Origin of the sequence: Paenibacillus sp. FSL R7-0198 (genome assembly GCF_038000415.1) — a bacterium.
Classification (GTDB): domain Bacteria; phylum Bacillota; class Bacilli; order Paenibacillales; family Paenibacillaceae; genus Paenibacillus.
The window spans coordinates 3,517,957-3,748,642 of sequence record NZ_JBBOCB010000001.1 but is presented as its reverse complement, the minus strand read 5'-3'; the positions used below and the strand labels follow the sequence as shown (position 1 = coordinate 3,748,642).

The following is a 230,686-nucleotide window of genomic DNA, read 5'->3' as shown; positions in this document are numbered from 1 at the left end:
CTTTTGGCAACATGATTACATATCCACCCGCACGTCCACGTGGGATAATGGTCACTTTATGTACCATATCAGCATGTTCCAGGAAGTATCCTACAATGGTATGGCCTGCTTCGTGATAAGCAACGATTCGTTTCTCACGATCACTGATGACACGGCTTTTCTTCTCCGTACCAACGATGACACGGTCAATCGCTTCGTCAACTTCTTTCATGGAAATATCTTTACGATTACGACGTGCTGCTAGCAATGCCGCTTCGTTCAAGAGATTCTCCAAATCTGCCCCAGAGAAACCTGTTGTACGCTTCGCGATAATATCCATCTTCACATCTTTAGTCAGTGGTTTATTACGGGAATGTACTTTCAGGACAGCTTCACGACCTCTTACATCAGGGCGGTCAACCGTAATTTGACGGTCAAAACGTCCTGGACGCAGCAAGGCAGGGTCCAAAATATCTGCACGGTTCGTTGCAGCTACGATGATAATACCTTCGTTAGCTCCGAAACCGTCCATTTCAACGAGCAACTGGTTGAGTGTTTGCTCACGCTCATCGTGACCACCACCAAGACCAGCACCACGCTGACGTCCTACAGCATCAATCTCATCGATAAAGATGATACATGGCGCATTTTTCTTCGCATTTTCAAACAAATCACGTACACGTGATGCACCGACACCGACAAACATTTCAACGAAGTCGGAACCTGAAATACTGAAGAATGGTACACCCGCTTCACCGGCTACGGCACGAGCGAGCAACGTTTTACCTGTACCTGGAGGGCCTACGAGCAATACACCCTTAGGAATCCGTGCACCTACTGCTGCGAATTTACGAGGGTCCTTGAGGAAGTCTACAACCTCAACAAGTTCCTGTTTCTCTTCGTCAGCACCCGCAACATCTTCAAATGTAACCCGCTTCTTCTCTTCGTTATAGAGACGAGCACGGCTTTTACCAAAGTTCATTACTTTACCGCCGCCGCCTTGAGCCTGATTAAACAGGAAGAAGAACAGCAGGAACATAATGATCAAAGGAATAAAGGAAGTCAGCAACGTCAACCAGATGCTGTCACCTTTCATTGGCTCCTGATGATATTGGAAATTGTTAGTTTCACTTGCAGCTACAAGCTCACTAATTGCCTCATCCGTAGGAGGAATATACGTTGAGAAATTTTCTGATTTGGCGCCATCAGGTGCCTTCTTGTATTGACCGGTCACGAGATACGTTTGACCGTTGAATTGAACCGTCAATTCAGAGACATTGTTGGCTTTGATCGCTGCACGCAACTGATCATATCTAGGATTATCGGTGGCTTCGCCGCCATTGCTGACGAACTGGACTATCCCCACCACAACTAAAAAAAGAATCAAATAAAAACCAGAATTCCGGATGAACCGATTCATCCCCTACCTCCTCTCGAGACACTTTAATTATTTTAACATAGCCCGACATGGCTTCTCAACAGAAGCCAAGAACAGCTCAAGGCTTGGGTCGGGCAGGATATTAGCTACTATAGACTTCCGGCTTCAAAATCCCGATATAGGGCAGGTTCCGGTACTTCTCCGCAAAATCCAAACCGTAACCAACGATGAACGCGTCAGGAATGTCAAAGCCTGTGTAATGAGCTTCCAACTCAACTTTACGGCCTGAAGGCTTGTCGAACAGCGTAACCACACGCACCGATTCGGCACCGCGGTTTTCTAACAGTTCAATCAGATAGCTGAGTGTAAGTCCGCTGTCGATAATATCTTCGACAATCAAAACTTCCCGTCCTTCAACGGATACATCCAGATCCTTAATGATTTTGACAACACCGGATGACTTGGTGGAAGCGCCGTAACTGGATACCGCCATAAAATCCATTTCAACAGGTACCGTTATGTTTTTAACCAAATCAGCCATAAATATAAACGCACCCTTGAGCACACAAATGACCAAAGGATTGCGGTCTGCATATTCGGCACTTAGTGTTGCGCCTAATTCCTTGACTTTACTCTGAATTTCTTCTTCACTGATCAATACTTCCTGAATGTCGTTCTGCAACTGTGCGAACCTCCTAAGTTATACTATGAAAGCCTTACCTGAACCATAACCACTACCCCTGAATCGCTGAATCGCCTACAGTCATGTACAGGATTGCGGAAGTGCCCTCCCTGACAGGAGCCACATTGGACCGTCGAACACCCGGTAACCAGATGATATGACCTGCTCCATCACATACCACAGGAATACGTGGACGGACAGATGGGGGGATTTTCTCATCGATGAAAATATTTTTCACCTTTTTGCTTCCGTTTAATCCCATTACTTTCATGGTATCTCCAGGTAACCGTGAACGCACAACCAGCGGCATAAGCAGTTGATCCGCATCAAACGCGGCTTGATCCGCCGATTCCGGTACATGATAGTCCTCGGGACTCACCGTCATCAACCGAATATATCGATTAATTGGGGTGAGTGAAAGCTCATAAGTTCCACTCCATTGCGCAAGACGATACTCGTAAGATTGATCCTGTACGTCCGTCCGTATGCCAAAAGAAATCAGATTATACTCCCGAGTGCAGGCGAGTGTCTGTCCTATATCCAGGCTCCAGGTCGTCACATGGGTCTCCATGACCTTGCGTCGAATGGTTTCTATACGGGTAAAGTCGACAAAATCACTGTCCAAAGGCAGATAATTCAATATTAGTTTAATCAACCTTCGTTGTAAAGCGACATGTAACTTCAAGAAGGAAGGCACCTCAAAGGTTTGCCTTCCGCCGTTCACCTGCACTAGACACCTGTATGTGTCATATGCACTCTGCTCCATGAAATCGTCTTCATCACCCACAATTTCGGCAAGCCGATTCAATGACGGCGTGAGTTGTCCATTATACTGCCCCAAAAAAGGAAGCACATCCAAGCGAATGGCATTACGCCGATATTTACGCAAGGCGTTGCTTTCATCATTGAAATACATAAAACCCTGGGTATTACAAGCTTCTACAAGGTCTGTCTTGTTTATACGAAGGCATGGACGAATAAGTTCCACATTTTTTTCTCGCCTTTTAAACTTCATTCCTGAGAGTCCCGACAAGCCGGTTCCACGAAGCAAATGAAGCATGACTGTCTCCGCCTGATCATCCGCATGATGTGCCAAAGCGATGCTTGCCGCATTATATTTGGTAGCTACTTCATGTAGAAAAGCGTATCGCTTGTTGCGGGCTGCCTCCTGTGGTCCTTGACCTGTTAGCTCCATATATGAAGGAACATCGGCCTTGGTCCATTCAAATGCAATGCCAAGCTGCTGTGCCAGTTCCATCATTTTCTCCGCTTCATCATCAGATTCGGGACGGAAACCATGATGCACATGCGCACAGATCAATTCAAGCGGGACATGCCGCTTGCTGATCTCGTGCATGATATGCAAAAAAGCCACCGAGTCCGGCCCGCCCGATACTGCGACGATAATCCGATCCCCGGGAACCCATAACTGATGCTCTTCCGCTGCATCCAGCACGTTCTTCACCAGCATGTTCCAGCGTAAAGCCTCCATACCTGTTCCTCATTCCTTGCGTTATGTATATGCACTCTCACAGATCAGAAACGTAGTGCATAGATGAGCACTCCAATAAGTAATATCACAGATACAGCGAATGCGTTCTTAAGCCAGCGCGGTGTTGTACTTTTGGAACGACGGCGAAGTGGCGTGGGACGAGCCATCATTTCCTTCCACGCTTGTGCCGCATGACCTGCATCACGAAACTGACCTCGTAGTGCCTGAATCGTCCAATTGCGAAAAGGACCCAGTCGTTCACTGCGCTCCACCAGCGCTACGAGCTGATTCACACTTCGCAGTTGCGGTAATCCTTCTGCTGCCAGTGCCTTGAGCGCGTCTGCTTCAAGTACATGAATCAACAATAATGCAAATGCAAACACATCATAGGTACCATCTGCTGTACGGCTGCCTGCATTCCAGAAGCCCCGATCATACCATTCGGTGAACTGCTTAACGCTTCGACCAATAGACGTAACTCCGCCGTAGTCGATCAATTCCACCTGCCCATAATCGGATACCAGCACATTCTGGGGTTTAAGATCACCAAACACCCATCCCGCCTGATGCAATTGTGCCAGCTTCTGCAAGAGCCTAAGTCCAACCAGAAGTGTCCAGTCTGTTCCCTGACGCCGAATGAAGTGATGAAGAGCCTCACCTCTAACGTAACGCATCACATAAAAGGGAATATCCCGGCCACGAACGGCATAATCATCCACATCTTTAAGATAGGAAGGAATGCCGCTCTGCCGAAGGGCTTCATGATTACGCTGTAGTTGAAAAGATTTGAGCACATTGACTTCCGATTGCAGATCTACCGGATCAAATCCCATTTTTAGCGCGTAGTGTTTGCCATTTTCACCCCGTTGGACAAGAAAAACGATGCCATTGGCTCCTTTGCCCAGTAGCTTCCGAATCGTGTAACGACTGCGATTCCATTTCCCTGTAACCACTGTTCCTGGCGGGAAAGAGGCGTCAGACAACGTTGTCACCGAGCATCCCTTCTCTTTCAATGCGATAGTTCCCTTCTATTTCCTGCTGTTTCTCCAGTGTACCATAACGGTAAAAATCAATCACCTTCTGAATTGCAGGACCTGTCGGCGTTGCACCCTTCATCTGCAACCTTCCAAACAGGGACCGAACATGGCCTGGATCCGTTGTCCAGTCAATATCCATTACCGCATCTTCTCCACTGTGTCGTCCCGGGAAATGAAATACGGAAAGCTTGCTCTGACCTACACGCGCCTGCAAACTCAACATTAAATCGCGAATGCCTTCTTCTACCGCAGCCAGTTTGGGCTTCATGCTGGCACTGACGTCTATTAGCAATATCACCTGTAAAGCTGTAGTTTCAGCCATATCATCCATCACTTCCACGACCCGTGCGCGTTGTGCAGGCTCCAGATCGGTTACCGTTTTGGGCTCCTTCTCTCCCAAAATTTGTGTTAACTCTCTATTAACCGCCTGCTGAATAGTCTGAACCACCGTTTTCCTTGTCATCATCTGCATGGTATGGGCAAGCTGCCGTGTACCTACAATTTGGCTGATTCCACCTCCGGCTCTGGCAATATCCTCAATCTCACGGCTGCCCAACTCACCAATGGTTCCATAATCAATCACGCCAACTACATTAACCGTAATGCCCTCTTCCTGTGCTTCGGCCGCTGCCAGCACCGGACTTGGTCCAACATTGGAACAACCGTCGGTGATCAATAAGATTTGCTTCATCCGATATCCCTCCGTTATTCGTTACTCTCCAACTCTATGACTAGCATTGCCAGAATGAAGAGACTTCAAACAGAAGAATATGCAATTAGCTGACGGTCCGTGGTCGTTCCATCCGGTTGATGCCAGGCACACGCAGTGTGGCCCATTCAGGACGGAAATGCTCTACTTTTCCAACAACGACGGTCATATCATCCAAAATTTCATGCTGCTGATATCTTATGACACTTTCAAGCAGGCAATCGGCCAAATCTTGTGGATCATCTGTATCAATCTCTTGAATGAGCCGTTTCATCCATAACTCTTTGTTCACAGCATACCCCGGTGCATCATAGATGCCATCCGTCATCATAATGAGGATATCACCTGGTTGTAGCTGTACCGTCACCAAATCCACTTCAATATCTTTAATAATACCGATTGGCAAATTGCTGGCTGAAACTTGAATAACCTCCTGTCCACGTTTGATAAAGCTTGGCGTCGATCCGATTTTCATAAACGTTGTCTCTGCCGTATATTCATCAATCAGCGCCATATCGACTGTGGCATACATCTCTTCAGGGGAGCGCAGCATCAGAACGGAGTTCACGGATTTGATCGCCAGTTTCTCGTCCATGCCGGACTGTAACAACTGCTCCAGTATGTTCAACGCCGCGCTGCTCTCCATGCGTGCCCGTTCCCCATTGCCCATTCCATCACTGAGCGCCACCGCGAAAGTACCGTTGCCTAACTCCACTGTACTGAAGCTGTCGCCTGACATGACATCTCCCCCTTTGGCAGCAGCAGCAACACCGGTGGTTACCTCGAACGTTTTGGCTGAACCAAACGTAACAGTCGCCAGTCCCTGGCGAGGGTCGGTCATCGTCTCATGCAAGACGGCAATATGTTCGTCCAGTACATCCGAGATCAGCGGAGCGATCATTTTCCGGCACTCATCGAATCCCCGTGTATATGCATGTACGATCTCAATTTCCACATTGCCCGCTTCCAGATTGATTATCTCAATAGAGTGAATAGATAGGCCCAGTGACTCCAGTGCATCCCGAATCTGTTCCTCCTGTTGTACCATCTCCTCACTTTCCCGCTGAATTTCTTTGGCCAGGTCCTCCATGACCTGAGATACACCGGACAATTGCTCTGCAACCAGCTGCCGGCTATCAATAATCTGGCGTTTCCACTGCATGTTATGTTGATGCAACCCGTACTGGGCACGCATGACTTCAAGTACCTCTTCAGGCTTCGCACACACCCTGTTCCATTCCACTGGAATCTGCTTGCCTGAAATCTCCGGGTTCCCTTCAATGGTACTCATCACATCGGTCATGTATTTGTAGGTCTGAATAAACTTGGCATCCCAACATTGCGTACGCTTGAAGCAGCTTGCACATGTGCCCTCGGCAACCGCATTCATGAAATGATCCATTCCACCTTCTTTCTGTACTGGCTCGCCCGCACCGGACATCTGATCAAAGCTGCGTGACAATTGACGGAATACCTGCGAGAAGCGAGTTACCCGTTCTGCCGTGATATCCCTTATCCGTTTGGCATACTCATGCTGGGATTTTGTATGGTCCTGCGTACCTGGTACATATTTGGATATCGCTGTCATCAGACTCTTAGGTGTCAACATAAACAGAACGATAGCCGCACATGTCTCCCATAATGAATTCATCACATCACCTGGACCACCCAAGTATATGGATAGAATGGACGAACCCAGCAGCATGCCCAGTGCCACCGCCGCACGTTTGCCCTCTCGAAGCATGCCTGCCAGCATCCCGGCAAAAGCAAGCAGGCTCATCTGATACACCGCTGACATGTCAGCCAGACTCAGAATCAAGCCGGTAATGACCCCAACTGAGGCTCCGAGGGGGGCTCCGCCCACCAGCGCAAAGATTAATATGAGATAACGAGAGAGCATATGCTCGACGGATAAGGACTGAATGGTCCACCCTACGGCTCCCGTCATAACGGAAGCAAGCAATATAATCAGGCAGAGGATCTCCTCGTTCTTTAGGCTGAACTTTTTTTTGCGGTAGGTGAAGATCGGTATGGCTTGTATGAAAACAAGGGTGAGCACAAAGCTTAATATGGAATCCATCGTGAGCATCAGCATAGCGTACCAGCTGAAGGATGGCCCGATCACGACCGCGAATAATTTGACCATAAATGTAGTGGTAAACACCATCGTCGGCGCATAAGATAATTCAGCACGATCATATGACTCCAGCCCACGAAAGAGCAGATAAAAGATAGCGATCTCCGATGCAACAATGAGTGGTACTGGAAACGGTGCAAAGAGACTACCTGCGAGTAGAGCGGCGCCTACCGGAATGATGTAATCCCTGCGCATGAAAGCAATCACGGCGAAGTAAGCAATAGCAAAGGGAGATAACTCATTCAGGATCATCGCCTTTCCGAGCAGGAATCCCATAAACGTTAGCAGCAGTACCCATTTGCGGGAAGCAACCATCTGGACAGCCTTGCGGGAGCCAAGCCATTGTTTCAGACGTACAGACAGCTCCTCCCGAGCTTCCGTACCTCCTTTACCTGCTTTCATTCCCGGAAATTGAATGACATTCCACTTTTCCATCATCCTCAAGGCACCCCATTCGATTAATTTGAATTTTCGTGTTTCGTTCTCGATGGTTCTGATTATAGATAGATTAGAAGACGTAGTTTGTCAGAATAGGTGGGCAGGGTCCAAAAAGTTTACGACAAAAGAAACAAGCCTGGCGCGGTGGAGCGAAACCCCCGGCCTTATTGTGGTTTCATTCATTCTCCTACTTGATTCCGACAATCGGAATGTCTGATTTTGAACCGGCGATGATTGGGTCTCGCCATCATTTGAGCAGGATAACTGTGGAATGCCACGGAAACCTGTCGGTAAAAAATGGTAGACGACAAATGTTCTTATGGTTCCATTTTGCCGTGCAGAAAAACTGGGGATATGGAGCTTCACCTTACAAAAAAAGCTATTCAACTACTTATCTGTGAAAGAAACGCAAAAAAACCGTTAGCCCATGGGCTAACGGTTTTACTTATATGTTTAGATCAGGTTGTGACAGATTACACACGCTTGGCTCCACGGCCTCCGCGTTTGCCTTCTGTGTTCTTCTTAAGCGAAGAGATCCGCTCTTCACTATCTTTCAGGAAGCGTGACATTTTATCCTCAAATGAAGGTTTGCCTGCTGCGGGCTTGAAAGAACGGCCTCCGCGGTCACCACGGTTAAATCCACCGCCGCCACCACCACGACCTTGGCCACCACTTGGGCCTCCGCCGCTGAATCGTTCGCGATCTCCTCCACTGCGTTCCGGTCTAGGAGCTCTCGGGGGTCTAGATTGGGTTTGTTGCTCAACCGGTTTGTCAACAGCTTGCTTAATGGAAAGTCCGATCTTGCCATCCTTGTCAACGTTGATAACCTTCACTGTAACGAGGTCATTCAGCTTCAGGTGGTCGTTGACATCTTTGACGTAATTGTCGGCGATTTCCGAGATGTGAACGAGACCCGTGACACCTCCTGACAGATCCACAAATGCTCCAAAATGCGTGATTCCTGTCACCTTGCCCTCTAACTTGGTGCCCACTTCAATTGCCATAGAATAAAATGATCCTCCCTTAAAAATATACAACCCGATTTTTTGAATGCCAAAATCAATGCTGCGCTAATGTAATTATACCTTATGCCGTAAACCAAGGTCAACTGAACACTACCCCATCAGAGAGCCTATTTTTTCCGGTTTAACGGCTTCAGACACACGGATAACAAACCTAGCTCGGTAATAGACCGAAATTCATCAGTTCCCTGACTCTTCAACCTGGATCGGCGTTTCCTCAGGAAGATAATATCCTTTTTTCCGTGCCAGCTGTCCTATGTATTCAGGGTCATTCAACCGGCTGACTTCGTACTTCAACTGTTCCAGCTTCTTCAAGGTATCTTCCTTTGAAGCTTGCTGAGTGGCCAGATGAGAACTCTTGTCCGAAATTTGTGCAGTCTGCACAAGGAATGTATATCCTGCCCATATTACAAATACAATCATAAACGTCATCCAAAGCATGAGGCGCCTTTTTGCACCGGCAGATTTTCCTTGGTTAGTTGGAGCCTTTGCTCTGCCCACAGGTGTTTTACCCATTACGGACCTCCTTAAAACCAGCGTTTCCACATCGCTGCAATTCTTGTACCCACACGGATCATGAAGCGTGGCGTTACCCAATGTTTCAGGAGCGGCCTAAACATCCAGCGGAACAACTTGCCGAAAGGTACCAAACACTGCAGCACCAGCCTGCCCAGGAATAATAGTATCGCAATTACAAAACCGAATAATACGCGAATTAACTTATAAATTCCTTTAACCGGCATAACGATCAGGATGTTAAGGATATGTCCACACCAATGAATCAGCGTTCTTGCGAGTTTAATTAACATTACCACAAAACGCTGGGTTGTAACACTTAAAAGCCAAAAATAGAAGCAAACCCCTATAATCAGCCCCAAAAAGACATAAAACCGCAACTGTCCGTGGTTTCCGGCGTATAGCATCCGAAAAACGAACAGCGCGGAAGCAACCCAGTACAACAGATCGAGCGTGTGAATACTCCATCTCGGAAACCGCAGCTGTCCGGACAGTACCCGGTAACTGTCGTAGGCCATTCCCATCACGACCCCCGAAGTAAGCATCCACATCAATGTGATCCATTGAGTGTCCGGACTCATCGGAACATCTTGCCAAACAGGCCTTTACCATTTTTGGACTGGGAACCGGGGTCCAGATATTGGAGCGAACTGACTGTGCCTTCAATGGATAACAGACCTTCCTCCAGGCTCAGGTTTTTGATATGTAAATTGTGCCCCCGGATGGTCAGATGCCCAAGTTCAGTCTGCAGCAAAAATTCCTCACTGTCGAAGCTCTCCACGTTGGAGACACCCGTCAGATCCAGCAGTTTCCGATTCTGCATGCTCAGATGATGCTGTTTGGCCTTACCGTGCTCAACCATGGCATGTACCCCTCCTTCTTACACCTAGCTTATGGGTGTGGAGGTTCGAATAGAACCAGCGTTGTTGAACAAATAACTGGGCATCCAGTAAAAACAAAAACGCCCTTCCCTTTTACAGGAGGACGTTTCGATTTAACTTGCATTGAATGAATATTTAATACCAGATGTACTGTTACCAGTTCATTCCGTTATCCTTGGCGATCGGCTCTTCCTTCACCAAGGTGTAGAGGCTGCTCGCCTCATCCTTCTTGGTACTCTCGGCAATTCGTTCCACCCTCACGGTGACCAGTTTCTGACCGAACTGAACCGTCAGCTCATCGCCCACTTTGACAGCGGCGCTGGGCTTTGCTTCACGTCCGTTCACCAGAACACGTCCCTGTTCAGAGACGTCCTTGGCCACTGTGCGGCGTTTGATTAGCCGGGAGACCTTCAGGAATTTATCAAGACGCATTATTTTACGGCTTCTTTAAGTTTGTTGCCTGCTTTGAATGCAGGAACAGTAGACTCAGGAATCACGATTTCATTCCCTGTTTGTGGGTTACGTCCGGTACGACCGGAACGTTTGCGGGTCTCAAAAGTGCCAAAGCCGATCAATTGTACTTTGTCTCCGCTGGCAAGTGCATCTGTAATTTCTCCCAAAAAGCCGTTCAATACGGACTCAACGTCTTTTTTAGTCAAACCACTTTTGGTTGAAATGTTGTTAATCAGATCTGTTTTGTTCATTTTTAAAAGCCTCCCAAATTGAAAAAAAAGTATCTGCGATTCCTGACAATACATGGATTGCCGCTGATTCGCGTTAGGTCACTACACATGTATTCTGGCTTGGCATCTGAAATCCTGCCTTGGTCCGCGACTTTTTTTAGCTTTTTGTCGATGGTCCGCAGGGAACAGTCTAAGACCAGTACCCGAAACTATCCGGCGCTAAACACCAACTCCAGTTTACACAGATGAACACATGTTCGTATATCATAACACACTGCATAACATGATGGAATAAGGTTTATCGGTATTTTCCAGAAAATTGAACCCGTTATAACCCTGCCTTCTTCGCATCCTGCCAGAATTGCTCCATCTCTTCTACATTGCTATTTGCTGGTGTTCTTCCCTGTTCACGCAAACGCTCCTCGATATACTGGAACCGCCCAACGAACTTGCGGTTGGTCGCAGCAAGTGCCTCTTCCGGGTCCGTATCGATAAATCTTGCAACGTTCGCGGCTGCGAATAATAAATCCCCCAGTTCAAGCTTCCGTTCTTCCGCAGACTGGCCTTGTTGCACCGCTTCTTTCAACTCCGCCAGTTCTTCCTCGATCTTGGCAAACACACCTTCAACATCATCCCAGTCAAAGCCAACTTTGGCTGCTTTCTTCTGTAGCTTGTATCCCTTCATCAATGCAGGCAAGTCACGCGGTATACCATCCAGCACGGAAACTTTCTGCTGATCCTGGCCTTTGCGCTTCTTCTCCTCTGCTTTCATCTGTTCCCAGTTCAGAAGAGCTTCATTCGCATCTTCTGCCTGATTATCGCCAAACACATGTGGATGGCGGAAGATCAGCTTATCATTCAAACCTTCGATGACATCATACACATTAAATGTGCCCACTTCTTCTTCCATCTGGGAGTGCAATAAAATCTGCAGCAGCAGATCACCCAGCTCTTCTTTCATATGGTCGGGGTCATCCTCATCGATCGTCTCAATGACCTCATAGGTTTCTTCAATCAGGTTTTTGCGAATGGATTGATGTGTCTGCTCCTGATCCCATGGACAGCCGCCAGGACTACGAAGAATGTTCACGATCTCATGCAAACGCGCAAAGGATCTGCGACGCAAGGCATCATCGGTGTTCTTCGGTACATAGATCAGTGACAGATTGCCGTACCCTTCAATCCGGTCCAGTTCGTGCAATGGAATCTTGTGAATGACCTCCTGGCCCTGTACACCCAACGCGTGACCCACAAATACCGGATAATCATCCGGGTAAACCTCCATCAGGCATAGCTTCACATCCGAAGCAGTGAACACATCGTAGACTTGTCCAATCAACGTATGTAGCTGTGGTTGTACCAATTCCGTGTTCAGGCTGCTGGCATCCAGGAGTTGAAACCCTTCGATTGGATCAAATCCAAGCCGTATAAAAGCTTCATCCAGAAAGCTCTCCCCGCCCATGACACGCAGTGAAATGCCCATCTGCGGACAACGCTCTTTGAGCAGGCGTACACTTGCTTCTGCCACCATCGGATGACCAGGTACGGCATACACAATCTCGGTTCCGGCCTCACCCTTGCGAGCGGCCTCTATCAGTTGATTTGCAATCTCATCATACACTTCAGGAAAGGAGGACTTCGCCTCATAGATAACATCAAATGATGTCATCTCCAGCCCCTCTTGCTTCAGATCATTCAATACGGGATGATCCAGGGTACGTACATACAGCGTAGCTGCATGTTTCATTTTTTTGATAATACCTACGGTCAGTTGGTCTGCATCTCCAGATCCAAGACCCACTACGGTTAAAGCTGCACTCATTACGTAAACCTCCATCCGGACTATCCTGTTCAGGCTCACTGATTCATCGTGCCTGAACAGGACTAATTACACGTATTATACCAGAATCATTCGATATCCTATAATTGCATATTAGCTGTGCTGGGTGTAGAAGCACCGTGAGCATGAAGCTAGCGCAGCACACGGAGTCTGCGCAGCAGCTTGGCAAGGTGAGGCCCCAACTTGGGCACAGCCGCCAGCTCCGCGGCGGTCAGTAGCCCTGTCCGGGCCGCAGCCAGCAAGAACACGGCCGAGCCTGCGGCAATGCCCAGCAGGCTCACGCCCACCGCGGCCAGCCGGCGGTCGGCCGCGATACCCATGCCGCCGAGCACCGCTTCGGCGGCCCAGGCCGTGCCTACCGCCGCCAGACTCATGGCGGCGATCACCAGCGCCGGCTTCGCCAGGACGGCGCCAGGGGCAGGGCGCAGGGCGACAAGTCGCGCCAGCAGCGCCACATTCAGGCCAGCCGCCAGCATGTAGGCGACTGCCCCTGCCAGGGCCGCGCCGCTGATGCCCAGCGCAGGCACAAGCATGACGTTCAGCAGCGCCTTGACGCCTGCGGCGGCCAGCATGCTGAACGCGGGTGCGCGCACGGCGCCGAGGCCTTGCAGCAGCGCCGCCGCAATAATGCTGACGGTGCTGCCCGCAGCCGTCAGCGCCATGTACCGCAGTGCTTCGGTGCCTGCGGCATCTCCGTACAGCATGCGGTTAATCGGCTCCGCCAGCACCGCGAGACCCGCGGATGCCGCCAGGCCGATTAACCAGAACCAGCGCAGCGCGAGGCCTGCTTGCTGCCGGACGGCTTCTGGCCCGCCCTTTAACCGGGCTTCCGCCATCGCCGGAATAAACAACACAGATAGTGACGTGGCAAGCATCGTCACCAGTTGAACCAGCGGCAATCCACGGTTGTAGATGCCGAAGGAAACCATCGACTGGAGCTCATCCAGTCCTTCTCCCCTTAGAAGCCGTGGTACGGTGAAGGTATCCACCAGATTCATCAACGGCACGGCGAGCGACCCCAGGCAGACAGGAATAGCATACATGAGCAGCGTCCTGATCCATTCCCCGTTGGATCGTGGCCGTTCTCCCAGAGCGGGATTAATAGCACTCACCGTTTTCTTTTGCAGCGTAACCAGCCTATGCTCCTGACGCTCATGCCTGTCCGCTCTAACCTCTCCGCCGTTACTGCTCCATTCCGAAACCAGTTGCCCGGTTCGCACTTCCTTGCCTTTCCGCCGATGACGGGCCATATACCCTAACATGGTAAGCAGCCCAACCATTCCGCCGGCAACGGAGCCCATCATGGCACCAGCGGCAATAGTCTCAAGCGAAGCGTCCCGTCTCATCAACCACAGAAGCAGAATAATCATGACGGTGACACGTATCGTCTGCTCCACCACTTGTGATACCGCTGTTGGGACCATCTGCTGTAATCCCTGAAAATATCCACGCAGCCCTGTCATCACCGGGACGAACAATAACGCCCATGAAGCTGCACGAATCGATGGAACCACATGGCGGTTGCCAATCATGTCAGCGATCAGTGGCGCACCTGCATACATCAAGAGCGCCATTATAATTCCAATTCCCCCGAGCAGTAAGGAAGATAGTCGAATAATTCTTCTGCTCTCGTCTGGTCTTCCAAGTGCATTCTGCTCTGCTACGAATTTGGATACGGCCAGAGGCAGTCCTGCAGCAGCAAGTGTAATAATGAGCATATATAACGGATATACCGTATTGTAGATGCCAAATACACCGTCTCCCCCCAGATTCTGCAGCGGAATCTTCTGAAAAGCACCAATAATTTTAGAGATAATGGCAGCAAGCCCAAGTATAAATGCACCCTGTAGCAGCCTTGAGCCTGTAGACGGCTGTTTCATAAGTCCCTCCCGCGTAATCCTTTTAAGCATACCTTGTTATTATAACTGCCTGAAGGCACACAGACTAACCCTCCCCCATCACAATCATCCGGATTAACTTCGTTGTCCCTTAAAATGCAAAAACTCCCGTATGCCCAAGACAGGGCACCAGGAGTTGATCTGCGGTCTATTGTTCCATTTGCTTGCCAAGGAAACCAGCAGCTGTCTCGGACATCTTCACTTCCATCTGAGACATCTTCACCGATTCATCCTTATTGAACAGGATAACCGTTCCGATGGGGTCACCACCTGAAATAATCGGCGCAATAACAAAAGAGGATAACGTCTCGTCATGATCTTTGCTAAGTTCATAAGAACCGTTGTTTGTTTCCAGAATGGTCTTCCTGTTTTCCATACATCCCTCTAACAGTTGACCTACCTGCTTGTCCAAATACTCTTTTTTCGAACCACCTGCCACCGTGATAATGGTATCCCGGTCAGAAATCATCGTTACATGTCCTGTACTCTCATACAGGGATTCTGCATATTCTTTGGCAAAATCACCAAGTTCGCCAATTGGCGAATATTTTTTAAGGATAACTTCTCCATCACGATCCACGAAAATTTCCAGTGGATCACCTTCACGAATACGTAACGTACGACGGATTTCTTTTGGAATGACCACACGACCAAGGTCATCTATACGGCGGACAATACCAGTAGCTTTCATTTCACATGTTGCCCCACTTTCTCGAGAAGATTTTTCAACTACTGTTCCTTAATGGGTAGAGGAAAGTCCCAGAACGTTTAGTGTGATATCTTGACCATAGTATTCATCTGTTCCCATTTCCTTATACATGCTTCGGAGAATATAGTTGTGTAACTTTCGAAGAAGGCGACCATGTACCCATACGGCTTGAATATATACAAGAAGAAGCAAGAAGGAGGTCCTAAGTCCTCCCCTTGCTTCTCTGTATGGTTGTCCATATTTACCGTAGTACAAGGCATTCATTCGGGCGAATTTAACCCTAACGTATGCTAACACAGCAATTTTACCAGCTTACTTGCTGCTTGTACCTTCATCTGTAGTTGCATCTTTGTCTGTTCCAGTCGTACCTTGGTCAGTCTTGGTATCCGTACCTGTGGAGTCATCCGTTTTTGGTTCGGTTGTTTTCTCTCCTTCAGTTCCTGTACCCGTTGTTCCTTCAGTCGTACCTTCAGTTGTGCCTTCTTCAGCTTTTTCTGTTTTTGGCAACTTCACTTCTTTTACGATTTTGTCCAACTCATTTTGCATGAACGTATCGATCTCAGCAGCTGCCAATTGACTCTTCAGGCTTTCTTTTTGCTCAGCCGTCAATTTGGTGAAGTCCGCTTCAGTACGAGCTTCCACTTTCATGATGTGGTAACCGTACTCCGTCTCAACCGGATCACTGATTTTGTTCAGTGGCAATGTTTTTGCAGCTTCCTTAAATGCATCTACCCAAGTGGATACCGGTGTATTTTCATACAGTCCACCCTTTTCAGCAGAACCTGGATCTTCTGAATATTTTTTTGCAATTTCAGCAAAATCAGCTCCGCCGTCCAACTTGGTTTTTACTTCTTTTGCAATTTTAAGTGCATCTTCTTTTTTACGCTCTTTTTGCGTTTTTGGATCTGTGAAGTTAATCAGCACGTGGCGAACGGATGCTGTTGTGAACTGATCTTTGTTTTTCTCAAACTCAGCCTTGATGGCATCGTCCGTAACGCCTGTTTCTTTGTCTTTGATAACTGTCATGATCCGAGTCATGTAGTCTTTGATGTTATCGTCTGTCAGGTTTTGAGCTTTGAGCATTTCTGTCCATTGATCTGCCTGAACAGAAGCTTTCATTTTATCGAATTGCTCAGTTGCCGCTTTGGCACCTGCTGTTTTAGCTTCTTCAGTTGCTTTGCCACTCAGATACTCATAAGCAACTTCCTGTTTTACCAGATACTCTTTGAAATCATCCATATCCATCATTTGTGCATACTCCGGATAGAGGAATTTCATAACACGTTGCTCCATGTCGAATTCATTGGCTGTAATGGTACCACCATCATACGTAGCGACTACAGCACTTGTATCCGTCGATTCCGGTGTTTTTGCTTCTTCCTTCTTGCCACATGCAGCAAGCAGTGATAAGGATAGTACTGCGACCATGCTCACAGACAGTACTTTTCCTACTTTTTTATACTTTGGTAACATCCTTTAGTTCCCCCTTTAATTTAAAAGCAGTTTTCATGGACTCCAGAATTTTCTCTACCAGCTCCATCAGTTGCTTATCCCCAAGCCCCTTGCCTTTAGCGTGAATCAGCATATGGGGTCCTTGTTCAAATTGTACACGTCTTTCGAACTGATTTCCAATGTGCGCGATTTTCGAGAGTTCAAAGGCATGTTCACGCCCTTCATAAAACTTCACGGTAATGTCCTCACCACGTTGGGAAATGGACTCAATACCGTAGATTTTGCCGTATACTTTCATCCGCGCAACAGCCAGCAAGTTAATGACGGCTTCCGGAAGATCACCGAATCGGTCAACCAATTCGTCTTCCAACTCCATCGCATCGTCGAAGGATGCAATAACCGCCACTTTTTTGTAGATCTCAATCTTCTGAATACTGTCATAGATATAATCGGACGGCAAGTAGGCATCGATACTGAGATCCAGGGTTGTGTTCCACTGGTCTGAAGGTACCGGCTCTTCGCCAAGCATCGTAACTTTTCGTTTGTTGATCTCCTCTGCGAGCATCTGGGAATACAGATCAAACCCGACGGAAGCAATGAAACCATGTTGCTCCGCTCCTAGCAGGTTTCCCGCACCACGAATCGACAAGTCACGCATGGCAATTTTGAATCCTGAACCCAGTTCAGTGAATTCTTTAATTGATTGCAGACGTTTCTCAGCAACTTCAGTAAGCACTTTATCCCGTTGGTACGTAAAATAGGCATACGCAATACGGTTGGAACGACCCACACGTCCGCGCAGCTGATACAGCTGGGAGAGTCCCATTTTATCCGCATCATGTACGATCAGTGTATTTACGTTCGGAATATCTACCCCGGTCTCGATGATACTTGTGCTCACAAGCACGTCATATTCACCATCCAGGAAGTCCAGAATCGTTTTCTCCAGCTCTGTTTCCGACATCTGACCATGTCCCACACCAACTTTGGCTTCAGGCACAAGTTCAGAAATTTCGGCAGCCATCTCCTGAATTCCCTGAACACGGTTGTAGAGGTAATACACTTGCCCACCACGGGCAAGCTCACGCTCAATGGCTTCACGAACAAGCGCCTGGCTGTGTTCAACCACATAGGTCTGTACCGGGAAACGATTCTCTGGTGGAGTCTCGATAACGGACAGATCACGCACACCCAGCATGGACATATGAAGCGTACGCGGAATCGGCGTTGCCGTCAGCGTCAGCACATCCACATTGGTTTTCAGCTTTTTCAGTTTCTCCTTATGGGTTACTCCGAAGCGCTGTTCTTCGTCGACAATGAGCAGTCCCAGGTCCTTGAACACCAGATCCTGCGACAACAATCGATGCGTCCCGATGACAATATCCACTGTGCCTGCCTTGATGCCTTTGGCCGTTTCATTCTGCTCTTTACGGGAGCGGAACCGGCTAAGCACATGAATGTTGAACGGATAACCGGAGAAGCGCTCACGGAACGTCTCAAAATGCTGCTGTGCCAAAATCGTTGTTGGCACGAGTACCGCCACCTGTTTGCCTTCAATCGCTGCTTTAAATGCAGCCCGAATAGCCACCTCGGTTTTGCCGTAACCAACATCCCCACACAATAAACGGTCCATTGGACGGTTTTGTTCCATGTCCTTCTTGATTTCTTCGATCGCACGCACCTGATCACGTGTCTCATCGTAAGGGAACATGTCCTCAAACTCCTGCTGCTCCGCAGAATCCTTGTCGAATCCAAACCCTTTGGAGGTCTGACGCTCGGCATACAGCTTGATCAGATCATCAGCAATATCCTGTACGGATGTGCGGACTTTATTTTTAACCCGTGTCCACTCATTGCCGCCCAGCTTGTATATTTTCGGTTCTTTCTCTTCGGAACCAACATATTTCTGAATCAGATCGATCTGCTCAATCGGTACAGACAGTTTGTCTCCACCCGCATAGAGAATATGCATGTAGTCCTTATGAATACCGCCAACCTCGAGGGTGCCGATACCAAGGTACTTACCAATCCCGTGGTTCTGGTGAACGACATAATCGCCCACTTTTAGCTCACTATAGGATTTGATCCGTTCAGCATTGTCTACATTCCGAATTGGTTTGCGTACTTTACGCTGTTTTTGCGAGAACATCTCGCCCTCGGTCACGACAGCCAAATGAATGGACGGCATTTCAAATCCCGTTTGCAAGTTACCAATCATCATCTCTGGCTCTGGAATATCATAGTCCATCAGTACCCGGCGCATCCGCTCGAGTCTCTCCTCACCGTTCGCCAGCATGAGCACTTGAACTCCAGCCTTCTGCCAGCGCTCCATCTCTGCCTTCAATACGTTCATCTGTCCATGGAAATCCTGCATGCCACGACTGATAAAGTTCAGAATGTTCTGTGGTTGGGTATGTGGAACCTGACGCAAAAAGATCGACATAAACAGCGTCTGGAATGGACGCTCATACAACAGTTCATCACCGTCTGCGGATAATGGAAGATCCGGAAGCGTTTTTCCGTTTTGCATCAGATGCAGATTCCACTCCGATTCATCACGGTCCAGCTGTTTGGATGTCTCCGATAGTCTCGCAGGTTCATCAAGAACCAGCAGGGTATCTTCTGGCATATAGTCGTAAATCGTTTTGTTCTCCGGATAGAGCGGAGAAATATATTTATACATTTCAGAGAAATACACGTGCTCCCGCAAAAGCTCGATCTCCCGGTGAATTTCTTCACGAAGACGCAGCTTCGCCTGTCGATCCGTCATTTTCTCCAGCTGTTGCTCCAGCAAAATAGCAGCCGCATCGGCAGCCTTTTCCATACGTTCACGATCTGCAATTAATTCCTTGCATGGCAAAACCGTAATCTCTTCAATCCGTTCAATTGAACGCTGATCGGCCGGGTCAAATGTCCGAATGGAATCGATTTCGTCATCAAATAGCTCCACTCGATATGCGATCGATGAAGTAACCGGATAGAAATCGATGATACCTCCGCGTACACTCATCTCACCACGAGATTCTACGCGCTCCACACGCTCATATCCGAGTTTTACCATCTCCAGCAGGAAGGAGTCCAGTTGAAGTGTGTTGCCCTGTTTAATCAAAATTCGAGCATTGGCCATCACTTCCGGAAGTGGAACATAACGTCTTACCCCGGAAAATGGAATAACAACAACGCCCCTGAATCCCTGGGCGCAGCGGACCAACACATCAATACGCTGACCCAATGTTTCCGGGCTGGAAACAGCAGCTTCAGCAGCGACAAGTTCGTTGGCAGGATAGATCAACACCTGATCAGGTGAAAGCGCTTCCTGTAAATCTTCTGCAATTTTTTGGGCTGAAAACATATTGTGCGTTACTACGAGCAATGGTCGGTTCATTTCCTGATGCAGAGCAGCCAGCATAATCTGACGCGCCGAGCCGGATAGACCCGAAACCAATTGTTCCTTCATGCCGGACTTGATTCCGGCTGTAATGGACCCGAAGTCCGGATCTTTGGAAAAAGCCTGTATAAGTGCTTGTAACAAAAGGGGCACCTCTCTTATAACTTACTTGATTATCTCACGCATACGCGTAGCATCACTATTAAAATGGATACAAATTCCTTTTTGTCCTGTTTCATCATATCGGATTACTCGCAACATTGCCACATCTGTTGATGCGGCTGAGCCTAATTTCGAGCTAGCGATGGCTTTCATGCCAACTGAAAAGAAGCCTCAGCAGGCTGCCAAGGCTATAAAAGGTGGAGCGTTATTACGCAACCGCCCTCAACTGTCATTCGATCCTGTACGGGCGATGTCTACTGAAGCGGACTCGCGAGCAGGCTAAGCTCCGGATTGTGCTCCAGGGCTTCCTTACAGTAATCACATGTAATCCGAACGGTAATGTCACCACCGGAATTATACGCTATTATATCCCTCCGCTCGTCGGGGGTCAAGAAATGAAAGCCAAGCTCCACTTCCGTTATCCGGGCAGAATCGATTCGTCCAATAAAGGTACGGCAATGCCTACATACGTAATTCACTGACATGTTTATGCCTCCTGAACATGGTTTATACATCCAGTATGTCCAGTATGGCTGAATCGAACCCGTCTTGTATGATCATTTTACCAGTATGTCTTACAAAATTAACCGTTAAACTTCGCCATTGTTTGTTCAAACGTATGAGTCAAGCTATGCTCCAGGGCATCACACGTTTGCTCAATGGTCTGATCAAGGGCTTCCTTTTCTTTCTTCATGAATGTCGACAGTACATAATCAACAATGGCATGTCCTGGTTCAGGCCGGGATATTCCCATGCGCACCCGGTTAAACTGCTGTGTACCGGTATGCTGAATAATGGACTTGATTCCATTATGTCCGCCTGCACTACCTTGGTAACGCAATCTGACTTTGCCAATCTCTGTATCCATGTCGTCGTACACAACAATCAGATCTTCAAGACTAACTTTATAAAAATCCATATATGCTCGAACCGATTCACCAGACAAGTTCATATAGGTCATTGGTTTGATCAGTACGGTTTTCACACCGCCAATATTGCCTTCTCCAATCAGCGCTTTACATTTATTCTGTGTAATGGAGATATTATGACGATCAGCCAACCGATCCAGTGCCATAAAACCGATATTATGACGGGTTTTGGCATAGTTCGAGCCTGGATTTCCAAGTCCGACAATCCACTTCATCTTGTTCCCTCCTTCGGATTAGACTGAGGTGAGGCATAGACTTCGAATGTTATATTTCATATAATATCAGGAAAGTAAAGATCGATTTACTGTAGTATTTACAGTTCATATTTTATCGACCCAGGAAGGTGAGCGGGTTTTGCGCGAAGACAATGGACAACTGACTCAACATAGCGATTTTATCTATCATCTCGAATATCACGTACCTGTACAGGTATACGACCGCGACACCCATATTGAGATTGGTCTAATCACACGTTTCGATAATCAATTCGTCGAAATTGCCGACACGCTTTTTCATCGGCGTCGTTTCCGATTTATCTCCCGCCCCGGGTATTAACCATATAAGATGAACGAACCATTTTACACTGGATCACTGCGCGTGCAGAAACATCTTCCGATCGCTGTTAAGTCGAAGCATATGCTTCTGAAGCAGCTTTCTTTCAGAAAGCTTTTAACTTCACTTCTTCAGATCTTTTCTGCCCTCTCCGTTATTGTGTAAAGTAGTAGTTCAAATTATATGGACTGACCAGCGTCTGTTTCACTATTAATAAAAACGGCACGCCGACAGGGGTTACATTTTCCATTGAACCGGAAAACGTAACCCCTCTACTACTTTATGCAGACATCCTTATTCAATTTCAAACAGCTTGCTGATTGACAATTCCTCATGAACCCGGATAATCGCTTCTCCGAGCAAAGGCGCTACAGACAACACTTTGAGTTTGCTTGTCGGATTAGCATGCGTAATTGGAATGGTATCCGTTACGATAACTTCCTTCAATGGTGCATTCTCCAAACGTTCCATCGCAGGTCCGGACAATACCGGGTGAGTACAGCACGCGTATACTTCTTTTACGCCGCCTTCCATCAGAGCATTCGCTCCCAGTACAATCGTTCCCGCCGTGTCAATAATGTCATCGATCAGGATGGCTGTTTTACCCTCGATGTTACCGATAATGTTCATCACTTCGCTCACATTTGGCTCAGGACGACGTTTATCGATAATCGCCAGGGGTGCATTCAGGAAATCAGCCAGTTTACGTGCGCGCACTACGCCACCGTGGTCAGGCGACACAACAACCGGATTTTCGATCTGTTTCGACCGGAAATATTGAGCCAGAATTGGTACGCCAAGCAAATGGTCGACCGGAATGTCGAAGAATCCCTGGATCTGCATTGCATGCAAGTCCATCGCGATGACACGGGTTGCACCCGCTTTTTCAATCAGGTTAGCAACCAGTTTCGCTGTAATCGGGTCACGCGAACGTGCCTTGCGATCCTGTCTTGCATAGCCATAGTAAGGAATAACGACGTTAATCGTCTTGGCAGATGCCCGTTTGAGTGCATCAATCATAACGAGCATTTCCATCAGGTTATCATTAACCGGCAAGCAAGTGGACTGCACGATGTAAACGTGACAACCCCGAACACTCTCGGAGAGTTTCACTTGAATCTCGCCATCACTAAAGCTGGTTGTGTGAGATTCACCCATAGGGATCCCGATATAATCAGCAATTTGATGGGCAAGCTTGGGGTTAGAATTGCAAGTAAATATTTTTAATTTCGAATCAAAATAAGTCATAAAATAAAAACCCTCCGTGCTGGTTCATTGGAATCAATAAGCGTCTGCGACATGTCGGCACCTCCCCGATCTTCGGGAGGCAATCTTGTTATCAAAACCCCTTATTGGGGTTTGGCATTTTGTTTCTTGGCTTTGGCACGTCCGCGAATCTTCTCCGCGTAACCAGGTTTATTCTCCTGACGTGGACGAGCAATGGCCAGATCATTCTCGGGAACGGAATGGGTAACGGTCGAGCCAGCAACCACATAAGCGCCTTTTCCTACCGTAATCGGTGCAATCAGATTGACGTTGCTGCCTACAAAAGCATCATCTTCAATCGTTGTCACAGCTTTATTATAACCATCATAATTGACAGTTATTGCCCCGCATCCAACATTTACGTTTTTCCCTACTTTGGCATCTCCAATATAGCTGAGATGAGATACTTTGGAACCTTCATCAATTGTAGCATTTTTCACTTCAACAAAGTCACCAATTTTTACGTTGCGGCCCAGTTTAGTGCCTGGACGCAAATTAGCATATGGACCAACCGTTGCATCAGAACCAACCTCGGCATTGGATACTACCGAATGTTTAATTGTAACTCCGTCCTGAATAACGCTGTCTTCCACATCTGCCTGAGGACCAATATGACACGCTTCACCGATGGAAGTTGTGCCTTTGAGGATCGTCCCCGGATACAGAACTGTATCTGATCCAATCGTAACATCCGCTCCGATATATGTCGATGACGGATCAATGATTGTAACACCGTTCAACATATGGCGTACGGCAAGACGTTCACGCATGAAGGCTTCTGCTTGCGAAAGTGCGAGTCGATCATTAACCCCGATGGATTCTGCGATGTCATCTGACATGTAAGCCTCAACCACTTCTCCATCATTGCGGAAAATGCCAACTACGTCTGTGAGATAATACTCTCCCTGAGCGTTCTGGTTCGTCACTTTTTCCAGGGCTGCGAACAATTTTGCATTATCGAAACAGTATGTGCCCGTGTTAATCTCATTCACAGCATCTTCCTGCTCCGTGCAATCCTTCTGTTCCACAATCCGTTGTACAGATCCATCTTCTCCGCGAATAACGCGGCCATAACCTTTGGGATTGTCCAACTGAGCCGTAAGAACTGTCGCTGCTGCTCCGCTACTCTCATGGAGCTTCATCAGACCTTCCAACGTCTCACTGGTCACAAGCGGTGTATCTCCACAGACCACAATTGTAGAACCTGTCTCTCCGCCAAGCAAGGATTTAACCTGCTTCACTGCATGACCTGTACCCAATTGTTCCGCCTGAAGTGCATACTCCGCTCTGGAACCCAAAAATGACTGCACCGCTTCGGCACCATGACCGACTACAACCACACTGCGTTCAACGCCTGCGCTGAGTGCTGCATCCAGCACATGTCCAACCATAGGTTTACCACATACGGGATGCAGTACTTTGTACAATTTTGATTTCATTCGTTTTCCTTGCCCTGCGGCAAGAACGATTGCCATTCGTTTCAAAATTAACGACCTCCTGTTCTGAAAATCCCATTGAAATGCACTGCTGATCTATATCCAATGAGTATCGTTCAGCCGGCTTCAAGCCGGTCCTGTTCATCGCCTGCTGTCTCTGTAATCACACGTAACAACGCGGACACCTACGAATCGTGACCTATATGTATACGCCGTGTACCTGCGAGCTTAACCGAATCCCAATGATTCCTAAGATGCCGCCCTGCCACCAAGCGCACGATGCGCTTTTTGTTCTCTGCTAATAAACTCAATACTGAATATATCTTATTCCGGTCAAAAAGAAAAGAGAGCCATAAGACATGGCTCTCTTTTCCTTCGAACCCCAATAATGTTCTCAGGCACCTTCTTCAATGACTTCTTCCTCAGTTGCCGCACGATCGTATTCAGTCAAAACTGCTGCCTGAATCTTCTCACGCGTACCGGAAGAGATCGGGTGGGCGATATCACGGAACTCTCCATCAGGAGTACGCTTGCTCGGCATAGCAACAAACATTCCGTTGTTACCATCAATGACACGAATGTCATGAACGACGAATTCGTTATCGATGGTAATGGATGCGATAGCCTTCATTCTCCCCTCCGAGTTAACACGGCGGAGTCTGACATCCGTAATTTGCATGTGTGTGTTCACCACCTTTTTCCATCAGAACTTGGTGTATAATTCCACACAGCATATACGAACTCCTTCTTTTTATAACCACAAAAATTTCCTAATTTCAGGAATTTTTTTATTTAATACACAATTCGACAACGTTCATGCCAGGTCGATGGAAAAGACCTTTTAACGACATAACATTCGTCATCTTTCTACAGGTCAAAATAGTTGCCAGGCTTGACGGAAATCTGTCTGCTCTTGGCATCGACCGCTGTCAATTTCGCCAAAGATACATAATCTGTTAGCAGGCGTTCTTCTGAATCTACAGAACCAGATTCCACCAGTACCCCTACCCCGGCAACTGTAGCATTAAACTCGGCCAAAAGATCGATCATTCCTTGCACCGTACCCCCGGCCTTCATGAAGTCATCCACAATAAGTACTCTGGAATGCTCACGCATCGCCCTACGAGAGAGAGACATGGTATGCAGACTTTTATGGGACCCGGATACATAATTGATACTTACGGCCGATCCTTCTGTAGCCTGATGGTCCCTGCGTACGAGCACGACAGGCAGGTTGAGCTGGGCTCCGGTCGCATAAGCCAGTGGAATTCCTTTGGTTTCTACCGTCATTACCACATCAATATTCATATTGCCAAAGGCCGTTGCAAAAATCTTGCCGGCTTCATTCATCAATGCGGGCTGACCAAGCAAGTCGGACATGTACAGGTATTCTCCAGGCAAGATCCGATCAGGTTGCGCGAGCTGGGTCGAGAGCCGCTCCGCAAATGCCAGTGCCAGTTCTCGGGATACCTTCGGAATCCATCTTACTCCCCCGGCTGCTCCAGCCAGTGTATGCAGTTCTCCTGACCCACCTTCTTCGAACACTTCCTTGATAATCGCCAAATCTTCACTAATTGAAGACTTTGCGGCTCCATAACGTTCGGCAAATGTGGTCAACGGAATAACCGTATGCGGTCTGGACAATAAGTATTGCGTCATTTCAACCAGCCTTGCGCTTCGTTTTAACTTCTTCACAGAGATCCATCCTCACGATCACGGAAACATCCAAATCCGAATAATTATTTAAAAATATACCACCTTTATACGTGTTTGTACATTATAAAAGCGAACTTTTACGTCAACATACGTACAGCGTACACTTCTTTACAGAAACCACGCAGACCATTGTATATCCGGGCAACCTTCGATTCTTTGGAAACCAGCCCAAATACCGTTGGGCCACTACCGGACATTAACACGCCGTCTGCACCCAATCGAATCATGGCATCCTTTAGATGCTGAACTTCCGGATACAGCTTCAACGTTACATCTTCAAGCACATTGCCCATCTGGTTACAGACTTCCGTAAATGATTGGTTACGAATAGCCTGCTCCATTTTAGCCGCACTCGGATGACGAACAATCTTGTCACTACGGAAACGTCCGTACACATCGGCTGTAGACACATTAATCGGAGGCTTGGCCAGAATCACCCAGCATTGCGGCGGATTAGGAATGGGAGTTAACTTCTCACCACGGCCTGTAGCAAGTGCAGTCCCTCCTGTGATACAAAATGGAACATCAGAACCAAGTTCAGCTCCAAGCTCCTGCAGTTCGTGATCCGGTATATTCAACCGCCACAGACGGTTCAATCCACGCAGCGCTGCTGCTGCATCACTGCTGCCCCCGGCAAGTCCGGCTGCAACTGGAATCTTTTTATCCAGATGAATATGGACGCCCGTACGCACGTTATAGCGCTCCTTAATGAGTCTGGCTGCCTGGAAAGCCAGATTCTTCTCGTCCAGCGGAATATAACCCGCCTGACTGGAGATGAAAATAGTATCTCGCGGCAGCTCCGACATTTCCAGTCGATCAGCCAGATCGACCATGGTCATGATCATTTCAACTTCATGGAATCCATCGCTTCTTTTATGTAAAACGTCCAGCATCAAATTAATTTTAGCAGGCGCTTTTTCGTAAATTTTCAAGGCGTTCACCCGTCCTCACCTTTTCCCTAAGACAACTTAACATATTATATCAAAATGGGGCTGTCAAGTCATTTCTATTCCGCATCTAAGGGGAAAAAGCGGGGTTGTTCCTGACGGATTTCCCCGCTTTTCAGTCTGCTTGAACCGGATTAAGATTTGCGGGCAGCCTGCTCAGCAAGTTGAATGGCTCTTTTCACCATGTTTCCTGCATCCTTGGCTTTGATTCCACCCCAACCTTCCTGTTGGACCGTATCATAGAAGCCCAGGTCTTTCGCAAGCTCATTCTTCAGATCCTCTGACATGACACTTCTTCTTCTGCGACTCATGAACCATCCTCCTCCAATGTATCCTTCATAATGTGATGAGTTCGTTCACGTTTTGGACATCTTGCCATCAGGCCAAATTCAGTTTCCTGCATTGCTTAAGAAACTTTCCCTTCACCTGTCCATATAGTATGCCGCGACCGTTCCTCGCTCATTCCTGAGTATGTATGGGTTAGTTTAGAAGATGGACGGGTGATTTTATAGAAAAAGAAAATATAAAAAAGCGATCCGCCTTGTGGGGCGAATCGCCTGTAAATCGATACTTACGTCTCCATATAGGAGCTATGCGTCTGGCTGCCCGGGTCAAAAACCATGACTTCCACCGATTCCGTAAGTATATCCGCATAACTATAAGATACTCGCTTGAAGGTTTCTTGTTCCTCATCAAGCTTAACAATAAAAACAGAAGGGTACGTTTCTTCCAATACACCCGTACGCTCAATGGTCTTACGGCGGCCACCATTAGCCCGCAGCATAATTTTCTGACCAATATGTGCATCGAGATTGCGTTTGATATCCAACAGCGTGTTTTTAGCCATTGTCGACGACCACCTCTTTTCTTGTCCATTATACCGGATTTTACAGTCATTGTCAAATCAAAACTAATTATTATATCAGCATCAAAAAGTTGTTGTCAATGAATTTTTTTGCAAACAAAAAAAGCCCCAAATTGGGACTTTAAATGGCCTACATCAGACTGCCGACGGGTTCACTTTTAGCGTGGATAAATCATTCAGCCCCGGCAGACCTACCCGGTAACTGCCCCGTGTCTCGACACCACCCACACCCTGGCTACCACTGATGGTATTGTGCAGAACATCACTCATGTTAACCGTATCCCGCACAGAGGTGAAGGAGGCCTTGGCTGCCACATAGACCGGATCAAGTGCATGAATGAGAATTCTGCCTGGAGAACTGGCAAAGTTCGCTCCAGCGCGCAGTAGTGCCTCAAAATGGGACTGACAGGCCCCTGCCACAATAGTGAGTGCGTCCAGATGGCGTTCATATTGTCTGGCCACCTGAATGGCCGACACAAAATTTTGCGAGTTTTTGTAGCTACCAAGACTATATAAGTCATAGGGCTGACGTGTCTTTAACACCCCATCATGACCCGTAATAACTACGATATCCGGACGTACTTTGGGTAATAAACGGTATAAGGTATCTGCCATTGCCGATTCATGGACATATTGTCCCTCTGCGGGCACACGAAGTTGCTCATAGAGATCCATACTTTTTTTCAAATAGTTCGGATCTCCATCCAGATGAAGCACCTTTCCAGGCATTTCAAAATAAGCTGGTTCCTGCTGAGCAGACCAATCCTGTACCAGACCTTCACGATTCCGCTCAGCCTGTTCCATACGATTCTGCTGCAGACGGGACAGGGTCTGATGTGCTTTAATATGCGCCTGTCTGGTCTTGGCGCTTTGTGGTTCGTAGGGAACCTGTATCAAATCGTCCACCGGGGAATCGGCAATCAGCCGGAACTCAGTCCCTTTAATGACCGCAGCATCCAACTGGAGGCCTTCCACCCGAAAAGTCACATCGCCGCCGTATGACTTCCGAACGACCAAGTCTCCGATATTCATCAACGTAATCACCTCTACCCCATCGTATGGGCAAAGACCCGGTTTGGTTCATTCAAATTTTACAGCGCTGCACGTACCCCTGCTTCCCACATTACGGTGCTGAGTGTAGCATACTCCTGCAGACTCAACGTCTCTCCACGTCGGGACGGTTGAATACCTGCCTGCTCCAGCAGAATGTCTGCCTGTTCCCGGTTCTCCTTCGTGAAGAAGCGTGCCTTCAAGTTGTTTGAGATTGTTTTTCTCCGCTGGGCAAAAGAAGCCTGTACCACTTCGAAGTAGTGTGCTTCATCCGGAATCTCCACTGGCGGTTGCTCACGCACTTTCAGCTTAATGACAGCTGATTCCACATTAGGTTGCGGAATGAAGACTGTAGGAGGCACAATGCACACAAGCTCCGGCATACTGTAGTACTGAACTGCGATGCTCAGACTGCCGTAGTCTTTTGATCCTGGTGCAGCCGCCATGCGTTCAGCCACTTCTTTTTGGATCATGACAACAATACTGTCTACCGGCAGCTTCTCTTCCAACAGTTTCATCATGATTGGAGTCGTTACATAATAAGGCAGGTTAGCCACAACACTGACTTTGTCCACGGATGCAAAATCCGTATTAAACAATTCAGCCAGATCAAGCTTCAGCACATCCCCATGATGAACACGTACATTTGAATAAGGCTGCATCACTTCTCCCAGGATTGGGATTAAGCGCTGATCAATCTCTACGGCTGTGACAGGACCGGCTACCCGAGCCAGTCGCTCCGTAAGGGCCCCAATACCCGGCCCGATCTCTAACGCGCCCTTGGACTCGTCCAAATCGGCTGCATTCACAATTTTGTTCAGTATATTTTGATCGATCAGAAAGTTCTGACCCAGACTTTTCTTGAATGAGAATCCGTGTCTTTGAATAATCTCTTTCGTTCGCTTGGGCGTTGCAATTTCTATCGTCTCTTCCATGTCCTTCATATGCTCACAATCCTTCACGTTCAATTTGCGCTAATGCTGTAGAGAACTCTTCCCGTGTAATCTGAAATACACTGAGACGTTTGTGGAACTGCTTCCCGTTACAATAACCGATGCCCAGCAGATTGCCCATCTCCATGCGACGTGCAGCAGCCTGCGGATGCACGATAAGTCCTGCCGCGATCAGGTCCTCCCAATCAATCAGGCTCGGAGCACCTTCGTATGAAGTATGTACGCGCGCCAGAGCATGACGGATCGCCTCCGGTGAGGCATTCTCCACCCCAATGTCCCCTTTGCGCGTTGCATCGGCTTCCGGAATGAAGGCATGTTTGCAGCCAGGCACCTTGTTCGCAATAATTTTACGAATGCGTTCGCCAGCATGATCCGGATCTGTCAGTACAATGACTCCCCGTCTCTCCTGAGCAAGCGCAATCCGCTTCAGAATGCGTTGGTTGATTGCTGAGCCACCTGTTTCTATTGTATCGGCTTCAACGGCCCGACGGATGGCTACCGTATCGTCACGGCCTTCCACCACAATGACTTCTTTTATCATGTTCCATTTCTTCCTTTCTAACGCAAAAAGAAGAGGAATATCCTCTTCTCTGCCAAACGGCGGGGGAGACTGAATTCAGACTCCTCCGCCGCATATTCCGCATGAATCATTCATGCAACTATTTTATAGCATTCCCATTTCAAAGTAAAACGATTTTAGTTCGCTTCCGGCTTCACCGGACCGATCACGTAGACCGTCTTGCCTTTCTTACGTCCAAAATTCAGGGCATGCTTCACACTGTCATAATATACATCAATTTTGTTGCCTTTAATGGCACCGCCTGTATCTTCCGCACGACGGAATCCCAGACCTTCGATATATACCCACCAGCCAATTGGAATGACTTTGGGATCAACCGCAATGGTGCGCCCTTCCGTTACACGAGTACCGGAAGCTGTTTTAGTTCCAATGCCAGGCTCTTCGGAAGAGTAGGCAGTCATGGATACATTTTTAAGTACTTTTGAGTATTTAAAAGAAGTCCCGGATACGGTAATGACTTTGCTGCCCGAGGCAGATGTTTTCTTCGAGTTCGTTGTTGTAGCCTTTTTGGTTGTTGAAGTTTGAGCCGATACGGTCTGAATCACAGGTTCTTTCACGACCGGTTTTGCTTTGGTGCCGACAGCGATCACTTTATCTACACGATTATTCGCGACAGATTTGCCGACCATTTTTTTGGAGACCAATTCTCCATCCTGAAATACCTTTTCGATATGCTGTACAAGTGTGCCTTCTTTGCCGTTTACAACGACACGGTTATCCCCTTTGTACAAGCTAGGGTCAGCCGTTTTAATGACTTTGTAAGCGATTGGCTGCTCTACCTCCACTGTACGCTTTGTTACGCGCACTACACGGATCTTCATATCCGCTTTGATGGCAGTTCCAAGCGCCGGATACACTTTATCATTACTCTCAACTTGAATACCTGATTTTTGAATTGCATCTTCTACCGATGAATCCGTTGTATACAGAGTCTTGGTGTCTCCGTCTGCCGTAATGTTGACTGGAACGGCCCGCTCAATAACGATTCGGTCTCCATCTGTAATCGCCCCATTCATGGACATGGATACCTTATCGTGAGGGCTGACTGTGATCGACTGCTCCTCCAGCATTTCCTGAAGCATTCCTGTACGAGTCTCTACCACCTGAGCTTTGCCATCAATAACCAGTGAAATTTGTTTCCCGGCCTGACCGTAAACGACTAACAAGATCATGATTGTAAGCGCAATTGAGAAAATCGCGATCAATGCCATTTGACGCATGTTCTCATGCTTCCACCGCAACGCGAAAGACTTACTGGATGATCGTGACTCATGGGTCTCTTCTGGTTGGAATGTGCCCACTTCTCCGTCCTCCTTCATAGCCTCGCCGTCTAAAGTAATGCATGATGTCTTTGACGTGACTATACCAAATTTTCTACAGAACACAGATTGGACCAACATAATCCGGTTCTGCACCATGAATCAATCTTCGCAACATGATGTCATCCTCCTGAATACCTACCGTATGATGACAATATTTCTTTTATTCAAAAACAAAAAAGCCAAAGAAAGAGTGTAAGAGGAACTCTTTCGTGGCTTCCGAATGATTCTGAATATCGGAAATTCATGCACGAGGTTGCCTCTCTTTTTCCGCTTGCGAGGTTAGCTGTCGGGTTCGGGCGAAAGAGAGCCGCCCTATCTTAGGTCACCCGCTCATGGCGGACGCCCTTGAATTCACCCCGAGACCCAAAGAAGAAATCAAATACGGCTTCGCAGTTCCCTTCGCTGCTTTTGGGTCAGCGAACGTTGCGCATCGGCCAAATACACCGATGTTTAAGCCCTATTGGTTCCCCCGCTCTCCGTTAACGGAGACTCAGCGAGACTGATTCATGAAAGTAATGTTGTTTCATTGTTTCATCGGAAAGTGTCCCTTTGTTCATCCCCCGAACATCTGTCCAATTTTCCGCACAACAATTCACTGAAAAGATGATATCCTGTTTTGATGCATGTTGTAAAGCGTTGATCAAGTACGTTTTTCTGAATATTTGGTTAAAATATTGTAATATTCTTGATTTATTTGGAGCAAAGGGCAAATTACCTCCGCTTACCTGCCTTTTTCACCTCATTTGCTCGTTTTTTTAACGAATTCCAAATCGTTCCATGGCATTTTTGGTTGTTATTGCAGCAATTTCCTCCACCGAAATGCCTTTAATTTCCGCTGCTGCCTCTGCAACCAGACGTACATGCGCTGTCTCATTTCGCTTCCCACGATAAGGGTGAGGTGTCAAATATGGAGCATCTGTTTCAATGAAAAACCGGTCCATAGGAACCTTCGCCAGCACCTCTTTGGGCTGCTTTGCATTTTTGAATGTGATCGGTCCTCCGAAAGAGAGATGGAAGCCCATATCGAGACAACTTTTCGCTGTTTCCCAGCTGCCCGAGAACGAGTGCATTACACCACCAACCTCACCCGCCTTCTCTTCACGCAAAATTCTTATGATATCCTCATGTGCATCCCGATTATGGATGACAATCGGCATGTTCACTTCACGCGCCAAAGCAATTTGTTGTCGTAATACGCGATGCTGTATTTCCTTCGGTGAAGTATCCCAGTGATAATCCAATCCAATCTCACCGATCGCAACCACTTTTTCATGCTTGCATAAAGATGCAATCCACTCCAAATCACCCTCCTGCATAGTGATCGCATCTACTGGATGCCACCCTACAGCTGCATAGATAAAGTCATATGTTTCAGCGAGTTTCATTGTGGTTGGAATCGTCTCCCGGTTAAAGCCAATGTTGATCATGCGACCAACTCCTGCATCCACAGCACGCTGAATCATGTCCTCGCGGTCCTCGTCGAATTGTGGTGCATCCAGATGTGTATGTGTGTCGAACAGCATCATGTTTGTATCTCCCTTCATGTCGAAATAACGACTATCTTCTTTATCAAAATTCAATTTGTAAAATTCAATAATTCAATGACTCATACATAAAACATTTTGGGTATCTGTGTATTACATCATTACGTTTGTTTCTTCACAACTACAATATATAGAAGATAAACGGATATTCTGATCTATATATTGCTGATTGTGCCCATTCTACCTGCTTGCATTTACAAAATTATGTCGATCTACATATACTCCCCATTAAAGCAGATTACTGTATCATGAAAAATAGCTCTTTTAGAAAGTGTTTTGATATCAAAATTCTTCATCGGATTATACCCACATGATTACAAGAAATAGGGGCGTATATGTGACGGTAATTCGTGAATAATCGCATCCACCTTGTTTTGAGGGTAATACAAATGATGTTTCCCTCGGTGAAGCCCACTGATGGAACGGACAATGTCAGATACTTCTGACAACTCACGTAAATTGTCCTGTCGATCCAGAAGAAGAATCTGCTTATCTGTGGATTCATCCGGACGAAACACATCATACGGATTATCCGAAGGAAAATCAATTTCAAGATCATATTCGGGATCGAGGCCTGCCTGTACAAAAGCTTCCCGAATCTCTTCCATCATTGTCAAGTCGACCTGTTCAAGCTCTACATACTTATATAACTTGCGATCCATAAAACGTTCGCATAACTCACTCAGAACAGTATCGTCCTCCTTGCGCCACTGCGTAAATGCCGTCTGAATTAATGCTTCATCCAACTGCAAATATTCATCTACGGATAATTCTCCATCAAATAATTGAGGGAGTGGATCAATCATGAAGCGGAATTGAAAACCTTGCTGTATGAGTGTTTTCGCTCGCTTGAATATTTGCCGCAATATAATTTCAGAACTACGAGTTACCGGATGGAAGTAAATCTGCCAATACATCTGATACCGAGACATTAGATAATCCTCCACAGCATGCATGCCTGACTCCTTGACTACAATCCGCCCATGATAAGGACGCAGCATCCGAAGGATACGATCAAGGTCAATCGTGCCGTAATTTACACCTGTAAAATAGGCATCCCTGAGCAAATAATCCATTCGGTCTGCATCAAGCGGACTGGTCACCAAGTTCACCACAATCGGCTTTTCATACGTTTTTTGAATGACAGACGCTACTTTCTCAGGAAAATCAGGAGCATACCGTCTTAAGATCGCCCCTACTTCGGTATCACCTGTAATAATGCGGCAAGTCCAATCTTCGTGATTCATGTCAAAAGCTTCCTCGATGGAGTGAGAGAATGGCCCATGTCCGAGATCATGAAGTAGAGCTGCACACAGAGCTACAATCTTTTCTTCCTTTGGCCAATCCGAATAATGACTTCTTTCAAATTGAGAGATGATCTTGCGGGTGATCTCATAAACACCTAGTGAATGTGAGAACCGACTATGCTCTGCTCCGTGAAAGGTAAGGTAAGAAGTACCCAGCTGACGAATCCGGCGTAAACGCTGAAATTCCGGGGTGTTAATTAACTGCCATATAACCGGATCTTGCACGTGGATATAATTATGTACCGGATCTTTGAATACTTTCTCTTCCGTTAAACGTTGTTCCATGTCGACTCACTCCTTTAATTTCTTTTATATTAACGCTTTGAGCTCTGCGATTCACCTAAGATTCGACACCGTATGACGAACTTTGTCGAATGAAGTAGTTTTGTCGTTTTCCAAATCGACAAAGCTGACATTGAGGTTTAAATGCGAAAAACGGCTTCCAATCCCTTACCACCAGTAACCTTGTGAAAAACAGCCTTAATTTTAAGCTAATTTTAAGGTTGACTGATTTGGGAATCGTTGGTATGATGAGTATCATAAAACATAAAATAATGTCGAATAATGACAAAGATAGTTAGCTGAGAGGAGCACTGATTATAATGATGAAATCAACAGGTATTGTAAGAAAAGTGGACGAACTGGGACGGGTAGTTATTCCAATTGAATTGCGCCGTACGCTCGGTATTGGTGAAAAAGATGCTCTGGAAATCTACGTTGACGGCGAGCGCATCATGTTGAAAAAATACGAGCCTGCTTGTATCTTCTGTGGTAATGCAGAGAACGTTACTTACTTCAAAGGTAAAATTGTTTGTAATGAATGTATTTCCGAAATCCCTGCACCTGTGACAAAATAAGAAAAACCAGGTATACTGGACTTATCTAAATTGTTATTTCTAACCTTTTTAATATTCCTTAATGACCTTCCCGGTGTGAACCCCACCGCGGAAGGTATTTTTTTGCCCTGTTATGGGTTCCATTACCCAAAAAGATTCTGTCACACGCGAACCGGAAGAGAACGATAAATTTTGTTTGGAATTTTTTGAGCTACTCTGCTCTTTTTAATATTCCACTAAGGTTGGATATAAGCTTCTTTTCAGGTTATGTTCTCCACAACAGAAGATATTTGGTTAGATTACTGCTCGATTAATGCATTATATACATCACGCTTCGTCAGGCCGCGATCGGTAGCCGTTTTTTTCATTGCATCTTTGCGATTATGTCCTTCACCCTCATAATGGCTGACATGATCCGCGAGTGACATGAGCTGCCACCAGGCTTCGCGCTCAGCCTTACGCTCCTCTTCCTTAATGCCTTCTACCAGCAAACAGTACTCGCCAAGAGGCGGATGTTCTTCAAGCCAGTCTATACATTCCTTCACAGTGCCCCTTGCGAATTCCTCATGACGCTTGGTTAGTTCACGAGCCAGGACAATCGAGCGATCACCCAGGATTTCTTCGAGGTGGACTAATGTTTTCCGAATACGGTGAGGCGATTCATAAAATATCAAAGTCCCGTTCGATTCGTCAAAAGCCTCCAGCACTTTTCGCATGTCCTTTTTCTCCCTCGGCAAAAAACCGCCGAATGTAAAACGCTCCGTCGGTAATCCGGACACGATCAGAGCAGACAACGCAGCGTTGGGTCCAGGGATGGGAATGACCGTTATTCCGGCTTCCAATGCAAGCTGTACAAGGTCGGAACCAGGATCCGAAATGGCTGGCAAACCGGCATCGCTGACGAGTGCCAAATTTTTTCCTTCTATTATATAGCGTATCAGTTCAGGTCCACTTGCCCCCTTATTATGCTCATGATAACTAAACAGCATCGAAGGTGTAATTTCAAAATGGGTAAGCAGCTTTCGGGTCTGGCGTGTATCTTCTGCTGCAATGATGTCACAACTCTGCAATGTCTTGATGGCCCGGAAGGTCATATCCTCCAGATTACCAATAGGTGTTCCAACCAGATAAAGCTTGCCTGATCCTTCAGGCTGCTCCGCATAGCTTTTCTGAATATGCAAAGTCATCTAATTCCCTCCTTTCGTAGTACGCTCAGCATGTTGCTGACCATAGTAAATATCCATAATTTCTTCGCAGTATTTTCCCTCTTCATTGTAGACAATGAGTGGAGGAAGCATCCTTACTTCGGGTTTACCATCTTTCATGCCTTCAATTAATACCATGTTGGCTTCCAGATGAGCACGGGGATGTACCATTCGAATCCGTTTTGGCTCCAGCTTATATTCGCGCATGAGCGAGATAATCTCTGCAAGGCGCTGTGGACGATGAACCATCGATACTTTGCCACCATTACGTACAAGTCGACTGCAAGCCTGAATCACTTCTTCCAGGGTACATCCGATTTCATGACGTGCCATTGCCTGATGTGTGTTCATCTTAAGGTCACTGCCATTCAAAGGCATATATGGAGGATTAACCGTAATTGCATCGTATACAGCGTGTCCTGTTTCTTTCACCAATTCTCGCAAATCACCTTCACGAATCATAATCGACTCGTCCAGTGTATTTAATTGCACACTGCGACGTGCCATATCAGCCAAACGTGGCTGGATCTCGATCCCTTCCAGACTAGCCTGCGTACGCGTTGTAAGCAGAATGGGAACCACCCCGTTACCCGTACACAAATCAAGTACACGACCCCGTTTAGGTACGGAAGCAAACCGGGCTAATAATACGGCATCCATCGAAAAACTAAACACTTCATCACTTTGAATGATTCTCAGATCATGAGAGAGCAGATCATCAATCCGCTCTGACTCATGTAACACAACTTCATTTGCTTTCATATGTTACGCTCATCCTCCGGTACTCTATATCTCATGTTTGTTGAGTTTAGGTTTATAACCTTGAAAAAAAACCGTAGGGGATCCCTACGGTCACTTCATTTATTCAAAAAAGACAGGCAGAACAGACAATCGCCTTCCGTCCGCAAATGTCCATAATAGACGTTGCAGATATGGAAGCCTTCGTGATACAACCGGGCCAGATTATCATACCCTTCACCGACAACGTCCTCGCCTGTAGCCGGACCTGCTGGTCTTGCTACAGGAGCGAGTGCTGAGGAGATCGGCAGATCTGTCGGAGCCTCACGTTTGAGCAGTTTGCGTAACTGCTCATTCTCGATGGTAAGCCGCTGATTATCCTCAAGCAGCTCCTTCACAATCATTTTTAACTCTCCTAAATCACCGTGCAACTGACCCAGTTGGGTTTCCATTTCATGAATGTGCGTAAACAGATTTTTCTTTTCCAAGTTTCCACCCCGAAGCAACCTTTATGGTTTACTTGATAACGACGTCATCCAGCGGAAGTTCTTTGACTTTACTGATGTCGAACAGTTGAACATGGACTGTGCGGCTACCGGCATTAATTCCGACAACTTTTCCTTCACCCAATGAGGTGACGACCAATTTGCCTACAGCTGGCAGTTCTTCTCTCACACTTTCATAGTTATCATGCTCAAATTTCAGACAGCACATGAGTCTTCCGCACAACCCTGAAATTTTCGTCGGATTCAGTGACAGGCTCTGATCTTTAGCCATCTTGATTGATACCGGCTCAAAGTCTCCCAGCCAGGAAGAACAACACAACACACGGCCGCAAGGTCCGATTCCGCCAAGCATCTTCGCTTCATCACGTACACCAATCTGTCTCAGCTCGATTCGTGTCCGGAATATGCTTGCCAGATCCTTGACCAGCTCCCGGAAATCAACTCTTCCTTCAGCTGTAAAATAAAATATAATTTTATTGCGATCAAACGTAAATTCCACATCGACCAGCTTCATTTTGAGGCCATGGTCTTTGATTTTATTTAAACAAGTACCGAATGCTTCTTTCGCTGCACGCTTGTTCTCATCAACCACACGGGCATCTGTCTCGCCCGCAACGCGGATGACTTTCTTCAGCGGCAACACCACATCGGACTCGCCCACTTCCTTCTTACCTACGACAACCTTACCGTACTCAACCCCCCGCGCTGTCTCCACGATAACGCAGTTTTCTTTCTCAATGGGAAGGTCCAGGGGATCGAAGTAATAAATTTTGCCCGCTTTTTTGAAACGGACACCCACTACACTATACAAAAAATTAACCCCCTTGTAAGCCAACCCCACTTCGTCTGAAGCCCCGTCTTCTTAGGGAACCGGATGAAGTTATAACCGTTTGCATATGATTGGAGCTAACTCTGCCCTCTCCCAGTCTTATGCCAAACCGATCAAAAATTGCTCCAGACAAAGCTGGCCATTGACGTTGAAACGCAATTTTTTTCTGCATGCTGCGGCCATATCCATATAGGAGACCCACTGCTCTGTGCTGCGGGTATGTGCCAACTGAGATAACATGTCTAACTGATCTATAAAAACGATATGTTCATGCCTATCGTACTGAACATACAGCATGTCCCTAAACCATAGATGGAACAAACTAAGTAACATGTCCAGGTGTTCAGAGAGTCCGGTTTTAAAAAGCTTCTGCTGTGCAGAGATCAATGATGTACTTCCTCTACCCAGGGACTCCTTCCCTAATTGTAACATTACGTTTCTAATTTCTGCAAACCAATTCTGCTGGAGAATTTCTCTACATGCTTCCAATCCTGACGCTAAATGGACGGCAGAGCGAGCCAGATTGGCAGGGTGCCCTTCCTCAATTAGTGATTGAAGCATCTCTTCCGGATTCAGTGCGCTGAACGGCACCAATTGAGAGCGTGAGCGGATCGTTGGCAACATGGCCTGTCCATTATCTGTAATCAGGATGCCGACTGCTGGTACCTGCGGTTCCTCCAGAAATTTGAGCAAACTGTTTGCTGCCTGCACCGTCATTTTCTCGGCTTGTTCTATAATATATACTTTGGGATGGCCTGCCTCTGATCGGTATGAAAAGATACGCTGCAGATCCCGGATTTGATCTATTTTAATGTTGTTTCCATCTGGTGCAAGCATGGTTAGATCCGGATGGTTACCATGATCCACCTTACGACATTCAAGACACTGCCCACAAGCGTCATCTTCAAGCTCTGTACAGAATATTGCCTTGGCAAAGGTAATTGCCGTCTTCCGTTGCCCGCTACCAGCTGGACCACTAAACAAATACGCATGGCTTATTGCATGACGTCTCAAACTGCTCTGTAACATTTGCTTGGCCGCTTGTTGACCCATAATCTGTTGAAAGGACATACTTCCTCCTCAGAAGCTTAAATTAATAAGCATCCCCCGAATTTCGCCTACTTGTTGTAATAGAGAGATTTTTCCTTCTTCTGTATCCAGCAGTTCATCAGCCATGGATAACAGAGCGGAGTCAATTTCATCAATCAGCTTATACCGCTTGCCTCTGCCACGACGATCCCAACCCCTTGTCTCTTTCATGGAAACACCGCGACGAACGGTCTCTTCCAGGAACCTTTTAACAAGTTGCTTATACGCCTTCAGTTCACGAATCGTCATGGAACGTGCCAAGCGATCGCCCTGAAGCTGGATTTCACTAAACCGGCGATTCAGTTCAGCTTGTGAGGCCCGTTCCCCCTGGTGATTCATCATATCAGAGAAATTTTTGGATTGAACCGGTTTGGAACCTGAATCAGTAGAACTGATCCCGCTCTGAATCGGTCTGAATCCAGGATTGATTTTCATGGATACGCCCGCTTTCTATCATAGATAGCCAATCGCCCATCAGCACAGTGCGCGTTGCGCCTGTGCGTGAGAATGAGGCTTTTATATATGCTGATCACACTCTATATATAATGGTAGATACACATCACCATCAAGGACTTGTTCTTTGTAGTCAACCTCTTTCCGAGATGAACCATTCCCCAGCTGGGAAACGCTCATCCGGAAAGAGTATGCTGATTCTTCTCGTCAAGAAAGGCGTTCCGTAAGTGGCACGCACGAACTCTGTTAACTCTTCTTGCATCCATCGTTTCCAACATGCTATCGATCATGAAGGATCCTCATGAGATCCATGCAATAGGTTTAATTAGAAATGTTCGAAGCGATCTACCGGGAGAACAAATACAGTAGCTCCGCCTACTTGAACTTCAACAGGTAGCGGCAGGTAAGAGTCGGTTGTTCCACTCATCGGTGTGACCGGAGTCACGAGCTGTTCACGAACCTTACAGCTGCTGCGAATGACGTTCATTACGGATTCGACTTGACCATCATCGACACCGATCATAAACGTCGTGTTGCCTGCCTTCAAAAATCCGCCCGTACTGGCAAGCTTTGTTGCCCGAAAGTTTGCTTTGACCAATGCGCTGGATAATCGGTTGCTGTCTTTATCCTGTATAATCGCAACAATCAGTTTCATCCTGCATAACCTCCTTTAGAATAAGCACCTTTATCAAATGCCCTGTCTATATATTAGACAATTACTCGTCAAAATCCTTCAAAATCCCTGTCTCCAGCGACAAAATCATCGCTGCCAAAACATCCTCCTGCTTCATGGAAGCATCGATAACTCTGATTCGTTCCGGGAACTGCTCTTTTAATAGGAAGTAACCCTCTCGTACTTTACGGTGAAACTCCAGATTTTCCAGATCCAGACGGTTCACTTCGCGGCCATCATGAGCATCGATCCGGGCAAGCCCCACTTCAGGCTCAATGTCCAGATATAAGGTTACATCCGGCATGAGATCACCAATCGCAAAGCGATTAATGGCCCATACATTCTCTATCCCGAGTCCACGAGCGTATCCTTGATAGACCAGACTGCTATCGACAAATCGGTCACAAATGACTGCTTTTCCAGCTCTCAGAGCAGGCTCTACTTTCTCCGCCAGATGCTGGCTGCGTGCAGCTGCATACAATAGTGCTTCGGTTCGAGCATCCATTGCCGTATGAAGAGGGTCCAGAATAATGGAACGTATTTTCTCCGCAATCTCAATTCCGCCAGGCTCTCGCGTAACTACGTAAGGTATACCCCGTTCTTCAAAATAAGAACCTACTCTACCGATCATCGTTGTTTTACCGGAACCCTCTCCCCCTTCCAGCGTAATGAATTTACCTCTGCCCTGCATATGCTTCCCTGCTTTCTATGTCGATAATTGCATCTATTGCTGCTGTAATTGAATATGCTTAGACCCTCTTGCTACAAGATATGATATCCCCCGCCCAGAGGTGTATAGCTACAGCTATATCGGTACGTATTAATAACACCAAGATCATACAAGCTTGTTTCTTTCTATCATACTATAGGTCAGCGGTTACTCCAACATGAACAACAAAGTAAAGCGTTCAACCGTAGATAATCCATACCCATAATGGAAGCATAATTGATCCGGCAATAGCACTGACAATCATGGAAACTGAACTGAGGGCTACCGCATTCTCTCCATATTCAAAAGACCTTGCCATGCCGAGAGCATGAGATGCTGAGCCCAGTCCAATTCCATAGGCATGTTTACTACGGACTTTGGCCCATTTCAACAGCATCGGCCCTAGTAATATCCCTGAGAAACCTGCAATCATCACAAACAGCGATGTGAATGAGGCATTCCCTCCAACCTGATTAGCGAGTTGAATAGCCACAGGAGTTGTCACTGATTTTGGCAATAAAGCGATGACCATCTCTTGAGGATAGCCAAGCAGAATGGCGATTAAAGCACCTGTGGAGACACCTGTAATACTGCCTCCGATCGTTCCACCCACAATTGGAATGATATTTTGCTTCAGCACATGCAGATGTCTGGACAAGGGAAAAGCGAGAGATACAACTGCTGGGCCCAAGAGCTCCTGTATCCATTTGCCACCCAGCATATACGTTTCCAGCTGTATACCGGAGATCACCAAGATCAGGATCAGTATGGCAGTTGTTGTGAGTACAGGCATAAGTATTGGCCATTTCAGCCTTTTATATAGACGAGTGGCTGGAATATATACAGCGATGGTTAGCGCGATCATTCCAATTCCGAGGATGAATGCTGACAAGTGATCGCCTCCTTTTTGCCTGAATGAGACGATCTCCATGTCATGAGCCACTCACTTAATTTGGCAGATATCAGACATGTGATTAAGGTGCTCACGATTAAACCAAGAACTAATAACAATGTGTTGGCTCTAAAAAAATCAAAATGATTAATGATGCCCACAGTTGGCGGAATAAACAACAATTGCAGATGAGATTGAAGCCACGTTGACCCTTCTTCTCCCCAGCTCATTTTGATCCATCCCAGTTGAATGGTGACAAACAATACCAACATGCCCACAATACTACCTGTTAACGGCAGATGTAATACAGCTTGAATCAAGTTTCCAATCCAATAAAAACCGTACATCAACAAAACTTGCAGGACTATTCCTGTATATTTTTTTAGCGGAATACCCAAAGTGTTCCCTTCTTTCTTCTGTCTATCTCTATAAGTTGAACTAGAGCGTGTCTTCATACCTGCCGAAAGCAGGAACGTAACTGAACGCGTCTGGAGCAGAGCATGGAGCGGGAGCCCTAACGACCCTGTGACATCTTATTTAGCAATTTGAAACGCCCGCAGCAATCTAAGAAATCTGAAACACGTTATATTGGAATAACCAGCCGTTTACAGCGTGTTTGTTGGGTGATTTTGGTTAATAACGCGTCTCAGATTCCTTACAAAATAAAAGGAGGACTCGAAGGCTAAATAAGACGTCCTCGGTTCCTTAGAAAATCGTCTGGACAATTCGCCAGATCAGCAACCACTTGACTTCCAGATGTTGGACCTGACATCCTTTAACGTATTGCATGCCTGAGTTTGAAGACAACCCTAGCAACTAGATTAATGACCAAGAGACCCTCACATGTGTAGGGTCCAGTATCGCTATCCGTATTGGTCATATAGACTACCTATTGGTGAGTGCTTTCAAAGATTTCATGTGTATCGTCAATTCTTCATGACCTTCAATACCTGTAGAGATGCATCGGATACCCCGTGAAACTTTGCTCCTTCATCCCGCAGGAGTTGTATACGTGTCACCATCGATGGACTTAGGCGTTCACCCGGATACACAAGCGGAATCCCTGGAGGATACGGGACTACCATCTCAGCTGATCGACAACCCACGCTTTCTTCTATCGGAACATTGACCGTATCCGTATCCACAATCGGTTGCAGCGTGAAGGAGATCGGTTCCGAGTAGCGAGTGTTTTCTTGTAAATTGTTCCACGTGGAAATATAATGCGCCGAACCTTTCGCAAGCTGATGAGATGACTCTGTATTAGATTGGACCTGCTCATGCCCATTGGCAGAGCTGATATGGTGTAAAGCCTGCAACAGGTGCTGGGCATCTTGCACCGTTGAGCCCAGGCTGAAGAGCAAGACGACGTACCGTTCGTCGCTCATCTCGGGCACACAGCCGCATGCTTCCAGCTGCTGCTGTAGCCCATAACCGCTCAGCACCCCTGCGCCGTCATAGATGACGGCCTTGAATGGGTCCTGAGCGGTATACCCCGCGGCAGATGGCTTCGCCGCCGCGGTCAGGCCCTCCCGTGTCTGCTGCGCAGCGGACACGGACATGCCAGCCGGCATCGCTGTTCCGGCTGGCGGTTCTTGCTGCAGCAACTGAAAGCGCGGCAGCTCCGCGAGGCCGCGCTTAAAAGCATTCACGGCGGCGAGCCCCGCCGTGAAGGTGTTCGCGCCCTGCACGTGCAGCAGCCGGCGCGCCAGATCAAGCGAAGCCATCACCGGGTATGATGGGCTTGAGCTTTGCACCATGGCCAGGCGCTGCCTTAACAGGGACCGGTTTAACCGTGGTCCCTGAATGTGCAGCATGGCACCCATGGTGAAGGCCGTCAGCATCTTATGCGTCGACTGCACAACACCGTCTGCTCCGCATGACAGTGCAGAGACAGGCAGCTCCGGATGCTGCCCATAATGCGCGCCATGCGCTTCATCCACGAGCAATGGCATGCCAGCAGCGTGGCATACCTCGGCTATAGGCGTCAGATCAGCGCCCATGCCGTAATAATTGGGCAAAGTGACAAGTACGCCCTTTGCCTCAGGATAGGACTGGACAGCAGCCTGCACCGTCTCCACCGACGGCATGACCGCAAGTCCAGACGCATGATCGACCCATGGCTCCAGAAATACAGCTCTTGCGCCCGCCAGCATCAAACCGTGAATAACGGATTTGTGCACATTCCGTTGCACCAGTACAATACTGTTTGGCTCATCACACACAGTTAGCAATAGAGACAAATTACCTGCCGTACTGCCTCCCACAAGGAAGAAACTCTCCTCAGCACCAAAACAATCAGCCGCCAGCTCCTGTGCTTCCTGGATCACACCTTCCGGATGATGCAAATCGTCGGTGCCCGTAATCTCCGTAACATCCATCTCCATCATCTCCAGGAATGAACGATCCGGTACCAATCCTATTTCCGAACGAGTTCCTTCAGCGCTAAGACGTTCCCCACTCCTCATGTCTGCCCCATGTTTCTCCACTGAACTGGATCGCTCTATCCCTCCGTTAACATTCCCTCCTGCATCGGTCTGAATCTCTCCGTTGTGCTGGTGTTCCTCATTAACGATATCCTTAACTGGAGGTTGCCCTGCTTCTGCTTGTTCTACCAAATGTCGATAAGCTTGTCCATTCTTATGCCCAGGCACATGAAAAGAACGCTGCTTCGAATCACGATACGCAAGCAACGCTTCATATAAAGGGGCTCTAGTTGATTTATTTTTATGATCCATGAAATAACCATCCTGTACATATATAATATGCGCCCGATACGCTCCAGTACGCTTCCTAATCTAAGGGACACCCTTCTTCCCCATCTCCACACGCGCTACTGCAAAAATCTCTATATCATTATATCAGCATACGCCTTCCCAAGATGGCATACAAGACAATCTCTCCTCTTAAAAACAGAAAAAGGCCCATTGGGCCTCTATACACATCAGCATCGTTACAATGTGATGTTTCGCTTCTACTTCTATTAGCAACATTCATTATGCGTTTTTTTGTACCCAAATTTGCTTCATTTGATGAATAAAATAATTGTACTTGGCATCCTGCGCGTCGGTATGAACCATTTCCGCTTCACAAGTGTCACATATGAATTCAGATACAATAAAAATGCCTTCTTTTTTTCTTTGCTCGCAGATAATACATGTGTGTTCGGCATGTTCTTCCATGAACCATCCCACCTTGTTTTACGTTTACTATCAGTATTGCACAGTTTCTATTATTTTAAACATTTTCATAGTGCTTTCTTTCTATAAAATATATATATTCGCCCACCCCCTCTTGGGTGTCTGTACCGAAAAATACATTCATTCTCCCTACAAGAACATTCACCTGCTTATGTATATACAGTTATCCTGCATTCCATCGCATTTACCTCTACATCACGTATCCCTTGGCCTGACTCAAACTTATATTCAATTTCCTTAAAAAAACATGGAATCCCAGCCGATATATAATACATGATAACGATATCAAAGCCTGACAGTCCGTGTATTCGGGAGTATACTGAGATAAGCTCCGTCGAATCTCAATATCTTGTACAATCGTCATGTCGTGAGATACAAGGTTCATATATACATACATGCATGATTCAATCCCTTTTACTCGTGTAAGAAAAAAGAACACCTACTCCCACACAAACGTGAATCCGAAGGAGGATATATAATCGTATGATCGCCGAACCGGAGAATAAAGCAACATTTTATCAATACCGGCTTCTGAAAAAAAAGGCTATCGCCCGCAGTGTCATTTACAGCTATCTGTGTCTGCCGGTCATCATGCTCTTATTCAATCTACTCGCATTCTCCTGGACTGGCCTCTTCTTTTTTGTACTGGCAGGTCCAATCACCATCTGGATTCATTATGTCATCGCCAGAACGATATTACTGCTGGTCCGTACCTCTTACGCCAAACGCTGGCGCTGGAATATGCGTATGCCCTGGTTAGGTTATATCCCTGATCAGCATTTCAGCTTCCGTATGTTTGTCCGGGTACACCTTAACATGAGCTGGATTGGATTATGTATCATTACAGTATGTTTGATATGGTCCCCATTGTCCTTCACCCTCTCGCTGATCTTCTGGCATTTGTGGTTGCTGGGTCCTCGCTTGTATGTTGTAATGGTACTCTCCCGTGAGCGCAAAGATGGACTCATCAAATTGAATGAACAAGATGTCTCATACTATCTGCAATAACACTCCCTCGTTTATGCAATACTGAATGTACCTCAATTACCTGTAATACATAATCGCTGAGCCCTTCGAATAATCTGGTGCAAAAACATGATCGTGCATCGTTTAGTTGACTCAGCCTCACATGCTCAAATAAAGGTTATCCACTGTGGATAACCTTTATTTATCGTCCCCTTCTTATCCCTTATCCACAGTATGGGTATAGTAAAATGAGTTATCCCCACTTGAGGCTCCATTCTTCTCCTCTTTTCCTCCGGCGTTCCAAATCCTCATAACCCCAGATATCTCGTAGATCTTGCACCTTTGAGCAATCTCTTGCTCGGTCTCAGCTCTATATGCCTTCTAATTGCTTCCCATCAGCCACTTATTACCTCAATAGCTTTATACAACTTAATACAACTTATATCCTCCGCCTCTATTTTTAGCGCTCCACACTCCCCTACACTTCAAGCACACATACCACCACGTGTACAAAAGAAACTACTCCTTTCCTTCTGTACCTGTATGACTCTGATCCACCATACGTGATAAGTTCTCCCACCATTACTAAAACCTACTTCGCTAAATAACAAAAAGCCCCCGATCATGTACACGGGAGCTTACTATATTATAAGGAACATCACAGCGTTAATTAATCATACCGAACCTTAGCTGAACCAGCTCAATCATCTTCAGCCAATGATTTAACTGTCGTTTGAGTAGCATCATTTCTAGGAACCATTAGTGTAAAGGAACCATCATGTACCGCTAAATGCACAGTATGTCCTTCCTTTGCAAATACGCGCAAGGTACTGGATTCATTGGATGTACCCTTGGCTTGCCTCTCTGTCCAACCCCAGCTTTTAATCTCGTCTAGATATACCTCAGGCAAGCTAGTACTCTCACTAATACCAGACAGCGTATATCGAACATAATCCATATCCGAATTATTTTCAGACTGGTCAGATTTATTCGCTACTTTAGGCACCGGAAAACTCTTCTCGTTCACCGCACCTTCATATGAAGTCCATACAGATCCTGATGCTTCACCGCATCCTGCCAGAACAACGGTCAAACAAAGCAACAGAAATGATTGTAGTCCAAGTCTCCGCCAACTTAACACACACACCCTCCTTTTCACAGCTGCACATTCCAGCTCTGTGGTCAGGTACTTTTAGCATATTTAACATAGTCCTATTATACTGGTTTTGCCGCTGTTATCCGTAACAAAAATGTTACCTTCCAATATCGATCATGTCAGAGCTTCCGCTCATCGTATCTAATCCTTATAAACAAATAAAAACCACCACCGAATAACATCGGCAGTGGTTCTTTGCTTGGCGGCGTCCTACTCTCCCAGGACCCTGCGGTCCAAGTACCATCGGCGCTAGAGGGCTTAACGGTCGTGTTCGGGATGGGTACGTGTGGAACCCCTCCGCCATCGCCACCAAACGCGTAGCTTAGCTTACATTTCAGAGTGTTGTTCTCTGAAAACTAGATTCGAAACGAAACATGCGAATTACAACTTGCTATTTGGATAAGCCCTCGACCGATTAGTACTGGTCAGCTCCATGCATTGCTGCACTTCCACCCCCAGCCTATCTACCTCGTCGTCTTCAAGGGGTCTTACATACTGGGAAATCTCATCTTGAGGGGGGCTTCACGCTTAGATGCTTTCAGCGTTTATCCCGTCCGTACATAGCTACCCAGCGGTGCTCCTGGCGGAACAACTGGTACACCAGCGGTACGTCCATCCCGGTCCTCTCGTACTAAGGACAGCTCCTCTCAAATTTCCTACGCCCACGACAGATAGGGACCGAACTGTCTCACGACGTTCTGAACCCAGCTCGCGTACCGCTTTAATGGGCGAACAGCCCAACCCTTGGGACCTACTTCAGCCCCAGGATGCGATGAGCCGACATCGAGGTGCCAAACCTCCCCGTCGATGTGGACTCTTGGGGGAGATAAGCCTGTTATCCCCAGGGTAGCTTTTATCCGTTGAGCGATGGCCCTTCCATGCGGTACCACCGGATCACTAAGCCCGACTTTCGTCCCTGCTCGACTTGTAGGTCTCGCAGTCAAGCTCCCTTATGCCTTTGCACTCTTCGAATGATTTCCAACCATTCTGAGGGAACCTTTGGGCGCCTCCGTTACTCTTTAGGAGGCGACCGCCCCAGTCAAACTGCCCACCTGACACTGTCCCCGCACCGGATTACGGTACCAGGTTAGAACCTAGATACGATCAGGGTGGTATCCCAACGTTGCCTCCACACAAGCTGGCGCTCATGTCTCTTAGGCTCCCACCTATCCTGTACAGATCGTACCCAAATTCAATATCAAGCTGCAGTAAAGCTCCATGGGGTCTTTCCGTCTTGTCGCGGGTAACCTGCATCTTCACAGGTATTAAAATTTCACCGGATCTCTCGTTGAGACAGCGCCCAAGTCGTTACGCCATTCGTGCGGGTCAGAATTTACCTGACAAGGAATTTCGCTACCTTAGGACCGTTATAGTTACGGCCGCCGTTTACTGGGGCTTCGGTTCACAGCTTCGGATTGCTCCTAACCACTCCCCTTAACCTTCCAGCACCGGGCAGGCGTCAGCCCGTATACTTCGCCTTACGGCTTCGCACAGACCTGTGTTTTTGCTAAACAGTCGCTTGGGCCTTTTCACTGCGGCCCCCTCGTGCTATTCACACTACCGGGGCACCCCTTCTCCCGAAGTTACGGGGTCATTTTGCCGAGTTCCTTAACGAGAGTTCTTCCGCGCGCCTTAGAATACTCTTCTCGCCTACCTGTGTCGGTTTGCGGTACGGGCACCTTCACCTGGCTAGAGGCTTTTCTTGGCAGTGTGAGATCATGACCTTCGCTACTATAATTTTCGCTCCCCATCACAGCTCAGCCTTACAATGTGCGGATTTGCCTACACATCAGCCTTACTGCTTAGACGGACATCCATCAGTCCGCGTCACTACCCTACTGCGTCCCCCCATTGCTCATAACGGCTTACGGTGGTACAGGAATTTCGACCTGTTGTCCTTCGACTACGCCTTTCGGCCTCGCCTTAGGTCCCGACTTACCCTGAGCGGACGAGCCTTCCTCAGGAACCCTTAGGCTTTCGGCGGATCAGATTCTCACTGATCTTTTCGTTACTCATACCGGCATTCTCACTTGTATAATGTCCAGCGCTCCTTACGGTACACCTTCAACCCTTATACAACGCTCCCCTACCCCTGATGCAAAGCATCAAGCCATAGCTTCGGTGGTGTGTTTAGCCCCGTTACATTTTCGGCGCAGAGTCACTCGACCAGTGAGCTATTACGCACTCTTTCAATGGTGGCTGCTTCTAAGCCAACATCCTGGTTGTCTGTGCAACTCCACATCCTTTCCCACTTAACACACACTTGGGGACCTTAGCTGATGGTCTGGGCTGTTTCCCTTTTGACAATGGATCTTAGCACTCACTGTCTGACTCCCGGAAGTAAGTCTATGGCATTCGGAGTTTGACTGAGCTTGGTAACCCTTGCGGGCCCCGCACCCAATCAGTGCTCTACCTCCACGACTCTGTTTTCCGAGGCTAGCCCTAAAGCTATTTCGGGGAGAACCAGCTATCTCCGAGTTCGATTGGAATTTCTCCGCTACCCCCACCTCATCCCCGCATTTTTCAACATGCGTGGGTTCGGGCCTCCAGTGCGTGTTACCGCACCTTCACCCTGGACAGGGGTAGATCACCCGGTTTCGGGTCTACGTCCACGTACTAAGTCGCCCTATTCAGACTCGCTTTCGCTGCGGCTCCGGCTCTTCACCTTAACCTTGCACGGGAACGTAACTCGCCGGTTCATTCTACAAAAGGCACGCCATCACCCCTAAAACGGGCTCTGACTTTTTGTAAGCACACGGTTTCAGGTTCTATTTCACTCCCCTTCCGGGGTGCTTTTCACCTTTCCCTCACGGTACTGCTTCACTATCGGTCGCTAGGAAGTATTTAGCCTTGGCAGATGGTCCTGCCGGATTCATACGGGGTTTCACGTGCCCCGCACTACTCGGGATCCGTCTCGGAGGGAACAGACTTTCAACTACAGGGCTTTTACCTTCTTTGGCGGGCCTTTCCAGACCTCTTCGCTTAACCGGTTCCTTTGTAACTCCATGTGAGACGTCCCACAACCCCAAAGAGCAAGCTCTCTGGTTTGGGCTTCTCCGCGTTCGCTCGCCGCTACTGACGGAATCACTATTGTTTTCTCTTCCTCAGGGTACTTAGATGTTTCAGTTCCCCTGGTATGCCTCACACTAACCTATGTATTCAGTTAGGTGTAACTGGAAATTACCCCAGCTGGGTTTCCCCATTCGGACACCCCCGGATCAAAGCTTGCTTACAGCTCCCCGAGGCAGTTTCGTTGTTCGCCACGTCCTTCATCGGCTCCTAGCGCCTAGGCATCCTCCGTGTGCTCTTAGTAGCTTAACCTCGTGCTCCGGTTTCGACTGCTCGCTTCCCTTGTTTTGCTTGCGCAAAGCCAAAAGTCGCTCCCATTCGATACCATCGTACGTGCAATCTACCTTATAAAAACACTTCACTTGTTTACACAAGATCAGCTTAAAGGAATGTTCTAATTCGCGTTTGTTTCGTTTCGATATCTAGTTTTCAAAGAACAAGCTCCATGCAAAAGCAAGCTGTTTGAGAGTTTGAGCTCTCAAAACTGAGCAACGAGTGAGTGTTTTGCAGCTGAGCTGCATATTTGAATGTTTCCGTTGCAGGAAACGATTCTCCATAGAAAGGAGGTGATCCAGCCGCACCTTCCGATACGGCTACCTTGTTACGACTTCACCCCAATCATCTATCCCACCTTCGGCGGCTGGCTCCTTGCGGTTACCCCACCGACTTCGGGTGTTATAAACTCTCGTGGTGTGACGGGCGGTGTGTACAAGACCCGGGAACGTATTCACCGCGGCATGCTGATCCGCGATTACTAGCAATTCCGACTTCATGCAGGCGAGTTGCAGCCTGCAATCCGAACTGAGACCGGCTTTGTTGGGATTGGCTCCATCTCGCGATTTCGCAGCCCGTTGTACCGGCCATTGTAGTACGTGTGTAGCCCAGGTCATAAGGGGCATGATGATTTGACGTCATCCCCACCTTCCTCCGGTTTGTCACCGGCAGTCTATCTAGAGTGCCCATCCGAAATGCTGGCAACTAAATATAAGGGTTGCGCTCGTTGCGGGACTTAACCCAACATCTCACGACACGAGCTGACGACAACCATGCACCACCTGTCTCCTCTGTCCCGAAGGAAAGATACATCTCTGTACCGATCAGAGGGATGTCAAGACCTGGTAAGGTTCTTCGCGTTGCTTCGAATTAAACCACATACTCCACTGCTTGTGCGGGTCCCCGTCAATTCCTTTGAGTTTCAGTCTTGCGACCGTACTCCCCAGGCGGAGTGCTTAATGTGTTAACTTCGGCACCAAGGGTATCGAAACCCCTAACACCTAGCACTCATCGTTTACGGCGTGGACTACCAGGGTATCTAATCCTGTTTGCTCCCCACGCTTTCGCGCCTCAGCGTCAGTTACAGCCCAGAGAGTCGCCTTCGCCACTGGTGTTCCTCCACATATCTACGCATTTCACCGCTACACGTGGAATTCCACTCTCCTCTTCTGCACTCAAGTCACCCAGTTTCCAGTGCGATCCGGGGTTGAGCCCCGGGATTAAACACCAGACTTAAATGACCGCCTGCGCGCGCTTTACGCCCAATAATTCCGGACAACGCTTGCCCCCTACGTATTACCGCGGCTGCTGGCACGTAGTTAGCCGGGGCTTTCTTCTCAGGTACCGTCACCTTGAGAGCAGTTACTCTCCCAAGCGTTCTTCCCTGGCAACAGAGCTTTACGATCCGAAAACCTTCATCACTCACGCGGCATTGCTCCGTCAGGCTTTCGCCCATTGCGGAAGATTCCCTACTGCTGCCTCCCGTAGGAGTCTGGGCCGTGTCTCAGTCCCAGTGTGGCCGATCACCCTCTCAGGTCGGCTACGCATCGTCGCCTTGGTGAGCCGTTACCCCACCAACTAGCTAATGCGCCGCAGGCCCATCCCCAAGTGACAGATTGCTCCGTCTTTCCAGTTTCCTTCAGGCGAAGAAAACAATTATTCGGTATTAGCTACCGTTTCCGGTAGTTGTCCCAAACTTGAGGGCAGGTTGCCTACGTGTTACTCACCCGTCCGCCGCTAACCATCAGAGAAGCAAGCTTCTCATCAAGTCCGCTCGACTTGCATGTATTAGGCATGCCGCCAGCGTTCGTCCTGAGCCAGGATCAAACTCTCCAATAAAGTATTGAAAAGAGCGATAAGCTCATTTTGAATCTGACGAGATTAAAAATCTCATTTGTGCTCCAGCCGATTCAAGCCAAGGCTTGTCTCAACTTTCGCGTTCATTCTGCAAGCAGAATGTTTACTCACTCGTTGTTCAGTTTTCAAAGATCAAACTTGTTTCGTTACCGAATGTTGTTCTCTTCAGCAACTTTTATATCTTACCACATCCGAACCAACTTTGCAAGCTCTTTTTTTAAGTTTCTTTCGAAGCTTAATTCATTTGCTTACCGCACCGTGTAAACCGTGTTTTCTTGGCCGGAATTAGAATATACCATGTACAGATATTGATTGCAAGTCTTTTTTTGAGTAATTATATATCTTTCTATAATAATTCTGGTTTTTCTACATTCCCACATTTATCTCACGTAAAAAGCCTCTCTATAAAAGAAAGGCCCTCTCTTCAAGTTACTTTAATATCTATTGTTATCCGATAACCTCTTGGATGTGAAGCTGCCGCTGCTGCATCAGGTTAATGATGGTTCCTTCTACTGACACCATAGGCCGTGTAGGATGATCTCGATCAGAGAATACGATCTCTCCAATTTGGTTATTGCTGAGTTTTACTCGGATACCATTATGGATCTGGGTCGAACGTTGAACAAATACTCTTACAATTGCAGGATCCAATTTCCCAAATGCCTCACTTTGGATCTGTTCTAGGACTAGGTATGGTGATTGTGCCTTGCGGTAGATCTTCTCCAGCGTCATGGCGTGGAAAATATCAGCAATAGCTACAATCTTGGCATAAATATGAATCTGCGTCCCACTAAGCTGCAACGGGTAGCCTGATCCGTCAACTTTTTCATGATGCTGCAAAGCTGCAAGTCTGGCTCCCTCGTTAATGGCCTTTGCCTGTTTAAGGATCTGATAACCATATTTCGTATGCTGGCGAATCTCTTCCTGCTCTGTAGCCGTCAACGTGGATGGTTTATGGAGAATCTGCGGATCTACCTTGTTGTTACCAATATCATGGAACAAGCCTGCAAAAGCAACTTGCATCCAATCCTTGGAGGGCAGATCGATCCATTGAGCCAGTTGATAAGATGTGATCGCACTCAGTACGGCATGGTGATATACATAATCATGTTCTTGCATTACTCGTGGACTGAAGGTAAGCACATTATATTGTTTGAGATGTGCAAACACAGCCTCCAACTGTGTACGTAACTCATAGACCGGCAATTCAGCCGCCAGAGAGGACAGGAAAGCATTTTTCGTTAGTCCGACCATCTTCTCATACTCATCCTGCAAAGACGTTACTACAGGAGCTGTGGTGACGTTCCCTGTCTTCCCTGCCCGTTCACCATTCTTGTCATTGGCAGAACTTCCTGCGGACACAGAGGCACCTTTGGTTGCTGTACTACTCGACGCCATTCTTTCTTGTTCAATATCTACCTGTTGAATCATAAAGGCTCTGAGCACTTCCATATCCTTGGGTAAAATAACTTTTCCCTTCTGAAGCAGAACGTTGCCGCGAAGTGTTTGCACATCACTCCCAAGTTTGAGTCCTGGTTTGACTTCTGACAGGGTGATTAATCCCATGTGTATTCCCCTCACTCATCGTTCTTCTATGTTAATAACAAACAAGACCATAGTCCCGGTTTTTCATGATATTTCCCATTATATTACTCAGAAATCAGGCTGTACATCCCAGATTCGGAAGAATACACGAAGAGATTCCTTTATACAACAAAAGGGCTCCCCGTGGGAGCCCTCGCAATCTTCTTCCAATCTCCAAGAGATCGGTTTTTATAACATTCTATTTTTATGCTTCCGAACCGGAATCGTCGTCGCCCTCAACTTCATTAACCTCAGCTTCAGAAACGGTGCCTTCTTCCAAGCTTACTACCGGAGCTTGGGACTCCTCGCCTTCCAAGCCTTCAAGCGACTCATCGTCTGGTTCTTCTTCATTCTTATCAATTCGGCTGACTGTAGCTACTGAGTCCTCGTCACGAATATGAATCAGTTTCACACCCTGCGTGTATCGACCCATAGTGGATATGCCTTCCATGCTCATCCGGATCAACGTACCACTAGACGTAATAATCATCAGATCCTCTTCGGTTTTAACCATTTTGAGGCTGACTACTGAGCCGTTCTTCTCTGTGACATTAATAGTCTTGATCCCTTTACCGCCACGAGTCTGCATCCGATAGTCACTCACAGGTGTACGTTTACCGTAACCTTTGGCTGTAACGATTAGAACATCAAGGTCTTTATCAACTACATCCATGCCGATAACGGCATCCTGTTCATCCAATGTGATCCCTTTAACCCCGGTGGCACTACGTCCCATGGAACGTACATTACCTTCGGAGAATCGAATAGACATTCCGTGAGCTGTACCCATGATGATCTCTTGCTGTCCATCGGTCAGCTTAACATCGATCAGAATGTCATCATCACGCAAGGAAATACCGATCAAGCCGCCTTTGCGGATATTGGTGTAATCCTCAAGTGGTGTTTTCTTCACAACCCCTTGGCGGGTAGCAAAGAACAGGTATCTGTCACTTTCGAATTCCTGAACCGGAATTACGGCATTAACTGATTCACCCTGCTCAATCTGGATCAGGTTGATAATCGGCGTTCCCCGTGCGGTACGTCCAAGCTCTGGAATCTCGTACGCTTTGAGACGGTACACTTTACCTTTGTCAGTGAAGAACATGAGGTAATTGTGAGAGTTGGTCACGAACAGATGCTCGACAAAGTCGGTATCTTTCGTATCCATACCCACGACCCCACGTCCACCACGTTTCTGGCTGCGGTATGTGGATACCGGCAGACGTTTCACGTAGCCTGTATGGGTAATCGTAATGATAACCTCTTCACGTGGAATCAGGTCCTCATCCAGAATACTCTCTTCACCTACAGTGATCTCCGTACGACGATCATCGCTGAAGCGGTCGCGGATCTCTTGCAGCTCCGTACTGATAATCTCAAGTACCAGATGCTCATTGGCCAAAATTTCGCGATACTCTCTGATTTTGACCATCAGTTCGTTATATTCATTTTCAATACGTTCGCGTTCCAGACCTGTGAGTCGTTGCAAACGCATATCGAGAATAGCTTGAGCCTGATCATGACTGAGTGAGAAGCGCTCAATCAAACCTTCTCTTGCTGCATCCGCATTACTGGATGAACGAATCAACGTAATAATCTCGTCGATATGATCCAGCGCAATACGTAAACCTTCTAGAATGTGTGCACGAGCTTCAGCCTTTTTCAGTTCAAACTGCGTACGTCTGCGAATAACCTCAATCTGATGCTGCAGGTAGTGATACAACACTTCACGCAAGTTCAGAATTTTAGGTTCTTTATTAACAATCGCAAGCATGTTAATCCCGAAAGTGGATTGCATCGATGTATGTTTGTACAGGTTGTTCAGGACAACCCCCGGATTCACGTCTCTGCGAAGCTCAATTACAACCCGCATACCATTACGGTCAGACTCATCACGAAGGTCAGTAATACCATCAATCCTTTTATCACGTACCAACTCGGCGATTTTTTCAACGAGTCTCGCCTTGTTTACCTGATAAGGCAGCTCCGTAACGATAATTCGCGCCTTGTTGTTGTTCTCTTCGATGTTGGTTTTGGCCCGCATCGTTACTGAACCACGTCCGGTCTGATACGCCTGGCGAATGCCTGAGCGGCCCAAAATGTAGCCGGACGTAGGGAAGTCTGGTCCTTGAATGTAATCCATGAGTTCCATGGATGTAATGTCCGGATTTTGAATCATGGCTTGTACACCATCAATGACCTCGCCCAGGTTATGAGGAGGAATATTGGTAGCCATACCTACCGCGATCCCGCCGACCCCATTGACAAGCAAGTTAGGAAAACGAGCAGGCAGAACGATTGGCTCATGTTCTTCACCGTCATAGTTCGGCTGGAAATCAATCGTATCCTTGTTAATATCTCTGAGCATTTCCATAGCAATCTTGGACAAACGGGCTTCGGTATAACGCATGGCTGCTGCCATATCGCCATCGACCGATCCAAAGTTACCATGTCCATCTACATGCATATAACGCAGGGAGAAATCCTGTGCCATCCGTACCATCGTCTCGTAAACAGCAGAGTCACCGTGTGGGTGATACTTACCGATAACTTCGCCGACGATTCTGGCTGATTTTTTATGTGGTTTATCGGGTGTCATGCCGAGCTCTGACATCGCGTACAGAATACGCCGGTGAACCGGCTTCAATCCATCACGCACGTCAGGTAAGGCACGGCTAACGATGATGCTCATCGCATAATCCATAAACGATTCACGCATCTCGACGCCTATATCCCGATCTGTAATCTGAGAGTTCATTTCTTCCGCCATGCTGGACCTCCTTCTTGTCCTTCAACAAACGTTCCATTCCGTCATGCAAAAAAAGTTGATTATATGTGAAAAGCCTAACAAGGCTAAAACCGCGCAAGAACGCTACTCTTTATTATATTACTTTCACAAAAGTTACACAATTAAACGTCCGCTGGGCAATAGCCTTTCTTCCGGGAACTTCTGCGTGTCTAGGGATACGCCCTGCCTTCCTCCCCAATTGCACATACAATGCTAGAAAAACGGCATATGTACTGTGCCTACCGAGGCTAAAGCCATTCCCGTCCTACGATCAAACTGCAAATTGTGCAGCTCATCGCACAAAACGCCATATTTCTCTATTATACCACTGAAATCGTCTCTTGTCCTTTGATTTCTCCGTGTCTGTCCCTCTTTAGAACTGAGCAAAACATGAAAGGACTGATGAATCTTGGGTATCCAACGCGTCTCCAGCAAATGGGCCAAAACAGCTGTATTACAACGCAGTCGCATTGTGAATGAATATATCCCAGTGACCCGAAAATATAGCCGTCAAACTCTGGAACGAATGACTGAATTATTTGAGTCCAACTATATCAAACCGGACCGTGGTACTTACGGTAATGGCGTTATGCGGGTGAAAACAACCCGTTTATACGAACCTGTCGTTAGTTCCGAAGATTCCACCACAGATACAGAGGTTTCGGAAGAAACCAATGATCGGAACCTGCCTGATGAACCCGAAGCAAGTGCTGTTACCTCCAGAGCTACCTATCTCACAACAACATATCAACTCCAATACGGTACAGAGGAGAGATCATTTCATTCCTTGGACGAACTCGAACGAGCACTGAATGATCGCATTCAGGAACGTGAATATATCATTCAACAGGGAATATCGCTGATGAAGCATGAAGATTTGCCTTTTGACTTGCGTGTGTTAACTCAGAAAAATCTGCAACACAACTGGGAAACAACAGGTATTCTGGGACGTGTTGCTGCGCCGGGCAAAATCATCACCAACATTCATGGTGGTGGGCGATTGGCCACGTTTGAAGAACTCGTACTCCCCCATCTTCAACAGGATGGCTTCAAGAAACTCCGTACTGAGCTGTACCGCTTAGGTATTCATACCGCTGTACAATTGCAAACATCATTTCCAAGACTCAAAGAGATTGGTATTGATATTGCGCTAGACGAAGCAGGGCGTCCCTGGATTCTTGAAGTCAACACACTGCCAGGCATTTATGCCTTTGGCTTATTACCGGACAAGGAGGCTTACCGGAAGATCAAACGTTATGCGATTGCGTACGGTCGTTTGCCCTCCAAAAAGAGTAAGAGCTCCCGTCCATCCCCCAAAGCACAGGCCTCGTCTGCCAAAAAACGTGTACGTAGATAACAAAGGGTACGGAAGTCTAAGTTACGCCTTCCCTGTTCCATACCTTCTCTAATATAAAAAAAGGCGCCCTCTCAGGCGCCTCTTCGAATGTGTTAAATGTCGAGGTTTTTCACGTATTTCGCATTTTCCTGGATAAAGTCACGACGCGGTTCAACATTATCCCCCATCAGGGTGTCAAACATGGTATCAGCAAGGATGGCATCATTAATCGATACTTGCATCATGGTCCGGCTCTCCGGATCCATCGTCGTTTCCCACAATTGTCCGGCATTCATCTCGCCAAGACCTTTGTAACGCTGAACGTTGAATTTCGCATTTTCCCCGAGCGTTGCAATAATTTCATCGCGCTCTTTCTCGGAACCGGCATAACGAATTACTTTGTTACGCTCAATCTTGAACAATGGCGGTTGTGCAATATACACATAACCTGCCTCAATGATTTTACGCATGTACCGATACAGGAATGTCAGCAATAGTGTCCGAATATGAGCACCATCGACGTCGGCATCGGTCATCAAAATAATTTTGTGATAGCGGGCTTTGGCAATATCGAAGTCATCACCAATACCTGTACCCATTGCCGTAATAATTGCTCTAATCTCCGCATTACCCAAGATGCGGTCGAGACGAGCTTTTTCCACGTTTAGAATCTTACCACGCAGCGGCAAAATCGCTTGGAAATGACGATCCCGACCTTGCTTCGCTGATCCGCCTGCAGAGTCACCTTCGACGATGTACAATTCGCTGATTGAAGCATCCTTGGATGAACAGTCTGCCAGTTTACCTGGAAGTGAGCTTACTTCGAGTGCACCTTTACGACGTGTCAGTTCACGGGCTTTACGGGCAGCTTCACGCGCACGTGCTGCTTGCAGTCCTTTTTCCAAAATGCGACGGGATACGGAAGGGTTCTCTTCCAGGAACTCCTGCAGCTTCTCGGCAAACAAGGATTCTACAATCCCACGCACTTCGCTGTTGCCCAGCTTGGTCTTGGTCTGTCCTTCAAATTGCGGCTCCGGAATCTTGACCGAAATAATAGCTGTCAAGCCTTCACGCACGTCATCCCCGGAAAGGTTCCCCGTGCTGTCCTTGATTACCCCCGCCTTACGGGCGTAGTCATTGATAATCCGCGTAAGGGCACTCTTGAAACCTGATTCATGCGTTCCGCCCTCATGCGTGTTGATATTGTTCGCGAAGGAATAGATATTCTCGGTGTAGTTGTCATTGTATTGCAGGGCAACTTCCACCTGGATGTTATCTCTGGAACCTTCAACGTAAATTGGATTCTCATGCAGTACTTCGCGCTTCTGGTTGAGGAAGGAGACGTATTCGATAATGCCGCCTTCATACAGGAATGAGTTGGTTGCACCTGTACGCTCATCCGTCAGTGTAAGACCAATACCCTTGTTCAGGAACGCCAGCTCACGAATACGGGCCAGCAAGATGTCATATTCATAAACTCTTGTTTCCGTGAAAATTTCAGGGTCCGGATGGAATCTAACCGTTGTTCCTGTTTCGTCGGTTGTACCGATCACTTTCAGGTCGTACTGTGGAGCTCCACGGCGATATTCCTGTTGATAGATATGTCCCTCACGTTTAACCGTTACAACCACTTTTTCAGAGAGTGCATTCACAACGGACACACCAACACCATGCAAACCACCGGATACTTTATATCCGCCGCCGCCAAATTTCCCCCCTGCATGGAGGACAGTCATAACTACCTCAAGTGCAGGACGTTTCATTTTGGTATGTTCGCCGACAGGAATACCCCGTCCGTTATCGACTACAGTCACGCTATTGTCTTCATGGATACTGACCTCAATGTGGTCACAGTAACCTGCAAGCGCTTCGTCAATACTGTTGTCCACTACTTCCCAGACCAGATGATGCAGGCCCTTGGAACTGGTGGAACCGATATACATCCCCGGACGCTTCCGTACGGCTTCCAATCCTTCAAGGACCTGAATTTCATTCGCATCATATGACGGTTGATTCATAGACATGCCTTTCACCTACTTCTATAGATTCAATATCGTAAATATGCGTTAACTAATAATGTTTGCTGAAATAGGCAACGTCCTTCATTTCAGCCAGATGTCCACATAAAAACAAGCAGAAAAAGACATACCTTATGCGACACAAACGCTAGAGATCAGGAAAAATGTGAGCCCGCTTCTTCAGCGTGGCTGAGGAAATAGGCGAGTAGTACACAATGTTTTTGGTCACCACAATGGACTTCGCTTCCTCTTCACCGATGTGTTCCACTGTCTTTTCCTGCTCGGCATGCGTGACATACTGCTTGGAGATCTTTGAGGATTTTTCAATCGATATATCAAAAATAGCGACCAATTCGGAAGAACGGATGATCTTCTCACCGCCCAGATGAATGTACATAAGCCCCTCACTCCTTAGCGTTCAACCTGTCCGGCATGAACGTGATAAATACTGGCATCTTTGAGCTTGTCAACGTTCAGGCTCTCGATCCCCGTAGCCGTAATAAAGGTTTGCACCTTGCTCTGGAACGTTTCGATCAGCTGCGTCTGGCGAAAAGGATCCAGCTCGGACAGAACATCATCCAGCAACAGAACTGGATATTCTCCGATTTCTTCATGAATCAGTTCAATTTCCGCAAGTTTAAGGGACAACGCTGTTGTGCGCTGCTGCCCCTGCGAGCCATATGTTTGTACTTCCCGATCGTTAATGAAAAAGGACAGGTCATCCCGATGCGGCCCACTAAGGGTTGTGCCTCGGCGAATCTCCTGCTCTTTCATTTGTGATAATTTTATCATAAATTGGTCCATTAAGACAGCTTCATCTTCCTCAGCGGCTTCGCTGAAGGAAGGAAGGTAGGCCAGCCGCAAGACTTCTCCGCCTCCGGTGATCCCCTGATGAATCGTTTCTGCCCACTTTTGCAGTTTCTTTATGAATTGTTTCCTTTTTTTGACGATTTTAACACCATGCTCAACCAGTTGTTCGTTCCACACCTCAAGCATGGTCTGGGCTGATGCCCCTTGTCCCCATAACTGCTTAAGCAAATTGTTTCGTTGGACGAGCACTTTTTGGTATTGCTGTAGGTGATACAGGTAGCCAGGTGCTACCTGCCCGATCTCCATGTCAAGAAACCGGCGGCGGACCCCCGGTGTGCCTTTTACAATCTCCAGATCCTCCGGTGCAAACATCACAACATTGAGCGCTCCGACAAAATCACTTAACTTGCGCTGCTCCAAGCCGTTAATTTTTGCTTTTTTGCCTTGTTGCGACAAAGATAGTTCAAGCTTGACCGATCCGTACTTTTTGTCGACCTCTGCTGCAAGTCTGGCACGTTCCTCACCGAAACGGATTAACTCCTTGTCACGGGATGTACGATGGCTCTTGGTGAGTGCGAGTACAAAAATCGCCTCTGCAAGATTGGTCTTGCCTTGGGCATTTTGCCCGATCAACAAGTTTACGGGACCAAAAGAGTCCAGTCTGAGATGTTCATAATTGCGGAAATTCTGCAGATCAATGCTGTTCACAAACACGCGGTAACCTCCCTTTTATCCCGTCCGTCAGGAGGCAGCAGGATCGAACTGGTCTTCTTATTCTGCAGCAACTTCGAATGTGCCTTCTCCGTCCACTTCAACGATATCCCCAGGGTATAACTTACGTCCCCGGCGTTCCTCAGGCTCTTTATTCACACGTACAAGACCTTCCTGAAGCAAAGCTTTGGCCATACCTCCAGTTGGGATGCAATCAGCCAGTTTCAAAAATTGATCAAGCTTGATATATTCCGTTCGAATCGTAACTTGGTTCACTGTGATCTTCCTTTCGTTAGTTGGTCGTCCGATATGGCAATATCACGTAAAGGCTGTGACTGTCATCCAGCGGTTTCAAGATAATTGGACTCATGACTCCTGTAAAAGCGATCATCAGCTGCTCACTTTCAACAACTTTCAGCACATCCAGCATGTATTTGGAGTTGAACGAGATTTTTAACGGATCTCCTGTAAACTCGGCAGGTTCGATTTCTTCTCTTACTTTACCTAGCTCGGAAGAGCTTGAAGAAATTTCAACGGATCCCGAATCCATCGTTTGCATACGCACGATGTTTGTTTTCTCTTCACGCGACAGCAAATAAGCCCGGTCAATGGATTCACTTAATTTTTTTGTATCTAAAACAAGTTCTGTTTTGTATGACGTTGGAATAATTCTAGAAGTATCGGGATATGTTCCGTCCAGAATACGGGAGTAGAACAATACACGGTCGATTTTGAACAGGACCTGGTTATCTGCAACAACGATATCCACAAGCGTATTTTGATCCGGAACAATTTTACTGAGCTCGTTCAGCGTTTTACCGGAAATGACTACGTTGTTGAAGCGGATACCTTCTGCATTATCCAGCATTGCTGATCGAGTAGCAAGACGGTGACGGTCTGTTGCCACAAATTTCAATTCGTTGTCACCCAAACTCCAGAGTACACCTGTCAGGATTGGAGTAGTCTCATGTGTGGAAATGGAGAAGACCGTTTGTTTAATCATATTTTTCAGCAAATCTCCTGGAATGGAGACCGTTTGGTTTTCTTCGATGCTTGGCAGTACCGGGAATTCTTCCGGATCAAGACCTACCAGTTGAATCTCGGTAGCACCTGCGGAGATAAAGGTGTTGAAGTTCTCTTTGACTTCCATGTGTACTTCCTGTGATGGCAGCTTCTTGATGATCTCCACGAAAAATTTGGCTGGTAAAACTACACTGCCGGGTTGATCTACCTGAACTACGCTTTTATCTCCATCTTCAAGCGGGATGAAGGATTGAATGGATATATCGGTGTCACTTGCTGTCAACGTTACACCTTGATGATTCACGTCGAATTTGATACCGCTCAGAATCGGAATCGTCGTACGGCTCGAGATCGCTTTGGATACTTGCTGTATGGAATCGTTTAAGTAGTTTTTCATTATGCTGATTTTCATGGTTTCACTCCTAGCTGATTTTTTGGGTGTTGGGGTGTTGAAAGGTGTTTTTCAAAGGCCGAAGGCTAAGCTCCGAAATGGCTATTTTGGAGATGATATCTTTAAGATCTTTTTAGTAATAATAGTAATAGGGGCACTGAATATGTGGATAAGTGGGTATAAACCCGTACACCCAAGCCTATCCACATGTGTATACGTTGTGCATAGGCTTGGGACTTGTTCAGGTTGGATTCTTAATTTTTTCGGTTAAGTTGTTGATAACTTTATAGAGATCCTGATCGTTTTTAATCGCTTGGGAGATTTTTTCGTGAGCATGTATGACAGTGGTATGATCTCGTCCTCCGAATGCTTCCCCAATTTTGGGCAGAGAAAAGTCTGTCAGTTCACGAGAGAGATACATGGCAATCTGTCTTGGGAAAGCAACTGCCTTGGTCCGTTTCCGTGCTTTGAAATCTTCAAGCTTAAGGCTATAATACTCGCCGACCTTTTGTTGGATGTCATGAATAGTGATCATTTTGGGACGACTGGAAGGAATAATATCCTTCAGTGCTTCAGCTGCCAGATGAGTGGTTACATCTTGATTAGTCAGTGAAGAATAAGCAACGACCCGAATCAGGGCGCCTTCCAGTTCACGGATGTTGGTGTCAATCTGGTTGGCAATGTACATCATCGCTTCATTCGGAATATCCAAGTTTTCCGCACGTGCCTTTTTACGCAAAATTGCGATCCTTGTCTCCAAATCTGGAGGCTGGATATCCGTGATTAACCCCCATTCAAAGCGAGAACGAAGTCGTTCTTCCAGTGTCGGAATTTCCTTCGGTGGTCTGTCGCTGGAGATGATGATCTGCTTCCGTTCCTCATGCAGCGCATTAAACGTATGGAAAAATTCCTCTTGTGTTGATTCTTTTCCCGCCAAGAACTGAATATCATCAATGAGCAAAATGTCGACGCTCCGGTATTTGTTACGGAAGCTCTCCCCGCGGTTGTCACGGATCGAGTTAATGAATTCGTTCGTGAATTTCTCAGACGACAAATAAACGACTTTGCTGCCCGGATCATGCTCCAGAACATAATGTCCGATCGCATGCATCAAGTGTGTTTTACCGAGTCCTACTCCTCCATACAGGAAGAGAGGATTGTAAGCTTTGGCGGGCGCTTCAGCGACCGCCAGCGATGCGGCATGGGCAAAACGGTTGCCCGGCCCGATGACAAATGTATCGAACGTATATTTCGGATTCAGCATGCTGAGTACCGCTTCTTCCTGTACAACTGTAGGCGTTGGCGCCGGCAATTGCGGGTCCGGTTCAGCAGGCTTGTTCTCTTCAATGACAAATTTCACATCGACTTGCTTGCCAAGCAGCTCGTATACCGTCGAGCCAACCAATTTGGTGTAACGGCTCTCCAGCCATTCGACGGCAAACGTGGTTGGTGCGGAAATGACGATTGAACGGTCATTTAGCTTGGTGGCTTTGGTTGCTTTGAACCAGGTGTCAAAGCTGGGTTTGCTGAGTTTGTTTTGTATGATTGATAAAATTTGCTGCCATAAATCAGAAGTATGGCTGTCCACAGACTGTCACTCCTTTTACATGTTCCAAGTGTGGCTTAAGCCATGATGCAGTGTCGAAATACGAGATATATTGTTGAATTTATCCCCAAACCCCCGCAGGTCGAAAACAAAAAAAGTATGAACAACGGAAAATTGTTCACAACTTTATCCACAGGCTGTTGATAATATTATGGGTCAGATCACATATTCACATCCAAAAGTAATACAATCATAGCAAAAGAAACCCCGCATTTCAACGTATCGCGTGATTTTATCCACAAATTCAATAACTTGTGTATAATTTTTAGTCACAACACAATATATTGTTTATAAACTGTTTAATTTTCGACAGAAAGACCCAAAAACCAAAAATGTTTTATACACAGGTTATCCGTCAAATGATGCCAAATTGTGTGTAAAAGTATTCTTCGTTTGTGAATAACCTGTCTGTGGATAACCGTGAAGTGAAAATGGAGCGTAATCGAGATCGGAAATGAGTTACCTCTCACCCTCGTGTTTTTTGGCCAAAGGGTAGAGGATAAAATCCATGCATTTAGCGTAAGGCTGGAAGGCGGAAAAGACCCAAATTGGCGTATCGTTAAACAAGAAATGTTATTTGATTTCTGAGGAGATGGCGATCTGTGATCATCGATATAGATGGATAATGAACAAAGAGGAATTCATTTTAAGACAAGTAGTATATGAATTATCCTGAATGAAGAGCTAAGCCGAAACTCAAATATTGAGGTAGAAGTGTATGAATGTATGATATGAATCCAAACGATATTTTATGAATTTATAGCAAAAGAGGGTGTGCCCTAAAACCGATTTTTGGTTTTAGGGCACACCCTCTTTTTTTGGTGCAGAAACGAGGTATGGATTGATGATTTAGAGACGGGGAAGGGACATCTTACGCTGGAATTCAGCGATATCTGCGTATTCCTCCTCCAGTTTGCGAGAGATCCGAATAAAGATGGGCAGCAGCTCCTGGTAAAGTACAGCATTCTCTTTGACAGGGGTATGTCGATGCGTTGTACCCACCATGGAAGAAACGGCATGAAGCGACTTGATCCGCCCAGTAGCGTACAAACCAAGCACGACGGCACCCAGACAGGAACTTTCAAAGCTCTCGGGTACAACGACCTCCTGATTGAAGATATCGGACATCATTTGGCGCCAGAGAGGGGAACGAGCAAACCCACCGGTGGCTTGAATGGAGGTAGGATGCCCAATCTGTTCTTCCATGGCAAGCAGTACTGTGTATAGGTTGAAAATAACGCCTTCCAGGACAGCACGGATCATATGCTCTTTCTGATGATGGAGTGTTAAGCCAAAAAAGGAACCACGGGCATCCGGATTCCACAATGGTGCACGTTCGCCCGATAGGTACGGATGGAACAGAAGCCCTTCCGATCCTGGCCGGACACGTTCGGCAATTTTGGTTAGAACATCATAGGAATTGATGCCAAGTCGCTTCGCTGTCTCCACTTCAGACGCTGCAAATTCATCCCGCACCCAGCGAAATAACATGCCACCGTTATTCACAGGTCCGCCAATGACCCAAAGATTCTCTGTGAGGGCGTAACAGAAGGTCCGACCTTTGGGGTCGGTAACCGGACGGTCCACGACAGTGCGAATAGCACCACTGGTTCCGATGGTTGCTGCGACAACACCAGGTTCAATAGCGTTCACGCCGAGATTGGACAAAACCCCGTCACTTGCGCCAATAACAAAGGGCGTAGAGGGGGAGAGAGCCATTTTTTCAGCCGATTCGTGATTCATTCCTTCTAATATATGTGTTGTAGGTACGAGCTTCGAGAGATGGTCGGGTGTAATGCCTGCAATCTCAAGGGCTTCTGCGTCCCAGTCCAGTTGTTCCAGATTGAGCAAGCCCGTGCAGGAAGCGATGGAATGGTCGACGACATATTGTCCGAATAGACGGAAGAATAGATATTCTTTAATCGAAATGAATTTGGCTGTGCGCTCAAAAAGTTCAGGTTCATCGTGGCGCAGCCACATTAATTTGGTCAGCGGTGACATGGGATGGATCGGTGTACCCGTGCGCAGATAGATGCGATGGCCCAGACCATTCTCTTGCAGCTGGGCAGACCAAGCTGCACTTCGATTATCCGCCCAGGTGATGCAACGGGTTAAGGGGTTGTTATCCTGTCCCATGGCAATGACACTATGCATAGCCGAGCTGCAGGATACAAACAGGATCTGCTCGGCAGCAACGCCGCTCTGCTCCATAACTCCTCGGACAGAGCGGAGGGCCGCCTGTACAATCTCTTCGGGGTCCTGCTCGGCAACATCGGGTGCAGGGGTATACAAAGGGTATTCCTGTGTTGAAGTACTGATGACGGACCCTTGCTCGGTAAATAACACGGATTTGGTACTGGTTGTACCAATATCGATCCCAATCATGTAGTTGTTCATATATTTAATCCTTCTTTCTTCAGAAAGCGATGAGATTTAATTTTTTTCTACTATAGAGACTCCATTTATACCACTGTACTTAGCAGCAATATAAAGATCAGTCCGACCACGGATAATAGTGTTTCCATAACGGTCCACGTTTTCAATGTCTGGGAAACGCTCATATTAAAGAATTCTTTGATCATCCAGAATCCTGCATCGTTCACATGGGACAAGATGAGTGACCCTGCACCTGTGGCGAGTACAACCAGCTCAATATTGGTACCTGGTGTGAGTGCAAGCACTGGAGCGACAATGCCGGCAGCAGTTGTCATAGCTACGGTTGCTGAACCGGTAGCTACACGAATGAGCGCAGCGACAAGCCAGGCAAACAGGATCACGTTGATATTGGCATGGGTAGCGACATCCGCAATGGCGTTGCCCACACCACTATTGATCAATACCTGTTTGAAGGCACCGCCTCCGCCAATAATGAGAATGATGGTTGCCGTAGGCGCCAGACATTCACTGGTGAAGCGAGAAATATCGTGTTTGGTGAATCCACGTGCAAAGCCGAGTGAAAAGAGGGCAAATACAACTGAAATCAGCAGAGCAATGATCTCATGACCGATAAATTCACTGAAAACGGTGAAGCCGCTTGTGGCATTTGGGTCAATGATGCTGGCTATGGAACCAATCAGCATCAGAATAACCGGCAGCAATATGGTAAACAGGGTGATACCAAACCCAGGCATGTTGCTGTTTGTTTTGGTTGCGAATTGTTCAGCCAGTTCAGCTGGCGGTTCGGTGTGTATTCTTTTGCCAATAAATTTACCAAACAAAGGACCTGCAATAATCGCTGTAGGAATACCAACAATAAGGGAGTACAAAATGGTTTTACCCAGATCCGCGCTGTAAGCTTCAATCGCTATCATTGGCGCTGGGTGGGGTGGGACCAAACCGTGTACAGTGGATAAACCGGCCAAAATGGGAATACCAATCTGCAGCAGAGACATATTGGTTTTACGTGCAACGGTGAAAATGATGGGAATCATCAAAATCACGCCGACTTCGAAGAAAACAGGAATACCAACGATAAATCCAACAATCATCATGGCCCAGTGCACACGTTTCACACCGAACCGATTAACCAATGTAGTTGCAATGCGCTCGGCACCGCCAGATTCGGCCATCATCTTACCAAGCATCGTACCGAGAGCAATAACAATTGCAATGGTTCCAAGTGTGCCGCCAAGTCCCCCGGTAATGGAAGAGATCACATCGGCAGGTTTCATGCCTGTAAGCAAACCGAGCATTAATGCGGACAACAGCAGGGTGATAAAAGGATTCCATTTATACTTGGAGATCAAGACGATCAGAAAAACGATCGCAATTAACGTCCAAACCAATAATGTTGCGTTGTGGGATAGTCCAAAAAGAGTGCTCATGATGTTATGTGCTCCTTTATTTCTGATATAGAACGCTTACAAGTGAGATTATCGTCAACAATTTTTTCGTGCCGGTACTAATTAGAAGAGGTGTTGGCGAGAAATATAGTTTTATCATGCCCAAAATGAAAACAAAATCGCGTTTTGTATACTTGTCGACAAGTTGAACCGCAATCACTCACAGCGGATATGATTGCAAACGCCTTGCTCCTTTTAGGAATCAAAGCTTTCGTGCAGGGTTTTACCGGAATCTTGGAAATACGTGCGGACTCCAGCCTGAATGAGCACTTTGTCACCAGACTCCAGTGCTTCAACGAGCAAACGGTGTTTCTCAATTACAGCGCTTACTTTCTGTTCGCCTTGAACGAATACTCTGCGCGTCGTGAGCAGCATAACGGTCATCACAACATATCGAATACTCTTCCATAGATGTGAGATACGGGAATGCTGGGCGGCTTCAATAATCGTTTCATGGAAAACGAGATCCTGGTAGGCGAATTCGACAGCGTCCTGATGCCGTCCAGCAAGTTGCATTTTGTCGATCACGTTACGCAACTGGGTGATTAATGAGTCTGGAACATCACCTGCGAGTCGCTGCTGCACAAAACTTTCAATCAGGAAACGTACATCATACAATTCTTCGACATCCTTGATTCGTAGTCCAATGACAACGACACCCATACGTTCAAGTCGAATAAGTCCTTCATTGGACAATGTACGTAAGGCTTCACGGACAGGTGAGCGACTGCTGTCAAAATCAGCCGCAATACGATTTTCCGACAAAATCTCTCCAGGTCGAAGGGTACCACTGATGATCCGCAGCCTTAATTCGCAGGCAATGGCTTCACCACGGGATGCCCCTTGAAGCCAGGAAGAAGGAAATAACATATGGCTAACGCTCCTATTAATAAGTAATCAGTTCATTACTGATCATAGCATAACTATTTTGCGGACTGGACAGTTCAGTTCAATCCATAGTCTGTAGCTACAAGCTAACGGCTAATGTTTTTTTCAAAGGACTACTAAAGGCGGATAAGTAAATCAGCTTCATCCATATACTTGTATACAAGATGTGATTTTTATCCTACACCTTTCTCAAAAGCTTGTAAACCTTAATTGAAGCGGATACAACCTGATTAGAATTCGACGAAACTTATAGCCTATAATCATTATCCACATGTGAATAACTTTAAACAGGATGTAATGAAGGAGATAACAGGCATTGGAGGGTGTGGATAACTATAAATGCTGAAATAGGGTGATCTGATCGGGGTCTGGGGATAACTTTCAGGACTCTCTTCGGGGCTTGGTCATGGTATGGAAGTGAACGGACTGTGGCCATTACTTTGGGTGGGATGAAGAGTGTATATAAAAGAGGGAGAAGCCTTACGCCTTGCAGTTGACTTTTCCAGGTGGTCATGGTTAAATATATAAAGGTGTTTTCTGTGAAGATGAAAGTGATTCATCACATAAGTATTTCCTTGTGAGGAGGTGCAATACATTGAGACCTACATTCAAACCGAACGTTAGCAAACGTAAAAAAGTTCATGGTTTCCGGAAAAGAATGAGCACGAGCAACGGCCGTAAAATTTTGGCCGCACGTCGCCTTAAAGGCCGTAAAAACCTGAGTGCTTAATGCATTGAAGACCACCGAGGTGGTCTTTTTTTTCTTAATTAGCTCAAATCAGACTGGATGCTGCTACAGATCAGGTCTGAATGGTCTGCTAAAAAGTGCTGAACACATATGAAGTATGTTGAGTGAGTTTTCCATTTTTCGAAAACTTACCTTATATAATGATGAATGTTTGCTTGGTTAAATGGCCAATCAACAATCATCCCGGATGAATGCTGATCAGTTCAAGTAGCTGATAAACAGTCATCCCAAATGAAGTTGTCGCCAAGACGGTTTACCGTCATTCAAGAAAGCCTATACTAAATCAGTAATGAGGCCTCCGTCAATAACAATGGTGGAGAACAGCAAGGAGAAGCGCCGTGTATAAAAGACTGCGTCTACGAAACCGGGCGGACTTTAGCCGCGTATACCGGTATGGGAAATCGTTTGCCAATCATCAATTCGTGGTGTATGGCTGTCGCCGTAAAGATACGGAACAATTTCGGGTCGGCGTATCATGCAGCAAGAAAATCGGAAACGCTGTCGTACGCAACCGGATGAGACGCATGATCAAGGAAATTGTTCGTCATCATGAGCATGAGATCGTCACGCAGATGGATCTGATTTTTATCGTCAGAAAAGGTGCACTGGACATGCCCTATAAGGAAATGGAAAAAAGCCTGCTACATGCGATGCGAAAGGGCTCTCTTTTGAAGTCGAGCAAGCGGTAAGCTTCGGTTTATTTGTCCTCCTAATTATGGTATGATTTACGGTGGAATGGAATGGTTAAGAGAGGGGTTATGAAGTGTCGCGATTGAAGACATCAAAGGGGAAGTGGATTCTCCTCATTGCAGTCATTGCAATGGTCACTGTACTCGCCGGATGTACTCCACAAGGAGCCGGGGTTACTACGGAAGATCTGAAGAATAGTGGCTCATTCTGGCAAAGCAATGTTGTGTACTGGTTCTCACTGGCGCTGGATACATTCGCCAACTGGTTTAACGGTGAATATGGACTGGCCGTCCTCGTGATGGTGCTTATTGTGCGGACATTGATTTTACCATTAACAATGAAACAAGTCCGTAGCTCCAAAGCTATGCAGGCGATTCAGCCGCAGCTGAAGGAGATTCAAGCCAAGTTTAAAGATACACCTGAGAAAGTTCAGCAAGAAACAATGAAGTTGTTTCAGGAGAATAAAGTTAATCCGATGGCGGGTTGTCTGCCGCTTATCATTCAGATGCCGATTTACATCGCACTTTATAACTCAATTTACGGAAACTCCAGTCTGAGAACACATGATTTCTTGTGGCTTCAGCTCGGGGAACCGGATCACCTGTTTATTTTGCCAGTGCTGGCTGCCATTACAACATTCATTCAAACATGGATGATGATGCGTATGAACCCTGCACAGCAAGTTGGTCCGATGCAGTTTATGCTTTGGGTATATCCAATTTTGATCTTCGTGATGTCCTACCAGTTCCCGTCAGCACTTCCGCTGTACTGGTTCTACAGTAACATCTACACGATCGTGCAAAACTATTTCCTTTACCGGAATAATGATAAAATCGTGGCTGAGGTCAACGTGAAGCAGAATAGCTCTTCCAAAAATGGAGCTAAACGCAAAAACGGTGGCAAAGCGACCGTCTCTGGAAAAGGGTCGAAAGGGGCCAAAAAATCGAAATGACCAAAGTCATTACGTCAGGAAAAACCGTTGAAGATGCTGTAAACCAAGGATTGACCGAGCTTGGCGTAAGTCGGGACAAGGTCGAGATACAAGTGTTAGAGCAGCCGTCAAAAGGATTCCTGGGTTTGTTCGGGGTGAGGGCGGCCAAAGTTGAAGTGAAATTATTGCCTGTGCCGGAAGTTGTTCCACAGCCGATCAAGCCAGCTGCATACAAACCTGAAGTAGATGCATTACTTGAGGATGTTGCAGCTAAAAATCCCTATGAAGAAGCGGCTGCTTTCTTGAAAGAGGTCGCAGCAGGTATGGGACTGGATGTTGAAGTGCATATCAAAAAACAGCGGGATGGACATATCTTCAATATTGCCGGCGAAGATCTGGGCATGATTATTGGCAGACGTGGACAGACGCTGGATGCGCTTCAGTATCTAACGAACATTGTAGCGAACCGATATTCGGAAAGCTTCGTTCGAATTGTGCTCGACGCGGAGAATTTCCGTCAACGTCGGCGGAAGACACTGGAGGATCTGGCTGAACGGTTGGCTGGACAAGCAATTCGTACTGGTAAGGAAGTTGTACTGGAACCAATGCCTCCGCTCGAACGGAAAGTCATCCATGCAAAACTGCAAAATCATCCGCAGATTAAGACGTTAAGTAAGGGCGAGGAGCCTAATCGGCGTGTGGTTATTACGACGAAATAACACGAAATTGAAGACGCAATGGCTTCCTGCCCGGTGCAGAAGCCATTGCTTTTTTCGTACAGAAGTAATTTGATAAGGTGCGTAGAACAAGTAAAGAGTGAACTTAATACGATAACTGGCATGTCATATGTTATATCATTAATAGATTTGAAAATGGATATGGCGTCCCCTGAGGGGCGGCAATTTTAAAATAGAGCAAGGAGAGATAACCATGATCAGTGATACGATCACAGCGATATCAACGGCTGTTGGAGAGGCGGGTATCGCCGTGATCCGGGTCAGCGGCCCGGATGCAGTGTCGGAGACGGAAAAGATTTTTCGCAGCAAAACCCCTTTAACTCAGGCAGCATCCCATACGGTTCATTATGGTCATATCATAGATCCGGCGAGCGGCGAGAAGATCGAGGAAGTGCTGGTAACAGTCATGCGAGCACCTCGGTCGTTCACAACAGAAGATGTGGTGGAGATCAGTGCGCATGGTGGTGTAGTGTCTGTAAAACGGGTCATGGACCTGTTGTTGCAGCTTGATATTCGTCTGGCTGAACCCGGTGAGTTCACGAAACGTGCTTTCCTTAATGGGCGGATTGACCTGTCTCAGGCGGAAGGTGTCATGGATCTTATTCGTTCCAAATCGGACCGAGCTTTCTCGGTTGCATTAAAACAGGTTGAAGGCAAGCTGTCCTCCAAACTGCGTGATCTACGATATACACTGGTGGAAACACTGGCTCATATTGAAGTAAATATCGATTATCCAGAGCATGATGTGGAGTCGTTAACGTCTGATTTTATCAAAGAAAAGTCCAGTCAGGTTATGACTGAAATTGATAAATTGCTGACTACAGCAGAACAAGGAAAGATCCTGCGAGAAGGTATCACGACGGCAATCGTTGGACGACCTAACGTGGGTAAATCCTCATTGATGAATACACTTGCGCAAGACAATCGAGCTATCGTCACGGACATTCCAGGAACAACTCGTGATGTAATTGAAGAGTTCATTACGATCAATAATATCCCGCTGAAATTGCTGGATACGGCAGGAATCCGGGAAACGATGGACGTTGTAGAGAAGATCGGGGTAGAACGCTCTCGTTCTGCGGTAAGTGAAGCCGATCTGATCTTAATGGTTGTGAATGCTGCGGAGCCACTTCATCCCGATGAGATTGAATTATTGGAACAAATCCGCGGTAGACAATCGATAATCATTATGAATAAAATGGACTTAACACCACAGGTAGAACGTGACGTGCTGCTTCGTTACATTCCGGAAGAACGGCTTGTACCGATGTCGGTGAAAGATGATCTGGGTGTCGATCGACTGGAAGATGCCATCTCTACGCTATTCTTCAGTGGTAAACTGGAGTCCGCAGATCTGACCTATGTCAGTAATGTGCGTCATATTGCTTTGCTCAAAAAAGCGAAGCAGTCCCTCGTGGATGCCTATGAAGCAGCAGAGCAGTTCATTCCGATCGATATGATTCAGATTGATGTTCGTTTGGCGTGGGAGCATTTGGGCGAGATTGTTGGAGATACGGCACATGATGCATTAATTGATCAGATTTTCTCCCAGTTCTGTCTAGGAAAGTAAAAAAAATATACTGCGGATTGACTTGAATCGTAGTGTATGATGGAAAGGTACAATTTCTGCCTGTTGTCAAAGGATGGAATGATGTTGTAGCCATTACGTGTTGGTTTCATATAGATAGGAATGCAAGTTCCGATGAACGGTTAGAAGTAGTTTCATTATTGTAGAACATGATCCGTCTGTGTGAGTTACACCAAATGCAGCGGAATAAGGAGGTAAACGGGAATGGCTTTTGATGGCGGCAGTTATGATGTAATCGTCGTTGGTGCAGGACATGCTGGTGTGGAATCCGCGCTGGCCGCAGCTCGTATGGGGTCCAAAACACTAATGATTACGATCAATCTGGACATGGTGGCCTTTATGCCTTGTAACCCATCTATTGGGGGACCGGCCAAAGGACATGTTGTGCGCGAGATTGATGCACTTGGTGGAGAAATGGGACGGAATATCGATAAAACCTTTATTCAGATGCGGATGCTTAACACGGGTAAAGGGCCTGCTGTTCACGCGCTTCGTGCTCAAGCAGATAAATTCTCCTACCAGCATAAAATGAAGGAAACGATGGAGAATGAACGTAATCTGACAATGCGTCAAGGTATGGTAGATCGACTGATCGTTGAAGACGGAAAATGTGTAGGCGTTGTGACTCAGACCGGAACAGAGTATCGGGCCAAAGCGGTTGTGCTGACAACAGGCACATACTTGCGCGGTAAAGTGATCATGGGTGAGTTGATGTATGAGAGTGGACCAAACAATCAACAACCATCTCTTAAATTGTCAGAGCATCTGCGTGAACTGGGCTTTGATCTGGTTCGTTTCAAAACAGGTACACCACCACGTGTGCACAAGGATACGATTGATTTTAGCAAAACCGAAATTCAGCCTGGTGATGATGAGCCGAAGTTCTTTTCCTATGAAACAGAATCTTCTGATAATGAGCAGCTGCCTTGCTGGTTGACGTATACATCTGTGGAAACACATCAGATTATTAATGATAATCTGCATCGTGCACCGATGTTTTCGGGTGTAATTGAAGGGACTGGGCCACGTTATTGTCCATCCATTGAAGATAAAATTGTCCGGTTTAGCGACAAACCTAAACATCAGATTTTCCTCGAGCCGGAAGGTAAAAATACATCGGAGTATTATGTGCAGGGATTATCTACAAGTCTGCCAGAAGATGTTCAACTTGCGGTTCTGCGCTCCATTCCGGGTATGGAAAAAGTGGAAATGATGCGTAACGGTTATGCGATTGAATACGATGCGATGGTACCTACACAATTGTGGCCATCACTTGAAACCAAACGTCTGCCAGGTCTGTTCACAGCAGGTCAGATTAATGGTACTTCCGGTTATGAAGAAGCGGCTGGACAAGGCGTTATGGCCGGCATTAATGCAGCACGCAAAGTACAAGGTAAAGAGCCGATTGTGCTTGATCGCTCCCAAGGTTATATTGGCGTGCTGATTGATGATCTGGTAACGAAGGGTACAAATGAACCATATCGTCTGTTGACTTCACGCGCTGAATATCGTCTGTTGCTTCGCCATGATAATGCAGATATGCGTTTGACGGAAATCGGACATGACATTGGTCTGATCCCTGAAGAGCGTTATGCGAAATTCTTGGATAAAAAGGCGAAAGTCGAGCAGGAAGTTGCACGTCTGAAAGTGGCTAAAGCTCGCCCGGTTGAAGTGAATGCCAAGCTGGAAGAGTACGGATCTACACCTATTCAGGATGGCAGTACGTTGCTTACCTTGCTGCGTCGCCCGGAGCTGGGGTATGAACTGATTGAACAGCTCTCACCATCTGAGGTAGAACTGACAGCAGATATGAAAGAACAAGTGGAAATACAAATTAAATATGCGGGTTATATTGAGAAACAATTGATCCACGTGGAACGTTTGCAAAAGATGGAGAAAAAGAAAATTCCGGACACCATCGTATATGATGAGATTCATGGTCTTGCTATGGAAGCCAAACAGAAGCTCGCTACGATTCGTCCAATCTCGATTGGTCAGGCCTCTCGTATTGCTGGAGTTACTCCTGCCGACATCTCCATTCTGCTGGTCTACCTGGAGCATTATAACCGTGTAACCGCAGCAAGGGGACAATAATGGACGATATTCAACAGCAACTGCAGCGGCGCTTAAAGAAACATGGATTAGAACTGGGCGAACTCCAGTTGGAGCAATTCGAACTGTATTATCAGGAGCTGGTATCCTGGAATGAAAAGATGAATCTGACGGGCATAACGGATCGGGAGCAAGTGTATACAAAACATTTCTATGATTCGGTATCGCTGGCTTTTTATACTGACATGACCAAAGTGAATAAGCTTGCTGACATTGGATCAGGAGCGGGTTTTCCGGGATTGCCACTGAAGATCTGTTTCCCGCATATTAAGCTTACGATCATTGATTCATTAAATAAACGGATTGGCTTTCTACAGCATGTGGTAGATATTCTTGGGCTGACAGATGTCGAGTTGGTTCATGGCCGTGCTGAAGAGATTGGACGCAAAGAAGGGTATCGTGACAGCTACGATCTCGTTACGGCGCGTGCAGTAGCCAAGCTGGCTGTGCTGAATGAATTCTGTCTTCCGTTTGTTCGTAAAAGTGGAATATTCGCTGCGATGAAGGGCGGAGACCCGCGTGAAGAAATGAAGGAAGCGGAGTTCAGCTTCAATCAGCTGAAAGGACGGGTTAAGGCCGTTCATCCATTCCAGCTGCCGGTTGAAGAATCAGAGCGTCATATCATTCTGATTCAGAAATTTGATAAAACACCATATAAGTATCCGCGCAAACCAGGTACTCCAATGAAGACTCCGCTGATATAGTTACGTGATGGTTTTGAATTCAGTCAAAACAAAATAGAATTTTAGACATAGATAAAGAGGATGTTTCACGTGAAACATTCTCTTTTTTTTGTTTTCTGAAATGGAGGACTCGATCAACATTGCGGATACTCCGTATTACATATCTCTTAAAGAACCTGTAATGATGAATTTCATGCACAGTAGCTCATGAACAAATTCATTAATTGAATGTGTACAAGTCGTCATATTTCCAATATTCACAAAGAAAAAGCAGGAAAATTAGCAGAGTTTAAAGAATAGGTAAGCATAGGATTATGATAGAAAAGATGATAGAATAGAAGTATCCGATCCTGGGTCACAGCGATCATAGATTATATGTATAGATAGATGGATATGCGTTCGATGTTGCATGACAGAAAGCGTTATGAAAGGCAAAACTTATTCCAAGAACGATGCATGTGAAAGGTCGCTTATTGAATAAGAAGCACCTGCAAAGACTGTGGGAGCTATTACGAAACTAGGTGGTAATCTGCGGAATGAAAGAACAATTTTCGAAGTTGTTTGGTTTGGCGGAGCGCAATAACGGAGATGAGATCAAACAGATTCCGGTCAATGAAATTGTGAGCAGCCCATATCAACCCCGTACTATTTTTGATGATGATAAAATTGATGAGTTGTTGCAGACGATCAAAACACATGGCGTAATTCAGCCTATTGTCGTTCGCGTGCGAAATGGATCATATGAGATTATTGCCGGGGAACGTCGCTGGCGTGCAGTTCGAAAACTGGGTTTGGATACGATTCCGGCTATTGTACGTGAGTTCAACGATTCTCAGGCCGCATCCATTGCACTGATTGAGAACTTGCAACGTGAAGGATTGACTTCAATTGAAGAAGCTGTCGCTTATCAGAAGCTGATCGACTTGCATCAACTGACACAGGAAAGTCTGGCACAACGACTCGGCAAAAGCCAGTCAACCATCGCTAACAAGATTCGGTTGTTGCAGCTCCCAGAAGGCATTAAGGCCGCATTGATGGAACGCAAAATTTCTGAACGGCATGCAAGAGCATTACTTTCTCTCGATACGGAAGAACTGCAGATGAAGTTGCTCGGTGAGATTATCGAAAAAGAATTGAATGTGAAACAGACAGAGGCACGTGTTGCCTTCTACAAGGAATCTTCCAAGATTAAAAAATCTAGACGTGTTTCCTTTACCAAGGATGTAAGACTTGCACTTAATACGATTCGCCAATCCATTGATATGGTAACTGGCTCAGGTCTGGACATTAAAACCAAAGAAGCAGACCATGAGGATCATTATGAGATCGTTATCCATATTCCAAAACGCAAATAATTGAAGCTTATGGCGGCAATGGGCCGCTTTTTATGTCTATAAAGCAAGCTAGGTCTGACATTTTTAAAGAACGGTCGGTATATTGATGGAACGGTAGTTGTTGTTTGTGTGGACGATAGCCGCCTGCTTTTTGTTAACAATATCTCACAACCTACAAGAAAAGACTCCTATTTTATTTGAGGTGAAGTAATTGTCTAAGATTATGGCCGTAGCAAATCAAAAGGGCGGTGTGGGGAAAACGACGACATCTGTTAACTTGGGTGCAGGACTGGCTTCACTCGGGAAAAGAGTATTGCTTGTCGATATTGACCCTCAGGGGAATACAACCAGCGGAGTTGGAATCAATAAAGCAGATGTGGCTAATTGTATATATGATGTCATTATCAATGAGGTTCCTCCTCAAGAAGCGATTGTGGAGACTCAGATTGAAGGCCTTCATATCATACCTGCAACGATTCAGCTTGCCGGAGCCGAGATCGAATTGGTGTCCACGATATCACGGGAAGTTCGCCTGAAAAAATCACTCGCCATGGTGAAAAAAAACTATGATTACATACTGATCGATTGTCCACCATCCCTTGGTATGTTAACGATCAATTCGTTGACTGCTTCCGATTCGGTGATCATTCCGATTCAGTGTGAGTATTATGCACTTGAAGGATTAAGCCAGTTGCTTAATACGGTTCGTCTGGTACAGAAACATCTGAATACATCCCTGCAGATTGAAGGGGTATTGCTGACGATGTTTGATGCGCGGACCAATCTGGGAATTCAGGTTATTGAAGAAGTGAAAAAGTATTTTCAACAAAAAGTATATCAAACAATTATTCCGCGTAATGTACGGCTTAGTGAAGCACCATCTCATGGTCAATCCATTATTACGTATGACCCTCGTTCAAGAGGGGCGGAAGTGTATTTAGAGCTCGCAAAGGAAGTGATTTCTTATGAGTAAGCGGCTTGGAAAAGGTCTTGATGCCCTCATTCCTTCGCTTTCAATTAATGACGATGATAAAGTCGTAGAAATCCCGATTAGTCAACTGCGGGCTAACCCCTATCAACCACGTAAAGTATTTGATGAGGGCGCAATACATGAACTGGCTGAGTCCATTCGTCAGCATGGTGTCATACAACCCATTATTGTTCGTCCTGTATTACGAGGTTATGAGATTATCGCTGGAGAACGACGGTTCAGAGCTTCGCAATATTGTGGTAATGCCACGGTACCGGCTGTAGTCCGTAACTTCAGTGATCAGCAGGTAATGGAGATTGCGTTGATCGAGAACCTGCAACGGGAGAATCTGAACGCCATGGAAGTTGCAGTTGCTTATCAGGGGTTAATGGATCAATTCGCGTTGACTCAGGAAGAGTTGTCTGTAAAAGTAGGTAAATCACGTTCTCACATTGCTAACTTCTTGCGTCTGTTATCATTACCCGAAGAAGTAAAAGACCATGTTTCACGTGGAACATTATCTATGGGACATGCACGTGCGATCGTGGGTGTGAAGGACGAGGTTATGGTGAAGCAACTTGCCAAACAAACCATTGATCAGCAATGGAGTGTACGTGAGTTGGAGGAAGCTGTTCAACAATTGGATCGATCCAAAACAGGTGAGGCTAAAGCCAAATCGAAGTTAAAAAAGAAAGATCCATTCATTGATACATTGGAAGAATCTCTTCGTGAACGTTTCAAAACAACAGTGAAAATCAAGCACAATAAAGATAAAGGTAAAATTGAGCTCAACTACTACAGTCAACAGGATCTGGAACGGCTATTGGAATTGTTACAATAACAGTCGGGTCTATGATTCATTAACAACATGCGGGGCTTACTCATGTCATGACATATCGCCTCTGTACCATGGAGAAACGATATGTCATTCTTTTTTTATAGGGTTATATGTGCAATATGTGCAGGCGAATTATTAATTTATGGGACAGAGGTGGTTGTGAGGTGGAGGGAGTTATCTATCTAGATCATGCAGCAACATCTTGGCCCAAACCACCTGCTGTCGGTGATGCGATGTTGAGTGCATTGGAGATTGCCGGAGCCAATCCTGGCAGAGGAAGTCACCGCATGGCTGTTCAGGCAAGTCGTGTATTGTTCGAGGCGAGAAAATCCATATCCAATATCTTTGGAATCAAAAATGCGAATGATATTGCATTCGGATCAAATACGACAGAAGCGCTAAATCTAGCTATTCAAGGCTCGCTTAGAGAGGGCGACCATGTGATTGCCACCATGGCTGAACATAACTCAGTCAGACGACCACTGGAGTACATGCGAAGACTCCGAAATGTAGAGATTGATTATGTACCTGTTAATGCTGCGGGAGCCATTGATCTGATGCAAATGGAACGTATGTTTCGTTCGAATACCAGATTGGTGGTATGTACACATAGTTCCAATCTGCTTGGCAGTATTCTTCCTATTGGAGAAATTTCGCTCCTGTGTCGTAAACATCGGGCGATCTTATTGGTAGATGCGGCTCAGAGTGCTGGGGTTATGCCTGTGAATGTACAACAATTGGGCATTGATATGTTGGCTTTTCCAGGGCATAAAGGACTGCTTGGTCCTCAGGGTACAGGGGGCTTGTACATTGCTCCAGAGCTCGATATAGAGCCTTTACTTCATGGAGGAACAGGAAGTCAGTCAGAAGCTTTGGAGCAGCCAAAGGTCCGTCCTGATCGGTATGAAGCGGGGACGCCGAATACTGTCGGGATCGCAGGGCTGAATGCGGGTGTGAAACATGTACTTGAGATGACACCAGCGGTCATCTACCAACATGAGTGGGAACTGACCCAACATATAATGGATGGGCTGTCCTCCGTTAAAGGCATTCGAATGCTTGGTCCAGAGATTGGACAGCCACGCACCGGATTAGTATCTTTTACTGTGGATGGGTATGATTCGGCACAACTCGCCTTCCGATTGGATCGGAATTATGGGATTGCGGTTCGCTCCGGTTTTCATTGCACACCGCTTGCACACGAATCTGCTGGTACAACTGCTACCGGAGCAGTAAGGGCCAGTGTGGGATACAATTCAACTAGAGAACATGTGGAAGCACTCGTTAAGGCAGTGTTGGAATTGACTGGGGCAGACTAGATTAGAGTTGAAATGATGAACTCATTTGATACTGGGTTGCTTGATTAAGCTTATGTATATCGGGTTGATTTATAATGAATGATAATATTACAGGACAGACGTTAATCTGATCAAAAATATAGAGGGGTAGTTGCAATTACATGGCTGAATTAAACGAGCTGATTCTGGAACAGCTGTTATGGATTATTGGCGGAATGGCATTACTTACGGTGATCTTGCTGATTGTGAGTATTGTTCAAGGGGCAAAGTTACGAAAGTTTAAACGTAAATATGAAGCCATGATGGCTGGCAGTGGAGTAGAGGACCTGGAATCGTTGCTGATTAATCTGAAAATTCAGATGGACAGCATTGAGGATGAACACAAACTGCAAACGAATCAGCTGCAAGTTGTCATGCAAAAGCTGACCCGCATTCAAGGTAAAGTTGGCGTGAAAAGATACAATGCTTATGGAGAGCGTGGCAGTGATCTGAGCTTCTCAATGGCCATGATTAATGATAGCCAGGATGGCATGATCCTTACGGGGATATATAACCGTGACGGTTCTTACGTATATGCCAAACCTCTTAAAGGGGGAGAGTCCACGTATACTCTGTCCCCAGAGGAAAAGGAAGCTATTACTCTGGCACAGCAAGCAGAGTAGAACGTGTATGCCATTCCCGAATGGCCGAGTACAGACTGCTGGATATAATCTCGGACATGCGCATAACAAGACTGAGCCGTGTGTTCTGTAGAACAAAGTATTCCATAAAGCCGCCGACGTTAACGATACCTGTCAGATGGATATCGCCGACCGGCGGTAATTCTTTATTTACCCCCGCACCCGGCTTGAGTGGACCATTAACAACTTGAATGCATCCCACACTGGATGATTGTCCGAGACAGGCGTCAATGCCAATCACATAAGGGTTATGGTGTGTTTTCTGTATGTTGTGGAGTGTATCTTGCAGGTTCATCGCATGGACTGGTTCATCCAAGGTACCATATAGATGGAATAAAGGGCTGTCCCACTTGGAAAGGGCTGATCCGACCAGAGGACCAAGGCAGTCGCCTGTTGAGCGATCTGTGCCGATGCACACAATCACTACATTTTGCAGAGAATGGGCTTTATAGAGATGGAACATTAAACGATGGGTAATGGCCGAGTGAATACCTGGATCGGTATGGGGGATTTTCAAACTGGTCATGTCTTGTGATGAAAAGGAACGCGAAGTAGGATTCATAGGATCTATCCTTTCCCTTGGAATAGTAGTAACAGTATATGGAAAGGTAGAGCGTTTTATACTTCACGAGGACAAGCTTTTTCTCCAGGGTGGGACTTATGGCGAAAGGAGACGAACATGGACGAATGGATTAACGATTGGATGCTGATTGCATTTGATTCAACACAGCAGGCACTGCGTGCTGAAATGCTGCTGGAGTTTGCCGAGATAGAAATTGATTTGTTCCCTACGCCAAAAGAAATTACAGCAGGTTGTGCGTTATGTATCCAGTTTCCAAAGGAGGATCTGGAGCGAGTGCAGAAGATCATTCGTAACGAGTTCGTAGAGATCCGAGGCCTCTATTTCAAAACAGAAGACAGCTATGATAACATACCGATGTAGAGGAGAGATGATGGATGTTGCCATTTCAATTTGCTCAAGGGAATATAGCTAATGGTACCGCAACCGCCGTAGGTGAAGCCCTTCGTTGGACGGATAAAGTCTGGAACAAAATTGCAGATCCTGATATGTGGCTTAACATTATGTTCAGCTCAATTCGGATTATCATTATTTTTATCATCACCCGTATTGTCATTAAGGTGGTATATCGGATTATAGATCGTTCCATGGAACGTAAGCAGGAAGGCAAGATTCGCGTGAATCCGCGCAGATTCGTAACCGTAGGGGAACTGTTGAAAAATGCGACCTCCATAACATGTAATTTTATTATGATTCTGCTACTGTTATCTGAGATCAATATCCAAGTTGGGCCGCTACTCGCGAGTGCCGGTGTGCTCGGGCTTGCCATTGGTTTCGGTGCACAGGGTTTGGTCAAGGATGTTATTACGGGTTTCTTCATTATATTGGAGGATCAATTCGCTGTGGGGGATGTTATTCAGACGGGAACCTACAAGGGAACGGTTGAGGTGATCGGACTTAGAACTACCAAACTGGTCAGCTGGCAAGGCGAGGTGCACATTATCCCGAACGGGGCGATTGCAAGTGTAACGAACTACTCCATGTCAAATTCGCTGGCTGTAGTGGATATTCCGATGAAGGCGGACTTAAGTCTCGATGAGTCTGTACACCTGGTGAAGAAGTCTTTGGTTGGGATTGAAGAGCGTGATCTAAATATTGTGAAGGTACCGGATGTACTCGGTATACAGTCGATGTCTACGTCAGAGTATGTGGTTCGAATTGTAGCCGAATGTATGCCTAACTCTCGTGCGTCTGTGGAACGTCAGATTCAGGGCGATGTGAAGAAAACGCTGGAGTATCATGAGATGAGTCATCAAGCAGCATTGGAACAGGCAGTAGCTTTGGAGAAAGATGAGGGGGATGGCACAGGTGGAGCGTAAAAGTTTCCAGCTTGGGGATATCGTGCAGATGAAGAAGCAGCATCCCTGTGGCAGCAATGAGATGGAGATCATTCGTATGGGTATGGATATTCGGATCAAGTGTGTCGGATGTAAACATAGCGTGTTGATTCCAAGAGCGAAATTTGAGAAAAACATGAAGAAGGTATTGCGCTCAGCCGAAGATTCCACTGAATCCTGATCTTGCAATAATTCGGTATGCAGTACGCGTAATAACGTTTACATGTAGGCTCCGTAGGAGTATTGCGTTCTGTAAATGATCATGCTATAATCAATATTGCTGCGGAAAGGTACCCAAGAGGCCCAAGGGGGCTGACTCGAAATCAGTTAGGCGTGTCACAGCGTGCGTGGGTTCGAATCCCACCCTTTCCGCCACTTCAATTGTAACTTACTCAATACACATTGAGCTTAATAAAAAGATCGATAAGAAGACTTTCCATTAGGAAAGTCTTTTTCTTGTATAACATTTTATTGAACATGTATTGAACATGTAGCCATATCAAAGGCATCATTAATGACCAAAACAAAAAATAAAGAGCCCCGAAGGGCTCTTTATCCGGCGATGCATTTGTTTGTTAGGAAACAATCGGTCGTAACAATCAGAAACTTGGTGTACTGCACGTAGCAATACGCGTGCTTCAGACGAAGGGCCTTACAACACATAACCACTTGCTTCTTAGATTACGTGATGAATCTCCAACAGCGAATGATCGGCTTCGTTGTCCAACGGAACCACACCTCTCTCGTGCACCGCCTGATTGTATTATGTGCTTTATTCTGTTTTATATACATGGATCGTAAAAAAGTATTGTGATTAATGGACGCGGGCTTTGGTCAGCTTCTTCCACTTGCGATTATGATTGCTTGTTTCGGGAAAAGCTTCACCTTTTTGCAGCGTTACCCGCTTAGGGTTCTGAATTTCCGTGACAAAGCTTTTTTCCCCAACTTCTGTGTACTCTCCATCGTTTGGGGCTTTGTCTCCTGGTTCAAACTCGGTTTTTTCACCCATGATAAAACCTCCTCTGCAGATTATGTTACTTTGTTGCTTCTGTAGTGTGCTCCATAGCCGGGCTGATCATGTGCCAATATGTACAGGGAACGTTTGCTTGCACTTTGACTCGGTATTTGTTATATTAATATAGTTCGAGTTTGTGCTCGTTCCTTGCTCTCAACCTAGATTGAGGGCCAGAGTCCATAAGGAGGTGAAAATTATGCGCAAATATGAAGTGATGTACATTATTCGTCCTGACATTGAGCAAGAAGTTGTTCAAGCTACAGTCGATAAATTCCAAGGCATCATCTCCAACGGCGGTGGTGAAGTTACAGCTCACGACGTTATGGGTAAACGCCGTCTTGCGTATGAGATCAAGAAATTCCGTGATGGTTTTTATGTTCTGGTACATTTCACTGCTGAACCAGCAGTTGTAACTGAACTTGAGCGTCTCATGAAGATTTCTGACGAAGTAATTCGTTATCTCATTACCAACGACGTTAAGTCTGCTTAAGACTACTCGTGATTAACGCACCAATACGCTCTGAAGGAGGGGATTACATTGTTGAACCGTGTCATTCTGATCGGACGGTTAACCCGGGATCCTGAGTTGCGTTACACTCCAGCAGGAGTGGCAGTTACGCAATTTACTTTGGCAGTGGACAGACCGTTTACAAGCCAAGGGGGAGAAAAGGAAGCCGATTTCATTCCGGTCGTAACCTGGAGACAGCTTGCCGAGACCTGTGCGAACTACTTGCGCAAAGGACGCCTGGCTGCAGTCGAAGGACGCATTCAAGTACGGAACTACGAGAATAACGAAGGAAAACGTGTATACGTGACCGAAGTCATTGCCGATAATGTCCGTTTCTTGGAGTCAGCTAACCGTGATAATAGCGGTAGCGGCGGTGGGCAACCAATGCGTGAAGAGCCTTCTTATGGAGGCGGCGGACGCGCGAACAATAACAATAATTCGCGTAGCAACAATCAGGATCCTTTTTCCGATGACGGAAAACCGATTGATATATCGGATGATGATTTGCCATTTTAACATGAACTGATACTCTTAGGAGATATGGGTTACATGATAGGAAAGGACTGAAAAGCATGGGCTTCAAGCAAAGAGAAGGCGGAGACAACGATAAAAGACCGGCACGTCGTGGCGGCCGTAATAAACGTCGTAAAGTGTGCTTCTTCACAGCTAACAAAATTACTCACATCGATTATAAAGATACGGACTTGCTTCGTAAATTTATCAGCGAACGTGGAAAAATTTTGCCACGCCGTGTAACAGGTACTAGCGCTAAATATCAACGCATGCTGACGATTGCAATCAAACGCTCCCGTCAAATCGCATTATTGCCATACACAACTGAGTAGTTTTTACTCAGCTTGCATACGAAGCAGTCGGCTTATAGCCGGCTGCTTTTTTGTATATATCAATAGAAGTAATAGAAATAACAGATCCACTCTAACAAATGGAAGAATTCAATTCTATGGTGATAGAGGCATTCAAGCCTCAAATGAACTATAATAGAGTCTAATCTACTGAAAAGGTTTAGGCAGCAGGAATAGCTGTTTATTTCAGAATAAACACCAGGAGTGGATATGAATACATCAAAACGTAAAGGTAAACAGAGAAAAAAGAGCGGTCTGAAAACCTGGATTATAGCTACTCTTTTACTTTCCATTATATATGTGTGGTTACAGCAAAAAGGTGATATAGATAACATGTGGCCCGGGACAACAATCCAAGAAGCTATGCCAATCACCGACCTACATCCTGTGGTAGCAGAGAATGAGAAATTATTGGTACGTAAGGCAGCGAGACGTGGAATAGAGATTGTTATCACCCACGGCTACCGAAGTTCCGAGGAGCAAGATGCACTATTCAACCAAGGACGCTCAAGTGCAGGAAATATTGTTACTAATGCGCGTGGTGGTGAGTCTTACCATAACTACGGATTAGCAATTGATTTTGCATTGAGGACGCCTGAGGGTGATGTGGTGTGGGATATGGAACGTGATGATAACGGCAATGGCAAGGCAGACTGGATGGAAGTTGTGGATCTCGCCAAAGAGTTAGGTTTCACTTGGGGTGGAGACTGGGCAAACTTCCCGGATTATCCTCACTTGCAGATGGATTTTGATTTGAGTATTAATGAGTTAAAACGTGGTAAAAGACCTCCTGATTCTTAGAAAAGGGTGTTATATATACATTTAAATGAATAAATATTAGATAAGCTCTGCATTTTGCAGGGCTTTTTTCTTTCTTTTGTAAAATAAATGATAAAAGATGACAATTTGGTCTTTACATTAGCAAATAAATAAAACTATACTAGATTAACTAGATTTTTTACTCTGATCGCATATATTATTTCATTTGTAACCATAACGGCTCCGGTTCAATAAAATTCAGCTATAGATCGAGATATAATCATCACTCGTATATGTAACATTTACCTCACGCAAAGTTAAGGATGTCTACTCAAATCAAAGTATACACATACACTTGATGTAACTACTATGTTATGTATATGTTATTTTGACCAATTGTCTATGTACACCTCACAGCTAAAAACAAGATAACACCTCTTAAAATTCCTGCTATATGCCTTTATAGTATTACTAATATCCAAATCTGTAGTATAAAAAACATTTATACCAAAAATCTCAAAATAAGCATTGACGTTAGCTAAAATTACACGTATGATTACATTAATTATTTTGATATATAATTCCGCTAGGAATTATCAACATTAATTGACCAATGGTCTAAATATAAGTCTCTTAAACTTGTTTCTCCTAACAATTTGGTATTTTGTATAAGCTATTGTTCGTTATCTTCAAGAACTTGGAAATATACAGTGGATGCATTTCTCTACACACGAATACAATCTACGGAAATTATGGGGTTAGGGTGATTGATTTGAATACAGAGCTATTGGAAGTCAGAAATCTAACAACATCATTCAGAATTGAAGATGACTATTATGCAGCAGTGGATCACGTTAACCTTACGGTGAAGAAAAATGAAGTGTTGGCGATTGTAGGTGAATCCGGGTCAGGTAAAAGTGCTTTTGCATTCTCTCTTATGGGTTTGCATAACAAAGCAAAGATCGAAGGCCAGATTCTCTATAAAGGACAAGATATTGCCAACATCTCCCCAAGCAAGTTAAACAAGCTACGCGGCAAAGAAATGGGCATGATTTTTCAGGACCCATTGTCCGCACTAAATCCTCTAATGATTATTGGTGAACAGATTGAAGAGATTCTCACACTTCATCAGTCCAAGCTGTCTTCCAGAGAGAAGAGAGAAAAGGTCATTCACTTATTGAATCAGGTAGGGATTCCACGTCCCGAACAAATATACAAGCAGTATCCCCACGAACTATCTGGTGGTATGAGACAGAGAATTGTTATTGCCATTGCGATTGCCAACAAACCGGAACTACTCATAGCCGATGAACCAACGACGGCGCTTGACGTTACGATTCAACTACAGATTCTGGAGCTAATCCGTGATCTGAAGAATGAAATTAACGCAGGCATTATTCTGATTACACATGATCTGGGTGTCGTAGCTGAGATGGCTGATCGCGTTGCAGTTATGTATGCAGGCGAAATTGTTGAGATCGCAGATATCTTCACATTGATGAACGATGCGAAGCATCCATATACCCGCTCACTGTTGAATTCTATTCCCACCCTGTCTGAAGAAAGATCCAAATTGCATGTCATCCAAGGTATTGTACCATCGCTCAAAAATCTTCCTCGCAAAGGGTGCAGATTCAAAGCCCGAATTCCATGGATTACTGAATCGGCTCATGAAGAGAACCCACAGATGCATGAAATTGCACCAGGTCACTTTGTACGGTGTACCTGTTACCAGCACTTTCATTTCCCTGACCAAAGCTGAGGAGGAATAACATAATGGCATTACTCGAAGTAGAAGGGCTCAAGATACACTTTCCGATTCGCGGTGGATTGCTTAAACGGGAAATTGGCAGTGTAAAGGCTGTTGATGATGTTAGTTTCTCCATTGAACAAGGGCAGACCTATGGTCTGGTTGGCGAATCAGGTTCAGGTAAGACAACAACAGGCAGAGCCATTATTGGGCTAAACCATGTCACTGACGGAAAGATACTGTTTAACGGCAAAAATCTGGCTACGGAGCGACGTAAGAACAGGCAGCTCCAACGGGATGTACAAATGATTTTTCAAGACCCATATTCATCACTGAATCCAAAGAAGCGGGTTATCGATATTATCGCTGAGCCGTTTCGTAACTATGAGCGTCTGACAGCTACTGAGGAGAAAAGACAAGTAAGAGAATTACTTGAAAAGGTTGGCTTGAGTCCGGAATCAATCTATAAATATCCGCATGAATTCTCCGGCGGACAGCGTCAACGGATTGGCATTGCACGGGCTATTGCACTGAAGCCGAAGCTAATTATCGCGGATGAACCTGTATCTGCACTCGATGTATCGGTACAGGCCCAGGTACTCAACTTCATGCAGGAAATTCAAAAAGAATTAAATCTGACCTATCTGTTCATCAGTCACGATCTGGGCATCATCCGTCATATGTGTGATCAGATTGGAATTATGTATAAAGGTCGATATGTGGAACAGGGTACAACAAATGATATTTTTGAGAATCCACAACACATCTATACCAAACGTCTCATTGCAGCCATTCCGGATATGGACCCAACCAAACGAGAGGAAATGGTAGCCTTCCGTCAACAGGTCAAATCCGAGTATGAACATTCATACCGAAATTTCTTTGATGAGGAAGGGCTTGCATACTCGCTCAAATCCATTTCCGATACTCACCGAGTAGCTCTACCTCAGAAAGGTTGAAGGCCATATGTGGAAAACGATAGTACGCAGAATTATCATAATGATCCCTCAGATCTTTTTACTAAGTCTTTTGGTCTTTCTGATGGCCAAGGCCATGCCGGGCGACGCGCTAACCGGATTGCTTGATCCAAGCGTTGATCCCAAAGCATTGGAAGCCCAGCGAGAGAGACTGGGATTGAATAATCCCTGGTACGTGCAATATTGGGACTGGATCAAAAACGCCGTCCAAGGTGATTTTGGACAATCCTTCCGTTTCAAAATGCCGGTTACCGACTTGATCGGTCAGCGTGTAGCAAATACATTCTGGCTGGCACTGGCGACACTTGTACTGACTTACCTGATCGCTATTCCGCTGGGTATCATCAGTGGTCGTTACAACGATACCTGGTCTGATCGGTTGATCACGGGATACACCTACCTGGGCTTTGCCGCACCATTGTTCATTTTCGCACTGGTGATGGTATGGATCTTCGGATTTCACTTCGGCTGGTTCCCGACAGGAGGTAGCGTTGCGCCAGGACTTACACCAGGCACATTCAGCTACATAATGAGTAAGTTCTATCATCTATTATTGCCGGCACTATCCATGGCACTGATTACTACGGTATCAACGGTTCAATATTTGCGTAGTGAAATCATTGATATCAAGCATAAGGAATTTGTTATTACTGCCAGAGCCAAAGGTGCCTCGGAATCCCGGATATACAACAGGCATATCTTGAGGAATTCACTATTACCTATCGCCGCGTTCTTTGGATATGAGATCACAGGACTTATCGGAGGTACGGTATTTATCGAAAGTATATTCAGTTATCCAGGTATGGGGCAGTTGTTCCTGAGTTCCATCTCATTGCGTGACTTCAGCGTTGTGACTGCACTCGTATTGTTGTATGGCGTAGCTTCCATTCTCGGGGCATTGCTGTCTGACATAATTCTAGGAATTGTAGATCCACGTATACGGATCAAGTAAGAACTTGAAGATTTCGGGGTGAAAACAAGATGAGCAAGGCCAACGAGGTAGTTGTAACTTCACAAAAGGTTGATAAAAGCCCCTCCAGCTTGAGTATTTTATGGAGGGAGCTTGTCAGAGATAAGGTGGCACTAATCTCGCTCATTTTCTTGGGCTTGGTCATGTTGCTAGTATATGGCACGTCTCTCATTCTGAATCAGGATGATATCGTACGCGTGGATCTGTTTGCCTTATATGAACCACCATCCGCGAAATATTGGTTAGGAACGGACTATGGAGGTCGCGATGTATTTGGCCAGCTGGTCATCGGTACACGTAACTCCCTGACCATTGGAATTATCGTAACGTTAATGACTGGCTTCATAGGTATCTTAATTGGCCTTTTATCCGGTTATTTCGGTGGAATGATAGACAACCTGTTTATGCGTGTTGTTGATTTCTTCATGATCCTTCCGATGTTGATGATTGTTATCGCGTTTGTTACCGCAGTACCGAAATACAATATCATCTCGTTCTCTCTAATCATGACGGCATTTCTCTGGATGGGTATCGCCAGATTGATTCGCTCCAAAGCATTACAGGAACGGGAACTGGATTATGTAAAAGCTTCAAAAACATTGGGCTCTTCTCATCTGAAGATTATGCTCTCACAGGTTCTTCCGAATCTGAGCTCCATTATTATTGTAACGATGACATTGAATCTCGCTGCCAACATTGGCCTCGAATCAGGGTTATCTTTCCTTGGATTTGGTTTTCCGGAAAGTACACCTAGTCTTGGAACACTCGTAAGTTATGCACGTAATCCGCAAACCCTGGAATCCAGATGGTGGATATGGCTACCCGCATCGGTACTGATTCTGGTATTGATGTTGAGTATAAATAATGTCGGTCAAGCCCTAAAGCGTGCGACTGATGCAAGACAAAGAAGAGGTTAAAAAAAGGGAGGAAAGGTTCATGAAAAAGGGATTATTTTCACGGGGACTATTTTTCACGATGATGTTGGTCTTTGTATTGGTGCTCGCAGCGTGCTCTGAGAAAGAAGCAGCTACTCCAGCTCCAGCTTCCAACACAGAAGAGGGAAAAACGGAGGAAAAACCTGCTAATGAAGAGGGCGTTTACTCCATTGAAGACTTCAACAATGTCAAAACGAATGAGGGTACTGCGATCGAGGGTGGATCGATTACATTCGGACTTGTATCGGATACTGCTTTTGAAGGTACACTGAACTACAATTTCTATTCCGGTAACCCGGATGTACAGGTTCTTCAATGGTTTGATGAAGGTTTGCTGACTTGGGATAAAGACTATGTGTATACCAACGATGGTGCAGCAACGTATGAGACATCTGAAGATGGCAAAACGTTCACACTGACCATTCGTGACAATGTGAACTGGCATGATGGTAAGCCAGTAACGGCTGAAGATCTGCAATTTGCTTATGAAGTAATCGGTAGTAAAGGCTATGACGGTCCTCGTTACGACTCCAACTTCACTAGTGTAGTAGGTATGGACGAGTATCATGCTGGAAAAGCAAAAACAATCTCTGGTATTAAAGTGCTGAGCGACAAACAAATCAGCATTACGTATAAAGAATCCACTCCGTCCCTGCTGACAGGTGGCGTATGGACGTATCCACTGGCTAAACATATCTTCGGAGATATGGATGTAGCAAAAATGTCTTCTTCCAAAGAAGTACGTGAAAAACCAATTGGTTTTGGTCCATTTAAAGTGGATGTCATCACTCCGGGTGAGTCTGTAACTTATGTTAAAAACGAAGACTACTGGCGCGGGGCTCCGAAACTGGACAAAGTGACTCTGAAAGTTATCAACCCGACAACGGTTGTTCAAGAACTGAAATCTGGCGGGGTAGACCTCGTGGATGCATTCCCGACAGATCAATATAAAGACAATGCTAACCTGTCCAACGTAGAATTCTTGGGCGCAATCGATCGTGCTTATACGTACATCGGTTTCAAACTGGGTACGTGGGATGAAGAGAACGGAAAAGTTGTAAGCAATGCAGAAGCAAAAATGGGCGACAAAAACTTGCGTAAAGCAATGTGGATGGCTGTAGATAACGATCAAGTAGGTAAACGTTTCTATAATGGCCTGCGTTGGAATGCAACAACCCTGATTCCACCATCTCACCCAGAATTCCATGATTCCAACAATCCGGGTGTAGCATATGATCCAGAAGCAGCGAAAGCATTGCTCGACGAAGCTGGTTACAAACTGGATGGTGAATTCCGTACGAATCCGGATGGAACACCACTCGAAATCAACTTTGTATCCATGACAGGTGGCGACACAGCTGAACCATTGGCTCGTTATTATGTTCAATCATGGGCAGCTATTGGTTTGAAAGTAAACCTGGAAATGGTTGAGTTCAACAGCTTCTATGACCGTGTAGGTAACACAGGTAAAGATGATCCAAACATTGATGTGTATCAAGCAGCATGGGGCGTTGGTATTGACGTAGATCCATCTGGTCTGTATGGCCGTGATGCACTCTACAACTTCTCCAGATTCTCCAGCGAAGAGAATGACAAATTGCTGGCACAAGGTATCTCTGCTGAAGCATTCGATGTAGACAAGCGTAAAGAGATCTACAATCAATGGCAGCAATACATGGTAGATGAAGTGCCTGTATTTCCTACACTGTATCGTGCAGTTGTAGCACCAGTTAACAAACGTGTAATGAACTATGCGATTGGTGATGGAACAGGCGTTTACCTGAGCGACCTGCAAGTTAATGCAGACAAAGCAGTTGTAGCTGAGTAACACATTCTTAAATTAGCAGCTGTAAGGATTGGGGTCCTTTAAGAAGTCGGTTGCTAGATTATAATGAAGAATTCTCCTGGGAAATTGAAAAAAGTGTCTTTAAAAACATGGATTCTGTACACTCTGGCATGGGTGTATGGGGTTCATGTTTTTTTTGTAACCAAAAAATAAAAAAAATTTAACTTTTTTTCAAAAAAGTGCAGACAAAATGCCTCTTTACTTCGTCTATATAGGTAAGAGGTGATCATCTTATGAAAAAATGGTGGAAACGGGCAGGAATGCTGCTGGCTCTGCTGCTCATTATATATTTGGGTGTGAAACCGGACATGCTGGTAGGCAAACCGGGAATTAAAGCTGAATCTGCGGTATTAATGGATATGAACTCTGAACAGATCTTAATGGACTTTAACGGCTCCGAGGAGATCGCTCCGGCAGGCGTCAGTAAGTTGATGACAGAATTACTTGTGATGGAGGCTGTGATCAATGGTGATATAAGCTGGAATGATCTTGTGAATGTGAGTCTATATGCTAGCTCCGTTGGGGGCAGTCAATTGACCCTGAAACAGGGAGAGCAATTCACCGTTCAGGAGTTGTTTGAGATCGTAGCTGTCTATTCAGCCAATGATGCAACTGTTGCTTTGGCTGAACATATCAGTGGTACAGAGCAGAAGTTCGTTCAACAGATGAATCAGAAAGCAACTCAGATTGGACTTTCTGAGGATACACAATTCACGAATTCAACGGGCCTCAGTGAAAAGCTGCTTGGTCCTAACCGTCCGATGGATATACAAGGGCAGACCTTAATGACGGCTATAGATGCATGCAAGCTTGCGCGATATCTGCTGAATAACCATCCCGAGATTTTAAGAATCTCCAGTCAAATGCAAGTATCAATGCACCAAAAAGGGATGTACATGAGTAACACGAACTGGATGTTGTCCTCTATTGGTGGGCCGTATGCTTACGATGGGAATGACGGATTAAAGACCGGGTATGATGAAGATTCCGGATATCATTTTGTGGGGACAGCTGAACGTGATGGCAAAAGACTGATATCAGTTGTATTTGGAACAGATACTCGTGAAGGGCGTTTTGTGGAGACTCGGAAGTTATTCAACTATGGATTTTCAGGCTCGAAATGAAAGGGCGTACATAGGCATCATCAAAGAGACCTTCAGGGCGCCATTGATCAACGTGTCAAACAAACCGAGTCAGACCAGATTATTGAAGCATTACGTAAGCATAGTACGTCAGATAAGATATGAGGGCTGTCCGCAGGTTCGACTGAACCTATGGCAGCTCTATTTTATCGAATCAGAGGTAAATTAAGCCATATAATCATATTATTAAATTGACATATGGTTTTCTTTTGTTTTAAAATGACCAGTGAGTCATTATTATTCAATTCGGTTTAATATATATGTACCAAACCAACTGTACGATACTGAATTTACGATCTGATCGGGAGGTAACATGTGATGCAAAAACAAATGAAATGGCCGCTAATCCTGTTTGCCATAGGGGTATTTATGGCGGCGCTGGATAACGGGATCATCACCTCTTCACTGACCACCTTAAATGCATCATTTGGTGTGTCGCCAACGTGGGGGGCATGGACGATTACGCTCTACACGCTGGGGCTTGCAGTGAGTGTTCCTATCGCGGGCAAACTGTCGGACCGTTATGGCCGCAAGAAACTATTTTTGATTGAAGTGGCGTTGTTTGGGATCGGGTCCCTGCTCGTCGCGCTGAGCACATCGTTTACCTTTTTTCTAATTGCTCGTGTCATTCAAGCCTTGGGCGGCGGGGGGATATTTATCATTGCCAGCTCATACGTATTAAGCAAGTTCCCGGCGGAGCGTCAGGGTACAGCTTTGGGTCTGCTCGGAGGTATGAATGGTGTTGCCGCTATTTTGGGACCCAATGTCGGTGCTTTTATACTGGATCTTACTGGAAACTGGCATTGGTTATTCCTGATCAATGTACCTATCGCTATTCTGCTATTCATAGCAGGTATTCGATTCATTCAGGAAGAGCAGGAATTGAATCGTGCAGCAGTGGACTGGAGCGGTATTGCTGTCCTAACGTTGGGTGTACTCAGTTTAATGTATAGCTTCAGCAATCTGGACGGTGTGAACATGCTTCAAAGCCTGGGATCACCGATGTTCTACGGTTTTTTCTTGGCAGGTGTAATCATTCTGGTGCTCTTTTACTTCATGGAAAAAAGGCTGGAAGGATCTGAACGTGAACCTGTTGTATCGACACAGCTTCTGGGCATTGCGTCCTTTCGCTGGACGCTGTTGATTGCCTTTTTCTCCGGAGCCATTCTGGCCTCGGTGATCTTTATTCCAGGTTTTGTTGAACAATATCTTGGCGTATCCAATACGGCTTCCGGGTACTGGTTCACTCCGCTCGCGCTGGCATCCGGCATCGGGGCAGGTGGAGGTGGATACCTCGTTGACCGCAAAGGGCCAATCTGGACGTTATCGGTTGCGGGGCTGCTATCTGCCATTGGATTCCTGCTGTTCCCGCTATGGGTGGAGCATATCTGGCAATTTGTCATCGCGAGTACACTCGTAGGTATCGGTTTCGGCATGATGCTGGGTGCGCCAGTTAACGTACTTGTCACAGAACAGGCGGGGGAGAACAACAAAGGCATCGCGGTAGCGACCAGCTCGTTATTCCGCCAGATGGCGATGGCTATTGCACCTACCATTTTTGCCGGATTCCTGGCACGTTCTTTCATTAATCTGGGGTCCAACATTCAGGCAGGGTTCGCTGACAAAGGAATTCAGGTGCCGCCCGAGATGCTACAACAATATGCCTCGGGAGGGGCATCAGGGAGTGATGTCTCCAGTCTGACAGAGGGCCTGTCCCAGATTCCTGATGAAGGTATCCGTGATGTGTTGCTCCAGGCAGTGCATCAAACGACAGGGCAGGGTTACAATGGCCTTTTCTGGTCTGCGGTGGTATTCAGTGTGCTTACGCTGGTAGCTGCGCTTATAACGGGACGTCTGCGTCAAAAAGAGAAGAGCCATCATGTGGAAAGTGTATCCACGAACGGATAGGATTGCGTGTGAAAATGAAGAGAACAGTGCACCTTTTGAAACTAAAAAGGAGTCGCTGTTCTTTTCAATTTAACCGGATTGTAACTTTTCTTGCTCCTGCAATGATTACAATAGAACGAGCGTAAGCGGTGTCTTGATTCCAGAGAGAGAAAACTTCAGAGAACACCGAGTCACAAGGCATCCCAGACGTTTAATTGGTATTATGGATTATCATTTTGACAGTGAAGAAGGAATCAATGGATGAAAAGCAGAACTAAAGATAAGAAGAAGAAAAGAAGAAAAGGCCTATATATAACGCTCGTTTCGCTTGTTGTTTTGTTAATCGGAGGTTATTTGTTCCGTCAGCAACTGGCTGTAGCGGCATTTGATCTGTTTCTCGCCGGTTCGGTAGAAGATCAATTATCCCGTTCTTATGTACCGCAAGAAGGCAATAATACGCCTGATCCAACGGTATACCGTAAGGAACCATTCTCCGTGTTACTGCTCGGTTCGGACAAACGCGCCTATGAGAAAACGCGTGGACGTTCGGATACCGTCATCTATGCTGTAGTACGTCCCAAGGAATCCCGTGTGCTTCTGGTATCCATTCCACGTGATACGTATGTGCAGATTGTAGGACGGGATGCCAACAAGGACGGCGAAGATGATTATGATAAGCTGGCGCATGCCTATGCTTTTGGTGGGGAGAATATGTCCATCAATACGGTGGAGAAATTCCTTGATGCTGATGTGGGTTACTATGCAACGATCAACTTCGACGGAATCAAAAAAGTGGTTGATGCGCTTGGTGGTGTAAAACTGCCAATCGATGAGGACATTGTGAACAAGAATCCGGATCATGTACAATTCACAATTGAAGGCGGTAAGCCGATCTATGACGGGCAGGAAGCATTGTATTATGTAAGATACCGTGAGGATAGTGATTTTAATCGTACCAAGCGGCAGCAGATTTTCCTGAATGCGATGGCGAATGAGATGCTGAATTTGAATCAAATCGCCAAAATTCCGGAATTGATTCAGATTATGGGAGACAGCTTCCAGACGGATATGCGTGCTTCTTTCATTATTGATCTGGCTAAACAGGTGCTTACTCAGGAGAAACCGCAGATTTCAAGCTTCACCATTCTGGGTGAGGGGATGAAAAAAGACGGTATCTATTATGGTCAGGCTGACGAGAAAGATGTCCAATATGCCAAAGAGCTGATTAACAACTGGATGGATCAATCGACCCCAGCCGGTGAAGTAATGATCCCTGACCGGCAAAAGATTGAATAACCAATTCCATACCAATGATGTGTTGTAGACCACAATCAGCAGTACGTTTATTCGCGGGCTGCTGTTTTTTTTCTTTGTAGTGAGAACTATTATCCTTTTGGAACATCCTGCGTTCTGATCCGTATAATATAAGTTGAGCGAGATAAGTTGAACGAAGAAATTCACAAGGAGGATACACAAGGGTATGAACATCGCATTTTTTTTGCTACCCAAACAAGAGGTTACGTGTGTGACGTCGGATTCTACGCTGCGGCAAACGTTGGAACGGATGGAATATCATCGTTTTACGGCGGTACCCATTTTGAATAAAGAGGGCAAATATATTGGTACGGTTACCGAAGGCGACTTACTGTGGTATATGAAGAATGCCGAGGGAAAGATTTCATTTGAAAACGCTTCAAAATTCTTGCTCAAAGACGTTCCACTTCGCCTGGATATTAAACCCGTATCCATTGATGCCAACATGGAGGACCTGATTAATCTGGCTAAAGTTCAGAACTTTGTCCCTGTAGTCGATGATATGGATCGGTTCATTGGTATTGTCAGACGGAGTCAGATTATTGAGTACTGCGAGGGCATTGTAGCCAAAGAATCGATCAAGGCTAAGTAAGGCTGTTACGAATTTAAACATTATTGTGTCATGAGGGATAATCACAGCCGTCCGGTATCATGTTAAACTTAAGAAGTCCTAAATCAGGGGCGCATTCGAAGTTTTTTACAAATATATAGGTCGATAGGATGTACGGAGGACTCCGCATAAGTACCTGACATCAGTTTCGGAGAACTTCTCCGCTTTTTGGGGTAATTTTGCGGGCCCTCTTTTTATGCTATAATCGAGAATAAAGCTTTTTCGGGGGAGAGTGACTTTCGCCAAATGCCTAAAGAACTGGATGTAGCCAAACGCGCTAAAGTGATTGAATGGCTGAAAACCGAAGTGCTTGATCAGGTATCCCGATTATTCAAGGCGTTATGGGAAGGCAGTACAACTCGAATCGGGGACAGTCTTGCCAGTTTGATTATGAGTAGTTACATATTGGGCCGCAGGCTCGGTATTCCTTTCAAGGATCTGGATGCACTGCTAGTTGAGAAGTTGAAAAAGCATAAACAGGAAGGTCACCAGCTTGAAGACTGGTACCAGGATATTTCCTCGCTAGAAGATCATATGCGTAAGAGGTGAATTTGTTGAAATTTAGCTTTAAATCAGCTGTTTGGAGCGCAGTTTATCTGCTCTTGCTACTTTCGCTGTTAACTCCTTTATCGGTACTTGCCATATTTTTTATGATGATTCCGGGAGTTATTTTGTATGCTTCATTATCTTTAAAATCATTTATATGGCATCTTGTGCCCGTAGCCGTTATTTTGGTCGTGTTCCACCCCATCTATCTGTTACTACTGCTCATCTTTACCCTGCCTGCGATCGTTATGGGTCACGCGTATAAAACACGCAAATCAGCCCTGTTCGCCCTGATGGCGGGAAGTGGCATGATGTTGGCAGAATACTTGTTGTTGCTCTTGGTCGGCAGTGTCATTTTCCAATTCGACCTGTCCAGTTATATTGAAGATGTGGTCAAATTGACCATTGAACCGTTAACCAATACATCAAATCAGATGATCAACGGGTTTGCATGGACACCTGAGATGACCGAGGATGTTGCCAAACAAACGCAGCTTATGATTCCGTTTGCTCTCGTTGTCACGTCGATGGTAATGGCCTTCATTACACACGCCATTGCTCGTCCGATTCTGAATGTGATGGGTGTGGTGGTATCGAAGCTTCCACCAGCGAGAGAATGGCGTATGCCGCGGGCATTGATCTGGTATTATTTCCTCGCATTGTTGATCGAAGTGATCTCCAGACAAAGTGATGGAACATACTGGACCATGATTGCCATGAATCTGTCGCCGTTAATCAATCTGGGCTTCATGATTCAAGCGATCGGTTTCTTCTTCTTTCTCTCACATACAAAGAAATGGAATCCGGTTATACCATATTTCCTGGCGGCTGCGGTCTTCTTCATTGGTCCGCTTCGGATTATCGGAATTATCGATCTGGCGTTCCCGCTTCGTGAGGCAATATCGAAATCAAAACGATAGGGTGATGAGTCATGCCTAAATTTCTGAAGAAACGCTGGCACGGCTACTATACCGTATGGGCGTTCATACTGCTGCTGTTGCTCGTTATGTTCGTTACCATTTATAACTGGACGCTTGGTTTGATTAGTCTGATACTGGCTTCGGCGCTGGGAATCGTCATGATTAAGGCGGAGCTCGCGTTCCGCCGTGAGCTTAACGACTACATTAATGGCCTATCCATTCGGATCAAACGGATGGAGGGGGAAGCGGTCAGCATGCTTCCATTCGGAATTGTGCTGTACAGCGAAGATCGTACGGTAGAGTGGCATAACCGCTTTGTCGCGGAGATGTTCCAAGAGAAGACAATGGTGGGTAATCCGCTACTTAATTTGTTTCCCAAACTTCCTCAGCCTAAAGAGAAGAAGGATGGGACGAAGGAACATTCATCCAAGGAGTTCCATGACGAATTCCAGTTGGATGATCGGCATTATGGAGTTATTCATAACCCGCAGGAGCGGTATGTATATGTATACGAGATTACGGAGTTAGCCATTCTTCGTGATAAATATGAAAATGAACGCCTTGCATTGGGAATTCTCGTTCTGGATAATCTGGACGAGGCTGCCCAAGGTATGGATGATCAGCAGCGTACAGCACTGATTGCCCGAGTGACCAGCGAAATTACGTCTTGGGCCAAGCGGTACGAAGTGTACTTGCGCCGTCTGTCTTCTGATCGTTATCTATTAATGCTGAATCATAAGTCTTTGCAGGAACTGGAGCAGAGCCGATTTATCATTTTGGATGAAGTTCGGGAGATGACTGCTGATCTTAAAGTGCCAATGACACTCAGTGTCGGACTGGCGTTTGGATCGGATAGCATCAGCGAGATGGGAGAACTGGCACAGTCCAGTCTGGACATGGCACTTGGACGCGGTGGTGATCAGGCTGCTGTGAAGTCTGGACAACGCCTGTCTTTCTATGGCGGTAAGTCTAACGCAGTGGAGAAACGGACACGAGTAAGAGCCCGCGTTATTGCTCACGCGCTGCGTGATCTCATGCAGGAGAGCGATCGAGTGCTCATCATGGGGCACAAAATTCCGGATATGGACGCGATCGGCGCATCCATCGGAGTGTGGAAAGCGGCCAGTCTGTACAATGTGGAAGCACGGATTGTTTTGGATGGAATTAATCCATCGATTGAACGCATGATGGAGCAAGTGAACAAGGATGAGAAGTTGTCCAAAGCATTTGTATCACCGGAACAGGCAACCCAAATGATGACCGAGCACACGTTGCTGGTTGTAGTGGATACCCATAAGGCCTCCATGACCATGGAACCGAAACTGGTACAGTCTGCTACCCGTGTCGTTGTTGTGGATCATCATCGTCGGGGCGAAGAGTTCATCAATGACGCAGTGTTGATCTATCTGGAACCTTATGCGTCTTCTGCTGCCGAATTGGTAACTGAACTCTTGCAATACATTCATGACAAGGTACAATTCACTCCGCTAGAAGCTACGGCTCTACTTGCCGGGATTACGGTGGATACGAAGCATTTTGCACTGCACACGGGGTCCAGAACGTTCGAAGCGGCAGGCTTCTTGCGCCGTAGCGGTGCGGACACCATTATGATCCAGCGGTTGATGAAAGAGGATCTGTCAGAATATATTGCTAAGGCAGAAATCATAAAGCATGCTAAAATGGTATACGGGAACATTGCGCTGGCGGTCACGGACCCTGGTAGCAAGATTCCACAGATGATGATCGCCCAGGTGGCGGACACATTGCTGAACATGACCGATGTGGTCGCTTCATTTGTGATTAGTGAGCGTCCGGACGGACTAATTGGCATCAGCGCGAGATCGCTGGGGCGCATGAATGTTCAGGTTGTCATGGAACGACTGGGCGGTGGCGGACATTTGACGAATGCCGCCGTGCAGCTTGAAGGAACGCTTGGAGAGGCAGAAAAACGGCTGACGAACGTACTGGCTGAAATCGAAAAGGAAGAGGGGCTGTTCGAATGAAAGTCATTTTTATAAAAGATATGAAGGGTCAAGGCAAGAAAGGGCAAGTGAAAGAAGTATCTGAGGGCTACGCACAGAACTTCCTATTGCCACGGGGAATCGCACGTCTGGCAACGGACGGCAACATGAAGACACTGGATAACCAGAAGGCAGCTGAAGAAAGAATCAAGCAGGAAGAGAAAACGGAAGCGGAAGCACTTGCGAAAAAGCTGGAAGCAGAAGTGACTGAACTGAAAGCCAAGTCTGGCGAAGGTGGTCGTCTGTTCGGCGCCATTACCAGCAAACAGATCGCAGAAGCTTTGTCTAAAAAGGGTCTGAAAGTAGACAAACGCAAAATTGAGCTGGACGAGCCTATTCGTACACTCGGCGTAACACAAGTAACTGTCAAGGTTCACCCTGAAGTGAAGGCAACCTTGAAGGTACAGGTAACGGAAGAGTAAGATGGGCGGAGAAATGTTATTCGACCGGATTCCCCCGCAGAACCTGGAAGCCGAACAGGCCGTGCTGGGTGCAATCCTGTTGCAGGGCGAGGCCCTGATTACAGCGATGGAACGGGTGCAAACCGAGGATTTCTATGATAAACCCCATCAATTAATCTTTGAAGCGATGATCCAGCTTGGCGAGGGAAATCAACCGATTGACCTCGTGACACTGACTTCGCTTCTGAAGGATAAAGGTGAGCTGGAGGACATCGGCGGCGTTAGTTATCTGGCTAAGCTAGCCCATGGTGTACCTACAGCCGCGAACGTAGACTATTACGCTCAGATTATCGAAGAGAAATCGATGCTGCGTCGCCTGATTCGTACGGCAACACAGATCGTGAGCGAAGGATATACAGGCGGCGAAGATGTTGCAGCCATGCTCGGAGAAGCTGAACGTCGCATTCTGGAGATCTCCAACCGTCGCTCCAGTAGTGGTTTTATAGCCATACAGGACGTACTGATGGAAGTATTCGATCGTGTGGAAACACTTCATCAGAATAAGGGTACAACGACAGGTATTCCGTCCGGGTTTATCGATCTGGACAAGATGACTGCCGGATTCCAGCGCAGTGACTTGATCATTGTAGCGGCCCGTCCTTCCGTAGGTAAGACGGCCTTCGCCCTGAATATTGCTCAGAACGTGGCCATTCGGGCACAGGAGACGGTAGCCATCTTCAGTCTGGAGATGTCAGCCGCCCAGCTGGTGCAACGTATGATCTGTGCGGAAGCCAACCTGGATGCCAGCGTGATGCGTATGGGTGACTTCAAGGGTGATGAAGACTGGCAGAAGCTGACGATGGGTATTGCAGCTTTGTCAGAAGCCAACATCTTTATAGATGATACGCCAGGGATTACCGTAGCCGATATTCGTGCCAAATGCCGTCGTCTGAAGAAAGAGAAAGGCCTTGGCATGATCCTGATCGACTATCTTCAACTGATTAGTGGACGTGGTAAAGCAGGGGAGAACCGTCAACAAGAGGTATCCGAGATTTCACGTACACTGAAACAGATTGGCCGGGAACTGGAAGTTCCGGTTATTGCCTTGTCCCAGCTGAGCCGGGGTGTAGAGCAACGTCAGGATAAACGTCCGATGATGAGTGACTTGCGGGAATCGGGTTCGATCGAGCAAGATGCCGACATCGTAGCGTTCCTGTACCGGGATGACTACTACAACCAGGAGACCGAGAAGAAAAATATTATTGAGATCATTATCGCTAAACAGCGTAACGGTCCGGTAGGTACGGTAGAACTGGTCTTCCTGAAAAACTTTAATAAATTCGTCAATTACGAGAGGGCGCACAATGACGCCTTCGCGATGTAATGGGCAGGTGCTGACAGCTTCGATCAAGAAGCAAAATCGTCTGTCCCGAAGATCAACCATTAGAGTAACTGAACTCAAACATGTCTTATAAATACCAGATATAGATTCACATTGAAATGGGTATCCTTGAACCGGTGATAGCAGTCAAGCAAGCTTGGACTGATGTCTCCGGTTTTTTGTGTCGATATAGTGGGTAAATCCCGAACATTACAGTTGTACTATATCTAATTGTTCGCCATTTGATTTGACTTTGAAAAAGGGTACTGGTACACTAATACTGCTGCGTTAAAGCAGCGCAAACCTTCCCTTGAATGTAACGGAAGGACATTTTTACTGTCCGTTAGCACGCTTCTCAGTCGGTTTATTGCGTAACATGCCTGCCGGGATAGAGGACGGACAGACCAATACAAAGGTGCGCAAGGCACCCACGGAGGAATGTTAACTATGTCAACGGTAGTTGTAGTGGGAACGCAATGGGGAGACGAAGGAAAAGGCAAAATCACGGATTATTTGGCGGAGAGCGCTGATGTGGTGGCTCGTTATCAAGGTGGTAACAATGCGGGTCATACAATTCTGATTGATAACAAAAAATATAAACTGACGATGATTCCATCAGGGATTTTCTACACGGATAAAGCGTGTGTTATTGGTAACGGAATGGTTATCAACCCGAAGGCACTCATCGAAGAAATTAACTATATTCATGACAATGATTTCACAACGAAGAACCTGTCCATCAGTGAGCGTGCACATATCATCCTGCCATATCACATGGTATTGGATGCACTGGAAGAAGAGAGCAAAGGTCCGAACAAAATTGGTACGACTGGCAAAGGGATTGGCCCATGTTACATGGACAAATCAGCTCGTATTGGTATTCGGATGGTTGACCTGTTGGATGCTGAAGATTTCGAACTGAAACTGCGTCATCTGGTCAAAGAAAAGAATCGTGTCATCGAGCAAGTCTACGGCGGCCAGCCTGTTGATGTGGAAGAGATTCTGCAAGATTACCTCGGATATGCTGAAATTCTGCGTCCATATGTACGTGATACATCTGTTGTTCTGAACGAATATATTGATGAGGACAAAAAAGTATTGTTTGAAGGTGCACAAGGCGTTATGTTGGACCTTGATCAAGGAACTTATCCATTTGTTACATCATCCAATCCGTCCGCGGGTGGCGTATGTATCGGTTCTGGCGTAGGCCCGGCTCGTATTCAGCAAGTCATTGGGGTAGCAAAAGCTTACACAACCCGTGTAGGAGATGGCCCATTCCCTACGGAATTGCATGATGCAATCGGCGACCAAATCCGTGAGACTGGACATGAGTACGGTACGGTAACTGGACGTCCACGTCGTGTAGGTTGGTTCGATAGTGTTGTTGTTCGCCACGCGCGTCGTGTCAGCGGAATTACAGGTCTGTCCCTGAACTCTCTGGACGTAATGACAGGTCTGGAAACCGTAAAAATCTGCACAGGATACAAATTCCGTGGCGAGGTCATCACACACTATCCGGCAAGCCTCAAAATGCTGGCAGAATGTGAAGCGGTATACGAAGAGATGCCAGGCTGGAGCGAAGATATCACTGGAGCGAAGAAACTCGAAGACCTGCCAGTGAACACACAGAATTATGTAAAACGTGTTTCTGAACTTACAGGCATTCCAATTGCCATCTTCTCCGTTGGTCGTAACCGTGAGCAAACGAATCAAGTACTTCCAATCTACGAGTAATCGAAGAAATAGAGAGATTGTTTCTTGAATTATAAAATAGAATCCTCTGCTGACTTAGGCATGTTAAGCCTCCAGTTGTTGCTTTTATAGCGATGACTGGAGGTTTTTTGTATGTTTTTCGGATATAATCCCGAGATTTCCGTCAATACTGGTTAACAGTAGAGTCACAGACCCGGACATGTGCATGTTAGACGGGTGGGATAATCGGAGGGAGAGAACGGAATGAAGTTGCTTGTGTGGTTTGTCAAAATCTTGCTAACCGTGTTGCTGGTCAGTTCACTGACACTGCTCACGACCGGATTAATTGTACAGTCATATGCGAAGTCGTTACTCGCGAGTTTCAATATTCAGTGGGAAGGTCAACCTATGGGGTTAACCGCCATGTTCCAAAGTGCTTTGGGCGGTAAAACCAGCGAGGGGAATAAATCGGGAAATGGGACGACAGATCAGCCGACAGGAGCGGACGAAGAAAAGGTTCCGGAAGATGCTGTTTCAGTTATGGGGAATGGGACGGAGAGCGGTCAATCTGGCGTAGATGCAGGCAATAATGCGTCCCAAGGGAGCGGCTCAGGCGAGGGCACAGGGGAAGGTTCAGGTACAGATACGACCATAGGATCAAACTCAGGCACAAGTGCAGGCAATGGGACGGATACGGGCACGGGTAATGACTCAGGAACAGCGCAGGGTAGTGGTTCAGCTTCGGGGAACGGAACCGGAGGAACCAGCGGCGATGCTTCTTCAGGTAATGATGCCATTGTTGTATCGCCGGATGACATTACAGGAACGAAGGACAAGCTGCCAGCAGAGGAGAAAGAAAAAATCTTCAGCCTGCTCATGAACAAGCTGCCACAGAAAGAAATGCAGCAGATCTCAGGCGCCATGGAAGGTGGCCTAACGGAACTGGAACTGCGTGAGATTGAACAAGTGATCTCGAAGTATCTGACCAGTGAAGAGTACGACAATCTGATGGAAGTACTGCAAACAGAATAAGATAGGCAGAGAAAGCGGGCGTGCTCCTAGACGAGTATCGCCTGATTCATAATGTAATGGACTTGTAGATGGTGATTTGAATATAATTTATTTAAATAAATACTGGAAATGTCTATAGGAGGGTACAGTGTATGAAATATAAAGGTAAAGAACACAACATATAAAAACGTTCAGGCAATATTGCAGAAACCTCCAGTCCAATTCGTGGACCTCCGTTCATAGGTGCTTTCAAGAGAACCGATGGGCTTTTGTTTATGAATACACGAATTGGAGGTTGTATTGAACATGAACTTATATCATTCTAATTCAGAACCATCAGTAAAAAATTTTGCCAAGGCGGCGAAAGAGCGATACGAGCAAGGGTTGCAAGAGGCGGATCAGCCGTTTAGTGGCTGGGATTTTAGCTATGTAACAGGGAGTGAGCGACTTCAGAGCGGAATGTTGCCTTGGTCCTATGGAACGATGGCGCGCCGATTGATGAATCAGACAGAGCGAATGCTCGACATGGGGACGGGTGGAGGAGAAATGCTGTCCAGACTCCTTCCGCTTCCTCCATACACATGTGTAACCGAAGGTTATCTTCCGAATATACCGATTGCAGAGGAACATTTACAGCCGTTAGGTGTGAAGGTGCTTCCAGTGACTGATGATTCGCAACTTCCTTTTGTAGACGGGGAATTCGATCTGATTCTTAATCGGCATGAGTCGTACGAAGAGCAGGAAGTTAGGCGGATTCTATCCGCAGGGGGACTGTTTCTAACTCAACAGGTAGGTTGGTCAGATTGCAGGGAGATCAATGATCGGCTCGGCATTCCTATGCCCGTGGATTACGCTGGATGGGAGCTGGATCGTGCTGTTCTTCAGCTGGAACAGTGTGGATTCCGTATTCTGGAGCAACGGGAAGCAACTCCCGCGCAGCGTTTCTATGATGTAGGGGCACTGGTATATTATCTAAAGACCATCCCGTGGCAAGTACCTGATTTCAAGGTAGAACAGTTCCGTGAGCCATTAATGGATATTCATACGGAGATGGAGCAAAATGGATTTTGGGAAGTACAGCAGAAGCGATTTGTAATTCTTGCAGTCAAAGAATAGAGACATAAAAGTTAATTTCTATTGTGGCATGGGATGAAATCCAGTTTAAGATAAACCACAATCAGGTTGTTTACGTAATCCCTTATCAGAGTTGATCTGGTGAGGGATTTTATTTGTATTTTTATGAAAAATAAAGCATATTTCACTGGGTCTTAGAACCTAGTCTTAATTTGCGAACAAAAGTACATAGTACAGCGGATGTTGAGGCATAATGGGTGATGGACCAGCCGTGCTATCTTATGGATAATTCAGGGAAACCAAGCGGGGCGTGGCTTTGCGGTGTGACGTATAGAGTTGAAATGAGTGTAAAACCTGTGTTAAAGTATACGGGTGTGATAAAAGGTTAAAATTTTGACACTTTTACGAGCGCAGCTAAAGTCCTGATTTTGCGGACACCCAATACAAGTATCAACGAGCATGGGACAGACACGATGGGTGATGTCTTGACAGAAATGCGAACTGAGAAGTGCTGAAAAGGAGAGAATCATGAAAGGTTTCAGAGGCATACGCCAACCGGGCAAAGACCGGGTACACGAACAATCCGGGGAACACCGGACGGCCGAAGACAAAAACAACATGAGCATGTCCACCTTCAGTGTGAATAAGAAGCGCGTTCTGGCCTCGCGCAAATGGATCATTACAGCAGCATGTGGTGTATTTATCGCAGCATCGCTCGGGTTCGCAGGCAAACAGTATGTTACTGCAAACACCGTACCGTACTATAAAGTAATGGTTAAAGGTAGCGAGATTGGTACCATTGCAGATGAGGCACAATTACAACAACTATTTACAGACAAAACTGAGGAATATCAACATAAATATCCAGATGCAGAGATGGTGCTGAACACGGATGGCATCACAACCGAAACGGTAAGAGCGTACAAACCTGAAGTGAACAGTGACGAGACGCTGGACAAACTGGGTGACATGCTGACAGCCTACGCCAAAGGTGTGGAGCTTAAGGTAGACGGTGAAGTCATTGGTATTGTGAAGGATCAGGCAACAGCTGATGCAATCCTGGAACAAGTGCAAAGCAAATACATATCGGCATCGGCTGTGCGAAGTTCGCTTAAGACGAAGTCGGTATCGGCTAATTCCTCGAAGAAAGACGAGGGGCCAAGCACAACCCTGAAGTCGGTAGGCATTAAGGAAGATGTTGCGACGGATGTGGTGAAGGCTGATCCAAACAAAATATGGGATGTGTCCGAGGCGGTTAAGGCTTTAACCGTTGGTAAAGACGCGCCTGTAACTTATGTGGTTCGTGAAGGAGATACGATCTCTTCGATCGCTGCCAAGTATGAAATTACACAAAGCGAGATTCGCCAGCATAATCCGGGCATCAAGGAAACGTCGCTTCAAATCGGAGACGAACTGACCCTGACCGTTCCGAAACCGGCGGTAACTGTTAAATCTGTTGAGCAGGTTGTAGAGCAGATTGAGATCAAACCACAAGTGGAAGTGCGCAAAAGTGCCGAGTTGAAAGCTGGTACAACTAAAGTCGTGCGCCCAGGACAAAGTGGCTTAAAAAGCATGCAGTACCGTATAACCAAAGAAAATGGTGAAGTGGTTCAGGAAGAGTGGCTTGGTCAGGAAGTGATTAAAGCAGCTGTAACTGAAGTGGTCCTTAGCGGAACAAAAGTGGTTGGTGAGGGCACAGGTGAATTTGCTTGGCCGGTATCAAATGCAACGATGAGCAGCAGCTTTGGACAACGTTGGGGTCGCCAGCACAAAGGTGTCGATCTGGTAGGTAACCGCGATGTGAAAGCGTCTGATGAGGGTGTAATTACGTTTGCAGGACAGAAAAGCGGTTATGGTAATGTCATCATTATTAACCACCGTAACGGATACGAAACACTGTATGGGCATTTGAACAGCATTGGCGTTAAGGTTGGACAAGTGGTTGAAAAAGGCGAGAGTATCGGCGTTATGGGCAACACGGGGCGTTCGACTGGAACACATCTGCATTTTGAGATTATTAAGAATGGAACGGTAGAAAATCCGTTAACGTATCTGAACTAATATAGAGCTTAAGTAGAGCAAGGTTGGCTATGATGCTGGCCTTGTTTTTTGCTGCTGTAAAAAATTTTCAGATGAAAGACCTTCCAAGCCCCTGATCGGGATGTGACGGTGCTTCAGGTATGTTAAACTAGAGAGTATAAACAACAAACTAGAGAAACCAATCAAGCAGGCTTGGTACAAGCTAAACATAGAAGAGAGATATAAACGCTAACGCGGATTAAGCAGGATATAGGGGTGAACTTAGCCGATGCAGGGGAAGATTTTGGTGGTGGACGATGAACAACCCATCGCGGACATTCTGAAGTTTAATTTGGAAAAAGAGGGGTACGACGTCATCTGTGCATTCGATGGTATTCGTGCGGTTGAACTGGCGCTATCCGAGAAACCGGATCTGATGCTGCTGGATCTGATGCTCCCGGGCAAGGATGGTATGGATGTATGTCGTGAGGTGCGCGCTCATCTGGAGATGCCGATCATCATGCTTACCGCCAAAGATGGCGAGATCGACAAGGTGCTCGGGCTCGAATTGGGTGCGGATGATTACGTGACGAAGCCATTTAGTACGCGTGAGCTGCTTGCACGGGTGAAGGCACAGATGCGCAGACGGCAAAAACTTGCGATTACGGCAGAAGCGCACGAAGACGAAGAGAAGCAGGTCATGCGGCTGTTTGATTTGGCTTTTGATATGGACATGTATACGGCTTACAAAGGCGGGGAACCGCTCGATCTGACCCACCGTGAGTACGAACTTCTCTATTATATGGCGAAGCATTCCGGCAAGGTTATGACACGGGAACATCTGCTGCAAGCGGTGTGGGGATATGAATATTTTGGTGATGTACGTACCGTGGATGTAACGATTCGTCGTCTGCGTGAGAAGATTGAGGAGAATCCGAGCAAACCGGAAACGATTCTGACACGCCGCGGGCTCGGTTATCTCGTGCGCAGTGCCAAAAGCGTGGGGATATAATGGGACGATTCGCGCGATTCTCGTTCTTCCGAACGATTCAGGCGAAATTGATCATTATCTATGTACTGCTGATTCTGATTGCGATGCAATTGATCGGGGTTTATTTTGTGAGCGCGATGAAGAACTCACTAACGAGCAACTTTACGGAAGACTTGCAGGCGCGTGCGGAAATGCTGTCGGTTCTCGTGGGGGAGACGATGGCGGGTGGAGAAGCAGAGGCCGGCGAGGACAAAACGGAAAATCTGCGTGTGCTGGTGAACAACCTGTTCAACATTAACGGTGCCGAGATTCAGGTGCTGGATGCCAGCGGCAAGGTACTCACGACCTCGCTAAGTTCACATTCGGATTATGTGGGGCGCAAAAACACCCAGACCGTCGTCAGCCGTGCGCTGCAAGGTATTCGGGACAATGAGGAATATATCGTGGACGAGGATAATGTTCGCAAAAAGGTCGTCGCCAAGCCGGTGCTGTCCGGCGGCAAGATCATTGGTGCGGTCTACATCGCGGCATCCATGAACGAGCTGTATTCCACGATGGAGGGAATCAACAAAATCTTCATCTCCGGCATTCTGATTGCCTTGGTGTTAACGGCGGTGCTTGGCGTGATCCTGTCCCATACGATCACGCAGCCGATTAAGGAAGTGACTCGGAGAGCGACAGCGGTCGCAGAAGGTAACTTTGATCAGCAGACACCTGTATTTGGCACGGATGAGATTGGTCAGCTCAGTCGGGCTTTTAACTATATGACCAGCAGGCTTCGGGATGCACTTTCACTGAATGAAGAGGAGAAGGAGAAGTTGACCTCCATTCTGACGAATATGAGTGATGGTGTGGTGGCTACGGATGAGTATGGTAAAGTCATTCTCGTAAACCGTCGTGCCAGCAGCATTCTGGGTATGCATCCTGCGGATATTGAAGGAAGACACTTCGCCATATTACTCGGCATTGATCCGGAGGATGCGGAAGCCCTCGCAAGTGGTTTCACAGGTTCAACGTTGCTGCAGATTGCACCGGCAGGACAAGAAGAACCTGTGGTCATTCGGATGACGTTCACACCTGTTCATCGGCGTGAACGGGGAATTACGGGAACGATTGCCGTACTTCAGGACGTTACCGAGCAGGAAGAGCTTGAGGCATCCCGGCGTGAATTCGTGGCGAATGTATCCCATGAACTGCGTACACCACTGACTACGATCAAGAGTTACGCGGAAGCGCTGGATGACGGTGCACTGGAAGACCCGCAGCTTGCCGGTCGTTTCGTTGGTGTTATTCAGAACGAGACGGAGCGAATGATACGACTGGTTACGGATCTGCTGCATTTATCGCGGCTTGATTCCAAAGAGGCTTTGCTGCGGAAACAGCCAACCGACATTCTGGAAATGCTGGAGGAAGTGACGGATCGATTCTCATTTCAGATGCATCAGAAGGATATTCAGCCTGTGTTATCTGTGGAGAATGATATTCCGGCTGTTCCACTGGATCGCGACCAGATTGATCAGGTGCTGGATAATGTCGTGTCCAATGCGCTGAAATATACACTGGAAGGCGGCACCATTACGATTGCGGCTAGACGCAGTGATGAACACGCACTTGCCATCTCGGTATCCGATACCGGAATGGGTATCCCACAGCGCGATCTGGATCGCATTTTTGAGCGGTTTTATCGGGTGGATAAAGCTCGTTCCCGCAGTATGGGAGGCACAGGGCTAGGACTGTCCATTGCCCGGGAAATTGTGAAGGCACATGATGGCAGCATCTCTCTGGAGTCTGAGGTAGACGTGGGCACGACAGTAACGTTCACGTTGCCGATGCGTGAGAAAGGGGGTGAGCACCGTGAAGGAACGGATTAAATCCTTGATGCTTGCTGCCCTTGTTGTAGCCAGTCTCGTTCAGAGTTATTTTCTGATCTACCGTTTGCCCGGAGGCGGGGATTCCATTGTGACGTCAGAGACGAACTATGTGAAGACGGAAAATATGGGTCAGGAACGCAATATTGAAGAATTGATCTTCCCCGATCAGATGATTATTCATTTGGGCGAGGATAAACATACGGTGTTTTACCCTGGCAATACGTTCTATCAGTTGATCTATTCAAGGTTACAGGGGCGGGCGTTCGATGATTTTCAGCGCCGGAGTGTGCAATCGGTGAACTGGGATCAGATTCGCAAGGAGAACCCCGGGTTTGAGCTATCGTTCAAAGAAGGTATTCCCGTAGCTTTATTACAGCGGGTGATGAGGCTTGGGACGGATTCCTTATTCCAAGGGGAGACGATTAACCGCATTTCGATCTATACGTCCAAAAATGAAACGAAGGCCCATGCGCTGTTCTTCAGCGCCAAGGGAGACGTGGTGTACGAAGCAACGCAGGCGGACCTGACAGTACAAGACGTGCAACAGCATGTTGACTTCGGTACGAACTGGACGCCATATACGTTGATGGACGGCGGGTATTATATCCCGGCGGAAGCTCTGGAGACGATTGAAGCCGATGTGCCGACAGGTCAGTTCACGGTTGAGCAGATGCAGCGTAGTCTGTTCTTTGATCCAAGCATGACCCGGAACATCCGGGAAAAAGATGGATCGGAGATCTACACGGACAGTAAACGTAGTCTGCAGGTGAAACAGGAACAACGCTGGATCAGCTACACCGACCCGGCCGCACCGCCTGCGGGGCAGATTGATCCCGCGAAGGATGCACTGTCTGCGGTTGATTTTGTGAATCAGCATGGCGGCTGGAAAGGCCGGTCACGCATGATGCTGGGGACCGCCGACAGCAAGACACGGCTTGAATTCCAGCAGTATTACGGCAGCTACCCGATTATGGATTCCATGCAGTTCCGCTTTGGCACAATCAGCATGGAGATGCAGCAGGAGACGGTATCCAGCTATGAACGATCGCTGGAATACCTGAACGAAGGTGCAGAGACGAAGAAATCGGTCAAGTTGCCTGGCGGAGACAAGCTGAAGGCTCTTATTAAAAAGGTCGCAGGTGAGAATCGACAGGTTGTGGACGTATACCCGGCTTATCGTCCTTCTTCGATTGAGGACGGACTGAAGCTGATCCCGGTCTGGGTGATCCGTTTCGGAAATGGTGAGGAAACTACCGTATCTTGATAGGTTATAGTCTTTGAACCAAAGAGTAGCTGTACTTTATCACTACGCGTGCAGAATAACCTTCCGATCGCTGTTACCCCCAGATTTCTTGAATTCCCTTTTAACACGGGAGAAATCTGGTGGTAAAGGCGAACGCTCCGCTTCTTCAGGTTATTTCTGCCCTCTCCGTTATCGTATAGCTTTAAGTTCAAAGGCTATAAACGGCCAGTTACGGTGGAAGGTGTAGGCAACTTGAGAAAGTATTGCAAGCAGCTAAGTTAGGGGGGGAATGTTTTGGATTGGGGACGGGCGAAAAATGTGTTGATCTATGCCTTTCTGCTGCTCAATCTGGTGCTGGGATACCAGATCTGGATGGATGCGCGAGAGACGGCCGGAGCCAATCTGGACTTCACCTCACTGGCAGATAATACACAGCAGGCGATGGAAGAGAAGGGCATTCAGGTGCTGGCTCCGATTCCAAATGAAACGCCGAAGCTGCCAAAGTTGTCCTATGAGTTCATTGAAGAGGACAAGGCGGGCGTGGATATGGAACTGGAACAGCCTGTAGATAGCAAATTGATCTTCTCGCAGAGTGAGCTGGAAGATGCATTAGAGCGTGAGATTCCACAGATTGGGACATACCGGCTGGATCAGCTGATGGCCGAGGATGGGGCTTTTGTGCTTCACCCACTGGTGGATGGCAAATGGCCGCTCTTCAATGTGAGTCTGGAGCTATTCTACAGCGACCAGAAAATAACGGGTTATCGTCAAACTCCAGTGCGGATTACAACCGCAGAGGAGAGCGATCAGCAGGTGCTTCCGGCGTCGAAGGCGCTGGGAACGCTGATCGAGAACTTTTTGCCAAATGATGCAATTGTGAAAGATATTCAGCTGGGCTATTACGGCCAGTTGTTCAATTCAGATATACAGGTAGCGATGCCGGCATGGCGGTTCGTGCTGGAAAGTGGCGAAGTGTTGTACGTGCAGGGCATCAGTGGGGATGTATTCAGTCCCAAGACAGACAAACCAGGGGAGTAATGCGTTATGGGGATATATTTTACCGTGTTATCCAGCGGTTCGACAGGTAATGCAACAGTCATACAGCATGGGGGTACCTCTCTCATGATTGACGCGGGTCTTAGTGCAAAGCGATTGGATGCACTGTTTCAGGAAAGGGAGATTTCTGGGGCAGAATTGGACGGGATTCTGGTTACACATGAACATTCCGATCACATTAAAGGACTAGGCGCGATGTCTCGGAAATATAATTTACCAATCTACGCGAATCTGAATACGTGGGCGGCACTGGAGAAGTCAGTTGGAGCGATTCCAGAGGAAAACCGGAGGGTATTTGAGACGGGTGAAAAGCATGATTTTGGGTCACTGCGCGTGGAATCCTTCGGGATCTCGCATGATGCGGCTGAGCCGGTAGGGTACACATTTGATGATGGTACGGAGAAGCTATCTGTTGCAACGGATCTCGGGTACATGAGCGACAAGGTTCGCGATGCGATCTCCGATTCTGACGTGCTGGTGCTGGAGGCGAATCATGATGTCGAATTGCTGCGTATGGGGCGTTATCCATGGAACACCAAGCGCCGGATTTTGAGCGACATTGGGCATTTGTCGAACGAAGCGGCAGGGGCAGCGCTTAGTGAACTGATGAACGGACGCATCAAGCGCACGTATCTGGCACATCTTAGCCGAGATCATAATATGATGGACTTGGCAAAAATGTCGGTGCGCGACGCGATGGAGAGCCGTGGATGTTTTTATCGGGATCATGAGTTCAAACTCTGTGATACGTATTATGACCGTCCTACGCCATGGGATAGGGTGGGTGAGCCATAAAGCTGTCGAGTTCGGCGGCTTTGCGCTCGACTTCCTCGCGGGTCAGAATGCCTTTATCAATAAGCAGTTCGATAATGGTACTGAGTGCAAGCGTGTTGCGATAGTGTTCCTCTTTGAGATCGGCCAGCTTGGCCGCCATATGAACTTCATCCATGGCTGTAAGTGTACGCGTGCGATCCATATATATCCTCCTCTATGAAGCTTCGAATTGTCTTTTACTATTATTGTAGTCAGGCTTGATGGAAAACATTCCTCTTTTTGCCGCTAACATTTGTGTGATGAGACGTGTATGCTGAACCTGTGACTATGCAGGGATGAAAAAGTTCTTCAAATTTGCCAAAATGGCGCTTAGCGGACCGGATTTTGTGGTGATAGATACTATGGACCTTTATTGTTAAGCGCGTTATAGCGGAAATTTGCTTTAATTTTCGTAAATATGCAACTTTTTGTGATTTGACGTGTTTAGTATATGAGGAGCATTGTGATTTTGGCTGTTTTGCGTGTGAAATGGCATGTCATAGAATGCGAGAGCATGATTGATAGAGTCACTGACAGAATGGCGTGTCCGTTCTGTTGTACATAGACGCTGTATCTTGATTTGATGCCGGGATGCGGCGATATGCAAGACCATTTTATATAAATGCAAAAAAAGCATGGGAAAGCGAGAGGTTATTTACGGTACGCACGTAACGAAAGACACAGAACGAGGCTGGAGAAGCGTAGCGTTCGCTTTTATGAACAAATTTTACCTAGGAAAAAGAAAATAAAAAAATTTGTGAGTAACAGCGATCGAAAGCTCGGCTGTGGCTGGAGTGGGGTAACGTAAGAACACCATCGTTGAACCATGCGACAACTTAGGCGGCAGTCAGGGTCTTGATGCGTGACAACGAAGGGGAGAGGATCACGATGGGATTGTTTGGAGACGATTTTTATTCAACCAAAGTATCAAGACGCGCCGAACCTGAACAGAAAGGCAAACTTCAGATCATCCGCCCTGGAGGCAGAGCACGTGGACGTGACCGCTGGAGCAATCCGCGCAGATCGCGTACGGGAATCAGTTCCACAGTGAAGGTAGCTGTGATTAGCTCGGTGATCAGCTCCATCGTGACCGTCATGCTGTTTAGCTTCATCACACAGCCCGCTTCGTTACCGCTGGCTAATGCTACAGGTAATGGTGGTGGAGGCGGTGCACAGACAGTGCAAGCAGCTGATCCATACGATCGGATTATTCAGGCAGCAGCACACGTTCGTCCTTCCGTGGTGAGCATTGTGAACCATAAAACGGGTAGCAGTCTGTCGATGGAAGATTCGGCGTTGGGCTCAGGGGTCATTTTCAAAAAGGAAGATGGCAAGGCCTACATCATGACCAACCACCACGTAGTGGAGGGTGCGAGTGATCTGGAGATTGTGACCGTAGATGGGGAGACACATAAAGCGAAGCTGGTCGGCAAGGACCGTGTGAGCGATATTGCTGTATTATCTGCAGAAGATAAAGGGCTGGGTGCAGTGGCGGAGATCGGTGATTCCAGCAAACTTCAGCGTGGTCAAACGGTGCTGGCGATCGGGAACCCGCTCGGTCTGGGCGGTACGCTGACATCCGGTATTGTCAGTTACACGGATCGTATTCTGCCTGTATCGATTAATCAGGACGGGGTGTACGACTGGGAACAAAACGTAATTCAGACGGATGCGGCGATTAATGAAGGTAATAGCGGCGGTGCTTTGGTCGACTTGAACGGCAAAGTGGTTGGCATCAACACGATGAAGATCTCGGATACGGGTGTTGAAGGTCTCGGCTTCGCGATTCCGATGAACGAAGTGATGAAAACGGTAGATTCCCTGCTACTGAACGGCAAAGTATCTCGTCCATACCTGGGCGTGTACACGGTTGATCTGAGCAACCCTTATGCACCACTGGATGACGAGCAGCGTAAAGATCTGAAACTGCCATCTCACGTGGACAGCGGTGTGGTTGTGCTGGAAGCATCCGGTCCGGCATCTGAAGCAGGTATGAAGCTGAATGATGTCATTACGGAATTTGACGGGCAAAAAATTACCTCCACGCTGGATCTGCGGAAATATCTGTACGATCAGAAGAAGATTGGCGATACGATTGAAGTGACCTTCTACCGGGATGGCAAAGCGGAGAAAGTATCCGTGAAGCTGACGGATAAACCGGAGTAAGGGAATTTTCGAATGGATCTTATGCTGTTGCGTGGATTGAAATAGGGAATGCTAGAAGAGTGATCAGATCAACTGACCACTCTTTTTTAGTTACTATGGGTGGACGTGTTCATTCGACAGTAAATGAGTAGATTAACCATTTTTATGTTTTCATGATCAGTTAGACCCGGAGCCAAAGGAGCAGATACATAAGACTAGGGCTGTGGTAAACTGTTGACAATATGTTGGAGACGGTCGCTGATGCAATAACATCTGTTTGTCGATCATATTTTTATTTCAGAATGGAAGGGGTATTTTTGATGAAACATTTGAAGAAAAAGATGCTTGGGGGAACGAGCTTGGCGCTGTCACTGTTTATGCTGTCGGCCTGTGGGTCTGAGGTAGCTACGACAGGAGCATCTGTAGATACAAGTGCTTTGCAGGAGAAGATTGCTGGCCTAGAGAAGAAACTGGTGGAGCAGGGAGCCAAGAGCGTTGAGCAGGAGCAAAAGATCGCAGCACTTGAGACCAAGTTGAATGAGCTGAGTACAAATGTGATTGCTGCAGGTGGAGCTGGTGGTCAAACGCCTGTAACATCGGGAAATAACGGATCGGCCGGGAAAGGCGATGGGGTCCTGATTACGTTTGCCCAGTATGAGAAGCTTGAGGTTGGCATGTCGGTGGAAGATGTCATCGAGATCCTTGGCGGTGAAGGTGAAGCGCTGAGTGAAGCGGAGAATATGGTGGTTTACAACTATAAAGGCACAGCTGGCAATGGTGCCAATGCGGTTATTGCTTTTCAAGGCGGGAAGCTGTTGACGAAGGCGCAGTCGGGATTGAATTAAAAAGCGTTTGGGATAGAAACAATTCATGGAATGGAACAGGGGAATAAGTAACTCTGTTTTCGTAATTCAGGCGCCGGAGCAAGATTCATTCGCAATGTGAATTGGATTGTTACTGTTACAGGAGCATTCTTTTCAGGTACCGTAGAGGGATCTGGAAAGGATGCTTTTTGTGTTCTTTTACGGCGAATGGAGAGGTTTGGTGGATGTTGGGTACGATAAATTAGGGCTGGGGGTTTCTTTTCGGCGGCAGGTGTGATAGAACTGAGAAGTGGCTATCCTGTAATGGGATAAGCGGTTGTGAATCGGGAACATAGCTGGTTACAGAAAGGATGCTTAACGGATGTACGTTGTATGCAAAGAACACGTGGACATTGCCATCGACATGTTTGTCGATGAGTATGAGGACGCTCCAGATATCGTTGATCTGAAGGAGACGGAATTTGCCGATTGGGACCCGCCTGCGAAGTGCGCTGAGTGCGAACAGCACGCGGAATTCCTCGTCGTTTAGCGTACTGTAGGACTTAGACGGCTGGAGGCGTGACTTAATGTGGCGCTTCGGGCTGACTTTCCATCCGGTATGAACATCACAGCAAGAAGCCAAGGAGAGCGTGATGAGCGCTCTTTTTGTCTTTGTATGGGGAATTGGTGGTGGTTGTTAGGCAGCGTAGAGTTAGGCGATGGTTGAAGGGGCGGACGGTGGAGTAGGACAGTAGGAGAAGATTAAGCTAGGTAGGCGCCGAGCCGAGTTCTGAGTTGGGGTGAGCCAGGTTGTAACAACCGTGCAGGGGTGTAGGTAATAGAAATGAAAGCCGCCAGGGCATGGGGGAAAGTGACGTTGGTGGCAGTGATGTGGGTAGGGATGGAGGCTTGGTTTGGCCGAGTAGCTCTAACGAACCTGAGGAATCTTATTCGTGGCAAATACCGCCTGGTTGAAATCTAACGAATCGTAGACACGCTATATTACTGAAAAGACCTCGTAAGAGGTGGGGAACGCTTGTTTTAACTGGGATAGCGTGTTTCAGATTCGTTAGATTTTAAAGTAGCCGCAATGGGGCTGAATAAGGTGTGTGGAGTTCGTTAGAATTTGGAGAAATGTGTAGTGCAGGTGTACTACGGTTGGAACGAACGATGCGCTGAAGCATCTTACTTATAGAATATCTCGCAAGACAATTTAGGAGGAATGGATTTTCATGTTTATTCAGATTATTGGCGTAGGCAAATTGAAGGAAAAATATCTCACGCTGGGCATTCAGGAATATGCCAAGCGGCTCGCCCCGTACATCAAGTTTCAGATGATCGAGGTCGCAGACGAAAAGGCGCCCGATACCCTGAGCGAAGCTGAGGTTCGGGCGGTAAAAGAGCGCGAGGGCGAACGCATCCTCGCGCATGTGAAGAGCGAGGCGCATGTTGTTGCGCTCGCATTGGATGGCCAGCTCTGGAGTTCCGAAGAGCTGGCAATGGAGATCGACAAGCTCGGCACGTATGGGACGAGCCATGTCGTGTTTGTCATCGGAGGAAGCCACGGGCTCTCCGATGAGGTGTTGCGCCGCGCTAAGCAACGCTTGAGCTTCGGGCGCATGACCCTGCCGCATCAGCTTATGCGGCTGGTGCTGGTGGAGCAGATTTATCGTGCGGTGAAGATCAATCGGGGGGAACCGTATCATAAGTAAAGCACATTGGGAGGCGATAGCGAGAAATACTGTCCGCTTCGTGCTAGCAGGGAATCCCCTCGTACTTGCAGAAGGGTAGACTTGAGATATCCATGCTAATTTAACTTTAATGCTTAAGCTTTCTGGATGCGCCTGTGGTATCATGAACATGCCTATCATCCTGTTACATCTGAGGGGGAAGAAGTTGCTTGTGAACATGGACAATTACTATAAATATGAGGATGTATCTGTATTAGATGATGCCAATTCAGCGCTAGATAGTGAAGCAGCTCGGTTGGCAAGTTTGATTTACACGCATACTTCGCAGGATGGGACCTATGCTTCACCGATCCATGGTCTTTATGTGAACCGATATTCGCAAGTAGAAGCGGCGGATGATGTTCACACTATGTTCTCGCCGGCAATCTGCATTGCAGCGCAAGGGAAAAAGCGAATTACCGTAGGCAAGGATGCTTATGAGTATGGTGCTTCGCGAATGTATATTGCCCCCGTTGCCTTGCCTGTTGCGATGAAAATCATGCAGGCCAGCCCCCAAATACCGTTCTTGGGGATAGGTCTATACCTCGATCCGCAAAGGATTGCTTCGTTGCTGCCGATGGTATTTCCTAATGGTTTACCGGAGGTTCGCAATCGCAGTGCGTGCTATGTCATCGAAGCAGACTTGGCCATGATGAACGCCGCTGCAAGATTGATGGCTTGCCTGTCCTCTCCTGATGATGCTCAAATGCTGGCTCCATTGGTGAAAGACGAGATTTATATCCGCATCCTCCGTAGCCCAATCGGTGTTTATGTTGCCGAGACTGTTCTGGCGGAATCGGGCATGCAGCAGGTTGCAAAAGCGATTGATTGGCTCCAAAATAACTTTTCTCAGCCGTTGAAAGTGGCGGATTTGGCGGAGCTGGTCCATATGAGCGAATCGTCGTTTCGCGAGTATTTCAGATCGGCTACTGCGATGAGCCCTCTGCAATATCAAAAGGTGCTGCGCCTGCAAGAGGCGAGGCGTCTAATGTTATCCAGCTCCATTGACGCAACTACGGCGAGCCGGCGTGTAGGCTATTTGAGCGATTCCCAATTTAGTCGCGATTACAGCCGATTTTTTGGGTGTCCTCCAACTAGAGATATCACAAGGTGGCGTCAGGACCAGCAAAAGTTGAAGTGAAACGCACATGTAAACGGCTTTTCGAATTTCCGCGGGCATAGAGCCTAGCGGATTTTTCCTTTTTAAGCGGCGGAATCTGTTGAATCAGGCAAAAACTCCGACGGAAAAGGCAAAGACCGCAGTAGTCAATCCCCTATACTAAGAGTAAACATCCTATCGATAGGAAAGGGGATTTCTGAAAATGCGTGTATTGGTTACAGGGGCGACAGGCTTCATCGGAGGGGCGGTCGTTCGCGAACTGCTGGATGCCGGTCATCAAGTGGTTGGTCTTGCCCGTTCTGAAAAAGCCGGCAAACGGCTTACGGCACTGGGTGCCCAGGTTCAAGTCGGTTCGATTGAGGATTTAGCAGGCTTGCGCAAAGTGGCTACTGCAGTAGACGGGGTCATTCATTTGGCCTTCTTCCACAAGTTCTCGCATGCGGGCCTTCCAACTCGGCTTAGGGTTTTATTCGGAGGGAATCCTCGTCATGTAGTGATGCGATTTATGAAGGCTGCAATTGAGACCGATAGGCGAGCCATCGAGACACTTGGCACCTCCTTACCCGCCGGTGACCGGGCGCTTGTCGTCGCGATGCCTACGATGACGCTTACTCCCGGCCGTCTCGGAACGGAGGCCAGCGCTGGGGATCCTCAATCGCAAGGTGGATTACGCATCATTTCAGAACATACCACCCTAGACTTGGAAAATCGTGGGATACTTTCCTCGATTGTACGCCTCCCACCGATCGTACACGGTGAAGGCGATAAGACGGGCTTGTTCCCAAATCTGGTGAACATCGCTCGCAAGAAGGGGTTCTCCGCCTATACAGGCTCCGGTAACAACCGTTGGCCATCCGTGCATCTACTGGATGCGGCGCGCCTTTTTAGACTCACCTTAGAACAAGCTCCGGCAGGGTCCCGGTTTCATGCAGTGAGCGAAGAGGGCATTCCATTTCAAGAGATCGCCACGGCTTTGGGCCACCATTTGAACTTGCCGGTCCAAGGTATTGGGGTTGAAGAAGCAGGTAAACATTTCGGATGGCTTGCACCCTTCACGAAAACGGATAATCCGGCTTCCAGTGCGTTGACGCAGGAGCGTTTAGGATGGAAACCAGTACATCCTACCCTTTTAGATGATATTCGGAAGGGGTATTATTTCTAACTGTAAAGCTGGGAGGAAGCGAAGATCCGTTTGCACCAAAAGTACGGCAGGAAACTTGACCACGACAAGCGTTGAATTTGTATGTCCCTTTCTGGCCGATGCCTTAATCGAGAAGATCGGTATTGACTCTATAGCCACTATAGAGTTTAAAGGGACAACAGCTTCACGGTGCATCAACGGAGGAGGATAATTCTAATGGGAAATAAGATGATTCGGTCACTCGTTTTCATTCTTGCATTTTCGATTGCCGGATACGCAATTGTTCAGTATGGCGTGCTTAAAGCTAGTGATGCAGGACTTGTCTCTTTCAAATTGCAAAAGCCGAATTTTGAACTCAAACCATGGATATATGTACTATACATCCATATTGTTACCGCGATATTTGCCTTGATCATAGGACCCTTTCAACTATTTATGAAGCCAACGAATGATAGGAAACGTTGGCATCGCCTATTGGGGTATGGATATGTTCTTTCGATTACAGTTAGTGGAATCGTGAGTGTTTATTTATCCCTTTTTGCCACGGGAGGTTGGATTGCAGGGCTTGGGTTCATGTCGCTCGATGTATTGTGGGTTGCGACGACGCTTATTGCAACGAGAAAAATCATGGCGAAAGACATCCAAGCTCATAAAGCATGGATGCTTCGCAGTTATGCGCTTACTTTTGCAGCGGTCACGCTTCGAATCTGGTTAGCGCCGCTGAATCTTCTGCTTGGCGATTTCGAGGCGGGGTTTCGGGTTGTCGCTTGGGTTTGTTGGATTCCTAATCTGCTCGTCATAGAAGCCGTGATTTCCAGAATGAGGTTGCGGCAGCGGCAATGATTCACAACTGCCAGCTACAGAAGGAACGTTAAATGAGCTCCTTCTGTACAATGAGAATTAATCGAATCAGTTCATGAGCTGGACAATCTTTTCAAGCTCCAACTTTCCATCCAAATAGCGGGAAACAAATCATGGCCGTTTCTGTGCAGCACCGATCAGCATCGGGTTGGCAATCACAATTTCCACGATCACCGTAACAATAGAGCCATCCAGGCCAAAATCTCCCCCCGTAAGCCATGCCGCGCCGTTAGCCTTCACCGTAAACAACCCGGCCGCAGGGAGTTCGGACACAGGAATGCCAAGCGCATCTTCAAGTGCGTTCCAAGCAAAATGCAGCCCCATGGCGAACCACAAATTACGCCGCCACAAGAATGCAGCTCCGAGCAGAACCCCTGCTTTCAGGGTGATGGCAAGTGCGCTCCATAGTGTCGCTCCTGGATTGCCAAGATGGAAGGCCCCGAAGGTAAGCGAGGTTACCGCAAGTGCAATCCAGCTGCCCCATAATTTCTGTATAGATTGAAGCATCAATCTACGAAACACCAGTTCCTCGATGATGGCTGTGCTCAGCGCAGTTTCAATGGACGTCATGAGAATAGAAACCGGATCTGCAGCAGCAGCCCATTGGAAGGAGTAGCCGCCGAGCAGAACAATAATAAGTGTAGAATATGGCTCCCGTGATTATGCCCCGGACAGCTTCCACCCCTGCATGCTGCCCGGATAGCTCTGGAATGGGCCACCATGCCACGTATTTCATAATAAGCTTATAAAATAGGATGGCTGCTAAGCTCAATAGGAGTGTTAAGAATAAGGAACCGACCCCTTCTACTCGCTCGGTCAATTGGTTATCCCGAGTGAATCGAGTTATGATCGGGAAACCCTCATGGATCGTAGGATCTTCCATGGGGCTGCTGGGTTCGGTCAAAGCTCAAGGCCATCTTCGTGATATTATGTTTTCTTCGGGCATTTCCTCGCCACTTTTGCCGGGAAATGAAGTATATATTGGCATAGTTCATGAAAAGTTTCACCTAAAATCATGACTGGACCCTCAAGAATAAACTAAATTTCAAAATCAATCGTACCCTTCTCGCTTAACTCAAACGGACCAGGTGTGACATCTGCATCGGGTCTCTTTGTTCCGAAGAAATCAGAGTCAAAATGATATGGAGTGCTGTCCGGCTCCTCAAATTTCATGTTGGCGTGATAAGTCTTTCCAAGCAGATCCGTGGAAACTAACATTGCAGAGGTTCCCCGAAGCAATTCGGGATCATGGATCTGAATGTGTACTTTGCCTAGTGCAGGATTCATCTCAATTTTTACGCCCTTCTGTGCAACGATCTTCGCTTGGGATTCGTGACGACTTGGAACCGCATCGTTAAGAAATACATTTCCACCCATGGCTACCGGAAGTACGGCATTGCCTATAAAGAAATCCTTTGCGGCATCGCCAAGCTCAAGAAGCTCCTCTTTGGTGTATTCCCACCATTTTTTATCTTTCACATCCGGATGTTGATCGTAGCCGCCAAGTCCCACAGCATGCAGATGGCATATGGAATTGTCCGGAACACCATCCATGACCGTCTTTCCGTCCTCTCCAACTTCATCCCTTGGTTTAAGTGGAAGATGCTCAAAGAAGGTAACAGGAACAGGCTCCTTATTAGGATCATTGTCACCTATAAAGATATTGTTGTAGTACCTGTCATCGCCTCCAGTGATATTGGAGTATCCGGCCATGGCAGTCTCGTGAGGGAAGTGATATGGCGTAATACGAGTAATTTCAGAACGAACTACAAATCTCCCTGCAAACAAATTATGAGCAAATGCCCCGCCCTGAGCCATATTTCTGAAATTCATCGGAGAGAGAAATAGATTATGATCGACCATATACGGACCATGGCAAACCTCAACGAAGAGGTCTTCCGAAAGATTGTCAAAAAATACATTACGGCTGATGCGAGTGCCCTGTGCCTGCCAGTCCAGCCAAAGCGCACGGTAACAGCTATACATTATATTTTCGCTAATTTGAGTATCCAAGGAAGCATGAAGCTTAATTCCCGCAACTTCGGCACCGTGTCTGAGTCGTTTGTGGTGAATATTATAAATACGGTTCTGATATATGTGGCTGAAGGCTGCTCCCATATGACCCACAATACCTGCCTGTTCGCAATCATGAATCACATTACCTCGAACAATGTGACTGCCGATGTTATCCTTATGCCAGCCGGAGCGTAATGCTCGTAAAATAACCTCCTGCTCGCGTTGAGTACCGCCTTTACTATGCTTCTCCAAAGACTTGGTGTGCCCTGTGCCGATTTCGGTACCCAGGCTAATACCAACGCATTTGGATTCACTGATTATATTGTTTTCAATAATCCAGCCCTTGCTCCAGTGAGGTCCAATCAAACCTTCCTGGTAGTTTGTAGGTGGCGCCCATTGGGGGGAGGCCTGACGAAGAGTGAAACCGCTTACGGTAATGTAGTTAACTCCCGGTTTCTCAGGCCAGAAGCAATAAGGACGTACATTAATTTCTACATTTTCCTTACGAGGATCCTTTCCGCCAAAATGGGCCCATATTTTGGTTGTCGTAGAACCAATCTCGGCATACCATTTTAACAATGAATCCTTGGGATACTTGGCTTCAGACCAAACTATAGGGTTGTGAACGCTTTCGATACTATCGCATTCATACAATGATTTGCCATCCAAATAGACATCGCCGAGATGAACCGGGAAAGGCCCGTCAAACAACCAGTCTCCACTGAGCTCCACCTCAAAGGGATTGCGAATGGAAAAGAGGGAATTGAGCACTTCTGTGCTCCAAACATGGTCTCCTTCAGACTTCCAGTTGGTAATCCGCTCAGCTCCTGTAATCACAACTTCCCCGTCTCCTGCGGATCGATATACGATTCGATGCTCCGCTGTTCCTCCATTCGCCGGGTTAACCCATTCCCTGTATACTCCCGCATGAACAATAACGGTATCACCAGCCATGGCATGAGCCGCAGCGCGTGATATGGTACGAAGGGGTTGATCCGCTGTTCCTTTTCCTTGATCATTCCCATGGTTGGATACATGATATTCCATAACAACTCTCCTTCTATTTAAAAATGTTTGTTGTATCTCGTTATTATACTAGAAAATAAATGTATTGGGAGAGATAGGAAGTCAGGTGTCGGGCTAAAGGTATACTGATATAAGGTAAGCCACATCATTACCCTATGAGGTTGTGGTTTTTTTGTTTTTCGAAACTTTAGCTATTATTAAAAGCTATAACCAGCCATGTTTTTTTCATATAACAGGCATTCCTTTTGACCATGCTATACTCATTAGAATAAAAAGTTAGAAGGAGAAATACTTATGATACCATTTCGTAATGATCATGTAGGTAGCTTTCTACGTCCTGCAGATTTAAGTCAGGCACGTGAACAATATAAATCAGGCAACATCACATATGAGCAATTAAGAGCTGTAGAAGATAAAGAGATTATTCGAATTATTGAAAAGCAAAAGGAAAATGGCGTATTGGCAGTTACGGATGGTGAATTCCGCAGAAGCTGGTGGCATTTTGATTTTCTGGGCGGCTTGGATGGCGTAGAGTTGTATGAGCAAATAGACGGACCAAAATTCCATAACATGCAAACGCGCAAGGGTGGGATTCGTGTTGTTGGTAAAGTTGATTTCTCGAGTCATCCCTTTGTTAAGGATTTTGAGTTTTTGAAAAAGCATGCAGGTGACACAGTGGCGAAACAGACCATTCCAAGTCCAAACATGCTTCTATATCGATTGGAAAATGGTGCCAATATCTATACGGACCGGGAGCAATTTCTTCAGGATACGATTGCGGCGTATCAAAAAGCCATTCAAGCTTTTTATGATGCGGGATGTCGATACCTGCAATTAGATGATACCGCTTGGGCAGACCTATTCTCAGAAGCTGGTCATGATAAGCTGCGTGCCAAAGGTCTGGAACCGGCAGAAGAGTTGAAAACGATGCAGCGAATGATTAACGAAACTTTGGCTCATAAACCGGCGGATTTAGTTGTGACGATGCATATTTGTCGTGGTAACTATAAATCAAATTATTTCTCAACGGGTGGTTACGAGTACGCTTCTGAAGTTATCTTTGGTGGCTTAAACGTAGATGGATTATTCCTGGAATTTGATGATGAGCGCTCAGGTGGCTTCGAGCCTTTACAATATGTGAATCGAAAAGATTTGAAAATCGTGCTTGGTTTACTTACTTCGAAAACAGGCGAGTTAGAGGATAAAGAACAGATTAAAGCCCGGATTGCAGAGGCGGCAACCTATGTACCACTTGAGCAACTTTGCTTGAGCCCACAATGTGGCTTTTCGTCTACAGAAGAAGGCAATATTTTAACGGAAGAACAACAATGGCGTAAACTTCGTTATGTGAAGGAAATTGCAGAAGAAGTTTGGAATTAATCCATCTAAATAACGGAGGGGATGCAAAATGACGACACAAGCAGACCAAGAGACAGTTATCGTTGAAGCGTTCATTAATGGTCAAAATGTAAAATCCCTTTCGCAGTTAGCAAAAGAGAATCCGACAAACCCCGCTGAGATCGTAGGCTATTTCCCTGTCACTACGAAAGAACAAGCGGTTGAAGCGATTGAAGCAGCGGCAGGGGCTTTTAAAACATGGAAGCAGACCTCCATTGATGAACGCATTATTATGATGCGCAAGGCGATCGAGAAGATTAGAGCAGCTGAGAATGAAATTGTTCATTTGCTGTCCAGAGAGCATGGCAAGCCCCTGTATGATGCACACGGTGAAATTTATGTTTCGTTAATGTGGATGGAGTTTGCTTGTAATGAAGCCAAATCGGCTCTACAGGAAGAGATCAAAGAGCACGAGAATGGTAAAACTATTCTTTCCTATGATCCAATTGGTGTGGTGGCAGCGATTAGTCCATGGAATTATCCCATTGCTTTATCTACCATTAAGATTGCTCCTGCCTTACTTGCGGGCAACACGATTGTGCTTAAACCAAGCCCATTTGCACCACTGGCGGCAGCGAAGGTAGCAGAGATTATTGCGAGTGAGTTCCCGGCTGGTGTAATCAATGTCGTTCATGGTGATGCGGATGTGGGCGTTGAACTGACCACGAATCCTCATGTTACGAAGATCGCCTTTACAGGGGGAACCGCAACAGCTAAGCATATTATCAAAGCAGCTTCGGAAACGATTAAAGATATGACGCTTGAGCTTGGTGGCAATGATGCGGCTATCTTCTTGGAAAGTTTTGATGTTCATGATGAGCGAGCCATGCGCCGGATTGTCATTTCTAATTTCTTGACTGCAGGCCAGATCTGTATGATCGCCAAACGTGTGTATGTACACCGTTCTATTTATAATGAGTTTGTGGAAAAATATATAGAGGCGGCAAATCGCTGGATTCGAATTGGTGATCCATTTGATTCAAATACGACGGTAGGCCCGGTTAATAACCTGAAGCAGAAGAATTACGTGCTTGGTTTGGTTGAAGATGCGCAAAAGCGCGGGGCTAAGGTCATCCCTCTCGGGCAAATTCTTGATCAGAAGCTGTTTGACCAAGGTTACTTCTTACAACCTACGCTTGTTTTGGGTTGCGATGTTCATGATCCGATTGTCGTAGAGGAACAGTTTGGTCCTACAGTTCCGATTCTGCCATTTGACGATGAAGAGCAGGTTATTCATCTACACAATGAGAGCATATATGGATTGACGAGTTCTGTGTGGGGCAAAGAAGAGGATGCCATCTCCGTCGCACGTCTACTCGAAGCTGGAACGACCATGATCAATACAGCTGCTGTTCAGGGTCTTGACGTTCGGTTCCCTTTCGGTGGCTTCAAGCAATCTGGTATTGGCCGTGAATACGGTGCCGAAGGTATCCGCACTTATACAGAAAAACATGTCATCAACGTTCCGAAGACACTGGATCTTCCTTATATACCAGAATAAATCTTATAGCACACAACTTTGACATCGTACGAGGAATGTACATGTGAAATTAAATGTAGGCTATTTCAAAGTGCTAAAGAGTGAGATGAAATCTGGTGACAATCAAAATAATAAGAAATAAAGAAGCCACTCCATTTTTTGGAGTGGCTTTGTATTCAGCTATTTTACGGTGAATGGCGGCTATCTTCTACCTAGTGTCTCCCAAATTCCATGGAGCCAGGCGTCGAACTCAGCATCTTTGTCGCCCTCGTAAGTATCATAGAGATCAAGACGTGTCTTTTGCAGTTTTTCCTTAAATTCCTCAAATGTATGACCTTCAGGAAGGCTTTTTTTGATCCGCAGCAAAATTTTGTTAGTACCTTTAAACAGCTCGCCTTTGTTTTTGGCAGGCATTTGTACATCTTCATCCAACTGTTTCAGCTTGTGATATGCGGCTTCACGCACCTGGAACACTTGATCATTTTTCAAAACATGCTGAAGTAACTTAATGGTAGGGGCTGTATCCCAGTTTCCCAATTCGTTCACCGCATTCAGTCTGTCTCTCCAGCTTGACGTCCGGTTAGCCGCTCGTTTGAGCTCTTCAAAGTTCTCCGGTAGTTCGTTCACTGCTCCAACTTCATGGTTGTTCGTCAAAATTCAATCTCCTTAATCATCGCCATCTCGGCAGAATGATGAATGTTATTAAACACTATTATAGCACGAACCTGACTAAACTACTCCTATGAAGCCGATTGGTTAGCCTTTTCCTTAACGAAGTCTACCATGAACACCCAACCAATCAGTCCACATAAGACAAAACCAAACGCATGCAGAGCTCCGTAAATGGGAATGAAATCGCGTATGGTTAATGAGTACATATTTTTCAGTAACGGATAGAAGATGGAAATGACAACCACCGTGTAAAAGGCTAGGCAAGAAAGGCCTAAAAAGATGGTTGCCTTAATATTCAAAGCGTTTTTCCTCAAGTAAGTAAGGAGATATGCGGTGTAAACCACAATATTACAGGCGAACAAAGCGACACCAATGTATTCAATCGGCTTGGAGAAAATCATACCAATAGCAATCAAGATGGGTCCGATGATATCGATGGCAACAACCCAGGGGTACCAGCTTTTCTTCGTCATGATGCGTCCCAGTTCACCAATGAAAATTGGAACGATTGCAGATGAAAAATGAAAGTGAACCGAGCTTAACGCGTGCGTTGCAGGATTAGCCTGGAAGAGGTTTACTTGATATTGATATAAGGTAAACCAAATGCCTCCGATAAAAAAATAAACGAGCCCCGCACCAATTGCTATTTCCGCTGCTTTTCCTTTAGCGATCACAATCGTGGTCAAGCCATAGATGCCAAGCAGCAGTGTGAACAGTAGCCACCCAAGGGACAGAATTCCTGGGATTGCCGTACTTTCTAACCCCCACATCTTACTACTCATTACCGAAGCTAGAGTAAGAAGCGCAGCGGGAAATTGAAGCCACTTCATAGCGGCATACATCATTCGTTGATGTTTATTCTTTTCGTCATAGTTCAAAAGTAAAATCACAAGAGGGACTATGACAAAAGCCGCAAACAGTAGAAATTTTTCAACAAGTTCGAATGGAAAGTAATTTAGATAAAATATCAGAATGGTTATGATTCCACCGGGAAACACTGGTGCTAATAATAATTTTATTAGTTGCTTTAGGGAGCTATTCATGGCGCTTCCTTTCTAAACTATGTTTATCGTAATACTTGCCTGCATCCAGTTGTGTAGCATTCTTTAGTATAGATCGGCAATTCTTCTTTTAGTAGTCTAACACATTTATTTGTCAATATATGAAAATAAGCTTAACTTACTGCGGTTGATGGAGTCATGAGAAATAGCCCTTTCGCTCTTCAAAGGCGAGCCTTCTGGTATTATCAAGCCCGATTGAGATGGACTGGACAAACACCAAATTTTGAAGAGTCCTCGCGAGATAAAGATCGAATGCCTGAAGGACGATATGCCGTGTTTCGGTTTTTTTAAATGAGATTTATTCGTGTGGAGAACCCCGTGAATATGTGGAACGAAATGTTTAGTCTTTTTTTAGCATCTTTTAATTGAAATAATGGCCGATGGTTGAACAAAGTGAGATCACAGTGCGGGGAACCTTATCATAAGGAGGGCGAAAAAATCTCTAAACCTATTCCGTAGCTATATTGCTTACCAACTGGTTGCTATTACAAAAACACCTCTAAGATGTTCTCCATATCTTGCGACAAGGTTTCATTCTCTTGAAGGTGTTTTGATTTGTTTCACGTTTTGGGGTCAGCTCAGCATTTAGTCCACGGATTCTTTCATTTTTCACTTGAGGACATATGTGGGGCACCTATTTTCATTCAAATTACCGATTATAATCTCGTAATATTATGTAGTTCCACTATCATCTCAATAGGTAGTTTGCAGTTGCAATTGTTCAAAATGGGCCACCAAAAGTTATTGGCCGTTTGAGCGCTTGTATGTATAAGGCTGCGATTCCAGCGTACACTGCTACGATCTTCAATACGAAATTAAATTACTCCTTAAAACGATTCTTGACACTTGAAGCTTTGCACAACTAAAAATTAAAATAAGGCAGAACACAAATGAGTGCTCTGCCATACATCAGATTATTTTGAACTGTAAGAGAACGACAGATTATGTGACTGTGCTCCTGTAGCTGAATTATACGGATCTTTACTATTTGCAATATAGTAAGTAAATTTAAGATTTAAGGTCTTCTGTCCCGGAGTAGTGTAGTGCCCTACTTTAATGATTGAATCTAGTGAATGATCCGGCTGTGCAAGTGTCTGGCTTTTGGGTACAGTTACTTTAGTTCTTCTGACCTTATCGGTACCACTGTTATCATAAGTTTTTAACGTTTTTGCACCTACGTTCTGTGAGTTAGTGTAGCCTACTCCAAAAGTCAAACCTGTTTTAGGAGCTGATAGCCCCCAAGCAACATTGAGTTTAAGCTTTGCAAGGCTAGAATACGAAGAATCCCACATAACTGATCTTATTACATCACCAGGTGCTGTATAGATTTCAAGGGTTGTATCTTGATAAACACCAATTTTCCATCCTGAAGTTTTTGAATTAACAGACCCGACATCAGATGTTGTACTAACAGATAGAGGATACAGCTTTGTAGTGAAATCTCCAGAAGATCCACTAAGAGCAGTCGGCCCCTCAACATATCCTCTTACGGTCATTTTTTCAGTTATTTTAGCAACACCCGCATTATATACTGCGGTATATGTTTTATCAGACTTACCACTTGCCAATGCGAATGTTGTTATTCCATCTTGAACTTTTTCTTGTACCGGCTCTAATATTTTGCTGTACCAGAACATGTCTTCATGCTCTGCTTCGTTGAGGGAATTAGAATTATTAAATATTTCAACTGTGTTAAGCTTATTATCTAACTGATCTGTTTCCAAAAAAGTAAAGGTTCTTGTGTCTTTTTCAAACAAATACAGTTTAACAACATTATCATCATTAGCAAAAGTGTCTTGTAATAATGCTAAGTTGCTGTTTGGCTTTTTATCAATACCAAAATAGACAACTTCAAAATTGTTTGTGCTATCAGTTAAATCACCTACAATTAGACTATCAGTATAACCAGCTTTCTTCAACTCTCCTGTAATTTGAAAATCTTTTTCACCATTAGTTGTCTTTACATTACCAGATAGAGAAATAGAATTTTTCACATCATTCTCAATAGAATAGATATCAATATCACTGGAGACGAAATTGGATAGGTTACTTAATTTTTCACCCTTTTCATCTAAGTTATAAACGGTGTGACTTGGAATATTGATACTATCATTTGATGATTCTTCTGATGCAAAAACACTACCGCTCAGAGAAAAAGTAAATAATGTAGTGGCAATAAATAAAGATTTTAGCTTCTTCAAAATTAAACCTCCTAAATATTGGATTGTTATTCCTGATCTCAAAGATACCAAAATAAATGTTATATGTAAATGTAATGCATTTTTTAGAAAGTTTTTCTAGTTCTTTTGGACTATGTGATTTTCCTTTTATATCAACGAATATCAGTCTTTCCAAAATTAAATGATATTTAAAAATCGGGTTAAAAGGACTAAATTGGAACAAGCGGTGCAAACTAGTGTAGGTACTCTACCGGCGTCAGTTTTTTAGTTTTTGTTGTGGGCGTTCTGTTTTAAAAACGGATATATCTTTCGATTTTTCTTTGTGCTTCGATAACCGTTCGGATATGATAAAAATAGAGTCCTTCCGGTTTGAGATGCGAGAAGAATCTACCATATAGAGGGTTCATAACAATTTTCTCGACGAGACATGCTTATTTGGGTGCCAAAATTTTAATAGCATGTCGTGGTAAGCATGAGACGTGTACTGGAAACCTTGGTCGCAGTGAACGATCAGTCCGGTTAAGTCTGTGTGCTTCGCAAACGCTCTGCTACATGTGCGAAGACCAGTTTATTGTCGTTGCGTCGGCTATTTTGTAAGCCACATTTTCGTTATTAAACAGATCCTTTATGTCTGGAATATACAACCAGATATTGTCCACATGATACTGGGGTCGATCGTACCAACTTGTCTCTATTCAATTTGTGATGAGTCTATCAATCTCCTTGGAAAACAAAAAAAAGCCGCGCATCATGCGGCTCTCTATCTGATTTAACGCCCACCCGTATTGGAAGCCCAGACAGGAATCCAACTGTTCGGATAATAATCATTGGTCAGGGTTGTGTTATAGAGAACTAAATTCCCATCACTTTGCATGATCAGTGTATCACCTGTTGTATTAGTTGGTAAGCTGCTTCCGTGATGACCCGGAATCCATGAGGTGGTATTGGGAGACCAAGCAGCTACCTGTACAGAAGTATCGATCACCAAAACTTTATCCCATCCCCAACCGGTGTAATATTCGAATTTACCTGTAGCCGGATTAAAACCAAAACGATAACCATATTGGTAAACGTCTTGATATTTCATGCCATATTTATAGATGACAGGTTTCCCGTACTGTGATTCAAAATTGAATGAAAGAGCCCCACTGTTACTAGTTCCGCTACTCCAGAGAGATGAACCGTTTTGATAGATAACAAAGTTCCCGTCATTCTGCCAAATGGCTGAAAATCTACCATCTTGGGAGGTGAGATAGTCACCCTTTTCCATGTTTTGGCCGATCGTGAGCTTATCACCAAGATAGCCGGCAGAAGCCGTCGCTGGTACGGCAAATGCAAGAATCAACAAGCAAGCCATAAGAATTCGAAAAGATCTGGGGAAAAGTTGTCTGTTCATTGGACACGCTCCTATGTTTTTTTAATGGTTGAAGCTAAATGCATAGAACTACAAATCCTTACAGCTATTACATGTTTCTGCGTTGTATTCAGTCAGGAGCGGTGAGGTAACACGTCCCCATCTGGTGTAAAACGGGAACTAAGATCTAAAATGCTCCCAACGGTCACCTCCTTTAATAGAAGTGTGAAAATCTTTGATACATATTATGTAATGGGATGTGTGTTTTAGGAGATGGAAGCTAAGTGTTTTTTAGTAGAGGAGTTATATCATCAAGTGAAAATACATACTTTATTTTCCATTATAGCAACAAAAAATATAAAAGCCATATTTTTCTATATGAAATTTTGAATCTATTACTTACGTTCAATGCGTCATAACTTCTCGTCTCCTATACCAGAAAAAAACCTAGTAATCGCTTGAATAAATTGAAGCTAAACACTAATTTTGGTGCAGATCGAGACATAGGTATTCATCTCCTCTATCAATCTCCCAACTTTTTTACATACATTTTATATATTTTATGATTTTTATGAATTGAACTATGGTAAAATATCTCAGGATCTAAAATTGGAGAGGGGTTTTTTCATTCATGTTTTGGAAAAAAGTTTTGGGTAAAAGCACACTGCGTGTAGCTACTGCTGCACTATTACTCACGCAACTATTGGGCGCAGCGGGTTCTGTCTCTGCCGCAGGTAACGATGTAGAAGTACACTTGATTGGAATCAATGATTTCCACGGTCAGTTAGATACCACATCAATGGTGGGTGATAAGAAGGCAGGAACGGCTCCAATTCTAGCAACCTATCTCAAAGAAGCGCAAGCCAAATATGAACACTCCCTACTCTTCCATAATGGAGACTCTGTTGGTGCATCTGCTCCAGCCTCATCTTTGGATCGTGACGAGCCTACCATGGAATGGATGAATATGATGGGCTTTGATGTAGGGTCCTTGGGGAATCATGAATTTGACCAAGGTGTCGCTGCTTTGAAAGCACAAATCTTTGGTGGCCTTGATCCAAAAGAAGGAAAAGTAACGCATGCCGGTGCAAAATTTGATTACGTCAATGCAAACGTGATTGAAACTGCCACAGGAAAAACATTGATTAAGCCGTATGTGATTAAAGAAGTGGGTGGAGTCAAAATTGGATTTATCGGACTAGTGACGAAATCCACACCTGCCAAAGTATCTCCATCTGGGACAGCTGGCGTACGTTTCTTGAGCGCAGAAGAAGAAGTGGAAGCCGTTAATAAATATGCTAAAGAATTGCAAGACCAAGGCGTAGAAACGATCATTGTTTTGGCACATGATCCAGCAACAACCAAAGAAGGCGTAACTACTGGAGAAGCAGCTGATCTGGCAAAAGCTTTACCGGCGGATTCCCCTGTTGATGTTATCGTTGCAGGTGACAATCATGCATTGGCTAACGGTGAAGTGAATGGAAAGTTGATCGTTCAAGCTTATTCCTATGGTACGGCGTTTGAAGATATCAAGTTGATGATTGACCCTGCTACCGGGGATGTAACTGAAAAATCAGCGACTGTTACAACGACTTTCCAAGAGGGTGTAAAAGAAGACCCTGAATCTTTAGCTATTATTAAAAAATCATTGGACAAGCATCCTGAGCTGACGAAGCCAGTAGGTACAACGGATGGTTCTGTTACCCGTACAGATGCTTATAATAACGAAGCCCCTCTTGGCAACCTCATTGCAGATTCAATGCGTGAAGCAGACTTTGGGGATAAGGCAAGTGCTGCTGACTTTGCATTTATGAATCCAGGCGGTATTCGTGCGGATCTGCCACAAGGCGATGTGACCTTTGCTGATCTTGCCAAAATCCAACCGTTCGGTAACACTCTAGTGAAGCTGGAACTGACTGGCGAACAAATTAAAACTTTGTTGCAACAACAATGGGGTACCAACGCTGACGGTACACCTAATACCAAAACACTTCAAATCTCTGGTTTAAAATACACTGCAGATTTCAATAAGCCGGTCGCAGAACGTGTTACTGGTCTTAGTCTTGAAGATGGTACACCTATTGATCCTGCAAAAACATATACGGCTGTAGTTAACAACTTTATGGCTGCAGGTGGAGATAACTATAAAGTGCTGCTGGATGCTAAATCATCCCTGGCAGGTCCTATCGATCTGGATGTATTCTACCAGTACATCGTAGATACGTATAAAGGCGGTAGCATCGAAGCTAAAAATGAAGGACGTATCACAAACCTGGCTGCATCTACTGAGCCAACAGAAACACCTGTAACAACAGAAGTCATTTCTCGTGCTGAATTTGTAAGTGCTCTGGTCGACATGTTGAAACTAAACAAAGTAACCACAGCACCTGCATTCAAGGATGTTGCCGCTAATGCTGCATATGCTGACGCGATTGCTGAAGCTACGCATGCTGGATTTATTCAAGGGTATGGTGGAAACTTCTATCCTGATCGGGATATCACGCGTGAAGAAGCTGCTACGATTCTTGCTAAATTGGTAAAAGATCAAGCGACTGATAAAGACGCTGCTACGATTATTGCTAGTTTTGAAGATGGTAAATCCGTGTCTGCTTATGCAATTAAACCTATGGCAAAATTGATTGACAAAGGTATTTTTGCTGGAACAGATAAAAAATCACTTCAACCTAAACAAGGTCTTACTACTAACGATGCAAAAGCATTGATTGAAAAAGCTGTTGCAGCAAAAGCTTCATAATTTAGAACTTATTCAAACTTTATATGAGAACAGGAAAACACATCCGATTGGGAGAAGTCTATATCCCAATTAAGGATGTGTTTTTTTCATGCTTACATGTGGGCGACCTCTTCTACGTTGCTGGGCAGGATATTGAATATGCTCCTAGCTGTTTTTCCAGAGCCTCTGACGGTATGTGGCTATACCCTGCGAACCGGCTATTTGGGTACTGTATCGGTCCATCCACGGGCGCGTGGCGAAGGACATATGAAGGTGCTCATGGACATGTGGCTTGAGGAACTGCGCAATACGTGTGATATGGTTGTATTATATGGTCAGCGGCAGAGATATGAGTATTTTGGCTTCACGCTTGGTGGTGTAAAGCTTAAGTATATTGTGGGAGAGGTCAATGTGCGCCATGGCTTAAAACATGTGAACGACACAGGAATATCCTTCAGGCCGTTCTTCGAGATTGAAGGAGCAGAGTCCGTTGCACTTAGCATCAACACCTCGCGGCTTGCTTATGTTGAACGTACAGTGCAGCAATTGCCGCTTATTTTCAGCAGCCTCCATCAAAAGGCGCTGGGCGTTCTGGATCAAGGTAAACTGATCGGGTATCTAATTGTAAATGAAACAGGCGATGAAATATCTGAATTTGCGTTGGAAAATGAGGCAGATATTTCGCGGACGATTAAGGCTTATATGGTACATAGCAGATCGGATCGTATATCTATATTTACGCCGGAATATGACATTCCGCTGAATACGACACTTGGCAACATTGCGGAAGACTATGTTATTGAGACATCGGATATGTATCATATTCTGGACTTTGCCAATGTATTGGAGGCATATCTGACACTCAAATTCAAAACCACAGGGATAGTGGAGGGAGAATTCTCAGCAGTTATGGACGGTCAGCCGATTACTGCGCGAGTGGATGCGAGTGGTGTGACTGTCGAGCGATCTGCTAAGACCGATGCCGTTGTCCTTGATAAGCAGCAGGCTCAGGCGCTTCTACTTACACAACATGGCCGTTATATGGCAGTTGCTGCGCCCATTGGGTGGTTTCCACTCCCGATATTCTGGTACAAGATCGATAAATTCTGACGAATCCAACGAGTATTAAGGATATATAAATTAGAGATGAGGACATGAAGGCCACTCCACGTTGGGTGGTCTCTATGCTGATCAACGATGCGGACAGGATGGAGACACTTTTGATCATATTATGGGGTTATATCGACAAAAGGATGTTTCTATGATAGGGTGGAGGCATCCCATAGGCATTCTACTCTTCGGAGTAGAGTGCCTTCATGTATATTATGGGAGCTTACATTAAATGTATTTTAAAATCAATTGGATCGTATATGGAGGTGGTGATGCTATGTTTCTCTCTTTAGCCCCAACAGGGGATGGTTGGATGAGTATTAAAAATGTGAAAATATCATTTAATAAAGAGGAGCGAACATAGCATGACTACTCGTTTTCAGGCGGAGACCCGCATTCCATTAAATTCTTCTCGACTTAAGGATCTACGTAAATCCGGGCGTTTGCCAGGTATTGTTTTTGGCAGAAATACGGAGAATGAGATGATTCATATTCCAACAATAGAATTTCAAAAGTGGTTGAAGCAAGGAGCGTCTGGTTTTATCGAATTGCAGTTTGAAGAGAAAGGCCCATTGACCGTATTATTGGAAGACCTTCAACGTGATTCGGTTACACGAGATTTGATTCATGTGGATTTTCAACAGGTGCAGACCAATGAGATCATGCGCACTAAAATTCCTGTCAAGTTCAACGGCACACCGATTGGCACAAAACAGGGCGGTGTCGTGCAAGTTCAATTAGCTTCTATTGAAGTGGAGGCATTGCCGAGACACTTGCCAACGTCGATTGAATTTGACATTAGTACTATGGAACTTGGAGAAACGTTACATGTAAGTGATGCAACGTTTGCTCCAGATGTAACGGTGATCTCTGAGGGGAATGAGTCTCTTCTCTCTGTAGTTAAACCTTAACAATTCCAAATTCGCAGAGCTGAATAAGTCAAAATTAGCCGTACGGGTGATCATCCGTACGGCTAATTTGTGCTGATCACGATATGTTGGCGTGCCCCCATCCTCACAAAGCGGGTAATCTAAAATTCACCTTACGTATGTCTTTTGCTCGCGTACAGGCGCAATGATCCTGATATTTCGCTACCCTTTCAAAGTCCATTCGCAAAATTCAGGTGTAAAGTAGGTAGACTCAGGAAAGGTAATCACTATAATGGAAATAAGATACATATATAGTTGATATATAAGAACAGATACGGATGAATTAACGCTCAATATAGAGATAGAGATAGAGATAGAGATGAGGAAGAGCGGTGGGTAAACCTGAACTGCTAAGGTCAATGGCATAACATTTCTAAACAGGGCGGTGAGCGAAAAAAAATGGACAAATTAAAGAATAGCGGATTCTATAAACTGAGATTCTTCATCACTCCTGAAGAGTTTAAAAGCCTTTTGCAGCTTTTGGAGCATCGGCAAGCGCAATTCTATCGTACCAATGCTGCCCGAACAGAGCATGATTATAATCAGGTGTACGAGGAGTATCAGACGTTCTATCAGTATTTTGTGGCAGGAGAAAAGAGAGATGACATCCATCCCTTCTTTGTTTACTCTATTTCTATTGCATCGGATCAAGAAAGTTCAGGATTTTTTGTGAGAAATGAAGGGGTTTCTTTTCCATATCACGGACAATGGGCAGAGGATGAACTGCCGTGTATCTTGCTTTCATTTCCGAAAGGTTTTCAAGTTAATTTGGAAGATGAAAAAGGAAAGTACTATATATATGAGGATATCCGGGACCATAAGCCGCTAACCTATGCGCTTTTCGATAAAATAAGAGACTCTATCAAAAAAATGACCAAACCCCTTCGCTTCTCAGCCCATGATGCAGATGCAATGAAGGAGCAAAAGCCCTCTGTGCGTTTAAGCCATGATGCAATGCACGACTTGAGCCAATCGTGGATATTCAGTAAATATGGACTTGTGATTCATGGCAAATAGGAGGGGGACGAAATGATGTTCGCCCTAAAGCTTATCTGTACCTGGGTACTGCTAGTTGCCTCATGTTGCGCAGTGTGGTGGAGCTTTAGAACAGAGAAGCTTATAACCATCTCATGGCTGGCATTTCTGCTACCGGCTGTCTTCCAGCTCGCTACCGCTTTCCGGATCGGTCCAGGCCAAGCAAAGTCACTCATCGTGTTCGGCTGCATCAATCTGGTGTTTGCTACCCTTGTGGGTGCGGGTGTCTGGTATCTAGTCCAAGTAGCCAATTCATATCGAAGGGGCAAATGATCAACGAATGGAAAGGGGAACTCCAATCATGAAGCCAATGCAAGAAATAGAGACACTGGCCATAGAGATCGCTGCTGCCGCCAGAACGTCTTTTTGCACTCTTTTTGAAAATGGTGAACGTTACTATTATTGTACGTTATACACTACTGGAGAAGGACATGCGCCAAGCATCTCTGCCTGGTCGTGGGAAGCTTTGGCGTTGGAATCGGCTAGGCAAGCAGAGGAAAGTGATACGCCGGTATCCACGATTGCGGATCTCATCAAATGGTCGTATGCGGATTCGCCCTATTGTTGTTTTGGGGATGATCACTTTGACGATGTCAAACAACGATATAACGAGCGTCCTTTCATTGCGGAACTGGAGAATGATGATTGGAATCGCGAGTTGGATGTGAGGCTGAACGCCACGGAGCTGGCGATGAAAATGCTCGATGATGAAGGCGTGTTTGCCTTAAATCAACCACGAGAGTCGGTATGTGTCCTTGTTGAAGTCATGCCGCCGGATAAGATCAATACCGAAATTGCTTTACGTTTGAATCGGGCAGAATCTCCGGTGTTGCAAGCATGGTTGGCGGAGGCGGCAGAATAAGATGATTATGATAATAGGACTATAATTCTCGAACCACCTTTGCACATGAAAGGGTGGTTCTTTTTTATGTCTGCGCCCCTCGGACAAACACACTTTTTCTGCCTTGTCCACATTTATACCTCACCAAAACTATTTAATTGCATCTAATAGATTATCAATAAAAAGGAGGTTTTGAGAATGGGAAATAGAAGACCTGGAGCACCTAGTGGTTATGACCCTGTTCAGATCTATAACTCGACTTCGTTTAATGCGAGTGGAGTAGTGGAGTATGCATCCATCTTTTGTAGCAACGATAGATATAGTGTTCAGCGTGATGAGACTTGGAGATCTTCCGGCCGTGGTGTGTGCCTGGTAACTAAAATCACCGCGACAGTTAGAACACCGAGTGGAAATATTGAGGCTGAACCGTATACCTCTTCTGGTACTTCGTACAGCCAGTTCGCCATTATACAGGTAGGGGTAAATCAGTTCCGCGTGACACGTGTTACAAGTGCGACTAGAAAATGCCGGAAATAACCGAAGAGGGTTAATATCAAGAACAGGTATTAAACAGGAAGAGACGACTGGCCATGAGTAAAAGGCTGGTCGTCTTCTTTTGCTTTAATGTTCTTTGTACCATAATATTCTGCGGTGCATCGAGGAATCTTTCAAAAGTCGGAAAGGCCGTAAGGCTGGTTGATAATTGCCTTCGATAATCCAAATTCGCCGTTTCTTGTCGATGGCTATATCGAACCCGACTTGTCTAAGCATAGGGTAATGCTCCCCCAATCGTTTGGCAGCTAATCGTGAAACTTGTTCCGCTCTGACAAGTAAGCGCCGATCTCCAATTCGAGCCAGTCTCAGTGCTTTAAGAACTGGAATGGGGCGGTTATTCACATTGGTGACTTGGTATCCTTGTGCTGCGACTTTAGCATAGGAACCGGTCACGTTCCAAGTGGACGAGGAACCCTTTTTGCGCTGAACCATGATCCGAATGTCGAACGGCCTGTGTTTAATTTGAGCAAGCTGCAGACGCTTTTGGACAATATATTCATCACTTTTGATTGTTTGTTCGAACCATTCCAGTAACTGCTCGTTGTCTCTCATGGTGACTGTGTTATTTTCATTTTGAATACGATAAGCATTTGCACCGCTTCGTTTAATGAACAGGATACCCCTTCCGTAACTGCCATTACGAGGTTTCAGTACAACGCTGGGATATTGAAGAAGCATCTTCGTTAACGTATCCTTCTCAAGCAACTGTGTTTCTGGCAAACGTTCAGCGAGAGAGGGCTCATCGCGCAGAATGCCATACTGCAACCATTTGTCTCTTTCGAATAACATTGGAATCACAGCCTTTTTCAATCGTCTACGGTAATTCTAGTTCAAATTCGTGATCCGCATAAGTGGCCATTCGTCCAGATTTGTAAGTCGATGCATGTCCAATCGGTCGATGGAGACAGTCTGGGGAGGTGTTCATTCACGCTTCGAGTGGCTTCTGGATACGCAGGCTCACTTCTATCAGCACCATGGATAACGGCATGCCGTGCTGGTACATGTACTGAAACAAGAGCCAAATGTGAAATGGTTTGAGTAGTACTAGACTAACCTTCCGATAGTTCTTTTTACCTATAAATTAGCTTATAAAAAGTGCGACTTTCTTACTAACATATATACAGATTATTCGTTTACTGTATGCCTTTTCGATGTTATACTCACAATATTCAAAAAAAATGTTGAAATATGTCGAATTGAGGCTTATCAGGATGATTATAGGTAAACAAAACGGCGAAGCGATCATCCTCATTCCATCACTTGAACCGGATGAGAGACTTCCAACCTATGTACGGCAATTGCGAGAGTATGGCTTGACCAATATTGTTATTGTGGACGACGGATCGGGTGAGGCCTACCAGTCGATTTTTGAGGAGCTTCGTGAGAATGGTTGTGCTCTGCTAACACATGCGGAAAATCAGGGGAAGGGTGCGGCACTCAAGACCGGATTTCAGTATATTGCTCAGCAATTCGATGCATCTTCCTTCGTTGTAACCGCTGATTCAGACGGACAGCATGCAGCTGAGGATGTCTACCGTATAGCCCAAGAAGCAAGGCTTCATCCAGACTCGTTGGTGCTCGGGGTAAGGAACTTCAGTGAGGAGAACATACCGCCAAAGTCCCTGTTAGGCAATCGGATGACCTCCTTTATTTTTGCCATGCTGTATGGTAAAAAGCTGTCAGATACCCAGACTGGGCTTCGTGCCTTCGGTCCCGGGTTACTTGCGTTTATGCAGGATGTACGCGGTATTCGGTTTGAATATGAGCTTCAGATGCTCATCTCGTGCATTCAGTCTGGCATACCGATTCATACCATGCCAATCCAAGTCATTTATGAAAATGGCAATGCGGGAACTCATTTTAAAGCAATCCAGGATAGTGCCCGGGTAATGGGTGTGTTGTTCTCCAATTTTCTGCGGTTCATTTCATCATCGGTGGCCAGTTCTGTTGTTGATTTGGGTATTGCCTGGTTTTTGATCGACGCGTTGCGGCCCATGTTGGGTGAGCAGCACTATCTAAGAATTCTGCTTGCAACCGTGCTTGCGAGAGTGATTTCCATTGTAGTCAACTATGTACTGAACAGACATTTTGTATTTCGCAAGGAGGATAGCCAGGGAAGTCTATGGCGCTATCTGACTTTATGCGGAGTAGTGATCTTGCTTTCCAGTACCGGTGTATATATATTCCATACCGTTCTCTTCGTAGATGAGAAATTGGCGAAATTCGTCTGTGATGCCTTGCTGTTCCTGCTCAGTTTCCAATTGCAGCGAAGATGGGTATTTGCAGCAAGGAGGAAGCAGCTGTAGTGCAAAACGAAAAAAGGCAGAATATCTTTTTTGTCATCACGATGATCCTGATGTCGATTTATTTGGTATGGCGTACATTCTTTACGTTGCCATGGGGTGAAGGCGTACTGAACGTCATTTTTGGTATGCTGCTGATTGTGGCTGAAACGGTCACCGTACTGACAACCTTTGAATTATTCTTTCAAAAGATGCAAAAAGAACGTACACAGCTCGACTTTCCAATCGTTCCGCCGGAGTACTATCCGGATGTGGATGTATTTATTGCTACGCATAATGAGCCTGTTGATCTGTTATATAAAACCGTTAATGCCTGTACGTTCATGGATTACCCGGACAAGCAGAAGGTTCATATCTATCTCTGTGACGATGGAGCAAGACCAGAGGTAGAGGAGCTTGCCAGACAGTTTGGCGTGGGATATCTGGGGTTCCCCGGAAACAAGGATGCCAAGTCTGGTAATCTGAACAATGCACTGAGCAAAAGCTCTTCGCCGCTCATTGCAACGTTTGATGCGGATATGATTCCACAGCACACCTTTTTGATGAAAACGGTACCCTATTTCATGCTCTCCACGTTTATTAAGGAGAATGAGGTATGGCGTCCTCGTAGGCAGGACGAGATGGACCCTAAGTTCAAGCTTGGGCTGGTACAGACCCCGCAGAGTTTCTACAATCCCGATCTATTCCAGTTTAACCTGTATGCAGAGCAAGGCATTCCGAATGAACAGGATTTCTTCTCCAGAGAAGTGAACATCCTGCGTAATGCCTCCAATGCGGTAGCCTATACAGGAAGCAATACGATCATTTCCCGGCAAGGCATGGAAGACATCGGAGGTTTTCCGCTGAATACCATCACCGAGGACTTTGAGACAAGCATCCGCTTGCAGCAGGAAGGTTATATTACCTATGCGACTCAAGAGGTTCAAGCTGCCGGTCAGACGACAACAACAGTGAAGAGCATGATTAAGCAGCGGATTCGCTGGGCAAGGGGGATTATTCAGAGCCTGCAGAATACGCGTGCACCCATATCTGGGAAGCTTCCTTTCTGGACGAGAGTGACCTACTTGAGTAGTTTCTTATACTGGTGGTCTTTCTTTAACCGGTTGATTTTCATTTTGGCACCTATTTTGTTTGCGTTATTCGACTTCCAGATTGTGAACACAACCTTCTGGCAAATCCTAATATTCTGGCTTCCATCTTATTTCTTCTATAGTGTATCCATGCGATATCTGTCCAGTAATATTCGGAATCAGCGATGGAGTCAGGTTATCGATACCATATTTATGCCTTATCTGATCTGGCCTGTTCTCCTGGAGACGCTGGGTATTCGTGAGAAAAAATTCAAGGTTACCAACAAAAGCAGAGCAAGCGGTCGACAATGGATGTCTGCTCTAATATATGCCCTTCCGCATATCTTCTTGCTGTTGCTTTCCATTGCAGCCGTGATTCGGTATGTCAATGGCAAGTACGGCATTGCGCTGTTCTTCAGCAGTATCATTATTTTCTGGTTGATTCATAACATGATTGCGCTGTGTTACGCCCTGTTCTTCATGATTGGCCGCCGTGCGTATCGGGAGACGGAACGGATTCGGGCGCAGGAGGATGTCACGATTCATGACCAAGCCAACAATCTGCGATATCAGGCGAAAACGGTGGATGTATCCGAACAAGGGATTGCCTTTTATGTCCCTTATCCCATTTATTTGGCTGAGCAGAAGATCATCTCTCTGGTCGTCAAAACCGAGCGATATGAGGCGAACCTCGATGCAGTCATCGTTTATGTGAAACAGGATGGGGAGGGCTGGCGTTATTCTGCAACGGTTCAGCCGGTCGATGAGAATGATAACCGCCAATACATGCAAATCATCTACGACCGTAAACACTCATTGCCAGAGCAGATGAATCTGTGGGATACGGCTTATGACGATATGCTTCGCAATGTGAAAAAACGGATTGTTCAACCCAGATCGGATCAGCGAAAAATGCCGCGGCTTTCCCTTCAGCTTCCAGTTCATTTCACCAATGATGCTAGCTGTACGCTGCGCAGCTTCAATTATCGTTTCTTTTCCGCGAGGGGTTTCCATGGTGATATTGCAGCAGGGGCGGTCGTTACTTTTTATACGAAGAGTAATATTGAAGTCATTTTGCAACATACGGGAAAAACGACAGCCCGTGAGCGCGAAGTGCTTCTCTCGGTAGAGAATATCGATGATATTGTGGAGAAGGGCCTGATCGACCAATTGCTGACGGATCTGATTCAGCCACATTCCGATCGTTCCACCAGAGAGGGTTAGGAGAGATAAAGATGCTCATTGTGCTTCATTTTGTGATGGGAGTTTTATTGATATTCTCCTTTCTTGGGTATATGCAGGTTGTACGGAAGGCACTTTCACTGCGTTGGGAGTTCATCCCTGTATTCGTGTTTTCCTCGATTGCCTGCTTTGTTTTTCTAAGTGGTTTGGCAGGGCAGCTCTTTACGGGCAGCCTTGTCATCCTGATTGCAGGTTTGCTTTTTTATGGGGGAATGTTGTTTCTCAGGCTGCGCCGAGGGGCCTCATTACGTATGTCCTTTTCCATATTTCAATTTTCATTCCTGGCAGGGACTTTTGTTTTCTTGCTGTTGCTCTTTCAGAACCAGTTAACACATTACGATAATTTCTCCCACTGGGCTATCGTACTGAAGCAGATGCTGAGTACAGATGCCTTTCCAACGCCAGACTCCAACCTGATTGATTTTAAAAACTATCCGCTCGGGACTTCGTCTTTCATTTATTATGTCTGTCGCTTCATGGGGCACTCCCAGTCCGTGATGCTCTTGGCACAAGGGTTGCTTATCTTTTCCTGTTTTTATGCCATGTTTGGCATTGTTTCGGAGAAGAAACGCTTTCTTCTGTACGCCTTTCTCGGACTTGGGTTATCTACACTTTCTTTTTTCAATCTGACGATTCGGATCACCAACCTGCTCGTGGATTTCTTGCTTCCGATCTACGCGCTCGCGATCTTGGCAGTGATCTACCAATATCGTAATGAGATCCAAAAGGCATGTATAGTTGTTCTTCCGCTTGCGGGATTACTGACCATTATCAAAAGCACGGGTATTATTTTCGCCGCGATCGGTCTAATTTTCCTGGTGTACTCATGGCTAAAACATAAGCAAAAGTTCAGTTGGAAAACAGCGCTCGCTGTAGTGGGTACGATCTGCGGTGCGCTCATTCCCTACTTCGGCTGGAGCTGGCGAATGGCGACGGTGTTCCAAGGGATTGATAACAAGTTCGATGTGGCTACCTCGGGGATTCAAGCCGGCAAAACGCCAGAGCAGATGCGTGATATTCTGTGGACTTTCCTCAAGGCCAGTACGGATCTGACGACACGGCCAGTGATCGGCATTGTTATTTTCCAGCTTATCGCAATTGCAGCATCGGTATTTGCCATCGTTGTGCTTAAGAAGAAGTGGAACTTGTGGAAAGCATTAATTGCGCTAGACGTTGTTCTGTTACTGTACTATGCGGGTATTCTGGTGTTGTATCTCTTCTCCATGCCACTAGATGAAGCCATTGTCCTGGCAGGATTTGAGCGTTATGCATCGAGTATCGTGGTGCTGTTCGCCGGTGGGCTGGTGTTGTGCGCTGCGATCGACCTGGAGCGATCATTCCATTATCGGATTGGTGAAGTGCCTGATTATCAGTCCTTTAAGACCGTTGAGACGAAAGGTCATTATCAAAAAGGCATTATCGGCTGTATGGCGGTTGCGGCAACCATCCTTTTGTCCGAATACAATGGTATCGTGTCTATCGCCCAAAGCTATGATACAACACTCCCTTACAAGATTCATGCGGTTACTGGTGATCGGTGGTACTCAGGTGGGCAGGAGGATAATAATAGATATCTCTTCTACGCCTCAGACAGGGACCAACAGGTCACGAACTATTACATGCAATATGTAGGGAAGTATTTCTTGTATGCTCCTCATGTGGACGGAATCGTGTTGTTCTATGAGGATAATATGGACAACCTTCTGAGCGGCTACGATTATCTAGTGGTCGTCGAGACCGATCTCAACGCCAAGTGGTTGCTGAAAAAGCATTATGGCATAGACATGCAGGAGGGTATCTACAAAATCACCCGTTCCGGGGATCAGATCGTTCTTACGTTGACTTGAGATCATAGATGTTGAAACCCTGTTCCGGACATCCGGTCAGGTAAGATTAAATACATGATTGTATATAGAGTCCCCTTAAATATAGCCCGCTATAGCTAATACCTATAGCGGGCTATAACTCTTTCGTAGAACAGCTATTCCGATCGGATATGTTATATTTAATTCTATAATGATAAACGGGGAGATTAAACTATGAGCGTACAAACAGAACCTAAACAACGAACAGTCACTCCATTTCGATATGATATTGTGGGCAGTTTTCTGCGCCCGAGTGCGTTGAAAGATGCCCGATTAAAATACCAGAACGGCGAAATTACCACGGAACAGTTGAATGAAGTGGAGAATGCCGAGATTGTGAAACTTGTACAGAAACAAAAAGAGGTTGGACTTCAGGCTGTAACGGACGGCGAATTCCGCCGCTCTTGGTGGCATCTGGACTTCTTCTGGGGACTGGATGGTGTAGAGCGGACAATTATTGAGGAAGGCTATCGATTCAACGGTGCGACATCCAGACCGGAAACAGCTCGTCTGAGCGGCAAAATCAGCTACACTAGTCATCCATTTGTAGCGCACTATGCCTTCTTAAAAGAAGCGGCTGGGGAAGACGTTGTTGCTCGTCAATCCATTCCAGCAGCAGCCCAGTTCCTATTCGAATTGGACCGGGCAGATAATAAGGAAAGCACACAGGCCATCTATCCGAACCGTCAAGAGCTTCTCTCGGACATTGCCGGGGCGTACAAAGCATCCATCTTGGCCTTTTATGAAGCCGGCTGCCGCAGCATCCAGATTGATGATTGCACGTGGGGCGCATTATGTGACCAACAGTTCATCACAGTGATGGAGCAGATTGGCGTTAATGTGGAAGAGTACGCAAACGAACTCGCAAAACTGAACGAAGATGTGGTATCTGGCCTGCCGGAAGACCTCGTGGTAACCACTCATGTCTGCCGCGGTAATTATGTTTCGACATTTGCAGGAGTTGGTGGCGGTTATGAGCCGATTGCGCAGACACTATTGAGCATCGATAACTATTCTGGTTTCTATCTGGAGTTTGATACGGAACGGGCTGGTGACTTCAAGCCACTTCGTTTCCTGAAGGACAATCAGCAGGTTGTACTTGGCCTCTTCTCTTCCAAATTTGGAGAGTTGGAGAACAAGGAAGATATCCTGAAACGGATTGAGGAAGCTACACAATATGTTGATCTGGATCGAATCTGCCTGAGTCCACAATGCGGCTTCGCTTCCACGGAAGAAGGCAACCATCTGACCGAGGAACAGCAATGGCGCAAGCTTGCCTTCATTAAGGAAATTGCTGAAGAGCTTTGGAAGTAACCTTCGCAGCGTCATTGATCATTCACGCATGTGTTGTGCATAAATAAAACTGCTAAATGAGCCGTACGGACCATCATCCGTATGGCTTTTTGGTGTAATCTCCATATAGAGTGGATGTTTGATCAGAGCCCATAACCGCCAAGAGAGTGAAGCAATGGGATAGAGATGAGATTAACGGATCAGGAAGCGGCATGACTGAGGAAGAGGTGGTGGACCAAAATAAAAAAGCGACAGTTAGGACAAAGGGATCTTTGTCGCAACTGCCGCTATTTGTCTATCTCGCATGATATCGACCTTTGGGCACCACCATCGGTGATCCCGAAACGGGGTCTTCAATAACCGTACATTCCAATCCGAAAATGTCTTTAACCTGTGGGGCGGTTATCACCTCTGCGGGCTTACCCTCAGCCACAAGTTTTCCGGTGTGTAACGCAAAGATATGATCTGCATACCGCGCCGACAAGTTAATATCGTGCAGGACCATCACAATGGTCGTTCCATGTTTGCGGTTCAGCTCGGTAAGCAGGTCCAGGATCTCAACTTGATAGGTGATATCCAGGAAGGTCGTTGGCTCATCGAGAAAGAGGATATCTGTCTGTTGCGCAAGCGCCATGGCAATCCACACACGCTGACGTTGACCGCCTGAAAGCTCATCAATATTATGATTGGCAAACTCGGTGATGTTCATGATGGTCATGGCTTCAGCCACAGCCTCATAATCCTTCTTGGTCCATCCACTGAATAAGGATTGGTGTGGAAACCTTCCACGGCCAACCAGATCGGCTACCGAAATGCCTTCCGGAACAATGGGAGACTGCGGGAGTAATCCGATTACACGAGCTAATTGCTTGGGAGGGATCTTGCTGATCGCTTTGCCGTCCAGCGTAATACTGCCGGATGTAGGCTTAATGAGCCTGGCCATGGTTTTCAAAAGGGTAGACTTACCGCAACCGTTGGAGCCAATAATGACGCTTATTTGGTTGCTTGGTATAACGATGTCCACTCCGTGGATAATGGTTTTATTATCATATCCCGCAACGAGTTGTTTTGCTTCAAATACATGTGTCGGTTTCATTATAACTCCCCCTTACGATTCATTCGGATTAACAGGAAGATCAGATACGGTGCTCCGAGTAATCCGGTAATGACGCCTACGGGGAATCTGTACTCAAAAGCAAACTGTCCGATAAGATCTGAGGCTAGAACCAGATTAACGCCAACCAGACCTGCCGGGATGATGTTCGAGGAGCCAACACCTACGAGCCTCTTCGCAATAGGTCCCGCAAGGAAGGAGACAAAGGCAATCGGGCCTGTAGTTGCGGTAGCAATGGCAACCATGCAGACGGCACTCACAATAAGTGCAATTCTGGTCTTATCCGTATCCACACCCAGTGAAAAGGCCGATTGTTCTCCGAGTTCCAATATACTGAGGTGTTTGCCCAGCATCATGATGATGGGTGAGCAGATTAGCACGGTAATCACGAGAGGTGGCAGTGCGCTCATCTGAGATCCGTTCAGACTGCCTGTGAGCCAGCGGATTGCAGCAGGAATATCCTTTTCAGAACTAACCAGCAGGAGATAGGAGATGACCGCATCAAGCATGGCTTGAATACCGATCCCGATAAGTATTAACCGTCCGATGGAGAACACTTTTCCTCTGGAGAGTACATATATGAACAACACTGTAGCCAGACCTGCAATCACTGAAGCCAGGGAAACAATGGCTCCGCTTGCATGAAGTACAACGATACAGAACACAGCCGCAGCGCTTGAACCTGACGTGATCCCGATGACATTAGGATTCGCCAGTGGATTCCGCAACATGGTCTGGAAGGTATAACCTGCAATACCGAAGGCAAATCCGGCAAAGAGACCTGTGAGCATTCTCGGTAGACGTATCGTATTTACGGCAAAAGACACACCTTTGATCTTCTCTCCCGAAAGGGAGCTGATGACATCTTTAACCGGATAGATTGTATTGCCAAGCAAAAGCATGGCGCAGCAAAGAGCACATGCAAGTATGGCAAGGAGACTGGTGACAAGTATCCAGCGGCGACGTCGATGACGTCTGCCCGCCATAATAAATTCAATCGATTGATCTCTCATAGTGAACGCACTTTCGATCGCATCGCGAGGATGATTAATATTGGAGCACCTATAAATGCGGTAACAACGCCGACTTCAAGCTCTCCAGGGTTGCTGATGAGTCTGCCGCCGACATCGGATATCGTTAGAATGATCGCTCCAGCTATGGCTGACATCGGTATGACAAAACGTAAGTCGGGCCCCAGTATAAGGCGTATGACGTGGGTGGATAACAATCCGATGAAACCAATAGGTCCAGCAAGTGCAGTAGCTGCTCCGCACAATAAAACCCCTGCAAGGGCTGCAATCAATCGAAGTGTTCCTGTGCGAACACCGAGTCCTGTTGCAACATCGTCACCCAGAGCCAGCGCATTCAGTGCCGGAGCCGTAAGAAACGCAATAAGTACGCCGATGACCAGGAAGGGGATAAACGTACTGATTCCACTCCAAGTTGCCGATCCTACGCTGCCCACTTGCCAGAACCTGAACTGGTCCATGACATACGAACGAGGGATCATAATGGCGGTGACGAGTGAGGAGAGCGCGGCGCTAATGGCCGCTCCGGCCAAAACAAGCTTAATGGGCGTGGCTCCGCCACGCCCCATTGAGCCGATTCCGAATACGAACACAGCCGTTATTGCAGCTCCGGCCAGTGCCAGCCAGATATATTGATTGGCGCTGCTGATGTTCAGGAAGGCAATACCGATCACCACAAACAGGGATGCCCCTGTGTTGACACCCAATATACTTGGGTCGGCAAGTGGGTTCCGGGTAACGGCTTGCATAAGTGCTCCTGATACGCCGAGTGCTACTCCGCATAACAAACTAAAGACCGTTCGGGAGATCCGTTTGCGCACGATGTTTGCCCCATATGAGTCTACTTCCGGGTGAAATAATCCGTCGATTAACTCATGAAACCTCACGGGTCTAGAGCCAAAGACCAGTGAGGCAATCAGAGTTGCACCGAGCAGGATAAAACAAATGACTAACACCAAGATGAAGTTCTTGGGGACATGTGCTCGTATTCGATTATCGTTCGAAAGCGATGTACTATTCATTGATTTTATCGATGGCTCCACTAATTAATTTCAGGTAATCATCAATAGTATAGGAAATGGAAAGTGGGTTTGGCGTTCCAGCAGCAACCAATGGTGTATCTGCTTCAATGAACGCTACAGAACCACGTTTAACCGCAGGGATTTTACCCAGCAGCGGATCAGCCTGAATGGCTTTCAGCAACTCGGCATTTCCGTATCCAACGAGGATATCAGCATCATTAAGGGCTTCAGCATTCTCTGCACTTAAGCTCAGGGAGTAGATGTTAGGGTCTGTAATTTGGCTAGTGATGCTTTCTGGGACAACCAAACCTAGCTCACCCAGGAAAGATACACGAGAGTCTACAGGTGTATAGATATGAAGTTTGGACATGTCTTCAGCAGAGAAGTTAACCCAGACTACTTTTTTGTCTTTGATCTGAGGATATGCGGCTAATTTCTCGTTAACCATGGCCTCCGTATCTTTGATCAGTTGCTCGCCTTCTGCTTCCATACCCATACCCTTTGCATTAAAAGTAACCTGCTCGCGCCATGTTGTTGCCCATGGAGCCGTTGGGTAAGCTACAACCGGAGCAATTTCACTAAGAAGATCGTAGTCTTCCTGAGTGATACCGGAGTATGCTGCAAGAATAACATCCGGATTGGAATCGGAAATCGCTTCAAAATCAAGTCCGTCTGTATCTTGGAATACGTTCGGGTCGGTTACACCGAGTTCATCAAGTTTCTTCGCAGTCCAAGGCAGCAGTCCGCTATCATCCTGAACACCAAAGTTAGCTGCCGAGAATCCTACAGGAACTTGTCCAAGTGCGAGAACGACATCTTGGTTGGCCCATTGTACTGTAGCTACACGCTCAGGCTTTTTCTCAATAACCGTTTCGCCCAGTGCATGCTTGATTGTAATTGGATATTCGGTATTCTCATCTGTAGCGGCTGGTGTTTCTGCAGCTGGAGCTGCCGAATCACTTGCAGCAGGAGTTGCTGCTGGCTCAGCTGTTTGGTTGCCACAACCTACCAATGCCAGGATAAAGACCAGTGAAATCAGTAACGCCGTTAATGGAAACTTTCTCTTTGTATTCATTTGTTTCCCCTTCCTGAATCTAAAATGTATTTGGTAGTGCTTAACATCCTGATTGATCAGTTACATCCATTGAGATGTATAAAAATAGAGATATAAAACGTTTTATACATATGATAATGATTATCAACATCAATAAATATATCTTTTTATTAAAGGCAGTGTCAATAAAAAATTGTAAACACCCATATTATATTAGGGTTACATTCCTTGGTAGCGTAATCCACTATCCGTTCTTAACGGAACAGTTATAGGATGAGAGCAGGAGGGGTTCTAATAAATTAGGATGAGGATAATATCAATGTATTTCATTCCAGATCATGGTATATTTCTAGTATTAAATAATGTAAGGAGATTCTACATGCATAATCAATTCATCAAAAAGTTGATCGTACTTTGTTTGGTTTTTGTATTATTACCGTCAACAAGCGTTTTGGCTGCGTCTTCGCTTATTAAGGACCCGGTCTTGGCCAAAGTTATTCGGACAGATTTGAAGATGTCGGCTAAGAAGGAAATAAAGGTTGCCGATTTGAAAAAATTAAAATCCCTATATGCTATGGAAACAAAAAGTAAAATTTCCAACCTGCAAGGTCTTGAACATGCCGTTAATATGACGGATTTATTCTTTCCTGGCCAAAATATAAAAAATATTAAACCACTTAACAAGTTAAAGAAATTGACGTTCTTAGCTGTTGAAGGCAATCAGATTGCAGATATCTCGCCACTTATAGGTCTGACTAATCTGCAAAATCTGGTTATGGACGATAACAAAATCAAAAGCCTGGCTCCATTAAAAAATATGCGTAAGCTAACCAGTCTACTCGCCAGTGGGAATCAGGTGTCTGATCTAAGTCCTCTTCAGAAGTTAAAGTTGGAATGGGTTATTATGAATGATAATAAAATTCAAGATCTGACACCTTTAAAGAACCATCCAACCTTGGAGTATCTATATGTAGAAGATAACCTCATTGAGGATATTTCAGTGCTCGAAACCATCCCACATCTAACAGAGGTATATTTGGCTAATAATCCGTTGAATGAGCGTGCAGAGCAGGTTATGAAAAAATTGGAGAAGAAAGGCGTCGTTGTAAGTCTGGTAAGCGAAGAAGCGGATCAGTCGAAGTAGTTTCGATTAGAGAAGATGTATATGTATATGTATATGTAAGAAGAAGTTAATCCCTCATTATATTGAACAAGAACAAAGAAGGCCGCAGATATTCTCGCGGCCTTCTTTAAGTATGTTGGACAGAAACGCTCGGTAACAACTTACCACCCGTCCCACAACAATATTATTCCACTTCGATCTCCTTCACCGTCTCTCCCTCAACCAGTACCGGCTGATAGTAGGTGTTTGTGGGCAGATCCTTTTTGCCTTGCAGATTCTTGATCACCCAGTCGGCAGCATCGCGGCCCATTTGCTCTTGGGGATGGGTTAGCGTTGTTAGCCTTATGTTGGCGTTCTTGGCGATATACGAATTGTCCTGTCCAATGATGGATAACTCATCCGGGATCAAGATGCCCAGTTGCCTGCAAGCGTGCACGACCTCCAGTCCCACCTCATCGTTGTAACAGACGATCGCGGTGAGCGCATCCCTGTTTTCGTCCAGATACATTGCTACATTAGAAGATAACTCTGTTTTCGATGCGGTATCAAAGGAAAGCACTTGCTCAGGATGGAACCGTAACTTCGCTTCACCCAGCGCCTTGATGTACCCTTTCATCCGGTACTTGCCTTGTAGATCATCCATTTTGGCAATAATGCCGATCTGGGTATGGCCTTTGGCGATCAATTCCCGAGTGGCAAGATAGCTGGATTGCACGTCATCCAGGCAGAAGAACGGAACCTCCAGCTCCTCATAAAATGCATTAATCATCGTAAACGGCACATCCTGCTCCTTGAAAGACAGGTAGTATGCAATATTGGGATTGTACAGATTACTTTTGGTCGGTTCGACAATCAGGCCATCCACACCGTAGGAGAGCATCATTTCGAGGGCTTTTTTCTCCTGTGCCACATCATTATTGGTGCTGGCTAGCAGTAACGAGTAGTTGTCCTCATTCAGACGACTCTCAATGCCGCGGATAATGGACGGAAAGATGTAATCCGAGATGTATGTCGTGATCACACCGATCGTTTTCTTCGACGTATGACCGCCTGATCGTGATCGATACTGATTGCTGACGTAAGTTCCCGACCCTTTTTCGCTTCGTAAAAACCCTTCGTTCGATAACTCCAAAATAGCCTTCCGTACCGTCTGGCGACTCACGTTGTAGCTGTCCTGTAATGCCGATTCCGTAGGGATCTGTTCGCCTATGCTATATGTCCCCGAAAGGATATGACTCTTTATATCATCAATGATGACCTGGTATTTTGGCTTCACGTAGTCCACTTCTTTCATCGTTACTCATCTATATCAATGTTATTGTTCAAATAGTTGTACGTACATATTTTAGCATGATTCAGTTGGAATGCATATAAAACAGCACATTTTTTGAAATGAACCGTACATATCCGGCCTTTTTAGATAGAAGTGTACCTTACAGCATAGCCAATTTATAGCTGTTTGAGACCTTTGAATGGTCAATTAGAGTACAATATGTGTCCTTTGTAAGTATAACTATTATATATTATTGACAAATGTACGTACAAAAAATATACTAAGGCTGTCAGAAAAGGAAAGCGCATTCTTTGAAAACACAACAGGAAGCAATTATACAAAATTCATTATCAGTTACTGCCATAAGTAGAAGCTTCACTTTATATATGCATCCTTTGGGATGTGAAATCGCGACCGGAGAGGGGATACACGTGATTATGAGTCAACTGGACTTGAAAGAAGCTATTACCAAGGGCGCTACTTCGCTCGGAATTGAATTTGGATCAACGCGGATTAAGGCGGTGTTGATTGACGAGCGTTTTGAGACCATCGCGTCAGGCAGTTATGAATGGGAGAACCTTCTGAAAGACGGATATTGGACGTACAACCAGGAGGATATCATCACAGGCCTGCAAACGGCTTATCGTGAGATGAAGCAAGATGTGGAACAGAAATACGGAATTACGCTGCGAACGGTCGGTTCTATCGGATTCTCGGCCATGATGCACGGATATATCGCATTGGATAGCGCAGGTGAAATGCTGGTACCTTTCCGAACCTGGCGTAATGCTACGACGGGAGCAGCCGCAAGGGAGCTAACGGAACTTCTGCAATTCAATATTCCGGAACGCTGGAGCATCGCCCACTTGTACCAAGCCATTTTGAACGAAGAGGCACATGTGCCACAGATCGATCACCTGACAACTTTGGCTGGATACATCCACTGGTTGCTGACGGGCAATAAGGCGATTGGGATCGGCGATGCATCAGGCATTTTCCCAATTGACGAGTCTACACATAACTATCACCCATCCATGATCCAACAGTTCGACGAACAGATCGCAGGCAAAGGTTATCCGTGGAAAGTTGAGGACCTTCTGCCCAAGGTATATCTCGCTGGTGAGAATGCAGGTGTATTGACGGAAGCGGGAGCCAAGTTGCTCGACCCTTCGCAAGATCTGCAAGCAGGCATTCCGCTCTGTCCGCCAGAAGGCGATGCCGGAACAGGTATGGTGGCAACGAATAGCGTGCGAAAACGTACGGGGAACATCTCCGTGGGCACATCCGTATTTGCGATGATTGTACTGGAGAAGGAATTATCCAAAGTGTATCCCGAGATTGATATGGTCACCACGCCAGATGGTAGCCCAGTAGGGATGGTGCATGCCAACAATTGTTCCAGTGATATCAACGCATGGGTTGGATTGTTCCGCGAATTCTCTCAGGCGATGGGATATGAAGTGGATAACGGCAAGTTGTTTAGCGTGTTGTTTAACAAAGCTTTGGAGGCAGACCCAGATGGTGGTGGCTTGCTCAGCTACGGTTACTACTCAGGTGAGAACATTACGGGACTTGAGAAAGGCCGTCCCTTGTTCGTCCGCTCCCCGGAAAGCAACTTCAATCTGGCAAACTTCATGCGGACACATCTGTTCAGTGCCTTCGGCGCACTCAAGCTGGGCATGGACATTTTGACGGAGGAAGAGAATGTAGCCATTGACAGTATTTTGGCTCACGGCGGCCTGTTCAAGACCCCTGTCGTTGGACAACGGATTGTAGCAGCTGCGATGAACGTGCCGGTGTCGGTAATGTCTACCGCTGGTGAAGGCGGTGCATGGGGCATGGCGCTTCTGGCTTCCTACATGATTAACAAGGATCAAGAGGAAAGCCTGGATGTGTTCCTGGAGCAGAAGGTCTTTAACGATGTTGAGGGAGTTGAAGTGGCACCGGATGCATCGGATGTGAAAGGGTTTGAAGCATTTATCGAACGCTACCGGAGTGGACTCACAATTGAGCAATCAGCCGTAGATCATCTGGTAGAGAATGTTCAAAAAGACCGCTTTTGATTACGAAGGATGCCTAGTGGCATCATCAACATCGAATATGGAATTCAGCCGAAATGTCCGTTGCTCACGTAGCTCTATCTACGCTCCGCTACTCCATTTCTAGCTTCATCCCATCTTCTCGGTACTGAAAACCGACTTTTTGAACACGCACTATTAGAGAACGGGAGGGAATAACATGTTAGAACAACTGAAAGAAGAGGTATTCCAAGCGAATCTGGAACTGCCAAAGCATGGACTTGTAAAATTCACATGGGGTAACGTCAGCGCAATCGATCGGGAAAGCGGTCTGTTTGTGATTAAACCAAGTGGCGTCAGCTACGATGTGATGAAAGCAAGCGACATGGTTGTAGTTGATCTGGACGGTAACGTGGTGGAGGGAGAAATGAGACCTTCCTCGGACACCGCAACACATGCTGTACTATATAAGCATTACTCGGAGATTGGTGGCATTGTGCACACACACTCCACATGGGCGACCATCTGGGCGCAAGCCGGACTGGACGTACCTGTTATGGGAACAACACATGCGGACACGTTCTATGGTGCGGTGCCTTGTGCACGTTTCCTGAATCAGGACGAGGTTGATCGAGGATACGAAGCGGAGACGGGACGCGTCATTATTGAAACGTTTGAGCAGCGTGGAATTGATGTTATGGCTGTTCCGGCAGTATTGCTCCATGGTCACGCACCGTTTACGTGGGGGAAAGATGCCAAGTCTGCGGTGGTGAACAGTGTCGTGCTGGAGGAAGTGTGCAAAATGAACCTGTACGCGCGGCAATTAAATAACTTCGCGAAGGAACTACCACAAGGCATTTTGGATAAACATTATCTGCGAAAACACGGAAAAGACGCGTATTACGGACAGAAGTAATTAGGTTATAACAGTGACTGGAAGCATGTTCTGTCTTCCAAGTGGTTTAGTATGGGAATGACTTGTTGAACTATACTTTTTACACGATAACGGAGAGTGCAGAACCAATCTGAAGAAGCGAAGCGCTCGCGTTTATCACAGGATTTTCCCTTTAAAAAAGGGAATCAAAAAAATCCGGGGATAACCAGCGATCGAAAGATTATTCTGGCTGCGCAGTGTGCTAGTGTAAACCCATTAGTTCAACTATAAAATAATGAAATGAGGATGATTATATGTCAGCAGCAAAAGAATTCTGGTTTGTGGTCGGTTCACAGCACTTGTACGGAGAAGAAGCACTGGGCGAAGTAAAAGCCAACGCACAGAAAATTACGGATGCCCTTAATGCAAGTGGCGTACTGCCGTACCCACTCGTATTGCAGGATCTGGCAGTAAGCGCAGATAAAATCACGAGCACGATGAAAGAAGTCAACTATCGCGACGAAGTAGCAGGTGTCATCACATGGATGCATACATTCTCCCCGGCGAAAATGTGGATTCGTGGTACGAAGTTGTTGCAAAAACCTTTGCTGCACTTGGCGACCCAATTCAATGAAAGCATTCCTTGGGCAACCATCGATATGGACTTCATGAACTTGAACCAAGCGGCACATGGTGACCGCGAATATGGCTTCATCAATGCCCGTCTGAGAAAACAAAATAAAATCGTTGTTGGCTACTGGGAGCGCCCAGAAGTGCAACAGCAGGTTGCTGATTGGATGGACGTAGCGGTAGCTTATAATGAAAGCTTTAACATCAAAGTAGCTCGCTTCGGTGATAACATGCGCAACGTGGGCGTAACCGAAGGTGATAAAGTAGAGGCACAGATCCAATTTGGATGGACGGTTGATTACTTCGGCATCGGCGACCTCGTGCAATACGTGAACGCTGTAACAGAGCAGGAAATCGATGATCTGATCGCTCAGTACGGAGACCTCTACGAATTCGATTATGGTACAAACAGCAAGGAAGCTTGGGAAGCCAGTGTACGTGTGCAAGCGAGTTATGAGATTGCCATTAAACGTTTCCTGGACGAAGGTGGTTACAGTGCCTTCACTACAAACTTCGAAGATCTGCATGGCATGAAACAGCTTCCGGGTCTGGCAGTACAACGCCTAATGGCTCAAGGGTACGGATTTGCCGGTGAGGGTGACTGGAAAACGGCTGCGCTGGATCGCTTGCTGAAAATTATGGCCCATAACGAGAATACGGGCTTCATGGAAGATTACACATACGAGATGGCTACTGGACAGGAAGCGATCCTGCAATCTCACATGCTTGAAGTAGATCCTACACTTGCCAGCACCAAACCGAGAATCATCGTGTCCCCTCTTGGCATTGGCGATCGCGAAGATCCAGCTCGTCTTGTGTTCGATGGCAAAGCAGGCGAAGGTGTCGTGGTATCCATGGCAGACTTCGGTACACATTACAAATTGCTGATCAACGAAGTATCTGCATTCGAGCCAACCGTTCCAGCACCTAACCTGCCGGTAGCACGTGTTCTGTGGAGCGTGAAGCCAAACTTCCAGGACGGGGTAAAAGCATGGATCGAAAATGGTGGTGGTCACCATACAGTTGTATCCTTGAACCTGACGACAGATCAGATCGTGACGTATGCGAAGCTGGTGAATCTGGAGTACGTTATTATTAAGTAAAAGTGGAGTGGCAGCTACTGCCTGAACTCATACAATTTTTTTCTCTGTGGCCGGGGGTTAACCCTCGGCCCTTTGTTTGTTATGCTGAGAAGCATGATGTGAAGCTAAGCAAGGATTTGCTTTTTCATCGAAAGGATAAGAAATGAAGGAGGAAGGACATGTATACAAAAGAAAGCTTGATACAGCAATTAGAGCAGCTCGGTGTGGATAGGCAAGGGACAGTGCTCATTCACTCTTCAATGAAAAGTATAGGCGAGGTTGAAGGTGGAGCAGACACGGTGTTGGATGCCTTTAGCGAGTATATGAAAGAGGGATTGTTGGTACTTCCCACGCATACGTGGTCTACTATTAATGCAGATAATCCAATGTTCCACGTGGAAACTTCTTCCTGTTGTGTGGGTATTCTTCCTGAACTATTTCGGAAACGTCCGGGCGTGGTTCGTTCGTGGCATCCTACGCACTCGGTAGCAGCACTGGGACGGGACGCAGAGGCATTTACGAAGGACGATCATCTCTTCGATACACCGTGTGCGAGAGGTTCAGCATGGGGGAAACTGCTCGATCGGAAGGCGACAATCTTGTTAGTAGGCGTGGACTTGAAGCGGAATACATTTATCCATGGGGTCGAAGAGTGGGTGGACATCCCTGGCAGAATGACGGACGAGCATGAGATGCTGTATACGGTTTTACCAGATGGAAGCCAGATTTCAGTACCGTCCCGCAGGCATTGTGGGTTGCCATGGTCAGAGCATTTCTGGAAAGTAGACGAGGTATTGGTTCGCGAAGGTGCGATGCGTAAAGGAAAGCTCGGTGATGCGGTTGTTAGAGTGTGTGATGCGACTAAGACAGCAGAGGTAATTACGGAAATGCTGAAGGATAACCCCGATCTATTCACGGACAACCTCCCTCTGGATGCAGTAAACGAATGATACAAGGGCCGTCCGGTAGACGGATGGCTCAATATCGATCACTTGATGATGTCTAATACCTCCCGAGCAGATGATGTACTCTCCTGTTTTGCACTCCAAACCTTCAAAAGCATTCACAAATAATCAGAAATAGATCAGCATTTCGATCAGAGGTTGGTCGGACTTCCAGTGTATGGGCTACTCACCCTTATGGTGGTGTGATAAGATATGGTTAAATTAACCAATAAGTATGGCGTAGCAGTATTGTATAGGTGTTTATTGAAGTTATATATAAGTATCACATAGAATCATGAACAACCACGTTGTCATTGTAGCATCTAAGAAGGAGAAGATTCGTGAACCCATTAGTATGGTATGATCTCTTTTTATTTGTCCTATTGTTCGGTGTAGGTGTATATGTGTTTGCTACGGTTAGAATTACGAACTTACATAAGGTGTACTTTTTATTCCACGGGTTGATGATGCTCTGGCCTTTCTGCCAATTTGCGAGTACGCTCACGGATGATTCCGGTCTGCAGTTGTTCTACGTTACGTTATCATTCGTCGCGGTCTCCCTGCTTGGGAGCGGATGGCTTCTACTGACGATCTTTATTACCGGCTATTCAGAGCGTCTGAGTGCAAAAGGAACCTTCTTGCTATTTGTCCCTGCGGTGATCGGGGCTATAGGTGTAGTCGCAAATCCATGGAATGAGTTCGTCATCCCGCTGGAGGGCGGGTATATCGAGCGGGCTTACGGCCCTTGGTTCTGGGTTGTGATGATTATTCTGGTGAGCTATTTCGTGACGTCTCTCGTCGTCTTGTTCCGGGCGGTGTATTCTTCGCAGACGTCTGCCATGATCAAAAAACAGGTGAGGATCACCCTATGGGGTATCTTTGTCTTGGCTGTTTTTGCAACGATCGATGCGATCCTAAATGTCGTTCTAGCCCGCTGGTTGCCGATCATTCCTGGCATGACTTCGCTGGGAATCTTTCTGTCGGACCTGTTCTTTGTCTATGTGATCAAAAGATACAATGTGTTCGATCTGGTCTCCATCGCGCATGAGGACGTGATCAATACCATTCCATATGGCATCCTGGTACTGGATGAGAATGAAGTCATTGTTGAAGCGAACAAAGCCTCTCGATCCTTTATGGATCTGCATGTGGGGGATTCTTTTGATATGGAAGCCTTTCTGGAGTCTGTTCAAGTTGTGGGCAGCTGTCGGGAGTTCGTGAATCATTATAAGAAAAAAGAAAATACCCTCTCTCAGATTGAAGTGATCGTGGAGCGGGACAACAATATCCGGCACTTTATCCTGCAATCTTCTCCGATTGTGGATTCGGCTCTTGTGCCGATCGGTCATATCCTTACGTTCCAGGATGTCTCGCAGGAGCGCTTCTACGTGAAAGAGATGAATCGCCAGAACGAGACGCTTCAGGAGCGAAATCAGGCGCTAGACTTGATCCGTCAGGAGTTATCCGAGGCCAATCGCAAACTGGAGGAACTCGCCCTGACGGACAGTTTAACCAACTGTTACAACCGTCGTTATCTGACCCAGCATCTGAATCACGAGGTCATTACCAATATTCAATACAAAACACCATTTTCGCTCCTGCTGCTCGATATCGACTACTTCAAAGCGATCAATGATCGCTATGGGCATGTCATCGGGGACGAAGTGCTCGTCCGCACAGCGGAGGCGGTCAAACAATCGATTCGCAGTACCGATATCCTGACGCGTTATGGCGGGGAGGAGTTCATGATCTACCTTCCGCATACGGAGCATGATCTGGCGAACCAAATCGCGGAGCGCGTGAGAACAGCGGTGGAGTCCAACCGCATTATGGTGGATCACGAGATTACGCAGGTGTCCATTACGATTAGTATTGGGATTCTATCCTTTGAGGATTTTGAAGTTGTGCATGTGCCGGACAATCCGGAGGGGTATTTGACGCAACTGTTCGCTGCAGTGGATAAGGCCTTGTATCAGGCGAAGCAGAATGGACGTAATCGGATTGAGTTTGCGGCGTTTGAGCGGGGTGTTGTTTGATGCATAAGGGCGAAGGGACTTCATGGGTATGACGAGGGCTAGGATTGTAAATGTTTTGTTAAATAATAGATCGTTTTGGATATTGCATAGAAGATCTGATAAAAAAAGTGTACGGATTATTTATATATAAGTAAAAAAGGGAGATTAGGAGACCGATGAAGACTGAAGCAGAAACACGCAAAGAGCTGATTGATGCGAAACTATCTGATGCAGGTTGGGATGTAAATAATCCCTCTCAGGTTATACAGGAGTTTGGTATTTCGTTACCTTTTACTGAAGCTGTAGCAGAAGAGCGACCTTCTTATGGAGGATATCAATTTTGTGATTATGTTCTGCTTGGAAGAGATCGAAAACCTTTAGCTGTGGTCGAAGCAAAGAAATCTTTGATAGACGCTGCAATTGGTCGAGAACAAGCGAAACAGTACTGTTATTATATTCAGACTCAATATAGTGGCAAACTTCCATTCTGTTTTTATACTAACGGCTTAGATATATATTTCTGGGATTTAGAAAATTCTCCACCACGTAAAGTTATTGGGTACCCAACCCGTGATGATTTGGAACGATTTCAACATATTCGAGAACATAAAAAGCCGCTTGCTGATGAACTAATCAATACACAGATTGCCGGAAGAGAGTATCAGATTCGTGCAATTCGCGCGGTAATGGATGGATTAGAGAAGAAACAGAGAAACTTTCTGTTAGTAATGGCAACTGGAACTGGGAAAACAAGGACATGTATTGCACTTGTTGATGCTCTTATTCGTGCGAGGCATGTAGAACGAGTGCTTTTTCTAGTGGATAGAATTGCGTTACGAGAACAAGGACTTGCTGCTTTCAAAGAGCATCTACCAAATGAGCCATACTGGCCTAAGGTCGGAGAGAGGATTATAGCGAAAGATAGACGAATTTACATATCCACTTACCCAACAATGCTCAATATTATTAGGGATGATAAAGATCGCTTTTCACCCCACTTCTTCGATCTAATTGTTATTGATGAAAGTCATCGTTCGATCTATAACACTTATGGGGAAGTGCTAGATTATTTTAAGACAATTAGTCTAGGGCTTACAGCTACACCTACTGATATCATTGACCATAACACATTTAAACTCTTTAACTGTGATGATGGTCTCCCAACGTTTGCTTATACCTACGAAGAAGCAGTGAATAACACTCCGCCTTACCTTTGTAATTTTCAAGTCATGAAAATTCAAACAAAATTTCAGGAGGAGGGTATCAGTAAACGCACGATCTCCTTAGAAGACCAGAAAAGATTGATTCTAGAGGGGAAAGAGATTTCGGATATTAATTTTGAGGGCACGGATCTAGAGAAGACTGCAACAAATAAAGGAACAAACGTTCTTATTGTTAAAGAGTTTATGGAGGAATCAATTAAAGATGCCAACGGTGTTTTACCCGGGAAAACAATTTTTTTCTGTTCAACTAAAGCACATGCTCGTCGGATCGAACAGATATTTGATTCTCTCTATCCAGAGTATATGGGTGAGTTGGCAAAGGTTTTGGTTTCAGACGATCCACGTGTGTATGGCAAGGGTGGTTTGCTAGATCAGTTTACTAATAACGATATGCCTCGTATTGCTATCAGTGTAGATATGATGGACACTGGGATTGATATCAGAGAGTTAGTTAATCTTGTGTTCGCAAAGCCAGTTTATTCGTATACGAAGTTTTGGCAGATGATTGGACGTGGAGCAAGGCTACTTGACTCGCATAAATTAAAGCCATGGTGCAATGAAAAAGAAAAATTCCTTATCCTAGACTTTTGGGATAACTTTGATTATTTCAAGCTTAATCCAAAAGGCAACGAGCAGACAGTTCAGGTTCCACTACCAGTGCGTTTTGTCGGGATCAGATTAGATAAGATTGAAAAAGCAATCGGATTGCAGCGAAACGACATTTGTCATAAAGAAATTCTTAAACTTCGTAGTCAAATTCATGACCTGCCGCAAAGCTCGGTTGTGATTCGAGAGGCAGCAGCAGATTTGCGGAAGATCGAAGGCAAAAAATTTTGGGATAACGTCACACTAGAGAAGATTGAATTTTTACGAACTACGATAAAGCCCTTGTTTAGAGCAGTATCACAAACTGATTTTAAGGCTATGCGCTTCCAAAAGGATCTACTGGAAGCGTCATTGGCGAAGTTGGCAAATAAAACGCAGAAGTTCGAAGCACTAAAGGATCATATTATAGAACTCATTGGCGAGCTACCGCTATCCGTCAACATCGTAGCAAGAGAAGAGGCTATAATTAGACTAGCACAGACAAATAACTATTGGTCTAGTATCACTGATGTATCATTTGATGAGCTTGCTGACAGATTATCTATACTTATAAAATACCGAGACGGGGATAAACGGCCGCTTGGGCCAACTCAGCTTGACTTAAAAGATATGCTTAAGACCAAAGAAATGGTTGAATTTGGGCCAGAAAATTCAACAGTCAGCATTTCTAAGTATCGAGAGATGGTAGAGAAGCTAATCATGGAACTAACTGAGAGCAATCCGATCTTACAGAAAATCAAAGCTGGGCAAATAATTACCGATGCTGAAGCGCAGGAGCTTGCTGTATTATTACATTATGAGCATCCCCATGTTACAGAAGATATATTCAGGAGTGTATATAGAAATCGTAAAGCCAAGTTCCTACAGTTCATCAGGCATATAATAGGACTTGAAGTACTAGAAAGCTTTCCAGAGACAGTGGAAAAGGCTTTCGAACAATTTTTTCAGACTCATACTAATTTAAGTTCACGTCAATTGGATTTCTTAAATCTGCTTAAAGAGTTTATACTAGATAAAGAAACTGTGCAGAAACGGGATTTGATACAGTCCCCTTTCACAGTACTGCATCCACTAGGTATTCGAGGTTTATTCACTCCTGTAGAGATTAACGAGATATTAGATTTAACTATGAAGGTGGCATCTTAAATTGTTACAAAACAATCAGGTACTTAAAGGCAAGATTGATTTGCTATGGAATAAATTCTGGAGCGGTGGTATATCCAACCCACTTACAGCCATTGAACAGATTACCTACTTACTCTTCATGAAGCGGTTGGATGATCTTGACGTTAAAAGGAAGGCCAATGCAGAGTTTACTGGTGAACAATATATCTCCAAATTCGAAGGAAAGTGGCTCCCGACAGGGATGCCTGACACAGAAGAAAACTATATTGAAAAAAGTACGCTATGTTGGAGGTACATTAGACATATTCCTCCTGAGGAACGTCTACAACACATTCAGCTGAAAGTATTTCCCTTCCTGAAGGAGCTTAATGGAGAAGATTCCCCATTTACTCATCACATGAAGAATGCGGTTTTCATCATTCCTAAGCCCGCTTTGCTCGTTGAAGCAATGTCTACAATTGAAGAGATCTTTGATGAGATTGAGAAGGATGCTAATCAGGGTGGACAGACATTCCAGGATATTCAAGGTGATGTCTATGAGATGCTCCTCTCCGAGATTGCTTCAGCAGGTAAGAATGGGCAGTTCAGAACACCACGACATATTATTAAACTGATAGCTGAATTAGTTGGACCACAACTTGGCAACCATGTAGCTGATCCAGCCTGTGGTACGGGCGGATTCCTTTTGGGAGCTTATCAGTATATGGTCACCCAACTAGTCAAAGATCAGAAAGAACTTAAACTCGATGAGGATGGTTTTCTTCGAGGTTCAGTGAGCAGTTATTTAACTGAAGAGGTTAATCAGATTCTGAATGATAGTCTGTATGGCTATGATATTGATGTGACGATGGTGCGATTAGGCTTGATGAACCTAATGATGCACGGCATAGATAACCCGCATATTGATTACCATGATACCTTGAGTAAAGGCTTTACCGAGAGTAGTAGCTACCATATTATTATGGCAAACCCCCCCTTTACCGGAAGTATTGATAAGGGAGATATTAATGAATCACTGCATCTGAGTACAACGAAAACAGAACTGCTTTTTTTAGAGAACATATACAATCTACTAAGGATGGGTGGAACCGCGGGCGTTATTGTACCGCAGGGTGTTCTGTTCGGCAGCGGTAAAGCATTTATAGATGCTCGCAAAGTTCTCGTTGAGGATTGCGAGCTTAAGGCCGTTATTACTATGCCTAGTGGGGTGTTTAAACCTTATGCAGGTGTAAGCACAGCAATTTTGATTTTTACTAAGGGTGGAGTAACTGATAAAGTGTGGTTCTATGATATGCAGAGCGATGGTTATAGCCTTGACGATAAACGGACAAAACTCGAAGGGTATGGCGACTTGCAGGACATTGTGAAGCAATACAAGAAGCGCGATCCAAATAAGGGGAGCGATCGTAAAGCGAAACATTTTTTTGTGACTAAGGAAGATATTGTGGCCGAAAAATATGATCTCTCGATAAGTAGATACAAAGAAATTGTATTCCAAGAGGTTGTGTATGAGAAGCCTTCGGTGATCCTTGCCAAGCTTAAGGAACTAGAGAGAGAGATTAGCAAAGAGATTATTGACCTTGAGGGGTTGTTATGATGAAATATCTACCTCTTAATCAGCTATTCCGAATAATTGGTGGAAATGCTGCACCAAAAGATAAGGATTACTCTATTAATGAAGGATTACCATTTGTGAAAATGAGGGATCTTGGAAAAGCCCACCTTTCTAATGATTTTACAAAAATTGAAAACAGAATAAGTGATAAGAAAGCTGTTGAATTAAATTTAAAGATTATCAAAAAGGGTTCCATATTAATTCCCCGTAGTGGTTCTGTTGCTCAAAATCATCGTGCAATTCTTGGTACTGATGCATACATGGTTAGCCATATATGTGCTCTGGAGGTAATTAATAAAAAAGTAATACACAATATATATGCCTACTATTATTTATGTACTATTTCAATGGAAAGGATAACAAAAAAGACAACTGGTTTAGATGCAATTACATTTGCAGATCTTGGTGAATTACTAATTCCAGTCCCTTCACTAGATGATCAAATTAGGATTGCTGCTATTCTAATGCGAACAGAAGCATTGGTCAACAAACGCAAAGACAGCATAGCTACGTTAGATGAGTTCTTAAAAAGCAGCTTTCTACAGATATTTGGGGATCCAGTCACTAATAATAAAAAGTGGGCGACCCTACCTATGCACAGTATTGGGAAATTTATTAGTGGGGGTACCCCTAGTAAAAAACGCACTGATTATTGGAAAGGTAGTTTCCCTTGGATTAGTCCAAAAGATATGAAGGTACCTTACATTTCAAACTCTAAGGATTTTATTTCTAGTAAAGTTTTTGAGGAGACACCTTTAAAAAAGATCGCTCCTGGTCATCTGCTAATTGTTGTCCGTGGAATGATACTAGCACACTCTTTTCCTACAGCAATAAACACTGTCGAAGTATCAATAAATCAAGATATGAAAGCTATTCTTCCTATTAAAGATGTCTATGTTATTTATCTGAAACATTGTTTGGTTAATATGACCCACCAGATACTTGAGGTAATAACTACTGCCGGGCATGGAACTAAGAAATTTGAGACAGATTCAATGGGTAAAATTCTCATACCGGTCCCACCAATCGAACTCCAAAAACAATTCATAGCAATCGTTGGGAAGGCTGAAGATCTTAAAGCAAGGTTTACAAGAAGCTTAGCTGAATTGGAGAACCTTTATAATTCACTCAGTCAACGAGCGTTTAATGGTGGATTGAATATAAGTAATAGTGAGTTGAAGATTGAGGATGAAACACTATGTGATTTTGACAACTCTGCACCAACTCAGACTAATGAATTTAAAGATCAATTTAATACTACTCTTGAAGATTTAATACAAGCAAAGGCAGAGAAGACTTTCAGTATGGAATCTCTGATGAATGATCTAGAACAAGCTGATTATTACGATGGAGTTATCAAATACGAAGATATCAAACAACAAATTTATAAAATGTTAAAGGAGTCAAAACTTACACAAATACTTGAGGAAGTTAAGGATGACGCGGGCAAGATTGAGAAAAGGATTATGCTGAGGGCAAAAATATGAAACTATTACGCTTGAAAATAACTGATCCGAATGGCTTCAGAAGTCTGCAGGCAGGGTTTGAGGTGCATTTTCTACGCGATTGGAATTATGCTGAGGCTAGAGAATTTAATCCATACATCCTGGCAGGACCAAATGGAAGTGGAAAATCTAATATATTGGAAGTGTTGGGTGCAATATTCTATCATCTCGAATGCATGTATCTTAATTACAGACCAGAATTATTTGAGTATGATGAACTGATGAATCCACAAGGCTTCACTAGTGATGTTGCATCACCCAATGGATTTGAACTAGAATATTATTTTCCTGTTCCATTTGCAATGAACAAGTCAGGGCTTCCAGAATATGCTCATATAAAAATTGTTAAAGTATATAAGGGATCGCCGATTGTTTATTTGATGGACAAGGAATTATCTACTGTTCTTACCAGTAAAGAGGCTAGAGAAGTATTACCAGACTACGTCCTGGGTTATTCGTCTGGTGAGAACGAAATATTAAGTTTACCCTTCTTCAAGATGCGATTTATTCATTACGACGAGTATAAAGACTATCTTAATCGACAAATATCATATCCCAGCACTCCAGAAGGGCGACTTACTTTTTTAAATGCTGAATTTAATCAAGCAATTATTCTGGCTAATCTTCTCCTACAAGATAAACAATCACTTCAACCTTACATGGACGAAGTAGGTATTGAGGATATTAAGAGTTTTCGAATTATCATTAAGAAGTTTATCAATTTGAACCAAACACAGATTACGGATGATCCCGAGAACACTGTACTCTTTCAGAGGAACGTTATAGAAGCGATTGAGGATGAGCAAGGAGAGGTACGATATCGCGTAAATATAACTCAAAACCTAGAACCAGTCATTCAAAAACTTATATATTGTTCTACTTGTCATAATTACGACCCTGAAGTAGATCAGTTGTATCTTGATTACTGGGTTAATGAAACCACAAAAGAAGCATTTGCACATCATTTCGGCTCAGCTATCGAACTTTTCCAGGTGTTTCAAATTCTCCTAACTCTCAATCTCTATACAGTAAATGAGAAGTTGAAAAAAGAGCTATATCAATCAGCAAGCCTGTATGTTAATGAGACTGTACCGACACTTCCCTCGGATGAGCGTATTATGCGGTTTAAAGATATGTGGATTCAGAAGAGGGGGCTAGCAGATCAAATTCTGATAAAATCACTCTCAGACGGAGAGCATCAATTTCTCCATTCATTAGGTCTTTGTCTACTATATAAAGATAAGAACTGCTTGTTTCTTCTAGATGAGCCAGAAACACATTTCAATCCCAATTGGCGGGCTAAATTCATCTCTAGTATCCGTGACTGTCTCGATAACGAGAATTCAGAAATATCAATGCAGGATATGCTTATTACGACGCATACACCCTTTTTAATATCGGATAGTCATAAAGACTATGTTCTGCTATTTGATCGTTCATCAGAAAACATTGTGGAAGTCACCCGTCCAGATTATAACACATTTGGAGCGTCAATTAATAAAATCACAATGAAGTCATTTCGCAAAATCGAAACAATTGGTGGTTATGCGGAGAAACAACTCAATGTGTTGAAGGAACGTTTTGAAGCGGGAGTAGCACAGTATGAACTGATTGAAGATGTAGAGTTACTTGGTGATTCGGTTGAGAAGGTACTGTTTTTGAAAAGAGTACTTGATAGTTTGGAGGAGTGTTAATGTTATTTCCATATCAATATATTAATCACAGTATGGAAAAAATGCATCAATATATTGAATATATTTTTTTTGAAGTTTGGTGTAAGGCACCGTGTAATGAGTATGATATTTCGTTATTTGATTATAACGAGGAAATTAAAGAGATAATTAAAGAATTTCATTATACGGCTCCTAAAGGGGCAGATTTTTTTACAAAAGGTATACATGAGATTTTTACTTTATTTAAAATGTTAAGTGTTGAAGAAATTAATCAATTGAGGGTTTGGTTTCAGTCTAATAATGACATTGAACGGCTGTGTATGAACGACACTTTGGTACCATCTATCACTTATTCAGAGCTTGAAAAAATGAATGAAGATCTTAGTTCTAAAATGAAAGCTTTTTTTACTGGATTATACTCACATGATTTTCTCTCTTTGAAAGCTATATCAAGTAAGATTGGAGTTATTGATAATCATTATAAGGAATTTGTTAAGATCAATCGAAACAGCAAATGTCCTTATTGTGGGTTACAATCAATTGATGGGCAATACGTTCATACAAGAGAAGCTTATGATCATTATTTCCCGAAAAGCAAATACCCATTCTCTTCAATTAACTTCATGAATTTATCTCCAGCTTGTTACAAGTGCAATAGTGGGAATAAAGGAGCAAAAGATCCACTGTACGATAAAAACGGAAAGCGCAGAAAAGCGTTTTATTCATACAATGCTACTCCCTATAATATTGAAATTGCAATAAGGCTAAATTCAATAGATATTAAAAATATCATCCCCGATGATGTAACTATAAACTTTGGACCTGTTGATTTGGCTGAGGAACTTGGGACGTGGAACGATCTCTTTAATATAGAGGAGCGTTATATAGCAGAGTGCTGTAGTGTAGATGCTTTGTATTGGATAGAGCAAGTTTATGAAGAGTGTGTAGACAAGTCACCAGGTGAGTTCCTAAAGATAAAACTAGAAGTTGCTAATAAATACCCCTTTTCAGACAAAAATTTCTTACGAAAGCCATTTCTCGAAGCATGTAACTCTCATAAGATTTTCGGATAGATGTACACCTTATATCTATTCACAGTTTATAAAGATAGAGAAATTTGAATGACTTTGAAGATTAATTGTAAGTATATTATGTGAGTCCTATCATTTTATTTATCTTAAAAGAATTTTATTAAATAGCCACTCAAACAATCGAGAGGAAGATTGGGTATTCAGTCTTCCTTTTGGTTTTTGGTAGAAAAATAGAGATTATTTCGTTTTCTGTTTTGATTTTCTTTTTTTGTTGAAATGAATATAACCTAAGTTAGCAACTATGTAATCAGTCACGTGAAAGAACATAATAGAAAAGTAACTCTCTCTCCCATCATTTAAATTTTATAGAACAAGTCAATATTGTATAGAAAAATTGATATTACTGAAAGCAAATTATGTCTAGAAATAGGTTTACTCTGACATATGCAATTACCTTTTAATCGTCAATTGGCTTCATACTATTAATTACTTCTCTATTTATTCTTGTTATGGAACGAATCTCTTTAGCACTCATGGCAGCAATTAAAGTTATATGTTCATCTAATGCTTTGCGATATTCAGTACTCTCCTCAAATTTAAAGATTTCAATAGCTGGAATATTGAAAGCGCATATTATTTTCTCTAAAGTTTCTAATGAAATATTGCGAACTCCCCGCTCTACTCCACCAATATAACTGTAATGAAGTCCTGCAGCTTCTGCCAATTGTTCTTGGGTCCATCCCTTTGCTTTTCTAAGTTCACGTATCCGTCTTCCAACACTTTCTGATAAGTTCATATGATCACCTCCACTTAAGGTTAGAAGAGGTTAGGAAATCATTACAGACTAATAAACGCAAAGTAAAAATGATAATAATTGTACTTATAAGTACAATTTAGATTGACCACCTTTTGATTTATCTATACAATTATATAAAATGGATAATTAAGGAGGATTATCTTTGCGAACTTCCATCCTAAAATCACTCAAACCGGACATCATTGTTGAAATGTTGGATATGGCTGTGCCTTTTGAAAATTGGAACAAGGTATTGGAGAGGGCGGACATGTTATATCAATGTGTGCAGTCCATCTATGAAGAGCGGCAGGAGTATCAGTCAAAGGGAGTGCCTGCACCACATATACACATCGAGCGGCCCTTGGTCTACTATTACGGGTTTAGCCACCTAATGCGGGGTATGGCTCACCAGAAGATGGGACAGGTAGATCAGGCGCGAGCATGTGTCGATCAATATGGAAATCTGGGATGGATGGAGGATCTGGATGAGGTAGGTATTCAGGTGGTGCAGGAATTTAAGCATAAGGCACAAGTGAATCGGTACGCTCTTGAGATTGAAGCCGGGCGGGAGCAACTGCTGGAGGAGTTTGTAAATTTTTTGATGGAGCATCCGGAGGAATGTTTGGTGGGCCTGAAAGTGATTACGGAAGCAGCAGTGCGGCATAGATGGCAGATTGATCGGGTTTTACATGTGTTCGAGGATCAGATACAGGGCGATAGCAGAGAAATGGATTCTTCAAACAACGATCATATGTACCATTACTGTTACCAGCGGGCTTTGTATGAACAGTGGATGGGAAGACCACAGGAGGCCGTTGAATTCATTTTGCAGGCGATTCGGTTAGCGGATAAGCTTGGGATGGATCGGTATTTTATAAGGTGCACGGCATTGTTGGAATCATTGCGGGAAGAGGCGACAGCGGAGCAGATTGGACGGTATCGGGTGATGCTGGAGGAAATGAAGTAGGAGAGGTATTTACTGAAAATGGTAGGATATGCCTTGAAGTGGGTATATGCATATAGGACCATAGCACCGATGAGGAGCACAGCTTGTGTTTTTACCATGGTGAAATCAGGATGTTAGCCGGATAGTTTACATATTACACTTCTGCTAACATAGGATAATCCTATTTCAAATGAGCGGAGAAACGTATGAGTACAATCAAAGTTACCCCTGAACAACTACATCACGTATCGAATCAGGTGGATCAAGCCAGACAACAGTTGGAGAGTATACGAAGTGATCTGACGAGACAGATCATGTTCGTTCAGATGATGTGGATGGGCGCGACGCAGGAGCGATTTTACTATGAGTTCGAGCAGTCACGACCTATACTGGATAAAGCGTTGGAGAGTATGGTTAATACATCGAAGGAATTGAAGGATATCGCCACGCGTTTCCAAGATGCAGATGCTCAGAAGGTAAGTCTGGGTGGTGCGTTTGGAGCCGTCGGTGCCGCAGCTATGATGACCAAATCAACAGGTGATTCAGGTTCGGGTGACAAGGGCTATCGGATGGCGCAAATCAATATGTTCGGTAAATTGGTCTGGATGCCGGTCAACGAGAATGGTGTTGCGGATCAGGCTGCTCTTCAGGCTTATCAGAGAGATCAGGGAAATCTGGACTTTAATCGCATGCAAGCTGTGAACGTTGAACCGCCTGGGGAAGATATTTTTGCGTTACAGATCAAGGCATTTGAGATGGGGATTCATCCTACGACGGGAGAGCCTGTATCCGATAAGTATGCTCAGATGATGGTGACCTCTCTGAAGTTTAGTCAGATATTCATGGCGATTCAGATGGTTCGTGGGAGTATGCCGGGCAGTAAAGGGCCTTACCGATTGCCTGCTTCTAATCCTGCTGTGGCGAAGATTAAGCAGCACATTGAGGCTGCTAAGGCGAAGAATGGCAAAGTGGTAGGGCCGTCTTCTCCACTTCCAGTTAAGCAAGAGTCTTATAAAGAGGTTAACATTCATGGTAAGTTAAATAGTGAAATTGACGAGGTAGATTTAAAAAACAAAATAATATATGAGGATAAGTCGGCGAAGAAATTGTACATGGATAACCCCAATGTTCCGCAAACTGAAGAACAATGGGCACTTAAACAGATATTTAAAAAGGGTTCGAACAGAATAACAGCCCTTCAACAAACGGAAGTGAAACTGTCCAGTTCTGTTTCTCAAGATGTTCCCTTATTTGAGGATATAACGAACATTAGAAAGTATGTGTTCAGAATTGATGCAGATACTCCAAAGTTAAGGTCGGCAGTTCAAAATGAACTAAATAACTTAAAAACTAAATATCCGGATTACAATTTTTCAGCTGAATTTGGAGGGAAAGAATAATGTCCATAGGTCTATTTAGATATAACGGTGACATCAATGATCGGAATTCAGAGCTGACACTCAGTGAGAATATATCAACTCAAGATTTCTATGAAGAACATTGGGAGAAAGCAATACATGAATTAGGAATAACAATTATTCAAGATGGATCTGAGATAAATTATAGCCAATTAGAAGCTGCAATAGTTGAGTTAGCGCTTTTGAAGGAATGGTCAATAAAAAATTTGGATGGAAATGATTTAGAGTATATGAAGGGGAGAATTGAGAATCTACAAAAAGTGTTGCCTAATGCATTTATTAATGAAGACACGGTACTCTATATATTCTAAGTAAGATTTAAACCTTATGCACTAATGAAGGTAGGGGCTAGGTCACATTCGCTGGAAGGGCATGTAACTTTATATTAATCTCTCTTTTTACACAATTAGCGCAACAGGAATAAACCATAATCAAGCCCTCATATGTAACAAAAAACATGAAGAATCCGCTCTCATCCGAGAGTCGGATTTTTTCTTGTTTCACTACCAACATAACGCTTGTCAAAACGTAATCATTACGATATGATAATACTCATTGTTTAGATCATAATGATTACGATTAAGAGAGAGGGGCATTACCTTGAATAAAAAGACGCCACTGCTAGCGCTGGTCTCCTTGGCCTTGAGCGCTGGACTGTTGAGCGCCTGCGGATCATCTGAGTCCAGTCCCGCTGCGCAACCATCCACCGATAATAAAAATGTTCACTTCCTATATAACTTCTCCACCAGCTCGCTAGATCCACATGTGGATTCCAGCTATGTGCCGCTGCGCGCGGGCATTACGGAAACGCTGGTTCGTCTCGATGAAGAGAATCTGACGGTTGCTCCATGGCTTGCCGAGAGCTGGGAGAGTGAAGATGGGCAACATTGGACGATCGACCTGCGAGATGATGTGACCTTCCAGAACGGCAAGCCAATGACAGGTGAATCCGTTAAGGCATCCCTTGAGCGGGCACTAGAAGAGAATGTAGCCATCCAGAACGCGCTGAAGATTGATACGATTGAAGCCGAGGGCGACAAGCTTGAGATTACCACAACTCAGCCGTTCCCGGAGTTCGCTTCGGAGCTGGTGAATCCCAACACGGCGATTATCGACGTGAGTGAGCCGGACATTGTGAACAAGCCTATTGGTACGGGCCCGTTCAAGCTGATTTCTTTTACCCCAGGCAGCAAACTAGAACTGGATCGCTATGATGAATATTGGGATGGAGCATCGCCTCTCGATTCCATCACGTTCTCATTCAATGAAGATGCCAATGCCCGTACACTAGCGCTCAAATCTGGGCAGGTAGATATCGTATACCGTCCGGAGGTAGAGAGTCTCGAATCGCTCAAAGCGATGGACGGCATGAAGGTTGAGTCCACATCGACATTCCGCGTGCATCAGCTAACGATGAACATGCAGCGGGAGAGTATGAAGGACCTCAATGTTCGTCGTGCGCTGGACGCGCTGATTGACCGTCAGGGTATCGTGGACACGATCCTGCTCGGTTACGGTGAAGCTGCTATCGGACCGTTCCTGCCATCGCTGCCATTCGCGCCAACCTATACGGATACAGCAACGGAATCTGGAGCTGATATCGCTGTAAAATATCTCAACGAAGCAGGGTACACGCAGCAAAACGGCGTGATGATCAAGGATGGTAAACCACTGCAACTGACGCTACTGACGTATTCGGCTCGTGCCGATCTGCCACTGATTGCTCAAGTGTTCCAATCTGATGCGAAGAAAATTGGTATTGACGTGCAGATCCGTCAGATCGACACGCCGGAAGATTATATGGCGTCCAACCGCGACTGGGATATTGCGACGTACAGTAATTTGACGGCTCCTCGTGGGGATGCAGGCTATTACCTGAATGCGACGTACCACCCTAAGGGTGCTCTTAACTTCAGTGGATCGGAAGATCCGGAACTGACCAAGATCATCGACGAACTGAATCTCACAGTTGCACCAGAGAAGCGCGCAGAGCTTGCCGAGAAGGCAGCCAACTATGTGCATGACAACGTGCTGAATTCATTCGTGCTGCATCCAGGTACGATCGTTGCCTACAACGGCAAGAAGATCAAGAACTGGGTTACCACTCGTAGTGAATATTACATGATTACCAATAAGCTGGATGTGATGTAATGTTTCGCATTTTGCTTCGAAAGTTCCTTGAGGTATTTATCTTTCTGTTGTTCATTATGTTTGTGAGCTTTCTGTTCATTCGTCTGGCTCCCGGTGATCCCGTGCTGACGATCCTGAATGTGGACGAACTGTCTGTTAGTCAGGAGCAGGTCGAAGCTGTACGCGAGGAAATGGGTTTCAACGATTCGCTTCCTGTCCAGTTCGGCAACTGGTTGCTCGATTTCGTTCGACTCGACTTCGGCGTATCGTACTCGACAGGCCAGCCCGTCATGCAGACCCTGATGCGTGCGCTGCCTGCTACGGCTGAACTGACGATTGGCGCACTGCTGGTCATGCTTGTTATAGCTATCCCGCTCGGCTCGCTATCAGCACTCCATCGTGGCAGTTGGATTGACCGCTGCAGCCGGATGCTCTCCATTGTGGGTGCGGCGGTGCCAAGCTTTTGGCTGGGTCTAATCCTGATCGACATGTTCGGCGTACGCTTCGGCAATCTGCCGACCATGGGCCGGGATGGATTCGCCTCGCTTATTCTGCCATCTCTGACGCTGGGACTTGCCATCTCCAGCGTTTATGTGCGTCTTTTGCGTTCCAGCCTGCTAGATTCACTAAGTCAGGAGTTCGTTCGGTCCGCCCGGGCAAGAGGGTTATCCGAAGGCCGGATCTTCATGCTTCACGCGTTTCGGCACAGTCTGCCGCCTGTCATTACGGTATTTGGCGTAAGTCTCGGCAGCCTGATTGGCGGAGTTGTCGTGATTGAAGTGTTGTTCGCTTATCCGGGTATCGGCAAGCTTGTCGTTGACGCCATCCGCCAGCGTGATTATCCACTGATTCAGGGTTACATTCTGATCATGGCTATCGTGGTATTCCTCGTGAATACGGCAGTTGATCTGTCTTATCGTTATTTGAATCCCGAAATGAAACTTAAGGAAAAGGAGGCCCACCGATGAAAACCATACCCCTGCCCATTCTGCCTACAAAATCTAAAAAACATAGCTGGCAGGCGATTATTGGTCTGCTGTTTGCACTGCTGGTCATCGCGGCCTCCTTATATGCCTTTTTATACTTGAAGCATGATCACACATTAACGGATCTGCGCGGACGATTGCAGGGTGCAAGTGCTCTCCATCCGTTCGGCACAGACCATCTGGGTCGTGACGTGCTGACACGTCTGTTGCTTGGCGGTGGTCAAACGCTGGGTTATAGCTTGCTGGCACTCGGTGCCGCACTGCTGATTGGCATTCCATTTGGTTTGATCGCAGGATACAAACGTGGTTGGGTCGATAAGCTGTTCATGCGGATTGCGGATGCTTTTCTCGCTTTTCCTGATACCATCGTGGCGATTGTGCTCAGTGGTCTGCTCGGCGCGGGAATCGGCAATCTGGTATTGGCAATCGTGATTGTGAAGTGGGTCAGCTATGCGCGTCTTGTTCGGAGTACGGTTTTATCTGAGTCACAAAAGGATTACATTCGCATCGCCCGAACCAATGGATTGTCGGACGGTCGTATCATGAGAAAACATCTGCTTCCGCATATCGCAGGCCATGTGCTTGTGCTGGCCAGTCTTGATCTGGGTAAAATCATTCTACTCATCTCATCATTGTCCTACATTGGCCTTGGCGCACAGCCGCCAACACCTGAATGGGGTGCGATGCTGAACGACTCGCGGCCTTACTTCCAGTCTCGGCCGGAGCTAATGATCTATCCGGGCCTTGCCATTGTCTCGGTAGTGCTGCTTGCCAACATGCTGGGTGACTATCTAAGAGACCGGTTTGACGTGAAGAAGGAGGTGCAGCCATGATTCTCTCCATTGAGGAACTGAGTATCTCAAGTCGGGATCGTACGATTGTAGATCAAGTTTCTTTGGCTGTTCGCGAAGGCGAATTCATGGCACTCGTTGGACAGAGCGGTAGCGGCAAAAGCTTGCTCTCGCAAGCGATTGGTCGTCTGCTGCCGCCCAACCTGCATGCGTCGGGGCGAGTGATGTTCGAAGGCAGTAACCTGCTCGAACGGAAGCCAAAGGAGATGCGCGCCCTGCGGGGAAGCCGCATCTCATATATTTTTCAAGACTATCAGGGAGCATTTACGCCATTCCGTAGCATTGGCGGACACTTTGATGAATACCAGAAGGTTCATGGGGAAAAGTCTTCTGCCATCCGCAAGAAACGGGCTGAGGAAGCATTGGAATCCGTTGGCCTTGGCGCTGAATTGCTGCGCCGCTACCCGTTCCAGTTGAGCGGTGGGCAGCTTCAGCGGGCCTCGATTGCCACATCGCTGATGCTGTCTCCTCGTTTGTTAATCGCAGACGAGGCAACGACGGCGCTCGATAGTGTATCCGGTCATCGCGTACTGGAACTGCTGGCACGCAAAAAAGCGGAAACAGGCTGTGCCATTCTGTTTATAACACACGATTGGCGCCATGTACGCCGCTATGCCAACCGCTTGGCTGTCATGAAGGAAGGGCAGATCGTCGAATCTGGCGGCAAACATCGAATTCTCGATCATCCTCAGCATGAATATACGCGCCAGTTGATTGATGCGGCTCCTGTCCTGAGCCGCTCGCTGAAGTCGGGATTGAAGGAGGCAGGAACCGAATGAAGACAACTGCAAATGATGAACGTCGTGGACTCATGCAGTCCGAAGAAGAATCTGGTGTGCGAAACCACGATTTTGCAAAAGACGTAAACCATGTAGACATAGACAATGCAGTCATAAATACTACAGAAACAGATCATGCAGTTAAAGATGCCGATATAGATACCACGGTTAAAGGCAATGCTTCATCGCTCAGCATCCCTGGCAATCCTGTGCTTCACGTGGAACATCTCAGCCGGACGTATGCAGGTGCAGACCGACCGGCTGTGAATGATATTTCCTTCACTCTGAACCACGGCGAATGCCTTGGCCTGGTTGGCGAGAGCGGCTGTGGCAAGAGTACACTCGCACGCTGTCTGTTGAGGATCGAAGATGCAGATACGGGCTCAATTACACTGGGCGGACAGGATATCGCGCGGCTGAGCGGCCGACGGTTGCGACCTCATCGCCGGAAGATTCAGATTGTTTTCCAGAATCCAATGGCAGCACTAAACCCGAAGCTCAAGATTGCCGATTCACTAATCGATCCGTACGAACAACTTGGACGGAACGCCGAGCTGTCCCACTTTACCTACACATCGAAGGAGGCATACGTCCAAAAGCTGCTTGAAGCGGTCGAGCTTCCAAGCGATTTGGCTGGACGTTACCCCCATGAGCTAAGTGGTGGACAGCGTCAGCGCGTCACGATTGCACGTGCCATTGGCATTGAACCGGACGTTGTCGTTCTGGATGAACCTACGGCCAGCCTGGACGTGATCTCGCAAGGTGCAGTTCTGCAATTGCTTACCGATCTGCGGACATCACTTGGTCTTTCATACGTGTTCATCTCGCATGACTTGGCCGCGGTACATCGCATGAGCCAGCGCATCATCGTTATGCGGGAAGGTCAGATCGTTGACCGCTTTGGTGCAGATGCGTTGTTCGCCGAAGAACGCCATCCGTATACAAAGGAACTAATTTCAATTTTCTGAGTACTCCCGGAGACGCCGGGGGTGGTAATCGTTTATTTATATATGAAGCCGCCTTACGAAGAGATTCGAGAGCGGCTTTTAGTGCATCCATGTAATAACCCAAAGTCCCCCTAAAACCGGGTTCCTTTCTTTGTTTTGAACAAATATATCTTTCAGGCCTATAACCGGGCTAACGTTCCGATGTAAACTAGCGTATACTGATGGAATAGCAAATATCTTGAAATTGCATATTTAAATTGCTCTATATTATTGATACACTAGATCAAGGTTATAATCATTCAGAGAAGGTGCGACCCCGTTCAAGAATGGGCTTGCTGCAAATGCCAAATCGATAACGCTTACATCCTTTTGGCAAATATAGGATATAAGGACGGTAGACATGAGCCAGGGACAAACGAGTACAGATGTTATCTTGATTGGTGCCGGAATTATGAGTGCAACTTTGGGAACTTTGCTAAAAGAATTGGCACCAGACTGGAATATTAAGGTTTTCGAAAAGCTAGCCACTGCAGGAGAGGAAAGCTCCAACGAATGGAATAATGCCGGAACCGGGCATGCTGCATTGTGCGAACTTAACTATACCGTTGAACGACCAGACGGAACCGTAGATATTAGCAAAGCGATTAAAGTGAATGAACAATTTCAGATCTCAAAGCAATTTTGGTCCTATCTCGTCAATAGCCGTCTGATTCGTAATCCGCGGGACTTCATTATGCCGATTCCTCATTTGAGTTATGTACACGGAGAGAGCAATGTCCAGTTTCTGAAAAGACGTTATGACTCCTTGTCGAATCACCCGCTGTTCGCAGGTATGGAATTCTCGGATGACAAGAAAGAGCTGGCGAAATGGATGCCGCTGATGATGAAAGATCGTACAAGTAATGAACCTGTTGCAGCGACCAAAATTGACTCCGGTACGGACGTTAACTTTGGTGCTTTAACGCGTATGCTGATCCAACATTTGAAGGAACAACACGTGGGTATCCACTACGAACATAGCGTGAAGAATATGAAACGTACCAGCGATGGACAATGGGAATTAACCGTGAAAAACCTGAAGAGCGGTGCAGTCGAACGCCATAAGGCAAAATTTGTCTTCATTGGCGCGGGCGGTGGAAGTCTGCATTTGCTCCAGAAGACGGGCATTCCGGAAGGTAAACATATCGGCGGATTCCCGGTCAGTGGGATCTTTATGGTGTGCAAAAATCCAAAAGTCGTGGAACAGCATCATGCCAAAGTATATGGCAAGGCTTCGGTAGGAGCTCCGCCGATGTCGGTTCCGCATCTGGATACTCGATTTATCGACAATAAGAAGTCGCTGCTATTTGGACCGTTTGCCGGGTTCTCGCCGAAGTTCCTGAAGACGGGTTCCAATGCCGACTTAATCACGTCTGTTAAGATGCATAATCTGCTTACGATGCTCGCAGCAGGTGTCAAAGAAATCTCTTTGACCAAGTACTTGATCCAACAACTGATGTTATCCAAGGAACAACGTATGGCAGAATTGCGTGACTTTGTTCCGGGTGCGAAGAGCGAGGATTGGGATATGGTTCTGGCGGGGCAGCGTGTGCAGGTCATCAAGGATACTGTCCAAGGTGGCAAGGGAACGCTCCAATTTGGTACGGAAGTGGTCACGTCTGCAGATGGAACGATTGCGGCTCTGCTAGGTGCATCACCAGGTGCATCCACCGCGGTTCAGGTCATGCTTGAGATTCTTCAGCGGTGCTTCCCGCAGCATATGGAGGCATGGGAGCCAAAAATCAAGGAAATGATTCCTTCTTACGGCATATCCCTTGTGGAGAACTTGGATCTCCTCAAAGAGGTTCATTCTTCAACAGCCAAGGCGCTGGGGTTATCGGATGAAAAACATGTCCTGCACGTATAACGTTTAGCTTATCGTGTTAGATCATAATGAAGTCATAGAAAAGAGAGCTAAGCCGGGTCGAACCCTGTGCTTAGCTCTCTTTTGGTTTATTTGGTATATCAGAACCTGAACTTGAACTCGAGCCTGGGCTTGGAATTGAACTTGAACATGTGCGCTATCATCGCTTTCCCCGTAGACCTTACACAAAGCAAACGGATACGGATCGTACAATATGCCGCTGTAGAGTCATAGAGCGATCTTATCGCTCAGAATCTTGTGCTGCGGTCCAAAGGGATGACAAAGGAAACTTTCGTGCCTTGACCCGGCGAGCTGACGATGGTCAAACCTTGTCCGTACATCTGGGTTAACCGGCGATGTGTATTGGTTAATCCAATACCTCCCGTTCCGCCGGAACCTTTCTTGGGCCACGCCAGTGCCCGTTCGATCTGCTCGGGCTGCATCCCAACACCGTCATCCTCGATTTCGATCAAAGTACCGTTGGTTTGGTTGATGATTCGGATATGCACGGTTCCACCCTCAACTTTGCTGAGAATACCATGTCGAACAGCATTCTCAATGAGCGGTTGAATGGTGAGTGGCGGCAGGGATAGATCAAGATCATCGGGAATATCCCAGATGACATTCAACCGATGCATGAATCGTTCTTTCTCAATGTAGAGATAGGCACGGGAGAGATCCAACTCATGGGTGACCTCAACCATTTTCTCCGAATTGACAAAATGAAAGCTGGTCTGAAGATACTCGATAAAAGCATCGCCCAGTTTCTGCATTCGCTCCGTGTCCATCTCGCTAAGAACCATGATTGAATTGAGCGTATTAAAAAGAAAATGGGGCTGAATCTGTGCTTGTAAGTAAGCAGCCTCCATGCGCAGTCGCTCATCAATGGATTGTTTCAGTACAATCAGAGACCCGATGCGATGCCTTAATTCAACGGCATCCACGGGCTTGGTTACATAGTCCGTCGCACCGGCCATGAATCCGGCGTATACATCCGCTGGTTCGTTACGGGCCGTCAGCAACAGGATGGGAAGCTCGGATACCGAATAACGCTTGCGTACGTTCTCGGTTAATTCATAACCGGACATATGAGGCATCATGACATCGGCAATCAGTAAGTCCCAAGGCTCCTTATCCAGCAATTCAAGTGCTTCAAGCGCCGAGGCTGCAGGTTGAATGTGGTATGGTTCATTCGCAAGCATGGAGATCAGTACTCGCAGGTTTACAGGATCATCATCGACGGCAAGAATTCTTGCGGCAGTCTTATCTTGAGAGACGGTCTGCTGCTGCGGCTCTGCAATCGCAATTTCATCGAAGCTGTGAGCGTCCCATTGCTGCTCAGTCTGGTCCGATAGCGATGCGGTGTCTTCCCGTGGAAGCGAGATCTGGAAGGTGGATCCTTGCCCAGGTACGGATTGCACGGTGAGTTGGCCGCCATGGAGTTCGGTGAGCTGCCTGCTAATATTGAGACCGAGGCCGATTCCTCCGCTTAAACGAGCCTCTGGGGTCCCTTGTTCATACGCCTCGAATATTCGCTGTTGTATCTCCTCACTCATACCAACACCTGTATCTGAGACTTGAATTAAAATGCTCTCTCCATGTTCCCGGACAGATACGGTAATCGTACCCTCATCGGTAAATTTCAGTGCATTATGCAACAGGTTGTAAAGCACCTGAACAAGTCTTCTCTCATCGGCCTGAATCAACGGCAGTGATTCTGGAATATCTACCTGCATAAGGATGGGCTTGCCCTCTGCCATGAATCGGAACATACCGATCACGCCAGGAATGACAGATGCAAGAGATAAAGATTTCTTCTGAAGCGTAATGCGTTTTTCCTTCAAACGAATAACATCCAAGAGGTCATCAACCAGTTGGGACATGCGTCGGCCGATGGTAACTAACAGTTTCGTGTCTTCTGCCTGCTGCCCACCTGATTTACGCCGTTCACGGACCGCGATGCTCTCGGCGATATTGATGATCCCGTGCAGCGGTGTACGCAACTCATGAGCCGTATTCACAAGAAACTGATCCTTCTGGCGATCCTCCTCTTTGAGTTGTTCGTACAACTTCTCGATCTCACTTGAATTGCGGAAGTATTTTCTAAACCAATAGGCGGAGAAGCCAAACATGGCCGCGATCACATCGATCGGATAATACACGTTGGTAATTTCGCTATGTGAGTTCACAATTCCCCATAACACGCTTGATAGGCTGCTAGTAGCCGCAAAGAGCAAAAAGCTTGCGTCGCTTCGTTTCTCGGCTGCCATTCGGAAGAATAGGTAGACAGACCAGCCGATGGCAAACAGATAAAGGAAATCAGAAAGCCCAATCTCAAGTACATGATAGATCAGGGTCACTGGTGCGACGAGCAAAAATAAACAGTAAACACCAAGCACGCTGGCATAGATACGGAACAGTTTACGCCCTTGTAGACTATGGGAGAAGCTTCTAGCCATCTGTAAAAGAAAGAATGCGAACAACGGATAGGACAACGCTTTGGCCTTAACGATCCAAGTGAAGTTGAGTGGAATCCAACCCAATAACAGATTGTCATGATCGGAAGCGACCGTTAGAGCAGCTACCAGTGTCAGCATCGAGAACGTCAGCAGAGCTCGTTCCTTTCGGATAAACAGAAACATCACAAAAGCGTATAGGCTGTGCAAAAGCAGTATGGCGAATGTAATCTTTTGCAAGTCGATGGATAGTCCTCGTTCACTTCCAATGGCTTCTGGAGAACCAAAATAGAGAGAGCGTGTGATCCCTCCGCTATAAGGATCGTCGAAATTGGCTGTCTGCACCAAAAGATTGAGTTCGGTAGAACCCTCAAGCACATAGGAAGTCGTAAATGCAGTCCTTTCTGGTCGATAGGCTTCGGCATGAGTAGCAGGTTGGCCGAATTCGGCAACAATGGTCCCGTTCATCTCGATGATCGATGATGTCTGGATTTTCTGGCCCCAGAGAGAGACTTCCTCCACAGATGGATCTAAAAGTATACGAAGACGGTACGTTCCGTATCCGAACGACGATGAGGATTGTGTTAATGCATTACGCCAGTCACCGGGAACTTGAATCCGTGTGGATAGGTTATCCGCTATTTTCGCGTCACGATTAGAGATTAACGCTTGGGGATAAAACTCCCATTCTCCGTCCAGGGATATGGGTGAAGTGTTGGCGAGGTCCCAGCCTCGAAGGTCCAACACGCCTTCAATGGGTTCAGGATGTGCGGGTATAGTGAAAGTCTCGGACCATATCCAGCGAAAGCCAAGTAGAATAGTTAGAAATAGAATCGACAGCACTACATATCGGGGTATCTTTTTATAGGTTATTGGTTTCATGGCAGACTTTAGTTTTCGACAGTTTACTTCAAATTCCTGCATGCCCTCCTGCCAAAGATGAACATTTTTTTGAATACCGGAACATAGATTCTATATTTAAATGATAGCGGTCCCACGTCAGGATTTATGGTAAAATTATAGATTAAAGGGTGATCAGTGAGCCAGAGGAGTTGTGCATATGAGAGTGATTTTGGTAGATGATGAATATCTCGCTCTGAGCAGGTTGAACAAACTGTTGCAAGAGAGAGAGGATTGCGAAGTTATCGGCTCTTTTCTGACGGCACAGGAAGCCATAGATCAGATCAAACTTCATCTGCCGGAAATCGTCTTCATGGACGTTCAAATGCCGGGGATGAACGGGATTGAGGCGACCGAACGTATCCATGAGGTTTCTCCTGGAACAGAAGTTATTTTCACAACCGCATATAACGAACATGCACTGACGGCCTATGGGCTTGAAGTGCTGGACTATATTATGAAGCCTGTAACGCGTGACCGTTTGGAAAAAACGATGAAAATGTATCAACGCCGAACGGTGTCAGCAAGTCTGAATATAGCAGAAGGGCCATCCATGTTGATCCGTTGTCTGGGGATGCTCCAGGTCCAACTGCACCCAAATGAGCCGCCAAAACATATGAAGTTCAGAACAACCAAGATTAGAGAGTTATTCGCCTATTTGCTCCACCATCGGAACAAACCGATTAAGCGGGATACGCTACTTGAACTGTTGTGGCCAGAGTTGGATGAACGGAGAGGTATATCCAATCTGCATAGTGGCATCCATCGCTTACGTAGCATGATGAACGAATTCATGGGCGAGGACAAGATGGTCATTCGTTATCAACAGTTTGGTTATTTATTGGAAACGGGTGAATTCAGGATTGACGCGGAAGAATGGGAGAGTCGTCTTAACCGATTGCCTCTGTTATCTTCGTCTACAATAGCTGAACATCGGCAGACCTCAGATCAATATGAGGGCAAATATTATAGTGAAGACGATTATGTATGGGCTGAGTTGGAGCGCGAGCGATTGCATGCACTCTGGCGTAACCACGCCATGCAACTCGCACAATATTACATTGATCTGGGACAGAATACGGAAGTACTCACGGTATATCACCGGGTACAGCAATTCGAACCATCATTGGAGGAAGTCGGACTGGCCTTAATGAAGACCTACGATCGATTAGGCAATAAAGATCCTGTGGTCGCTCAATATAACCAGTTGGTTATCGCTTTAGAACAAGAGGCAGGTATACGTCCTGGCCTGGAAGTTGAGTTATGGTACCAACAATGGAAAAATTCGAATATTTAATTGAAGATACACAGCCTTGCAGCTTCATTTGCAGGGCTGTTTTTTTGTTGTATTTGTTAGCGAAAGGTTTGGTAAGAGTTTGGTAAGAGGCTTTGTGTAGAATAAGCACGATGAGGGTCGATATTACGCGAAATGTAAAAGAGGGAGGATAAGTATGTCGTTTTTGTACAGTAAGAAGTGGAAAAAAGGATTTAAAGTGTCCGTAGTTAGCATGTTGTTATTAAGCACATTCATCTCTTCAATTGGTTCAGAGAGAGTAAGCGCAGCTAGCGGCCCTGTTCCAGGAGGAACGGGTCTTGAACCTGTGTTATGGCTGAAAGCAGACTCGGATGCCGATACGGTGGAAGGTTTACTGACCGATTGGAAGGACCAATCAGCTAACGATGTAGGGTTTGACCTGGTTATTCCTGCTGGCAAGACAGCACCAAGTTATAATCCGGGAGGAATTAACTTTAACCCCAGCGTAAATTTCAACAATCCGACAGGTGGAGGCCACTATAGTAGCGCAGTTAAGTTGGTAGGTGACAAACCAATTAAATTCCAATCTGGCTATGCCGTGTACAAGTATAACAACGGGGGAGCTCTTGTAGGAGCGACTACGCCTACAGGAACTAATGGCGTCATTATTATGGGTGGATATGGAAACAGGTTTGCTTCAGGTAATGGCGTAGATGGTATTTATGACTATTTCAATCCTGTGGACAAAAGTCGGGCTCAGATTGTGAATTTCGATATCGTTAGTACTACTAGTCATACGGCACGAGTAGATGGTGCAGTATCTAGTTTTACACAGGTAAGGAACTTTGGAGAGATTAACTTTACTCCTGTTATAGGTGCTACTAACGGAGGTAATGCGACGTATAACTGGGGTGGTCTTGTAGCTGATGTTGCTGAGATTATTTTGTATGACAATCAGACAGCTATGGATGCTTCAAAAATTGAGTCTTATCTAGCCATTAAATATGGCATTACGCTCAACAACGGAGCAAGTTCTTATCTTTCAACTAACGGAAGTGAAGTGTGGACTGTCGATTCCAAGTATAAGCACAATATTGCAGGAATCGGCAAAGATGAAGCACAGGGCTTGAATCAAAAACAAAGCCTAAGCATCAATGCCGGAGTGCCACAAGTTGCCATAGGTGTTAACAGGCTGGCTACTACAAATACAGACAATCCAAGTGTTTTGACGGATCAGCAATATTTCGTATGGGCGGATAACGGTCTGTCATTGACGTATGATCAGCCTATTAATAAACCGGGACAGTATCATGCGCAGAGAGTTTGGAAAGTGCAGAATACGAATAACGTGGGTGAAGTGGAGATTGGTATCCCGGCAGTGTCAGATCCAGCAGGTTATCAATTACTGGTAAGTGACAATGAGGATTTTACAGAAGCATCTGGCTATGATTTGAGTCTCAAAGATGTAAATGGAGTTCCACATTATACAGCCAAGGCGGCATTGAAAGATGGAGAGTATTTCACGTTCAGTGCGTGGGCACCAAAATTCACAAGCGCAAATGTAAGTAATGTGTCTGTGACAGAAGATGAGGTTATTGTAACGTTCGATAAGGAACTGGATTTTTCGAATGTAGCAATTTTAACTGGCTTCAAGCTGGAGATCAATGGGCAACCAATCACGATTGACAGTTTCGAAAAAGGGGCGAACAGCAAGACATTGAAGTTAAAAACGAGTCAGATTATCCCTTCCAATGCATCAGTGATCGTTTCTTACGATATTGAAGATGGTAATCTAAAAGGGACTAACGGCGCCCCAGCTCAAAGTTTTAGCGAAAATGCTGTGACAAAAGTAGACAAGTCCTTGCTGCAAGCCAAAGTAACTGAAGTTACAGGCGAGGATCTAGAGGAATCTGAGTATACGCCAGCAAGCTGGGAAACTCTCGATGATGCGATGAATGAAGCAGAGCGAGTGTTGAATGATCTGACAGCGACTCAAGCGCAGGTAGATCAGGCACTTTTGGATCTGACAGATGCAAGAACGGGACTAATCCCTACAACATCTGTACCCGTTGTAGATAAATCAGCTCTGCAAGCGAAAGTAACTGAAATTACAGGTGAAAGCCTGGAAGAGTCAGCGTATACGCCAGCGAGCTGGACAGCACTGGATGATGCAATGAACGAAGCAGAGCGAGTGTTGAATGATCTGACTGCGACTCAAGCGCAGGTAGATCAGGCACTTCAGGATCTGACAGATGCAAGAACGGGACTAATCCCTACAACATCTGTACCCGTTGTAGATAAATCAGCTCTGCAAGCGAAAGTAACTGAAATTACAGGTGAAAGCCTGGAAGAGTCAGCGTACACACCAGCGAGCTGGGAAACTCTCGATGATGCGATGAACGAAGCAGAGCGAGTGTTGAATGATCCGACAGCGACCCAAGTGCAGGTAGACAAGGCACTTTTGGATCTGACAGATGCAAGAACAGGACTTACCAAAGTGATTGGTACGGATGCATCTACCTTGCAAACACTGGTACCTTCGGTGGGAAGTTTGTCTCCGGCCTTTGATCCGGCTAAAGATACCTACACCATTTCTGTTCCGAATAGCGTATATCAATTCCAGCTCACGCCAACGGCACTTGATCCACTTGCCAAGATTGAAATAGCTGTTGGAGATGGAGAATGGAATGAGGTTACAAGTGGTAGTATAAGTGAAAATCTAAAGCTCCAAGTGGGTGGAAATAAGATCGTTGTTAGAGTAACAGATTCACTTGGCCATGTTACAGAATATAAAATCAACGTAAACAGAGCATCCAGTGACAATGGTAACAACAGTGGAGGCAACAATGGCGGTGGTGGAAATACAGGAGGTAACGGTGGAAGCACATCAGCACCTGCGCCAGTACCAACGCCAACTCCGGCACCCGTGAAGGATAATTTGGAAACAACTCGGGATGGTAGCCATCAACCATTTGCTACATCCAAACTATCTGACAACAAAGAAACGTTGGTTCAAGTTGATCCAGCCAAGCTGAATGTTGCCATGTCACAAGGCACAGGACAGCAGTTCGCCATTCATTCACCGAATGATGGGAATATGAAGGTGGACGGTTTAACCCTCGAAACACTGAAACAATTAGTAGATCAAGGTTCCAGACTGAACATTAGCAATCCGCTGGCGATCTATCCGGTACCTGGCGGTAAAATGGACCTGAATGGTGTCTCCAAACAGCTAGGCAATGTAGCAATGAAAGATGTTGCTGTACGAGTCGACATTGCCCGCTCATCGGACACTTTGATCAACAGTGCTAAAAGCAAGGCTGCAATCGAAGGGTACGAGCTGTTAGTGAATCCGGTCGATCTGGATCTCACCTTCTCGAAAGATGGACAGACGGTTCGATCTGGGCAACTGAACGGATACGCACCGAAGTATATTGCGCTTCCGGAAGGCATCGACCCGAACCGAATTACAACAGGCGTGATCATCAACTCGGACGGCAGCATCTTCCATGTGCCAACGGTTGTTACCAAGATCGATAGTCGTTACTATGCACTCATTAATGACTTACGCAGCAGCGGAAGTTACTCGGTCATCTGGAACCCGCAGGATTTTGAAGATGCCAGATCCCATTGGGGGAAAACTGATGTGAACAACATCGCTGCGAGATTGGATCTGAAAGGTAACGGAGATAACACATTCTCACCGAACCGTCAGGTTACCCGCTCTGAGTTTGCCGAAATTGTTGTACTTGGACTTGGCTTAATGCGTCAGGATGCACCACAGAATCTATTCCCTGACGTTAGCGATTCCGCATGGTTCCGTTCTGCGGTAGCCCTTGCGAATGAATTCGGTATCGTTCGCGGTTACGATAATGGCAACTTCTACGGTAATCAGGAAATTACACGCGAGCAGGGATTTGCAATGGTTGCTCGTGCGTATCGTCTGATCGAACCGGAAGCGGTAATCAGCCCGGATCAGATGAACTCTGAACTGGAACGTTACAGTGATGCAGCGAATGTATCGAATTGGGCGAAAGAAGATGTAGCCCAGTTGATTGCAGCGGGGATCATCCAAGGTAACGGGCCAGAAGTTCTGAGTCCGAAGGCAACGATGACCCGTGCTGAGGTCACTGCATTGATTGCAAGAATGTTGAAAGTAACAAACTTGATTGATCAATAAACACAATCTAAAATGAAAAGCCTTTGCTGACATTGGGGGTCGGCAAAGGCTTTTTCATATTTTAATTTAAGTATAAAAGGAATCTCACCGATCTGTTCTCAAATCAATTATCTACGCAGACCATCACATAGGATCGACACAACGCGTTCCGGGAAAATCCCTCGATCTCCGATGGCCTGAAGCACACCGATCAGCATGATTTTAATATCCTCAATGCTGGCATCCGCTCGGACAGAGCCATGTTGCTGCGCTCGCTCTAGCAGTCGGGTAATGCCACGCCAGAACTCGTTCGCTATCTCTGAGCGGCCAGTGTCTATAGTCAGACTGCTAACAAGAGCATCGGTAATCGCTTTGTTGGCAATTCCCTCACTGATAATTGTTGTGAAATATTGAAAAAATGCTTCGCCTGGATCGTCGTGATGAAGCAATTGATCGGCCTCTTCCATGAGACGCATCTTGTGACTAGCAATCACGGCCCCAAACAGATCTTCCTTCGTTGGAAAATGGCGATAGACCGTGCCTATACCAACACCGGCACGCCTTGCAATCTCATCCATGGAGACAGAAATGCCTTCTGTTTTAAAAATTTCATGCGCAACACGGAGCAGTTTGTCCCGATTTTTCTTGGCATCTGCACGCAGTGTCTTCTCTGGAACCTGAGTGACGATGGAATCAGTATCCTTAACCTCACCGTCAGGAGTAGGATTATTTTTTATGGACATTATGGTATCACACCTCTTTCATAAATATACCCCACTGTTGATTAGTTGACAAACGGAGGATGACCTCCGTATAATCTTAAACGGAAATACACCTCCGTTTATTACAGGAGAATAATATAGTATCTATCCTGAATTTCTTAACTCAATTCCAAAGGAGAAGGATAACATGCCACATTTAATAAACAACAGTGCGTTACTGATCATGGATATGCAAAAGAGTGTCGTGTCCCAATTTGTTAAGGACCGAGAGGCCCTGCTGCCATTTCAAAAAGCGATTGAGACTGCACGCAGTCACGCAATTCCTGTGATTTACATAAGAGTAGCATTCCGCCCAGGTTATCCGGAGATTAGTTCACGCAACAAAATGTTCGGCGGAATTCCTGATCGGGCTGGAGCTGGAGCAGATGCGGTAGCAGCCATGGAAGCTGCGGTGCAGATTGATGAATCTGTACAACCCCAGCCGGACGAGCCTATTGTGACCAAAGTTCGGGTCAGCGCATTTGCCGGAAGTGATCTGGAGGTTATTCTTCGGTCTCACCAGATAGACACACTCATTCTTAGTGGAATTGCCACAAGTGGGGTTGTTCTATCGACTCTGAGGGAGGCGGCGGATAAAGACTATGCGCTCACCGTGCTCTCGGATGCCTGCATCGATGCAGACCCTGAGGTACATCGTGTGCTGACCGAAAAAGTGTTCCCTCTTCAAGCAGAGGTTAGATCTGTAGACGAGTGGGCGGACTCGTTATCCGGTACAAATTAGGTCATCTTACCATGTCGTAATACTTTCGCCCTGTTGGCAGATCGTGGAATCTGAGATGATGGGTTCACCAGAGGTTCGGGTGACAAACTTCGAACCGCTGGCCTTCAGGCTATTGAGATCCTTCCTTCTAACTTCATTGGCGAAAATAGGGTCGCAGCTCTCCTGAAGACTTCATTTCAGAGAGGAGGCGTCCAGGCTATCACATTCCTTCCTTCTAACCCTAACCTTTCACGTTATATAGGGATGTGGCTTTCCTGGACTCTTTTATTATGAACAATACAATCTATTTGCGCAGAGCGAACAAACTCATTATCGAATCAAACGAAGGGAAGCATCAGTTGCCGAAGACACACCTCGCGACTGCCCTCAAAAATATTGAAGCACTCGGATACACCTTCTCGGATGAGTTAATGCAGGCGATGCGGCAGCTGTCCAAGGAACAGTTTGAAACAGTATATATTCAACTTGTGGCTGATCTGAGAGTCATGGTTGGCGCACATGTGAAGTACACACCGATGTATGCAGGATTCCCGATGCAGGTGATGCAAGCGGATGAAGCGGAGTTATACCTTAATGCGATTATTCATTATCTGACTAACCTGACTGTGGTCTATCCGGTTCAACAATCTGTGGAGCGAATGCCTTTGCTGGAGAAGACGGACTTGAAAGTCATTGGACTGGGAAACCAGCAAGCATTCCAGACGCTCATCCGTCAGATCATTGAAGCAAAAGGTTCCATCTCGGAAACAGACAAGGCGGATATCGACACGGTATTGGAGCATGCAGACCCGGAAGACGTGGATGCGCTATTACCCGCTGAGATTCCCTTCAAAGAAAATGTGGGCTTTGTGGTTGCCTCGCTGTTGAAGCATGAAAAAGCGAACATCGACAAGATCGGTCCATATTTCAAAACGGCAAGTGATGTTCTGCGTCTGGCGGTTGCCTGGTCGGATGGTGATGTCAGCCTTGCTGCGGCCTCTCCCTTCCGGAAATTCAAACGCCGCGAGAGACGCCTTCTGCTCGGATTATTGGAGCAATGTGGGTCCGTCGCGGAGGATATGCTGCGATATAAGGATCGCTGGATTCGCCTTGGCGAAATTCTGCATCCTTCGGAATATAAGCTTCGGTATCCGCGATGCGAAGAAGCCTTTGATATTTTGCGTAATAATAAGCCGTATTCGACCTTCAACGGAAGTGTGGAACTTGCCTTTCAATATCGAAATGTCTGGAGTCTGATCGATCTGTTGTCACAGCGTCCAGGTGAATTCGCGAGAAGACTGGATCATTTGCTGCGGATGACCGAAGATGAAGCGTATGTACTGCTGGCCTTTGGTGAAGTTATACCACAGGTATCTACCCCGGTAATGTTGCAGGTGCGACAGCATTTTGCACAGCGTAATGAACCGCAGGATATGCGTGTCTTCTTCCCAAAAGGTAATGTAGCCAAAGCCTTTGCTGTTCCGAATGAGCTGCCAGAGATCGACGAAGCCACATGTCAGGAAGTCGTGCAATTGTGCGAGCGTGCACTGATAACACGGTTCGCTGACTTCCCGGCACTCGGAAAGACGTATATAGATGAACGTCTCCAACATTATCTGGTTCCTTTCTCACAACGATCCGCGAGCAAAGCTTTACGAACCATTGTGCGTGGAAGCCGCATCCCGATGGGTGAAGGAGATACGATACGTTTCTTCAGTTGGTGGAAAGAGGGCGAGTTGGACGGCACAGCTACAGGGCGTGTGGATATCGACCTGTCAGCGGTCATGTATGACGAGAATTGGAATTACGTTGAACATATCTCCTACACCAATCTGCGATCCGTCAAATACAAAGCGGCCCATAGCGGGGATATTGTGACTGCACCTCATGGTGCAAGTGAATTTATCGATCTGCATATCCCCTCAATTGTGAATTATGGCGGACGTTATGTGGTGACGACACTGCACTCCTTCACCAGCCATCCGTACTGTAATTTGCCGGAATGTTTTGCAGGTTGGATGATGCGTAAGAAGCCCGGTTCAGGCGAAATCTATGAGCCATCCACGGTGGAGAACAAAATTGATATCACTGCCGATACGCAGATTTCCATTCCTGTTATTTTGGATTTGGTCGAGCGAACAATCATCTGGACGGACCTGGCGTTGACCAGATATCCGGACTACCATAATAACGTCGAGGGAAATCAGAAGGGCATTGTGCTAATGGGCAAAGCAATGACCACATTACGTAAACCTGACCTGTATGACTTATTCATGCTACATGCCAAAGCGAGAGGTGAGCTGGTGGACACGAAGGATCAGGCCGATACCATCTATGCGGTCGATGAAGGTGTGACGCCGTATGATATCGAGCAGATTATGGCGGAATACCTGTCTTGAGTCCAAGTGCATGTGAATACCGGGTCGAGAACAGATAAGAGCAGCGGAATGCTGCTCTTTTTGAGATTTTATTGGTTGTTAACGGGGTCAGCCTTTTGGTTTCTTCTGCACATATTTCTTGTAATTCGTAACAGAAGGTATTATTCGACTTTGAGATAGGAGTTCTTTATCACTAATGATCCAAGTATGGTTGGATGAGTTTCGCCTGCGGATCGCAACAAAATTATTTTTTCCAGCAGAATATACGCGATAACCCTTTTGTTTGCTTCTAATGCAAAATAGATCGTCCTCACCGACGCTTTGATTCGGGAACGGTACTTGGTTTGCTACCTTACGTTTAAAAACAAGCGTTGCGCCAGGGATTAGGGTCACCGGTCGATGTTCATCATGAGGAGAACGAAGGATAAACGTCTTAGATCCGCGTAAATACATGTAATGAGCCTTCTTGCCAATGACATCAGCATTGGTTCTTTGAAAGGTCTGCATACTTTCCTTCAAATAGTAAGGAGCGTAATAATCATCATCGTCAAACTTGGCAATATAGTTGTATTTCGTCTTTTTGATAGCATAATTTAGACAGGCGCCGAGGGAAGTGCGTTCTGGAAGACGATAGACGTGTACGTTTGGAAGTTTTTTGGCTAGACTCAGATATGGAGCAAGGGGAATGTTATTTTTATTGACAATAATGATAAGTTCCTTCCTGGCGTGGATCTGTCGACTGTAGTTATTGAACAGGTTTTTTATATAGCTTTGACGTTTCGTGCAGGCAATAATAGAAACCCCCTGCTTTTGGATAGCGCCATGTGGCTTAGCTCCCATTTCAATTGCACCCCTTATCCGTTAAGATCAAAACTAGTTCTCTATAAAATATGTAAACGGAAAATAAGAGGAACGGCATAACTCCACAATGGAGAATTGGCACAAAAACTTTTCAATGTACTCGTATGCTGGTACTATAACGACGCATCTAAACGAACATTGGAGAGTGCGAGAATGAGAATGAAAATCAGACTTCTGCATGTTGAAGTAAATTTTGTTTTCAGAATTTGCTATCGGATATACGAGCCGTTTTCATTGCAAACATATGTAATATAATGGTATTATTTTATTGGAATTGTAAGAATACTTGTATGTAGGAGAGTGATTTAAGAAGGGGGTGGAGATCAGGTTTACATGAAGTGTTGACTCTATTCTATACGCACGAAGACATAACATTCCATTGATTATGGACAGGCTCACATAGCAGACATATCGATATGAGACGGAAGTGTCAGTTATTATACATTGTAATGTAAGCGCTTTATTAAATGAATTCCAAGGAGGGATTTACTCATGACCAAAAGTATAGGGAGAAAGGCGCTTGGTTTGTTTTTAATTGTCGTTATGATCGCAACAGCTGCTGTGTACCCTGCATCTACCGGACACGCGGCAACCATTAATGTTACCGATAACGGCTCCAGAATTGAAGTGAACACTGGTTCAGGGTTAGTCTATGTGGTGAACAAAACCAATGGGGATATTATCTCAGCCAAAATGAATGGTACGGAACTGAACAGCAATAGAGGATCACACATCGGTTCAGGTTTGGGTTCCTCCGCCAATGTGACGTGGAATACCTCTCCTTCAGGATCAACCGTGTTAATCACGGTATCCACAAGCACACTGACTCACTATTATGCTTCGCGTGGTGGCGAGAACATCATATACATGGCAACGCATATCACGGCTCAACCTTCGATCGGGGAGCTGCGATACATTTTCCGCGGTAATGGTAGTGTGTTGACAGGTGTTCCGGCGAATTCAAATAATCGGGGCAACACTGGAGCGATTGAAAGTCAGGATGTGTTCGGGTTTGCAAATGGACAGTCGGCCTCCAAATATTATGGTAATGATCAGGCCAAAGACTTATCCGTTCGTGGGGTCACAGGTAATGGCGTCGGTGTATTTATGGCCTACGGCAATCGGGAAAAAAGCTCTGGTGGTCCATTCTTCCGCGACATCCAGTTCCAAAGTGGAACAGAGACAGAAGTATATAATTATATGAACTCGGGACATGCACAGACGGAGAATTGGCGCCTGGGTCTGCATGGGCCGTACGCTTTGATCTTCACAACGGGAGGTACGCCAAGTGTACCCGACTTCAGTTGGATGTCTGGTCTGAATCTGCAGGGTTGGGTATCCAGTCGGGGGAACGTGGTACTTAATGGCCTCTCCGGGATGGATACAGGGTATGCTTACACAATTGGGTTCGCCAATAGCAATGCCCAGTATTGGGTGGGGGCGTCTTCAAGTGGGGCAGCAGCCAAATACAGCATGATTCCTGGGACGTACACCATGACAGCTTATAAAGGAGAACTGGCCGTATATACGGAAACGGTTAATGTCACGGCAGGACAAACGACGACTCTGAATACACGTACGATCAACAATGACCCAAGCAAAGCCTCTAACATCTGGCGAATCGGTAACTGGGATGGTACACCACGGGAGTTCCTGAATGGACAGACAATTCCGATTCGTCACCCGTCTGATAGTCGCAACCCAAGCTGGGGGCCTGTCACCTATGCTACCGGTAGCGCGACCAATCGCTTCCCGGCAATCCAGTTCCGTGGTCAGAATTCTCCAACCACAATAACGTTTAATTTGAATGCATCTCAAGCGGCATCTTCTCATACGCTCAACATCGGTATTACCGCAGCTTACAATAATGGCAGACCTAGTGTAACGGTTAATGGACATGCTTTAACCAATCCTGCTGCATCTTCACAGCCCAATTCTCGTAGCTTCACCATTGGTACGTATCGTGGGAACAACACAACCTTTAGCTGGAATGTTCCAGCATCCTACTTCGTGAATGGTTCCAATACCATCACGATTACGCCGATCAGCGGTTCCAGTGATTTGGGGAACTGGTTAAGTGCAGGTTGGGTCTACGATTGTGTTGAGTTGCTGAATTGAATTAAGAATTCAATATAGTGGAAGGAATAAAGGAGGTAGCCTGCCTGGTTTTCTTAACCGGGTTCAGGATACCTCTTTTAGCTTTTTCATCCGAAATGAGAAGATATTGATTCATGATATCCCTAAGGATCTTGCTTTGCTGGAGATGGTGATCCGGATAGTGGTATAATTTTCAATACGTAATCATGAGTGAATGAACGGGGAGGAAAAGAGAATGAGAGACGATCTGTTGGTTCAATTGCAAGAGTGGCATGAAGAAGATGAATTTCAGGAAATTGTAGATGCAATTCAAGCAATTCCTGTGGAAGAAAGGGATTATGAGCTGGTTAACCATTTGGGACGAGCGCTAAATAACCTGGAACGGTATGAAGAAGCGGTTGAACAATTTCTGACGGTTGCCAAAGAGGGCACAGGCGACCCGCTTTGGCATTATCGGATTGGACTGGCTTATTATTATCTGGAGCAATATGCGCATGCGCTGCAGGCATTTGAAAGAGCGGATGAATTGGACCCCGAGGATGAAGATACGCTGGAGTTTCTGGGATGGATTCGAAGCAAAATGGAGGAGCCGTCCGAATCTGAACCTGAAGTTGAAACGGATTCAGAGACTGTTGAAGAATTCCGTGTACCCGTTGACGTTGTGGCGACCTTTGAAGCGGTTCCCAGACCGCAATCCGGCGAATTCTGGAACGATAGTGAGCAGGCACTGGAGCACTATGTGTCCAATCCTCCAAGTGAGGGTCTCATTGACTCTGTGGAGGAGCAATTGGTGTTCCGACTCCCGGCTTCCTACATTGAGATGATGAAGCTACATAACGGTGGTATTCCGTACAATCGTTATTTCCCTGTGGCGAACACAGATACGGGAGCTACGGATTATGTTGAAATTGAAGGCATACTGGGTATTGGCCGTGAGAAGCCTCGCACGCTAGCGGGTATACAAGGCAGCTGGACTTTGATTGAACGTGAAGGTTATCCGGAGATTGGTGTGGTCATCGCGGTATCTCCTTCGGAGTCGGGGGTTGTCATGCTTGATTATCGTTCATTCGGTAATGATGGAGAACCTGAGGTCGTTTATGTGAAGAGGGAGAATCCCAAAGAGATCATTCCGCTGGCACCGAACTTTGAGACGTTTATCCAAGGGCTGATGACACCAGAAGTCTAAAAAACTCGACAGAGACTCTTTAAACTGTTGTGTGGAAGGGAGACAGAAGGTGATATGGAGGAACCGCTCAAAGTATATAACACCGCAGTTGAAGCTTTTCTTGAAGTAATTGGGGGAAAGTGGAAGCCTGTTATTCTATTCCATCTTACCTTTGGCAAGAAACGTAATGGTGAGCTGATGAAACTGATCCCCGCGATCACCCAGAAAGTGTTGACTCAGCAACTTGGTGAACTAACGGAGGCCGGGGTTATTGCCCGTATTTCACATCACCAGGTTCCTCCTAAAGTGGAGTATGAGTTAACAGAGTATGGATGGAGTCTTAAAGAGATTCTTCATCTGATGTGTAGGTGGGGCGATATACACGTGGAGAATGTATATGGTGATCGAGGGAAAATTCTGTTTAAGCCGCCAACTACTGACCGTTGAGGGACTTATATAAGCCGATTCTGCAATTCAGGAATCGGCTTATTTTGCATTTTATCTACTTTACGGAAGGATCTTGCGATCACGTAGATTTCTGAAAATATCCATAAACATAGCCTCCGTGTCAATGAATTCATGAAATCCGAAGCGGCGAGCTTTGGAACCATTTGCGAAGAAATCGTAATCCCACGAGAAGACAAAGTCACCAAATGCCCAGGAAGAGACAACCTCATATGGGGTGTGTACCAAACCATACTTTTCAATCATGGAATTCCAAAGATTTTCTTTATCTGCCATCACTTTTGCAAGTGAGAGGGGGAGTGGAGGTGCAGTTTCCAATTCGAAAAATGCAGCGATTCTGGGCCATAGCTCGTTCCAGCGAAACAGATCGCCATTGGTGATATTAAATGCCTGATTGGCACATCGCGGATCGGTTGCTGCCCATACGGTTGCATGAGCCAGCAATGTTGCATCAGTCATTTCAAGAAGCGATTGATACGCTCCTGGTTTCCCGGGAAATCGTAATGGCAAGCCAAGCTCCTTGGAGATAGACGCATACACGCCAATAACCATGGCAAGGTTCATTGGATTACCCAGGGCAAATCCACATACAACAGAAGGGCGCAGGGCTGACCAGGTCCAGCTGCTTCCGGGTTGTCGATCCTCGAGAAACTGTTGCTGATCGACATTGAATTCAGGGGGCATATGATATGCGTCTGTTTCTTTGGCAGGTGTTTTGAATGGCCCCAGATGTGCACCGTACACTTTATACCCTTGCATTAGGCTAATATGTTGGAGATTTGGAGCGATCGGTTCGATGGTATTCACCACATTGACCAGCATGGCCAGGTTGGGCTGTACCAATTCGGCCCAAGTTGGGCGATCCTGATACGCGGCGTAGAAAATATGCGTAACCGTCGTTAAATGACTTAGTTTGTCTTGTGTGTCTGCTTCGTTCAGTAAATCAGCTGATATATAACGTAATCCAGGGGCATCTTCCCCTCCGCGGCGAGATACACCAATCACATTCCACTCGGGAAGTGTCATGAGATAATCAATAAGGTTTCTTCCAATGACACCTCCAGCACCAATGACAAGTGCGGTGTAACGGGTAACGGATTGTTCGGGTTTCAATGGACATGCTCCTCTCTTCTTCTGTTCATATTGTGGGTCAGAAAAAGAAGGATGAGAAGTACGCACTTCAAAGTCATATACGTACTTTGAAGTAATATATGAGCCTGGTACAGGATATGAGCGTTATAATTGCACTTCAATGGATGTTACTTGCCTATAACCACAAGAAGCTGTAAAAGGAACAACCGTCCTTTCACAGCTTAGATGTGTCTGTATATTCGTTCAATAGATCTGTCGTAAATATGGTTTACGCCGGATATCCGCCACCTGGAGGCGGCCATGCGCCGTAGAAGCGACGCAGCAGAACAATCTCACCCAGATGGTACGAGTTATGGGATGCGATATTGCGCAGAAGTCCTGCTTTAGTTTCACCCGGGAAATAGAGCAGTGGATCATCTAATTGTACATTTTCGGCAATGGCTACGGCTTGATCAACTCCATCCAAGAATGCCTGAATATCTGCCTTCCACGTGGCTTCGTCCTGTGGACCCTTCTCCTCAGGCCAGCTCTCACTCACGTTAGCAGGGAGCTGTGGTTTGCGTCCTTCCAAGTGATCGAGCATGAATTTCTGCCAATAATGCATGTGCTTCACCAACTGATAAATTGTATATGGCATGGCATCGTGCGTACGAGCAGCAAGTGTGACATCGATATCGGGCAGAGCACGAGCGATACGGATATGACCGCGTTCCCCCACTAATGATTTGACAAGGGCTTGCCCAAAGCTTTGATTAACATCTGACATATGGTACCTTCCTCTCTTCCAAGACTGGATCTGATAACCTGTCTTCTATTAAGTATTATACAATTAAATTGCTAAAAATTAAAAATGGATAACCAAGAACCCTAAATACTTAAAATGCCTATGATATAATAGTGAAAATAAATCTCAAGACCTCAGGGTCGAGGAGGAAGCTCCTGTGAAAGTGATATTGGTTGACGACGAACGTCTAGCGTTGATAGGCCTTCAAAAATCACTAGAAAAAGAAGTAAGCGGCATTGAAATTATCGCTACATATATGAATCCAACAGAGGCTGTGGCAGGTATTGTGGAACACCGTCCTGATGTTGTATTTCTGGATATTCATATGCCGGAGATGGATGGTATGGATCTGGGAAGACAGATTCAGGCGGCAACACCGGGTATCGAAATTATATTTGTGACCAGTTACGATCAATATGCGGTGCATGCTTTCGAACTACAGGCTTTGGACTATGTGATGAAGCCCATCCAAAAGGATCGATTGAAGCAGACAGTGAGCCGAGTCCGGGAGAAACTGAGCGTAAAACGGGAGCAGCGGTCAAAGGATACAAATGTACCTTTAATTTTATGTTTTAATCAGATTCAGTTTAAGCTTCCAGGAAAGGATATTCAGGTTGCCAAATGGCGTACAAGCAAGGCGCAGGAGCTGTTTGCATACTTGCTTCACCACCGGAACCAGGTTATCCATCGCAGTGTTCTGCTGGAGCTTCTGTGGCCGGGAATGGAAGAGGAGAAGACGGCACACCAACTTTACACTGCGATGTATCATGTCCGCCAAACCCTGAAAACTTGCAACATGGATATGATCACGATTCAGAGTGGACACCTGGAGGCAGGCTATCGACTCGAACTGGGTGAGGCTCAGTTGGATAGTGAGCAGTGGGAACGGGAAATCAGGCAATGGAAAGTCGTAGACGCAAGTACGGTTCATGCCTATGAGCAAGCGCTTCATCTATATAAGGGTACCTATCTTGGCAATTATGAATACATGTGGGCTGAACCTGAGCGGGAAAGATTACGCTATCTGTGGCTGTATCATATGAGACAACTAAGTCTGTATTACCAGCAGCATGGGCTGGCGGAAAAAGTGGTCGAGAGTACACAACGTATCCAGCATATGCTTCCGGATGAGGAAGAAAGTTATTTTATTCTAATGAAGTTATATGATGAAATGCACAACGATCTCGGTGTGGAGGAGCAGTATCGTCTCTTAACCACCAGAATGGAGCAAGATTTGGAGATACCGATCAGTGAAGAGGTTCGCGAATGGTACAGGGACTGGAAGCTCGGTTTGATCAAGTCAGGGCAACGTAACCAATGAATGTACGACATACAAATCCCGTAAGACGTTTCAAGTACGTTCTGATCCTGTCGATCATTTTAGTGGCATTGGTCGGCATGCGCTGGGTCTGGTCGCAGTTCTTCCCTGCCTTGGACAATCATCAAGCTGTGAATGGTGTAGTTGATTTGCGAGGTGTTGATCTGGAACAAGTGCCAGTAATGTATCTGAACGGAGAATGGGAACTATATTCGAATGAATTACTGACCAGGAAGGATATTGTGGATGAGGGACGAGCACATGCGGCGGATGTGGTCCAGGTTCCGGGAGATTGGAAGGCTGAGAACCCAGATCAGGAGAGTTCACTTGGATATGCCACATATCGATTGCGTGTGCTGACTGATCCGCTCCAGGTCCCTGTCACCTTTTGGTTCAGAAACATCCGAAGTTCATCTGAAATTGAAATCAATGGCAATGTCGTGGGCGGAATGGGGAAGGTGTCGGAGGATGCGGATACCTATGAACCAAGAAGTACCTCTTATACGGCATCCTATGAAGATGAAGGCGCAACAGAGATTGAATTACTCATTCGTGTAGCCAATTATGATAGCCCGTATATCGGCGGGATTGGCAAACCCGTTCGCTTCGGTTCCCAGGCGGCGGTTGATTACGCACGTTGGTATTCCATCGGTTTTCAAATGGCCATTTTTCTCGTTTTATTACTTCATGGCATGTATGCCTGTATTCTGTTTGTGTTCAACCCCCAGGAGCGGGCCTTGCTCGTCGCAGCTATATTAACCCTATCTGTGGGCATTGTGGTTATGGTAGGTCATGATAACATTCTGATGTTATGGCTCCCTATTAACTATACATGGGGGATCAAGCTTCGTCTGATCTGTCTGCTGCTGCAAAATGCTTGTATTCTGCTGTTGTTCCAGAGATTGACCTTGATACATACACGAACAAAGATCCTTCAATTAGGCATTGTCACGACAATAGCTTATATTGCTGTTATTCTGGCGGCACCAATTCACGTTGTCTATGCCATGGTTTATTATTCTTTTATCGACGTGTTCTTTCTCGTCTCTTCTCTCTGGTTCCTGTACATTGTAGGTGTCATGCTCTTTAGGAAACAGGCTGATCGAGATATGGTTTTCCTACTCCTGACCGCTGGAGGCATTATATCCAACATGTTGTGGAGTACAAGTGAGACATCGAAAGATGTGACAACCGTCTATTATCCCATTGATATCATCTTTGCCATTACCGGCTTCTCCGCCTATTGGTTCAAGAAATACTTCAGGAATGCCAAGGAGAATATGAAGCTGAATACAGAGCTGCAGAAGGGCGACAAAATTAAAGATCAGTTCTTGGCGAATACATCACATGAACTGCGGACTCCACTGCACGGGATCATTAACATCGCTCACAACGTGGTCACCCGAGAGAAGAACAGGCTGGATGAACGGAGCCTGGAGGATATGGAGTTGCTGATTACGATCGGTCGCCGGATGTCGCATCTCCTTGGTGATCTACTGGATGTAGTCCGGCTGAAGGAGCACCGCATTGTGTTACGTCAGGGGCCTCTTTCCATACAGTCGGTTGTGCCTGGCATTATCGCCATGCTGCAATTCATGGCAGAACGAAAACCAGTCCGCCTTCATATGGAGATTCCGGAATCGTTCCCACTGGTCATGGCTGATGAAGAAAGGCTCGTTCAGATTTTGTATAACCTGCTGCATAACGCGCTTAAACATACAGAGGAAGGAACGATCTCCGTAAGTGCCGACATTCGTGAAGGACATGCTCTGATTCATGTGACGGATACGGGTATTGGCATGGATGAGGACACGCGGATGCGCATTTTCCTTCCGTATGAACAAGGGTCGTATGGCATCAGCGATGGACAAGGCATTGGACTTGGATTGAACATCTGCAAAGAGCTCGTAGAATTGCACGGCGGGGCACTAACGGTTCACTCGGAACTCGGAAAGGGTTCGGTATTCAGTTTCAATCTGCCGCTCGCGAATGAATCCACCCATCAGGCTCAGTCACAACTTCCCCTGATATGGGAACAGGCCGCGGAGATGATGGAAGATGCACCTAACGGATTCCTGTTACCCCGCCCAGATATGGGGGACGCGGAAGCCTTGGCGACAGCAGAGATGGCTCCGTTGTTAAAAGAGGGGAAAGCCACCATTCTGGCTGTCGATGATGATCCGGTGAATCTGGATGTGCTGGTCAGCATTCTTTCGACGGAACCATATGATATAACTACAGCAGGTTCGGGTCAGGAAGCGATGGAACTGCTCGGCACACGCCAGTGGGATCTGCTCATTACGGATGTGATGATGCCCAATATGTCCGGATATGAGTTAACCCAGAAGGTGAGGGAACAATTCTCGATGTCTGAGCTTCCGGTGTTATTGTTGACTGCGCGAAGCCAGCCACCGGATATATATACCGGTTTTGCATCGGGGGCGAATGATTATGTCACGAAGCCTGTAGATGCGTTGGAGCTGAAATATCGAATACGTGCATTGACCATGTTAAATCAGTCCATCCAGGAGCGCTTACGCATGGAAGCTGCTTATTTGCAGGCTCAGATCCAGCCCCACTTCCTGTTCAATACGCTGAATTCACTTATGGTTTTAAGTGATATTGATACAGAGCATATGCGGAAGCTTGGGGAAGCTTTTTCATCCTATTTACGGATCAGCTTCAATTATCTCAATACAGGAGAACTGGTGAAATTATCATACGAGCTGGAACTCGTGGAAGCTTATCTTTTTATTGAAAAAACACGATTTGAAGATCGATTGTCGGTGGTATTAAACGTAGAGCCGGACCTTCCGTTACTGCTCCCGCCGCTATCGATTCAACCCTTGATCGAAAATGCCGTTAGACACGGGTTATTAAGCCGAAATGTGGGCGGGACAGTATGTTTGTCCATCACTCGCCATGAGGGTTATACCCGTATTGAAGTGAAGGATAATGGCAAAGGCATGGAACCGGAGAAGGTTGCAGAGCTGTTACATGCTACGCCAGGTGGAAAAGGCGGAATAGGCATTGTGAATACAAACCGCAGATTGTTGCAACGGTATGGGCAGGGATTATCAATCGTAAGTGAGCCGGGTGAGGGTACGATGGTATCATTTGATATTCCGGACGAGATATAAGGAAAAGGCCGCAGAAGTGAAGACTTCCGGCCTTTTTGTGTTGCTTGCGTGTTCATTCCCTAATTTTAATTATTTCTAATGCATCTTTCATATGTTAGTATATTTAACATTAGAAGCGCGGGTTCCGCATTGCGCGCTAAACGTTGTTATAGTGGGTGAAAAGATCGATGCGCAATTGGGTCAAAAATGAGAATGTACAGATGACGGCCATTGCCTTTGCCACTGCGGTAGGGGCGCAATTCAAGATAAATCCGTTCCGGGAAGATTACTTCCGAATCGGGCTGGGGGTTAGCATCCTTTTATTTCTGCTGATGATCATGCCACACTTGTCTTATGTGAAGACAGGAATCCTGACAGGCATCGCAAGTTTCCTGTTTCAGTCGGCAGATCTCATCAATCATGTACAGACCGTGTCCATTCTGGAAAGCATGCGGGACAACCTGGGGGCAGGCGTGTATTATGTGGTCTTTGCCTATGGGCTTAGCAAGTTCAAGCATCGATTCCATGAGATGCAGCCTCTTCTGCTCGGCGGGTTAATCACATGTATCGATTTCTCCTCTAATCTTGTTGAGCTTCTTCTTCGCGGAATGTTAAGCGGGACCAATATCTTTTATATGAAGGAATGGTTGTATCTGCTTGTGGTAGGCGGTCTGCGAAGTTACTTTGTGATTGGGCTCTATAACAGCTTTGCGGTGAGGCAGATGCGGCTTTTACATGCAGAGCAGGAGAAGCGGATGGAGCAGATGCTGAGTGTGAACTCGGGTCTGTATGGCGAGGTTTTTTACCTCAAGAAAGCGATGAATACGATCGAAGGCATTACGGCAGACAGCTATGATCTATATCGCGATCTCCGAGAGCACGACATGAATCAATACAGTCAGCGCACGCTGGGCATCGCTCAGCAGATTCATGAAGTGAAGAAGGATTCACAACGCATTCTCGCGGGTCTGCTGAAGCTGTATGATAACGAAAAAGCGGTTAACATGAGCTTATCCGAAGTGCTGAACTTTGCCAGTAAGGCAAACCGAAAATATAGTGAAATGCTGCATAAGCAGGTCGAGATCGACATCGAGCAACAGTATGATTGTGAGTCTCCGTACTACATTCCTCTTCTAACGGTAATGAACAACCTGATTGCCAATGCGGTAGAGGCGATTGAGCATGAAGGGACGGTCCGAATTCGTGTGTATGAGCAGGAAGATGACGTGCATTTCGTCGTGATGGATACTGGAAAAGGCGTACCTGAAGCCAAACGGGATGTTATCTTCGAACCGGGCTATACAACAAAGTTCAATGAAGTCGGCATTGCCGCGACGGGCATTGGCCTGTCCCATGTACGTGATATCGTTCAGTCGTTGGCGGGACAAATTAAGGTAGAGTCGGCGCCTCAAGGAGAGACAGGGACAACATTCGCTATAACTATTCCCAAAATGAATCTAATCAAGGGGGCCGATGTCGATGACACTTTCTATCATGATCGTGGATGATGATGTGGTGAGCCGGAGTATGCTGCATGATATCATTGAATCCTGTGGAATCGGCGAGCTTGCAGGCATGGCAGAGGGCGGTATAGAAGGGGCGCGCATGATTATGGATCTGCGTCCCGATGTGGTGCTGATTGATCTGCTGATGCCGGATCAGGACGGGATTGAGACGGTAGCGAAGCTGAAGCACGGCGGTTATACCGGGAAATTCATCATGATCTCTCAGGTGGAGAACAAGGAGATGGTAGGGGCGGCCTACCAGAACGGCATTGAATTTTTCATTCATAAACCGATTAATCGGGTGGAAGTGGAGCATGTGCTCAGCAAAGTGAATGAACAGTGGAAGTACGAACGTTACGTGCTGGAGATTAAACAGTCGATGGCCCGATTGAATCTGGTGGAAGCGACGGCCCCTGCCCAAGGTCGTACGGTGCGAGAGGCGGCACGAAGCATTCTGATGGATCTCGGGATCATCGGGGAAAGTGGTAGCAAGGATATTGTGGCCCTTATGGAGTATGCGATTGATCAGAAGCGTGCCGGGGAGTGGCCGCCACTGAAGGAGTCGTATGAAGCGGTGGCCCAGACGTACAAGTCTACGCCCAAGGACGTGGAGAAAGAGTGCAAGGCGATGGAACAACGTATTCGCAGAACGGTAATTGCCGCACTGACCAACATGGCCTCGATTGGACTCACCGATTATAGCAACCACAAGTTTGAACATTATGCTCCCCTCTACTTCGACTTCCAGGATGTTCGAATGAAGATGAGAGCGATGGAGGAAGATCAGGCAGGCGACAAAGGCAAGGTTAATATCAAAAAGTTCCTGCATGTGTTCTATATGGAGACGATTGAAAAGATGAATAACTGAATAACTAAATAGTAACTGAGATATTCTTTCTCTTATCCAAAAGCCGAATTCCTGAAGGTAACACCTTTACGGATTCTCGGCTTTTTTTGTTTATTACTTTCTCAATTGTTATATAACCTTACATAAATAATTAAAATCGGATCTTTTATTAGCGATTTGTGCGCGTTTATCTATTGAAAAACATTATATGTTAATTTAATTATCATAAATTGTGATTATTTTATGTAGGATCATGTAAGTTGGCGTAGGGAGCGAACTACAATACGTGTATAAATACAAACGGTCGATTCGGTCGATCCCAATCTAATTCGGAAAAGGGGTTTTTCTATGAAAAAGGTAGCATCCATTGTAATGGCGTCCGTTCTTGCTCTAACACTTAGTGCCTGCGGTGCAGCAAAGTCCGGTGAAGAGAGCAATGCACAATCGGCAAATGGTTCAGCTGTTGAGAAATACACATTTGGTACCGATGCAACGTATCCCCCTTTTGAGTTCCAGAAGGACGGAAAATATGTAGGGATCGATATTGACCTCATGAACGCGATTGCGGAAGAAGAGGGCTTTGAAGTAGAGATCAAACCGATGGACTTCAAAGGCATCATTCCAGCCATTACGGCGAATCAGTTGGACGGAGCCATTGCAGGCATTAGCATTACGGACGAACGTAAAAAAGTCGTGGATTTCTCGGACCCCTATTATCAGGCCGGTCTGTCCCTAATCGTACATGAAGATAACGCGGACATCCAAAGTCCTGAAGATTTAAAAGGAAAGATTATTGCGATTAAAAAAGGAACCTCAGGTGCCAATCTCGCAGATGAATATGCGAAAACCTATGGGGCAACCGTGAAATATTTTGATGACAGCCCATCGATGTATCAGGAAGTCGCGAACAAAAACGCAGATGCTACGCTGGAGGATTTCCCGGTCATCTCCTATAAGATTGCCATCGATCCAAACGCCAAACTCAAAATCGTTGGAGACCGTTTGAATGGTGACTTCTATGGTATTGCTGTTGCCAAAGGTGATGCGGAGTTGCAGAAGAAGATTAATGATGGACTGAAGAAATTGCAGGAAAACGGAAAGTACGACGAGATTGTTGGCAAGTATCTGGGAACAACGGCTAAATAGAAGGGAATGTGGTACGGATGGACTCCTCCTTACAAGTCATAATAGACGCACTGCCTCTTCTGTTAGAGGGTACAGTCGTTACGTTGAAACTAGTCGTGATCTCGCTCATCATTGCGATGGTGATCGGATTGATCTCAGGTCTGATGAGCACTTCTTTGAATCGAGTGTTGCGGCTGGTAGCCACACTTTACGTGGATATCATCCGTGGCACACCCCTTCTGGTGCAGGTATATTTCATCTACTTCGGTCTGCCTGTGTTCCTGGATATGCGCATTCCGGCGATGACCGCAGGCATTATTGCGATTAGTCTGAATGCCGGAGCGTACATCTCGGAGATCTTCCGGGCAGGGATTAATTCCATTAGCAACGGGCAGCATGAGGCGGCGCGATCCCTGGGCTTAAGTCGTTTTCAGACGATGCGACTGGTCGTGTTGCCTCAAGCAACCCGGCGCATGATCCCTACCTTTGTGAACCAGTTCATTATTACGATTAAGGATACCTCGCTGTTGTCGGCGATCGGTATCGCAGAATTAACGCAGAGCGGGGAGATTATTATTTCCTCCAACTTCCGGGCATTCGAAATCTGGGGTGTGGTGGGCATATTCTATCTGATCATTATTGTTCTATTGTCCCGGGCTTCCCGGTTCATTGAGAGGAGGTATGCGATCCGATGATTACCGTACAGAACCTGAAAAAGCAGTTTGGTGCCAATGAGGTATTGAAGGACATCTCCACAACGATTCAGGAGAAAGAAGTTGTATGCGTCATCGGGCCTTCCGGGTCTGGTAAAAGTACGTTTTTGCGCTGTCTCAATCTGCTGGAGGGTGTTACGTCTGGCAAGGTGACGATTGGTGGTATTGAGGTCACTTCACCCAAGACGGATATCGATCAGTTACGAACCAATGTGGGCATGGTGTTTCAACAGTTCAACCTTTTCCCGCATCTGACCGTGCTGGAGAATATCATGCTCGCGCCGAAGCATATCAAGAAACTGCATAAGGCCGAGAATGAGAAAAAATCAATGGAACTGCTCAGCAAGGTCGGGCTATCGCAGAAGCGGGATGCTTATCCTGAGCAGTTGTCAGGTGGACAACAACAGCGTGTGGCCATTGCTCGTGCACTTGCCATGAACCCAAGTGTGATGTTGTTCGATGAACCTACGTCTGCACTGGACCCGGAGATGGTTGGAGAAGTGCTGCAAGTCATGAAAGACCTCGCTCACGAGGGGATTACGATGATTGTTGTTACGCATGAGATGGGCTTTGCCCGTGAGGTGGCGGATCGGGTGATCTTTATGGATGGCGGATATATTGTAGAAGAAGGCACGCCAGAAGAGCTCTTTCAGAATACCCAGCATGAGCGGACCAAGGCGTTTCTGGGTAAGGTTTTATAACGATACTGAACAAAAAAAGAACTGAAAAATCCCCTATGGGCGAACGATCGTTCCAGAACATCTGATATGATGGACTTGAACATGGCTTGCTTGCAGGGGATTTTTGGTGCTGTGCGTAATACATAATAAGATGGATTGATCACGACGAACATATTATCGATACATAGGAAAGCGCTTAATAACTACTTTTGTAAATCGTTGAGGGGGAATAAAGGATGAGTGTACAAGCGAATACCGGGTTAAAGATCTATGAGTTAACGGAACTGCCTTATCTCAAAGTGCATGGCAGAACAATTGGAGAGCTGGCGCCGTTGACGTTATTTTGGACGGGGAGTGCAGTTGAACTCAATGTACGGGGCTCCGAACTATGGGTTGAAGTAGAGTCGCAGTATGACATGTATGAGGCATGGATCAGCATTCTGATCAACGGTGTTCCGGTGAGCAGACAGATGTTAACGGCGGGAAGGTACTGGGTCTGTGTATTCCGGGGTATGAATGCGGACGTGGTGAAGAATGTTCGGATCGTTAAGGATGTTCAAGCGATGAGTGGTGACCCGGGTTGTTCCTTGCAGATTCATGCGGTGAAATCGGATGGAGCGTTCCTGCCTGTGCAGGAAAAACCCTACAAGATCGAGTTCATTGGTGATAGCATTACATCTGGTGAAGGTGCGATTGGAGCGAAAGCGGAGGAAGATTGGATTCCGATGTGGTTCAGCGCCATACATAATTATACGTTTATGACAGCAGAGGCATTGAATGCAGAATACAGGGTCATCTCGCAAAGTGGCTGGGGTGTGCTGACAAGTTGGGATAACAATCCAAAGGGGAACATCCCCGAGTATTACGAACAGGTCTGTGGCTTGCTTACTGGTGAGCGTAACGAAGCGCTCGGTGCAGGAGATCGGCATGATTTTGGTTCGTGGCAGCCGGATGTGGTGGTCGTGAACCTGGGCAGCAATGATGGGGGTGCATTTCAGTCACCTGAGTGGAAAGATCCCGACACTGGCAAGGTGTACAAGCAGCGGATGAACGAGGACGGAACGTATCATGAAGAGGATCTGGCCGCTTTTGAGAAAGCGGTGGAACAGTTCCTGTTCAAACTTCGGAAAAACAATCCGGCGGCACATCTCGTATGGGCTTATGGCATGCTTGGTTTTCCCATGATGCCCGCCATCTACCGCGCGGTTGATGCGTATACGAAGGGGACAGGCGACCACAAGGTCTCAATCATCCAGCTTCCTGATACAACCGAAGAGACGGTAGGGGCGCGCACCCATCCAGGCGAGTTATCTCACCGTAGGACGGCAGAGGTGTTAGCGGAATATGTACGAGGAATGCTAGGATAGCTTGAAACATGGTAATGGAAAGACCACTCTTTCATGAACGGTACCCCAATGGTTAGATGTGTCTCACGGTATGGGGTCCCTTCATCATAAGAATGGTCTTTTTCCTTTTCTACTTATCTAGACATTCGGTGGTGTGTCCGCTGTGCCGCTGTTCTGTACCTCATAACGAATCGAGATGATCTGTCCGAGCGTTTGAGTTCGGACCATTTTGAATTGACTTGGCACAGTACCTATCGGGAATAAGGGGATGCCTTCACCAAGAATTTTGGGAATAATGGCGACTTCAATCTCATCCAATAATTTTTTGGCTAACACAGCTTCAACCAGTATTCCGCCACCCACAATCCACACGTCTCCATCAGAAGTTCGCTTTAACTGGGGAATGAGTGTATCTACCTCCTCGGTTGTAAACTGTACATTCGGAGCGGGCGGCTGTTCCGAGCGAGAAAGCACATATGTTGGCCGATCCGCATAGGGGAAATCTTCGGAAAGTGTGAGCACCTCTTCATACGTATAACGTCCCATAACAACGCTACCGATCGTTTGATAAAAGGCAGCATATCCGTTATCTCCTCCGTCACCCTCCACATCAAATAACCAATCTACCGAACCGTCTAGCCTTGCAATATATCCATCCAAACTCATGGCAATGTACAAAATGGTTTTGTTATTCTTCATGTTCATCGCTCCCTTCTACAATGTATGATACACTTTAACTATGACAAAAGTTGACGTAGTTAGGATGTTGAATTCATGAATCATCGGAAACTGGCTATCATGCGCCTGATGGATTCCAGACAGAAGTTCACTGCCCGGGAACTGGCAGAACGGTTCGACGTATCGGTTCGTACGATCCAGCGTGACCTGGATGCATTGCAGGCGCTTGGTTTTCCCTTGTACACAGAAGTTGGCGCGAACGGAGGATTAATCTATTCCGAGTCTGAGAAGTATGGCTAGATGCCAAAGAATCGAGAAAAATTGTTGATGTGGCGCCTGCAACTCATAGGATTTGGAGCGAGGATTGCCGCACCAAAGAAATTTCTTTCACAGTACGAGAGATAATATACTATGGCCCAGAAGTGATGATGATCTTGACACCTAATTTGAAGCAGCAGCTTAGAGAGTTTCCGGGGGACTTATTTGGACCCAGTAGAGTCAGGAATGAAGGATATTCTGTTCCTATATATAAAATATAATAATTTTGATTATTATGTATACATACGCTGTCGCTCAAAGTGATTAATTTTATTACACCTCAGTATTATTGTAGTAAGAGTGATTTGTCAGATAGTTTTCAATGATTTTTTTATATTAAGTTAAAGTTCTGTAATCACATCGTATAGAAAAGGTCCGTAAACTATTGTTCACGGACTCTTTGAAATCTATGTCTTTGTTTGTACTCACACTATATATTTTAATGCTGCAGAATAAATATATAGTAAGATTTTTTTAGTTTGATCTCTTCTTTCTGAATATTAAATTTGTCAATGTACCAAACACAACACATACCAGCAGAGAGGCAATAAATATTTTGACAATTGCCCAAATGAGTGAACTGCCTGTATCTCCCGTTAGATTTACAATTAAACCTAAAAAAGCGATGAAAAAGAAAATAATATAATCCTTCTTCCTTAGCTCCTTTGAAATTAACATAATATTCATCTCCTTCCTAAATATTAATAAAAATGGGTTACATTAACTGGTTTAATATGGTACTATTACATTGTTGCAACCAATTATACCATATTGTATTACGAAGGGAGCAAGAAAATGAAAAAATATTTAATCAGCTTATTTGCCGCAACACTCGTATTATCTTCTTCTACAGCGGCCTTTGCCGCAGATATCAAAGGTTCAGTTTCACCTAATGTAGTTCAAGCTCAATTTGCCCTTGAAGCTAATGATCCTGCCAAGATCGATGAAGCTCTAGAATCAGGTTTGGCTGTTGATGGATCCAATCCAGTTGCTACATATACCTTTGATGACGGTAGTTATATTCAGCTAACATCGACTAATAACTCTGTTTCAACTCTAGCTGCCGTTGCTGCCTCCAATGATATTTGGAATGCATCTGTTTCTTTAAGTGCACATAGCGCCGTAACAGGAGATAATTTACTTCTATGGACTTATACATTAAAGCAATCCTATATTACCAATGGAAAAAAAATCACTTGGCATGATTCTGTCCCAACTACAAGCTTCTACAGCCCAGTATGGAGTCTTTGGAATCTGGATGGCGAAACACCAGGAGTAGGACCTGCCCCTGGCGATTCCAATGGTATTCGTGCAAAATCATCTATTAAGACGAGCTTTGGAATTTGGGAAATAAAACCTCAAACTACTAGTGGAGAGATAATTATCAACATTAAAGGTGATGGGAGTTATTCATCAACAGCAAATAAGTGGAATGGCTAACTGATTACCACTTCACATACCAAAGACTCGCCTAATATTAGGCGAGTCTTTGGTATGTGAAAAGTGGCCAGTCAGATCTTTTTGTAACGGCTTTTGCATTCTTATGTGCAGATAAAATTAGTTTTAAATTAATTTAATTATCAAATCTGTAATTTGCTAATAATCGTAATTAGTGATTAATAATGTGGCTGATATACCGTAAATATAACTTGAATGTGAAATCAACTTCGAATATTGCATTGTTGTAAGTTCTATCAAATGACAAAAGATCTAAAGATAGCATTTCAGTATATCAACGATCTGCTCCGATTACCATCACCCTCCACATCAAATAACCAATCGACCGAACCGTCCAGCCTTGCAATATATCCATCCAAACTCATAGCAATGTACAAAATTGTTTTGTTATCAGACATGTTCATCGCTCCCTTCTACAATGTATGATACACTTTAACTATGACAAAATTTGACGTAGTTAGGATGTTGAATTCATGAATCATCGGAAACTGGCCATCATGCGCCTGATGGATTCCAGACAGAAGTTCACTGCCCGGGAACTGGCAGAACGGTTCGACGTCTCGGTTCGTACCATTCAGCGAGATCTGGATGCATTGCAGGCACTAGGTTTTCCTTTGTATACAGAAGTCGGTGTGAACGGCGGATACCGGGTGTTGCCCAATCGGATTTTGCCACCTCTTCAACTGACACAGCAGGAGGCATTAGGGCTGTTTATGATGCTGGAATATCTACAGCAAGTACCGGATTTTCCATATGGATCAATGCGTGAACATCTGGCTGAGCAGTATTTCTCTACTTTGCCCGAAGATGTACAGGATCTGATTATGCGAATGAGAGAGCATATCACCTTTGTCCAGCACCCCGGTGGGCATGCCGAGCCTTTAACAACAGCGATATTGGGTGCAGCGGTAGAAAAGAGAGAAATCGAATTTATGTATCATGCCCGCAGTGGTCCTAAAAAAGTCCAAGTCTTTCCCTATGGCATCTACTATGAGCAGGGACATTGGTACATGCCAGCTCGAAATAAGGACCGGGTATTGTTGTATCGGGTGGATCGCATGCAGCAGTTGGCTGTTATGGAATCCGTAGATGAATCTATTCCGAGTCTGAAGACATGGCTAGATACCAAAGAAGACAGAGCAAGCGTAGAAGTGGTACTGCAATTCACGGAATTTGGAGCAAGGATTGCCGCTTCAGATGTGCTGTTCAAGTCGGTTGAAGGCAATGAGTGGCGCGGACTGGTTCCGCCCGAGGAGTTCTCTTTTACAGCGCGAAAATTACTTTCCTATGGGCCGGAAGTGAAGGTGGTGTCTCCGCTCGAACTGCAACAGCAGGTTAGAGGGATGCTGGAACGGAGTTTAAGCCAGTATGGTGGGGGATAAAAGATTTCAAACGCTGGATATTAGGGTATCAAGGAAGAGATAAGAAAGGTGTGTAGACAAATGAGCGAAGTTTGGACTAAAGACATCATCCCGACTGTATCCGATAAAGTAGTGATTGTGACAGGTTCGAACGGTGGTTTAGGGTATGAAACGGCATTAGCGTTAGCTGAAAAAGGCGCAAAAGTTATCCTTGCAGTTCGTAATCTGGAAAAAGGTGAAAAGGCAGCTAATAAAATAAAGTCGTCTGTGCATGTAGCTGGAGAGGTAATCGTTATGCAGCTCGACCTTAGCGATTTAGCTAGTATCCGTAAGTTCGCAGCCGCTTTTCTTGAGCAATACGATTCTTTGTCCATTCTGGTTAATAATGCAGGAATTATGAACCCTCCATTCCAGTTGACGAAAGATGGCTTTGAATTACAGTTTGGTAGTAATCATCTAGGCCATTTTGCGCTTACGGGTCTACTATTGCCTCGATTGATCTCTACTCCGAAATCGAGAGTTGTCACTGTAAGTAGTATGGCAGCTCATAATGGTGCAATTGATTTTAATAATTTAGATGGCTCCAAAGGATATAATCCCATGAAGTTCTACAGCCAAAGCAAGCTAGCCAATCTGATGTTTGCGAGAGAGCTGCAGAATAAATTTAATTCCGCCCATATTGATTCCATGAGTATCGCCGCTCATCCAGGGATTTCGCATACCAATCTATTTTCCTTTGGTTCGGGGAAACAGACCAATATATTCATGCGCAGTCTTTTGAAAATCATTAGTCAACCGGCACATATGGGGGCATTACCTACCTTATATGCTGCAGCAGATCCGACGATCACGGGAGGGGAGTATATCGCTCCCAGTGGTATGGGCGGCACTAAGGGCTATCCCAAGAGCGCTAAGATCATCGAAAAATTATATGATGCTAAAATCTCAAACAAGCTATGGAGCGTATCAGAAGAATTAACAGGGGTATATTACAGATTCGACGTGTAGATTTTGCCATTAGGGAAAGTAAACCTTATTATGGAATGGACAGTTAAAAGTTCTTCAGCACGAATAAGATTAACTGAATGGGGGGCTACCATGATTCGATTCATAAAAGGTTTCACGACCCGCTCTATGCAGAGTCCATGTGATGAACAACGGCGGTTGTTTGCATAGAGCCTGAAATTCATTTCCGCCATCCATTGTAGTGCATATTCAATGTGTTCATCGTAAGACTCTGCTGCCTTAAAGATTTTAACTTTTAAGGAGTGGAGCAACGTGAAATATATTAATGCGGATACAATCTTTCCGGAAGAATTACTCAAAGAAATACAGCGTCATATCCCCGGAGGCCTGGTCTATATTCCGAGGCCCAAGGATGCCCATAAGAAGTGGGGAGAGAATTCGGGTGGCAGAAGGGTTGTCCAGGAGCGGAACGACGAGATCCGCAGGTTTTTTGCTGCGGGAACAACCATCGATCAGCTTGCGGACCAATACTGTTTATCCATCGATAGCATCAAGAAAATCGTGTATTGCAAAAAGGGATGAAACGATAGAAGCCATGTTCGAGCAATCGAATTTGGCTTTTTTACTGTAAAGAATGGTTATTAAGGATTCTTTACATATTCGAGTAGTGTAACTGCGCGTACAATTCATTTAACGGTACAAGGTTATGCGGTGAGAGTTCGTGAAATAACTCCTTAAATCATCTGGTAAGGTTGGTGAATATGAATATAGAAGTGAAATTAACGAATAAAGACGAGGCGTATATGATTAAAAATATGTACCCGCTATACCTTCATGATCTATCCGGACATTATGGTCTGGGTGGAGAGCATACCCCGAACGAACATGGCATTTTCGAACCAAGTCCTGATTATAAAACGTTACAGGATCAGTATGATGTACAGAACATCTGGTGGGAAAAACCGGAGTGTCTTTATCCGTTCCTCATGATTGTGGATGGCATACCGGCAGGATTTGCGTTCGTAGCCATGCCACCTTATTGCTCACAAGGAATAGATTTCTTCGTACATGAATTCTTTCTGATGCAGCCATTTCGAGGTGTAGGCGTTGCTGAACACGCGGCATCAACGATCTTTGGCATGTTTAGAGGAAACTGGGAGTTGTTCACCAATCCATCGGAGAAAAATAAGATTGGCCAATCTTTCTGGCGGAAAACAGTGGCTAATTATACCGAAGGTAACTATCGGGAAATGTACGGGCATACGTTCGATGGTTATAAATTGATTTTTCAATTCTCCAATATATAAAAAGAGAGACCGTCTCCCAATGAGGAAAACGATCTCTCTCTCCTTTGCCTTTTATAAACTACCGTTGAAATAGTGATACTCAGAATTTACTTCAAAACCAACACTGCGGTACAGATTCAAAGCGCGTTTGTTCTCAGTAACCACAGACAGGCGGATATCTGTGTAACTTTGTTTCCTTAGGAGATCAACCAGGATGCTAAGCGCAGTGCGCCCCAGTTTCTGTCCTTGATAAGCAGGCAAGATACAGAAGTTATGAATAAATGCGGTTGTTGCATTAATGGAGTTGACCCGTACCAGCCCAACAGGCAGTTGATTCTGCCATGCAATATAGGTGACTCGGCTGGGTTCATTTGTTTGCATAAAATACTCGCGTGTCCAGTCCTCCGAATCTCCAAAGGCTTGGGAGGAGCAAGTGACCATAAACTCCATATCCTCGGTTTCTGCCACGGCCAACGTTAGTTCAGGTGGCTCCACAACCGAAAGGACCTCATTCACAAGTTGCATCGAGTACTCGGCGCGATCATAAATGGCTCCAAGGGATTGGGCAGTAAGAAGACCCGGAGATAAGCCCTGAGGAACGCGATAACTGAGTTGGTTGATTCCCTGTGGTTTCATGTCCAGGATGGCCTGTTTCAGTAGGCTAAGGAAAACACCTTGGCGACGAAAATCTGGGTGTACGATGGCGTTAATATTTCCGGTTACGACGTCAGAAGCATACCAACTGAGGAGTCCTGCCAATTCACCGTCGCGATAACAGAGGAGTGCATGGTCTCCGTCTTTTTTACTGATATGGTCAAGGTCTGCTTTCAGATGAATGGAATCAAGCTGTTTACATTGTTGTTCGAGTAAAATAATTGCTTCAATCTGTTCCTTGGAGTTATAGACCATGGGAACGACTTGATAAGTTGACATAGCTTTCACACCTTCAATGTTGAAGGAAACACGCAGTTATTGGACCCGCAGGCGCTATCCTTCGAGAGTTGGTCCAGTTGTAATTTTGATCATCATCATTATCTCCTCCAAATCACTTCCCGATGACTATAACACAAATCTGTTATGAAGATGACACCCAATGGATGTAATTCACTGGGTGTCTGTTCAGATGCGCCCAATAACTGGACATTATATCCTATTGAAGGGATAATTGAGAGTAATACTGACGAGAAAGGGAGGGATTAACCATGCGCAAGTTGGCATCTGTGATGGGTACATTATTTCTTTCCGCCGCAATGTTAATGGGATGTACACCATCTGAACCAGCGGAAAGCACGGAACCCGTCACTCCACCAGCAACGGAACAGCTAAGTGATACGGGGGACCAGAAGGCAACGGCGGAGGAGCAGCAACAAGCGCTCGAAATGTCGCTGGATTATAAGACAATAGAACTCACCGTGGATGGTAAGAACTATGAGGATACATTAGAGATGGAAGGGTTATTGGCCAAAGGAGAGACCATGAAGCCGTTCCTGACCTCCAGGAATTATGAGGCTTACATGGCTAATCGATATATTGTGTTACCTCTTCAGGTTGCACACATCGAACAAGCGAAGCTGCATCCTGAAAATATACAAACCAAGATCAAAGATAACAAGAGTGACTGGATTCTTGTGGAATACACGCTCGATCTGAAGTTTACAGACGAGAACGGCAAGGAGTTCAAGTCTATTCCGCTATCGGGCGATATCACCTTTTTGCAAGATCAGGGAGAATGGCGCATTCAGGATGATACGTATAACAGGGATGCATTCGCAGAGATCATTAATAGTTCTTTATAGTTCATGAAGTGTTTGTGATTCCGGCACATGGGGGTTGTGCTCGAATTATCCATTACGAATAAGCTCTTTCAAAAAAGTACGCACTTCAAAGTGCGTACTTTTTTGTTGGTGTGTCCAGCTAAGCGTGCGTCGTTAAAAGGGCTTCATCGTGATGTATGTTCTTGTCTCTTCCTAGAAATTTGCAGGGTACATTCTCCTGTAATGATGATATCATTTGGATAAATAAACTTACATATTGCGCTTTTAGAGATTGGGGTTGGATTCATCATGAGGGGAATTCTCCGAGTCGGTTCTCGTAAGGTGTGGTTTTATATCGTTGCAGCCGTTGTTGTTGGTTTGGTTGCAGGCTATGTCGTCCTCTCTGAGCAGGACTCTCCTAAGTTCCAAAGTGAAAAAGGTATTCTGGATTTAACGCAGGCTCAACTTAGTACGAATCCGCAAAAATTAACAGGAAAGTGGGCGTTCTATTGGCAAGAACTGCTATCGCCTGAGGATATGCGGGTTCGTTCGGCAAGGGAAGGAAATCAGGACCACTGGATTAATATTCCAAGATCCTGGCTGGGCTACCCGTTAGAAGGTCAGCGGCTGAGCGGTACAGGCTATGCAACCTTTGGACTGGTCGTTCATCTAAGCGAGCAGGATCGAGATGAGATGCTTGCTCTGCGGCTGCCTAGCATTTTTAATGCGTACAAATTATGGGTCAATGGCGAGCTTCTGGCAGAAGTTGGTGAGGTTGGTCAGGACAAGCACAGCATGACCCCGCAACTGGAAACAAAGCTGGTGTATTTTCAGCCTGAAAGCGACACGTTAGAGCTGGTCATGCAAGTCTCCAACTTCCAACATCATCGGGGCGGCATTACCAAGAATATCGAGCTGGGTGGCAGTGACGTACTAACGACCAAGACCAATCTGAATCTTGCCAGGGATATGTTCATCACGGCAAGTTTGCTAGTGATCGGTTTGTATAATCTGCTGTTGTTCATGCTGCGACGTAAGGATAAAGCTCCGTTATATTTTGGCCTGTTTACTGTACTGCTTGGTATTCGATCCTTGTTCAACGGCGAGCTTATCTTTACACAATGGTTGCCTCATTTTCCTTGGGAATTGCAGTTCAAAATCGAATATCTGATTCTTTGCCTCAGCGGTTATATCATCACCATGTATTTTGATTGTATTTTTCCGAATTATGTGTCGCGATGGTTTCGTCTTGGCGCCCGGATCGTAACTGGTGCATTCTGTATCCTTGTAGTGGTAACCCCTGCAATTATATATACAAAATTTTTGCTGGTAATCGGTGTGATGGTAGTTCTACATATGATTTATCTGATGATCGGGCTGGTTCAGGCGGCTGTGCGACGTATGGAGGGAGCGCTGATCTTCCTGTTGGTGTCGGTGGTTACTTTGGTCACGGTTGTCAACGATTTTTTGTATTTTAACGGATGGTCGCTAGTTGGAAATACATCTCCGCTTGGCTTATTGATATTTACGATCGCGCAGCTGATTCTGCTGTCTTCGCGATCTACGAGGACGGCATCGAACGAAGAGAGAATTACACGTGAATTACAGTACGTTAATGACAAGCTGATTGAAATGAATATGAATCTGGAACAGACCGTTCAGGAGCGAACACAGGCCTTATCTACAGTGCATGATGATCTCCAAATCTCGTATGACCGACTGCTTCACTCCGAGCAAGGGAGGAAGAAGCTACTTGCTTATATTACGCATGATCTGCGTATGCCGTTGTCCAGTATGCTTGGATATGTAGAAGCTATACAGGACAGGGTCAAGCCGGAACGCAATGAACATTATCTGAAGTATATCCGGGAGAACACAATAAGGATTAACCGTATGATCGAGGAGTTGTCTTTCTTGTCGCATTTGGAGACCGGACAGGTCTCGTACCGAATGGAGCCGATTCAGATCATTCCCTTCTTGCGTGATTTTTTTGAACAATATGAGCTGGTTGTGCGTGACGCAGGATTAGATTTCATACTGGATATCGGAGATGCAGAGGATCAACAATTTAACTTGCCTATTGTTGAAATGGATGCCAAAAGAGTAGAGCAAGCCTTGTTTAATCTAGTGTCGAACGCTATGAAGTTCACCTCCAGGGGAGGGCTGTTACGTATTGCGCTAGCTGTAGACGAATTGAATTATGCTCCCCATGCAGTCATTAGCATACAGGATTCTGGAATGGGTATTCCTCCGGAGCAGCTTGAGCAAATCTTCGAACGTAATTACAGATATGATCGGCCGGGAATGGGCATAGAGGGCAGTGGACTGGGGCTGGCAATTTGCAGGGAAATCGTACAAGCGCACGGAGGCATGGTTCGAGCGGAGAGCGACGGCAAGATGGGAGCGACATTCTATGTAACGTTTCCTTGTACGGTGATTGAAGGAAAGGGGTGATGAGATGGACACGCACAAAATCATGATCGTTGATGATGATCCTCATATATGCGAGATTGTGCAGGTGTATTGTGATAGGGAGGGATTTGTCTCCACCTGCAGTCATAGCGGGTCAGAAGCGATGGAGCTGCTTGCATCGTTTGAGCCGGATTTAATTATACTGGATATATTGCTGGCTAATGAAAACGGTATTGACTGGTGCAGAAATGCGCGTAATCTCACCAGTGCGCCGATTGTGTTTCTGAGTAGCCAGGAGGAAGACGAAATAAAAATTAGCGCATTATCCTATGGTGGGGACGATTATGTGACCAAGCCGTTCAGTCCGGGAGTGCTCATGGCCAAGATCAAGGCTCACCTTCGCAGAGTGTCGACGGGTAGAAGGGAACAACTGCTGGAGTTACCGGGTTTGACACTGGATTTCTACACGCAGTCCGTCAACATGGGAAGTATACCTGTCTCTTTATCGAAAAAAGAGTTCAGTCTGCTGTCCTATATGGCACAAAACGTGAATCGTGTCGTCAGTGTCGATACGTTGTTTCAAATCATCTGGGGAATGGAAAGTCTGGAGGATACGAGAACGGTTGCTGTACATATCAGTAATTTACGAAAAAAAATTGAGGCTGACCCTGCCGACCCCGAGCGAATCATTACGGTTCGGGGGAGCGGATATATGCTGGTTTCTAAATAGTACTTCACAAGCATGAATATAGCAGTAAGGGTGGTAATCTATTATAAATGGGAAAATGGCGTTGGAGCAGTACCTGACGCTATTTTCCCATTTTTTGTTCGTTCCACTAGCTTCGTAATCGACTCAGGGTATTGATTTTTTCAACACCCATCTGCGCTTTTCCATCCTCGTCAAAATGATGTGCCATCTCTCCGAAGAATTAAACGATCCAATACGCACGGATTTAAAGTTTTCTTTAGGTTTCTCAAGTAGGATAATCCATCATGATAAAATCACAGTGGTCGATATAACGACATATTTCAACAAATTGTAACTGATTATTAGCTACGAGGACGTTACATTCAAGCCGGATCAAACGATAATACGTGAAGAAATGGTTGCTGTCCCGCATTAGTACTTGAAGAAGGAAGTGGCTCCGATGGCACGAGTTATATGTATCACATCAGGGAAAGGTGGAGTTGGCAAGACAACGGTCACGGCTAATCTCGGGACTGCCCTTGCCTTATCGGGGAGCAGCGTTTGCCTGATCGACGCTGATTTTGGATTGAGAAATCTGGATATTCCGCTTGGTTTGAGCAATAGGGTGATCTATCATATTTCCGATTTCCGATTTCCTGACCGACCGTTGTGCTTTACATCAAGTGATCGTCAAAGATAAGCGAATCAGTACCTTGTCCTTTATCTCCTGTAGTAACGACGCGGTGCATCACGATGATCCGCGAGTTTTTGGCGAGGCCGTGCAGCAAGTAGCCCGGGGTTATGATTATGTGCTGATCGATTCGCCAGCAGGCATTGAAAATGGATTCTGGAATGCAGCTTTAGCAGCAGATGAAGCTATTGTCGTAACTACGCCGCATCGTACGTCGCTTCAAGACGCGGATCGCGTAATCGGATTATTAGAAAATAGGATACCGACTTCTCCACAGCTCATCATTAATATGGCCGACGAACAGGAAGCCCGTTCGGCAACGGTAAAGATGGAGGATATCATCGGTATTCTCAATATTGGTGTGATTGGCGTGATCCATGCCGATGTAGAAACTATACGTTCCGTACATAAGGGTATCCCGATTGCGCTTAATCCCGAGTTCGAAAGCGGGCTGCGCTTCAGGCATATCGCCCACAATGTGGCGAAGAATCAGCAGGAGCCTTTTATCTCATTAAGATCTAAGAAGCATAGAAGTATTTTTTCGATTCCTCAAAGACGGCGCTGGGAGGAGAATAGTTCTGTGTAGTCGATTTTGGAGTGTGAGGTCGTTTAGACGCAAATCATCTGGAATGGATTAAGGACTAGTTAAAGAGTTCCTGAAAAAATAGTGGTGTAGGAGTTACCCTCCCTACGCCTTTTTTGTGTTTATGATGTTCTCGCTTGTGAGTTGTTGCTTACTTAAAGTTTTCTTTATGTTTCACAAGCGCCCCTATCTCGCATGATAAAATACGGAAGAAAAAACGACATAATTTGCCTGTGTCGGTGTCACAATTCGACTGCGACTGCAGGAAGGTCGGTGAACGAATTCAATCTGTAAAGTTGGCATTATCGTACCTTAAAGAAGTCGAATTTTGGATGGTCTTTTTTAGTTTGATCTATACATAGAAGGGATGAATGAAAGTGAAGAAAGTAAGACAGGGATGGAAGGTGAGCCGGCAGATCCTGATGTGGATGCTGGTGATCAGCTTAATAGTTTCTGCCGTGCCCCTATTACCAGCGCAATCGGCAGTAGCGGCTGAACTGCCGATCCAGCAGACAGCAGTAACCAAATCTAGTGGTTTCCAGGATGTGAGTCCAACGGACTGGTTCCACGATGCAGTCGTCCATGTGCAGGAGAAGGGCATATTCAGCGGAACGAACGCGAGTAGCTTCTCTCCTAAGGGGACCATGACACGTGCCATGTATGTGACGGCACTCGGACGGATGGCCGGAGTCGATGCGGGGACGTACTCCACTTCGAGCTTTGCTGATGTGCAGGCGGGCAGCTGGTATGCGCCATATGTCGAATGGGCGGTTAAGAAGGGAATTACCGATGGCACGGGGGAACGGAAATATTCGCCGGATGCTACCGTATCTCGGGAGCAAATGGCGACGATGACGTTGCGGTATTTCGAAAGCGAACAGATCCCTTATCAGACCGAGAATCCGGTCACGACAGAGCCGGGCGATCTCGGGGATGTATCGCCTTGGGCGGCTGACGCGGTCATCAAGCTGTGGCAAGCCGGTGTGTTCACCGGGGATGAAAAGGGGAACTTCAATCCGCGTGCACAAGCTAGTCGCGCGGAAGCAGCGGTTCTCTTCATGCGCAACAACGCGGTTGTAGAGCCGTGGAAAAATCAGAATCAAACGCCGGTGACGCCTACTCCAACACCAACACCTACACAACCAACCCAACCGGGAACTCCAACGGAGAACCCAACGCCGACACCTGGCGGTAATAATGGTGGTGGAACGCCTGTAGACAACGGAGGCAACCCTGGTACAGGTTCCACCGCGTATACACTAACGTTTGATAGCAACGGTGGCTCGGCGGTCGCTGCGCAGGCGGTACGAAAAGGCCAGGTGCTAAATAACCTGCCGGCTCCAATAAAAGAAGGATATATATTCCAAGGGTGGTTTACAGATAGTGATCTTTCACTCATCTTTGCAAGTGGCAGTACCCTGACCGCAGATACGAAATTATATGCAAAGTATACGGATCGCGTGGACAGTGCTGTACAAAGTACGCCTAGCTACTCGGTACTGGATGTTGCGACGAACTATACGATCGCTGTACAAGATACATCGGGCAGCCTAACAGCATCTGAGGTCAAAGCTCGCATGACGTTTCAGGATACAGCCAATCCTGAATTTGAGGGGATCACCGTCACGGGAGGGAACGGGAAGTTCACGGTAGCGTCCGCAGTAGAAGGTGGTCATTTCGTAGAAGGCAACACGTATGAACTTACGTTGACAGACGACAACTTGACCTTCCAAGGCCAAGACGCGACGACGAGAATCTATGTGTTTGGCGTTGCGAAGCAAGAAATCATGGACATCCCGCTGCATACGAGCATGGTCTACCTGTCCTTTGCGGATGTCACGGATATGATGCTGAACGGCACGGAGGTTGGTTCGGCAGCCATTCCTGTAGTCGCCACAACGGTAGGTGGTAGTGGAAATACGCTGGCTGAAGCCAATGCAAGCAGCGGTACGTTCGTATATAACGGAAGCACCGAGGTTGAAGCTGGCGATACCGTCGCCATCTATCAAGGGGTTCGCCCTGATCTGCGCACGTTAGAAACAACCGGTGAAGACAATGGCGATATCGCCTATGTCCATATCTCAGCGGTGAACGGTACGACCTACACCTATGGTCAAGCAGATATCAATCAAGTATTGTTCAAACCGGATGTGCTGCCAGTGAGTGTAGATGCAGACACAGACAATGATCCTGATAACCATTCCATCACGGTTGAGCAGACTGTGATGAACTATAGTGACAGCATGTATGAGCCACTCGGCTTGGATGAGCTGACGACAGTGGATGTAGGCGACTTTATCGGGTTCTATGAGGGTGGATTTGCCCAATCGGATTTTGTGGCCACTGGTTACGGGCGCATCACGTCAATTACGCCTGCGGCAGAAATGAATATCATTACGTATACCGATGCTACGCTAGATGACGTCACGAGTGCGTTCGACCTCTATCAGAAGCAAGCCATTGAAGGCGAAGAGTTGTTGTCGAAAGACCAGATCGCACAGCTCGAAGAACAGATTGAGGAGCAAGCCTTAGATAGCGGGTTCGTTGATCAAGCGGCGGAATATCTGTCAGAACTGGCGATGGAGACAGAGGAGATTCAGAAGATCAATGCTCAGGCATCACGTGCCCTCTCTGGTGACAGTGGTCGGGTAAGTGTGGAGAATCTGACCGTTGTTGCTAAACTTGGCACAAAACTGAAGAACATTAACGGCCGATCCTCCGGTGTGAGTGCTACACTGCAAGTGGGCGCGGATATTGTTGTGAATGTTAGTGAAGATAGCGATCTGATCATCCATATGACCAGTACATTCGTTCAGGAGATGAGCCTGGATCTCGGTGTGAATTCGGAGACGAAGTGGCATTGGTATACCATTTCGACATTTTTGGGCGATATCCCGATCTTCCCAGTCATTGATGATTATGTAATCACAGCGAATCTGGATGCTTATAGCTATACCGGAATGAACATCACGGCAGAGATGGCTCTTGTCGAACCAGATAAGTTGGAAGCTGCGCTGACGAACTGGCTGGATGCGAAGACCTCTGGCAAATTTAGTCAGGTGCGGAACATTGCAACAGAGATTGAAGCGGTCATGGAGGGTGTGCAAGATACCGCCGTAGACTCGGAATCATTGAAGGAACAGTATCAAGAGATGTTGAGTCAGAAAACGGAGTGGGTTCCATTAATCAAGAAGACGCTCTTTGAAAAGAGCGTGCGTGTGGCACTGGGGATTATTGAAGTCCAATTCAAAGCTGAGTTTGTAGTTAGCGCGCAGGTGAACTTAACCATCGGGGCAGATTTCTATTATAAGATGGCTAAGCGCTACTCAGTGACCTTACGTGTATTGAGTTTCAGTGGTTCGAGTAATACGGTTAGCTTGCCAGAAGACGGCGATTACCAGTTTACCTTCTATGTGATGGGGACGCTCGGTTTGCGAGCCGGTATTCATATGGAGGTTCAAGCGGGAATTGGCAGTGTTGATTTGAATAGTATCGGAATTGCTGTAGAACCAGGCGTGTATGTGAATCTGTGGGGTTACTTCTACTATCAGCTAAAAAATATTAGCGGAGTGAAGACGACGAAGTCTTTAGGGGCCCTGTTCGTCGAGATCGGCATCTATTTGGAGGTGGCACTTGGCGCCCAATTAGGCGATGGAGCTCTCTCGGATAGCGTAGAACTGGCGGATGAAGAGTGGCCACTGTATACGATTGGGGAAGAAAAGAACGTCTATGACTTCGCCTATCCACAGGATGATGAGCTTGGGTTGCTCTTTAGAGGAAATGCTGACTCTCGCAATTTACCAGAGTCATTTTTCAAGATGAATACTCTTAATTTGAAAACAGGTATAACGACGGAAGAAACATATGATAGTTCACAATTTGATATTCAATTAAGCGGTGATAACTTCAGATTTTTGCTAGATAAAAAAGGGGTACAAGTTAGAAATAAGACGATTCCATCGAGTGCGGCTAAATTAGTTATTACTTGGAAGGGAGCGCCGATGTCATTCACGTCAGCTCCGATTCAGCGTACGATTCCGCTGAACTGGATTAAAAGTGCGGATGGTGATCTAACGATCGAATTCGATCCAAGTAATGGAGAACCATCTGAGATTGTGACTGCTGCCTTTAATGCAGCCATTCAAGTGAAAAACAAAGTCCCAGTAAATCCGGGATATACTTTCGATGGCTGGTATACTTCTGCCTATGGTGGTACAAAAGTGGACATTCCCAACCGGATGCCTACAGGTATTCCAAAACTGTATGCACGTTGGATTGTGAACACAGACACACCGTACAAAGTCAATCATTATTTGATAGATGCAAACTCACAGAAAATATCTGTGCTTACGGATTCCGAAACGAAGACGGGAACAACAAATACAGAGATTCGTATAACCTCTAACAAATATAGAGATCGTGGTTATAATGAAGTTGCAGTAAAAGGTATCTATATTAAGGGCGATGGTTCAACGGTTGTTAATATTTATTACAAACCGATAAGTCGGACATTAACTTTTAATTTAGGTTATGAGGGAGCACCGGAAGGTAAACTAACGGATCTAATTTATAAAAATATCGTTAATCGAATTCCAGTTCCGACAAGAACGGGA

The 230,686-nt window shown here is 45.8% G+C and carries 192 protein-coding genes, 1 tRNA gene, 3 rRNA genes, 4 pseudogenes and 1 riboswitch (2 of these 201 running past the window's edge); of the genes and pseudogenes, 116 read left to right on the top strand and 84 right to left on the bottom strand.

Annotated elements, in window-relative coordinates; genetic code table 11:
* The 19 genes from ftsH to pth form a co-directional block, all read right to left on the bottom strand.
* Positions 1-1,399, bottom strand: partial view of an ATP-dependent zinc metalloprotease FtsH gene (gene ftsH / locus MKY87_RS16140; RefSeq protein WP_253428908.1) — the 5' portion only. It extends 647 nt beyond the left edge of the window; only the first 1,399 of its 2,046 coding nucleotides appear in the window; its start codon is at positions 1,397-1,399; its stop codon lies beyond the left edge, outside the window.
* A gap of 100 nt (positions 1,400-1,499) precedes the next feature.
* Positions 1,500-2,039 (bottom strand): hypoxanthine phosphoribosyltransferase, encoded by a 540-nt coding sequence (gene hpt, locus MKY87_RS16135; protein WP_278297458.1) that lies wholly within the window; start codon positions 2,037-2,039, stop codon positions 1,500-1,502.
* 52 nt (positions 2,040-2,091) lie between these two features.
* A complete protein-coding gene (tilS, locus tag MKY87_RS16130) occupies positions 2,092-3,531 on the bottom strand; it encodes a tRNA lysidine(34) synthetase TilS (RefSeq protein WP_340965388.1) in 1,440 nt (479 codons plus the stop codon).
* Between the two features lie 44 nt (positions 3,532-3,575).
* Positions 3,576-4,523 carry a serine/threonine protein kinase gene (locus MKY87_RS16125; protein ID WP_253428901.1) on the bottom strand — a complete coding sequence of 316 codons (948 nt, stop codon included), beginning with the start codon at positions 4,521-4,523 and terminating at the stop codon, positions 3,576-3,578.
* The gene (locus tag MKY87_RS16120; RefSeq protein ID WP_340965387.1) at positions 4,507-5,259 is read right to left on the bottom strand and encodes a VWA domain-containing protein; all 753 of its coding nucleotides are present in this window, start codon (positions 5,257-5,259) and stop codon (positions 4,507-4,509) included. The genes MKY87_RS16125 and MKY87_RS16120 overlap by 17 nt, the downstream gene beginning before the upstream one ends.
* 85 nt (positions 5,260-5,344) lie before the next feature.
* Positions 5,345-7,852: a stage II sporulation protein E gene (spoIIE, locus tag MKY87_RS16115; RefSeq protein WP_340965386.1), complete on the bottom strand. Its 2,508-nt coding sequence runs from the start codon at positions 7,850-7,852 to the stop codon at positions 5,345-5,347.
* A gap of 473 nt (positions 7,853-8,325) precedes the next feature.
* Positions 8,326-8,856 carry a S1 domain-containing RNA-binding protein gene (locus tag MKY87_RS16110; protein WP_017691357.1) on the bottom strand — a complete coding sequence of 177 codons (531 nt, stop codon included), beginning with the start codon at positions 8,854-8,856 and terminating at the stop codon, positions 8,326-8,328.
* Positions 8,857-9,054: 198 nt separating this feature from the next.
* Positions 9,055-9,390, bottom strand: coding sequence for an FtsB family cell division protein (locus MKY87_RS16105; protein ID WP_278297461.1), 336 nt, complete (start codon positions 9,388-9,390; stop codon positions 9,055-9,057).
* An 11-nt stretch (positions 9,391-9,401) separates the two neighbouring features.
* Positions 9,402-9,971, bottom strand: coding sequence for a spore cortex biosynthesis protein YabQ (gene yabQ, locus MKY87_RS16100; protein WP_091039114.1), 570 nt, complete (start codon positions 9,969-9,971; stop codon positions 9,402-9,404).
* The gene (gene yabP / locus MKY87_RS16095; protein ID WP_036606119.1) at positions 9,968-10,252 is read right to left on the bottom strand and encodes a sporulation protein YabP; all 285 of its coding nucleotides are present in this window, start codon (positions 10,250-10,252) and stop codon (positions 9,968-9,970) included. Before yabP ends, yabQ begins: the two co-directional genes overlap by 4 nt.
* A gap of 172 nt (positions 10,253-10,424) precedes the next feature.
* On the bottom strand, positions 10,425-10,703 hold the full coding sequence (locus MKY87_RS16090) for an RNA-binding S4 domain-containing protein (protein WP_017691361.1): 279 nt from the start codon (positions 10,701-10,703) through the stop codon (positions 10,425-10,427).
* The gene (locus MKY87_RS16085; RefSeq protein WP_017691362.1) at positions 10,703-10,975 is read right to left on the bottom strand and encodes an HU family DNA-binding protein; all 273 of its coding nucleotides are present in this window, start codon (positions 10,973-10,975) and stop codon (positions 10,703-10,705) included. The genes MKY87_RS16090 and MKY87_RS16085 overlap by 1 nt, the downstream gene beginning before the upstream one ends.
* 307 nt (positions 10,976-11,282) lie before the next feature.
* Positions 11,283-12,776, bottom strand: a complete 1,494-nt coding sequence (mazG, locus tag MKY87_RS16080) for a nucleoside triphosphate pyrophosphohydrolase (protein ID WP_340965385.1) — start codon at positions 12,774-12,776, stop codon at positions 11,283-11,285.
* 149 nt (positions 12,777-12,925) lie between these two features.
* Complete coding sequence (locus tag MKY87_RS16075; RefSeq protein ID WP_340965384.1) at positions 12,926-14,674, bottom strand: putative polysaccharide biosynthesis protein; 1,749 nt, start codon at positions 14,672-14,674, stop codon at positions 12,926-12,928.
* Positions 14,675-14,840: 166 nt separating this feature from the next.
* On the bottom strand, positions 14,841-15,383 hold the full coding sequence (spoVT, locus tag MKY87_RS16070) for a stage V sporulation protein T (RefSeq protein WP_036606123.1): 543 nt from the start codon (positions 15,381-15,383) through the stop codon (positions 14,841-14,843).
* Between the two features lie 330 nt (positions 15,384-15,713).
* Positions 15,714-16,874 carry a peptidylprolyl isomerase gene (locus MKY87_RS16065; protein ID WP_339787462.1) on the bottom strand — a complete coding sequence of 387 codons (1,161 nt, stop codon included), beginning with the start codon at positions 16,872-16,874 and terminating at the stop codon, positions 15,714-15,716.
* On the bottom strand, positions 16,858-20,385 hold the full coding sequence (gene mfd, locus MKY87_RS16060) for a transcription-repair coupling factor (RefSeq protein ID WP_340965383.1): 3,528 nt from the start codon (positions 20,383-20,385) through the stop codon (positions 16,858-16,860). The genes MKY87_RS16065 and mfd overlap by 17 nt, the downstream gene beginning before the upstream one ends.
* A 272-nt stretch (positions 20,386-20,657) precedes the next feature.
* On the bottom strand, positions 20,658-20,888 hold the full coding sequence (locus MKY87_RS16055; RefSeq protein WP_017691368.1) for an anti-sigma-F factor Fin family protein: 231 nt from the start codon (positions 20,886-20,888) through the stop codon (positions 20,658-20,660).
* A 98-nt stretch (positions 20,889-20,986) separates the two neighbouring features.
* Positions 20,987-21,547: an aminoacyl-tRNA hydrolase gene (gene pth, locus MKY87_RS16050; RefSeq protein ID WP_036606126.1), complete on the bottom strand. Its 561-nt coding sequence runs from the start codon at positions 21,545-21,547 to the stop codon at positions 20,987-20,989.
* A 139-nt stretch (positions 21,548-21,686) separates the two neighbouring features.
* Between pth and MKY87_RS16045 the strand changes: the two genes are divergently transcribed.
* Positions 21,687-21,887 (top strand): hypothetical protein, encoded by a 201-nt coding sequence (locus MKY87_RS16045; RefSeq protein ID WP_024633712.1) that lies wholly within the window; start codon positions 21,687-21,689, stop codon positions 21,885-21,887.
* Between the two features lie 291 nt (positions 21,888-22,178).
* Here MKY87_RS16045 and MKY87_RS16040 read toward each other — a convergent pair whose 3' ends face one another.
* The 13 genes from MKY87_RS16040 to MKY87_RS15980 all read right to left on the bottom strand — a co-directional run bounded on the left by MKY87_RS16040 (position 22,179) and on the right by MKY87_RS15980 (position 35,155).
* Positions 22,179-23,132 carry a ribose-phosphate diphosphokinase gene (locus MKY87_RS16040; RefSeq protein ID WP_017691370.1) on the bottom strand — a complete coding sequence of 318 codons (954 nt, stop codon included), beginning with the start codon at positions 23,130-23,132 and terminating at the stop codon, positions 22,179-22,181.
* A 101-nt stretch (positions 23,133-23,233) separates the two neighbouring features.
* A complete protein-coding gene (gene glmU, locus MKY87_RS16035) occupies positions 23,234-24,625 on the bottom strand; it encodes a bifunctional UDP-N-acetylglucosamine diphosphorylase/glucosamine-1-phosphate N-acetyltransferase GlmU (protein WP_445254944.1) in 1,392 nt (463 codons plus the stop codon).
* A 355-nt stretch (positions 24,626-24,980) separates the two neighbouring features.
* Positions 24,981-25,265 (bottom strand): septation regulator SpoVG, encoded by a 285-nt coding sequence (gene spoVG, locus MKY87_RS16030; protein ID WP_017691372.1) that lies wholly within the window; start codon positions 25,263-25,265, stop codon positions 24,981-24,983.
* A gap of 188 nt (positions 25,266-25,453) precedes the next feature.
* Complete coding sequence (gene purR / locus MKY87_RS16025; protein WP_017691373.1) at positions 25,454-26,281, bottom strand: pur operon repressor; 828 nt, start codon at positions 26,279-26,281, stop codon at positions 25,454-25,456.
* Positions 26,282-26,379: 98 nt separating this feature from the next.
* Entirely contained in the window at positions 26,380-27,234 is an 855-nt protein-coding gene (ispE, locus tag MKY87_RS16020; RefSeq protein WP_036606140.1) for a 4-(cytidine 5'-diphospho)-2-C-methyl-D-erythritol kinase, read from the bottom strand.
* A gap of 149 nt (positions 27,235-27,383) precedes the next feature.
* The gene (locus tag MKY87_RS16015) at positions 27,384-27,560 is read right to left on the bottom strand and encodes a small, acid-soluble spore protein, alpha/beta type (RefSeq protein ID WP_017691375.1); all 177 of its coding nucleotides are present in this window, start codon (positions 27,558-27,560) and stop codon (positions 27,384-27,386) included.
* A 260-nt stretch (positions 27,561-27,820) separates the two neighbouring features.
* A complete protein-coding gene (veg, locus tag MKY87_RS16010; RefSeq protein WP_053778931.1) occupies positions 27,821-28,096 on the bottom strand; it encodes a biofilm formation stimulator Veg in 276 nt (91 codons plus the stop codon).
* A gap of 153 nt (positions 28,097-28,249) precedes the next feature.
* Positions 28,250-29,146: a sporulation peptidase YabG gene (yabG, locus tag MKY87_RS16005; protein WP_017691377.1), complete on the bottom strand. Its 897-nt coding sequence runs from the start codon at positions 29,144-29,146 to the stop codon at positions 28,250-28,252.
* A 59-nt stretch (positions 29,147-29,205) separates the two neighbouring features.
* Complete coding sequence (gene rsmA, locus MKY87_RS16000; protein ID WP_272907837.1) at positions 29,206-30,108, bottom strand: 16S rRNA (adenine(1518)-N(6)/adenine(1519)-N(6))-dimethyltransferase RsmA; 903 nt, start codon at positions 30,106-30,108, stop codon at positions 29,206-29,208.
* A gap of 4 nt (positions 30,109-30,112) precedes the next feature.
* Positions 30,113-30,658 carry a ribonuclease M5 gene (rnmV, locus tag MKY87_RS15995; protein WP_017691379.1) on the bottom strand — a complete coding sequence of 182 codons (546 nt, stop codon included), beginning with the start codon at positions 30,656-30,658 and terminating at the stop codon, positions 30,113-30,115.
* A gap of 155 nt (positions 30,659-30,813) precedes the next feature.
* Positions 30,814-31,998 (bottom strand): ubiquitin-like domain-containing protein, encoded by a 1,185-nt coding sequence (locus MKY87_RS15990; RefSeq protein ID WP_338589713.1) that lies wholly within the window; start codon positions 31,996-31,998, stop codon positions 30,814-30,816.
* A gap of 273 nt (positions 31,999-32,271) precedes the next feature.
* A riboswitch (cyclic di-AMP (ydaO/yuaA leader) is annotated at positions 32,272-32,525 on the bottom strand.
* Between the two features lie 249 nt (positions 32,526-32,774).
* Positions 32,775-33,545, bottom strand: coding sequence for a TatD family hydrolase (locus tag MKY87_RS15985; RefSeq protein ID WP_190945000.1), 771 nt, complete (start codon positions 33,543-33,545; stop codon positions 32,775-32,777).
* A gap of 332 nt (positions 33,546-33,877) precedes the next feature.
* Complete coding sequence (locus MKY87_RS15980) at positions 33,878-35,155, bottom strand: HD domain-containing protein (protein ID WP_338589711.1); 1,278 nt, start codon at positions 35,153-35,155, stop codon at positions 33,878-33,880.
* Positions 35,156-35,472: 317 nt separating this feature from the next.
* Between MKY87_RS15980 and MKY87_RS15975 the strand changes: the two genes are divergently transcribed.
* Positions 35,473-35,727: an AbrB/MazE/SpoVT family DNA-binding domain-containing protein gene (locus MKY87_RS15975; RefSeq protein ID WP_024633700.1), complete on the top strand. Its 255-nt coding sequence runs from the start codon at positions 35,473-35,475 to the stop codon at positions 35,725-35,727.
* A gap of 278 nt (positions 35,728-36,005) precedes the next feature.
* Here MKY87_RS15975 and rsmI read toward each other — a convergent pair whose 3' ends face one another.
* From rsmI to MKY87_RS15915, 12 genes are all read right to left on the bottom strand, one after another.
* A complete protein-coding gene (gene rsmI / locus MKY87_RS15970) occupies positions 36,006-36,893 on the bottom strand; it encodes a 16S rRNA (cytidine(1402)-2'-O)-methyltransferase (protein ID WP_339787471.1) in 888 nt (295 codons plus the stop codon).
* Positions 36,894-37,673, bottom strand: coding sequence for a tRNA1(Val) (adenine(37)-N6)-methyltransferase (locus tag MKY87_RS15965; RefSeq protein WP_339787474.1), 780 nt, complete (start codon positions 37,671-37,673; stop codon positions 36,894-36,896).
* A 95-nt stretch (positions 37,674-37,768) separates the two neighbouring features.
* A complete protein-coding gene (gene yabA, locus MKY87_RS15960) occupies positions 37,769-38,137 on the bottom strand; it encodes a DNA replication initiation control protein YabA (RefSeq protein ID WP_315939725.1) in 369 nt (122 codons plus the stop codon).
* A 28-nt stretch (positions 38,138-38,165) separates the two neighbouring features.
* Complete coding sequence (locus MKY87_RS15955; RefSeq protein ID WP_053778939.1) at positions 38,166-38,966, bottom strand: PSP1 domain-containing protein; 801 nt, start codon at positions 38,964-38,966, stop codon at positions 38,166-38,168.
* A gap of 117 nt (positions 38,967-39,083) precedes the next feature.
* Positions 39,084-40,055 carry a DNA polymerase III subunit delta' gene (gene holB / locus MKY87_RS15950; protein WP_076216771.1) on the bottom strand — a complete coding sequence of 324 codons (972 nt, stop codon included), beginning with the start codon at positions 40,053-40,055 and terminating at the stop codon, positions 39,084-39,086.
* A 9-nt stretch (positions 40,056-40,064) separates the two neighbouring features.
* On the bottom strand, positions 40,065-40,508 hold the full coding sequence (locus MKY87_RS15945) for a YaaR family protein (RefSeq protein WP_017691389.1): 444 nt from the start codon (positions 40,506-40,508) through the stop codon (positions 40,065-40,067).
* A gap of 343 nt (positions 40,509-40,851) precedes the next feature.
* On the bottom strand, positions 40,852-41,181 hold the full coding sequence (locus MKY87_RS15940) for a cyclic-di-AMP receptor (protein ID WP_017691391.1): 330 nt from the start codon (positions 41,179-41,181) through the stop codon (positions 40,852-40,854).
* Positions 41,182-41,242: 61 nt separating this feature from the next.
* On the bottom strand, positions 41,243-41,890 hold the full coding sequence (gene tmk, locus MKY87_RS15935; RefSeq protein ID WP_074092910.1) for a dTMP kinase: 648 nt from the start codon (positions 41,888-41,890) through the stop codon (positions 41,243-41,245).
* A gap of 217 nt (positions 41,891-42,107) precedes the next feature.
* The gene (locus MKY87_RS15930; protein ID WP_339787477.1) at positions 42,108-42,800 is read right to left on the bottom strand and encodes an LrgB family protein; all 693 of its coding nucleotides are present in this window, start codon (positions 42,798-42,800) and stop codon (positions 42,108-42,110) included.
* Complete coding sequence (locus tag MKY87_RS15925; RefSeq protein WP_083677614.1) at positions 42,770-43,198, bottom strand: CidA/LrgA family protein; 429 nt, start codon at positions 43,196-43,198, stop codon at positions 42,770-42,772. The genes MKY87_RS15930 and MKY87_RS15925 overlap by 31 nt, the downstream gene beginning before the upstream one ends.
* A 528-nt stretch (positions 43,199-43,726) precedes the next feature.
* On the bottom strand, positions 43,727-45,535 hold the full coding sequence (locus tag MKY87_RS15920) for an aminotransferase class I/II-fold pyridoxal phosphate-dependent enzyme (protein ID WP_340965382.1): 1,809 nt from the start codon (positions 45,533-45,535) through the stop codon (positions 43,727-43,729).
* Positions 45,536-45,793: 258 nt separating this feature from the next.
* Entirely contained in the window at positions 45,794-45,979 is a 186-nt protein-coding gene (locus tag MKY87_RS15915; RefSeq protein ID WP_315939719.1) for a sigma factor G inhibitor Gin, read from the bottom strand.
* Positions 45,980-46,480: 501 nt separating this feature from the next.
* Between MKY87_RS15915 and MKY87_RS15910 the strand changes: the two genes are divergently transcribed.
* Positions 46,481-47,005 (top strand): hypothetical protein, encoded by a 525-nt coding sequence (locus tag MKY87_RS15910; RefSeq protein ID WP_036606136.1) that lies wholly within the window; start codon positions 46,481-46,483, stop codon positions 47,003-47,005.
* Between the two features lie 658 nt (positions 47,006-47,663).
* Here MKY87_RS15910 and MKY87_RS15905 read toward each other — a convergent pair.
* The 6 genes from MKY87_RS15905 to gyrA all read right to left on the bottom strand — a co-directional run bounded on the left by MKY87_RS15905 (position 47,664) and on the right by gyrA (position 57,672).
* The gene (locus MKY87_RS15905) at positions 47,664-48,104 is read right to left on the bottom strand and encodes a hypothetical protein (RefSeq protein WP_017691399.1); all 441 of its coding nucleotides are present in this window, start codon (positions 48,102-48,104) and stop codon (positions 47,664-47,666) included.
* A 212-nt stretch (positions 48,105-48,316) separates the two neighbouring features.
* A 5S ribosomal RNA gene (gene rrf, locus MKY87_RS15900) occupies positions 48,317-48,433 on the bottom strand.
* Between the two features lie 81 nt (positions 48,434-48,514).
* Positions 48,515-51,440: ribosomal RNA gene (locus tag MKY87_RS15895) — 23S ribosomal RNA — on the bottom strand.
* Between the two features lie 307 nt (positions 51,441-51,747).
* A 16S ribosomal RNA gene (locus MKY87_RS15890) occupies positions 51,748-53,300 on the bottom strand.
* The 16S, 23S and 5S rRNA genes sit together here, the layout of an rRNA operon.
* Before the next feature lie 465 nt (positions 53,301-53,765).
* The gene (locus tag MKY87_RS15885) at positions 53,766-54,884 is read right to left on the bottom strand and encodes an HD-GYP domain-containing protein (protein WP_340965381.1); all 1,119 of its coding nucleotides are present in this window, start codon (positions 54,882-54,884) and stop codon (positions 53,766-53,768) included.
* Between the two features lie 223 nt (positions 54,885-55,107).
* A complete protein-coding gene (gyrA, locus tag MKY87_RS15880) occupies positions 55,108-57,672 on the bottom strand; it encodes a DNA gyrase subunit A (protein WP_340965379.1) in 2,565 nt (854 codons plus the stop codon).
* Positions 57,673-58,099: 427 nt separating this feature from the next.
* Between gyrA and MKY87_RS15875 the strand changes: the two genes are divergently transcribed.
* On the top strand, positions 58,100-59,047 hold the full coding sequence (locus tag MKY87_RS15875; protein ID WP_340965378.1) for a YheC/YheD family protein: 948 nt from the start codon (positions 58,100-58,102) through the stop codon (positions 59,045-59,047).
* Between the two features lie 92 nt (positions 59,048-59,139).
* Here MKY87_RS15875 and gyrB read toward each other — a convergent pair whose 3' ends face one another.
* From gyrB to MKY87_RS15830, 9 genes are all read right to left on the bottom strand, one after another.
* A complete protein-coding gene (gene gyrB / locus MKY87_RS15870) occupies positions 59,140-61,050 on the bottom strand; it encodes a DNA topoisomerase (ATP-hydrolyzing) subunit B (protein ID WP_076216622.1) in 1,911 nt (636 codons plus the stop codon).
* 142 nt (positions 61,051-61,192) lie between these two features.
* On the bottom strand, positions 61,193-61,441 hold the full coding sequence (gene remB / locus MKY87_RS15865; protein WP_017691405.1) for an extracellular matrix regulator RemB: 249 nt from the start codon (positions 61,439-61,441) through the stop codon (positions 61,193-61,195).
* A 14-nt stretch (positions 61,442-61,455) separates the two neighbouring features.
* The gene (recF, locus tag MKY87_RS15860) at positions 61,456-62,568 is read right to left on the bottom strand and encodes a DNA replication/repair protein RecF (protein ID WP_076216624.1); all 1,113 of its coding nucleotides are present in this window, start codon (positions 62,566-62,568) and stop codon (positions 61,456-61,458) included.
* A gap of 57 nt (positions 62,569-62,625) precedes the next feature.
* Positions 62,626-62,841: a S4 domain-containing protein YaaA gene (yaaA, locus tag MKY87_RS15855; protein ID WP_036611994.1), complete on the bottom strand. Its 216-nt coding sequence runs from the start codon at positions 62,839-62,841 to the stop codon at positions 62,626-62,628.
* A gap of 16 nt (positions 62,842-62,857) precedes the next feature.
* Positions 62,858-64,000: a DNA polymerase III subunit beta gene (gene dnaN / locus MKY87_RS15850; protein ID WP_017691408.1), complete on the bottom strand. Its 1,143-nt coding sequence runs from the start codon at positions 63,998-64,000 to the stop codon at positions 62,858-62,860.
* 220 nt (positions 64,001-64,220) lie between these two features.
* The gene (dnaA, locus tag MKY87_RS15845; RefSeq protein ID WP_036611990.1) at positions 64,221-65,567 is read right to left on the bottom strand and encodes a chromosomal replication initiator protein DnaA; all 1,347 of its coding nucleotides are present in this window, start codon (positions 65,565-65,567) and stop codon (positions 64,221-64,223) included.
* 867 nt (positions 65,568-66,434) lie between these two features.
* Positions 66,435-67,982 (bottom strand): gluconokinase, encoded by a 1,548-nt coding sequence (gntK, locus tag MKY87_RS15840; protein ID WP_340965377.1) that lies wholly within the window; start codon positions 67,980-67,982, stop codon positions 66,435-66,437.
* Positions 67,983-68,047: 65 nt separating this feature from the next.
* The gene (locus tag MKY87_RS15835) at positions 68,048-69,409 is read right to left on the bottom strand and encodes a GntP family permease (protein WP_340965376.1); all 1,362 of its coding nucleotides are present in this window, start codon (positions 69,407-69,409) and stop codon (positions 68,048-68,050) included.
* Between the two features lie 213 nt (positions 69,410-69,622).
* Positions 69,623-70,297, bottom strand: coding sequence for a GntR family transcriptional regulator (locus tag MKY87_RS15830; RefSeq protein ID WP_340965375.1), 675 nt, complete (start codon positions 70,295-70,297; stop codon positions 69,623-69,625).
* A 613-nt stretch (positions 70,298-70,910) separates the two neighbouring features.
* Here MKY87_RS15830 and rpmH point away from each other — a divergent pair.
* From rpmH to MKY87_RS15770, 12 genes are all read left to right on the top strand, one after another.
* Positions 70,911-71,045, top strand: coding sequence for a 50S ribosomal protein L34 (rpmH, locus tag MKY87_RS15825; protein WP_017691413.1), 135 nt, complete (start codon positions 70,911-70,913; stop codon positions 71,043-71,045).
* Between the two features lie 356 nt (positions 71,046-71,401).
* The gene (rnpA, locus tag MKY87_RS15820) at positions 71,402-71,752 is read left to right on the top strand and encodes a ribonuclease P protein component (protein ID WP_036611981.1); all 351 of its coding nucleotides are present in this window, start codon (positions 71,402-71,404) and stop codon (positions 71,750-71,752) included.
* A 74-nt stretch (positions 71,753-71,826) separates the two neighbouring features.
* On the top strand, positions 71,827-72,705 hold the full coding sequence (locus MKY87_RS15815) for a YidC/Oxa1 family membrane protein insertase (RefSeq protein ID WP_338589664.1): 879 nt from the start codon (positions 71,827-71,829) through the stop codon (positions 72,703-72,705).
* Positions 72,702-73,403, top strand: coding sequence for an RNA-binding cell elongation regulator Jag/EloR (jag, locus tag MKY87_RS15810; protein WP_017691417.1), 702 nt, complete (start codon positions 72,702-72,704; stop codon positions 73,401-73,403). The genes MKY87_RS15815 and jag overlap by 4 nt, the downstream gene beginning before the upstream one ends.
* 211 nt (positions 73,404-73,614) lie before the next feature.
* Positions 73,615-74,991: a tRNA uridine-5-carboxymethylaminomethyl(34) synthesis GTPase MnmE gene (gene mnmE, locus MKY87_RS15805; RefSeq protein ID WP_315938907.1), complete on the top strand. Its 1,377-nt coding sequence runs from the start codon at positions 73,615-73,617 to the stop codon at positions 74,989-74,991.
* Between the two features lie 222 nt (positions 74,992-75,213).
* Positions 75,214-77,103 carry a tRNA uridine-5-carboxymethylaminomethyl(34) synthesis enzyme MnmG gene (gene mnmG, locus MKY87_RS15800; RefSeq protein ID WP_339787496.1) on the top strand — a complete coding sequence of 630 codons (1,890 nt, stop codon included), beginning with the start codon at positions 75,214-75,216 and terminating at the stop codon, positions 77,101-77,103.
* Positions 77,103-77,825, top strand: coding sequence for a 16S rRNA (guanine(527)-N(7))-methyltransferase RsmG (gene rsmG / locus MKY87_RS15795; protein ID WP_036611970.1), 723 nt, complete (start codon positions 77,103-77,105; stop codon positions 77,823-77,825). Before mnmG ends, rsmG begins: the two co-directional genes overlap by 1 nt.
* Before the next feature lie 515 nt (positions 77,826-78,340).
* Positions 78,341-79,159, top strand: coding sequence for a nucleoid occlusion protein (noc, locus tag MKY87_RS15790; RefSeq protein ID WP_091012196.1), 819 nt, complete (start codon positions 78,341-78,343; stop codon positions 79,157-79,159).
* A 190-nt stretch (positions 79,160-79,349) separates the two neighbouring features.
* On the top strand, positions 79,350-80,111 hold the full coding sequence (locus MKY87_RS15785) for a ParA family protein (protein ID WP_024629525.1): 762 nt from the start codon (positions 79,350-79,352) through the stop codon (positions 80,109-80,111).
* The gene (locus MKY87_RS15780) at positions 80,104-80,949 is read left to right on the top strand and encodes a ParB/RepB/Spo0J family partition protein (RefSeq protein WP_062836525.1); all 846 of its coding nucleotides are present in this window, start codon (positions 80,104-80,106) and stop codon (positions 80,947-80,949) included. The genes MKY87_RS15785 and MKY87_RS15780 overlap by 8 nt, the downstream gene beginning before the upstream one ends.
* 161 nt (positions 80,950-81,110) lie before the next feature.
* A complete protein-coding gene (locus MKY87_RS15775; RefSeq protein WP_339787498.1) occupies positions 81,111-82,265 on the top strand; it encodes an aminotransferase class V-fold PLP-dependent enzyme in 1,155 nt (384 codons plus the stop codon).
* A 140-nt stretch (positions 82,266-82,405) separates the two neighbouring features.
* Positions 82,406-82,906, top strand: a complete 501-nt coding sequence (locus MKY87_RS15770; RefSeq protein ID WP_036671879.1) for a DUF4446 family protein — start codon at positions 82,406-82,408, stop codon at positions 82,904-82,906.
* Here the strand turns inward: MKY87_RS15770 and yyaC are convergent.
* Positions 82,881-83,486, bottom strand: coding sequence for a spore protease YyaC (gene yyaC, locus MKY87_RS15765; RefSeq protein WP_036611957.1), 606 nt, complete (start codon positions 83,484-83,486; stop codon positions 82,881-82,883). The two genes, MKY87_RS15770 and yyaC, sit on opposite strands and share 26 nt — an antisense overlap.
* 117 nt (positions 83,487-83,603) lie before the next feature.
* Between yyaC and MKY87_RS15760 the strand changes: the two genes are divergently transcribed.
* The 4 genes from MKY87_RS15760 to MKY87_RS15745 all read left to right on the top strand — a co-directional run bounded on the left by MKY87_RS15760 (position 83,604) and on the right by MKY87_RS15745 (position 85,216).
* Positions 83,604-83,867 carry a DUF3343 domain-containing protein gene (locus MKY87_RS15760; RefSeq protein WP_017691427.1) on the top strand — a complete coding sequence of 88 codons (264 nt, stop codon included), beginning with the start codon at positions 83,604-83,606 and terminating at the stop codon, positions 83,865-83,867.
* A gap of 14 nt (positions 83,868-83,881) precedes the next feature.
* Positions 83,882-84,823: a mechanosensitive ion channel family protein gene (locus tag MKY87_RS15755; RefSeq protein ID WP_445259501.1), complete on the top strand. Its 942-nt coding sequence runs from the start codon at positions 83,882-83,884 to the stop codon at positions 84,821-84,823.
* A complete protein-coding gene (locus MKY87_RS15750; RefSeq protein ID WP_036611950.1) occupies positions 84,813-85,022 on the top strand; it encodes a DUF951 domain-containing protein in 210 nt (69 codons plus the stop codon). Before MKY87_RS15755 ends, MKY87_RS15750 begins: the two co-directional genes overlap by 11 nt.
* A gap of 103 nt (positions 85,023-85,125) precedes the next feature.
* Positions 85,126-85,216 (top strand) — tRNA-Ser (locus MKY87_RS15745).
* Positions 85,217-85,655: 439 nt separating this feature from the next.
* Here the strand turns inward: MKY87_RS15745 and MKY87_RS15740 are convergent.
* A complete protein-coding gene (locus tag MKY87_RS15740; protein ID WP_036671877.1) occupies positions 85,656-85,850 on the bottom strand; it encodes a YjzC family protein in 195 nt (64 codons plus the stop codon).
* A 202-nt stretch (positions 85,851-86,052) separates the two neighbouring features.
* On the opposite strand from MKY87_RS15740, the gene rpsF reads away from it, so the two are divergent.
* The 27 genes from rpsF (at position 86,053) to MKY87_RS15605 (ending at position 116,438) form a co-directional block, all read left to right on the top strand.
* Complete coding sequence (rpsF, locus tag MKY87_RS15735) at positions 86,053-86,346, top strand: 30S ribosomal protein S6 (RefSeq protein ID WP_036611944.1); 294 nt, start codon at positions 86,053-86,055, stop codon at positions 86,344-86,346.
* 48 nt (positions 86,347-86,394) lie between these two features.
* The gene (gene ssb, locus MKY87_RS15730) at positions 86,395-86,880 is read left to right on the top strand and encodes a single-stranded DNA-binding protein (RefSeq protein WP_340965374.1); all 486 of its coding nucleotides are present in this window, start codon (positions 86,395-86,397) and stop codon (positions 86,878-86,880) included.
* Positions 86,881-86,936: 56 nt separating this feature from the next.
* Positions 86,937-87,209, top strand: a complete 273-nt coding sequence (rpsR, locus tag MKY87_RS15725; protein ID WP_017691433.1) for a 30S ribosomal protein S18 — start codon at positions 86,937-86,939, stop codon at positions 87,207-87,209.
* Between the two features lie 228 nt (positions 87,210-87,437).
* A complete protein-coding gene (locus tag MKY87_RS15720; RefSeq protein ID WP_340965373.1) occupies positions 87,438-88,028 on the top strand; it encodes a M15 family metallopeptidase in 591 nt (196 codons plus the stop codon).
* Positions 88,029-88,758: 730 nt separating this feature from the next.
* Positions 88,759-89,748: an ABC transporter ATP-binding protein gene (locus MKY87_RS15715; RefSeq protein WP_289390790.1), complete on the top strand. Its 990-nt coding sequence runs from the start codon at positions 88,759-88,761 to the stop codon at positions 89,746-89,748.
* 14 nt (positions 89,749-89,762) lie between these two features.
* Positions 89,763-90,695: an ABC transporter ATP-binding protein gene (locus MKY87_RS15710; RefSeq protein WP_074092894.1), complete on the top strand. Its 933-nt coding sequence runs from the start codon at positions 89,763-89,765 to the stop codon at positions 90,693-90,695.
* A gap of 7 nt (positions 90,696-90,702) precedes the next feature.
* On the top strand, positions 90,703-91,665 hold the full coding sequence (gene opp4B, locus MKY87_RS15705) for an oligopeptide ABC transporter permease (protein ID WP_221820232.1): 963 nt from the start codon (positions 90,703-90,705) through the stop codon (positions 91,663-91,665).
* 29 nt (positions 91,666-91,694) lie between these two features.
* Positions 91,695-92,600: an ABC transporter permease gene (locus MKY87_RS15700; protein WP_036611941.1), complete on the top strand. Its 906-nt coding sequence runs from the start codon at positions 91,695-91,697 to the stop codon at positions 92,598-92,600.
* Between the two features lie 19 nt (positions 92,601-92,619).
* Positions 92,620-94,446 carry an oligopeptide ABC transporter substrate-binding protein gene (locus tag MKY87_RS15695; protein WP_338589637.1) on the top strand — a complete coding sequence of 609 codons (1,827 nt, stop codon included), beginning with the start codon at positions 92,620-92,622 and terminating at the stop codon, positions 94,444-94,446.
* 251 nt (positions 94,447-94,697) lie between these two features.
* Positions 94,698-95,588: a D-alanyl-D-alanine carboxypeptidase family protein gene (locus MKY87_RS15690; protein WP_091035257.1), complete on the top strand. Its 891-nt coding sequence runs from the start codon at positions 94,698-94,700 to the stop codon at positions 95,586-95,588.
* Between the two features lie 336 nt (positions 95,589-95,924).
* Complete coding sequence (locus MKY87_RS15685; protein ID WP_338589634.1) at positions 95,925-97,514, top strand: MFS transporter; 1,590 nt, start codon at positions 95,925-95,927, stop codon at positions 97,512-97,514.
* A gap of 240 nt (positions 97,515-97,754) precedes the next feature.
* Positions 97,755-98,789 carry an LCP family protein gene (locus MKY87_RS15680; protein ID WP_036671869.1) on the top strand — a complete coding sequence of 345 codons (1,035 nt, stop codon included), beginning with the start codon at positions 97,755-97,757 and terminating at the stop codon, positions 98,787-98,789.
* Positions 98,790-98,973: 184 nt separating this feature from the next.
* Positions 98,974-99,399, top strand: a complete 426-nt coding sequence (locus MKY87_RS15675; RefSeq protein WP_091035263.1) for a CBS domain-containing protein — start codon at positions 98,974-98,976, stop codon at positions 99,397-99,399.
* 264 nt (positions 99,400-99,663) lie between these two features.
* Positions 99,664-99,966 (top strand): MazG-like family protein, encoded by a 303-nt coding sequence (locus tag MKY87_RS15670; protein ID WP_036611930.1) that lies wholly within the window; start codon positions 99,664-99,666, stop codon positions 99,964-99,966.
* A 5-nt stretch (positions 99,967-99,971) separates the two neighbouring features.
* Positions 99,972-100,883 carry a DUF2232 domain-containing protein gene (locus MKY87_RS15665; RefSeq protein ID WP_036612044.1) on the top strand — a complete coding sequence of 304 codons (912 nt, stop codon included), beginning with the start codon at positions 99,972-99,974 and terminating at the stop codon, positions 100,881-100,883.
* A gap of 11 nt (positions 100,884-100,894) precedes the next feature.
* Positions 100,895-102,886 carry a DHH family phosphoesterase gene (locus MKY87_RS15660; protein ID WP_340965370.1) on the top strand — a complete coding sequence of 664 codons (1,992 nt, stop codon included), beginning with the start codon at positions 100,895-100,897 and terminating at the stop codon, positions 102,884-102,886.
* Positions 102,883-103,326 carry a 50S ribosomal protein L9 gene (gene rplI, locus MKY87_RS15655; RefSeq protein WP_133386402.1) on the top strand — a complete coding sequence of 148 codons (444 nt, stop codon included), beginning with the start codon at positions 102,883-102,885 and terminating at the stop codon, positions 103,324-103,326. The genes MKY87_RS15660 and rplI overlap by 4 nt, the downstream gene beginning before the upstream one ends.
* A 1-nt stretch (position 103,327) precedes the next feature.
* The gene (gene dnaB / locus MKY87_RS15650; protein WP_036611922.1) at positions 103,328-104,689 is read left to right on the top strand and encodes a replicative DNA helicase; all 1,362 of its coding nucleotides are present in this window, start codon (positions 103,328-103,330) and stop codon (positions 104,687-104,689) included.
* 444 nt (positions 104,690-105,133) lie between these two features.
* Positions 105,134-106,420: an adenylosuccinate synthase gene (locus MKY87_RS15645; protein WP_036671866.1), complete on the top strand. Its 1,287-nt coding sequence runs from the start codon at positions 105,134-105,136 to the stop codon at positions 106,418-106,420.
* A 222-nt stretch (positions 106,421-106,642) separates the two neighbouring features.
* The gene (locus tag MKY87_RS15640) at positions 106,643-107,410 is read left to right on the top strand and encodes a hypothetical protein (RefSeq protein WP_340965369.1); all 768 of its coding nucleotides are present in this window, start codon (positions 106,643-106,645) and stop codon (positions 107,408-107,410) included.
* A gap of 285 nt (positions 107,411-107,695) precedes the next feature.
* Positions 107,696-108,505, top strand: a complete 810-nt coding sequence (locus tag MKY87_RS15635; RefSeq protein ID WP_340965368.1) for an SAM-dependent methyltransferase — start codon at positions 107,696-107,698, stop codon at positions 108,503-108,505.
* A gap of 486 nt (positions 108,506-108,991) precedes the next feature.
* Entirely contained in the window at positions 108,992-110,524 is a 1,533-nt protein-coding gene (locus MKY87_RS15630) for a peptidoglycan DD-metalloendopeptidase family protein (RefSeq protein WP_091035266.1), read from the top strand.
* Between the two features lie 247 nt (positions 110,525-110,771).
* Positions 110,772-111,494 (top strand): response regulator YycF, encoded by a 723-nt coding sequence (gene yycF, locus MKY87_RS15625; RefSeq protein ID WP_340965367.1) that lies wholly within the window; start codon positions 110,772-110,774, stop codon positions 111,492-111,494.
* Entirely contained in the window at positions 111,494-113,344 is a 1,851-nt protein-coding gene (gene walK / locus MKY87_RS15620) for a cell wall metabolism sensor histidine kinase WalK (RefSeq protein ID WP_036671863.1), read from the top strand. Before yycF ends, walK begins: the two co-directional genes overlap by 1 nt.
* Positions 113,328-114,608: a YycH family regulatory protein gene (locus MKY87_RS15615; RefSeq protein WP_340965366.1), complete on the top strand. Its 1,281-nt coding sequence runs from the start codon at positions 113,328-113,330 to the stop codon at positions 114,606-114,608. Before walK ends, MKY87_RS15615 begins: the two co-directional genes overlap by 17 nt.
* 273 nt (positions 114,609-114,881) lie before the next feature.
* Entirely contained in the window at positions 114,882-115,625 is a 744-nt protein-coding gene (gene yycI, locus MKY87_RS15610; protein ID WP_036612041.1) for a two-component system regulatory protein YycI, read from the top strand.
* 6 nt (positions 115,626-115,631) lie between these two features.
* A complete protein-coding gene (locus tag MKY87_RS15605) occupies positions 115,632-116,438 on the top strand; it encodes an MBL fold metallo-hydrolase (RefSeq protein ID WP_036671861.1) in 807 nt (268 codons plus the stop codon).
* On the opposite strand, the gene MKY87_RS15600 is transcribed toward MKY87_RS15605, so the two are convergent.
* On the bottom strand, positions 116,407-116,619 hold the full coding sequence (locus MKY87_RS15600; protein ID WP_036611899.1) for a hypothetical protein: 213 nt from the start codon (positions 116,617-116,619) through the stop codon (positions 116,407-116,409). The two genes, MKY87_RS15605 and MKY87_RS15600, sit on opposite strands and share 32 nt — an antisense overlap.
* Positions 116,620-117,344: 725 nt before the next feature.
* On the opposite strand from MKY87_RS15600, the gene MKY87_RS15595 reads away from it, so the two are divergent.
* The 7 genes from MKY87_RS15595 (at position 117,345) to MKY87_RS15565 (ending at position 124,238) form a co-directional block, all read left to right on the top strand.
* A complete protein-coding gene (locus MKY87_RS15595) occupies positions 117,345-118,622 on the top strand; it encodes a S1C family serine protease (RefSeq protein WP_340965365.1) in 1,278 nt (425 codons plus the stop codon).
* Between the two features lie 299 nt (positions 118,623-118,921).
* On the top strand, positions 118,922-119,446 hold the full coding sequence (locus tag MKY87_RS15590; protein ID WP_240768221.1) for a hypothetical protein: 525 nt from the start codon (positions 118,922-118,924) through the stop codon (positions 119,444-119,446).
* Positions 119,447-119,786: 340 nt separating this feature from the next.
* Entirely contained in the window at positions 119,787-119,954 is a 168-nt protein-coding gene (locus MKY87_RS15585; protein WP_017691462.1) for a CxxH/CxxC protein, read from the top strand.
* Positions 119,955-120,636: 682 nt separating this feature from the next.
* Positions 120,637-121,116, top strand: a complete 480-nt coding sequence (gene rlmH, locus MKY87_RS15580) for a 23S rRNA (pseudouridine(1915)-N(3))-methyltransferase RlmH (protein ID WP_339298685.1) — start codon at positions 120,637-120,639, stop codon at positions 121,114-121,116.
* 196 nt (positions 121,117-121,312) lie between these two features.
* Positions 121,313-122,275 carry an AraC family transcriptional regulator gene (locus MKY87_RS15575; RefSeq protein WP_340907812.1) on the top strand — a complete coding sequence of 321 codons (963 nt, stop codon included), beginning with the start codon at positions 121,313-121,315 and terminating at the stop codon, positions 122,273-122,275.
* Positions 122,276-122,456: 181 nt separating this feature from the next.
* Positions 122,457-123,416, top strand: a complete 960-nt coding sequence (locus MKY87_RS15570; RefSeq protein ID WP_340965363.1) for an SDR family oxidoreductase — start codon at positions 122,457-122,459, stop codon at positions 123,414-123,416.
* 195 nt (positions 123,417-123,611) lie between these two features.
* The gene (locus MKY87_RS15565) at positions 123,612-124,238 is read left to right on the top strand and encodes a DUF2306 domain-containing protein (protein WP_340965362.1); all 627 of its coding nucleotides are present in this window, start codon (positions 123,612-123,614) and stop codon (positions 124,236-124,238) included.
* Positions 124,239-124,367: 129 nt separating this feature from the next.
* Here MKY87_RS15565 and MKY87_RS15560 read toward each other — a convergent pair whose 3' ends face one another.
* A complete protein-coding gene (locus tag MKY87_RS15560; RefSeq protein WP_340965361.1) occupies positions 124,368-124,826 on the bottom strand; it encodes a CPBP family intramembrane glutamic endopeptidase in 459 nt (152 codons plus the stop codon).
* A gap of 242 nt (positions 124,827-125,068) precedes the next feature.
* Here MKY87_RS15560 and MKY87_RS15555 point away from each other — a divergent pair.
* Positions 125,069-125,257: pseudogene (locus MKY87_RS15555) on the top strand (NADPH-dependent FMN reductase); the annotation flags it as partial.
* A gap of 37 nt (positions 125,258-125,294) precedes the next feature.
* On the opposite strand, the gene MKY87_RS15550 reads toward MKY87_RS15555, so the two are convergent.
* Positions 125,295-127,319: a right-handed parallel beta-helix repeat-containing protein gene (locus MKY87_RS15550; protein ID WP_340965360.1), complete on the bottom strand. Its 2,025-nt coding sequence runs from the start codon at positions 127,317-127,319 to the stop codon at positions 125,295-125,297.
* Positions 127,320-127,592: 273 nt separating this feature from the next.
* Between MKY87_RS15550 and MKY87_RS15545 the strand changes: the two genes are divergently transcribed.
* Together MKY87_RS15545 and MKY87_RS15540 are read left to right on the top strand one after the other, a co-directional pair.
* A complete protein-coding gene (locus MKY87_RS15545) occupies positions 127,593-128,678 on the top strand; it encodes a 5-methyltetrahydropteroyltriglutamate--homocysteine S-methyltransferase (RefSeq protein ID WP_340965359.1) in 1,086 nt (361 codons plus the stop codon).
* Positions 128,679-128,706: 28 nt separating this feature from the next.
* A complete protein-coding gene (locus MKY87_RS15540; protein ID WP_340965357.1) occupies positions 128,707-130,197 on the top strand; it encodes an aldehyde dehydrogenase family protein in 1,491 nt (496 codons plus the stop codon).
* Between the two features lie 180 nt (positions 130,198-130,377).
* Here the strand turns inward: MKY87_RS15540 and MKY87_RS15535 are convergent, their stop codons facing one another.
* Both MKY87_RS15535 and MKY87_RS15530 read right to left on the bottom strand, forming a co-directional pair.
* Positions 130,378-130,830 (bottom strand): HEAT repeat domain-containing protein, encoded by a 453-nt coding sequence (locus MKY87_RS15535; protein WP_091035293.1) that lies wholly within the window; start codon positions 130,828-130,830, stop codon positions 130,378-130,380.
* An 86-nt stretch (positions 130,831-130,916) separates the two neighbouring features.
* Positions 130,917-131,891 (bottom strand): YndJ family transporter, encoded by a 975-nt coding sequence (locus tag MKY87_RS15530; protein WP_340965355.1) that lies wholly within the window; start codon positions 131,889-131,891, stop codon positions 130,917-130,919.
* 162 nt (positions 131,892-132,053) lie between these two features.
* Here MKY87_RS15530 and MKY87_RS15525 point away from each other — a divergent pair.
* Positions 132,054-132,128: pseudogene (locus tag MKY87_RS15525) on the top strand (DNA alkylation repair protein); the annotation flags it as partial.
* A gap of 695 nt (positions 132,129-132,823) precedes the next feature.
* Here the strand turns inward: MKY87_RS15525 and MKY87_RS15520 are convergent.
* Together MKY87_RS15520 and MKY87_RS15515 are read right to left on the bottom strand one after the other, a co-directional pair.
* On the bottom strand, positions 132,824-134,110 hold the full coding sequence (locus MKY87_RS15520) for a hypothetical protein (protein ID WP_339787544.1): 1,287 nt from the start codon (positions 134,108-134,110) through the stop codon (positions 132,824-132,826).
* Positions 134,111-134,858: 748 nt separating this feature from the next.
* Positions 134,859-135,485: a hypothetical protein gene (locus MKY87_RS15515; RefSeq protein WP_340965354.1), complete on the bottom strand. Its 627-nt coding sequence runs from the start codon at positions 135,483-135,485 to the stop codon at positions 134,859-134,861.
* A 589-nt stretch (positions 135,486-136,074) separates the two neighbouring features.
* Here MKY87_RS15515 and MKY87_RS15510 point away from each other — a divergent pair.
* From MKY87_RS15510 to MKY87_RS15480, 7 genes are all read left to right on the top strand, one after another.
* Positions 136,075-138,198 carry a 5'-nucleotidase C-terminal domain-containing protein gene (locus MKY87_RS15510; RefSeq protein WP_340965353.1) on the top strand — a complete coding sequence of 708 codons (2,124 nt, stop codon included), beginning with the start codon at positions 136,075-136,077 and terminating at the stop codon, positions 138,196-138,198.
* 75 nt (positions 138,199-138,273) lie between these two features.
* Complete coding sequence (locus MKY87_RS15505; protein WP_340965351.1) at positions 138,274-139,287, top strand: GNAT family N-acetyltransferase; 1,014 nt, start codon at positions 138,274-138,276, stop codon at positions 139,285-139,287.
* 365 nt (positions 139,288-139,652) lie between these two features.
* A complete protein-coding gene (locus tag MKY87_RS15500) occupies positions 139,653-140,198 on the top strand; it encodes a 50S ribosomal protein L25 (RefSeq protein WP_289390761.1) in 546 nt (181 codons plus the stop codon).
* 417 nt (positions 140,199-140,615) lie between these two features.
* Positions 140,616-141,233 (top strand): hypothetical protein, encoded by a 618-nt coding sequence (locus MKY87_RS15495; protein ID WP_340965350.1) that lies wholly within the window; start codon positions 140,616-140,618, stop codon positions 141,231-141,233.
* Between the two features lie 12 nt (positions 141,234-141,245).
* Positions 141,246-141,524: a hypothetical protein gene (locus tag MKY87_RS15490; protein ID WP_340965348.1), complete on the top strand. Its 279-nt coding sequence runs from the start codon at positions 141,246-141,248 to the stop codon at positions 141,522-141,524.
* Between the two features lie 28 nt (positions 141,525-141,552).
* Positions 141,553-142,113: a DUF4303 domain-containing protein gene (locus tag MKY87_RS15485; protein ID WP_340965347.1), complete on the top strand. Its 561-nt coding sequence runs from the start codon at positions 141,553-141,555 to the stop codon at positions 142,111-142,113.
* Positions 142,114-142,290: 177 nt separating this feature from the next.
* Entirely contained in the window at positions 142,291-142,629 is a 339-nt protein-coding gene (locus MKY87_RS15480; protein ID WP_340965346.1) for a hypothetical protein, read from the top strand.
* Positions 142,630-142,713: 84 nt separating this feature from the next.
* On the opposite strand, the gene MKY87_RS15475 is transcribed toward MKY87_RS15480, so the two are convergent.
* Positions 142,714-143,436, bottom strand: a complete 723-nt coding sequence (locus tag MKY87_RS15475; protein ID WP_133386387.1) for a YheC/YheD family protein — start codon at positions 143,434-143,436, stop codon at positions 142,714-142,716.
* Between the two features lie 422 nt (positions 143,437-143,858).
* Here MKY87_RS15475 and MKY87_RS15470 point away from each other — a divergent pair, with 422 nt between their 5' ends.
* The 4 genes from MKY87_RS15470 to MKY87_RS15455 all read left to right on the top strand — a co-directional run bounded on the left by MKY87_RS15470 (position 143,859) and on the right by MKY87_RS15455 (position 150,441).
* Positions 143,859-144,953, top strand: a complete 1,095-nt coding sequence (locus MKY87_RS15470; RefSeq protein WP_340965344.1) for a bifunctional glycosyltransferase family 2/GtrA family protein — start codon at positions 143,859-143,861, stop codon at positions 144,951-144,953.
* Complete coding sequence (locus MKY87_RS15465) at positions 144,953-147,244, top strand: glycosyltransferase family 2 protein (RefSeq protein ID WP_340965343.1); 2,292 nt, start codon at positions 144,953-144,955, stop codon at positions 147,242-147,244. Before MKY87_RS15470 ends, MKY87_RS15465 begins: the two co-directional genes overlap by 1 nt.
* An 11-nt stretch (positions 147,245-147,255) precedes the next feature.
* On the top strand, positions 147,256-149,109 hold the full coding sequence (locus MKY87_RS15460) for a hypothetical protein (protein ID WP_340965342.1): 1,854 nt from the start codon (positions 147,256-147,258) through the stop codon (positions 149,107-149,109).
* 192 nt (positions 149,110-149,301) lie between these two features.
* Positions 149,302-150,441, top strand: a complete 1,140-nt coding sequence (locus MKY87_RS15455; protein WP_340965341.1) for a 5-methyltetrahydropteroyltriglutamate--homocysteine S-methyltransferase — start codon at positions 149,302-149,304, stop codon at positions 150,439-150,441.
* A gap of 274 nt (positions 150,442-150,715) precedes the next feature.
* Here MKY87_RS15455 and MKY87_RS15450 read toward each other — a convergent pair whose 3' ends face one another.
* From MKY87_RS15450 to MKY87_RS15435, 4 genes are read right to left on the bottom strand one after another with little or no spacing between them, the layout of a single operon-like run.
* Positions 150,716-151,516 (bottom strand): ABC transporter ATP-binding protein, encoded by an 801-nt coding sequence (locus MKY87_RS15450; RefSeq protein ID WP_340965339.1) that lies wholly within the window; start codon positions 151,514-151,516, stop codon positions 150,716-150,718.
* On the bottom strand, positions 151,516-152,547 hold the full coding sequence (locus tag MKY87_RS15445; protein WP_340965338.1) for a FecCD family ABC transporter permease: 1,032 nt from the start codon (positions 152,545-152,547) through the stop codon (positions 151,516-151,518). Before MKY87_RS15445 ends, MKY87_RS15450 begins: the two co-directional genes overlap by 1 nt.
* On the bottom strand, positions 152,544-153,584 hold the full coding sequence (locus MKY87_RS15440; RefSeq protein WP_340965337.1) for a FecCD family ABC transporter permease: 1,041 nt from the start codon (positions 153,582-153,584) through the stop codon (positions 152,544-152,546). The genes MKY87_RS15445 and MKY87_RS15440 overlap by 4 nt, the downstream gene beginning before the upstream one ends.
* Complete coding sequence (locus tag MKY87_RS15435) at positions 153,577-154,659, bottom strand: iron-siderophore ABC transporter substrate-binding protein (protein WP_340965335.1); 1,083 nt, start codon at positions 154,657-154,659, stop codon at positions 153,577-153,579. Before MKY87_RS15435 ends, MKY87_RS15440 begins: the two co-directional genes overlap by 8 nt.
* 358 nt (positions 154,660-155,017) lie before the next feature.
* On the opposite strand from MKY87_RS15435, the gene MKY87_RS15430 reads away from it, so the two are divergent.
* Positions 155,018-155,782, top strand: coding sequence for a leucine-rich repeat domain-containing protein (locus MKY87_RS15430; protein ID WP_340965333.1), 765 nt, complete (start codon positions 155,018-155,020; stop codon positions 155,780-155,782).
* Between the two features lie 163 nt (positions 155,783-155,945).
* Here MKY87_RS15430 and MKY87_RS15425 read toward each other — a convergent pair whose 3' ends face one another.
* Positions 155,946-157,037 carry a GntR family transcriptional regulator gene (locus tag MKY87_RS15425; RefSeq protein ID WP_340967458.1) on the bottom strand — a complete coding sequence of 364 codons (1,092 nt, stop codon included), beginning with the start codon at positions 157,035-157,037 and terminating at the stop codon, positions 155,946-155,948.
* 434 nt (positions 157,038-157,471) lie between these two features.
* Here MKY87_RS15425 and MKY87_RS15420 point away from each other — a divergent pair, with 434 nt between their 5' ends.
* The 10 genes from MKY87_RS15420 to MKY87_RS15375 all read left to right on the top strand — a co-directional run bounded on the left by MKY87_RS15420 (position 157,472) and on the right by MKY87_RS15375 (position 173,417).
* On the top strand, positions 157,472-159,097 hold the full coding sequence (locus MKY87_RS15420) for a xylulokinase (protein ID WP_340965332.1): 1,626 nt from the start codon (positions 157,472-157,474) through the stop codon (positions 159,095-159,097).
* 175 nt (positions 159,098-159,272) lie between these two features.
* A complete protein-coding gene (locus tag MKY87_RS15415) occupies positions 159,273-159,968 on the top strand; it encodes an L-ribulose-5-phosphate 4-epimerase (RefSeq protein WP_047840995.1) in 696 nt (231 codons plus the stop codon).
* A 272-nt stretch (positions 159,969-160,240) separates the two neighbouring features.
* Positions 160,241-161,659 carry an L-arabinose isomerase gene (gene araA, locus MKY87_RS15410; protein WP_133386379.1) on the top strand — a complete coding sequence of 473 codons (1,419 nt, stop codon included), beginning with the start codon at positions 160,241-160,243 and terminating at the stop codon, positions 161,657-161,659.
* Positions 161,660-161,817: 158 nt separating this feature from the next.
* Entirely contained in the window at positions 161,818-162,588 is a 771-nt protein-coding gene (locus MKY87_RS15405; RefSeq protein WP_340965331.1) for an AAC(3) family N-acetyltransferase, read from the top strand.
* A 335-nt stretch (positions 162,589-162,923) separates the two neighbouring features.
* Positions 162,924-164,618 (top strand): histidine kinase N-terminal 7TM domain-containing diguanylate cyclase, encoded by a 1,695-nt coding sequence (locus tag MKY87_RS15400; protein ID WP_340965330.1) that lies wholly within the window; start codon positions 162,924-162,926, stop codon positions 164,616-164,618.
* 155 nt (positions 164,619-164,773) lie between these two features.
* Positions 164,774-167,572, top strand: a complete 2,799-nt coding sequence (locus MKY87_RS15395) for a type I restriction endonuclease subunit R (protein WP_340965329.1) — start codon at positions 164,774-164,776, stop codon at positions 167,570-167,572.
* 1 nt (position 167,573) lies between these two features.
* Positions 167,574-169,148: a type I restriction-modification system subunit M gene (locus tag MKY87_RS15390; RefSeq protein WP_340965327.1), complete on the top strand. Its 1,575-nt coding sequence runs from the start codon at positions 167,574-167,576 to the stop codon at positions 169,146-169,148.
* Entirely contained in the window at positions 169,145-170,653 is a 1,509-nt protein-coding gene (locus MKY87_RS15385) for a restriction endonuclease subunit S (RefSeq protein WP_340965325.1), read from the top strand. The genes MKY87_RS15390 and MKY87_RS15385 overlap by 4 nt, the downstream gene beginning before the upstream one ends.
* Positions 170,650-172,365: a restriction system-associated AAA family ATPase gene (locus MKY87_RS15380; protein WP_340965323.1), complete on the top strand. Its 1,716-nt coding sequence runs from the start codon at positions 170,650-170,652 to the stop codon at positions 172,363-172,365. Before MKY87_RS15385 ends, MKY87_RS15380 begins: the two co-directional genes overlap by 4 nt.
* Positions 172,365-173,417, top strand: coding sequence for an HNH endonuclease (locus tag MKY87_RS15375; protein ID WP_340965322.1), 1,053 nt, complete (start codon positions 172,365-172,367; stop codon positions 173,415-173,417). Before MKY87_RS15380 ends, MKY87_RS15375 begins: the two co-directional genes overlap by 1 nt.
* 415 nt (positions 173,418-173,832) lie before the next feature.
* Here the strand turns inward: MKY87_RS15375 and MKY87_RS15370 are convergent, their stop codons facing one another.
* Positions 173,833-174,171: a helix-turn-helix domain-containing protein gene (locus MKY87_RS15370; RefSeq protein ID WP_340965320.1), complete on the bottom strand. Its 339-nt coding sequence runs from the start codon at positions 174,169-174,171 to the stop codon at positions 173,833-173,835.
* A gap of 163 nt (positions 174,172-174,334) precedes the next feature.
* On the opposite strand from MKY87_RS15370, the gene MKY87_RS15365 reads away from it, so the two are divergent.
* The 9 genes from MKY87_RS15365 (at position 174,335) to MKY87_RS15325 (ending at position 184,134) form a co-directional block, all read left to right on the top strand.
* Positions 174,335-175,138: a DNA-binding protein gene (locus MKY87_RS15365; RefSeq protein ID WP_340965319.1), complete on the top strand. Its 804-nt coding sequence runs from the start codon at positions 174,335-174,337 to the stop codon at positions 175,136-175,138.
* Positions 175,139-175,323: 185 nt separating this feature from the next.
* Positions 175,324-176,517, top strand: coding sequence for a WXG100 family type VII secretion target (locus MKY87_RS15360; protein WP_340965318.1), 1,194 nt, complete (start codon positions 175,324-175,326; stop codon positions 176,515-176,517).
* Entirely contained in the window at positions 176,517-176,846 is a 330-nt protein-coding gene (locus MKY87_RS15355) for a hypothetical protein (protein ID WP_215077141.1), read from the top strand. The genes MKY87_RS15360 and MKY87_RS15355 overlap by 1 nt, the downstream gene beginning before the upstream one ends.
* A 289-nt stretch (positions 176,847-177,135) precedes the next feature.
* Complete coding sequence (gene nikA, locus MKY87_RS15350) at positions 177,136-178,686, top strand: nickel ABC transporter substrate-binding protein (RefSeq protein ID WP_340965316.1); 1,551 nt, start codon at positions 177,136-177,138, stop codon at positions 178,684-178,686.
* Positions 178,686-179,633 (top strand): nickel ABC transporter permease, encoded by a 948-nt coding sequence (gene nikB, locus MKY87_RS15345; protein ID WP_340965314.1) that lies wholly within the window; start codon positions 178,686-178,688, stop codon positions 179,631-179,633. Before nikA ends, nikB begins: the two co-directional genes overlap by 1 nt.
* On the top strand, positions 179,630-180,484 hold the full coding sequence (nikC, locus tag MKY87_RS15340; RefSeq protein WP_339298633.1) for a nickel transporter permease: 855 nt from the start codon (positions 179,630-179,632) through the stop codon (positions 180,482-180,484). Before nikB ends, nikC begins: the two co-directional genes overlap by 4 nt.
* A complete protein-coding gene (locus MKY87_RS15335) occupies positions 180,481-181,281 on the top strand; it encodes an ABC transporter ATP-binding protein (protein WP_340965312.1) in 801 nt (266 codons plus the stop codon). Before nikC ends, MKY87_RS15335 begins: the two co-directional genes overlap by 4 nt.
* Positions 181,278-182,249 (top strand): ABC transporter ATP-binding protein, encoded by a 972-nt coding sequence (locus MKY87_RS15330; protein ID WP_340965311.1) that lies wholly within the window; start codon positions 181,278-181,280, stop codon positions 182,247-182,249. The genes MKY87_RS15335 and MKY87_RS15330 overlap by 4 nt, the downstream gene beginning before the upstream one ends.
* Positions 182,250-182,628: 379 nt before the next feature.
* Entirely contained in the window at positions 182,629-184,134 is a 1,506-nt protein-coding gene (locus MKY87_RS15325) for a malate:quinone oxidoreductase (RefSeq protein WP_340965310.1), read from the top strand.
* A 245-nt stretch (positions 184,135-184,379) separates the two neighbouring features.
* On the opposite strand, the gene MKY87_RS15320 is transcribed toward MKY87_RS15325, so the two are convergent.
* Positions 184,380-187,469: a hybrid sensor histidine kinase/response regulator gene (locus MKY87_RS15320; protein ID WP_340965309.1), complete on the bottom strand. Its 3,090-nt coding sequence runs from the start codon at positions 187,467-187,469 to the stop codon at positions 184,380-184,382.
* A gap of 178 nt (positions 187,470-187,647) precedes the next feature.
* Between MKY87_RS15320 and MKY87_RS15315 the strand changes: the two genes are divergently transcribed.
* Both MKY87_RS15315 and MKY87_RS15310 read left to right on the top strand, forming a co-directional pair.
* On the top strand, positions 187,648-188,784 hold the full coding sequence (locus MKY87_RS15315) for a response regulator (protein ID WP_340965308.1): 1,137 nt from the start codon (positions 187,648-187,650) through the stop codon (positions 188,782-188,784).
* Positions 188,785-188,938: 154 nt separating this feature from the next.
* Positions 188,939-192,922: an S-layer homology domain-containing protein gene (locus MKY87_RS15310; RefSeq protein ID WP_339787637.1), complete on the top strand. Its 3,984-nt coding sequence runs from the start codon at positions 188,939-188,941 to the stop codon at positions 192,920-192,922.
* Positions 192,923-193,029: 107 nt separating this feature from the next.
* Here MKY87_RS15310 and MKY87_RS15305 read toward each other — a convergent pair whose 3' ends face one another.
* Positions 193,030-193,644 (bottom strand): TetR/AcrR family transcriptional regulator, encoded by a 615-nt coding sequence (locus MKY87_RS15305; RefSeq protein WP_339787640.1) that lies wholly within the window; start codon positions 193,642-193,644, stop codon positions 193,030-193,032.
* Between the two features lie 166 nt (positions 193,645-193,810).
* Between MKY87_RS15305 and MKY87_RS15300 the strand changes: the two genes are divergently transcribed.
* Both MKY87_RS15300 and MKY87_RS15295 read left to right on the top strand, forming a co-directional pair.
* The gene (locus tag MKY87_RS15300) at positions 193,811-194,404 is read left to right on the top strand and encodes a cysteine hydrolase family protein (RefSeq protein WP_338589499.1); all 594 of its coding nucleotides are present in this window, start codon (positions 193,811-193,813) and stop codon (positions 194,402-194,404) included.
* Between the two features lie 269 nt (positions 194,405-194,673).
* Positions 194,674-196,782 carry a TerD family protein gene (locus tag MKY87_RS15295; RefSeq protein ID WP_340965306.1) on the top strand — a complete coding sequence of 703 codons (2,109 nt, stop codon included), beginning with the start codon at positions 194,674-194,676 and terminating at the stop codon, positions 196,780-196,782.
* Between the two features lie 87 nt (positions 196,783-196,869).
* Here MKY87_RS15295 and MKY87_RS15290 read toward each other — a convergent pair whose 3' ends face one another.
* Positions 196,870-197,601 (bottom strand): glycosyltransferase, encoded by a 732-nt coding sequence (locus MKY87_RS15290; protein WP_339787647.1) that lies wholly within the window; start codon positions 197,599-197,601, stop codon positions 196,870-196,872.
* A 513-nt stretch (positions 197,602-198,114) separates the two neighbouring features.
* Here MKY87_RS15290 and MKY87_RS15285 point away from each other — a divergent pair.
* The 3 genes from MKY87_RS15285 to MKY87_RS15275 all read left to right on the top strand — a co-directional run bounded on the left by MKY87_RS15285 (position 198,115) and on the right by MKY87_RS15275 (position 201,331).
* Entirely contained in the window at positions 198,115-199,740 is a 1,626-nt protein-coding gene (locus MKY87_RS15285) for a rhamnogalacturonan lyase B N-terminal domain-containing protein (protein ID WP_340965304.1), read from the top strand.
* A gap of 214 nt (positions 199,741-199,954) precedes the next feature.
* Positions 199,955-200,905 (top strand): SMI1/KNR4 family protein, encoded by a 951-nt coding sequence (locus MKY87_RS15280; protein ID WP_340965303.1) that lies wholly within the window; start codon positions 199,955-199,957, stop codon positions 200,903-200,905.
* Positions 200,906-200,959: 54 nt separating this feature from the next.
* Positions 200,960-201,331 (top strand): winged helix-turn-helix transcriptional regulator, encoded by a 372-nt coding sequence (locus tag MKY87_RS15275; protein ID WP_340907546.1) that lies wholly within the window; start codon positions 200,960-200,962, stop codon positions 201,329-201,331.
* A gap of 60 nt (positions 201,332-201,391) precedes the next feature.
* On the opposite strand, the gene MKY87_RS15270 is transcribed toward MKY87_RS15275, so the two are convergent.
* Positions 201,392-202,462: an SDR family oxidoreductase gene (locus tag MKY87_RS15270; protein ID WP_340965301.1), complete on the bottom strand. Its 1,071-nt coding sequence runs from the start codon at positions 202,460-202,462 to the stop codon at positions 201,392-201,394.
* 247 nt (positions 202,463-202,709) lie between these two features.
* Positions 202,710-203,207: a DinB family protein gene (locus MKY87_RS15265; protein ID WP_339787658.1), complete on the bottom strand. Its 498-nt coding sequence runs from the start codon at positions 203,205-203,207 to the stop codon at positions 202,710-202,712.
* A 175-nt stretch (positions 203,208-203,382) separates the two neighbouring features.
* Here MKY87_RS15265 and MKY87_RS15260 point away from each other — a divergent pair, with 175 nt between their 5' ends.
* The 8 genes from MKY87_RS15260 to MKY87_RS15225 all read left to right on the top strand — a co-directional run bounded on the left by MKY87_RS15260 (position 203,383) and on the right by MKY87_RS15225 (position 213,899).
* A complete protein-coding gene (locus MKY87_RS15260; RefSeq protein WP_339787661.1) occupies positions 203,383-204,546 on the top strand; it encodes a response regulator in 1,164 nt (387 codons plus the stop codon).
* A complete protein-coding gene (locus tag MKY87_RS15255) occupies positions 204,543-207,683 on the top strand; it encodes a hybrid sensor histidine kinase/response regulator (protein ID WP_339787664.1) in 3,141 nt (1,046 codons plus the stop codon). The genes MKY87_RS15260 and MKY87_RS15255 overlap by 4 nt, the downstream gene beginning before the upstream one ends.
* 167 nt (positions 207,684-207,850) lie before the next feature.
* Positions 207,851-209,170, top strand: coding sequence for an ATP-binding protein (locus MKY87_RS15250; protein WP_339787667.1), 1,320 nt, complete (start codon positions 207,851-207,853; stop codon positions 209,168-209,170).
* The gene (locus MKY87_RS15245) at positions 209,142-210,035 is read left to right on the top strand and encodes a response regulator (RefSeq protein ID WP_339787670.1); all 894 of its coding nucleotides are present in this window, start codon (positions 209,142-209,144) and stop codon (positions 210,033-210,035) included. Before MKY87_RS15250 ends, MKY87_RS15245 begins: the two co-directional genes overlap by 29 nt.
* Positions 210,036-210,362: 327 nt before the next feature.
* Positions 210,363-211,160, top strand: coding sequence for a transporter substrate-binding domain-containing protein (locus MKY87_RS15240; RefSeq protein WP_339311481.1), 798 nt, complete (start codon positions 210,363-210,365; stop codon positions 211,158-211,160).
* Between the two features lie 17 nt (positions 211,161-211,177).
* On the top strand, positions 211,178-211,834 hold the full coding sequence (locus MKY87_RS15235; RefSeq protein WP_340965298.1) for an amino acid ABC transporter permease: 657 nt from the start codon (positions 211,178-211,180) through the stop codon (positions 211,832-211,834).
* The gene (locus MKY87_RS15230) at positions 211,831-212,553 is read left to right on the top strand and encodes an amino acid ABC transporter ATP-binding protein (protein WP_339311478.1); all 723 of its coding nucleotides are present in this window, start codon (positions 211,831-211,833) and stop codon (positions 212,551-212,553) included. Before MKY87_RS15235 ends, MKY87_RS15230 begins: the two co-directional genes overlap by 4 nt.
* A 215-nt stretch (positions 212,554-212,768) precedes the next feature.
* Positions 212,769-213,899: an SGNH/GDSL hydrolase family protein gene (locus MKY87_RS15225; protein WP_340965296.1), complete on the top strand. Its 1,131-nt coding sequence runs from the start codon at positions 212,769-212,771 to the stop codon at positions 213,897-213,899.
* A gap of 117 nt (positions 213,900-214,016) precedes the next feature.
* Here the strand turns inward: MKY87_RS15225 and MKY87_RS15220 are convergent, their stop codons facing one another.
* The gene (locus MKY87_RS15220) at positions 214,017-214,583 is read right to left on the bottom strand and encodes a dihydrofolate reductase family protein (RefSeq protein ID WP_340965295.1); all 567 of its coding nucleotides are present in this window, start codon (positions 214,581-214,583) and stop codon (positions 214,017-214,019) included.
* 69 nt (positions 214,584-214,652) lie between these two features.
* Here MKY87_RS15220 and MKY87_RS15215 point away from each other — a divergent pair.
* Positions 214,653-214,823 (top strand): annotated as a pseudogene (locus MKY87_RS15215) (helix-turn-helix transcriptional regulator); the annotation flags it as partial.
* Between the two features lie 525 nt (positions 214,824-215,348).
* On the opposite strand, the gene MKY87_RS15210 reads toward MKY87_RS15215, so the two are convergent.
* Positions 215,349-215,552, bottom strand: a complete 204-nt coding sequence (locus tag MKY87_RS15210) for a hypothetical protein (protein ID WP_339190557.1) — start codon at positions 215,550-215,552, stop codon at positions 215,349-215,351.
* A 117-nt stretch (positions 215,553-215,669) separates the two neighbouring features.
* Here MKY87_RS15210 and MKY87_RS15205 point away from each other — a divergent pair, with 117 nt between their 5' ends.
* A complete protein-coding gene (locus tag MKY87_RS15205) occupies positions 215,670-216,314 on the top strand; it encodes a hypothetical protein (RefSeq protein WP_340965294.1) in 645 nt (214 codons plus the stop codon).
* A gap of 311 nt (positions 216,315-216,625) precedes the next feature.
* Here MKY87_RS15205 and MKY87_RS15200 read toward each other — a convergent pair.
* Positions 216,626-216,736: pseudogene (locus MKY87_RS15200) on the bottom strand (dihydrofolate reductase family protein); the annotation flags it as partial.
* A 69-nt stretch (positions 216,737-216,805) separates the two neighbouring features.
* Between MKY87_RS15200 and MKY87_RS15195 the strand changes: the two are divergent.
* The 4 genes from MKY87_RS15195 (at position 216,806) to MKY87_RS15180 (ending at position 219,966) form a co-directional block, all read left to right on the top strand.
* Positions 216,806-217,714 carry a helix-turn-helix transcriptional regulator gene (locus MKY87_RS15195; RefSeq protein ID WP_340965293.1) on the top strand — a complete coding sequence of 303 codons (909 nt, stop codon included), beginning with the start codon at positions 216,806-216,808 and terminating at the stop codon, positions 217,712-217,714.
* A gap of 60 nt (positions 217,715-217,774) precedes the next feature.
* Positions 217,775-218,701, top strand: coding sequence for an oxidoreductase (locus MKY87_RS15190; RefSeq protein ID WP_340965292.1), 927 nt, complete (start codon positions 217,775-217,777; stop codon positions 218,699-218,701).
* Between the two features lie 270 nt (positions 218,702-218,971).
* Complete coding sequence (locus MKY87_RS15185; RefSeq protein ID WP_133386343.1) at positions 218,972-219,241, top strand: CD3324 family protein; 270 nt, start codon at positions 218,972-218,974, stop codon at positions 219,239-219,241.
* A gap of 179 nt (positions 219,242-219,420) precedes the next feature.
* Positions 219,421-219,966, top strand: a complete 546-nt coding sequence (locus MKY87_RS15180; RefSeq protein WP_340965290.1) for a hypothetical protein — start codon at positions 219,421-219,423, stop codon at positions 219,964-219,966.
* A 51-nt stretch (positions 219,967-220,017) separates the two neighbouring features.
* On the opposite strand, the gene MKY87_RS15175 is transcribed toward MKY87_RS15180, so the two are convergent.
* The gene (locus MKY87_RS15175; RefSeq protein ID WP_340965289.1) at positions 220,018-220,878 is read right to left on the bottom strand and encodes a GNAT family N-acetyltransferase; all 861 of its coding nucleotides are present in this window, start codon (positions 220,876-220,878) and stop codon (positions 220,018-220,020) included.
* Positions 220,879-221,147: 269 nt separating this feature from the next.
* On the opposite strand from MKY87_RS15175, the gene MKY87_RS15170 reads away from it, so the two are divergent.
* The 6 genes from MKY87_RS15170 to MKY87_RS15145 all read left to right on the top strand — a co-directional run.
* The gene (locus tag MKY87_RS15170; protein WP_340965288.1) at positions 221,148-221,741 is read left to right on the top strand and encodes a hypothetical protein; all 594 of its coding nucleotides are present in this window, start codon (positions 221,148-221,150) and stop codon (positions 221,739-221,741) included.
* Between the two features lie 267 nt (positions 221,742-222,008).
* Entirely contained in the window at positions 222,009-224,153 is a 2,145-nt protein-coding gene (locus MKY87_RS15165) for a sensor histidine kinase (protein WP_340965287.1), read from the top strand.
* 4 nt (positions 224,154-224,157) lie between these two features.
* Complete coding sequence (locus tag MKY87_RS15160) at positions 224,158-224,841, top strand: response regulator transcription factor (protein ID WP_340965286.1); 684 nt, start codon at positions 224,158-224,160, stop codon at positions 224,839-224,841.
* Positions 224,842-225,259: 418 nt separating this feature from the next.
* Entirely contained in the window at positions 225,260-225,499 is a 240-nt protein-coding gene (locus MKY87_RS15155) for a nucleotide-binding protein (protein ID WP_340965284.1), read from the top strand.
* The gene (locus MKY87_RS15150; RefSeq protein ID WP_340965283.1) at positions 225,483-226,076 is read left to right on the top strand and encodes a hypothetical protein; all 594 of its coding nucleotides are present in this window, start codon (positions 225,483-225,485) and stop codon (positions 226,074-226,076) included. The genes MKY87_RS15155 and MKY87_RS15150 overlap by 17 nt, the downstream gene beginning before the upstream one ends.
* Before the next feature lie 401 nt (positions 226,077-226,477).
* Positions 226,478-230,686: the 5' portion of an InlB B-repeat-containing protein gene (locus MKY87_RS15145; RefSeq protein WP_340965281.1), read on the top strand. 2,391 nt of this gene lie beyond the right edge of the window; only the first 4,209 of its 6,600 coding nucleotides appear in the window; it begins with the start codon at positions 226,478-226,480; its stop codon lies beyond the right edge, outside the window.

What these genes read in the sequence shown, in the direction of transcription:
- MKY87_RS15920 (WP_340965382.1), bottom strand. Translation starts at nt 45,535, where the DNA reads ATGGATCATAAAAATAAATCAACTAGAGCCCCTTTATATGAAGCGTTG.
- MKY87_RS15755 (WP_445259501.1), top strand. Translation starts at nt 83,882, where the DNA reads ATGTTGCCATTTCAATTTGCTCAAGGGAATATAGCTAATGGTACCGCA.
- MKY87_RS16015 (WP_017691375.1), bottom strand. Translation starts at nt 27,560, where the DNA reads ATGAGTCGCAGAAGAAGAAGTGTCATGTCAGAGGATCTGAAGAATGAG.
- veg (WP_053778931.1), bottom strand. Translation starts at nt 28,096, where the DNA reads ATGGCTAAAAACACGCTGTTGGATATCAAACGCAATCTCGATGCACAT.
- MKY87_RS15300 (WP_338589499.1), top strand. Translation starts at nt 193,811, where the DNA reads ATGCCACATTTAATAAACAACAGTGCGTTACTGATCATGGATATGCAA.
- MKY87_RS15460 (WP_340965342.1), top strand. Translation starts at nt 147,256, where the DNA reads ATGCTCATTGTGCTTCATTTTGTGATGGGAGTTTTATTGATATTCTCC.
- MKY87_RS15975 (WP_024633700.1), top strand. Translation starts at nt 35,473, where the DNA reads ATGATGAAATCAACAGGTATTGTAAGAAAAGTGGACGAACTGGGACGG.
- MKY87_RS15325 (WP_340965310.1), top strand. Translation starts at nt 182,629, where the DNA reads ATGAGCCAGGGACAAACGAGTACAGATGTTATCTTGATTGGTGCCGGA.
- MKY87_RS15485 (WP_340965347.1), top strand. Translation starts at nt 141,553, where the DNA reads ATGAAGCCAATGCAAGAAATAGAGACACTGGCCATAGAGATCGCTGCT.
- MKY87_RS15985 (WP_190945000.1), bottom strand. Translation starts at nt 33,545, where the DNA reads ATGATGCTGTTCGACACACATACACATCTGGATGCACCACAATTCGAC.
- MKY87_RS15720 (WP_340965373.1), top strand. Translation starts at nt 87,438, where the DNA reads ATGAATACATCAAAACGTAAAGGTAAACAGAGAAAAAAGAGCGGTCTG.
- MKY87_RS15195 (WP_340965293.1), top strand. Translation starts at nt 216,806, where the DNA reads ATGAATCATCGGAAACTGGCCATCATGCGCCTGATGGATTCCAGACAG.
- MKY87_RS15680 (WP_036671869.1), top strand. Translation starts at nt 97,755, where the DNA reads ATGAAAAGCAGAACTAAAGATAAGAAGAAGAAAAGAAGAAAAGGCCTA.
- MKY87_RS15550 (WP_340965360.1), bottom strand. Translation starts at nt 127,319, where the DNA reads ATGGAATATCATGTATCCAACCATGGGAATGATCAAGGAAAAGGAACA.
- mnmE (WP_315938907.1), top strand. Translation starts at nt 73,615, where the DNA reads ATGATCAGTGATACGATCACAGCGATATCAACGGCTGTTGGAGAGGCG.
- MKY87_RS15190 (WP_340965292.1), top strand. Translation starts at nt 217,775, where the DNA reads ATGAGCGAAGTTTGGACTAAAGACATCATCCCGACTGTATCCGATAAA.
- walK (WP_036671863.1), top strand. Translation starts at nt 111,494, where the DNA reads ATGGGACGATTCGCGCGATTCTCGTTCTTCCGAACGATTCAGGCGAAA.
- MKY87_RS15635 (WP_340965368.1), top strand. Translation starts at nt 107,696, where the DNA reads ATGAACTTATATCATTCTAATTCAGAACCATCAGTAAAAAATTTTGCC.
- MKY87_RS15280 (WP_340965303.1), top strand. Translation starts at nt 199,955, where the DNA reads ATGAGAGACGATCTGTTGGTTCAATTGCAAGAGTGGCATGAAGAAGAT.
- opp4B (WP_221820232.1), top strand. Translation starts at nt 90,703, where the DNA reads ATGTGGAAAACGATAGTACGCAGAATTATCATAATGATCCCTCAGATC.
- MKY87_RS15980 (WP_338589711.1), bottom strand. Translation starts at nt 35,155, where the DNA reads ATGGAACAACGTTTAACGGAAGAGAAAGTATTCAAAGATCCGGTACAT.
- MKY87_RS15440 (WP_340965337.1), bottom strand. Translation starts at nt 153,584, where the DNA reads ATGAATAGTACATCGCTTTCGAACGATAATCGAATACGAGCACATGTC.
- dnaB (WP_036611922.1), top strand. Translation starts at nt 103,328, where the DNA reads ATGGGCGGAGAAATGTTATTCGACCGGATTCCCCCGCAGAACCTGGAA.
- MKY87_RS15515 (WP_340965354.1), bottom strand. Translation starts at nt 135,485, where the DNA reads ATGAACAGACAACTTTTCCCCAGATCTTTTCGAATTCTTATGGCTTGC.
- mazG (WP_340965385.1), bottom strand. Translation starts at nt 12,776, where the DNA reads ATGAGTGCAGCTTTAACCGTAGTGGGTCTTGGATCTGGAGATGCAGAC.
- MKY87_RS15565 (WP_340965362.1), top strand. Translation starts at nt 123,612, where the DNA reads ATGGGAAATAAGATGATTCGGTCACTCGTTTTCATTCTTGCATTTTCG.
- MKY87_RS15830 (WP_340965375.1), bottom strand. Translation starts at nt 70,297, where the DNA reads ATGTTATTTCCTTCTTCCTGGCTTCAAGGGGCATCCCGTGGTGAAGCC.
- MKY87_RS15430 (WP_340965333.1), top strand. Translation starts at nt 155,018, where the DNA reads ATGCATAATCAATTCATCAAAAAGTTGATCGTACTTTGTTTGGTTTTT.
- MKY87_RS15315 (WP_340965308.1), top strand. Translation starts at nt 187,648, where the DNA reads ATGAGAGTGATTTTGGTAGATGATGAATATCTCGCTCTGAGCAGGTTG.
- MKY87_RS15770 (WP_036671879.1), top strand. Translation starts at nt 82,406, where the DNA reads ATGGCTGAATTAAACGAGCTGATTCTGGAACAGCTGTTATGGATTATT.
- rsmG (WP_036611970.1), top strand. Translation starts at nt 77,103, where the DNA reads ATGGACGATATTCAACAGCAACTGCAGCGGCGCTTAAAGAAACATGGA.
- MKY87_RS16090 (WP_017691361.1), bottom strand. Translation starts at nt 10,703, where the DNA reads ATGCGTCTTGATAAATTCCTGAAGGTCTCCCGGCTAATCAAACGCCGC.
- nikB (WP_340965314.1), top strand. Translation starts at nt 178,686, where the DNA reads ATGTTTCGCATTTTGCTTCGAAAGTTCCTTGAGGTATTTATCTTTCTG.
- MKY87_RS15395 (WP_340965329.1), top strand. Translation starts at nt 164,774, where the DNA reads ATGAAGACTGAAGCAGAAACACGCAAAGAGCTGATTGATGCGAAACTA.
- MKY87_RS16120 (WP_340965387.1), bottom strand. Translation starts at nt 5,259, where the DNA reads ATGAAGCAAATCTTATTGATCACCGACGGTTGTTCCAATGTTGGACCA.
- MKY87_RS15965 (WP_339787474.1), bottom strand. Translation starts at nt 37,673, where the DNA reads ATGAAAGCAAATGAAGTTGTGTTACATGAGTCAGAGCGGATTGATGAT.
- MKY87_RS15780 (WP_062836525.1), top strand. Translation starts at nt 80,104, where the DNA reads ATGAGTAAGCGGCTTGGAAAAGGTCTTGATGCCCTCATTCCTTCGCTT.
- MKY87_RS15355 (WP_215077141.1), top strand. Translation starts at nt 176,517, where the DNA reads ATGTCCATAGGTCTATTTAGATATAACGGTGACATCAATGATCGGAAT.
- rnmV (WP_017691379.1), bottom strand. Translation starts at nt 30,658, where the DNA reads ATGATAAAAGAAGTCATTGTGGTGGAAGGCCGTGACGATACGGTAGCC.
- MKY87_RS15700 (WP_036611941.1), top strand. Translation starts at nt 91,695, where the DNA reads ATGAGCAAGGCCAACGAGGTAGTTGTAACTTCACAAAAGGTTGATAAA.
- MKY87_RS15225 (WP_340965296.1), top strand. Translation starts at nt 212,769, where the DNA reads ATGAGTGTACAAGCGAATACCGGGTTAAAGATCTATGAGTTAACGGAA.
- MKY87_RS15370 (WP_340965320.1), bottom strand. Translation starts at nt 174,171, where the DNA reads ATGAACTTATCAGAAAGTGTTGGAAGACGGATACGTGAACTTAGAAAA.
- yabP (WP_036606119.1), bottom strand. Translation starts at nt 10,252, where the DNA reads ATGGTTGAGCACGGTAAGGCCAAACAGCATCATCTGAGCATGCAGAAT.
- glmU (WP_445254944.1), bottom strand. Translation starts at nt 24,625, where the DNA reads ATGGCAATCGTTCTTGCCGCAGGGCAAGGAAAACGAATGAAATCAAAA.
- MKY87_RS15605 (WP_036671861.1), top strand. Translation starts at nt 115,632, where the DNA reads ATGGGGATATATTTTACCGTGTTATCCAGCGGTTCGACAGGTAATGCA.
- MKY87_RS15155 (WP_340965284.1), top strand. Translation starts at nt 225,260, where the DNA reads ATGGCACGAGTTATATGTATCACATCAGGGAAAGGTGGAGTTGGCAAG.
- MKY87_RS15380 (WP_340965323.1), top strand. Translation starts at nt 170,650, where the DNA reads ATGAAACTATTACGCTTGAAAATAACTGATCCGAATGGCTTCAGAAGT.
- rlmH (WP_339298685.1), top strand. Translation starts at nt 120,637, where the DNA reads ATGTTTATTCAGATTATTGGCGTAGGCAAATTGAAGGAAAAATATCTC.
- MKY87_RS15690 (WP_091035257.1), top strand. Translation starts at nt 94,698, where the DNA reads ATGAAAAAATGGTGGAAACGGGCAGGAATGCTGCTGGCTCTGCTGCTC.
- MKY87_RS15505 (WP_340965351.1), top strand. Translation starts at nt 138,274, where the DNA reads ATGTGTTTTTTTCATGCTTACATGTGGGCGACCTCTTCTACGTTGCTG.
- MKY87_RS15640 (WP_340965369.1), top strand. Translation starts at nt 106,643, where the DNA reads ATGAAGTTGCTTGTGTGGTTTGTCAAAATCTTGCTAACCGTGTTGCTG.
- MKY87_RS15210 (WP_339190557.1), bottom strand. Translation starts at nt 215,552, where the DNA reads ATGTTAATTTCAAAGGAGCTAAGGAAGAAGGATTATATTATTTTCTTT.
- MKY87_RS15335 (WP_340965312.1), top strand. Translation starts at nt 180,481, where the DNA reads ATGATTCTCTCCATTGAGGAACTGAGTATCTCAAGTCGGGATCGTACG.
- MKY87_RS15490 (WP_340965348.1), top strand. Translation starts at nt 141,246, where the DNA reads ATGATGTTCGCCCTAAAGCTTATCTGTACCTGGGTACTGCTAGTTGCC.
- MKY87_RS15685 (WP_338589634.1), top strand. Translation starts at nt 95,925, where the DNA reads ATGCAAAAACAAATGAAATGGCCGCTAATCCTGTTTGCCATAGGGGTA.
- nikC (WP_339298633.1), top strand. Translation starts at nt 179,630, where the DNA reads ATGAAAACCATACCCCTGCCCATTCTGCCTACAAAATCTAAAAAACAT.
- MKY87_RS16040 (WP_017691370.1), bottom strand. Translation starts at nt 23,132, where the DNA reads ATGACTTATTTTGATTCGAAATTAAAAATATTTACTTGCAATTCTAAC.
- MKY87_RS15540 (WP_340965357.1), top strand. Translation starts at nt 128,707, where the DNA reads ATGACGACACAAGCAGACCAAGAGACAGTTATCGTTGAAGCGTTCATT.
- dnaN (WP_017691408.1), bottom strand. Translation starts at nt 64,000, where the DNA reads ATGAAAATCAGCATAATGAAAAACTACTTAAACGATTCCATACAGCAA.
- pth (WP_036606126.1), bottom strand. Translation starts at nt 21,547, where the DNA reads ATGAAGTGGATTGTCGGACTTGGAAATCCAGGCTCGAACTATGCCAAA.
- MKY87_RS16075 (WP_340965384.1), bottom strand. Translation starts at nt 14,674, where the DNA reads ATGAAACAGCCGTCTACAGGCTCAAGGCTGCTACAGGGTGCATTTATA.
- MKY87_RS16110 (WP_017691357.1), bottom strand. Translation starts at nt 8,856, where the DNA reads ATGGCAATTGAAGTGGGCACCAAGTTAGAGGGCAAGGTGACAGGAATC.
- yycF (WP_340965367.1), top strand. Translation starts at nt 110,772, where the DNA reads ATGCAGGGGAAGATTTTGGTGGTGGACGATGAACAACCCATCGCGGAC.
- MKY87_RS15375 (WP_340965322.1), top strand. Translation starts at nt 172,365, where the DNA reads ATGTTATTTCCATATCAATATATTAATCACAGTATGGAAAAAATGCAT.
- MKY87_RS15670 (WP_036611930.1), top strand. Translation starts at nt 99,664, where the DNA reads ATGCCTAAAGAACTGGATGTAGCCAAACGCGCTAAAGTGATTGAATGG.
- MKY87_RS15295 (WP_340965306.1), top strand. Translation starts at nt 194,674, where the DNA reads ATGAACAATACAATCTATTTGCGCAGAGCGAACAAACTCATTATCGAA.
- MKY87_RS15450 (WP_340965339.1), bottom strand. Translation starts at nt 151,516, where the DNA reads ATGAAACCGACACATGTATTTGAAGCAAAACAACTCGTTGCGGGATAT.
- MKY87_RS15385 (WP_340965325.1), top strand. Translation starts at nt 169,145, where the DNA reads ATGATGAAATATCTACCTCTTAATCAGCTATTCCGAATAATTGGTGGA.
- MKY87_RS15175 (WP_340965289.1), bottom strand. Translation starts at nt 220,878, where the DNA reads ATGTCAACTTATCAAGTCGTTCCCATGGTCTATAACTCCAAGGAACAG.
- MKY87_RS15320 (WP_340965309.1), bottom strand. Translation starts at nt 187,469, where the DNA reads ATGAAACCAATAACCTATAAAAAGATACCCCGATATGTAGTGCTGTCG.
- noc (WP_091012196.1), top strand. Translation starts at nt 78,341, where the DNA reads ATGAAAGAACAATTTTCGAAGTTGTTTGGTTTGGCGGAGCGCAATAAC.
- MKY87_RS15740 (WP_036671877.1), bottom strand. Translation starts at nt 85,850, where the DNA reads ATGGGTGAAAAAACCGAGTTTGAACCAGGAGACAAAGCCCCAAACGAT.
- MKY87_RS15285 (WP_340965304.1), top strand. Translation starts at nt 198,115, where the DNA reads ATGACCAAAAGTATAGGGAGAAAGGCGCTTGGTTTGTTTTTAATTGTC.
- gyrB (WP_076216622.1), bottom strand. Translation starts at nt 61,050, where the DNA reads ATGTCTATGAATCAACCGTCATATGATGCGAATGAAATTCAGGTCCTT.
- spoVT (WP_036606123.1), bottom strand. Translation starts at nt 15,383, where the DNA reads ATGAAAGCTACTGGTATTGTCCGCCGTATAGATGACCTTGGTCGTGTG.
- MKY87_RS15180 (WP_340965290.1), top strand. Translation starts at nt 219,421, where the DNA reads ATGAATATAGAAGTGAAATTAACGAATAAAGACGAGGCGTATATGATT.
- MKY87_RS15760 (WP_017691427.1), top strand. Translation starts at nt 83,604, where the DNA reads ATGGACGAATGGATTAACGATTGGATGCTGATTGCATTTGATTCAACA.
- MKY87_RS15255 (WP_339787664.1), top strand. Translation starts at nt 204,543, where the DNA reads ATGAATGTACGACATACAAATCCCGTAAGACGTTTCAAGTACGTTCTG.
- gntK (WP_340965377.1), bottom strand. Translation starts at nt 67,982, where the DNA reads ATGAACAACTACATGATTGGGATCGATATTGGTACAACCAGTACCAAA.
- MKY87_RS15205 (WP_340965294.1), top strand. Translation starts at nt 215,670, where the DNA reads ATGAAAAAATATTTAATCAGCTTATTTGCCGCAACACTCGTATTATCT.
- MKY87_RS15940 (WP_017691391.1), bottom strand. Translation starts at nt 41,181, where the DNA reads ATGAAACTGATTGTTGCGATTATACAGGATAAAGACAGCAACCGATTA.
- jag (WP_017691417.1), top strand. Translation starts at nt 72,702, where the DNA reads ATGACCAAAGTCATTACGTCAGGAAAAACCGTTGAAGATGCTGTAAAC.
- araA (WP_133386379.1), top strand. Translation starts at nt 160,241, where the DNA reads ATGTCAGCAGCAAAAGAATTCTGGTTTGTGGTCGGTTCACAGCACTTG.
- gyrA (WP_340965379.1), bottom strand. Translation starts at nt 57,672, where the DNA reads ATGGCGGAAGAAATGAACTCTCAGATTACAGATCGGGATATAGGCGTC.
- MKY87_RS15695 (WP_338589637.1), top strand. Translation starts at nt 92,620, where the DNA reads ATGAAAAAGGGATTATTTTCACGGGGACTATTTTTCACGATGATGTTG.
- yabQ (WP_091039114.1), bottom strand. Translation starts at nt 9,971, where the DNA reads ATGAGTCCGGACACTCAATGGATCACATTGATGTGGATGCTTACTTCG.
- MKY87_RS15220 (WP_340965295.1), bottom strand. Translation starts at nt 214,583, where the DNA reads ATGAACATGAAGAATAACAAAACCATTTTGTACATTGCCATGAGTTTG.
- mnmG (WP_339787496.1), top strand. Translation starts at nt 75,214, where the DNA reads ATGGCTTTTGATGGCGGCAGTTATGATGTAATCGTCGTTGGTGCAGGA.
- MKY87_RS15575 (WP_340907812.1), top strand. Translation starts at nt 121,313, where the DNA reads ATGGACAATTACTATAAATATGAGGATGTATCTGTATTAGATGATGCC.
- MKY87_RS15165 (WP_340965287.1), top strand. Translation starts at nt 222,009, where the DNA reads ATGAGGGGAATTCTCCGAGTCGGTTCTCGTAAGGTGTGGTTTTATATC.
- MKY87_RS15590 (WP_240768221.1), top strand. Translation starts at nt 118,922, where the DNA reads ATGAAACATTTGAAGAAAAAGATGCTTGGGGGAACGAGCTTGGCGCTG.
- holB (WP_076216771.1), bottom strand. Translation starts at nt 40,055, where the DNA reads ATGTCCTTTCAACAGATTATGGGTCAACAAGCGGCCAAGCAAATGTTA.
- MKY87_RS15495 (WP_340965350.1), top strand. Translation starts at nt 140,616, where the DNA reads ATGGACAAATTAAAGAATAGCGGATTCTATAAACTGAGATTCTTCATC.
- MKY87_RS15275 (WP_340907546.1), top strand. Translation starts at nt 200,960, where the DNA reads ATGGAGGAACCGCTCAAAGTATATAACACCGCAGTTGAAGCTTTTCTT.
- MKY87_RS16065 (WP_339787462.1), bottom strand. Translation starts at nt 16,874, where the DNA reads ATGTTACCAAAGTATAAAAAAGTAGGAAAAGTACTGTCTGTGAGCATG.
- remB (WP_017691405.1), bottom strand. Translation starts at nt 61,441, where the DNA reads ATGTACATTCATCTGGGCGGTGAGAAGATCATCCGTTCTTCCGAATTG.
- MKY87_RS15405 (WP_340965331.1), top strand. Translation starts at nt 161,818, where the DNA reads ATGTATACAAAAGAAAGCTTGATACAGCAATTAGAGCAGCTCGGTGTG.
- MKY87_RS15570 (WP_340965363.1), top strand. Translation starts at nt 122,457, where the DNA reads ATGCGTGTATTGGTTACAGGGGCGACAGGCTTCATCGGAGGGGCGGTC.
- MKY87_RS15595 (WP_340965365.1), top strand. Translation starts at nt 117,345, where the DNA reads ATGGGATTGTTTGGAGACGATTTTTATTCAACCAAAGTATCAAGACGC.
- MKY87_RS16085 (WP_017691362.1), bottom strand. Translation starts at nt 10,975, where the DNA reads ATGAACAAAACAGATCTGATTAACAACATTTCAACCAAAAGTGGTTTG.
- MKY87_RS15455 (WP_340965341.1), top strand. Translation starts at nt 149,302, where the DNA reads ATGAGCGTACAAACAGAACCTAAACAACGAACAGTCACTCCATTTCGA.
- MKY87_RS15415 (WP_047840995.1), top strand. Translation starts at nt 159,273, where the DNA reads ATGTTAGAACAACTGAAAGAAGAGGTATTCCAAGCGAATCTGGAACTG.
- yyaC (WP_036611957.1), bottom strand. Translation starts at nt 83,486, where the DNA reads ATGAATCCTACTTCGCGTTCCTTTTCATCACAAGACATGACCAGTTTG.
- MKY87_RS15480 (WP_340965346.1), top strand. Translation starts at nt 142,291, where the DNA reads ATGGGAAATAGAAGACCTGGAGCACCTAGTGGTTATGACCCTGTTCAG.
- MKY87_RS15470 (WP_340965344.1), top strand. Translation starts at nt 143,859, where the DNA reads ATGATTATAGGTAAACAAAACGGCGAAGCGATCATCCTCATTCCATCA.
- MKY87_RS15240 (WP_339311481.1), top strand. Translation starts at nt 210,363, where the DNA reads ATGAAAAAGGTAGCATCCATTGTAATGGCGTCCGTTCTTGCTCTAACA.
- MKY87_RS15360 (WP_340965318.1), top strand. Translation starts at nt 175,324, where the DNA reads ATGAGTACAATCAAAGTTACCCCTGAACAACTACATCACGTATCGAAT.
- MKY87_RS15885 (WP_340965381.1), bottom strand. Translation starts at nt 54,884, where the DNA reads ATGGGATTAATCACCCTGTCAGAAGTCAAACCAGGACTCAAACTTGGG.
- spoIIE (WP_340965386.1), bottom strand. Translation starts at nt 7,852, where the DNA reads ATGATGGAAAAGTGGAATGTCATTCAATTTCCGGGAATGAAAGCAGGT.
- MKY87_RS15560 (WP_340965361.1), bottom strand. Translation starts at nt 124,826, where the DNA reads ATGACGTCCATTGAAACTGCGCTGAGCACAGCCATCATCGAGGAACTG.
- MKY87_RS15445 (WP_340965338.1), bottom strand. Translation starts at nt 152,547, where the DNA reads ATGAGAGATCAATCGATTGAATTTATTATGGCGGGCAGACGTCATCGA.
- MKY87_RS15290 (WP_339787647.1), bottom strand. Translation starts at nt 197,601, where the DNA reads ATGGGAGCTAAGCCACATGGCGCTATCCAAAAGCAGGGGGTTTCTATT.
- MKY87_RS15630 (WP_091035266.1), top strand. Translation starts at nt 108,992, where the DNA reads ATGAAAGGTTTCAGAGGCATACGCCAACCGGGCAAAGACCGGGTACAC.
- MKY87_RS15235 (WP_340965298.1), top strand. Translation starts at nt 211,178, where the DNA reads ATGGACTCCTCCTTACAAGTCATAATAGACGCACTGCCTCTTCTGTTA.
- rpsF (WP_036611944.1), top strand. Translation starts at nt 86,053, where the DNA reads ATGCGCAAATATGAAGTGATGTACATTATTCGTCCTGACATTGAGCAA.
- MKY87_RS15245 (WP_339787670.1), top strand. Translation starts at nt 209,142, where the DNA reads ATGACACTTTCTATCATGATCGTGGATGATGATGTGGTGAGCCGGAGT.
- MKY87_RS15250 (WP_339787667.1), top strand. Translation starts at nt 207,851, where the DNA reads ATGCGCAATTGGGTCAAAAATGAGAATGTACAGATGACGGCCATTGCC.
- rsmA (WP_272907837.1), bottom strand. Translation starts at nt 30,108, where the DNA reads ATGAAGGACATGGAAGAGACGATAGAAATTGCAACGCCCAAGCGAACG.
- MKY87_RS15645 (WP_036671866.1), top strand. Translation starts at nt 105,134, where the DNA reads ATGTCAACGGTAGTTGTAGTGGGAACGCAATGGGGAGACGAAGGAAAA.
- MKY87_RS15475 (WP_133386387.1), bottom strand. Translation starts at nt 143,436, where the DNA reads ATGTTATTCGAAAGAGACAAATGGTTGCAGTATGGCATTCTGCGCGAT.
- MKY87_RS15545 (WP_340965359.1), top strand. Translation starts at nt 127,593, where the DNA reads ATGATACCATTTCGTAATGATCATGTAGGTAGCTTTCTACGTCCTGCA.
- MKY87_RS15510 (WP_340965353.1), top strand. Translation starts at nt 136,075, where the DNA reads ATGTTTTGGAAAAAAGTTTTGGGTAAAAGCACACTGCGTGTAGCTACT.
- spoVG (WP_017691372.1), bottom strand. Translation starts at nt 25,265, where the DNA reads ATGCAAATTACGGATGTCAGACTCCGCCGTGTTAACTCGGAGGGGAGA.
- MKY87_RS15675 (WP_091035263.1), top strand. Translation starts at nt 98,974, where the DNA reads ATGAACATCGCATTTTTTTTGCTACCCAAACAAGAGGTTACGTGTGTG.
- MKY87_RS15600 (WP_036611899.1), bottom strand. Translation starts at nt 116,619, where the DNA reads ATGGATCGCACGCGTACACTTACAGCCATGGATGAAGTTCATATGGCG.
- rpsR (WP_017691433.1), top strand. Translation starts at nt 86,937, where the DNA reads ATGGGCTTCAAGCAAAGAGAAGGCGGAGACAACGATAAAAGACCGGCA.
- MKY87_RS15160 (WP_340965286.1), top strand. Translation starts at nt 224,158, where the DNA reads ATGGACACGCACAAAATCATGATCGTTGATGATGATCCTCATATATGC.
- MKY87_RS15170 (WP_340965288.1), top strand. Translation starts at nt 221,148, where the DNA reads ATGCGCAAGTTGGCATCTGTGATGGGTACATTATTTCTTTCCGCCGCA.
- MKY87_RS15305 (WP_339787640.1), bottom strand. Translation starts at nt 193,644, where the DNA reads ATGTCCATAAAAAATAATCCTACTCCTGACGGTGAGGTTAAGGATACT.
- MKY87_RS15420 (WP_340965332.1), top strand. Translation starts at nt 157,472, where the DNA reads ATGAGTCAACTGGACTTGAAAGAAGCTATTACCAAGGGCGCTACTTCG.
- MKY87_RS16055 (WP_017691368.1), bottom strand. Translation starts at nt 20,888, where the DNA reads ATGTCAGTGAATTACGTATGTAGGCATTGCCGTACCTTTATTGGACGA.
- MKY87_RS16105 (WP_278297461.1), bottom strand. Translation starts at nt 9,390, where the DNA reads ATGGGTAAAACACCTGTGGGCAGAGCAAAGGCTCCAACTAACCAAGGA.
- MKY87_RS15910 (WP_036606136.1), top strand. Translation starts at nt 46,481, where the DNA reads ATGATCGCCGAACCGGAGAATAAAGCAACATTTTATCAATACCGGCTT.
- tmk (WP_074092910.1), bottom strand. Translation starts at nt 41,890, where the DNA reads ATGCAGGGCAGAGGTAAATTCATTACGCTGGAAGGGGGAGAGGGTTCC.
- MKY87_RS15710 (WP_074092894.1), top strand. Translation starts at nt 89,763, where the DNA reads ATGGCATTACTCGAAGTAGAAGGGCTCAAGATACACTTTCCGATTCGC.
- rplI (WP_133386402.1), top strand. Translation starts at nt 102,883, where the DNA reads ATGAAAGTCATTTTTATAAAAGATATGAAGGGTCAAGGCAAGAAAGGG.
- MKY87_RS15310 (WP_339787637.1), top strand. Translation starts at nt 188,939, where the DNA reads ATGTCGTTTTTGTACAGTAAGAAGTGGAAAAAAGGATTTAAAGTGTCC.
- MKY87_RS15500 (WP_289390761.1), top strand. Translation starts at nt 139,653, where the DNA reads ATGACTACTCGTTTTCAGGCGGAGACCCGCATTCCATTAAATTCTTCT.
- MKY87_RS15835 (WP_340965376.1), bottom strand. Translation starts at nt 69,409, where the DNA reads ATGAGCACTCTTTTTGGACTATCCCACAACGCAACATTATTGGTTTGG.
- MKY87_RS15435 (WP_340965335.1), bottom strand. Translation starts at nt 154,659, where the DNA reads ATGAATACAAAGAGAAAGTTTCCATTAACGGCGTTACTGATTTCACTG.
- yabG (WP_017691377.1), bottom strand. Translation starts at nt 29,146, where the DNA reads ATGAATATCGGAGACTTGGTCGTTCGGAAGTCATACGGCGGCGATGTG.
- MKY87_RS15265 (WP_339787658.1), bottom strand. Translation starts at nt 203,207, where the DNA reads ATGTCAGATGTTAATCAAAGCTTTGGGCAAGCCCTTGTCAAATCATTA.
- rsmI (WP_339787471.1), bottom strand. Translation starts at nt 36,893, where the DNA reads ATGACTTTGCATATTCAGAAAAGCTATGCGGAGCAGCCTGAAGGATCA.
- MKY87_RS15585 (WP_017691462.1), top strand. Translation starts at nt 119,787, where the DNA reads ATGTACGTTGTATGCAAAGAACACGTGGACATTGCCATCGACATGTTT.
- MKY87_RS15660 (WP_340965370.1), top strand. Translation starts at nt 100,895, where the DNA reads ATGCCTAAATTTCTGAAGAAACGCTGGCACGGCTACTATACCGTATGG.
- MKY87_RS15530 (WP_340965355.1), bottom strand. Translation starts at nt 131,891, where the DNA reads ATGAATAGCTCCCTAAAGCAACTAATAAAATTATTATTAGCACCAGTG.
- MKY87_RS15230 (WP_339311478.1), top strand. Translation starts at nt 211,831, where the DNA reads ATGATTACCGTACAGAACCTGAAAAAGCAGTTTGGTGCCAATGAGGTA.
- tilS (WP_340965388.1), bottom strand. Translation starts at nt 3,531, where the DNA reads ATGGAGGCTTTACGCTGGAACATGCTGGTGAAGAACGTGCTGGATGCA.
- MKY87_RS15330 (WP_340965311.1), top strand. Translation starts at nt 181,278, where the DNA reads ATGAAGACAACTGCAAATGATGAACGTCGTGGACTCATGCAGTCCGAA.
- MKY87_RS15945 (WP_017691389.1), bottom strand. Translation starts at nt 40,508, where the DNA reads ATGAAAATCAATCCTGGATTCAGACCGATTCAGAGCGGGATCAGTTCT.
- MKY87_RS15915 (WP_315939719.1), bottom strand. Translation starts at nt 45,979, where the DNA reads ATGGAAGAACATGCCGAACACACATGTATTATCTGCGAGCAAAGAAAA.